Source organism: Qipengyuania sp. (genome assembly GCF_965277845.1).
In the GTDB taxonomy this organism is placed as follows: Bacteria; Pseudomonadota; Alphaproteobacteria; order Sphingomonadales; family Sphingomonadaceae; genus Qipengyuania.
The window spans coordinates 1,287,099-1,512,348 of sequence record NZ_OZ255844.1 but is presented as its reverse complement, the minus strand read 5'-3'; the positions used below and the strand labels follow the sequence as shown (position 1 = coordinate 1,512,348).

At 63.2% G+C, this 225,250-nt stretch carries 219 protein-coding genes, 4 tRNA genes and 1 pseudogene (2 of these 224 only partly in view); 105 read left to right on the top strand and 119 right to left on the bottom strand.

Annotation, left to right across the window (positions count from 1 at the left end; genetic code table 11):
• The 4 genes in view from ACQY4G_RS07455 to acsA are tightly spaced (at most 39 nt apart) and all read right to left on the bottom strand, a layout consistent with a single transcriptional unit that may run on beyond the window.
• Positions 1-758: the 5' portion of a dihydrolipoamide acetyltransferase family protein gene (locus ACQY4G_RS07455; protein ID WP_421989916.1), read on the bottom strand. 409 nt of this gene lie to the left of the window's left edge; only the first 758 of its 1,167 coding nucleotides appear in the window; the start codon lies at positions 756-758; its stop codon lies off the left edge, out of view.
• A 39-nt stretch (positions 759-797) separates the two neighbouring features.
• Positions 798-1,772, bottom strand: a complete 975-nt coding sequence (locus ACQY4G_RS07450; protein WP_421989914.1) for an alpha-ketoacid dehydrogenase subunit beta — start codon at positions 1,770-1,772, stop codon at positions 798-800.
• Positions 1,769-2,761, bottom strand: a complete 993-nt coding sequence (gene pdhA / locus ACQY4G_RS07445) for a pyruvate dehydrogenase (acetyl-transferring) E1 component subunit alpha (protein ID WP_421989912.1) — start codon at positions 2,759-2,761, stop codon at positions 1,769-1,771. The genes ACQY4G_RS07450 and pdhA overlap by 4 nt, the downstream gene beginning before the upstream one ends.
• The gene (gene acsA / locus ACQY4G_RS07440) at positions 2,758-4,509 is read right to left on the bottom strand and encodes an acetate--CoA ligase (RefSeq protein WP_421989910.1); all 1,752 of its coding nucleotides are present in this window, start codon (positions 4,507-4,509) and stop codon (positions 2,758-2,760) included. The genes pdhA and acsA overlap by 4 nt, the downstream gene beginning before the upstream one ends.
• A 295-nt stretch (positions 4,510-4,804) precedes the next feature.
• Here acsA and ACQY4G_RS07435 point away from each other — a divergent pair, with 295 nt between their 5' ends.
• The gene (locus ACQY4G_RS07435) at positions 4,805-5,860 is read left to right on the top strand and encodes a hypothetical protein (protein WP_421989908.1); all 1,056 of its coding nucleotides are present in this window, start codon (positions 4,805-4,807) and stop codon (positions 5,858-5,860) included.
• Positions 5,861-5,865: 5 nt separating this feature from the next.
• On the opposite strand, the gene ACQY4G_RS07430 is transcribed toward ACQY4G_RS07435, so the two are convergent.
• The 3 genes from ACQY4G_RS07430 to ACQY4G_RS07420 form a co-directional block, all read right to left on the bottom strand.
• Positions 5,866-6,855 carry a ribose-phosphate diphosphokinase gene (locus ACQY4G_RS07430; RefSeq protein ID WP_421989906.1) on the bottom strand — a complete coding sequence of 330 codons (990 nt, stop codon included), beginning with the start codon at positions 6,853-6,855 and terminating at the stop codon, positions 5,866-5,868.
• A 117-nt stretch (positions 6,856-6,972) separates the two neighbouring features.
• The gene (locus tag ACQY4G_RS07425; RefSeq protein WP_421989904.1) at positions 6,973-8,082 is read right to left on the bottom strand and encodes a site-2 protease family protein; all 1,110 of its coding nucleotides are present in this window, start codon (positions 8,080-8,082) and stop codon (positions 6,973-6,975) included.
• Between the two features lie 190 nt (positions 8,083-8,272).
• Complete coding sequence (locus tag ACQY4G_RS07420; protein WP_421989902.1) at positions 8,273-9,097, bottom strand: class II glutamine amidotransferase; 825 nt, start codon at positions 9,095-9,097, stop codon at positions 8,273-8,275.
• Positions 9,098-9,159: 62 nt separating this feature from the next.
• On the opposite strand from ACQY4G_RS07420, the gene ACQY4G_RS07415 reads away from it, so the two are divergent.
• On the top strand, positions 9,160-9,651 hold the full coding sequence (locus ACQY4G_RS07415) for a hemerythrin domain-containing protein (RefSeq protein ID WP_421989900.1): 492 nt from the start codon (positions 9,160-9,162) through the stop codon (positions 9,649-9,651).
• Positions 9,648-11,138: a hypothetical protein gene (locus ACQY4G_RS07410; protein ID WP_421989898.1), complete on the top strand. Its 1,491-nt coding sequence runs from the start codon at positions 9,648-9,650 to the stop codon at positions 11,136-11,138. The genes ACQY4G_RS07415 and ACQY4G_RS07410 overlap by 4 nt, the downstream gene beginning before the upstream one ends.
• A gap of 734 nt (positions 11,139-11,872) precedes the next feature.
• Here ACQY4G_RS07410 and ACQY4G_RS07405 read toward each other — a convergent pair.
• The 5 genes from ACQY4G_RS07405 to ACQY4G_RS07385 are packed head-to-tail and all read right to left on the bottom strand — an operon-like array spanning position 11,873 to position 16,405.
• Positions 11,873-13,018, bottom strand: coding sequence for a 12-oxophytodienoate reductase (locus ACQY4G_RS07405; RefSeq protein ID WP_421989896.1), 1,146 nt, complete (start codon positions 13,016-13,018; stop codon positions 11,873-11,875).
• Entirely contained in the window at positions 13,015-13,818 is an 804-nt protein-coding gene (locus ACQY4G_RS07400) for an alpha/beta fold hydrolase (RefSeq protein WP_421989895.1), read from the bottom strand. Before ACQY4G_RS07400 ends, ACQY4G_RS07405 begins: the two co-directional genes overlap by 4 nt.
• Positions 13,819-13,826: 8 nt before the next feature.
• Entirely contained in the window at positions 13,827-14,294 is a 468-nt protein-coding gene (locus ACQY4G_RS07395; protein ID WP_421989893.1) for a nuclear transport factor 2 family protein, read from the bottom strand.
• Between the two features lie 25 nt (positions 14,295-14,319).
• Entirely contained in the window at positions 14,320-15,612 is a 1,293-nt protein-coding gene (locus ACQY4G_RS07390; RefSeq protein WP_421989891.1) for an acyl-CoA dehydrogenase family protein, read from the bottom strand.
• A 40-nt stretch (positions 15,613-15,652) separates the two neighbouring features.
• Positions 15,653-16,405: a glucose 1-dehydrogenase gene (locus ACQY4G_RS07385; RefSeq protein WP_421989889.1), complete on the bottom strand. Its 753-nt coding sequence runs from the start codon at positions 16,403-16,405 to the stop codon at positions 15,653-15,655.
• Between the two features lie 272 nt (positions 16,406-16,677).
• Here ACQY4G_RS07385 and ACQY4G_RS07380 point away from each other — a divergent pair, with 272 nt between their 5' ends.
• The 13 genes from ACQY4G_RS07380 to ACQY4G_RS07320 all read left to right on the top strand — a co-directional run bounded on the left by ACQY4G_RS07380 (position 16,678) and on the right by ACQY4G_RS07320 (position 34,748).
• On the top strand, positions 16,678-18,939 hold the full coding sequence (locus ACQY4G_RS07380) for a TonB-dependent receptor (protein WP_421989887.1): 2,262 nt from the start codon (positions 16,678-16,680) through the stop codon (positions 18,937-18,939).
• Between the two features lie 13 nt (positions 18,940-18,952).
• Positions 18,953-19,687 carry an SDR family NAD(P)-dependent oxidoreductase gene (locus ACQY4G_RS07375; RefSeq protein ID WP_421989885.1) on the top strand — a complete coding sequence of 245 codons (735 nt, stop codon included), beginning with the start codon at positions 18,953-18,955 and terminating at the stop codon, positions 19,685-19,687.
• Between the two features lie 20 nt (positions 19,688-19,707).
• Positions 19,708-20,706 carry a phosphotransferase family protein gene (locus ACQY4G_RS07370; protein WP_421989883.1) on the top strand — a complete coding sequence of 333 codons (999 nt, stop codon included), beginning with the start codon at positions 19,708-19,710 and terminating at the stop codon, positions 20,704-20,706.
• Positions 20,706-22,337 carry a long-chain-fatty-acid--CoA ligase gene (locus ACQY4G_RS07365; RefSeq protein ID WP_421989881.1) on the top strand — a complete coding sequence of 544 codons (1,632 nt, stop codon included), beginning with the start codon at positions 20,706-20,708 and terminating at the stop codon, positions 22,335-22,337. Before ACQY4G_RS07370 ends, ACQY4G_RS07365 begins: the two co-directional genes overlap by 1 nt.
• Positions 22,334-23,041: a TetR/AcrR family transcriptional regulator gene (locus tag ACQY4G_RS07360; RefSeq protein WP_421989879.1), complete on the top strand. Its 708-nt coding sequence runs from the start codon at positions 22,334-22,336 to the stop codon at positions 23,039-23,041. The genes ACQY4G_RS07365 and ACQY4G_RS07360 overlap by 4 nt, the downstream gene beginning before the upstream one ends.
• 257 nt (positions 23,042-23,298) lie before the next feature.
• Positions 23,299-24,480 carry a CaiB/BaiF CoA transferase family protein gene (locus ACQY4G_RS07355; protein WP_421989877.1) on the top strand — a complete coding sequence of 394 codons (1,182 nt, stop codon included), beginning with the start codon at positions 23,299-23,301 and terminating at the stop codon, positions 24,478-24,480.
• 43 nt (positions 24,481-24,523) lie between these two features.
• Positions 24,524-26,194 carry a flavin-containing monooxygenase gene (locus ACQY4G_RS07350; protein ID WP_421989875.1) on the top strand — a complete coding sequence of 557 codons (1,671 nt, stop codon included), beginning with the start codon at positions 24,524-24,526 and terminating at the stop codon, positions 26,192-26,194.
• A 1,083-nt stretch (positions 26,195-27,277) separates the two neighbouring features.
• The gene (locus tag ACQY4G_RS07345) at positions 27,278-29,662 is read left to right on the top strand and encodes a TonB-dependent receptor (protein WP_421989873.1); all 2,385 of its coding nucleotides are present in this window, start codon (positions 27,278-27,280) and stop codon (positions 29,660-29,662) included.
• Positions 29,652-30,419 carry an SDR family NAD(P)-dependent oxidoreductase gene (locus ACQY4G_RS07340; RefSeq protein ID WP_421989871.1) on the top strand — a complete coding sequence of 256 codons (768 nt, stop codon included), beginning with the start codon at positions 29,652-29,654 and terminating at the stop codon, positions 30,417-30,419. Before ACQY4G_RS07345 ends, ACQY4G_RS07340 begins: the two co-directional genes overlap by 11 nt.
• A gap of 116 nt (positions 30,420-30,535) precedes the next feature.
• Complete coding sequence (locus ACQY4G_RS07335) at positions 30,536-31,783, top strand: LLM class flavin-dependent oxidoreductase (RefSeq protein ID WP_421989869.1); 1,248 nt, start codon at positions 30,536-30,538, stop codon at positions 31,781-31,783.
• A gap of 11 nt (positions 31,784-31,794) precedes the next feature.
• A complete protein-coding gene (locus ACQY4G_RS07330) occupies positions 31,795-32,670 on the top strand; it encodes an alpha/beta fold hydrolase (protein ID WP_421989867.1) in 876 nt (291 codons plus the stop codon).
• Complete coding sequence (locus ACQY4G_RS07325; RefSeq protein ID WP_421989865.1) at positions 32,670-33,620, top strand: hypothetical protein; 951 nt, start codon at positions 32,670-32,672, stop codon at positions 33,618-33,620. Before ACQY4G_RS07330 ends, ACQY4G_RS07325 begins: the two co-directional genes overlap by 1 nt.
• A gap of 27 nt (positions 33,621-33,647) precedes the next feature.
• On the top strand, positions 33,648-34,748 hold the full coding sequence (locus ACQY4G_RS07320) for an NAD(P)/FAD-dependent oxidoreductase (RefSeq protein WP_421989863.1): 1,101 nt from the start codon (positions 33,648-33,650) through the stop codon (positions 34,746-34,748).
• Here the strand turns inward: ACQY4G_RS07320 and ACQY4G_RS07315 are convergent.
• Both ACQY4G_RS07315 and ACQY4G_RS07310 read right to left on the bottom strand, forming a co-directional pair.
• Positions 34,724-35,584, bottom strand: coding sequence for an NmrA family NAD(P)-binding protein (locus ACQY4G_RS07315; RefSeq protein WP_421989861.1), 861 nt, complete (start codon positions 35,582-35,584; stop codon positions 34,724-34,726). The genes ACQY4G_RS07320 and ACQY4G_RS07315 overlap by 25 nt on opposite strands.
• A 19-nt stretch (positions 35,585-35,603) precedes the next feature.
• A complete protein-coding gene (locus tag ACQY4G_RS07310; RefSeq protein ID WP_421989859.1) occupies positions 35,604-36,521 on the bottom strand; it encodes an SMP-30/gluconolactonase/LRE family protein in 918 nt (305 codons plus the stop codon).
• A gap of 124 nt (positions 36,522-36,645) precedes the next feature.
• On the opposite strand from ACQY4G_RS07310, the gene ACQY4G_RS07305 reads away from it, so the two are divergent.
• Both ACQY4G_RS07305 and ACQY4G_RS07300 read left to right on the top strand, forming a co-directional pair.
• Positions 36,646-37,407 carry an SDR family NAD(P)-dependent oxidoreductase gene (locus tag ACQY4G_RS07305; protein WP_421989857.1) on the top strand — a complete coding sequence of 254 codons (762 nt, stop codon included), beginning with the start codon at positions 36,646-36,648 and terminating at the stop codon, positions 37,405-37,407.
• Between the two features lie 10 nt (positions 37,408-37,417).
• Positions 37,418-38,509, top strand: coding sequence for an alkene reductase (locus ACQY4G_RS07300; RefSeq protein ID WP_421989855.1), 1,092 nt, complete (start codon positions 37,418-37,420; stop codon positions 38,507-38,509).
• Between the two features lie 19 nt (positions 38,510-38,528).
• On the opposite strand, the gene ACQY4G_RS07295 is transcribed toward ACQY4G_RS07300, so the two are convergent.
• The 3 genes from ACQY4G_RS07295 to ACQY4G_RS07285 are packed head-to-tail and all read right to left on the bottom strand — an operon-like array spanning position 38,529 to position 42,501.
• A complete protein-coding gene (locus tag ACQY4G_RS07295; protein ID WP_421989853.1) occupies positions 38,529-41,279 on the bottom strand; it encodes a LuxR C-terminal-related transcriptional regulator in 2,751 nt (916 codons plus the stop codon).
• 32 nt (positions 41,280-41,311) lie between these two features.
• Positions 41,312-41,986, bottom strand: coding sequence for a 3,4-dihydroxy-2-butanone-4-phosphate synthase (locus ACQY4G_RS07290; RefSeq protein ID WP_421989851.1), 675 nt, complete (start codon positions 41,984-41,986; stop codon positions 41,312-41,314).
• On the bottom strand, positions 41,974-42,501 hold the full coding sequence (locus ACQY4G_RS07285) for a flavin reductase family protein (protein WP_421989849.1): 528 nt from the start codon (positions 42,499-42,501) through the stop codon (positions 41,974-41,976). The genes ACQY4G_RS07290 and ACQY4G_RS07285 overlap by 13 nt, the downstream gene beginning before the upstream one ends.
• A gap of 138 nt (positions 42,502-42,639) precedes the next feature.
• Here ACQY4G_RS07285 and ACQY4G_RS07280 point away from each other — a divergent pair, with 138 nt between their 5' ends.
• The 3 genes from ACQY4G_RS07280 to dmpG are packed head-to-tail and all read left to right on the top strand — an operon-like array spanning position 42,640 to position 45,404.
• Positions 42,640-43,428: a fumarylacetoacetate hydrolase family protein gene (locus tag ACQY4G_RS07280; RefSeq protein ID WP_421989847.1), complete on the top strand. Its 789-nt coding sequence runs from the start codon at positions 42,640-42,642 to the stop codon at positions 43,426-43,428.
• Between the two features lie 12 nt (positions 43,429-43,440).
• A complete protein-coding gene (locus ACQY4G_RS07275) occupies positions 43,441-44,379 on the top strand; it encodes an acetaldehyde dehydrogenase (acetylating) (protein ID WP_421989845.1) in 939 nt (312 codons plus the stop codon).
• On the top strand, positions 44,376-45,404 hold the full coding sequence (dmpG, locus tag ACQY4G_RS07270; protein WP_421989843.1) for a 4-hydroxy-2-oxovalerate aldolase: 1,029 nt from the start codon (positions 44,376-44,378) through the stop codon (positions 45,402-45,404). The genes ACQY4G_RS07275 and dmpG overlap by 4 nt, the downstream gene beginning before the upstream one ends.
• Before the next feature lie 25 nt (positions 45,405-45,429).
• Here the strand turns inward: dmpG and ACQY4G_RS07265 are convergent, their stop codons facing one another.
• The gene (locus ACQY4G_RS07265) at positions 45,430-46,107 is read right to left on the bottom strand and encodes an SDR family oxidoreductase (protein ID WP_421989841.1); all 678 of its coding nucleotides are present in this window, start codon (positions 46,105-46,107) and stop codon (positions 45,430-45,432) included.
• Positions 46,104-47,024: an alpha/beta hydrolase gene (locus ACQY4G_RS07260; RefSeq protein WP_421989839.1), complete on the bottom strand. Its 921-nt coding sequence runs from the start codon at positions 47,022-47,024 to the stop codon at positions 46,104-46,106. The genes ACQY4G_RS07265 and ACQY4G_RS07260 overlap by 4 nt, the downstream gene beginning before the upstream one ends.
• Here ACQY4G_RS07260 and ACQY4G_RS07255 point away from each other — a divergent pair.
• Together ACQY4G_RS07255 and ACQY4G_RS07250 are read left to right on the top strand one after the other, a co-directional pair.
• The gene (locus tag ACQY4G_RS07255; protein ID WP_421989837.1) at positions 47,023-47,517 is read left to right on the top strand and encodes a VOC family protein; all 495 of its coding nucleotides are present in this window, start codon (positions 47,023-47,025) and stop codon (positions 47,515-47,517) included. The genes ACQY4G_RS07260 and ACQY4G_RS07255 overlap by 2 nt on opposite strands.
• A 238-nt stretch (positions 47,518-47,755) precedes the next feature.
• On the top strand, positions 47,756-48,457 hold the full coding sequence (locus ACQY4G_RS07250) for an IS6 family transposase (RefSeq protein WP_421989835.1): 702 nt from the start codon (positions 47,756-47,758) through the stop codon (positions 48,455-48,457).
• Between the two features lie 85 nt (positions 48,458-48,542).
• Here ACQY4G_RS07250 and ACQY4G_RS07245 read toward each other — a convergent pair.
• Positions 48,543-48,633, bottom strand: a tRNA-Ser gene (locus ACQY4G_RS07245).
• 307 nt (positions 48,634-48,940) lie between these two features.
• Here ACQY4G_RS07245 and ACQY4G_RS07240 point away from each other — a divergent pair.
• Together ACQY4G_RS07240 and ACQY4G_RS07235 are read left to right on the top strand one after the other, a co-directional pair.
• The gene (locus ACQY4G_RS07240) at positions 48,941-49,987 is read left to right on the top strand and encodes a peptidylprolyl isomerase (RefSeq protein ID WP_421989833.1); all 1,047 of its coding nucleotides are present in this window, start codon (positions 48,941-48,943) and stop codon (positions 49,985-49,987) included.
• The gene (locus ACQY4G_RS07235) at positions 49,984-50,217 is read left to right on the top strand and encodes a DUF1905 domain-containing protein (protein WP_421989831.1); all 234 of its coding nucleotides are present in this window, start codon (positions 49,984-49,986) and stop codon (positions 50,215-50,217) included. The genes ACQY4G_RS07240 and ACQY4G_RS07235 overlap by 4 nt, the downstream gene beginning before the upstream one ends.
• Positions 50,218-50,294: 77 nt before the next feature.
• Here ACQY4G_RS07235 and ACQY4G_RS07230 read toward each other — a convergent pair whose 3' ends face one another.
• Positions 50,295-50,696, bottom strand: coding sequence for a VOC family protein (locus tag ACQY4G_RS07230; RefSeq protein ID WP_421989829.1), 402 nt, complete (start codon positions 50,694-50,696; stop codon positions 50,295-50,297).
• Positions 50,693-52,783 carry a RelA/SpoT family protein gene (locus tag ACQY4G_RS07225; protein WP_291181382.1) on the bottom strand — a complete coding sequence of 697 codons (2,091 nt, stop codon included), beginning with the start codon at positions 52,781-52,783 and terminating at the stop codon, positions 50,693-50,695. The genes ACQY4G_RS07230 and ACQY4G_RS07225 overlap by 4 nt, the downstream gene beginning before the upstream one ends.
• A 127-nt stretch (positions 52,784-52,910) precedes the next feature.
• Here ACQY4G_RS07225 and fumC point away from each other — a divergent pair, with 127 nt between their 5' ends.
• Positions 52,911-54,296, top strand: a complete 1,386-nt coding sequence (gene fumC, locus ACQY4G_RS07220) for a class II fumarate hydratase (RefSeq protein WP_421989827.1) — start codon at positions 52,911-52,913, stop codon at positions 54,294-54,296.
• A 1-nt stretch (position 54,297) separates the two neighbouring features.
• Here the strand turns inward: fumC and ACQY4G_RS07215 are convergent, their stop codons facing one another.
• The gene (locus ACQY4G_RS07215; protein ID WP_421989825.1) at positions 54,298-56,205 is read right to left on the bottom strand and encodes a M1 family metallopeptidase; all 1,908 of its coding nucleotides are present in this window, start codon (positions 56,203-56,205) and stop codon (positions 54,298-54,300) included.
• Positions 56,206-56,387: 182 nt separating this feature from the next.
• On the opposite strand from ACQY4G_RS07215, the gene ACQY4G_RS07210 reads away from it, so the two are divergent.
• The gene (locus ACQY4G_RS07210) at positions 56,388-57,287 is read left to right on the top strand and encodes a glycoside hydrolase family 16 protein (RefSeq protein ID WP_421989823.1); all 900 of its coding nucleotides are present in this window, start codon (positions 56,388-56,390) and stop codon (positions 57,285-57,287) included.
• On the opposite strand, the gene ACQY4G_RS07205 is transcribed toward ACQY4G_RS07210, so the two are convergent.
• Positions 57,288-58,193 carry a DUF4238 domain-containing protein gene (locus ACQY4G_RS07205; protein ID WP_421989821.1) on the bottom strand — a complete coding sequence of 302 codons (906 nt, stop codon included), beginning with the start codon at positions 58,191-58,193 and terminating at the stop codon, positions 57,288-57,290.
• An 18-nt stretch (positions 58,194-58,211) separates the two neighbouring features.
• The gene (gene hemF, locus ACQY4G_RS07200) at positions 58,212-59,069 is read right to left on the bottom strand and encodes an oxygen-dependent coproporphyrinogen oxidase (RefSeq protein WP_421989819.1); all 858 of its coding nucleotides are present in this window, start codon (positions 59,067-59,069) and stop codon (positions 58,212-58,214) included.
• Positions 59,070-59,114: 45 nt separating this feature from the next.
• On the opposite strand from hemF, the gene pdeM reads away from it, so the two are divergent.
• Both pdeM and infC read left to right on the top strand, forming a co-directional pair.
• Positions 59,115-59,831, top strand: a complete 717-nt coding sequence (gene pdeM, locus ACQY4G_RS07195; RefSeq protein ID WP_421989817.1) for a ligase-associated DNA damage response endonuclease PdeM — start codon at positions 59,115-59,117, stop codon at positions 59,829-59,831.
• Between the two features lie 176 nt (positions 59,832-60,007).
• Positions 60,008-60,526, top strand: a complete 519-nt coding sequence (infC, locus tag ACQY4G_RS07190) for a translation initiation factor IF-3 (protein ID WP_083508276.1) — start codon at positions 60,008-60,010, stop codon at positions 60,524-60,526.
• Positions 60,527-60,598: 72 nt separating this feature from the next.
• Here the strand turns inward: infC and ACQY4G_RS07185 are convergent, their stop codons facing one another.
• Positions 60,599-62,530: a S9 family peptidase gene (locus ACQY4G_RS07185; RefSeq protein ID WP_421989815.1), complete on the bottom strand. Its 1,932-nt coding sequence runs from the start codon at positions 62,528-62,530 to the stop codon at positions 60,599-60,601.
• 126 nt (positions 62,531-62,656) lie between these two features.
• Here ACQY4G_RS07185 and ACQY4G_RS07180 point away from each other — a divergent pair, with 126 nt between their 5' ends.
• Positions 62,657-64,066: an SLC13 family permease gene (locus tag ACQY4G_RS07180; protein WP_421989813.1), complete on the top strand. Its 1,410-nt coding sequence runs from the start codon at positions 62,657-62,659 to the stop codon at positions 64,064-64,066.
• Here the strand turns inward: ACQY4G_RS07180 and ACQY4G_RS07175 are convergent.
• Positions 64,058-64,840 carry a DNA/RNA non-specific endonuclease gene (locus tag ACQY4G_RS07175; protein ID WP_421989811.1) on the bottom strand — a complete coding sequence of 261 codons (783 nt, stop codon included), beginning with the start codon at positions 64,838-64,840 and terminating at the stop codon, positions 64,058-64,060. The genes ACQY4G_RS07180 and ACQY4G_RS07175 overlap by 9 nt on opposite strands.
• Before the next feature lie 326 nt (positions 64,841-65,166).
• Here ACQY4G_RS07175 and ACQY4G_RS07170 point away from each other — a divergent pair, with 326 nt between their 5' ends.
• From ACQY4G_RS07170 to ACQY4G_RS07160, 3 genes are all read left to right on the top strand, one after another.
• Positions 65,167-66,480 (top strand): cystathionine gamma-synthase family protein, encoded by a 1,314-nt coding sequence (locus ACQY4G_RS07170; RefSeq protein WP_421989809.1) that lies wholly within the window; start codon positions 65,167-65,169, stop codon positions 66,478-66,480.
• A gap of 128 nt (positions 66,481-66,608) precedes the next feature.
• Positions 66,609-67,361 (top strand): ATP-grasp domain-containing protein, encoded by a 753-nt coding sequence (locus ACQY4G_RS07165; protein WP_421989807.1) that lies wholly within the window; start codon positions 66,609-66,611, stop codon positions 67,359-67,361.
• A 10-nt stretch (positions 67,362-67,371) separates the two neighbouring features.
• Entirely contained in the window at positions 67,372-68,163 is a 792-nt protein-coding gene (locus tag ACQY4G_RS07160) for an SDR family NAD(P)-dependent oxidoreductase (RefSeq protein WP_421989805.1), read from the top strand.
• Between the two features lie 8 nt (positions 68,164-68,171).
• On the opposite strand, the gene ACQY4G_RS07155 is transcribed toward ACQY4G_RS07160, so the two are convergent.
• On the bottom strand, positions 68,172-68,705 hold the full coding sequence (locus tag ACQY4G_RS07155) for a J domain-containing protein (RefSeq protein ID WP_421989803.1): 534 nt from the start codon (positions 68,703-68,705) through the stop codon (positions 68,172-68,174).
• A gap of 143 nt (positions 68,706-68,848) precedes the next feature.
• Between ACQY4G_RS07155 and ACQY4G_RS07150 the strand changes: the two genes are divergently transcribed.
• Positions 68,849-69,010, top strand: coding sequence for a hypothetical protein (locus ACQY4G_RS07150; RefSeq protein WP_425061733.1), 162 nt, complete (start codon positions 68,849-68,851; stop codon positions 69,008-69,010).
• Between the two features lie 75 nt (positions 69,011-69,085).
• On the opposite strand, the gene pal is transcribed toward ACQY4G_RS07150, so the two are convergent.
• The 7 genes from pal to galE all read right to left on the bottom strand — a co-directional run bounded on the left by pal (position 69,086) and on the right by galE (position 74,716).
• Positions 69,086-69,595, bottom strand: coding sequence for a peptidoglycan-associated lipoprotein Pal (gene pal, locus ACQY4G_RS07145; RefSeq protein WP_067693289.1), 510 nt, complete (start codon positions 69,593-69,595; stop codon positions 69,086-69,088).
• A gap of 74 nt (positions 69,596-69,669) precedes the next feature.
• The gene (gene tolB, locus ACQY4G_RS07140) at positions 69,670-71,052 is read right to left on the bottom strand and encodes a Tol-Pal system beta propeller repeat protein TolB (protein WP_291167899.1); all 1,383 of its coding nucleotides are present in this window, start codon (positions 71,050-71,052) and stop codon (positions 69,670-69,672) included.
• Positions 71,049-71,852: an energy transducer TonB gene (locus ACQY4G_RS07135; protein WP_421989799.1), complete on the bottom strand. Its 804-nt coding sequence runs from the start codon at positions 71,850-71,852 to the stop codon at positions 71,049-71,051. Before ACQY4G_RS07135 ends, tolB begins: the two co-directional genes overlap by 4 nt.
• Before the next feature lie 10 nt (positions 71,853-71,862).
• On the bottom strand, positions 71,863-72,339 hold the full coding sequence (locus tag ACQY4G_RS07130; protein WP_421989797.1) for an ExbD/TolR family protein: 477 nt from the start codon (positions 72,337-72,339) through the stop codon (positions 71,863-71,865).
• A 118-nt stretch (positions 72,340-72,457) separates the two neighbouring features.
• The gene (gene tolQ / locus ACQY4G_RS07125; protein ID WP_421989795.1) at positions 72,458-73,156 is read right to left on the bottom strand and encodes a protein TolQ; all 699 of its coding nucleotides are present in this window, start codon (positions 73,154-73,156) and stop codon (positions 72,458-72,460) included.
• Positions 73,153-73,617, bottom strand: a complete 465-nt coding sequence (locus ACQY4G_RS07120; protein WP_421989793.1) for a YbgC/FadM family acyl-CoA thioesterase — start codon at positions 73,615-73,617, stop codon at positions 73,153-73,155. Before ACQY4G_RS07120 ends, tolQ begins: the two co-directional genes overlap by 4 nt.
• 88 nt (positions 73,618-73,705) lie before the next feature.
• Positions 73,706-74,716, bottom strand: a complete 1,011-nt coding sequence (gene galE / locus ACQY4G_RS07115; RefSeq protein WP_421989791.1) for a UDP-glucose 4-epimerase GalE — start codon at positions 74,714-74,716, stop codon at positions 73,706-73,708.
• A gap of 139 nt (positions 74,717-74,855) precedes the next feature.
• Between galE and ACQY4G_RS07110 the strand changes: the two genes are divergently transcribed.
• Both ACQY4G_RS07110 and ACQY4G_RS07105 read left to right on the top strand, forming a co-directional pair.
• Entirely contained in the window at positions 74,856-75,461 is a 606-nt protein-coding gene (locus ACQY4G_RS07110) for a DUF4136 domain-containing protein (RefSeq protein ID WP_421989789.1), read from the top strand.
• A complete protein-coding gene (locus ACQY4G_RS07105) occupies positions 75,458-76,597 on the top strand; it encodes a M14 family metallopeptidase (protein ID WP_421989787.1) in 1,140 nt (379 codons plus the stop codon). The genes ACQY4G_RS07110 and ACQY4G_RS07105 overlap by 4 nt, the downstream gene beginning before the upstream one ends.
• An 88-nt stretch (positions 76,598-76,685) precedes the next feature.
• On the opposite strand, the gene ACQY4G_RS07100 is transcribed toward ACQY4G_RS07105, so the two are convergent.
• The 8 genes from ACQY4G_RS07100 to ACQY4G_RS07065 all read right to left on the bottom strand — a co-directional run bounded on the left by ACQY4G_RS07100 (position 76,686) and on the right by ACQY4G_RS07065 (position 82,674).
• A complete protein-coding gene (locus ACQY4G_RS07100) occupies positions 76,686-76,997 on the bottom strand; it encodes a UrcA family protein (protein WP_421989785.1) in 312 nt (103 codons plus the stop codon).
• 197 nt (positions 76,998-77,194) lie between these two features.
• Positions 77,195-77,368 (bottom strand): hypothetical protein, encoded by a 174-nt coding sequence (locus tag ACQY4G_RS07095; protein WP_421989783.1) that lies wholly within the window; start codon positions 77,366-77,368, stop codon positions 77,195-77,197.
• A gap of 70 nt (positions 77,369-77,438) precedes the next feature.
• Positions 77,439-78,644: an amidohydrolase family protein gene (locus ACQY4G_RS07090; protein ID WP_421989781.1), complete on the bottom strand. Its 1,206-nt coding sequence runs from the start codon at positions 78,642-78,644 to the stop codon at positions 77,439-77,441.
• Entirely contained in the window at positions 78,641-79,945 is a 1,305-nt protein-coding gene (locus ACQY4G_RS07085) for an amidohydrolase family protein (protein ID WP_421989779.1), read from the bottom strand. The genes ACQY4G_RS07090 and ACQY4G_RS07085 overlap by 4 nt, the downstream gene beginning before the upstream one ends.
• 54 nt (positions 79,946-79,999) lie before the next feature.
• Entirely contained in the window at positions 80,000-81,019 is a 1,020-nt protein-coding gene (locus tag ACQY4G_RS07080; RefSeq protein WP_421989777.1) for a S66 peptidase family protein, read from the bottom strand.
• Positions 81,016-81,420: a cytidine deaminase gene (locus tag ACQY4G_RS07075; protein WP_067693253.1), complete on the bottom strand. Its 405-nt coding sequence runs from the start codon at positions 81,418-81,420 to the stop codon at positions 81,016-81,018. Before ACQY4G_RS07075 ends, ACQY4G_RS07080 begins: the two co-directional genes overlap by 4 nt.
• Positions 81,421-81,430: 10 nt before the next feature.
• On the bottom strand, positions 81,431-82,159 hold the full coding sequence (locus tag ACQY4G_RS07070) for a glycoside hydrolase family 25 protein (RefSeq protein WP_421989775.1): 729 nt from the start codon (positions 82,157-82,159) through the stop codon (positions 81,431-81,433).
• Between the two features lie 11 nt (positions 82,160-82,170).
• Positions 82,171-82,674, bottom strand: coding sequence for a UPF0262 family protein (locus ACQY4G_RS07065; protein WP_067693247.1), 504 nt, complete (start codon positions 82,672-82,674; stop codon positions 82,171-82,173).
• 139 nt (positions 82,675-82,813) lie between these two features.
• Between ACQY4G_RS07065 and ACQY4G_RS07060 the strand changes: the two genes are divergently transcribed.
• Positions 82,814-84,334: a replicative DNA helicase gene (locus ACQY4G_RS07060; RefSeq protein WP_421989773.1), complete on the top strand. Its 1,521-nt coding sequence runs from the start codon at positions 82,814-82,816 to the stop codon at positions 84,332-84,334.
• 1 nt (position 84,335) lies between these two features.
• Here the strand turns inward: ACQY4G_RS07060 and ACQY4G_RS07055 are convergent, their stop codons facing one another.
• Entirely contained in the window at positions 84,336-85,523 is a 1,188-nt protein-coding gene (locus tag ACQY4G_RS07055; RefSeq protein WP_421989771.1) for a phospholipase D-like domain-containing protein, read from the bottom strand.
• 111 nt (positions 85,524-85,634) lie between these two features.
• On the opposite strand from ACQY4G_RS07055, the gene rpoZ reads away from it, so the two are divergent.
• Together rpoZ and ACQY4G_RS07045 are read left to right on the top strand one after the other, a co-directional pair.
• Positions 85,635-85,979: a DNA-directed RNA polymerase subunit omega gene (gene rpoZ / locus ACQY4G_RS07050; RefSeq protein ID WP_067693237.1), complete on the top strand. Its 345-nt coding sequence runs from the start codon at positions 85,635-85,637 to the stop codon at positions 85,977-85,979.
• A 107-nt stretch (positions 85,980-86,086) separates the two neighbouring features.
• Complete coding sequence (locus tag ACQY4G_RS07045) at positions 86,087-87,271, top strand: DUF3667 domain-containing protein (RefSeq protein ID WP_421989769.1); 1,185 nt, start codon at positions 86,087-86,089, stop codon at positions 87,269-87,271.
• A gap of 63 nt (positions 87,272-87,334) precedes the next feature.
• Here the strand turns inward: ACQY4G_RS07045 and ftsH are convergent, their stop codons facing one another.
• The 10 genes from ftsH to ACQY4G_RS06995 form a co-directional block, all read right to left on the bottom strand.
• Positions 87,335-89,293 (bottom strand): ATP-dependent zinc metalloprotease FtsH, encoded by a 1,959-nt coding sequence (ftsH, locus tag ACQY4G_RS07040; protein ID WP_067693231.1) that lies wholly within the window; start codon positions 89,291-89,293, stop codon positions 87,335-87,337.
• A gap of 80 nt (positions 89,294-89,373) precedes the next feature.
• Positions 89,374-90,345, bottom strand: a complete 972-nt coding sequence (locus ACQY4G_RS07035; protein ID WP_421989767.1) for a HupE/UreJ family protein — start codon at positions 90,343-90,345, stop codon at positions 89,374-89,376.
• Positions 90,342-91,127, bottom strand: coding sequence for a peptidyl-prolyl cis-trans isomerase (locus ACQY4G_RS07030; RefSeq protein WP_421989765.1), 786 nt, complete (start codon positions 91,125-91,127; stop codon positions 90,342-90,344). The genes ACQY4G_RS07035 and ACQY4G_RS07030 overlap by 4 nt, the downstream gene beginning before the upstream one ends.
• A complete protein-coding gene (locus ACQY4G_RS07025; protein WP_421989763.1) occupies positions 91,124-93,061 on the bottom strand; it encodes a DUF3604 domain-containing protein in 1,938 nt (645 codons plus the stop codon). Before ACQY4G_RS07025 ends, ACQY4G_RS07030 begins: the two co-directional genes overlap by 4 nt.
• Positions 93,062-93,126: 65 nt before the next feature.
• Positions 93,127-93,783, bottom strand: coding sequence for an exopolysaccharide biosynthesis protein (locus ACQY4G_RS07020; RefSeq protein WP_421989761.1), 657 nt, complete (start codon positions 93,781-93,783; stop codon positions 93,127-93,129).
• Positions 93,784-93,841: 58 nt separating this feature from the next.
• The gene (locus ACQY4G_RS07015; RefSeq protein WP_421989759.1) at positions 93,842-94,291 is read right to left on the bottom strand and encodes a MaoC family dehydratase; all 450 of its coding nucleotides are present in this window, start codon (positions 94,289-94,291) and stop codon (positions 93,842-93,844) included.
• Positions 94,291-95,709, bottom strand: a complete 1,419-nt coding sequence (locus ACQY4G_RS07010; RefSeq protein ID WP_421989757.1) for an aldehyde dehydrogenase family protein — start codon at positions 95,707-95,709, stop codon at positions 94,291-94,293. The genes ACQY4G_RS07015 and ACQY4G_RS07010 overlap by 1 nt, the downstream gene beginning before the upstream one ends.
• Before the next feature lie 26 nt (positions 95,710-95,735).
• The gene (locus tag ACQY4G_RS07005) at positions 95,736-96,812 is read right to left on the bottom strand and encodes a CaiB/BaiF CoA transferase family protein (protein WP_421989755.1); all 1,077 of its coding nucleotides are present in this window, start codon (positions 96,810-96,812) and stop codon (positions 95,736-95,738) included.
• Between the two features lie 13 nt (positions 96,813-96,825).
• Positions 96,826-97,992 (bottom strand): acyl-CoA dehydrogenase family protein, encoded by a 1,167-nt coding sequence (locus ACQY4G_RS07000; RefSeq protein ID WP_421989753.1) that lies wholly within the window; start codon positions 97,990-97,992, stop codon positions 96,826-96,828.
• A 50-nt stretch (positions 97,993-98,042) separates the two neighbouring features.
• A tRNA-Gln gene (locus tag ACQY4G_RS06995) sits at positions 98,043-98,116 on the bottom strand.
• Between the two features lie 187 nt (positions 98,117-98,303).
• On the opposite strand from ACQY4G_RS06995, the gene ACQY4G_RS06990 reads away from it, so the two are divergent.
• The gene (locus ACQY4G_RS06990) at positions 98,304-99,521 is read left to right on the top strand and encodes a Ppx/GppA phosphatase family protein (protein WP_421989751.1); all 1,218 of its coding nucleotides are present in this window, start codon (positions 98,304-98,306) and stop codon (positions 99,519-99,521) included.
• Positions 99,522-99,734: 213 nt separating this feature from the next.
• Positions 99,735-100,397 (top strand): RlmE family RNA methyltransferase, encoded by a 663-nt coding sequence (locus tag ACQY4G_RS06985; RefSeq protein ID WP_067693201.1) that lies wholly within the window; start codon positions 99,735-99,737, stop codon positions 100,395-100,397.
• A 61-nt stretch (positions 100,398-100,458) separates the two neighbouring features.
• On the opposite strand, the gene ACQY4G_RS06980 is transcribed toward ACQY4G_RS06985, so the two are convergent.
• Positions 100,459-101,160, bottom strand: a complete 702-nt coding sequence (locus ACQY4G_RS06980) for a c-type cytochrome (protein ID WP_291167957.1) — start codon at positions 101,158-101,160, stop codon at positions 100,459-100,461.
• A gap of 136 nt (positions 101,161-101,296) precedes the next feature.
• Between ACQY4G_RS06980 and ACQY4G_RS06975 the strand changes: the two genes are divergently transcribed.
• Positions 101,297-102,190, top strand: coding sequence for a prephenate dehydratase (locus ACQY4G_RS06975; RefSeq protein ID WP_421989749.1), 894 nt, complete (start codon positions 101,297-101,299; stop codon positions 102,188-102,190).
• A 321-nt stretch (positions 102,191-102,511) separates the two neighbouring features.
• Positions 102,512-103,612 carry an OmpA family protein gene (locus tag ACQY4G_RS06970; protein ID WP_421989747.1) on the top strand — a complete coding sequence of 367 codons (1,101 nt, stop codon included), beginning with the start codon at positions 102,512-102,514 and terminating at the stop codon, positions 103,610-103,612.
• 75 nt (positions 103,613-103,687) lie between these two features.
• Here the strand turns inward: ACQY4G_RS06970 and ACQY4G_RS06965 are convergent, their stop codons facing one another.
• Positions 103,688-104,785, bottom strand: a complete 1,098-nt coding sequence (locus tag ACQY4G_RS06965; RefSeq protein ID WP_421989745.1) for an isoaspartyl peptidase/L-asparaginase family protein — start codon at positions 104,783-104,785, stop codon at positions 103,688-103,690.
• Positions 104,786-104,894: 109 nt separating this feature from the next.
• On the opposite strand from ACQY4G_RS06965, the gene ACQY4G_RS06960 reads away from it, so the two are divergent.
• Positions 104,895-106,103, top strand: a complete 1,209-nt coding sequence (locus tag ACQY4G_RS06960) for a mechanosensitive ion channel (RefSeq protein ID WP_291180413.1) — start codon at positions 104,895-104,897, stop codon at positions 106,101-106,103.
• A gap of 94 nt (positions 106,104-106,197) precedes the next feature.
• On the top strand, positions 106,198-107,160 hold the full coding sequence (locus ACQY4G_RS06955) for an SDR family NAD(P)-dependent oxidoreductase (protein WP_421989743.1): 963 nt from the start codon (positions 106,198-106,200) through the stop codon (positions 107,158-107,160).
• Here ACQY4G_RS06955 and ACQY4G_RS06950 read toward each other — a convergent pair.
• The 3 genes from ACQY4G_RS06950 to ACQY4G_RS06940 all read right to left on the bottom strand — a co-directional run bounded on the left by ACQY4G_RS06950 (position 107,154) and on the right by ACQY4G_RS06940 (position 109,158).
• Positions 107,154-107,933: an HvfC/BufC family peptide modification chaperone gene (locus ACQY4G_RS06950; RefSeq protein ID WP_421989741.1), complete on the bottom strand. Its 780-nt coding sequence runs from the start codon at positions 107,931-107,933 to the stop codon at positions 107,154-107,156. The two genes, ACQY4G_RS06955 and ACQY4G_RS06950, sit on opposite strands and share 7 nt — an antisense overlap.
• Positions 107,930-108,766 carry a DUF692 domain-containing protein gene (locus ACQY4G_RS06945; RefSeq protein ID WP_421989739.1) on the bottom strand — a complete coding sequence of 279 codons (837 nt, stop codon included), beginning with the start codon at positions 108,764-108,766 and terminating at the stop codon, positions 107,930-107,932. The genes ACQY4G_RS06950 and ACQY4G_RS06945 overlap by 4 nt, the downstream gene beginning before the upstream one ends.
• Positions 108,767-108,873: 107 nt before the next feature.
• Positions 108,874-109,158 carry a BufA2 family periplasmic bufferin-type metallophore gene (locus ACQY4G_RS06940; protein ID WP_291180425.1) on the bottom strand — a complete coding sequence of 95 codons (285 nt, stop codon included), beginning with the start codon at positions 109,156-109,158 and terminating at the stop codon, positions 108,874-108,876.
• A gap of 196 nt (positions 109,159-109,354) precedes the next feature.
• Between ACQY4G_RS06940 and ACQY4G_RS06935 the strand changes: the two genes are divergently transcribed.
• The 5 genes from ACQY4G_RS06935 to ACQY4G_RS06915 all read left to right on the top strand — a co-directional run bounded on the left by ACQY4G_RS06935 (position 109,355) and on the right by ACQY4G_RS06915 (position 113,184).
• A complete protein-coding gene (locus tag ACQY4G_RS06935) occupies positions 109,355-109,642 on the top strand; it encodes a BufA1 family periplasmic bufferin-type metallophore (RefSeq protein ID WP_291180428.1) in 288 nt (95 codons plus the stop codon).
• Between the two features lie 32 nt (positions 109,643-109,674).
• Positions 109,675-110,133, top strand: coding sequence for a DoxX family protein (locus tag ACQY4G_RS06930; RefSeq protein ID WP_291180431.1), 459 nt, complete (start codon positions 109,675-109,677; stop codon positions 110,131-110,133).
• A gap of 30 nt (positions 110,134-110,163) precedes the next feature.
• Positions 110,164-110,694: a sigma-70 family RNA polymerase sigma factor gene (locus ACQY4G_RS06925; protein WP_421989737.1), complete on the top strand. Its 531-nt coding sequence runs from the start codon at positions 110,164-110,166 to the stop codon at positions 110,692-110,694.
• Position 110,695: 1 nt separating this feature from the next.
• Positions 110,696-111,337, top strand: a complete 642-nt coding sequence (locus tag ACQY4G_RS06920) for a DUF1109 domain-containing protein (protein WP_421989735.1) — start codon at positions 110,696-110,698, stop codon at positions 111,335-111,337.
• An 80-nt stretch (positions 111,338-111,417) separates the two neighbouring features.
• A complete protein-coding gene (locus ACQY4G_RS06915; protein WP_421989733.1) occupies positions 111,418-113,184 on the top strand; it encodes a DUF885 domain-containing protein in 1,767 nt (588 codons plus the stop codon).
• Positions 113,185-113,196: 12 nt separating this feature from the next.
• Here the strand turns inward: ACQY4G_RS06915 and ACQY4G_RS06910 are convergent, their stop codons facing one another.
• Positions 113,197-114,198, bottom strand: a complete 1,002-nt coding sequence (locus ACQY4G_RS06910) for a zinc transporter ZntB (RefSeq protein ID WP_421989731.1) — start codon at positions 114,196-114,198, stop codon at positions 113,197-113,199.
• A gap of 69 nt (positions 114,199-114,267) precedes the next feature.
• Between ACQY4G_RS06910 and ispG the strand changes: the two genes are divergently transcribed.
• From ispG to ACQY4G_RS06885, 5 genes are all read left to right on the top strand, one after another.
• On the top strand, positions 114,268-115,419 hold the full coding sequence (gene ispG / locus ACQY4G_RS06905; RefSeq protein WP_421989729.1) for a flavodoxin-dependent (E)-4-hydroxy-3-methylbut-2-enyl-diphosphate synthase: 1,152 nt from the start codon (positions 114,268-114,270) through the stop codon (positions 115,417-115,419).
• 23 nt (positions 115,420-115,442) lie between these two features.
• On the top strand, positions 115,443-116,372 hold the full coding sequence (locus ACQY4G_RS06900) for a histone deacetylase (RefSeq protein WP_421989727.1): 930 nt from the start codon (positions 115,443-115,445) through the stop codon (positions 116,370-116,372).
• On the top strand, positions 116,369-116,866 hold the full coding sequence (locus ACQY4G_RS06895; RefSeq protein ID WP_421989725.1) for a thioredoxin family protein: 498 nt from the start codon (positions 116,369-116,371) through the stop codon (positions 116,864-116,866). Before ACQY4G_RS06900 ends, ACQY4G_RS06895 begins: the two co-directional genes overlap by 4 nt.
• A 25-nt stretch (positions 116,867-116,891) precedes the next feature.
• Positions 116,892-117,443 carry a retropepsin-like aspartic protease family protein gene (locus ACQY4G_RS06890; RefSeq protein ID WP_421989723.1) on the top strand — a complete coding sequence of 184 codons (552 nt, stop codon included), beginning with the start codon at positions 116,892-116,894 and terminating at the stop codon, positions 117,441-117,443.
• 62 nt (positions 117,444-117,505) lie between these two features.
• Positions 117,506-118,213, top strand: a complete 708-nt coding sequence (locus tag ACQY4G_RS06885; protein WP_421989721.1) for a murein L,D-transpeptidase catalytic domain-containing protein — start codon at positions 117,506-117,508, stop codon at positions 118,211-118,213.
• Between the two features lie 6 nt (positions 118,214-118,219).
• Here ACQY4G_RS06885 and ACQY4G_RS06880 read toward each other — a convergent pair whose 3' ends face one another.
• On the bottom strand, positions 118,220-119,647 hold the full coding sequence (locus tag ACQY4G_RS06880) for a L,D-transpeptidase family protein (RefSeq protein ID WP_421989719.1): 1,428 nt from the start codon (positions 119,645-119,647) through the stop codon (positions 118,220-118,222).
• 142 nt (positions 119,648-119,789) lie between these two features.
• Here ACQY4G_RS06880 and ACQY4G_RS06875 point away from each other — a divergent pair, with 142 nt between their 5' ends.
• Entirely contained in the window at positions 119,790-120,680 is an 891-nt protein-coding gene (locus ACQY4G_RS06875) for a DMT family transporter (RefSeq protein WP_067692965.1), read from the top strand.
• Here ACQY4G_RS06875 and ACQY4G_RS06870 read toward each other — a convergent pair.
• Positions 120,677-120,829, bottom strand: a complete 153-nt coding sequence (locus ACQY4G_RS06870) for a hypothetical protein (protein ID WP_157075125.1) — start codon at positions 120,827-120,829, stop codon at positions 120,677-120,679. The two genes, ACQY4G_RS06875 and ACQY4G_RS06870, sit on opposite strands and share 4 nt — an antisense overlap.
• 215 nt (positions 120,830-121,044) lie before the next feature.
• On the opposite strand from ACQY4G_RS06870, the gene acnA reads away from it, so the two are divergent.
• Genes acnA through ACQY4G_RS06855 form a run of 3 tightly spaced genes read left to right on the top strand, consistent with a single transcriptional unit; the run spans position 121,045 to position 124,903 of the window.
• On the top strand, positions 121,045-123,720 hold the full coding sequence (gene acnA, locus ACQY4G_RS06865) for an aconitate hydratase AcnA (protein ID WP_421989717.1): 2,676 nt from the start codon (positions 121,045-121,047) through the stop codon (positions 123,718-123,720).
• Positions 123,717-124,139, top strand: a complete 423-nt coding sequence (locus ACQY4G_RS06860; protein WP_421989715.1) for a rhodanese-like domain-containing protein — start codon at positions 123,717-123,719, stop codon at positions 124,137-124,139. Before acnA ends, ACQY4G_RS06860 begins: the two co-directional genes overlap by 4 nt.
• Positions 124,140-124,171: 32 nt before the next feature.
• On the top strand, positions 124,172-124,903 hold the full coding sequence (locus ACQY4G_RS06855; RefSeq protein ID WP_421989713.1) for a prolyl hydroxylase family protein: 732 nt from the start codon (positions 124,172-124,174) through the stop codon (positions 124,901-124,903).
• A 22-nt stretch (positions 124,904-124,925) separates the two neighbouring features.
• Here ACQY4G_RS06855 and ACQY4G_RS06850 read toward each other — a convergent pair whose 3' ends face one another.
• From ACQY4G_RS06850 to ruvA, 5 genes are all read right to left on the bottom strand, one after another.
• The gene (locus tag ACQY4G_RS06850) at positions 124,926-125,864 is read right to left on the bottom strand and encodes an MYXO-CTERM sorting domain-containing protein (RefSeq protein ID WP_421989711.1); all 939 of its coding nucleotides are present in this window, start codon (positions 125,862-125,864) and stop codon (positions 124,926-124,928) included.
• Between the two features lie 219 nt (positions 125,865-126,083).
• Complete coding sequence (gene ruvB / locus ACQY4G_RS06845) at positions 126,084-127,109, bottom strand: Holliday junction branch migration DNA helicase RuvB (protein ID WP_421989709.1); 1,026 nt, start codon at positions 127,107-127,109, stop codon at positions 126,084-126,086.
• The gene (locus ACQY4G_RS06840; protein ID WP_421989707.1) at positions 127,106-127,570 is read right to left on the bottom strand and encodes a hypothetical protein; all 465 of its coding nucleotides are present in this window, start codon (positions 127,568-127,570) and stop codon (positions 127,106-127,108) included. The genes ruvB and ACQY4G_RS06840 overlap by 4 nt, the downstream gene beginning before the upstream one ends.
• A 197-nt stretch (positions 127,571-127,767) precedes the next feature.
• Positions 127,768-128,325 (bottom strand): DsrE family protein, encoded by a 558-nt coding sequence (locus ACQY4G_RS06835; protein ID WP_421989705.1) that lies wholly within the window; start codon positions 128,323-128,325, stop codon positions 127,768-127,770.
• Positions 128,322-128,927 (bottom strand): Holliday junction branch migration protein RuvA, encoded by a 606-nt coding sequence (gene ruvA, locus ACQY4G_RS06830; RefSeq protein WP_421989703.1) that lies wholly within the window; start codon positions 128,925-128,927, stop codon positions 128,322-128,324. The genes ACQY4G_RS06835 and ruvA overlap by 4 nt, the downstream gene beginning before the upstream one ends.
• 158 nt (positions 128,928-129,085) lie before the next feature.
• On the opposite strand from ruvA, the gene aroC reads away from it, so the two are divergent.
• The 4 genes from aroC to katG all read left to right on the top strand — a co-directional run bounded on the left by aroC (position 129,086) and on the right by katG (position 135,084).
• The gene (gene aroC, locus ACQY4G_RS06825; protein ID WP_421989701.1) at positions 129,086-130,168 is read left to right on the top strand and encodes a chorismate synthase; all 1,083 of its coding nucleotides are present in this window, start codon (positions 129,086-129,088) and stop codon (positions 130,166-130,168) included.
• 177 nt (positions 130,169-130,345) lie between these two features.
• Positions 130,346-130,912: an alkyl hydroperoxide reductase subunit C gene (gene ahpC / locus ACQY4G_RS06820; RefSeq protein WP_067692935.1), complete on the top strand. Its 567-nt coding sequence runs from the start codon at positions 130,346-130,348 to the stop codon at positions 130,910-130,912.
• Between the two features lie 170 nt (positions 130,913-131,082).
• Positions 131,083-132,672, top strand: coding sequence for an alkyl hydroperoxide reductase subunit F (gene ahpF, locus ACQY4G_RS06815; protein ID WP_421989699.1), 1,590 nt, complete (start codon positions 131,083-131,085; stop codon positions 132,670-132,672).
• A gap of 195 nt (positions 132,673-132,867) precedes the next feature.
• Positions 132,868-135,084 carry a catalase/peroxidase HPI gene (gene katG / locus ACQY4G_RS06810; protein ID WP_421989697.1) on the top strand — a complete coding sequence of 739 codons (2,217 nt, stop codon included), beginning with the start codon at positions 132,868-132,870 and terminating at the stop codon, positions 135,082-135,084.
• 61 nt (positions 135,085-135,145) lie between these two features.
• On the opposite strand, the gene ACQY4G_RS06805 is transcribed toward katG, so the two are convergent.
• The 4 genes from ACQY4G_RS06805 to ACQY4G_RS06790 are packed head-to-tail and all read right to left on the bottom strand — an operon-like array spanning position 135,146 to position 138,248.
• Positions 135,146-135,784, bottom strand: coding sequence for an HAD family hydrolase (locus tag ACQY4G_RS06805; protein ID WP_421989695.1), 639 nt, complete (start codon positions 135,782-135,784; stop codon positions 135,146-135,148).
• 32 nt (positions 135,785-135,816) lie between these two features.
• Positions 135,817-136,383: a Smr/MutS family protein gene (locus ACQY4G_RS06800; protein ID WP_421989693.1), complete on the bottom strand. Its 567-nt coding sequence runs from the start codon at positions 136,381-136,383 to the stop codon at positions 135,817-135,819.
• Positions 136,380-137,567 (bottom strand): murein transglycosylase A, encoded by a 1,188-nt coding sequence (locus tag ACQY4G_RS06795; protein WP_421989691.1) that lies wholly within the window; start codon positions 137,565-137,567, stop codon positions 136,380-136,382. Before ACQY4G_RS06795 ends, ACQY4G_RS06800 begins: the two co-directional genes overlap by 4 nt.
• 27 nt (positions 137,568-137,594) lie before the next feature.
• Positions 137,595-138,248, bottom strand: coding sequence for a Tim44/TimA family putative adaptor protein (locus tag ACQY4G_RS06790; protein ID WP_291168025.1), 654 nt, complete (start codon positions 138,246-138,248; stop codon positions 137,595-137,597).
• A gap of 265 nt (positions 138,249-138,513) precedes the next feature.
• Here ACQY4G_RS06790 and secB point away from each other — a divergent pair, with 265 nt between their 5' ends.
• The 4 genes from secB (at position 138,514) to ACQY4G_RS06770 (ending at position 142,535) form a co-directional block, all read left to right on the top strand.
• On the top strand, positions 138,514-139,047 hold the full coding sequence (secB, locus tag ACQY4G_RS06785) for a protein-export chaperone SecB (protein ID WP_067692920.1): 534 nt from the start codon (positions 138,514-138,516) through the stop codon (positions 139,045-139,047).
• 29 nt (positions 139,048-139,076) lie between these two features.
• Positions 139,077-140,648 (top strand): murein biosynthesis integral membrane protein MurJ, encoded by a 1,572-nt coding sequence (murJ, locus tag ACQY4G_RS06780; protein ID WP_421989689.1) that lies wholly within the window; start codon positions 139,077-139,079, stop codon positions 140,646-140,648.
• 4 nt (positions 140,649-140,652) lie between these two features.
• Entirely contained in the window at positions 140,653-141,666 is a 1,014-nt protein-coding gene (trpS, locus tag ACQY4G_RS06775) for a tryptophan--tRNA ligase (protein WP_421989687.1), read from the top strand.
• Between the two features lie 164 nt (positions 141,667-141,830).
• Positions 141,831-142,535: a DUF4136 domain-containing protein gene (locus tag ACQY4G_RS06770; RefSeq protein ID WP_421989685.1), complete on the top strand. Its 705-nt coding sequence runs from the start codon at positions 141,831-141,833 to the stop codon at positions 142,533-142,535.
• Between the two features lie 75 nt (positions 142,536-142,610).
• On the opposite strand, the gene ACQY4G_RS06765 is transcribed toward ACQY4G_RS06770, so the two are convergent.
• The 3 genes from ACQY4G_RS06765 to ACQY4G_RS06755 form a co-directional block, all read right to left on the bottom strand.
• Positions 142,611-142,868, bottom strand: coding sequence for a YjhX family toxin (locus ACQY4G_RS06765; RefSeq protein ID WP_421989683.1), 258 nt, complete (start codon positions 142,866-142,868; stop codon positions 142,611-142,613).
• Between the two features lie 192 nt (positions 142,869-143,060).
• Positions 143,061-143,519 carry a dUTP diphosphatase gene (gene dut / locus ACQY4G_RS06760; protein ID WP_421989681.1) on the bottom strand — a complete coding sequence of 153 codons (459 nt, stop codon included), beginning with the start codon at positions 143,517-143,519 and terminating at the stop codon, positions 143,061-143,063.
• Complete coding sequence (locus tag ACQY4G_RS06755; protein WP_421989679.1) at positions 143,512-145,212, bottom strand: bifunctional phosphopantothenoylcysteine decarboxylase/phosphopantothenate synthase; 1,701 nt, start codon at positions 145,210-145,212, stop codon at positions 143,512-143,514. The genes dut and ACQY4G_RS06755 overlap by 8 nt, the downstream gene beginning before the upstream one ends.
• 185 nt (positions 145,213-145,397) lie before the next feature.
• Here ACQY4G_RS06755 and ACQY4G_RS06750 point away from each other — a divergent pair, with 185 nt between their 5' ends.
• The gene (locus ACQY4G_RS06750) at positions 145,398-145,787 is read left to right on the top strand and encodes a hypothetical protein (RefSeq protein ID WP_291180532.1); all 390 of its coding nucleotides are present in this window, start codon (positions 145,398-145,400) and stop codon (positions 145,785-145,787) included.
• Here ACQY4G_RS06750 and ACQY4G_RS06745 read toward each other — a convergent pair.
• The 4 genes from ACQY4G_RS06745 to ACQY4G_RS06730 form a co-directional block, all read right to left on the bottom strand.
• On the bottom strand, positions 145,741-146,835 hold the full coding sequence (locus ACQY4G_RS06745; protein WP_421989677.1) for a hypothetical protein: 1,095 nt from the start codon (positions 146,833-146,835) through the stop codon (positions 145,741-145,743). The genes ACQY4G_RS06750 and ACQY4G_RS06745 overlap by 47 nt on opposite strands.
• The gene (locus ACQY4G_RS06740; protein WP_421989675.1) at positions 146,832-147,974 is read right to left on the bottom strand and encodes a hypothetical protein; all 1,143 of its coding nucleotides are present in this window, start codon (positions 147,972-147,974) and stop codon (positions 146,832-146,834) included. Before ACQY4G_RS06740 ends, ACQY4G_RS06745 begins: the two co-directional genes overlap by 4 nt.
• Positions 147,941-149,503, bottom strand: coding sequence for a 2-polyprenylphenol 6-hydroxylase (gene ubiB / locus ACQY4G_RS06735; protein ID WP_067692898.1), 1,563 nt, complete (start codon positions 149,501-149,503; stop codon positions 147,941-147,943). Before ubiB ends, ACQY4G_RS06740 begins: the two co-directional genes overlap by 34 nt.
• A gap of 61 nt (positions 149,504-149,564) precedes the next feature.
• Entirely contained in the window at positions 149,565-150,296 is a 732-nt protein-coding gene (locus ACQY4G_RS06730; RefSeq protein WP_421989673.1) for a class I SAM-dependent methyltransferase, read from the bottom strand.
• A gap of 231 nt (positions 150,297-150,527) precedes the next feature.
• On the opposite strand from ACQY4G_RS06730, the gene mutM reads away from it, so the two are divergent.
• A complete protein-coding gene (mutM, locus tag ACQY4G_RS06725; protein ID WP_421989671.1) occupies positions 150,528-151,343 on the top strand; it encodes a bifunctional DNA-formamidopyrimidine glycosylase/DNA-(apurinic or apyrimidinic site) lyase in 816 nt (271 codons plus the stop codon).
• 4 nt (positions 151,344-151,347) lie between these two features.
• Here mutM and ACQY4G_RS06720 read toward each other — a convergent pair whose 3' ends face one another.
• The 3 genes from ACQY4G_RS06720 to ACQY4G_RS06710 all read right to left on the bottom strand — a co-directional run bounded on the left by ACQY4G_RS06720 (position 151,348) and on the right by ACQY4G_RS06710 (position 152,972).
• Positions 151,348-152,019, bottom strand: a complete 672-nt coding sequence (locus tag ACQY4G_RS06720) for a glutathione S-transferase family protein (RefSeq protein WP_291171456.1) — start codon at positions 152,017-152,019, stop codon at positions 151,348-151,350.
• 77 nt (positions 152,020-152,096) lie between these two features.
• A complete protein-coding gene (locus tag ACQY4G_RS06715; protein ID WP_421989669.1) occupies positions 152,097-152,525 on the bottom strand; it encodes a hypothetical protein in 429 nt (142 codons plus the stop codon).
• Positions 152,526-152,597: 72 nt separating this feature from the next.
• On the bottom strand, positions 152,598-152,972 hold the full coding sequence (locus tag ACQY4G_RS06710) for a hypothetical protein (RefSeq protein ID WP_421989667.1): 375 nt from the start codon (positions 152,970-152,972) through the stop codon (positions 152,598-152,600).
• Between the two features lie 114 nt (positions 152,973-153,086).
• Between ACQY4G_RS06710 and ACQY4G_RS06705 the strand changes: the two genes are divergently transcribed.
• Positions 153,087-153,479 carry a VOC family protein gene (locus ACQY4G_RS06705; protein ID WP_067692884.1) on the top strand — a complete coding sequence of 131 codons (393 nt, stop codon included), beginning with the start codon at positions 153,087-153,089 and terminating at the stop codon, positions 153,477-153,479.
• Between the two features lie 76 nt (positions 153,480-153,555).
• Here ACQY4G_RS06705 and metW read toward each other — a convergent pair whose 3' ends face one another.
• Positions 153,556-154,140 (bottom strand): methionine biosynthesis protein MetW, encoded by a 585-nt coding sequence (metW, locus tag ACQY4G_RS06700; protein WP_067692881.1) that lies wholly within the window; start codon positions 154,138-154,140, stop codon positions 153,556-153,558.
• Entirely contained in the window at positions 154,137-155,225 is a 1,089-nt protein-coding gene (gene metX / locus ACQY4G_RS06695) for a homoserine O-acetyltransferase MetX (protein WP_421989666.1), read from the bottom strand. Before metX ends, metW begins: the two co-directional genes overlap by 4 nt.
• A 131-nt stretch (positions 155,226-155,356) precedes the next feature.
• On the opposite strand from metX, the gene hisC reads away from it, so the two are divergent.
• On the top strand, positions 155,357-156,457 hold the full coding sequence (gene hisC / locus ACQY4G_RS06690; protein WP_421989664.1) for a histidinol-phosphate transaminase: 1,101 nt from the start codon (positions 155,357-155,359) through the stop codon (positions 156,455-156,457).
• Entirely contained in the window at positions 156,454-157,359 is a 906-nt protein-coding gene (locus tag ACQY4G_RS06685; protein WP_421989662.1) for a prephenate/arogenate dehydrogenase family protein, read from the top strand. Before hisC ends, ACQY4G_RS06685 begins: the two co-directional genes overlap by 4 nt.
• A 75-nt stretch (positions 157,360-157,434) precedes the next feature.
• On the opposite strand, the gene ACQY4G_RS06680 is transcribed toward ACQY4G_RS06685, so the two are convergent.
• Together ACQY4G_RS06680 and ACQY4G_RS06675 are read right to left on the bottom strand one after the other, a co-directional pair.
• The gene (locus tag ACQY4G_RS06680) at positions 157,435-158,958 is read right to left on the bottom strand and encodes a tryptophan halogenase family protein (protein WP_421989660.1); all 1,524 of its coding nucleotides are present in this window, start codon (positions 158,956-158,958) and stop codon (positions 157,435-157,437) included.
• Between the two features lie 78 nt (positions 158,959-159,036).
• Positions 159,037-162,060: a TonB-dependent receptor domain-containing protein gene (locus ACQY4G_RS06675; RefSeq protein WP_421989658.1), complete on the bottom strand. Its 3,024-nt coding sequence runs from the start codon at positions 162,058-162,060 to the stop codon at positions 159,037-159,039.
• Between ACQY4G_RS06675 and ACQY4G_RS06670 the strand changes: the two genes are divergently transcribed.
• Positions 162,050-162,232, top strand: a complete 183-nt coding sequence (locus tag ACQY4G_RS06670; protein ID WP_421989656.1) for a hypothetical protein — start codon at positions 162,050-162,052, stop codon at positions 162,230-162,232. The genes ACQY4G_RS06675 and ACQY4G_RS06670 overlap by 11 nt on opposite strands.
• 66 nt (positions 162,233-162,298) lie before the next feature.
• Positions 162,299-162,517: pseudogene (locus ACQY4G_RS06665) on the top strand (prephenate dehydrogenase dimerization domain-containing protein); the annotation flags it as partial.
• Positions 162,518-162,571: 54 nt separating this feature from the next.
• Here ACQY4G_RS06665 and ACQY4G_RS06660 read toward each other — a convergent pair.
• From ACQY4G_RS06660 to ftsE, 5 genes are all read right to left on the bottom strand, one after another.
• Entirely contained in the window at positions 162,572-163,243 is a 672-nt protein-coding gene (locus ACQY4G_RS06660; protein ID WP_421989654.1) for a hypothetical protein, read from the bottom strand.
• A gap of 122 nt (positions 163,244-163,365) precedes the next feature.
• On the bottom strand, positions 163,366-164,046 hold the full coding sequence (locus tag ACQY4G_RS06655; protein WP_421989652.1) for a lysophospholipid acyltransferase family protein: 681 nt from the start codon (positions 164,044-164,046) through the stop codon (positions 163,366-163,368).
• 7 nt (positions 164,047-164,053) lie between these two features.
• Positions 164,054-164,584, bottom strand: a complete 531-nt coding sequence (locus ACQY4G_RS06650; RefSeq protein WP_067692867.1) for a YdcF family protein — start codon at positions 164,582-164,584, stop codon at positions 164,054-164,056.
• Positions 164,581-165,513 (bottom strand): cell division protein FtsX, encoded by a 933-nt coding sequence (locus ACQY4G_RS06645; protein ID WP_421989650.1) that lies wholly within the window; start codon positions 165,511-165,513, stop codon positions 164,581-164,583. The genes ACQY4G_RS06650 and ACQY4G_RS06645 overlap by 4 nt, the downstream gene beginning before the upstream one ends.
• Positions 165,510-166,235 (bottom strand): cell division ATP-binding protein FtsE, encoded by a 726-nt coding sequence (gene ftsE, locus ACQY4G_RS06640; protein ID WP_067692865.1) that lies wholly within the window; start codon positions 166,233-166,235, stop codon positions 165,510-165,512. The genes ACQY4G_RS06645 and ftsE overlap by 4 nt, the downstream gene beginning before the upstream one ends.
• A 155-nt stretch (positions 166,236-166,390) precedes the next feature.
• On the opposite strand from ftsE, the gene ACQY4G_RS06635 reads away from it, so the two are divergent.
• Positions 166,391-167,230, top strand: a complete 840-nt coding sequence (locus ACQY4G_RS06635; RefSeq protein ID WP_421989648.1) for an MJ0042-type zinc finger domain-containing protein — start codon at positions 166,391-166,393, stop codon at positions 167,228-167,230.
• Between the two features lie 112 nt (positions 167,231-167,342).
• Positions 167,343-167,429 (top strand) — tRNA-Leu (locus ACQY4G_RS06630).
• A 25-nt stretch (positions 167,430-167,454) separates the two neighbouring features.
• Here the strand turns inward: ACQY4G_RS06630 and ACQY4G_RS06625 are convergent.
• The 4 genes from ACQY4G_RS06625 to ACQY4G_RS06610 form a co-directional block, all read right to left on the bottom strand.
• Positions 167,455-168,801 carry a patatin-like phospholipase family protein gene (locus ACQY4G_RS06625; protein WP_421989646.1) on the bottom strand — a complete coding sequence of 449 codons (1,347 nt, stop codon included), beginning with the start codon at positions 168,799-168,801 and terminating at the stop codon, positions 167,455-167,457.
• Positions 168,802-168,858: 57 nt separating this feature from the next.
• Positions 168,859-171,639 (bottom strand): phosphoenolpyruvate carboxylase, encoded by a 2,781-nt coding sequence (locus tag ACQY4G_RS06620; protein WP_421989644.1) that lies wholly within the window; start codon positions 171,637-171,639, stop codon positions 168,859-168,861.
• A 105-nt stretch (positions 171,640-171,744) separates the two neighbouring features.
• Positions 171,745-174,060, bottom strand: a complete 2,316-nt coding sequence (locus tag ACQY4G_RS06615; protein ID WP_421989642.1) for a putative bifunctional diguanylate cyclase/phosphodiesterase — start codon at positions 174,058-174,060, stop codon at positions 171,745-171,747.
• The gene (locus ACQY4G_RS06610; RefSeq protein ID WP_421989640.1) at positions 174,057-174,659 is read right to left on the bottom strand and encodes a methylamine utilization protein; all 603 of its coding nucleotides are present in this window, start codon (positions 174,657-174,659) and stop codon (positions 174,057-174,059) included. The genes ACQY4G_RS06615 and ACQY4G_RS06610 overlap by 4 nt, the downstream gene beginning before the upstream one ends.
• 88 nt (positions 174,660-174,747) lie before the next feature.
• On the opposite strand from ACQY4G_RS06610, the gene ACQY4G_RS06605 reads away from it, so the two are divergent.
• The 11 genes from ACQY4G_RS06605 to ACQY4G_RS06555 all read left to right on the top strand — a co-directional run bounded on the left by ACQY4G_RS06605 (position 174,748) and on the right by ACQY4G_RS06555 (position 186,435).
• Positions 174,748-175,671 (top strand): DUF3034 family protein, encoded by a 924-nt coding sequence (locus tag ACQY4G_RS06605; protein ID WP_421989638.1) that lies wholly within the window; start codon positions 174,748-174,750, stop codon positions 175,669-175,671.
• Between the two features lie 11 nt (positions 175,672-175,682).
• Positions 175,683-176,213 (top strand): group I truncated hemoglobin, encoded by a 531-nt coding sequence (locus tag ACQY4G_RS06600; protein WP_421989636.1) that lies wholly within the window; start codon positions 175,683-175,685, stop codon positions 176,211-176,213.
• 72 nt (positions 176,214-176,285) lie between these two features.
• Entirely contained in the window at positions 176,286-177,158 is an 873-nt protein-coding gene (gene mtnP / locus ACQY4G_RS06595; RefSeq protein WP_421989634.1) for an S-methyl-5'-thioadenosine phosphorylase, read from the top strand.
• Entirely contained in the window at positions 177,155-178,642 is a 1,488-nt protein-coding gene (glpD, locus tag ACQY4G_RS06590; RefSeq protein WP_421989632.1) for a glycerol-3-phosphate dehydrogenase, read from the top strand. Before mtnP ends, glpD begins: the two co-directional genes overlap by 4 nt.
• A 95-nt stretch (positions 178,643-178,737) precedes the next feature.
• Positions 178,738-181,875 (top strand): bifunctional proline dehydrogenase/L-glutamate gamma-semialdehyde dehydrogenase PutA, encoded by a 3,138-nt coding sequence (putA, locus tag ACQY4G_RS06585; protein WP_421989630.1) that lies wholly within the window; start codon positions 178,738-178,740, stop codon positions 181,873-181,875.
• Between the two features lie 124 nt (positions 181,876-181,999).
• Positions 182,000-182,776 (top strand): ion transporter, encoded by a 777-nt coding sequence (locus ACQY4G_RS06580; protein WP_421989628.1) that lies wholly within the window; start codon positions 182,000-182,002, stop codon positions 182,774-182,776.
• A 45-nt stretch (positions 182,777-182,821) separates the two neighbouring features.
• Entirely contained in the window at positions 182,822-183,241 is a 420-nt protein-coding gene (locus ACQY4G_RS06575) for a hypothetical protein (RefSeq protein WP_421989626.1), read from the top strand.
• Positions 183,242-183,350: 109 nt separating this feature from the next.
• Positions 183,351-183,905 carry a dCTP deaminase gene (gene dcd / locus ACQY4G_RS06570; RefSeq protein WP_067692839.1) on the top strand — a complete coding sequence of 185 codons (555 nt, stop codon included), beginning with the start codon at positions 183,351-183,353 and terminating at the stop codon, positions 183,903-183,905.
• On the top strand, positions 183,902-184,687 hold the full coding sequence (locus ACQY4G_RS06565) for an acyl-CoA thioesterase domain-containing protein (protein ID WP_421989624.1): 786 nt from the start codon (positions 183,902-183,904) through the stop codon (positions 184,685-184,687). Before dcd ends, ACQY4G_RS06565 begins: the two co-directional genes overlap by 4 nt.
• Positions 184,688-184,744: 57 nt before the next feature.
• Complete coding sequence (locus ACQY4G_RS06560) at positions 184,745-185,920, top strand: saccharopine dehydrogenase family protein (protein WP_421989622.1); 1,176 nt, start codon at positions 184,745-184,747, stop codon at positions 185,918-185,920.
• Positions 185,921-185,976: 56 nt separating this feature from the next.
• A complete protein-coding gene (locus tag ACQY4G_RS06555; RefSeq protein WP_421989620.1) occupies positions 185,977-186,435 on the top strand; it encodes a DoxX family protein in 459 nt (152 codons plus the stop codon).
• Here ACQY4G_RS06555 and ACQY4G_RS06550 read toward each other — a convergent pair.
• Positions 186,432-188,669: a TonB-dependent receptor gene (locus ACQY4G_RS06550; RefSeq protein ID WP_421989618.1), complete on the bottom strand. Its 2,238-nt coding sequence runs from the start codon at positions 188,667-188,669 to the stop codon at positions 186,432-186,434. The two genes, ACQY4G_RS06555 and ACQY4G_RS06550, sit on opposite strands and share 4 nt — an antisense overlap.
• A 113-nt stretch (positions 188,670-188,782) precedes the next feature.
• Positions 188,783-189,286 carry a hypothetical protein gene (locus ACQY4G_RS06545; RefSeq protein ID WP_421993586.1) on the bottom strand — a complete coding sequence of 168 codons (504 nt, stop codon included), beginning with the start codon at positions 189,284-189,286 and terminating at the stop codon, positions 188,783-188,785.
• Positions 189,287-189,722: 436 nt separating this feature from the next.
• On the opposite strand from ACQY4G_RS06545, the gene ACQY4G_RS06540 reads away from it, so the two are divergent.
• The 4 genes from ACQY4G_RS06540 to ACQY4G_RS06525 all read left to right on the top strand — a co-directional run bounded on the left by ACQY4G_RS06540 (position 189,723) and on the right by ACQY4G_RS06525 (position 193,965).
• Positions 189,723-190,703: a hypothetical protein gene (locus ACQY4G_RS06540; RefSeq protein WP_421989616.1), complete on the top strand. Its 981-nt coding sequence runs from the start codon at positions 189,723-189,725 to the stop codon at positions 190,701-190,703.
• 10 nt (positions 190,704-190,713) lie between these two features.
• Entirely contained in the window at positions 190,714-191,544 is an 831-nt protein-coding gene (locus ACQY4G_RS06535) for a hypothetical protein (protein ID WP_421989614.1), read from the top strand.
• Between the two features lie 42 nt (positions 191,545-191,586).
• On the top strand, positions 191,587-193,617 hold the full coding sequence (locus ACQY4G_RS06530) for a S8 family peptidase (protein ID WP_421989612.1): 2,031 nt from the start codon (positions 191,587-191,589) through the stop codon (positions 193,615-193,617).
• Between the two features lie 96 nt (positions 193,618-193,713).
• Positions 193,714-193,965, top strand: coding sequence for a hypothetical protein (locus ACQY4G_RS06525; RefSeq protein ID WP_421989611.1), 252 nt, complete (start codon positions 193,714-193,716; stop codon positions 193,963-193,965).
• Positions 193,966-194,119: 154 nt separating this feature from the next.
• Here ACQY4G_RS06525 and ACQY4G_RS06520 read toward each other — a convergent pair whose 3' ends face one another.
• The 5 genes from ACQY4G_RS06520 to ACQY4G_RS06500 all read right to left on the bottom strand — a co-directional run bounded on the left by ACQY4G_RS06520 (position 194,120) and on the right by ACQY4G_RS06500 (position 198,277).
• Entirely contained in the window at positions 194,120-194,728 is a 609-nt protein-coding gene (locus ACQY4G_RS06520) for an HD domain-containing protein (RefSeq protein ID WP_421989609.1), read from the bottom strand.
• 50 nt (positions 194,729-194,778) lie between these two features.
• Positions 194,779-195,351 carry a helix-turn-helix domain-containing protein gene (locus ACQY4G_RS06515; RefSeq protein WP_421989607.1) on the bottom strand — a complete coding sequence of 191 codons (573 nt, stop codon included), beginning with the start codon at positions 195,349-195,351 and terminating at the stop codon, positions 194,779-194,781.
• Positions 195,352-195,535: 184 nt separating this feature from the next.
• Entirely contained in the window at positions 195,536-196,144 is a 609-nt protein-coding gene (locus ACQY4G_RS06510) for a class I SAM-dependent methyltransferase (protein WP_421989605.1), read from the bottom strand.
• Between the two features lie 226 nt (positions 196,145-196,370).
• Positions 196,371-196,892, bottom strand: coding sequence for a hypothetical protein (locus tag ACQY4G_RS06505; protein WP_421989603.1), 522 nt, complete (start codon positions 196,890-196,892; stop codon positions 196,371-196,373).
• Between the two features lie 2 nt (positions 196,893-196,894).
• The gene (locus ACQY4G_RS06500; protein WP_421989601.1) at positions 196,895-198,277 is read right to left on the bottom strand and encodes an MFS transporter; all 1,383 of its coding nucleotides are present in this window, start codon (positions 198,275-198,277) and stop codon (positions 196,895-196,897) included.
• Between the two features lie 279 nt (positions 198,278-198,556).
• Between ACQY4G_RS06500 and ACQY4G_RS06495 the strand changes: the two genes are divergently transcribed.
• Positions 198,557-199,504, top strand: a complete 948-nt coding sequence (locus ACQY4G_RS06495) for a LysR family transcriptional regulator (RefSeq protein WP_421989599.1) — start codon at positions 198,557-198,559, stop codon at positions 199,502-199,504.
• A 149-nt stretch (positions 199,505-199,653) separates the two neighbouring features.
• Here ACQY4G_RS06495 and ACQY4G_RS06490 read toward each other — a convergent pair.
• Positions 199,654-199,728 (bottom strand) — tRNA-Gly (locus ACQY4G_RS06490).
• A gap of 197 nt (positions 199,729-199,925) precedes the next feature.
• Between ACQY4G_RS06490 and ACQY4G_RS06485 the strand changes: the two genes are divergently transcribed.
• Positions 199,926-200,846, top strand: coding sequence for a tetratricopeptide repeat protein (locus ACQY4G_RS06485; protein WP_421993584.1), 921 nt, complete (start codon positions 199,926-199,928; stop codon positions 200,844-200,846).
• A gap of 8 nt (positions 200,847-200,854) precedes the next feature.
• Positions 200,855-201,466 (top strand): LON peptidase substrate-binding domain-containing protein, encoded by a 612-nt coding sequence (locus ACQY4G_RS06480; protein WP_067692797.1) that lies wholly within the window; start codon positions 200,855-200,857, stop codon positions 201,464-201,466.
• Here the strand turns inward: ACQY4G_RS06480 and ACQY4G_RS06475 are convergent.
• The 6 genes from ACQY4G_RS06475 to ACQY4G_RS06450 form a co-directional block, all read right to left on the bottom strand.
• A complete protein-coding gene (locus ACQY4G_RS06475; protein ID WP_067692795.1) occupies positions 201,453-202,094 on the bottom strand; it encodes a MarC family protein in 642 nt (213 codons plus the stop codon). The two genes, ACQY4G_RS06480 and ACQY4G_RS06475, sit on opposite strands and share 14 nt — an antisense overlap.
• Before the next feature lies 1 nt (position 202,095).
• Positions 202,096-202,797, bottom strand: coding sequence for a hypothetical protein (locus ACQY4G_RS06470; protein WP_421989597.1), 702 nt, complete (start codon positions 202,795-202,797; stop codon positions 202,096-202,098).
• Positions 202,794-203,690: a bifunctional methylenetetrahydrofolate dehydrogenase/methenyltetrahydrofolate cyclohydrolase FolD gene (folD, locus tag ACQY4G_RS06465; protein ID WP_421989595.1), complete on the bottom strand. Its 897-nt coding sequence runs from the start codon at positions 203,688-203,690 to the stop codon at positions 202,794-202,796. Before folD ends, ACQY4G_RS06470 begins: the two co-directional genes overlap by 4 nt.
• Complete coding sequence (locus ACQY4G_RS06460; protein ID WP_291171375.1) at positions 203,690-203,980, bottom strand: YggT family protein; 291 nt, start codon at positions 203,978-203,980, stop codon at positions 203,690-203,692. Before ACQY4G_RS06460 ends, folD begins: the two co-directional genes overlap by 1 nt.
• 82 nt (positions 203,981-204,062) lie before the next feature.
• Entirely contained in the window at positions 204,063-204,959 is an 897-nt protein-coding gene (gene argB / locus ACQY4G_RS06455; protein WP_421989593.1) for an acetylglutamate kinase, read from the bottom strand.
• Between the two features lie 221 nt (positions 204,960-205,180).
• Positions 205,181-205,795 (bottom strand): DUF4440 domain-containing protein, encoded by a 615-nt coding sequence (locus tag ACQY4G_RS06450; protein WP_428483108.1) that lies wholly within the window; start codon positions 205,793-205,795, stop codon positions 205,181-205,183.
• Between the two features lie 45 nt (positions 205,796-205,840).
• Here ACQY4G_RS06450 and ACQY4G_RS06445 point away from each other — a divergent pair, with 45 nt between their 5' ends.
• On the top strand, positions 205,841-206,512 hold the full coding sequence (locus ACQY4G_RS06445; protein ID WP_421989590.1) for a hypothetical protein: 672 nt from the start codon (positions 205,841-205,843) through the stop codon (positions 206,510-206,512).
• Between the two features lie 115 nt (positions 206,513-206,627).
• Here ACQY4G_RS06445 and ACQY4G_RS06440 read toward each other — a convergent pair whose 3' ends face one another.
• Together ACQY4G_RS06440 and ACQY4G_RS06435 are read right to left on the bottom strand one after the other, a co-directional pair.
• Positions 206,628-206,867, bottom strand: coding sequence for a hypothetical protein (locus ACQY4G_RS06440; protein ID WP_291179766.1), 240 nt, complete (start codon positions 206,865-206,867; stop codon positions 206,628-206,630).
• Between the two features lie 96 nt (positions 206,868-206,963).
• Positions 206,964-207,218 carry a YdcH family protein gene (locus ACQY4G_RS06435; protein WP_067692781.1) on the bottom strand — a complete coding sequence of 85 codons (255 nt, stop codon included), beginning with the start codon at positions 207,216-207,218 and terminating at the stop codon, positions 206,964-206,966.
• A gap of 125 nt (positions 207,219-207,343) precedes the next feature.
• Here ACQY4G_RS06435 and ACQY4G_RS06430 point away from each other — a divergent pair, with 125 nt between their 5' ends.
• Together ACQY4G_RS06430 and ACQY4G_RS06425 are read left to right on the top strand one after the other, a co-directional pair.
• Positions 207,344-207,841 (top strand): hypothetical protein, encoded by a 498-nt coding sequence (locus ACQY4G_RS06430; protein WP_421989588.1) that lies wholly within the window; start codon positions 207,344-207,346, stop codon positions 207,839-207,841.
• A 4-nt stretch (positions 207,842-207,845) separates the two neighbouring features.
• A complete protein-coding gene (locus ACQY4G_RS06425; RefSeq protein WP_421989586.1) occupies positions 207,846-208,241 on the top strand; it encodes a hypothetical protein in 396 nt (131 codons plus the stop codon).
• 125 nt (positions 208,242-208,366) lie between these two features.
• On the opposite strand, the gene ACQY4G_RS06420 is transcribed toward ACQY4G_RS06425, so the two are convergent.
• On the bottom strand, positions 208,367-208,855 hold the full coding sequence (locus ACQY4G_RS06420; RefSeq protein ID WP_421989584.1) for a hypothetical protein: 489 nt from the start codon (positions 208,853-208,855) through the stop codon (positions 208,367-208,369).
• Positions 208,856-208,971: 116 nt separating this feature from the next.
• Positions 208,972-210,033 (bottom strand): ribonucleotide-diphosphate reductase subunit beta, encoded by a 1,062-nt coding sequence (locus ACQY4G_RS06415; protein WP_421989582.1) that lies wholly within the window; start codon positions 210,031-210,033, stop codon positions 208,972-208,974.
• A gap of 193 nt (positions 210,034-210,226) precedes the next feature.
• Between ACQY4G_RS06415 and ACQY4G_RS06410 the strand changes: the two genes are divergently transcribed.
• From ACQY4G_RS06410 to ACQY4G_RS06400, 3 genes are all read left to right on the top strand, one after another.
• Positions 210,227-210,463: a hypothetical protein gene (locus ACQY4G_RS06410; protein WP_421989580.1), complete on the top strand. Its 237-nt coding sequence runs from the start codon at positions 210,227-210,229 to the stop codon at positions 210,461-210,463.
• Positions 210,464-210,769: 306 nt separating this feature from the next.
• On the top strand, positions 210,770-211,015 hold the full coding sequence (locus tag ACQY4G_RS06405) for a DUF2171 domain-containing protein (RefSeq protein WP_421989578.1): 246 nt from the start codon (positions 210,770-210,772) through the stop codon (positions 211,013-211,015).
• Between the two features lie 143 nt (positions 211,016-211,158).
• Complete coding sequence (locus ACQY4G_RS06400) at positions 211,159-212,364, top strand: diguanylate cyclase (protein ID WP_421989576.1); 1,206 nt, start codon at positions 211,159-211,161, stop codon at positions 212,362-212,364.
• A gap of 76 nt (positions 212,365-212,440) precedes the next feature.
• Here the strand turns inward: ACQY4G_RS06400 and ACQY4G_RS06395 are convergent, their stop codons facing one another.
• From ACQY4G_RS06395 to ACQY4G_RS06385, 3 genes are all read right to left on the bottom strand, one after another.
• Positions 212,441-214,456, bottom strand: coding sequence for a ribonucleoside-diphosphate reductase subunit alpha (locus ACQY4G_RS06395; protein ID WP_067692768.1), 2,016 nt, complete (start codon positions 214,454-214,456; stop codon positions 212,441-212,443).
• 565 nt (positions 214,457-215,021) lie between these two features.
• Entirely contained in the window at positions 215,022-215,507 is a 486-nt protein-coding gene (locus ACQY4G_RS06390; RefSeq protein WP_421989574.1) for an energy transducer TonB family protein, read from the bottom strand.
• Between the two features lie 425 nt (positions 215,508-215,932).
• Positions 215,933-216,823, bottom strand: coding sequence for an alpha/beta fold hydrolase (locus tag ACQY4G_RS06385; protein WP_421989572.1), 891 nt, complete (start codon positions 216,821-216,823; stop codon positions 215,933-215,935).
• A gap of 196 nt (positions 216,824-217,019) precedes the next feature.
• Here ACQY4G_RS06385 and ACQY4G_RS06380 point away from each other — a divergent pair, with 196 nt between their 5' ends.
• Complete coding sequence (locus ACQY4G_RS06380; protein ID WP_083508249.1) at positions 217,020-217,355, top strand: PilZ domain-containing protein; 336 nt, start codon at positions 217,020-217,022, stop codon at positions 217,353-217,355.
• A 91-nt stretch (positions 217,356-217,446) separates the two neighbouring features.
• Positions 217,447-217,827, top strand: coding sequence for a PilZ domain-containing protein (locus ACQY4G_RS06375; RefSeq protein WP_067692761.1), 381 nt, complete (start codon positions 217,447-217,449; stop codon positions 217,825-217,827).
• 153 nt (positions 217,828-217,980) lie between these two features.
• Here ACQY4G_RS06375 and nadB read toward each other — a convergent pair whose 3' ends face one another.
• Complete coding sequence (nadB, locus tag ACQY4G_RS06370; RefSeq protein WP_421989570.1) at positions 217,981-219,567, bottom strand: L-aspartate oxidase; 1,587 nt, start codon at positions 219,565-219,567, stop codon at positions 217,981-217,983.
• Between the two features lie 457 nt (positions 219,568-220,024).
• The gene (locus ACQY4G_RS06365; protein WP_067692756.1) at positions 220,025-220,963 is read right to left on the bottom strand and encodes an ABC transporter ATP-binding protein; all 939 of its coding nucleotides are present in this window, start codon (positions 220,961-220,963) and stop codon (positions 220,025-220,027) included.
• Between the two features lie 55 nt (positions 220,964-221,018).
• Between ACQY4G_RS06365 and ACQY4G_RS06360 the strand changes: the two genes are divergently transcribed.
• The 3 genes from ACQY4G_RS06360 (at position 221,019) to ACQY4G_RS06350 (ending at position 223,239) form a co-directional block, all read left to right on the top strand.
• The gene (locus ACQY4G_RS06360; protein WP_067692750.1) at positions 221,019-221,279 is read left to right on the top strand and encodes a zinc-finger domain-containing protein; all 261 of its coding nucleotides are present in this window, start codon (positions 221,019-221,021) and stop codon (positions 221,277-221,279) included.
• Positions 221,280-221,319: 40 nt separating this feature from the next.
• Entirely contained in the window at positions 221,320-222,741 is a 1,422-nt protein-coding gene (gene tldD / locus ACQY4G_RS06355; RefSeq protein WP_421989568.1) for a metalloprotease TldD, read from the top strand.
• A gap of 75 nt (positions 222,742-222,816) precedes the next feature.
• Positions 222,817-223,239, top strand: a complete 423-nt coding sequence (locus tag ACQY4G_RS06350; RefSeq protein WP_421989566.1) for a hypothetical protein — start codon at positions 222,817-222,819, stop codon at positions 223,237-223,239.
• On the opposite strand, the gene ACQY4G_RS06345 is transcribed toward ACQY4G_RS06350, so the two are convergent.
• Positions 223,212-224,522, bottom strand: coding sequence for an NRAMP family divalent metal transporter (locus tag ACQY4G_RS06345; protein ID WP_421989564.1), 1,311 nt, complete (start codon positions 224,520-224,522; stop codon positions 223,212-223,214). The two genes, ACQY4G_RS06350 and ACQY4G_RS06345, sit on opposite strands and share 28 nt — an antisense overlap.
• Positions 224,523-224,559: 37 nt before the next feature.
• A protein-coding gene (locus ACQY4G_RS06340) for an endonuclease III domain-containing protein (protein WP_421989562.1) crosses the window boundary here: on the bottom strand, positions 224,560-225,250 show its 3' portion. It continues 23 nt past the right edge of the window; the window shows 691 of its 714 coding nt (coding positions 24-714); its start codon lies off the right edge, out of view; the stop codon is at positions 224,560-224,562.

Here is a 225,250-nt window from a genome sequence, read left to right as displayed (position 1 = left end):
ATCGCCTCGCTCGGCCGAAAGCCGTCCTCGCCATAGTGCCCGTTGAACTCTGGGAAATCGGCAAGTGCCACCGCGACGGCTTTCACCAGCAAGGCGCCGGGCAGCAGCCGCTCGGGAGGCATGCGCTCGGCATTGTAGTTCTCCAACCAGGCCAGGGCTGCGCTGAGATCGAAGCTGTGCGAGAGGTAGTAATGCGGGATCTCGCGCTTCGAGCGCGCCATGGCAGCCGCAATCGCTCGGCGCATGGCGGCAAGGTCGATCCCTTCCGCGGGCGCGGGCTTGGCGGGCTTTACCGGCGTTGCCGCCTCGACATCGGAAAACTGGATCGCACCACCAGGCCCGCTGCCAGCGATAGTGGCCAAGTCGATCCCGCGTTCGCTTGCCAGCCGGCGTGCTGCGGGCGAGGCGCGCAGCACGCCGTCGACAGCGACGGGAGAGCCAGCTGGGGGAGGAACTGCGGGTCTGGGTTGGGGACGCGGTTCTGTAGGCGCTTCGGCGACCGCGGGTGACGGCGGCGGAGCGCGCGCAGGGGCGGCTTCGGGAGCTTTGGCAGGCTCACCCTCCCCGTCTATTCGCGCAAGCGCCGTGCCGACCGGAACCTTGCTCCCCGCATCGACCAGCAGCTCCTCAATCTCGCCTTCCTCGAACACTTCCACCTCGATCGCGCCCTTGTCGGTCTCGACCACCGCGATGATGTCGCCATGCGCGACGTGGTCACCGGGTCCCTTGAACCATTCGACGAGGACGCCTGCTTCCATGTCTGCTCCGAGCGATGGCATGGCAAAGATGCCCATCGCTCAGTGCCCCATGACCGCACGGCCCGCGGCCACGATCTTCTCGACGCTCGGCAGCGCTGCATCCTCGAGATGCTTGGCGTAGGGGATGGGCACCTCCTCGCTGCATACGCGGGCAAGCGGCGCGTCGAGGTTCCAGAAGCCCTGCTCGACTAGGCGCGCCATGATCTCGGCCGAGATGCTGCCAGAACGCCAGCCTTCGTCCACGATTAGACAGCGCCGCGTCTTGGCAACGCTTGCAAGGACCGTGTCTTCGTCGAGCGGGCGCAGAACGCGTAGGTCGATTACCTCGGCCGAAACGCCATAGCCTGCCAGCTCTTCAGCCGCCGCTAGCGACTTGCCGAGCGAGCCGCCATAGGTGACCAGGCTCAGATCGCTACCGTCGCGCCGGATCGCAGCATGATCGATATCGACGCACACCGCTTCGCCCACCTCGCCCGTGTCATTGTAAAGCAGCGCGTTTTCGAAGATCAGCACCGGATCTGGGTCTTCAAGTGCCGGTCCAAGCATGCCGGCAGCATCCTCGACCGTTGCAGGCGCCAGCACCCGGATGCCGGGAATATGGGCGTACCATCCCTCCAGGCTGTGCGAGTGCTGGGCAGCCAGTTGCCGCCCGCCGCCGGTCGCCATGCGGATGACCACCGGCACATGGAACTGCCCGCCCGACATGTGCCGGATAGTGGCGGCATTGTTCATGATCTGATCGAGCGACAGCAGCGAGAAATTGCAGGTCATGACCTCCACGATCGGGAGCATCCCGCCCATCGCGGCGCCAATGCCGGCACCTGTAAAGGCGCTTTCGGACAGCGGCGTGTCGCGGATGCGGTCGGGTCCGAACTCCTCGAGCAGGCCCTTGGAGACCGCGTAGCAGCCGCCATAGCGCCCGACATCCTCGCCCATCAGGAAGACGCGCTCATCCGCCTGCATCGCGTTGCGGATCGCGCCGCGTACGGCTTCGCGATAGGTGAGCTCGGTCATGGGCGGCGCTCCGCCCCTACATCGCGCAGCAGGTCCTCGACCGGTTCCCAGGTGCCCGCTTCGGCGAAGGCGACCGCATCGGCCACTTCGCGCGCTACCTCCTCTTCGATCTCGGCGACGTCGTCTTCGCGTAGCTCGCCTGCTTCGAGCGCCCATTTCTGAAAGCGCAGAATCGGCCCGCGGCCGCGCCACTGCTCGACCTCTTCCTTGGTGCGGTAGAGTTGGGGATCGTACATCGAATGCGCGCGAAACCGGTAGGTGCGGCATTCGAGAAAGAACGGTCCGCCGGTCTCGCGAATGGTCGCAACCGCGCGGCGGGCGGCGACCTCGACGGCAACCACGTCCATCCCGTCGACCCATTCGGACGGCATCTTGTAGCAGGCTGCCTTGGCACTGATGTCGGTTTCGGATTCCGAGCGGTCGAGCGCCGTGCCCATCGCGTAAAGGTTGTTCTCGCACACGAAGAGCACCGGCAATTGCCAGAGCGCTGCGAGGTTGAGCGTCTCGTGAAACTCACCCTCGGCCGCTGCCCCTTCGCCGAAAAAGCACGCCGAGATCCGCTTGCGCCCGGCCATCTTGTCGGCAAGCGCAAGTCCTGCAGCCACCGGCAGGCCGCCGGCGACGATCGCATTACCACCGTAAAAGCGCTTCGCAGCGTCGAACAGGTGCATCGATCCGCCCCGGCCGCGGCTGCAGCCTTCCTGCTTGCCGAACATCTCCGCCATGATCGCGCCTGGATCGACGCCCTTGAGCAATGCATGGCCGTGCTCGCGATAGGTCGCGACGACCGCGTCTTCGGGCGAAAGCGTCTGCATGACGCCGACGGCCACTGCCTCTTCGCCGATATAGAGGTGCAGAAAGCCGCGGATCTTCTCCTGCGTATAGAGCTCGGCGCACTTCTCCTCGAAACGACGGATGCGCAACATCTGGTGCAGCAGCGTACGGCAATGCTCGCGATTGAGCCGTACCTTCGTAGCAGTCGCGCTCATGCGCTCGGTTCCAGCGTCGAGGTATCGCCTTCGGGGAGGCCCAGCTCGCGTGCTTTCAGCAGCCGGCGCATGATCTTGCCCGAGCGCGTCCGGGGCAGATCGTCGCTGATCTCGATCTGGCGGGGTGCGATCGCGGCCCCGAGCTTCTTGCGCGCATGGGCGATGAGCTGTTTGCGCAATTCCTCGGACGGCTCGTGCCCGTGATGGAGCGTGACATAGGCCTTCACCACCTCGCCGACGCGCTCATCGGGCATGCCGATGACGGCTGCCTCTGCGACGGCCGGGTGTTCGACGAGTGCGCTTTCGACCTCGAACGGGCCGATCAGGTGGCCGGCCGACTTTATGACATCGTCGGCTCGTCCGACGAACCAGAAATACCCGTCGGCATCGCGCATCGCGAGGTCACCGGTAAGATACCAGCCGTCCTGGAAGGTCTTCTCGTAGCGCTCCTGCTCGCCGAGATAAGTGCGGAACATCGACGGCCAACCGGCGCGCAGTGCAAGGTGGCCGGGCTGCATCACGCCTTCGACAGGGGCGAGGGGGTCCTCGCCCACCTCCATGATCTCGGCCTCGACACCGGGCAGCGGCTTGCCCATGGAGCCGGGCTTCACATCCATCGATGCGTAATTGGCAATCATGATTCCGCCGGTTTCGGTCTGCCACCAATTGTCGTGGAACGGCTTGCCGAAAACACGCGCACTCCACTGGACGGCCTCAGCGTTGAGCGGCTCGCCGACGCTGGCAAGGAAGCGCAGCGAGGACAGGTCGTGTTCCTTTGCAAGTTCGGCGCCAGCGCGCATCAGCAGGCGGATCGCCGTGGGCGCCGTGTACCAGACGGTCACCTGCTCGCGCTCGAGCAGTCCGTACCAGCGCTCGGCGTCGAATTCGGCTTCCTCGATCACCATGGTCGCACCCGCGCACAGCGGCGCGATAATCCCGTAGGAGGTGCCAGTGACCCAGCCGGGATCGGCGGTGCACCAGTAGATATCCTCGGGATGCAGATCGAGCGCAATGCGGCCCGTCGCATTGTGTGCAATCACCGCCTCGTGGACGTGGACCGCGCCCTTGGGCTTCCCGGTGGTGCCGCTGGTGAAATGAAGGAGCGCCATGTCCTGCGGATCGGTCGCGACGCATTCGAACTCGGCCGGTGTTTCGCCGAGGGCTTGGGCGAGATCCACCGTGCCTTCGGGCGCCTGATCGGCACATGGGGTCAGCAGCACGAGTTGCAAATGCGGCAGCTTTATGCGCGCTGGTGCCACTTTTTTGGCATAGGTGCGCGGGCTCACCAGCAGCGCCTCGCCTTCGCCGATCTCCAGCCGCGAGCGCACCGGTTCGGGCCCGAAGGCCGAATAGAGCGGGCAGAACACGCCGCTTGCCTTCAGCGTGCCGAGCGCCGCGATGTAAAGCTCCGGCACCCGGCCGAGCAGTGAATAAACCCGCGCACCCTTGCCGAACCCGCGATCGACCAGCATCCGCGCGAAGCGGTCGGTTTCGCGCTTAAGGTCGGCAAAGGTGAAACTCCGGCGATCCCCGTTCTTGCTCAGCCAGCGCAAGGCCTCTCGCTCGCCATGGCCGTGGACGACATGGCGATCAACCGCTTCGTAAGCGATGTTGAGACGGCCGCCGGGCAAGTAATCGAGCCATGATCGAAAGGCATCCCAGCCCAATTCCTCGCGCGCGATCGCCAGATCGGGCATGTTCGCCGCTTCGCGCTCCGCTTGCGACTTGCGGATGAAATCGTCGGGCAATGGCCTCTCCCCGTACAGGTTTGCTGCACCGGTACGAATGATGTGCGCTCCCAGCTGATGCGTAATTACGGGATGTTCCGGGGCGCCAGGCGCTGGAGGTGGCCGATTGCCCGCCACACCCGGTCATTTGCGTACTGTCGGGCAGGTAGGCGCGTCCTAGAGTTTGACGCTTGAACGAGTGGCTTGCGCGAGGATTGTGCCAGCTTTGTCCAAGAATCGAAGTACCATGGTCGACCAACGACCGCCCGCCGATGTCGTCGTTTGCAGGGCGCGGGAGCAGAAACGCCCGGACGCATTGTCGCATATCGTCAAACGCGCCGAGATCGCTGGCGGCCTGGCCGCAGCCCACCTTGCAGAAGTGGTCGACTTGCTCGCAAACCCGCAGACCTACGATCCCGGCCTGGCCCAGGTCGAGGTCAAGGAAACGCACATGTCGCTGGTCTTCCTCGCCGGGCAAGAGGTCTACAAGCTCAAACGGCCAGTGAAGCTGAGCGGGCTCGATTTCCGGCCGCTCGAGGAGCGTCGGAGGAGTTGCGAGGCGGAACTCAGGATCAACCAGATTCTCGCGCCGGGCGTCTATCTTAGGGTCACCCCGGTCGCGCGCAGCGACAACGGCACGCTCGACCTGGGTGGTCCGGGGACGCCTGTCGATTGGCTTGTAGTGCTGCGACGGCTTGATGAAGAGCAGGCGCTCGATCGCCTGATCGCCCGCGATGCGGTGCATCCTTCCGATCTCGAGCCGGTATGCAAGGCCCTTGGCCGCTTCTACCGCGAGCAGCGCCGGCCCGCGATCTCGTGCGACCAGATGATCGACCGGTGGAACCAACGGATCGGGCATGTCGCAGCAAGCTTGACCGACCCGATCTTCGACCTGCCCACGGAGTTGGTCGATCCACCGCTTGCGGCTCTCAAGCGGTTCATGAAATGCGATGAGGGCCTTATCGCATCTCGTGTGGGGGAAGGTCGGATCGTCGATGGTCATGGCGATCTGAAACCCGAACATGTCTATCCCGGGCCTCCGGTACTGCTTATAGACCGGCTGGAATTCGACGAGCGGCTGAGGTGGTGCGATCCCTTCGACGAGATTGCCTTTCTCGGGATGGAATGCGCCATGCTGGGTGCTCCGTGGATTGCACCGGCACTCGTGGATCTGCTGTCGTCCGAACTCGATGACCGGCCACCGCAGCGCCTGCTGCGCTTCTACCGTTGCTACCGGGCATCGTTGCGCGCACGGCTTTCGATCGATCACCTGCGCGACGAAGCCCCGCGCACGCCCGAACGCTGGCCGCGCCGGGCGCGCAGCTATCTGCGCATGGCGGCAGCGAATCTGCCCGAGGCCAGCCACGCTTAAATCCGTCAGTCGTAAGGCAGCAATTCGCTCACCGGCTCGCCCGAGTGGAGCCGTTCGATCACGCTGGCCACCAGCGGGGCCGCCTCGAGCACTTCGATCTTGGCTCGCGCTTCGTCGGCAAGCTCGGAGGCGAGCGGGATAGTGTCGGTCACGATTACGGTGTCGGGGCCCTGCTCGTCGGAAAAGAGCGGCGAATCGAGGGTGAACATTCCATGCGCGGCAATCGCCAGGACATCGGCCGCGCCGGCCTCGCGGGCGGCCTTGCAAGCGCGCAGGATCGTGCCGCCGCTGCTGATGAGGTCATCGACGATGATTGCGACCGCTCCGGCAACGTCGCCGGCGAAATAGTGGCCCGAGACAACGCCTTTGCTGCGGTGCTTGTCCATGATCGCCTTCCCGATCGGTCGGCCAAGGGAAGCTTCGAGCTCGTGGCGCAACAATTCGGCCCGCTTATTGCCGCCAGCATCGGGTGAGACGACGGCCACCGGACCGTCGCCAAGGCGGGTTGCGAGATGGCGGGCAAACAGGCGCGCGAGAGCAAGATGTTCGGGACGGCCGGTGCGAAAGGCGTTCTCGAAAGCGCTGATATTGTGCGCCTCTATCGTAAGGATGCGATCGGTGCCCAGGCTCTCGAACAATCCTGCGACGTAGCGCGAGCTGACCGGATCGCGCGGTTTGGTCCGGCGATCCTTCCGGCTGTAGGCAAGATAGGGCACGATAGCGGTCACTTGGGCTGCGCCTGCATCCTTCAAGGCGCCGATGAAGAACAGTAATCGGATGAGCTTGTCGTTGGCGCTCGCCCCCGGTTCGCCGTGCAGGCTGTGCACAATATAGACCTCGCGCCCGCCGACCTCGGCGAGGGGCCGCGCCTTGTGCTCGCCGCCCTCGAATTCGCGCTCCTCATGTGCTGCAAGCGGTATCCCGAGGCCCCGAGCGATGCTCTCGCCAAAGGCCTCGCTTGAGTTGAGTGCGAAGAGAATGGGGTCGTCTCGCATGGCTTTTTCGTCATTTGCATAGTGGGATGGGGTAGCTTGGTCCGACAACCGCGACGGCACCATCGGGAATTGTACGCAATCCTGGTCACAGGCCGACCGGCAGGCGGAGCGAGCAGATCAAATCGGCCCGGCACGGGTCGCCTTGCGGTGGCCGGTGAGAGCACTTTCGAGCGCCATCTTCTCGAGCAGGTTGGGCCAGTTGACCAGTCCCAAGTAGCGCCCGGAGGAATCGACGACGGCCACCGCAGGCGCGCCGTTCTGCAGGTGCTCGACTGCGCTTTCGGCCCTGTCGTAAAGAACCAGTGTGGGAATGTCCCTTCGCATCACAGTGCCTATTGTCGCTGCCGGTCCCACCTTCGCAAGCGCGTCGATTAATTCGCGATGCAGGACCACCCCGAGAAGGCGAGCTTCGTCATCTACAACCGGGAATTCGGTCGAATCCGAATGCAAAAGTGCTTCGGCGGCAGTGAGCACGGGATCGAATGCGCCGAGGCAGGGCTGATCGGTGACCATCACGGCCGCCACCGGCGTTCCGCCGATCGCGTGGCGAACCATATCGACTTTCGCCTCGGACCGGGCGGCGAAAAAGATGAATATTCCGATCGCCAGCAGGACGAAATTCCCGCTCATCAGTCCCAGCAGGGCTAGCGCAATGGCAACTCCCTGGCCGACCCATGCGGCGATTCTGGTCGCCTTGTGCCGCGTAATCACGAAAGTCAGCACAGCCCGCAATATCCGTCCGCCATCCATCGGGAAAGCGGGCAGCAGATTGAAAAGTCCGACCACCAGATTGAACAGCGCCAGCTGTTCGACCAGGTTGAATTCGCCTTCGGCAAGCCGGGCCAATGCATCGAGTTCCGGCCACCGGCCGAGCACCAGCGAGAGAATGCCGAACAGCACGAAATTCACCGCCGGACCGGCTACCGCGATGGCGAGCTCTTGCTGCGGCTCAATCGGGATGCGCTGGAGCTTGGCAAGCCCCCCGATCGGCAGCAGCATCACTTCGGGCGTATGCACGCCAAAAAGCCGCGCCACTCGTATGTGGCCGAATTCGTGCAGCACGATACAGGAAAATATCAGGCACAAGAAAATCGCGACCGTAAGTGCCGCCGTTGCGCCGCTCGCGAAGAACACCGCCAGGCAAAGAAGCGTGAAAAAGAGAATGAGGCTCCAGTGGAGCCGGATGGCTGTCTCCGCAATTGAACCGATGGCAATCGAATGGGGCACCTGAAACTCATCCCGTGAGCGATCGTGGTGATCGTCATATGCCGTCGCTGGCGAACGGTCGGGTGCCTATCCGTAAATGTCCGAGGCCTCCCGCCGCATGTTTCAGCAACAGGCGCTTCCTGAGGGAGTCTACCTAGTGAGCCATGTAGCTGCCTGACCTATCGCTTGCGAGAGAATGGCCGAGTCGCGTTCAAACTCGCTCCAAATCGAGCATTTCGATCGAAATCCGGCAATCCGGGCCGACGCGGTAGATGCTGCGATCGGGAATGTCGCGCCAAACCTCGTGGCTGATCGGTTCAGAGGCAAGCACGATCGCGCGGTAGTCGGTACGCGGATCGTGGTGGATATGGGGGAAGCCGCAGATCTCGCAGTCATGGACTCCGTCGCGCTCAACGAACTGGAGCGGTCGGCCATATCGGGTACCGACCATCTCGCGTCCGTTGGTGAGCATGATGTTGAGGCCGATCCGGGCATCGGGATCGATTTCGACGCTCCGCGCGACGATCCAGCCGACGACGTCGCGAACGATCTCGAAAGCGGAGCGCTCGGGCTCCGCGACCTGCCACGCTCGGATCAGGTGGAAGACATGCTCGCTGTCGGTCTCGCCGGCGATCAGCGCATGGCGCGACTTCGGAAGCCGCTCGATCAACAACGGACGAAGCTGCGTAAAATTGGGCACCGTGCCGTTATGCGCAAACGCCCAGCCGTCGTCCGCGAAGGGATGGGTGTTGGCAAAATCCGGCTCGCCGACCGTCGCACGCCGGACATGGGCCAGCACCTGTCTCGAGTATATCCGCGCCGCCATGCGCTGGAAGTGTTCGCCATGATAGGCTGCCCAGGCCTGCTTTTCGATCTGGGGGTGCCCATTCTCGAACGTCGCGACGCCCCAGCCATTGGCATGGCTCTTGCCCGATCTGTCAGCCCGGCTCTGAACCATCAGCGCGTTTTGCGCATGCACCAGCGTGCATTCGACCTTGGTCGGTTCGGTGGCATGAAATCCGTAGAGGCGGCACATGATCTGCCTCCTCTGCGAAGGTCTGCATCCCCGCCATCCGCAATATCCCGGAGATACGCGCCATGACCGATCCGGTGCGCAAACTGTTCGACGATTTTCGCCACGACCACGAAGTGCTCGGGCGTGGCTTGCACGATATTGCGACCGCGCTGCGCAGTGCGCGGGATGAAGATGCGGCGGATGCTGCGCGGCGGCTCGATCTGGCCGCAGGCGCGCATATCGCCTTTGAGCAAAGCCACTTCTATCCCGAGCTACGCAAGCTCATCGGCGCCCGGGAAGTGGACCGCTTCGAGGACGAGCACGCACGCGGGCTCGCGGCCATCGTCAGACTTGGAGGCATCGGCCCGGGCCAGGAATTGAGCGCGGCGGAACGTGCCGAACTTTTGGCGCAGATCGAAACCATGCAGGTTCACACTGACGAATGCGGGGAGCATTTCGGCGCGCTTGGCCGGATACCTCGCGAGCGCCAGGCAGAACTCCTCGCCGCGCTCAGGGACCTGCGCGAACAGGCCCCACGCTGGACGGCGCTGGCGCCCGACGGAACGGCGGGATGAATGTCGCCGACATATCCCAAAATCCGCCGGCGGACGCGGCAGGGCTGACCTTTCGCAGCGATTATGAGCCGAAAATCGACTCGAACGAGAAGGCACGCATCGCAGATGTCGCCCACCATATCCTGCTCGAGCGGCCCCGCCTTGACCGGCTGCCGCCGTTCGGCCCGCACTGCCGCCAGGGTCTCGTCGACGCGCCATCTTTGCTGATCGAGGATCATAGCGGCATCCAGCTGGCGCATGAGCACGGTGCCGACCAGCACTTGAGCTATCGCGCGGCATTGCTGGCAGGCGATGGCGATCTGCTCGCGGTCTATGGCGAGCGGGAGCCCGCTTTCGAAGCCTATTGTCGCGACGTATTGGGACTTGGCAATTTCAGAGTTATCGCCCCTCCGATTGCCGATCCAATCCAGTCGCTCGCGCGAGCCTGTATCGCCGACGGGACGCTTCTCGAGGCCGCGGCAGCATCGGCCAGCAGGGCGGGTGCGCTCAATCTCCTGCCGTATATGACGACCGGCGCGATCTGGCTGCTCGCAGCTGAAATCGGCTACCGCGCGGGCGTTCCAGTGTTCGTCGCCGGGCCCAACCCACAGCTGGTTCGCGCGGTTAATGACAAGCTGTGGTTCGCGCGCTGGGCCGCGCGTTTGCTAGGCAAGGAAGCCGTTCCGGAAAATCGCTCCGTCTACGGAATGGCAGCGCTTGTCGGCCATATGCGACGTTTCATGACGCAGCATCGCGCAATCGGTCTGAAGCTATCCCATAGCGCCGCGTCGCTGGGAAATATGGTGTTGGCGAGCGAGGACTATGCCGGCCTTTCTCCCAACGTCGTCGCCGGGCGTCTGCGGGATCTCATGGCGCAACGAGGATGGCGCAACCCGTTCCCGCTGCAGTTGACGGCATGGGAAGGACCGCTGCTCGGCAGTCCTTCGGTGCAATCGTGGATTCCGCACGTCGCCGAAGGCCCGCCCATCGTCGAAGCGGTTTTCGATCAGGCGACAAGAGGCAGCGCAGCGCGTTTCATCGGCGGAATGCCAAGCGGGTTCGGCTATGCGCTGCAGACAAAACTCGCCCACGAGGCGGCGTGTCTTGCCACTCTGTTCCAAAGTCTTGGGTTTTTTGGACGCTGCAGCTTCGATGCAGTGGTGATTGGAGAAGACGAGACGACCGCGAAGCTGCATTGGGTCGAATGCAATGGCCGATGGGGAGGAATGTCGCTTCCGATGACGCTGGCAAACCGGCTCATAGGAGACTGGCGGGCGCGCGGATTTCTCGTCTTCAGCCATCGCGACGAGCGCTTGATCGGTCTCGATCTGGCCGAGGTTCTCTCTCGCTGCGATAAACTGCTCTTCCGCGCCGGGCAGAAGGGGGGCCTGGTCATTTTAACGCCCGGTCAGTTCGCGATTGGTCGTCTGGATTGCCTGGTTCTCGCATCCGATCAGGCAGCAGCACGGGAGATCGCCGAGCGCACGGCCCACCAGCTTGCCGAGTAAGAGCCACCCGAAATCCGCGCGGCAAAATGTGAGTCCCGAGAATGGCTAGCCAGCGCCAGGTCTCAGATGAAGTATACGTCGCCCACGGCGGACCCGAATCCTGCTTAGGAAAGTCCCGCGTCTGATCAGCAGGGCGAGCAGCCAGAGGCTATCCCGCTGATTGAGCCCAGCAATAGCATAAAGACTGTGTCGGTGCAGAGCGTGAGCCATCACGGGCGCACGGCGCTTACCCACGGAGACCACATGCCATCTTCGGCACCGGTCAAGGCCAAAACGGGCAGCTCGATCGCGCCGAAATCTGTGCTGTGCTGCTAATAGAGTTGTTCGCTTCCCCATATTGAGAGAACGACGCCTGAAACGTCGTAAGCGGGGGTGCCTGTGTCTCTTCGGCGATACGTGAAGCGTCATCGGCAACCGGAGAGGCTTCTCCACCCAGCGTCCACGCAGCGTTTTCCCACTGCGCTGGAGGCCGAGTGCAAGAGCATACTGCAACTGCGCCTGCTGCCCGTGGGAACTCCTGGTTCGACAGAAACATGGGGGCCGTTCGCAGGCATTTCGCCTTCGATATGCGCCCCCACCGAAGGGCCATTGGGGTGCCGATCCGACTAGAGACATTCTGCACCCGGGTATCCGCGCCGCGCAGCCGCACCTATTGGAGCGCCGAGATTCAGTTTGGGGGGCGAACTGGGTTCACTTCCGAGCCATCGGCTATCGAAAGCGAATGTCCCGATCCGCTACGAATGCTCGTATTGCTTCAGGGCGATTGCGCGATCGTAGGGTTTGAGTTCATCGATCCGGCGCTGCTCGATTTTCTCCAGCCAGTCGGGGTCGGCAAGAAGGACCCGACCTAGCGCGACAAGGTCGAAATCGCCCCTTTCGAACATTTTCATCAGGTCGACCAGGCGATTCAGCATTGGCGAGGAAGTACCCTCGACGAAATCCTCCATGAGGTCGCGGTTCATGCCGATCGATCCCACTGTGATCACCGGTTTCCCAGTCACTTCCTTGATCCATCCGCCGAAGTTACGGTCGTCGCCGGTGAACTCGGGTTCCCAGAACCGTCGTTGCGACGCGTGGAAAATGTCGACTCCGGCACTGGCCAGGGGATCGAGCCAGCGATGCATTTCATCCGGATCGTTCGCCAGCTTCACTTCGTAGTCGTAGGTTTTCCACTGGGAGACGCGGAGGATGATTGCGAATTCATCACCCACCGCCTCCCGGCAAGCCGCAACGACCTCGGCTGCGAAGGTCGTCCTGTCCGAGATGTCGGGGCCGCCGTACCGGTCCTTGCGAAAGTTGGTCTTGTCCCAGAAGAACTGGTCGAAGAGGTAGCCATGTGCGCCGTGAAGCTCGATCGCGTCACAACCCATGTCCTTGGCATGACGCGCCGATTTGGCGAATGCCGCCACGGTGTCGGCGATATCCTCGTCGCTCATTTCGCGGCCACCGCCAACGTCCGGTCCGGCGAAACCGGACGGACTTACCAGCGGTGCGTGCGGCGAATCCGGGAAATTGAAATCGATGCATCCGCCAACGTGCCACAACTGAGGCACGAACATGCCGCCTTCGGCATGCACGGCTTCGACCGCGCGCTGCCAACCGGCGAGAGCTTTGTCGCCGTCAAATATCGGCACGGTATCGGCCGCAACGCAGTGGTCGATGGCAACGCCCGTCCCTTCCGTAATTACGGTACCGATGCCCGCTGCGGCGCGCCGGCGATAATACTCCGCACCCTCTTCGGTCAGCACGCCTCCCGGTGCAAAATAGCGCGACATCGGTGCCATGCAGTACCGATTGCCTGCCTTGAGGGACTTACATTCGAACGGCGTGCGCAGAGGGGCGAGCAGCTCGGCAAGGTCGTCGATCGTTGAAGATGTCACGCTATCTTCCTCATAAATTCGAGCAGGGCGTCATTGTACAAGGTTGGAGCTTCGAGCTGGGGCGAGTGGCCTGTGTCGAGTGTCAGCAGCGTACCCTTACTGGCGCATTTGGCCGCGAAACCGGCGATGGCCGGATCGGCAATCGTATCCTTCGCTCCGCCGATGCACAGGACCGGGACGGGGAAAGACGACAGCAATTCACGCTGATCGAGCGTGGCGAGGCCGGCAAGCGTCTCACTCGCTCTAGGCCCGGAACCGAGAAACCCTCGTTCGACCCAGGCGATCAGCGCTTCGCTCGCCCCTTCGCCACACGCGCCTTCGGCAAGGGTACGGAAGAAGTTGGGCCTGTCGGAAGTAATGGCAGCGCCGATGCCGAGGACATCCTCGGCCGTCCCGCCATGCGGGAAGTCCTCCCCTTGAACATAGCGGGGCGACGCGCCGCAGGTGAGGATGATGCCCGCGACCTGTTCGCGCAGCAGATCGGCAGCAGCCACGGCAACCGCAGCACCCAGTGACCACCCGTTGAGTACTATGCGGCTGACTCCGCATTGCCGGACAATCGCCGCGACATCTGCGGCTATCGCATCGATCGACATATCGGGAAAGTCGCGGTCGGAGCGTCCGCAACCGCGATGATCCACGACGATGGCACCGAAGCCTTCGGCTTGAACCGCCTCGACGGCGGATGCCCAATACTCACCGGACATGCCCCAGCCGTGGATCAGCACGACGGGTGTCTTTTCCCCGCGGTGGTGCTCAAAGTAGACGTGGCCGCCGTCATCGGTCTCGAAGAAGGCCATAAGTGCTCCTATGCGGGTGGAGATAGGGTTACGCCGGGCAGCGGATTGAAGTGATGCATCTTCACCTTGCGATGCGCGATTTTCCAAATGCCGCCGCGCCGTTCGAACCGGTCGAAATAGCTCGCACTAACGGTCTGCGCCTGGCCGTCCGACGTAGTGCCGATGCAGTCCACGTCGCACATCCCGCGGGCCATGTCCGCCCCATCGAAGGTAATGACGAGATTGGTGGTGAAGTGGCTCGACGCGAGCCAGGCATCCCACAGGACGTCCTTGGTGACATGCGCGATGCCCTCGATCCCCTCGAAGCTTCCGAACGGAGGGCCGATGTCCCAGATCGCATCGGGCCACCAGATCGCCGCAAAGCGATCCCAGCTGCGCTTGTCGAAGCCATGGCAGTAATCGCTCACCAGATCATGCATTGCGAACCTGCTCTCTATCCGATCGAGCCGGCTCTCGCGGTCGGTTGAATCTGGCATGCGCTGCTCCCGGAGAACGAATTTGCTAGTCGATGTAGGCGGCGAACTTCCTGCGTGCCGCTTCCAGCCGCGCCGGCACATGGTAGCTGGGGAATGGACCGTCCGATGGCTGCGTATTGCGCAGGATGTCTTTAGCCACGGCGATCTTGTGCACCTCGGTGGGGCCATCGACGATCCCCATCTCGGGCACGTATTGCCACATATCCATGAGCGGGGTTTCGTTCGACATTCCGAGCGATCCGTGGAGGTGGAGCGCGCGATAGACGACATCCTTGAGCACGCCCGGCATGGCGGCCTTGATGGCACTGATCTCGCGTCGCACGGGGCGCGTGTAAGTCCGGTCGCGATCCAGCAGCCAGGCTGCATAGAGCACGTGCAGCCGGAACTGGAGAATCTGCGTGTAGCTATCGGCGATCTTTTCCTGGACCATCTGCTTGTCGGCCAGACGTTCGCCCTTCGTCACACGGCTGACCACACGCTCCTTCATGTATTCCATCGCCTTGTTGAGCATGCCGACGGTGCGCATGGCGTGATGGATCCTTCCGCCACCGAGCCGCGACTGCGCGACCTTGAAGCCCTCGCCCACCGGGCCGAGTCTGCTCGCCTCGGGTACCCGACAATCCGTGAAACGCAGATAGCCATGCACCCCGCTGCCGATATCGTCTTTCGGTCCGACCGCGGTATTGCGCACAAATTCCAATCCCGGCGTGTCGCGGGGAACGATCAACATTGTCAAGCCCTGGTGCACGGCGACCGAAGGGTCGGTGATGACCATCACGATCAGGAATTCGGCGATGCAGGCGTGGCTCGCGAACCACTTCTCACCGTTGATCACCCAATCGGCACCGTCGAGACGCGCCTGGCATGTGAACTCGCCCGGATCGGAGCCTGCCTGTGGCTCGGTCATGGAATAGCAGGAGACGATCTCACCATCGAGGAGAGGCTGAAGGTATTTGGCCTTCTGCTCAGGCGTCCCGAAACGTGCGAGGATTTCGGCATTGCCGGTGTCCGGGGCCTGCGTCCCAAAAACAGTCGGAGCGAAGCGGCTTCGCCCGAGGACTTCGTTCATGAGACCAAGCTTGAGCTGGCCGAAACCCTTTCCGCCAAGTTCGGGACCGAGATGGCAGGCCCACAAGCCGCGCCGTTTCACCTCTTCCTTGAGCGGAGCCATGGCGCGCGCAGCCGGAGATTTCGGGTCGACATGAGCGCCGGGATCGCGAAACACGAGGTCCAGCGGCTCGATCTCATCCGCGACGAAACCGCGCATCCATTCGAGTTGCTCCTCGAACTCGGGATCGGTCGAAAAGTCCCAGCCCATCAGCAGTTCCGTCCCGTGTTACCAAGGCATGTTGCCACCGTCATTGTCCCGCATACCAGGCGCCATCGACCCAGATCTCCGCGCCCGACACATATTTCGCCTCGTCCGATGCAAGATAAAGGCTGGCGTAGGCCACATCGATCGGCTCGCCCGCATCGCCCATCGGGATAGCCGCCTTGATAGCCTTGTCCTGTTCGGGAGAGATGTCGCCAAGGATCGGTGTCTTGATCTGGCCGGGAAAGATCGTGTTCACCCGGATGCCTTTCTTGGCAAATTCGAGAGCACCGGCCTTGCCCATGAGCCGAACGGCGGCTTTCGAGGCGTGGTATGAAATCGCGTTCGGGCTGCCCATCAGGCCAAAAAGCGAGCTGATGTTGACGATCGCGCCGTTCCCCGATGCGAGCAATGCCTCGCTCGCGGCCTTCATTCCCAGGAACACTCCGGTTTGGTTGATCGCAATCATGCGATCCCAGCCTTCCTTGGTCTCCTCGACGATGCCGCCCGGGTGAAAGACCCCGGCGTTGTTAACCAGCGTCGTGAGCTTGCCGAAGCGCGAGACTGCCTCTCCAACAGCCGCGGTCCAGCTGTTCATAGCAGTCACCTCGAGATGCACGAATGCCGCATCGCCGCCCTCGCCTTTGATGCTCTCCACCACGGCATCGCCCTTGTCGGTCTGCAAATCCCCAATGAGGACGCTGGCACCTTCCCTGGCGAACAACATTGCCTGCGCTTCTCCCAGGCCGCTTGCACCGCCCGAAATCAGCGCCGCCTTTCCGCTAAGCCGGCCCGCCATTCACTCTCTCCCACTCGCCATTCTTGCGTTGCAAACCTTCTCGCATACTTATTAGCTTGGAACAAGCAACAAGGATGAGTCAGGTCAGAAATCCCGAACTTATCTTCTTTCTCAGTGGCTTGTAGAGGTTTGCCTTTGGCGCGGAATCGCCGTTAATAAAATTTGCTTGTCGAGAGCAAACAAGTGCGGCATGTTTCGATTGGAGCGTAAATCGCGAGAACCGCAAAAGCGTTCGCGAGCAGAGATTACGCCCCTGGTAGGGAGAGAGAATCATGATCGATCGCGTGAAACACGTGAGCCTGCTCGCGGTTGCGGCCGCCACCGTCTGGCCCACCACCGCCGTCCATGCCCAGGATAACGGCGACGCAGTGCAGGAGGACACGCCCGGGGGGCTCAATGTCATCGTCGTCACCGCGCGCAAGCGCGAAGAGAGCATGCAGGACGTCCCCGCCTCGATCAGTGCGCTTTCTGCGGAGGAACTCGACAAGCGCTTCGACTCCGACGTACGCGACTTCGCCGACTCCTCACCCAACATCGTCATCGACGACACGCAGCAGGGGCCGGGAGGCGTGGCCGCAGTCTACATCCGCGGCATCGGCGTCGCCGACGTCGAAAAGTCGGTCGACCCCGCAGTCGGCGTGGTGTTTGACGACATCTACATCGGCCAGAGCTCGGGAAGTCTCCTGAGAGCAATCGATATCGACCGCGTCGAGGTTCTGCGCGGTCCGCAGGGGACGCTCTTCGGTCGCAATGCAACCGGCGGCGTCATCAACATCGCGCGATCACGCCCGACCTACGATCTTTCCGGCAAGGCCCGCCTGACCTATGGCAGGTTCGACAGCTGGAAGATCGAGGGCGTCGCGAGTACTGGATTGACCGACAATCTGGCGATCAAATTGAGCGCCGCCTACGAAAAGTCCGACGGTTACATCTACAACGCATTCTACGACCAGCCGGGCCAGAGATCTGAGTTCTATGCCCTGTCCGGCACCCTGTTGTTCGAGCCGGTCGAAAATCTCACGATCCAACTGAGCTACGACCATCAGAAGACCGAACAGGATCCGCCGCAGCTGCTAGCGATCAACCGGTCAACCGACCTGTTCTGCGTCGTCTACAACCAGTGCTCGCCAGCGCCCGGCGTGCCGACTTCGGGCGATCGCTATGTCAGCATCTCGGATGGCAGGCTGGAGAAGAACGCCACTTTCAAACTCGACATGGCGATCGGCAAGGCGACCTACGAAATCGGATCCGACATGCAGGTCGATTACATCTTCGGCTGGCTCAAGACCGACGAGGAAATCAACCAGGACTTCGATGCGGCACCCCTGACGCTCTACCATACGGATCGCCCGGCACGCTGGCGGCAGACAACCAACGAATTAAGGCTGACCAAGGGCGGCACCGGCCCACTGACCTTCGTTCTGGGCGGATATCTGTGGGATTCGCGCTATACGATCAATCTCAAGAACTACATCGGCTTCGCCGGTCCGCCACTGCTGACCAGCGCGCAGGACGTTACCCAAACCAACAAATCCTGGGCGATCTACGGCGAAGCCGATTACGAGATTGTCGATCGCCTGACCCTGACGCTCGGCGCCCGATATACCAAGGACAAGAAGTCGAGCATCGTCAACGACTTGCCGATCTTCATCTACGGCACTTTGGTCGAGCAGAACCCGATCGCGACCCTTCCCGGAGCGATCTCCATGGCCACTCCAGTCAGGGAGAGCTGGTCGAAATTCACGCCTCGGGTTTCGCTGCGCTACGAGTTTACGGACGACGTCATGGCCTATGCGCTGTGGTCGCGCGGCTATCGCGGTGGCGGGTTCAATGGGCGGCCATCGACGATCGGCGCGGCGACCATCCCCTACGATCCCGAAACGCTCGACAATTACGAGGCGGGCTTCAAGGCCGAACTCGCGAACGGACTGGTGCGGCTCAACGGCGCCGTATTCCTGATGAAGTACGACGACATGCAGCAGGATCTGGACGTTCCGGCGCCCGGCACCTCCACGGGACGCGAAAACCGAACGATCAATGCGTCTTCGGCCGAACTCAAGGGCTTCGAGCTCGATTTGACCGCCCTGCCCTTCGACGGCTTCACGCTCCGCGGCAACCTTGGCTATCTCGACGCCGAGTATAAGGATTTCGTGGGCGACATCTTCAGTACCGGCACCCCTGTCGATGCCACCTTCCTCGACATCCGCCGTGCGCCGAAATGGACCTGGAGCCTCGGCGGGACCTACGAAACCGAGATCGGCGAGAACGCCACGGCCTGGGTAACCGGCGACATCCATTATATCGGCGCGCACGAGATTACCTTCCTCAACAACCCGAATTTGCGCAATGACGGTCAATACCTGATCGATGCATCGATCAATGTCCGTTTCGATCGCACGACCGTCAGCCTCTTCGGCAAGAATTTGGCCGACGAGGACGGCTGGACGATCGGTTATGACGTTCAGGGTATCTGGAGCTATGGCGCCCCACGTCCCCGGCGCACATGGGGCGTCGCCCTGACGCAGACCTTCTGAGACGATCCTCGAAATGGCGGTTGAACGGAAGGCCGAGAAACGAAGATGGGTCGTCACGGGGGCATCGCGTGGGCTTGGGCTCGCGATTGCCCGCCTGGCGGCGAGCAAGGGCGACCGGGTCGCCCTCTTATCGCGAGGCAAGGAAATCGAGGATTGCGCGAAGGCGATCGATGGCGATGCCATGGGTTTGGCGGCCGATGTGGCGGAACCGCAGGCCGCAATCGATGCATGTTCGACAATTGCCGAGCGGTGGGGCGGCATCGACATCCTCGTCAACAATGCGGGCCTGCATCGCGGAGGACGGGTGGATGCGTTGTCAGACGAAGACTGGCAAGCGGTACTCGATACGAACCTGTCCGGGCCCTTCAATTTCGTACGCTCCGCGCTACCGCATATGGGCGCTGGCGGCTCGATCGTGAACATCGGCGCGGTCGTGGGCCTGCGCGGCTTTACCGGGGATGCCGCCTATGGCGCATCCAAGGCCGGGCTGGCTGGTCTCACGCGAGTGCTGGCTATCGAGCTCGCGCGGCAGGCGATCCGGGTCAACCTCGTCATCCCGGGCATGATCGCGACTGAAATGACCGCGAATATATCGGCTCGCGCCAAGGCGAAGTTGGTCGAAGGTATTCCCCTGGGGCGCGAAGGCACGGCCGAGGAACTCGCCGAAGTCGCCTGGTGGGTGGCGGGATCGCCATATATGACCGGCTCGATCATTTCGAACGACGGCGGTTTGCTGTGCAAGCTGTAATCGATTTACCGGAACGGCTCTTGCGATGGCTCGAGACCGAGGCGGGGATTGCCAATGCACGCCTTGTCCGCCGCCTCGAAGGGGGAAACGCCAATGTCACCTGCTTGCTCGAGACGGCTGGCGGCCCGATGGTTTTGCGCCACCCACCGTCCGACACAGTATCCGAATTCGCAGGAGCCGGCATAGAGCGCGAATTCCGCTTCACCTCTGCCATCGCGCAATCCGCACCGGTCCCCGAGCCGGTGTTGTTCTGCAACGACCGAACCATACTCGGTGTCCCCTTCTCAATAACCCGTTTCGTTGACGGGACGGCAATCACGGACACCTTGCCGCCGGCCTATCCGGACAGCATCGCAACCCGCAACGTGATCGGCGGGGCACTGATCGATGCATTGGCCAGCGTCCATGCCATAGAACCGCTACCCGCCGGTTTGGGCGATGCCGCCAAAGGTCGAGACTTCGTGTCCCGTCAGGTCCGCCGGTGGAGGCAGGTACGACGCGCAGAGGCTGTGCGCGACCTGCCGCAGATCGAAACGCTCGGCGCGTGGCTGGTCGAAAATGTCCCGACGCCCGAGAGCGTGCGGATCGTGCATTGCGACTACCATCTGGACAACGTGCTCATGGACGCGAACGAACCTCAGGTGAATGCCATCCTCGATTGGGAAATGGCGACCCTGGCAGATCCGCTCGTCGATGTCGGGCTGGTCACGGCAATGTGGAATCGCGACGAACGCAAGCCTCTCGGCTTCGCTTTCGTTCAGCGCATATCCAACCATGCGGGTGTGATCTCCGGAAGCGGTCTCGCGGATCGCTGGAGCCATGCCACCGGTCTTTCGATTGACCGCCTCGCTTACTACCAGGCCTTCGCGCTCTGGCGGCTCGCAGCCATCGTCGAAGGTGCCTACGTTCTGTTTCGGAACGGCCAAGTGGACGGGAACTACGAGCGGGGGCTCGAGCGCGACGTTCCGGCATTGCTCGATGCAGCAGAAGGCTTCGCGCGAGACGAGGGCTTCGCGTGATGGAAGCGACGATGATGCACGAGCCGTTGGGAACGCCGACGATCCTCGCCCATGGAGAGCGCATCCACGCATCGAGCCGGATCGGCTGCTTCGACGGCGAAGCGGTCACGTGGCGGACTTTCGCCGAAACGGCAGACAGGGCGCGTCGCCTTGCCGCTGCGCTCGCATCGGCGGGGGTGAAACCGAATGGTCGCGTCGCGACGTTGAGCTGGAACGACTTCGCGCATTTCGAAGCCTATCTCGCCGTACCGGCGATGGGTGCGGTTCTGCACACGCTCAACCTCCGGCTGCACCCCGATCAGATCGCATTCGTAATGGCCGACGCGGAGGATGCAGTTCTGATCGCCGATGGCGATCTGCTCGCCGACCTGCTCCCACAGATCAATTCCTTGCCGTGCCTGACTTTCATACTCGTCACGGGCAACACGGAGAATCTCGCAGAGCTTGAAAAGCCATGGTTGCCCTACGAGGATTTCATTGCCGACCGGGCGCCAATGGCCGATTTCCCGGTTGCCCAGGAAACCGCGGCTGCAGCAGTCTGCTATACCTCCGGCACAACGGGCAATCCCAAGGGGGTTGTCTATTCGCACAGGACCATATTTCTGCACAGCCTGGCTTCCATGGCGGCGAACGCCTTCGGCCTGAGCGACCGTGACACGATCCTCCTGCTACCGCCCATGTTCCACGCCAATGCCTGGGGGCTTCCCTTTTCAGGCTGGTTCGCGGGAGCCGATTTCGTCCTGCCGTCGCGGCATCTGCAACCCGATGCGATACGCCGGATGATCCGCGCCGTTGCGCCGACCTTTACCGCAACCGTGCCCACGATCCTCAACGACCTGCTGCGCGGCCAGGGTACCGATCCGATCGACATGTCGAGCTTTCGGGCCATCGTTGCCGGGGGATCGGCCGTTTCGGAAGGGTTGATCGCTGATGTCGAGCGCAATTGGGACATTCCGCTTATCCAGGGCTGGGGCATGACGGAAACCAGCCCGCTTTGCGTCCTGTCGCATCCTGCCGCGAACACTAGCGGAGCCGGCGCGCGCGTTCTGAGGGCGAAGAGCGGTAGGCCGGTGCCCGGAGTCCAGGTGCGGTTGGTCGATGACGAGGGATCGCCGGTCGCCGAAGACGGAGAGACAGTCGGCCGGCTTCAATTGCGTGGTGCCTGGATTGCCCGCGGCTATCACCGGGGAGTCGGTGCCGAGGTACTTACCGAGGACGGTTGGCTCGATACCGGAGATGCCGGGACAATCGATGGCCGCGGCTATGTCCAGGTTACCGACCGTTTGAAGGATCTGATTAAATCGGGCGGCGAATGGATTCCTTCGGCCGAACTGGAAAACCATGTCGCCAGCTTGCCGGGAATCGATCTGGCCGCCGTCATCGCAGTTCCCGATCCGCGTTGGGAGGAGCGGCCACTGGCCATTGTCACGACCCTTGACGGACAGCGCCCCGATTTCGCAAAACTGCGCGGAACACTACGCGACCGGATCGCGCATTTCTGGGTACCCGAGTATTGGGCTCGTATGGACTCCCTTCCGTTGACCGGCGTCGGCAAGATAGACAAGCAGGCCTTGCGTGAAGCGGTCGAGAATGGCGACACGCAATTTGAAAGGATCGACGACGTCCGATGAGTGCACCCTCACCCATGAAAGGTAAGGCCTCACTGCGCGAGGTGACCAAGGTCCAGGGCGCGGAGCCGATCCAGCAGCCGAAAAAGCCGCGTGCGCGTCGTCGTACGCAGGCTGAACGTACCGCCCTTTCCGATGCGCGGATGTTCGATGCTGCGATGCAACTGATCGTCGAGCAGGGAACGCATGCCACCACGCTGAAATCGGTCGGTGAAAGGGCAGGCTATTCACGGGGACTGGCTTCAAGCCGTTTCGGCTCGAAAGACGCACTGTTCGGTCAACTGGTTCTGCACTTCAACACGAGCTGGACGCGGGAACTCGCCAACAAAGTGGGCGAGCAGACCGGCGCCCAGGCGTGCCTCGCGGCACTGCGGGCGGTGGAAGGCTTTCTGGCAAGCCACACAGGATACATGAAGGCGATGTATATCCTGTGGTTCGAATCCATCAGCTCGCACAACGACGTGCGGACCCATCTTGCCGCCTATCACCAGATCTACCGAAGCGACGTCGCGCATTGGGTCGAGGAAGGCATTGCCAGCGGTGAGATCGCGGAAACTGTCGATGCGCAGTCTTATGCATTCGGCTTCTGCAGCTTCATCTTCGGAACGATCTACCAGTGGCTCGTAGCTCCCGAGAGCATCGATCTGGCAAGGGAATTCGAGGCCTTCCGTCGATCCACGAGGGAAACCTTCGGGATCGCCCCCTGAGCGATTGCCGCTCGCTTGATCCAAGCCAGCATGAGCCCGCAAAGCACGGGCATTCACACTTGATCTGCAATTTGTTCGACGCTAACAAATAACATCAGATCGTCGGCGTCGACCGATGGTCATGGGAGAGATGTCGTGGCGAAGGTCTTGGAACCCCCGCACTTGCCGTACCTTTCTTTCACCTTGGCCTCCAAGCGGGGCTCAAGGGATGAAAAGTCCTGCCCGACTTCTCTATTTCGGTCTGGAAAGCGGAGAAGATGAGCCGGGCCGACCGCGAGTATCGGGAACTGATGCGGCCGGTGCTCGAGGGCGTGCGCGTCATCGAACTTGCCGGCATAGGCCCGACCCCGTTTTGCGGCATGATGCTGGCCGATCATGGCGCCGAAGTCATTCGCATCGATCGTCCGGGCGGCAGCGACCCCCTATCGCAGGATCAGGAGCGCGATGTCCTGCTCCGTTCACGCCGGACCATCACGCTCGACTTGAAAGAACCGGAGTCGGTCGAGATCGTCGCGCGGCTCGTCGAAACTGCCGATGGTTTGATCGAAGGCTTTCGGCCCGGCGTTGTCGAGCGGCTCGGGCTCGGGCCCGACGCCATGATGCAGCGCAATCCCACACTCGTTTACGGCCGCATGACCGGGTGGGGACAAAGCGGGCCGCTCTCGGCCATGGCCGGACATGACCTCAATTACATCTCGATGACCGGTTGTCTTGCGGCCCTCGGTCCCGAGGATCGACCGCCCGCGCCTCCCTTGAACCTCATCGGCGACTATGGCGGCGGTGGCATGCTGCTCGCATTCGGTTTCGTATCCGCCCTGCTCGCCGCACGGACCGCTGGGCGCGGGCGCGTCATCGACTGCGCGATGGCCGACGGTTCCGCTGCGCTTATGGCGGGCATGTGGTCTCTCAAGCACAATGGCATGTGGGATGGCGAGCGCGGCGAAAACCTGCTCGACGGCGGAGCTCCATTCTATGCGTGTTACGAATGTGCGGACGGTCAGTTCGTCGCCATCGGAGCAATAGAAGCCAAGTTCTATTCGAGGTTCCTCGAAGCGGTCGGCTTGAGCGGGGACCCCCTGTTTTCGGCACAGCACGACCGGTCGAAATGGCCGGCCATGAAGGAACGCCTGTCAGCACTCTTCGCCTCCGCGGCCCGTTCGAAATGGGTCGCGAAACTGAAGCCGATCGACTGCTGCTTTACCGAAGTCCTAACGATGGACGATGCGATAGGGCACGAACACAATCGGGTGCGCGAGAGCTATTGCGAGGCCGACGGCTTTGTCCAGCCCAGGCCTGCACCTCGGTTCGAACGGACGACCCCGGTCCGGCCGAGAATGTGGCGGCGAGATGCAGATCGGGAAGACCTTCTGGCTGAAATCGGAGCCGCCGATCCCCTTCGAGCGATCAGCGACAGGGAATCGAGCGGGGCAGGTCATTGAAGGCGCGAACTACAAGCTGCTGGAATTGTGGAGAGAAAGAACGATGACGACTGAGGAAACCGGCACCGGTGTGGCCACGGCCACGCGCGAATCCAAACCCGCTCCGGACTTCGACGCGATCGGAATCGGTGCCGGGTTCGCGGGCCTGGCATTGATCCACTATCTTCGCAAAGAGGGACTTTCGATCCGCGTATTCGACCGCGCCCCGGACATAGGCGGTACGTGGAGCTGGAATTGTTATCCGGGAGCGGCGACCGACAGCGAAAGCTATTACTATTGTCTGACCTTTTCGAAGGACTTGCTGCAGAAGTGGTCGTGGACAAAGCGCTATCCGGGCTTCGAAGAGACGCAGGCCTATATGCGCTTCGTGGCCGACGAGTGCGACATGTGGCCACACATCCAGCTGGATACCGAGATCGTCAAAGCGGAGTATTTGGGCGAACTGGGATATTGGCGGGTCACAACGGATGCCGACGAGACCTACACCTGCAGGTTTCTCATCAGCGGGATGGGAATGATCTCGGAGCCGATGATCCCGAGAATCGAAGGTCTGGACCGGTTCGAGGGACCGATTTTCCACTCGTCGCGCTGGCCCAGGGGGCTCGATTACGCGGGGAAGAAGATCGCCGTGATCGGCTCGGGGTCCACCACCGTCCAGTTGGTGCCCGTCCTCGCCGAAAAGGCGGCCAGCGTCACGGTGTTCCAGCGCACGCCCAACTACATACTGCCGGCCATGCAAAGGCCGATGACCTCCGAGTGGGAAAGAGAGATCAAGGAGAATTACGACGAGATCGTCGAGAAATGCCGTAACCACGCATTCGGCATGGCATTCGACAGCCCCACGGGCAGGACAGTTGCCGACACTCCGGCGGACGAGGTGCAGCGCGTTTTCGAGGAGAACTGGACGGGCAGCTTCCGGTGGGTTTTCGAGACCTTCGACGACCTGCTCACCAATCCCGAAGCCAATCGCCTGGCCTCCGAGTTCATCACCCGCAAAATGAAGGAACAGGTCGAAGATCCCGAGATCGCGGATCTGGTCGCTCCGAATGTCGACGACTATCCGCTCTTTGCCAAGCGCCCGCCGCTGGATCATGGTTACCTGTCGTCGCTCAATCGCGACAATGTGACCCTTGTGGACATCAAGGAGCGCGAGCCGCTGGAGGAAATCACCGAAACCGGATTGCGAACCACGCGCAAGGACTATGAATGCGACATCATCGTCCTTGCTACGGGCTTCAAGGCCTATACGGGCGCGCTCGAGGCGTTCCCGATCTACGGGTCCGATGGGCAGACTCTGCGCGAGAAATGGGAGCGGTCGTCGGACTCGATAATGGGCGTCTGCGTGGCCGGATTTCCGAACCTGTTCATCGTGACCGGGCCGCAGGCGCCCTTCGCGAACCTGCCGACGTCCATCGAACAGAATGTGATCTGGATTACCCGGTGCCTGCAAAAGATGCAGCACGAGGGATACGACGTGTTCAAGCCGCGCATAGAGGCAGAGCGCGAATGGACCGCGCACACGGCAGAGATCCACAACCAGACGCTGATGGCCCATGGCGATGAAGTGAATTCCTGGATGATGGGCGCAAACCGGGACGACAAGGCACCGCGCGTCCTGATCTATTTCGGCGGCGCGAATGCTTATTATGACAAGCTCGACCAATCTGCTGATGAGGGGTTTCCCGAACTGGAATTCGTGAAACTTAACGCATAATCAAAACCTTGCCGCCGTGTCCAAGGGGCGCGAGAACCCCGTGGCGGCCTTTGGTTAATTCGTCAGGCGTCGCACTGGCTTGCGACCTTTCGACCTCCCGGAGACTTGGCTGCGAGGGCCATCGACGATCGCGCTGGGAGGGTTCGCCCCATCCGTGATCGTGTCGCTCCATCGCCAGGCGAGTTGGGACGGCGCGGCCTATCGACTGCCCGCCGGAGCGTATCTCACTTGCGCTCATTCCGTAAGCGTATGCGCGAGCATCGGGTCCATGATCGTCCGATCGCCAAGCAGGCGCACATCCGGGTCAAGCGCCCGCTCGCCGAACTCGCTAATGATTGTCGAGAAGATCGATTGTGGAAAGTTCTGGACCGGACAGGAAAGGCCGGTGGCGGTGCTGTCAGTCTAACCGCAACTGTTCTCAGGTCGAAAGTCGGCTTTGCGCCCTCGTTCCGGACCAAGAAGTCGAACGATAATGGCCCCAATAGCGGACGCACACGTACACGGAATTGGTTTGGCACTCGTTATTCACACGGTCGATCAGGGCCAATAGAAATGTCAGACAATACTCGCAATGTGGTTCGGTGATGCATGATCGGCCGTCTTGTAATGCCGGGACAGAGTTTCATCCAAGCGACCGCTGACGCATTGATCTGGACAGTGCGCTTCTCTCCCGATCGCTAGGGCAAAATTCGAGTCCTCAAGTAGTCTGAGCTTGCTATCGACAGCAAGCTGTGTGGCTGTCGTGGCCTATTCTAAATCGGAATCAGAGATCTCGCAGCTGGTGACGAAATGAGACGATGGGGCCCGTCGTTGAGCAAGAGAAGCTTCGACCGGTTCGATTTGATCTTACGCGTGTCATTCGAAAAATCTCCTAGCTCGATACTACTGACCCAGCTTGAGCGCGTACGATCTCCTGCAGGAAACTCTCCCGCCGATTCCGGGACGGACTACGCTACCCTTCGATGAATTCGTCCCGGTCCTAAAGCGCTTTCGGGCTCGCATACGGTCTTAGCCGAAAGATAGGTGAGCTTCCTCCAGCCATCGAACATGTGCAACGTGAGAGGCAATAAAGGGAGGATAGGCATGCGACTGTATGCGTCGGGGGAACGGCTTTGGGAGTGTGGGCTGAACGCCCTGAAATGGACAGCCTCGGGCTTGGCGATGGCAGTGGTTGGTGCTGGCACAGCGCACGCGACCGAGGCTTCGGAGAGCAATCAGTCTGCCGCAATGGCGGCTTCGCAGGCCGCCGGCCAGGCTGGTGAGCCGGTGGCGCAGACATCAACTTCCCACACTATCATCGTGACTGCGCGCAAGCGGTCGGAGGCACTGCAGGACGTGCCCCTTGCAGTATCGGCAGTCAGCGGTGATCAACTCGATCGGCTGGATATTCAAACCGCGGAAGATCTGACCGCGCTGGCACCGAACCTCTATACCTCGAAGACGACGGTGTCGTTCACAGCGCCACAATTCTACATGCGCGGCGTCGGACGCTCCAATCATAACTGGAACGCGGAAAATGCCGTCGCCGTGTTCGTCGATGACATTTATCTTCAGTCGCTTGCATCCGCATATCTCGAAGGCGGTGACTTCGAGCGCGTCGAGGTCCTCCGCGGCCCTCAAGGTACGCTGTACGGCCGAAACGCGACGACTGGAGCTATCAAGTTTGTCCCACGGCGCCCCGATCTCGACTACACGGAAGGATATGTCGACGCCAAATACGGAAGCAACAACCGCTTCAATCTGAGCGGAGCTGTCAGTGTTCCGCTGGTCGAAGGCAAGCTCGGCATGCGGGCCTCCGGTTATTACAGTCGGACCGACGGATATCTCACCCGTGTGGACGAGGCCAATCAGGTCATCGACGAGAATTTCGCAAAGCAGCGCCACTTTGGCGGTCGATTGGCATTTCTTCTGCAGGCGACCGACAATCTCGAGTTCGAGTTGAGCGCGGACTACACCGAATATGACGACGGGACGAACCTGGTGACGCCGATTGTTCCGGCCGACCCTACCGATTTCACCCAGATATTGTCGAAGCGTGGCACGGTGGATTTCGATCCGGTCTTCGGAGTTAACCGCGTGGCGACGCAACCCCTTACTGGAAATGGCGGCGCAACGTTCGAGAGCTGGGGCATTACCTTTAAGGCGAGCCTTGAGACGTCTATCGGTACCCTGAAGTCGATCACTGGATACCGGACATATGACGAATTTTTTCTGTCCCAACTTGGCGGCAGGGGTGTTCCATCTACGATTTTCGGGCTCGAGCTTTTCAGTACCGTCGACTCGACGAACGATTATGAGCAATTCAGCCAAGAGCTGCAATTTACCGGCAGTATCTTCGATGATCGTTTCGAGTTTGTCGCGGGTGCATTCTATTTCGAAAACGATTGGCAGCAACTCCAGTATGGCTCGATCATTGGCGTGCCAGCCGCCTTTTCACCGGTCGTCTTTCCCGGAGCACCTCGCAGCTTCGGTGGGACATGGAACGATACCGACCAGAAGACCGTCAGTTACGCCGTCTATTTCGATGCAAGTTTCGAAATCGTCGAAGATTTCTCGCTCGTCGCCGGTGTGAGGCAAAGCTGGGACGAAAAGGACGTATTCTACGATGCGAGGTTCGAGGATGACATCCTTCGTTACCCCGGATTCCCGGTCATGCCGAGCCGGGATTATAAGAAATTCACCCCTCGCTTTGGCTTCAATTGGGACATAACGCCCGATGTCCTGATCTACGCGACATACGCCGAGGGATATAAGGCTGGCAACCTCGAAGGCGACCGCGCATCCGACCCTGTCCCTGCCTCCACCTTTCTCGATCCGGAAGTGGTCGAGAACTACGAGGCCGGTATCAAGGCCGAACTGCTGGGCGGTCGCCTCACGGCCAACCTTTCGGCATTCACCTCGAAATACACGAATAAGGCGGATCTGGTTTCCCCTCAGACGGTGGCAATCGCTGACGTGGACATCGACGGCATCGAAGTCGAGCTAGCCGCTCGTCCGGTCGACGGCTTCAACATTTTCGTCAACGCCGGCTTCCTCGATGCGAGTTATCGCAATGCCGATCCCGGCCACCCTATCTTCAACCCTGATCCGACAGGATTCGCACCTGGGCTCAATGCCGATCCGGTGGTTTCTCCCAGCTACAGCATTACTGCCGGAGCGAACTACACCTACATATTCAACAATGGGTCGGAGATCTTCCTGGGCGTGAATTTGCAGGCCGTTGACGAGCACTATAACGGCCTTGGCGTCGAGAACTACGACTCAGAGATCGTCGAAGCTTACGAAGTCGTCGATCTGATCCTCCAGTATCGACTCGCGCAACCCGGCATCACGTTCAGCCTCGGCGTCAACAATCTGTTCGACTCGACCTATTACACGACAGGCTTCTTCGGCGCGGTTCCGGAGGTGGCGGGCCGCTACTACGCCGACGGCCGCAACTTCTATCTGGGTACACGCTTTGAGTTCTGATCGCCTTTCGGGAAAGGTTGCAATTGTCACGGGTGGAGGCGGCAGCATCGGACGTGCCGCCTGCATCCGCTTCGCTCGCGAAGGCGCGAAAGTGGTTTGCGCCGATGTAAACGCCGAGGCGGCGCAGGAAACTGCGATCGGGGTCGCGCAGGAAGGCGGTACGATCTTCGCCACCCAGGCTCTGGATCTTGCCAGCCGTGAGGGTAGCGAGAACATGGTTGCGGTCGCGATCGAGCAGTTCGGCCAGATCGACATTCTCTACAACAACGCGGCCATGGCCTATTTCGAATGGTTCGACGATCTCGATTTCGAAGGCTTTCGCAAGAACACGCGCGACGAACTCGATATCGTATTTCATGGGTGTAAGGCGGTGTGGCGCCATTTCCGCGAGCGCCGTTCGGGTGTGATCGTCAACATGGCCTCGGTGTCGGGAATGATCTGTTACGAAGTCATTCCGGGTTTGTCACACTCGACCGCCAAAGCCGGCGTGATCGGTATGACACGGCATCTCGCGATGGAGGGTGCGAAAGACAATATCAGGGTGAATGCGGTCTCGCCTGGATTGATCCTGACCAACCAGTCGCATGCGCTGTTCGAGGATCCCGACTGGCGAAAAAAGATGCTCGACAAGATCATGCTGGACAGGCCGGGTCGGCCCGACGACGTCGCTGCGGCCGCGGCCTTCCTGGCTTCCGACGAAGCCTCCTGGATCACCGGCGCAAACTTGCCGGTCGATGGTGGGACGACCGCCTGGTAGGGTCCGTGATTGGCGTTCTCGAGACGTTGAAGGTAAAAATTCCCGCCCTCGCCAAAAGATAGGTGGAAGGTTGCAGCGTCCCTGACAGTCTCATGTAGTCCAGAGGAGAGATTGTCATGGAAGTTGCCCTTTTCATCGCCCCGACGGTTGGCCCCAAGGAAGAGCTGTTCAAAGGGCTTGCTGGACGTAGGACCGATTTATATCAGACGATGCTCGAGCACCTGGTCGAGATTGCTCAATACATCGACGATTACGGTTATTACGGGATCGGATTCACCGAGCACCACCTCTCGGTCGAGGGAATGACCTGCTCGATTAGCCCGCAGATGCTTGGGCTGCATCTCTCCCATTATACTAGGAACCTTCGTTTCGGGGCGCTCGGACACGTGCTTCCGGTGCAGGATCCGCTGCGCCTGGCAGCCGAAATCGGCATGCTGGACCAGATGACACAAGGAAGGGCCTTTGCGGGATTTGCCCGTGGTGTGCAGACCCGGTGGATCAATTGCATGGCTCAGCACCGGCACGGCCTGGCCGACAATATCACCGATCCGGAACAGTACAATGAAGACCGCCGCAGGCTCTTCTACGAAAACCTCGAGATCATTCTCAAGGCGTGGGACAATGACACGTTTTCCCACAATGGAGAGTTCTGGCAGCTTCCGCCACCCAATATCGCCTGGCCCGCGACACGCATGAGCCGGGATATGGGCGGCCGCGGCTTGGACGAGAACGACCGCCTGCAGGAGATCGGTGTCGCGCCCGCGATGTACAATCGCAAGCGTCCCGACATGTTCGAACCGTTCTCGGTGAGCGAGAAATCGATCGAGACCGCCGCTTCGAACGGCCTGGTGCCGATCGGCATTATGTGTGACCCCGAAATCGTCTCCGAGCAGGTCGTTGCCGCCCAGCGCGGTTGGGCCAAGGCGGGTGTCGACACCAAGCCAGGCGAGAAGTTCGGCTTCGCCCGATACATGGTCGTGGCCGACACCGACGAACAAGCGCGCGAATGGGCCGAGGATGCCATGTTCGAGTGGAGCTACTTCTTCGGCCAGTTCGGCTTCAATGCGGTGCTCGCGCACAAAGGCGAAGACTACAAGACGCTCCCGACCGATGTACAAACTTTCATCGACCGGGGCATTCTGTTCTGCGGCAGCCCGGACACGGTCAATCGCCAGATGGAAGAAGCGCTGAAATACACGAAGATGGACCATCTCTGGTTGTTCACCGCCAACGAGCTGCTCGCCCAGGACAAGATGATGCGACACCTTGAGCTGATGACGCACAAGGTGCTGCCGAATTTTACCGACAAGATCGGGCCGAAGGCATCCGCGCAGCCGGCAGTCAAACCCCGCGTAGCAGCCTGAGGAGACGGATCATGGCTCACCAAAGTCTCTGGACCGACATCCACAAGACAGCCTTCGAGCAGAGTTTCGTCGATGCGGGGGGCGTGAAGACCAGGTATATCCGGTCGGGCGACCGCAGTGCTCCACCACTCATCTTCCTGCACGGCACCGGCGGTCATGCCGAAGCGTTCCTGCGCAATCTCGAAGCGCACGCCGAACACTACAACACATATCTGATCGACTATCTCGGTCACGGATGGACCGAGAAACCCGACTACGATTACGAGATGCCGCAATATTGCAAGCATCTGGCCGACACGATGGACGCGCTGGGCATCGAACGTGCGGCTATCTGCGGCGAGTCGATGGGCGGCTGGATCGCTGCCTGGTTTGCCATCCAACATCCCGATAGGGTCGAACGACTGATCTTGAACACCATGGGCGGCGCGACGATGAATCCGACCGTCATGAAGACGGTCTACGATAAGACCCTGGCCGCGGTCGAAAACCCGGAGACGCACACCCGGCCCAGGCTTGAGTGGCTCATGGCCGATCCATCGGTCGTGACCGACGATCTGGTTGCCTGCCGTCAGCGTATCTACGAACAGCCAGCCATGAAGGGGGCCATCGAACATATTCTCTGTCTCCAGGTCGAAGAGCCCAGGCGTCGCAATCTGATGACAGAAGAGAACATGTCGAAGATCAAAGCGCCGACGCTGGTTATCTGGACGAGCAAGGATCCGACCGCGTCGACCGATGTCGGCAAGATGATCGCTGACTGGATTCCCGGCGCGCAGTTTGTCGTAATGGAGAACTGCGGGCATTGGCCGCAGTATGAAAAGCCCGAAGAATACAATCGAATCTGCTTGAGTTTCCTTCAGGAGGGCCAGGTCAAGGCTGCAGCGTAATGGAAATTTTTCTCGCCGCGACGTCGCATTCGGCGCTATCGAACAATCCGGTTCTGAAGAACGAGGCCGAAGAACAGCCCTTCAGGGCTGCTCTGGCCGGGCTCGCCGAGAAAGTCCGCGATTTCGATCCTGACTTGATCTTGCAGTTCGGCAACGATCACAATTCCGGCATGTCACTTCGGCTGATGCCGCCGTTCATGGTCGGCATGAGGGCGAAGGCGCTGGGAGATTTCGACACGTCTACGGGCCCGCTGCTTGTGGACGAGGATGCCAGCCGGACAATCGCCTCCGGCTTGCACGATAAAGGGATCGACATCGCGACGACCTACGACTGGACCGTCGATCACGGCTTTGTCTGGGCCCTCGATCAGCTTCTCGGCGGAATCGACAAGGTCCCGGTCGTTCCGGTTTTCACGAATTGCGGCGGTGATTTGAGGCCCCCGTTCCATCGATCCTACGAGCTCGGCAAGACAATCGGCGAGATTCTGAAGCGAGACTTTAGCCACCGCAGAGTCCTGATCCTGGCATCGGGCGGATTGTCGCACGATCCTCCGCTGCCGAGTTTCAAGGATTCCCCGCCCGAAGTGCAGGAGGCAATGATCCGGGGAACGACCTGGGACAAGGACAGTCTCGAATTGCGCAAGGAGCGCGTGGCACAAGCAGGGATCGAGCACGCTGCGGGCGAGGGTGACTTGAAACCACTCAATCCCGAATGGGACGCCTGGATCATGTCGCGACTTGAACAGGGAGATCTTGGGGAACTCGCTTCGATGGAAGACTCCGTCGTAATCGAGACCGGCGGTCGGGGTGGAAGCGAAGTGCGCAATTGGCTTTCAGCATTCGCGGCGATGCGGGCGGCGGCTGGCGAATACTCTGCGACGCGGCATTACTACCGGCCCTTGCCTCATTGGATCGTCGGCTGGGGTATGATGTACGCGGAAGCGGCCTGACGCTCCATAAGTCGGGGCGGGACAGGTATGGACAACGTCGAATGCATCGTGGTGGGGGCTGGCGCTGTCGGCCTTGCCTGCGCTGCCGCAATCGCTCGCTCGGGGCGCGAAGTACTGGTCCTGGAGAGCGAAGATGCGATCGGCACGCACACGAGCAGCCGGAATTCCGAGGTCATCCACGCAGGCATTTACTATCGACCGGGCAGCCTGAAGGCCGAACTCTGCCGTAGAGGCAAGGAACAGCTTTACGCCTATGCCAGGGATCGCGGCATTGCCTTCCGGAATACCGGAAAGCTGATCGTCGCTTGCGCAAGAGATCAGGTCGCCAGGCTCGAAGAAATCCGAGATAATGCGACCGCCAGCGGTGTGGGGGATCTCAAGTTTCTCACGCAGAAAGAGGCGAAAAACATCGAGGCAGCAATATCGTGCCATGCTGCCCTGCTTTCTCCATCGACCGGAATCGTCGACAGCCATGCGCTGATGCTCGCTCTCGAGGGCGATCTCGAGGCACATGGCGGAATGGTTGTCTTGCAGACCCCGGTCAGCGCTTGCTCTGTCGAGGACGAGGGGATCATCGTAGAAACCGGCGGCAGTGACGCGATGCATGTGCGCACACGCTATCTGGTAAACTGTGCCGGGCTAAGGGCGCCGGCAGTCGCGCGCGGGATCCGAGGGCTGGACCAGGCGTTTGTTCCGCGGGCCTATTACGCGATTGGCCATTATTATCGGCTCAGCGGACGCAGCCCATGCGAGCATCTGATCTACCCGGTGCCCGAGCCGGGCGGTTTGGGGATACACCTGACGGTCGACCTGGGCGGGCAGGCGAAATTCGGCCCGGACGTGCGGTGGATCGACGGGGTCGACTATTCGTTCGACGACAGCCGCTTCGAAACCTTCCTCGCGGCGATCCGGACGTACCTGCCCGATATCGATGCGGACCGCATCGCCCCCGATTACACCGGCATCAGGCCGAAGATAGTTGGCCCCGGGGAAGCGGCTGCTGATTTCCGGATCGACGGGCCAAAGGACCACGGTACGCCGGGCGTCGTAAATCTGTTCGGAATCGAGTCGCCTGGCCTGACGGCAAGTCTCGCAATCGGCGACTACGTCGCCGATCTGCTGAGCTGAGTTCTAACGACGTCGAGCATCGAGACGGGGCGTCTCCCAAGCAAATGTTCGGCGTCGGGATATACGGTTTCGAACTCCCCCGCATCGATCGTTCGGAATAGCGACTCCGCCATTCGGACGAGGAATTCTGCGCGTCCCTGTCGGCGGCGGATTGCCGCGAACTCTGTGGCTGTATTCGGAATGGCCCGGACAGGCCGGCGAGCAATGTCCTCGATCAGCGCTGCGACCTCTTCTCGGTGTACTGCAAGCGGGCCGTTGAGCTCGTAGATTCGACCCTCGTGGCCATCCGACAACAGTATCTTGGCCAGAATCTCACCGATTTCGTCGACCGATATATGCGCCACGCGCCCTTTCTTGCCTGGCATCACCAGATGTCCGGTTTCGACAGCCTCGAATACGGCGGGAAGTGTATTCTCGATATACTCGCTGTTGCGGACAACGGTTGCCGGGATGCTCATCGCGGCGATGTCGCGCTCGGCTTCGGCGTGGATGGGAGAAAATGAGTACAGGCTGTCGTCTGATGGATTGACACGGCTCGTATAGAGCAATTGGTCCACGCCGGATTTCTGCGCGGCCGCAAAGGCGTTCTTGTGGAGACCGATACGCGCATCGACGGGACCGGTGGCCGAGATCAGGAGCAGCCGTTGCACCCCCGAATAAGCCCGCTCCAGGCTTTCGGGATCGGCAAAATCCGCGACGGCGGTCGTGAATCCCCGCTGCGCAAGCTTCGCCAATTTCTCCTCGTTTCGGCCGAGCGCACGGATGTCTTCGCGAGGGACTTTTTGCGCCAGGATTTCGCAAACCAGACCGCCGAGACGCCCCGTCGCACCCGACACAGCGAATTTGGCCGTTTTGTCAGGCATTGAATGCCAACCTCAAACCGGGCCGGGGCCAGGCCATCTTGATCAACCTACCCGTCAAGGACAGCGTGACGTAGGCGGTGGCAAGATCCTCGCCTCCGAATGCGATATTCGTCACGGCCGGATCGGGCAGATCCACGAAGTCAACCAATTCGCCTTCTGGCGAAATCACGCTGATTCCCCCCCGAGACAGGGTCGCCACGCAGATATTGCCATTCGCTTCGGCGGCCATGGAATCGTACAGATCGTAGCCAGGGGCGCCATAATGAACTGGCTCCGGGTTTAGCAGCCCTTCCGGCACAACAGCCTTGCCGGGCTCCTCGATCGTGAATTTCTTGACCCGCCCCGCCATCGTCTCGGCCATATAGAGCGTCTTTTCGTCCGGGCTGAGAGCAATTCCGTTGGCATGGCTGCAAGGATAGATTTGCTCCGAAATCCGTGCCCCATCCGCAGAGGCATAATACACCGCGCCGACATCTTCGGTTCTTGCGTATCGTTTACCGTTGTCGGTGAACCACATTCCACCACAGCTGTCGAAAACAAGGTCGTTCGGGCCCTTGATCATCTCGCCGTCGCAATGTGTGTGGAGTGTCGTGAATTCCCCCGTCTGGAGATCGACGCGCTGGATGCTGCCACCTTCGTAGTCGGATGGCGTGAGGCCCGGAACAAGGCCGCCATCGACTTCGTGCCATTCAAATCCTCCATTGTTGCAGACATAGACATGTCCGTCCGGACCAATCGCCGCTCCATTCGGTCCGCCGCCCAACTCGGCGACTATGTGCTTGTTCCCATCGGGAGCGACGCGCGTCAGCGTGCCCCGCGCGATCTCGACGACCAGAACAGAACCGTCAGCCAAGGGTACGGGGCCTTCCGGGAATAGTAGGCCGTCGGCAACGACTTCGAAATCCGCCATTCGATTACTCCTTTCGGGGTCCGAAGACGGTCCTTGCTGAGCCTATGCTTCTTGCCACCTACTGAAAGATAGGTGCCAATCGGTTCCAGAGCCTTCAGCGAATAGGACAAGGGAGACCAGTCGCATGCCGGGACAACTAGCCGATAAGGTGGTCATAGTCACAGGCGCGGGCGGTGGCATTGGTGCCGCTGCCGCGAAGATTTTCGCACGGAACGGTGGCCTCGTTGTGGCTGCCGGGCGAACCGAGGCGAGCGTTAAGCGCGTCTGCAGCAAGATATCGGGCGCCGGAGGTACCGCAGTTTATGTGACGGCCGATGTGGCGACACCGGAAGGAGCGAAATCGATCGTCGAAACGGCCATGGAAAACTATGGCAGGCTGGACTGCGCATTCAACAATGCAGGGATTGACGGATCGCTGGCACCGACCGCCGAATACCCGGAAGCCGAGTTCGACGAAGTCATCCGTATCAATTTGAAGGGCGTATGGCTTTGCATGCGCGAGCAGATCTCGGCCATGCTGAAGAATGGCGGCGGCGCGATCCTGAATAACGCGTCTGCTCTTGGTAAGGTCGGCCAGTTTTCCATGCCGGCCTATTGCGCGTCCAAGGCAGGTGTAGCGGGCCTTACGAAGGCAGCAGCATTGGATTACAGCTCGCAAGGAATCAGGTCGAACGTGATCTCTCCGGGAGTGGTCGAAACTCCGATGATGAAACAGCAAATGGAGACCATGCCCGAGCTACGGCAATTGCTGTTGGAGCGGCATCCTATCGGTCGTCTGGGATCGCCCGAGGAAATTGCCGAAGCTGCTGCCTGGATACTTTCCGATGCCGCCTCTTTTATGACCGGTTCCGACGTTTCGGTAGACGGTGGTTACCTGGCAATCTGAGAGACACCCCATGGCCTATCCGAAGCTATTCAGCGAATGCGACCTCGGTAGCCTGACCTTGCCCAATCGCGTCGTCATGGCGCCGATGACCCGCCTGAGGGCTCCCGACTCGATACCCACGAGCCTGATGGCTGAGTATTATGCGCAGCGCGCCTCTGCCGGACTGATCGTCACGGAATGTACGATGGCGTCCGACACCAGCGCGGCCTACATCGACGCGCCCGGAATGTATTCTGATGCCCTGATTACGCCTTGGCGCAAGGTCGTCGACTCCGTGCATGAAGCCGGGGGCCGAATCTATCTGCAGCTATGGCATTGCGGAAGAGTGGCTCATTCGTCGCTGATGCCCGATGGTCAGAAACCACTCGCACCGAGCGCGGTGAGAGGGGAAGGCGAACTGCACACCTTCGACGGGAAAAAGCGCGTATCGGAACCTCGCGCGCTGCTCGAACCCGAAATCTTCGGACTGACCAAGGCTTTCGGGAAAGCGGCCGCGAGAGCCAAGAACGCTGGTTTCGACGGCGTCGAAATTCATGGCGCATTCGGCTACCTCATCGATCAGTTTCTTCAAACCGGCAGTAACCGGCGGACCGATGAATACGGCGGTTCGACCGAAAACCGTATGCGCTTTCTTCTTGGTGTTGTCACCGCCGTTCAGCAATCGTTCGGGCAAAATGTCGGCGTCAAGCTCTCCCCGAGCAGCCGGTTTCACGGAATGCATGACGACGATCCCGAGGGCCTGTTCGCCGACGTGCTGGAAGCGCTCACCGAGTGCGACTTGGCATACGTCCATATGATGGAGCCACAGCCGCAAGATCTAGAAGTCGGGGTGACAATCAAAGACGTCTTGGAGTTCTCCCGGCAGCACTATGACGGGACGATCATCGCCAATGGGGGCTTCGATGCCGCCAAGGCTGAGCGAGCTCTGGAAAGCAAGGGTGCGGATCTGGTGTCCTTTGGCCAACCCTTCCTCGCCAATCCGGATCTGGTCGCACGCATGAAATCCGATCTCGACCTGGCTCAGCCCGATTTCTCCACCATCTACGGCGGGCCAGGCAGCGATCCGGCGAAAGGCTATACTGATTACCCTAGAGCCGAGTAGACGGGCTCTCCGCTTTCGATCAATTGATGAGCCCCAGTTGCCGTGCCTTGAAGACGGCCTCGGATCTGCGATTCACGCCCATCTTCGTGTAGATCTGCTGCAGGTACCATTTCACCGTGCCGAGTGTCAGCCCAAGCTCGGCCGCCATCTGCTTGTTCATCATCCCCGTCGAAATCATCACCAGGATTTCCGACTCCCGATCATTGAGTGCCTCATATTGGCCGCCCTCGATTTCGAGTTCTTCTCGGCGTGCGACAGGAGTTGAATCCTCACCGCCGATCGCTTCCAGGATCTTGCTATGCGATGCTCTGAGCTCCGGCTGGTGGTCGAAGTTGAGCGCGCGCAGGCTCGGACGGATAGCAGGATTGGCATCGACGAAGCTGCGCACGAAACCCTTTTCCCCGGCCATTTGAATGGCGTGCCGAATGGTCCGGTGAGCCGCGTTGGTCTGACCTTTGAGCGTTTGGGCATGCGCAAGACTGAGGGAAAAGCGCACCGCGAAGCGCAGGCACTGCCTGTTCTCGAGAAATTTACTCCAGCTCGACAGTAGCCGTTCTGCATCGTCCAATTCGTTTTCGCAGATGGCCACATGGGCCGCGGCAAAGGCGTAGACGGCATCGAGAGTGGTATGGCCTTCGCGAGGCTTGAGCGTTTCCACCCTGGTTGAAAGATTGTTGAGTTTCGCGATGCGGCGAACCGCCGCATTCTCGCCAGCCGATGTAAGCATCCGGATGCGTTCCGAGAGCAGGATTGCGCGCAAGCGTTCGAACTGACGTACGCTCGCCACTTCTTCTCCGCGCTCAAGGATCTTGATCGCCTGCGCCTGATTTTCGATAGCCGCGATCTTAGCGCTTGCTTGGTAACCGGCAATCAACTGGTCAATCAGTCCCGTCTTCGTCGCAAGAGGCAGGAATTCTTCCACGTACGACCTGGCGGCTTCGATCTCGTTTCGCTCGTATCGGAGCTCGGCAAGATAGAGCGCTGGCATGGCCGTCGTTGCGCTTTGTCGGCCATACATGCCTTCCGACGTATGAAAGGCCCTGGAAATGGTCCGCTCTGCGCGTTCGATATTGCCCATGAATGCGTGGGTCGCGCCGATGATGCAATCGTGCCAGATCGTGGCCCAGCGATTGTCTTCCCCCTCAAAGATCTCGCGCGCTGCTTGTGCCGTCCAGACGCCTTCGCAATTGAACATTTCGCGCTGCGCATAGACAAGCGTGGTGCGTGCCACCGCATCCTCGAAGGCCGAATTCCCGCCCGGCATGGATTGCCACTGCAGCGCGAGACTTTCCACCTGCGGCATTTCGTCCTGCAACAATCTAAGCTGCATTTCGCGGTGGATCAGCTTCTTCTCGAGCTTCTCGACATCAAGGCCTCGTCTGCTCCACTCAGCGACCGTTTCATCGCTCTCCATAGCGCGGCGTACCTGGTCGAGGACCATCTTCGCTTCGCCGAACTGCCATAGCAATGTCGCGGCGTAGACACGGTCCAGCTGCAGGTCGGGATGGTCCGCCAACAGCTCAGCAGGCAACTTTCTTGCGTAGGTCAGAAGTGTCGAGCCCCGCCCTGTATGCGCCAGTCGTTCGGCATTCCTGCTGAGCATTTCCAGCAGGAAACCGGAAGACTGCGACAAATCCGCCTGGAGCAGCGCGCGTTCTATCCACCCACGTTCTTGAAGCCACAGCGCAGCGCTTTCGTTGACGTTTCCGTTGCCATTCGGCTCGCAATCGTCCGCTAGACCCGAAAAGGCTTCGACGAATAGCGGGTGGTAACGGAACCAGCCGGGCTGAGCGGTTGGCATGAGGAAGTATTGCCGGCGCACCAATTCGTCGATGAGAGCCTGGCTATCATTGTCGTTTCGGATGTGGTCGGCCAGCTCGGCGGAAAGCTCTGACAACGATGCAGTATCGCGCACGAATTCGGAGAGCTCGACGGTCAAGCGCGAGAGCACTTCTTCACGAAGGTATTCGAGCAGTTGAGGCTCCTTGCCGGAAAGGAGGTTCTCGAGCGGTTTGTCCGGATTTTCCGTCAAGGAGATTGCCGCCAATCGTAGGCCGGTCGCCCACCCCTCTGTCTGCTTGACAATCGCTTCGACCGACTCGGCCTGAGTCGACCTGCCAAGGGCTTTTTCGAGCATGCTGGTTGCTTCGCCGGTTTGAAACTCGAGTTCAGCAACGCCGAATTCGGCGATTTTTCCCTGTATCCGCATCCGGGAAACCTGAAGATTCACAGCTTCGCGCGATGCAACGACGAGGTGCAGATACTTGCAATCGCTGTTGAGAAGAAACGATAGGAAATCGTTCGAGTCCTGGCCCTGGGCGTTGTGGTAGTCGTCTACGATCAGAAGGATCGGTTTGCCGACGGTCTCGATTGCATTCACTATCGAAATCCCGGCAGCCCCCATGTCCGATGCCAAATCGACTTTCCCGGCGGGTGTCAGTCTCTTCGCAAGTTGCCTGTCTGCCTGCGCAAGGGCGAGAACGATATGACGGGCGAAGCGGTAACTATCGGTGTCCGCACGGTCGCATGTGACCCATGCTGCGATGTTCCCGGCACCTTCCGCCGCCCCGTACCAATGTGAAAGCAAGGTAGTCTTGCCGAAGCCGGCCGGCGCGACGACCAGCGAGCATCGCCGCGTCCATAACTCATCCAAATCCTGACTCAGTCGCGCTCGCTCGATGGTGCTGGCACTGTCTCGCGGCGGCGCCAGTTTACTCAGTAGGAAGGGCTGCTGCCCCGGTGCGATTGGGGCTTGCTCCTTGCCAGCCATATATCGATCCGTCTCCCCACCTTACCCTCGATTCAGGCGAACTGATCGAGCGAAAGGTCTCCTCCTCTCACTTCGAAGTATAGTTCCCGAAGCTTTTCGGGAAGTCTCCGGAACTCGACCACGGCCAGGTTCCGGCAAACATAGAAATTCAGTTCGAGCTTTTTGGCCAGCGCAAAACATTCCTGAGCGGAGGCAGTCTCGCCTTCGGCATTGAGAATGTCGCACCATGTCACCGCATGCGACCCTGCCGAGCGCTCGGCATAGCGAAAAGCCAGCTCGCACAAGGCGGAATCCCGATCGAGCTTTTCCTGCACAATGGCTGGCATAATATGGCCAGGGGAGACGAGATCCTTACGCTCGCAGCGCTTCCGCCCTAGCGTTTCGGCCGTTATCGCCCGTTCCGCGGCGGAGATTCCCGTCTCGGTGCACTCGCGACCTTCGACGCTGCTGACGAACACCGGCATATGGGGGCGCCTCGGGCCCGTGGATATGGGAGACAGGCCGAGCTCGTAGGCGCGCGCTGCTGCCATCGCCACACTTACGATACCATGTCCCAAGGAGGCCATCTTGTTGATCGAGTCGGCCGTCGTGGCGTCCGCGGACTCGAAAAATATTCCCCTGCCACGCCTGCCCAGCACCTCTCGGTCGACCAATATGGAAAGAGGCACCAAATCTCGGTCGCGATCCTTTCGGATCATGCTGCGCATGCCACGCTAGATTCGAGCGCGCCCGTACCGCAGTAGCCGCCATGGTGGTAGAGCAGCGGGCGGGAGTTGGTATTGACGTTCACGTCGACGATCCGTCCAGCGACAACACGGTGCGTGCCCACATCCATCGCACTCAAGGACTCGCAAGCTACGCTCGCCACGGCGCTAAGCAGGATCGGGCTTCCGCCCATTTGCCGCCAATCGCCGCTCTTGAAGCGCAGGGCCTTCAGCTTCGACGTGCCGAACATCGTGGCGATTTCTTCGTCCGATTCCGATAGTATGTTCACGGCAAAGCGACCGCCTCGATCGAGGCTCTCGAAGATGGATGCGTGCCTGTTGACGCAAACCAGGATTGAGAGAGGGTCGAAGCTCAACGAGCATACCGCGGTCGCGGTCATACCCGATCTCGCGTCGCCGGAGCCTGTCGTGATGAGGTGAACCGAGGAAGCGACATGGCGCTGAGCCTGTCTGAATGCTTCGATCAAAGCTTCCTGCGAGCTCGAGACTTGTTCCATGGCGATCACCTTCCTTTCCCACCTGCCAAACTAGAATCGCGTCGGGAAATCGCACCTATCTTTCGGCCAAGGGCGGATTTTTGCTGCGCCGGCCAAAGGATAGGTGCGATTTGCCAGATCACGCTGCAGAGCGGCAGGATGCTGGAGACCACAGAGTTTGACACTGCCTTGGGGCAGGAATTGTATGCGGCCTTGCGAGAGCGCCGCACCGTCATGCCGCTGATCGAGCGATACGAGCATCTCACCATCGATGACGCTTATCGCGTATCCTTGGAATTTTTGCGCTTGCGTAATCAGGATGGCGAGCGTGTCGTCGGCAAGAAGATCGGTGTCACGTCGGACGCGGTGCAGGAAATGCTCGGCGTGCATCAGCCCGATTTCGGCTTCCTCACCGACGCGATGCACTACGAAAGCGACATTCCGATCAACAAGGCCGGCTTGATCCAGCCGCGTGCAGAAGCCGAAATCGCGTTCATCCTGAAGGATGACCTGAACGGTCCAGATGTGAACGCCGACGATGTGATCGCCGCGACCGAAGCGATTGCTCCCTGTTTCGAGGTGGTCGACAGCCGTATTCGGGACTGGAAGATCTCCATCGTGGATACGGTGGCCGACAATGCTTCGTGCGGGGTCTTTGCCCTGGGGGAAGCCCGCGTCGACCCGCGAGGCATCGATCTTCCTTCTCTTCAGGTCGCAGTCAACAAGAATGGCCACCAAATTTCTACCGGCAGGGGATCTGCCGTGCAGGGATCGCCTGCCCAAGCTGTAGCATGGCTGGCAAATACGCTCGGCCGCTACGGTGTCGGTCTGAACGCTGGCGATATTATCTTGTCGGGCAGTTTGGTTCCGCTGGAGCCCGCGGCTCCCGGAGATCATTTCGAAATGGAGTTGGGCGGCATTGGCTCCTGTTCGATCCGCTTTCACTGAGAGGCAAATACAATGGACAAGGTAAAGGCGGCGATAATTGGCTCGGGCAATATCGGTACCGATCTGATGATCAAAATCCTGCGCACTTCGGATGTCTTCGAAATGGGCGCCATGGTTGGGATCGACCCGGAATCCGACGGCCTTTCGCGAGCGAAGAGATTGGGCGTCGCCACGACCCACGAAGGTATTGACGGATTGGTGAATCTCGACGTCTGGCCGGACATCGGCGTGGTATTCGATGCAACCTCAGCCGGCGCCCACGAACGTCACCATGAAATCGTTACGGGCGCCGGCAAGAAAATGGTCGATCTGACGCCGGCAGCCCTCGGGCCCTACGTCATCCCCGTCGTAAATGGCGACGATCATCTCGGCGCGCAGAACGTCAACATGGTTACGTGCGGTGGCCAGGCCACGATACCGATCGTCGCTGCCGTCAGCAGGGTAGCCCGGGTGCCGTATGCCGAAATTGTTGCCTCGGTATCGTCTCGTTCGGCCGGTCCTGGCACGCGGGCGAACATCGATGAGTTCACCGAAACGACAGCCCGCGGAATCGAAGCCGTCGGAGGTGCTGACAAAGGCAAGGCCATCATCATCCTCAATCCTGCCGAGCCACCCATGATCATGCGCGATACAATATTCACTCTCAGCCAGGGAGCGGATGAGGCGGAGATCGAGCGATCGATCGAGCAAATGGTCAAGGACGTGCAGGAATACGTGCCCGGTTACAGGCTCAAGCAGAAGGTTCAGTTCGAGCGATTCGGGTCTAACAATCCGGTAAGGATTCCCGGCGTCGGCACGTTCGAGGGAATGAAGACCAGCGTCTTTCTCGAGGTCGAGGGTGCCGCTCACTACCTCCCTGCCTATGCCGGCAACCTCGACATCATGACATCGGCTGGTTTGGTCACGGGCGAGAAAATGATGCGGGCTCGTGCTGTGGCGGAGGCCGCATGATGTTCGATCCCGCAACAGACAAGCTTTACATTCAGGATGTAACCCTGCGTGACGGTATGCACGCGATCCGGCACCAGTACGGCATCGGTCACGTGCAGGATATCGCCCGCGCACTGGATGAAGCGGGCGTCGATGCGATAGAAATCGCCCATGGTGACGGCCTTAATGGTTCGAGCTTCAACTACGGTTTTGGAGCACAAACCGATTGGGAATGGATCGAGGCCGTCGCAGACGTCGTGCGCAGCGCCAAGCTCACCACCCTACTGCTGCCCGGAATCGGAACGGTCGAAGAGCTCAGACAGGCTTACGATCTCGGTGTCCGCTCCGTGCGGATCGCAACCCACTGTACCGAGGCGGACGTTTCGAAACAGCATATCGAGGCCGCGCGGACCCTTGGAATGGACACGATCGGCTTCCTCATGATGAGCCATATGATCGAACCGGCAAGACTGGCGGAGCAGGCTGTCTTGATGGAGTCCTACGGGGCACAGTGCGTATATGTCACTGACAGTGGCGGTGCTTTGGACATGGACGGTTATCGCGATCGAATGGCGGCGTATGAAAAGGCCTTGAAGCCGGAAACCGAGCGCGGGGTGCACGCACACCACAATTTGTCGCTCGGGGTCGCCAATTCGATCGTCGCTGTTCAGGGCGGTGCGCGCCGGGTCGATGCATCACTGACGGGAATGGGGGCCGGCGCAGGCAATGCGCCACTCGAAGTCTTCATCGCTGCGGCTGATCGCAAGGGCTGGCAGCATGGCTGCGATCTGTACAAGCTGATGGATGCTGCGGAAGACCTCGTTCGGCCACTCCAAGACCGCCCGGTTCGGGTCGATCGGGAGACACTAAGTCTCGGCTATGCTGGCGTGTATTCGAGCTTCCTTCGCCATGCCGAGAAAGCCGCTCGCGACCACGGCCTCGACACACGCGAGATCCTGGTCGAATTGGGCAATCGCAAGATGGTCGGCGGGCAAGAGGACATGATCGTGGATGTGGCGTTGGATCTCGCAAAAGAGCGCGCCTGAGAAGCTGATTTTCGTCGAGGCGGGGTCATTGCACCCAACCGCCAGCAAACGGGATTGCCTGCCCGGCAATGAAATCGGCGTGACCGGAAGCGAGAAAAGCTGCGAGCGCGACATCCTCTTCCGCACGCGCCAACCTTCCGGCCGGAACGTGTTCGTCGAGAAAAGCCCGGAAGGCAGCGGTTTCGATTCTTTCGGGAGGGAAGTATTCCGGGTTCTCGACAAAGTTCTGCGCAATCAGATTGATCTGAACGTTTCGCGAGGCAACCTCTGCGCCGACCGATCGCACATAGCCCACTTGCGCGGATCGAGCTGCGCAATAGGCGGGCATCAGCGCTCGCGCGCGCAATCCGGTTGCGCTGCCGAAGACGATGATCTTGCCGGACTCTCTCCTCAGCATGTCCGGCAATGCGGCCTGTACCAGCCAGTGAAGCGGATGGACGAGACGGTCGAAGCACTGCATCCACCCTTCGTCAGATAGCTCGACGGTTGGTGTCCCCAGATTGGTATCGGCGGCAAGATTGAGCAACATGATGTCCGGAGCTCCCGACGCTCGCCAGGCTTCGGCGCACTGGTCACGGGTCGCGAGCGGGCTGTCGCTCGCATGGACTATCGCCCCTAAATCGGTAAAAAAGCTGACTGCTGCCGGCCCCATGAATTCGTCCGACTGGGTCAGCAGAATCGTCTTCCCGGAAAGATCGATCATTCCGCGCTGGCAGCGGAAAAGGTGTCCCGAAGCCAGCCGGCAACATGGGTCACACATCGATTTCCCTCGGGCATGGTAGCGCCGAACGAGAAGAAGCCGTGGACTTGGCCTTCGTAAACGAAGAACGAACATGGGACTGAAGCTGCCCGCAAGCGATGGGCATAGGCGCGGGCCTCGTCGAACAGACAATCGATATCGCTGGCTATGATCATCGCCTCGGGAAGGTCCGAGAGATCCGGCTCCCGCAAGGGGGAAGCCCGTGGATCGAGCACCTGGTCGCCGAAGTGCAGTGCAACCGTTCCTTCGATCGCCTCATGGCTCGTGAAGTAGTCGTTTTCGAAGCGGCTAGGACTGTAACTGGCCATGTCGAGCATTGGATAGATGAGGACCTGGCCAACGGGCGGCTCGATGCCAAGGCGCTTCGCTTCCTGCGCAACCGCTGCTGCCAAATATCCACCAGCGCTATCACCAGCGACCGCTATTTTGCTGCCGGCTCCCTCGATCTGCGACGGTTGTCTTGCCAATGATTGATACACGGCGAAGCAATCTTCAAGAGGTGCGGGAAACCGATTTTCGGGTGCTTTCCGGTATCTTGGTACGACCACGATGGCGCCGGCCTTATTCGCAATCATCCGGCTGGTCGGATCGAAGTCTTCCGGATTGAGCATGATGCCGCCGCCACCATGGTAGAAAATGACCAGGGGCAAATCGACTCCGGTGGATTCCGGCCAATAGACGAGAGACTCAACTCCGGCGAGTTCGACGGTTTCTTGTCTTGCGACCTCCGGTGCCACAGGAGAGAGCGATTGCCAAAGAGCGCTGAAGCCAGCGCGTTGTTGCTCGAGTTCTGCAGGTGGCGGACCGGCCGCCTCCAACCGATCGAGCAGGTCTTTGCTGGACTTGTCTATGAAAGGCATGGATGCTCCGCTCCTCTTTGGGCATCAATGGATTTGCTTCGCTGAAAGGCACCTACCTTTCGGTGGGTCTGACGACGATGGAGGGCATTGCAGTATGTTGACGGCGCGAAAGGTCGACCATGTCGTACTGAGAACCGGCCAACTCGAACCTATGATTGCCTTTTATTCGGACATCTTCGGGGCGAGTGTTGTTCGAAGAGACGACAGGCTCGGCCTCGTGCAGCTGAGCATGGGAGATTTCCTGTTAGACCTTCTTAGCGTGAGTGGCGTAGCGAGCACGGAATCGGAGAAATACCGAAACAGCTACATTCTCGACCATCTCTGCATCGAGATTGATCCGGTTTCCGAGAACGAGGTCGACGCTCTTTCTGCTCGCCTTGGCCAGGATCTAGCTTTCCGGACTCTGTACGGGGCCAAAGGGTACGGGCCGTCAACCATGATCAGCGATCCCGATGGCAACAGGATAGAGCTTAAGATGTACCCGTCAGATTGAGCCGCTCGATTGGGGAAATGGCGGCGTGTGATCTTTGGGCCGCGACCTTTGATCGAGGCAGCAGACTTTGAAAGATCTCCGACGATTCGCAAAGGCCCCTTATGTGCACTTGATTAGCGGCGATATTCCTTGGGCGCAGAAACGAGTTATTCCGTGTTTCAACAGTCCTCGATAGGTGCTGTCAGTCTAACGCTAACTTGTATCCCCCATCGAGAATTTCGTGGCTAAACAGGGGGCTATGGAGACCATTTCTTTCAAGCGTCACCGCTTTCATCCGGACATTATCCGACACGCCGTATGGCTCTACTTCCGCTTCACACTGAGCTTGCGAGACGTTGAGGATTTGCTCGCTGAACGCGGGATCGATGTCACTTATGAGACCATTCGATGTTGGTCCGACAAGTTCGGTCCAGCCATCGCTGCGAACATTCGAAAACGGCGTAGACCGGCTGATTGCGTTTGGCATTTGGATGAGATGATTGTCCGAATTGGCGGCAAGCGCATGTTCATGTTGCGGGCTGGCGATAAGGAGGGCGAGGTGCCGGATGTGTTGGTACAGAAGCGACGCAACAAGGAAGCAGCACTGAAATTGCTGCGAAAACTGCTCAAGAACCAGGGCTTCGTTCCCGAGGCCATCGTGACGGATGGCCTTGCTTCTTATCGAGCTGCGCTTCTAAAATTGGGTGCGTTGAAGCGTCACCAGCCCGGTCGGCTCCGCGAAAACAATCGTGCAGAAAATTCACACCTTCCCATCCGAAGGCGGGAACGAAAAATGCAGCTCTTTAAGTCCCAAGGCCAAGCGCAGCGTTTCGTTTCCACTCACTCAGCGATCTACAATACCTTCAATACCGAGCGTCACCTCGTCTCCCGAAAGACAATGCGAAAATACCGAGACCGCGCTTTCGCCGAGTGGCAAGCCGCGTCTGCTTCAGTTGGCTAAATTCTCAAGATCGCACATCAATGCGGCCGGCGTTCGTTAACCTGACGGTCCCAACCTGAAACTAGAGACGGGTGCTCGGGATAGGTGGCGGAGCAGGAGGGATTCGAACCCTCGATACGGGGTTACCGTATACACACTTTCCAGGCGTGCGCCTTCGACCACTCGGCCACTGCTCCGCATTCCTGTTTGGCTTACCGCACTTTGGGCTACTTAAGGCCGAAGGCCGCCGGATTGGCCTTCGCCCTCAAGCAGCAAAGCGGCCGCGCAAACAAGAAGGCGCGCGTCTAGCGGCGACCGGTGGGTTTCGCAAGCCGAAGCGGAACGGAGATATTCCAAATTGCGTTTTTCGTGGTACAAGCGGCCAGTGGCGGTGCTGCGCGGATCAGGCATACCCTGCGAACACCGTCTCGAAGCCCCCTTTCGCCCCTACAATGCGCGAGAGGGGGCTTTTGTTTTTCCGCGCGCAGTGGCACCTCTCCATACATGACGAAGCCGCTGATTTCGCTCGCCGCGCTGATCGCGCTAGCCTCACCTGCCAGCGCACAGGAGGCGGCGCCTCATCCTTCGCCCAACCAGATCGTCGCCGAGGCGGCAGCGGAGGAATGGGTGGCAATCGCGCCAGAAGACCTTCTGGTCATGACGCTCGCGCCGGCTGCCGATGGGGCCGAGCGCGAGGTGCTGATCCAGTTGATGCCCGCGCCTTTCGGCCAAAGCTGGGTCAAGAACATCCGCACCTTTGCGCGTTCGGGCTGGTTCGACGACATCACCGTCAACCGCGTGCAGGACAATTACGTCGTCCAGTGGGGCGATGCGAATTACGACAACCCGGAGAGCTCGGGCCGGCCCAAGGCGCTTCCCGCAGCACTCGTCGCCACGACCGAGGAGGACTATACGGTTTCCGGCGACGCCATCAGCCTCTCGACATTGTTGACCGATTCCGAACGCGATCTCGCGCTCGAAGCAGACAGCTACATCGCTTCCGAGGACCGGACCGCGGCGGTGATCCTCGCCAACGGGCTCGTCGATGCTTACGCGCAGCTATCGCTGTTTTACCAGGGCTGGCCGCTCGCCTCGAACATCGGTTCGGACGAGGAAGGCGAGCCCGCGACCGTCTGGCCGATCCATTGCTATGGCATGGTCGGCGTAGGCCGGAACCTGTCGCCCGATGCGGGCACGGGTGCCGAGCTTTACACTGTGATCGGCCACGCACCGCGCCATCTCGACCGCAATATCGCCCTCGTCGGGCGGATCGTAGAAGGAATGGAGCACCTCTCCAGCCTGCCGCGCGGCAAGGGTCAACTCGGCTTTTACGAGGATGAGAGCAAGCGCGTGCCGATTCTGTCGGTACGCGTCGCCAGCGACCTTTCCCAAGGCGAGCGCCCCGCCTTCGAGTTCCTTTCCACCGATAGCGCGAGTTTCGCCCGCTATGCCGATGCCCGAGCGAACCGGCGCGACCCCTTCTTCAACGTGCCCGCCGGCGGAGCCGACATCTGCAACATTCCGGTTCCCGTGCGGCGGATCCTGGATTGACCGAGACGCTTGCCTGGCGTGGCGAGATCACTCGCTGGCAGGGTGAGAAGGCGACCTACCATCTGCTAACCATCGACGGCGCCTGCGCCGAGGAAATCACCATGCACGAGCGGCTGCGGCGGCTCGAGATGGGCGGGCGGCGCGGCTTCGGATCGGTCAAGGTCTTGGCAGAGATCGGCGGGACGCGATGGAAGACCTCGGTTTTTCCCTCTAAAACCGGCGAATGGTGACTGCTGGTGGGAAAGAAGGTGCTGAAGGCGGAAGACTTGGCCGCGGGTGACGCAGCCGAGCTGACGCTCGAGCTGCTCTAGATTTTCTGCATCAGCTCTATGCGATTGCCGAAGGGATCGGCGATATCGCCGCGTATGTAGCCGTCCAGATCCTTGCCCGGCTTGAAGCGGATGCCCGCCTTGCCGAGCCGCGCGACCAGCTTGGCCAGATCGTTTACCAGCAGCGCGGGATGCGCGCGGCGCGCGGGATGCGCGCGGCGCGCGGGATGCGCGCGGCGCGCGGGCAGAAAGGCATCCTCCACCCCGCAATGGATCGCAATCCCCTCGCCTGCGAACCAGCATCCGCCATTGACCGCGAGGTGCGCGGGCTTGGCCACTTCCTCCAGCCCCATGAGGTCGACCCAGAAGCGCCGCGCATGCGGCTCTCCGCCATGCGGCATCGCGAGCTGGACATGGTCGATGCCGGTAACTGCGCTCATACGCGTTCTGCTTGCGCTACGGAGTCGCTCGCCCGCAGCGCGCTGAGTATCCGCGTCAGATGGGGCACGTCCTGCACCTCGAGATCGATTTCGTAAGTGGTGAAGGGATGATCGAGCTGCGTCTGGTCGAGACTTTTAACATTGACGTGGTTCTGCGCGAAGATGCCCGCCATTTCGGCCAGCGTGCCAGGCCGATCGTAGAGCGTCACACGCAAGCGGCCCACTGCCCCGCGCGAACGCTTGCCCCATGACAGGTCCATCCAGTCGGTATCGATCCCGCTGGCGAGCCGGCTGCAGTCGATCGTGTGCACCTCGACCCGCTCGTTCGGCTTGCGCAGGCCCACGATGCGGTCGCCCGGGACCGGGTGACAGCACTCGGCGAGCTGGAATCCGACACCCGGCGTCAACCCGCGAATGGAAAGCGCCTTACCGCTGCGCGACCAGTCGAAATCCTCTTCCAGCTCGGCCGTGCAGCCGGGCACAAGCGCCTCCATCACCTCACGGTCGGGAATCTTGGCGGCACCGATGGCGTAATAGAGGTCTTCGTCCTCTTCCATCTCGAGCCGTTTGAGGGCTTCGCGCAGGGCCTTCTTGCCGATCTTGGCGGGCACCCGCAGCGCGATCTCGTCGAACAGCTTGCGACCGATTTCGGCTATCTCGGCGCGTTCCTTGAGGCGCACGGCGCGGCGGATCGAAGCGCGCGCCTTGCCGGTCACGACGAAACCCAACCAGCTCATCTGCGGGTCGGCATTGTTGCTCTTGATGATCTCGACCACGTCGCCATTGTTGAGCTGCGTCCGCAGGGGCATGTGCCGCCCGTTGATCTTCGCCCCCACGGTCTGCGCGCCGAGATCGGTGTGCACGGCGAATGCGAAATCGACCGGCGTCGCCCCCTTGGGCAGCTGGAACAGCGCGCCCTTGGGCGTGAAAGCGAAGATGCGATCCTGGTAAATCGCCATACGCGTGTGTTCGAGCAGTTCGTCGGGATCATGGCTGGCATCGACGATCTCGATCAGATCGCGCAGCCAACCGACCTGCCCGTCGGGCCGGTCCTGCTGCTTGTAGGCCCAATGCGCAGCGAGGCCGAATTCGTTCAGGCGGTGCATTTCGCGGGTGCGGATCTGCACCTCGACGCGCATCGACTTGCCGTAGATCAGCGAGGTGTGAAGCGAGCGATAACCGTTGTTCTTCGGCGTCGAGATGTAGTCCTTGAACTTGCCCGGCAGGAATTGCCAGGTCGTGTGCAGCACGCCGAGCGCACGGTAGCAGTCGGCGACATCCTCGCAGATGATGCGGAAGGCCATGATGTCGGTCACCTGTTCGAACGAGACGTGGCGCTCGGCCATCTTGCGCCAGATCGAATAGGGGTGCTTCTCTCGGCCCGAGACTTCGGTGGTGATGCCCGCCTCGGCGAGCGCATGCTTCATATCGAGTGCGATCGCATCGACCTGGCCGCCGTCCTCGCTGCGGATCTGCTCGAGCCGCTGGGTGATGGTCTCGAATGCTTCGGGCTCGAGCTGCTCGAAAGCGAGCATCTGCATCTCGCGCATGTATTCGTACATGCCGATCCGCTCGGCGAGCGGGGCGTAGATATCCATAGTCTCGCGCGCGATACGCCGGCGCTTTTCTTCGCTCTTGATGAAGTGCAGCGTGCGCATGTTGTGGAGGCGGTCGCCAAGCTTGACGAGCAGCACGCGGATGTCCTCGCTCATGGCGAGCAGGAACTTGCGCAGGTTCTCCGCCGCGCGTTCGTTCTCGGGCATCTGCTCGATCTTGGAAAGCTTGGTCACCCCGTCGACCAGCCGCGCGACGTCGGTCCCGAAATGCTCCTCGATATCCTCGATCGTTGCCAGCGTATCCTCGACCGTGTCGTGGAGCAGCGCGGTGGCGATGGTCTCCTGGTCGAGCTTGAGATCGGTCATCAGGCCCGCGACCTCGACCGGATGGCTGAAATACGGGTCCCCGCTCGCGCGCGTCTGCGTGCCGTGCTTCTGAACGGTATAGACATAGGCGCGGTTCAGCATCGCCTCGTCGGCATCGGGGTCGTATTCCTTGACCCGTTCTACGAGTTCGTACTGGCGCAGCATACCTAGGAGATAGGTGCGCATGAGAGCCATGAACAGGCTGAAATTGCGAGCGGTGCAAATGACCGGTGGCCATCGATGGCAGCCGATCATAGGTCTGTAATCCATCATTCCGGCACGGAGGCAGACGATGAGCGATACGCGAACCGAAACCGATTCGATCGGGCCGATCGAGGTTCCAATCGATGCCTATTGGGGCGCGCAGACCCAGCGCAGCCTAACCAATTTCCCATTCCCGGACCACCAGCGCATGCCGCTCGAGATCGTCCATGCGCAGGCCACGGTCAAACAGGCCGCTGCAAAGACAAACCGCAAACACGGCCTCGACGCCACGCTGGCGGATGCGATCGAAGCCGCCGCGGCGGCGATCCGGGCTGGCGATCATGACGATCAGTTCCCGCTCGCCATCTTCCAGACCGGCAGCGGCACGCAGACCAACATGAACGTCAACGAGGTGATCGCCGGGATCGCCAACGAGAAGCTGGCCGGCACGCGCGGCGGCAAGGAGCCGGTGCATCCCAACGATCACGTCAACATGTCGCAAAGCTCGAACGACAGCTTCCCGACCGCACTGCATATCGCCACCGCGCTGGCCACGCGCGACGCGCTGCTGCCCGCGCTCGACAGGCTGATCGCCTCGCTCCAGACCAAATCAGACGAGTTTGCCGATATCGTGAAGATCGGTCGCACGCATACGCAGGATGCGACCCCGCTGACGCTGGGACAGGAATTTTCCGGCTATGTCGCGCAGCTGGTCAGCTGCAAGGCGAGGATCGAAGGCGCGCTCGATGGCAATATCCGAAAGCTGGCGATCGGCGGCACCGCGGTCGGCACGGGCCTCAACGCACCCGATGGCTGGGCCGAAGACATGGCTGCGGCGATCAGCGACATCACCGGCATGCAATTCGAGAGCGCCCCCAACAAGTTCGAACAACTGGCCGCGAAGGACTCGCTGGTGTTCTTCTCCGGCGCCCTGAACACGCTGGCCGTGGCGCTCAACAAGATCGCCAACGACATCCGCTTCCTCGGTTCTGGACCGCGTTCGGGCCTCGGCGAGCTATCGCTGCCCGCCAACGAGCCGGGCAGTTCGATCATGCCGGGCAAGGTCAACCCGACCCAGTGCGAGATGCTGACCATGGTCGCCGGACAGATTATCGGCAATCACCAGGCGGTGACCGTGGGCGGGATGCAGGGCCATTTCGAACTCAACGTGTTCATGCCCCTGATCGGCGCGAATGTGATCCGCTCGATCGAGCTGCTCTCCATCGGAATGGATGGCTTTGCCGAACGCTGTGTCGATGGCATCGAGGCGAACGAGGAGCAGATCGCCGCGTTGGTCGACCGTTCGCTGATGCTGGTCACCGCGCTGGCGCCCGAAATCGGTTATGACGCCGCCGCCAATATCGCCAAGCACGCGCACAAGACCGGCCAGACATTGAAGGAAGCGGGCCTCGAACTCGGGCTGGTGGACGAGCCGACCTTCGATCGCCTCGTCCAACCCGAAACAATGGTCTGACCTAGTCCGTCCGGCCAAGCACGCGGTCGACGCCGGCGCGCGTCACCGCGTGATAGCCGCTGCGGGTTTCGGCATAGATGCGCGTGGCGATCGGGCGGCCCCATTCACCTTCGTCCCACAGCACCGCGAACAGCGGACGGACGAATTTGGCGCGTCCGACCTCGGCGAGGAAGCTCTCGACCTGCGGCACCGCCGGTTCGTAACGGTTCTCCAGGGCCATCTCGAGCCACAGGAACAGGATCTCGTTATTCCCCGTGCTCGACAGGCCTAGTGCAGTGTCGAGCGCGGCGAGCTGCCCGGCGGACAGGTCGGCGGGGAGGTTGTCGAGGAACCGCATCTGCTCCGCTGCGGTCCAGCCGGCATAGGCGGCGGGGATCGCACCGGTCGCCTTGTAGGCTTCGACCGCTCCATCGACCGCGGCGAAGGCTGCCGGATCGGGCCTGGCGACATTGTCCGGCAGGCCCGGCTCGAAGATCCATTCGCGCAGCATCAGCGCCTCGGCTTCGGCATCGCCGCGCACGAGATTGGCCATCATGTCCTCGTGGAACATCTCGCTCGTCGCGGGCTGGAAGGCGTGATTGTCGAACCACTGGCGCAGCCAGGCATCGAACCGCTCCCGGCCGACGATATTTTCCACCGTGCGCAGGAAGAACGCGCCCTTATCGTAGGCGATCGCGCTCCCGAGTTCGTAGCCGCCGTCGGTGCTGAGCGCGGTGCCGGGTGCATCCGCGCCCACTTCGGCCAGCGTATCGAGGATATTGGCGTACATCAGTGCAGCCTCCTGCTCGGCGCGCTGCTTGCCGTAGACCGCCTCGACGATCCGGTTCTCGAAATAGGTGGTGACGCCCTCGTTGAGCCAGCTGTCGCCCCACACCGCATTGGTCACGAGATTGCCCGACCAGCTATGCGCCAGCTCATGCGCGACAAGCCCATTATTCGACCGGTCGCCGGCGATGAAGGTCGGGGTGAGGAAGGTCATCACCGGGTTTTCCATGCCCCCGTAGGGAAAGGCGGGTGGCAGTACGATCATGTCGTAGCGGCCCCAGCGATACTCGCCGTATAGCTTCTCGGCCTCGACCACCATGGCCTCGGTATCGGCAACCTCGGCATGCGCGCGGTCGATTACCGAAGGCTCCGCCCACACGCCGGTGCGCGGGCCGATTGCGCGGAACTCGATATCGCCTGCGGCAATCGCGATGAGGTAGGGTGGCACCGGCTTGTCCATCACGAAGGTGAAGGCGCGGCGACCATTGCCAAGGTCCTCCGGCTCGCCCCAACGCACGCCGCTCATCACCACGTCGAGCGGCTTGGGAGCGGTGATCCGCGCTTCCCAGGTCTGGCGGATGCCGGGGCTGTCCTGTGTCGGGATCCAGGTGCGGTTGAGGATCGCCTGACCCTGGCTGAACAGGAAGGGATGCTCGCCGCCTGCTGTTTGTTCGGGACTCAGCCATTGCAGCGCGCTGGCATCTGCGGGCGCGCGGTATTCGATCCGCAAGCTTGTCGCACCATCGAGTTGCACGGTGAGCGGCGCACCCTTTCCGCCAGCATCGACCATCGCTCCGAGCTCATACGCAAGCTCACGGTCTGCCCCATCGGTGATACGCGCGATCTCGAGCCCGTTGCTGTCGAGCACGATCTCTTTCGCGCCCGGGGAGGCAAGCACGTCGAGCACTGCCACGCCGCCGACCCGCCGGGCATCGAAATCGAGATCGAGGTCGAGCGCCACATGCGTCACCCGCGCGACCTGCGGCTGCGCATGGGTCGAGCTGTCGACCGCCTCGGGCGAGGTCAGGATCGGCGAGACCATGCGGTCTGCCACCGGACCGGAGGTCGCCGCCGGGGCAGCCTCCATCGTCGTGCAGGCGGTACTGGCTAGCAGCAGGGCAAGCGGGGCGGCAAGGCGGCGCATGGGCATGTCTCCGGTAACTCTGGCACCGGATTCGCGACCCGGTTGTCGTAGTATGTCTAGGCAGGCGCGCTATCGCCGATCCTGCGTGCGGGCGCCAGCCCCGCAGTTGAAATCGTATCCATGGGCTGGAAAAGCGGCGGCAGGCATGCGATGAGAACGTTATCAGAACTGGGGAGAGTACCATGATACGTACCGTCGCAGTCACTTTTACCGCGGTCTTGGCATTCGCCATGCCCGTGGCGGCACAGGCGCAATCGGCCAATGCCGGAGCCGCGCTCGCCGAAGCGCTTGCGCCGGAGCGCGACCTACTGTTTGCCGATGAGTTCGACGGTGGGGTGCTGGATCGCGACAAGTGGATCGTGATCGGCACCGATTTCTGGGTCAACAATGAGCAGCAGGCCTATATCGACGATCCGTCGACAATAGCCTTCCAGACCGGCGTCGAAGGGGCCGAGGGCGGCGTGCTGGTGCTGCGACCGGTTTTCAAGCCGGGTGCGGATCCCAAGCCGGAGCGCGACGCCCCCTTCGTATCGGGCCGGATCGAAAGCCGTGGGAAATTCGACTTCATGCACGGCCGCGCCGAAGCACGCATCAAAATGCCCGACAATGTCGGCGTATGGCCTGCATTCTGGCTGCTCGGCAATGACGCTTGGCCCGGCACCGGCGAAATCGACATCATGGAATATGTCGGCGAGAAGGACTGGATCGGCGTGGCACTGCACGGCCCGGGCTATTCGGGCGAGACGCCGATCGTGAACAAGTTCTTCTTCCCCGAGGGCGTCGATGTGACCGCCTGGCACACCTATGCCGTCGAGTGGACCGACGAGCAGATCGATTTCCTGATCGACGGCCACGTCCACTATCGCGTCACTCGTCCCATGGTCGAAAACTACGGCGACTGGCGCTTCGACAACGAGAAGTACCTGATCCTCAACTTTGCCATGGGCGGGGCCTATCCGTTCAAAACCAACCGGATCGAAGAACCCTATAACGGCATCCCGCAGGAGACGGTCGAAGCGGTGAAGCGCGGCGAGGTCGAGATGCTGGTCGACTGGGTGCGCGTCTACGCGCCGGTGGAGTGATTAGTTAGGCCCTTTTCCGGCGCGTCCTTGCATCTGTTCACCGAAGGGTGGTCTCGGGGTCAATCCGAACCTATTGCGAATGAAACGAGTTTGCTTCTCATCGCGCGCAACCACAAAGTGCCTTGCGGCCCCAACGGTCTGCATATTCATTGACACGAATAATTGCTTCACACTCTGGCGCATCACTTCGGACGCAAATTCTTCCTCGTAGAAAGCAAGGATCATCGCTTCTGGCGAGAGAGGGAATGCGAAGTGACCGTCGGCCTTTGCAAAGCCGTTGGTCCGCAAGAGAGGGTCATCAGAAAGCAACAATGAAGGAGCGACAGAATCGCGCGTCACCTTGCGCCAATGCATCCGAGCCATGAAATCAATCACGTTCTCGTTGACCATCAGCTTCACGAAGCTGCGATAGAACGCATGGTCAGCTGCGTTGTAAGCTTCTTCCGCTTCAAATTCCTCAAAAGTCGCAGGATCACCTTCTTCCCGCAGTTCCGCATACCTTTGCCTCACCTCACGGCGTGCGACTTCGAAATGCTCGGATCCAGCTACCTTCGCTGCGACAAGGCTGTCGGGACCTCGGTGCAATAACGATATTATGAAGATCGCCAAAGTGGCCGTCTCCTCACCCGACAGGTGGGGTTGAGGATGGTTATCTAGGAGATTGAATACCTTCGAGGTTCGATCATCCAGCGGCTTAAAGAAAAGTTCCTCCAAACTTGTATCCTGACGCATCCCCTCCGGGAGGTCATAAAGACGATCAAAGTATCCCACGGACTTGGGTGATTTTGAAAGGACGTCGAGTTTCGCTCCAAATTTCCGGTACCGCTTAACAAAGCCTCTCTCATCGCCCCAGCGGCTAATCCAAAACTGCGGAATGTAGTGATGTCGCTCCGAGCGTCCTTGCACTGCGCTGATTACCTAAACTCAGCTCCACACCGCTTCGGGCGGCAGGCTCATCAGGATGGCGTCGATATTGCCGCCCGTCTTGAGGCCGAACAGCGTGCCGCGGTCGTAGACCAGATTGAATTCGGCGTAGCGGCCGCGCCATTCGAGCTGGGTCTGCTTGTCCTCGGGCGTGAACTCGCTCTCCATCCGGCGGCGGACCAGCTTGGGGAAGATGTCGAGGAAGGCCTCTCCGACATCCTTGGTGAAGGCGAGATTGCGTTCGAAAGCCGCTCCGTCTTCGCATTCGAGGTGGTCGTAGAAGATCCCGCCCACCCCGCGATGCACGCCGCGATGGGGAATGTAGAAATAGTCGTCCGCCCACTTCTTGAAGCGCTCGTAATAGGTCGGGTTGTGCGCCGAGCAGGCGGCGCGGAAGCGGGCGTGGAAATCCTCGGTATCCTGCTCGTAGGGGATCGGCGGGTTGAGATCCGCACCGCCGCCGAACCATGCCTTGCCGGTGGTCAGGAAGCGGGTGTTCATGTGCACGGCGGGCACATGGGGATTGGCCATGTGCGCGACCAGGCTGATGCCGGTGGCGGTAAAGCCGGGATTCTCCGCGCTCGCGCCGTTGACCTGCCCGGCGAATTCGGGGCTGAAATTGCCCTTCACGGTCGAGACATTGACGCCGACCTTCTCGAACACCGTGCCCTTCATCAGGCCCTGCACACCCCCGCCGGGATCCGCATTGCCCTCTTCCTCGCGTTGCCAGGGGGTAAAGACGAATGCAGCCTCGGACTCGACCTCGCGCTCGATCGCCTCGAACTCGGCGCAGATGCGATCGCGCAGGGTTTCGAACCAGGTGCGGGCGGTATCGGTCTGCTGAGTCCAGTCGGTCATGCGACGAGCCTTGCCATCCCCGTTTCGCTACGGCAATAGCGAGCCATGGTTCCCCTTTCGTTCGCAGGCGAAGAATGGCTCCTGACCGAGGGCCGTGCGATCTACTGGCCGCGCGAGCGCGCGTTACTGGTCGCCGACCTGCATCTGGAAAAAGGCAGCTTCTTCGCGCGTCACGGGCAAATGATCCCGCCCTACGACAGCCGCGAGACGCTCGAGCGCGTGGCGCTCGCCATCCGCGAAACGGGCGCAAGGCGAGTCATCACGCTGGGCGACAATTTCCACGATTCGGATGGCTCGACGCGATTGGAGCCGCACGCCTCGGGTATGCTCGACGCGCTGACGCGCGCGGTCGACTGGGTGTGGATCACCGGTAATCACGATCCCGAAATGGAGGCGCCCAAAGAAGCGCATTGGGGCGGCACGCTGGCCGAGGAACTGGAAATTGGGGGCGTTATCCTGCGCCACCAGGCCAAGGCAGGCGAAACCCGCCCCGAACTCTCCGGCCACTACCACCCTCGCCTGCAACTGAAGGTCCGCCAGAGAATGATCCGACGCCCCTGCGCAGTGGTGAGCGCCAATGACGGGCCGGACGGGAAGCCCTCGGGCCGCATGATCCTGCCCGCCTTCGGCGCCTTCACAGGAGGGATGAATGCTGCCGACCCGGCGATCCTGAAAGCGCTGCAGCCGGCCGAGCGGATCGACGCCGTGGTGCCGGCAAAGGGCAAACTGGCGCGTTTCAACCTGTGGAACCGCGCAGCGTAATTTCCAGTTGCAAGAACCGACGGAGGTCGGTTCGAAAAGCAAAAACCTGCAAAGCCACCGCGGTTCCACTATTTCCCCCTACCCCCTTCCGATTTCCCCGATTTCTCCCTACATAGCCACCTCGAAACAGGCAGAATCAAGGAGAATACCCCATAGCCCGTCCACCCCGGCGCAGCATGCAAATGCCCGTGAAAAGCGGTCCGCGCTACGATAACATGATCAATGTGCCGAAGGTCCGCGTGATCGATCACGAAGGCGAAAACCTCGGCGTTATGTTCACCCGCGAAGCTGTCGAGCAGGCCCAGGAAGTCGGCCTCAACCTCGTCGAAGTGTCCCCCAATGCGGACCCGCCGGTGTGCAAGTTCCTCGATGTCGGCAAATATCGCTACGAGGCGCAGAAGAAGGCGAACCTCGCGCGCAAGACGCAGAAGACCCAGGAAATCAAAGAGGTCAAGATGCGCCCGAACATCGACACGCACGATTACGACGTGAAGATGCGCAATGTCGTGAAGTTCATCGAGAATGGCGACAAGGTGAAGTGCACGCTGCGCTTCCGCGGTCGTGAAATGGCCCACCAACAGCTCGGCATGGACCTGCTCAACCGCGTCCGCGACGATGTGGAGGAAATCGCTAAGGTCGAGGCCTTCCCACGTCTCGAAGGCCGCCAGATGATCATGGTGCTCGCGCCCAAGTAGGCCCCGACCGATCGGCAGATAGTGAAAGGGCGGCCCACGACGGGTCGCCCTTTTCCTTTGCTGCTGCTGCGATCAGCGCCCGATATGTTTGTCTAGGAACTTCAGATAAGCTTCCGATGCGGTGATGCGGTTCTCACGCCGGCGGAAACCATGGCCTTCGTCGGGGAAGAGTACATATTCGACCGGCACGCCGCTGGCCCTGACCGCAGCGACCAGCTCATCGCTTTCGACCTGCAGCACGCGCGGATCGTTCGCGCCCTGCACCACCAGCATAGGCTTGGTGATATTGTCGGCATGGAACAGCGGCGAAATCGCGCGGTGGCGTTCCTCATCATTCGCCGGATCGCCCATCTCGTCATAGAGAGCGTCGCGAAAACTGCCCCACCATGCCGGGATCGATTTCAGCGTACGAACCCAGTTGGTGACGCCGAAGATATTGATGCCTGCATCGAACACTTCAGGATGGAAGGCCAGCGCCGCGGCCGTCATGTAGCCGCCATAGCTCCCACCCATGACCGCAATTCGGTCGTCCGCGACCCAATCGAGGCTCTGGAGAAACGTCTTGGAGGCGACCACGTCTTTGAGATCGACATCGCCATGCTTCTTGTCGTCCAGGTGGAAGAAGGTCTTACCATAGCCCGAGGAGCCGCGATTGTTTATCGCGTAGACCGCATAACCGTTGTTCACGAGATGCTGGATCATGGCGCTGTAACCGCGCGTGCTCTGTCCGCCCGGCCCTCCGTGGACGAGTACGATCGCCGGTACGGCATTGGCCGCGCTCGCGCTTTTGGGGCGGTAGAGGATGCCAGGAATTTCCAGACCGTCGTAGCTATGGAAGCGCGCCACTGTGGCGGTGACGAGATCATTCTCGTCAATCGCCGGGTTGAGCGCATGGGTCAGGCGAGTCGCCTTCCCACTGGCGAGATCGGCGATATAAATATCGGTCGGCGATGTATCCGAAGTTAGCGTGAAGGCGATGCGTGTCTCCGCCGGATCGAAGCGTACCGAGCCGAGACTGCCCTCTGGCAAGCCCTCGATAGTGATGACCTCGCCGCTCGATCGATCGAGCATGGTGACCGCTGTCAAGGCATCCTCGTTGATGGCACTGACGCGATACCGGCCGCTTGGGGAATATTGAACGAAGGACACATCCCAGTCCGCTTCGACCACCGGCGACTTTTCTCCGCTCGCGAGTTCGTAGCGCCAAGCCTGACTGAACTCACCGTGTTCGTTGGTCGCATAGATCAGCGCGGAACTGTCGCGGGTGAAGGTGTAGGCACCGTAGCTCACATCGCCTTCGTGCGGAGTAATAAGCTTGGGTTCGACCTTGGCCACCGACAAATCTGCGAGATAAAGGTCGCTGTTGGCACTCGAAAGCGCTTTCGATAGCGCCACCCAGCGCCCGTCGGGCGAGACATCGTCGATCGAGAAAGCGCCGGTGTTGGTGAAGATCAGCTTACGCTCGTAGGTCGATGCGTCATAGGCGTAGAGGTCGAAAGCGGCGGAATCGCGTTCGTTCGTGGTCACGTAGAAAGTCTTGCCATCGGCCTGCCATCCGACGAAGCCTGCTTTCACCTCTTCACCCGGCGTCAGATCGGTGACCGTGCCATCTTCATGCATAACGAAGAGGTGGTTGAGTTCGTCTCCACCTTCGTCGGCACTGAAGAGCAGCCGCAGATCGGTGGGGAAAAAGCTCACCCCGAAGGTCGCATTGGTGCTCGATGTGGTTAGCGGAACAGGATCGCCGCCGGCCACTGGGACCTTGTATGCGTTGAATACGCCAGTCGCATCGGAGTTCACCAGCACATACGTTCCATCGGGCGAAAAGCTGAACCCACTGGAGGAACCAACGCCGTAGCTGGTCGACTCGAAGAACTGGCGCGCGGTGTAGGTCTTTGCCTGAGCCTCTTCGGTCATGGCGTGACTTTCGTACGTCTGCGCAAGCGCGGGGGTGGACAGCGCGACGAGCGATGCAGCCGCGAGCATAGAGATCGATCGGATCACGGATTCCTCTCCTGTATGATTCACATAATACAGTTAATTAATCGAGGCAGGAGAATCCGACAAGGCAAAGATTGCCCTTGCAAAAGGCGACTGGTAGCACCGAAGCGTGAGCGGGACCGCGGCGACATGACAGCCAAACGGATGGGATTTCTGATGGGCGCGCTTGCGCTGCTGGCGAGTATTTTCCTGCCGGCGCCCGACGGAATGAACCGCGAGGCATTTATCGTCGCCGGCTTGGTCGTGCTGATGGCAGCCTGGTGGATGACCGAGGCACTGCCGCTCACTGCGACTGCCCTGATGCCCTTCATCGTGCTGCCGTTTGCGGGAGTGATGAACGCGCGCGATACGGCCAGCGCCTATTATTCGCCGATCCTGTTCCTCCTGCTGGGCGGGGCCTTCATCGCACTTGCGATCGAACGCACCGGACTTCACCGGCGGCTTGCTTTGGCCATTCTCAATGCGATCGGTGGGCGCGGCGGACAAACGGGTTTGCTGCTGGCCTTCATGATCGCCGCGGCGATCCTGTCGATGCTGATCTCGAATACCTCGACCGCGCTCATCATGATGCCGATGGCGCTTGCAGTTCTCGCGGGCGGCGGTGTCGCGGCGGACGAGCGCGAGGGGCTCGCGGGCGCACTGCCGATGGGTATCGCCTTTGCCGCAAGCGTCGGCGGGCTCGGCACGCTGGTCGGATCGCCGACCAATGCGATTGCCGTGGGCCTGCTCGAGACGATGATCGGAACGCAGATCAGCTTTGCCGAATGGACGCTCTATGGCCTGCCGATCGTCATTGTCGGCGTGCCGCTGGCCGCTTTTCTCGTCTCGCGTGTTCAGCAGGTCGCCGCCCATCCCTTCGATGTCGGAGCCGCGCGCGCGGCGGTGGCGAACGAGGCGCCGATGGGTTCGGCAGAGCGCAGGTTGATGGTCGTCGTCGGCCTTACCTTCCTCGCATGGATGACGCGCCTGATCTTCGCGCCCTATTTGCCGGAAGGATCGTGGACCGACGGCACGATCGCGATCATCGCCAGCCTTGTCCTGTTCCTGCTGCCGGACGGCACCGGCCGCCCGCTGCTGATCTGGAAAGAGGCCGACCGCGCGCCCTGGGGCGTGATCATGATGTTCGGCGGCGGGCTGGCGCTGGCGGCGGGTATGAGCGCGAGCGGACTGGCCGAATGGCTCGGCAATGCCCTCCTGCCGCTCGAGGCGTGGCCGCTGGTGCTGGTCGCCCTGGCAGTGGTTGCGATGGTCGTGCTGATCACCGAATTCGCCAGCAATGTCGCGACCGCCAGCGGGATCATCCCGGTGGTCGCGGCGCTGGTCGTCGCGCTGGGCGTCGATCCGATCCTGCTGGCGATGCCCGCCGCGCTGGCCGCGAGCTGGGGGTTCATGTTACCTGCCGGGACCGGACCCAACGCGATTGCCTGGTCGACCGGTCACATCCGGATCGCACGCATGGTGAAAGCCGGATTATTGCTCGACATCGTCGGAATATTCCTGATCGTCGCAATGGTCTGGGGGATCGCGGCGCTAACGTAAGCCAATGAAGCGCGCGGTCGGATCGGCGGGCCACATCGCTTCGATCTTGCCCTCTCCGCCCTTCGCTTCGTGCATGTCGCCGCCTGCGACCCGATCCCAGAAGCGACCGCCGACGATCTGTTCCGCATCGTAGGTCTTGACCAGATAATCGCCGAGATCGCCTTCGAGCCTCTCGTTCATCATCTCGAAGGTCCACAGCTTGAGCCGCCCGGATATTGTTTCCGCGAGCACGCTCTTCATGAAGGCATGCGGTACCGGGACGTCGATGCCGAAATTCTCCTGATCGGCGCCGATCGTTTCAACAGTCTCGCCGAAATAGAAAATGGGGCAAGTCAGCACATAGGTTTCGAGCACGTCTTCGCGCGCGTCGAGCCGGCGAATCTCCTGTTCGAGTTCGCGCCACTTGCGGCGATTGAAGTCGGGATGCTGGGGCGACATGTTCGACAGAAGAAAGGTTTCGCTGTTCTGGATGTTTTCGAGATCCTGATTGGCACTCGACACCAGATGGCCACGGTCGAACCCGCTGCCGCGATAGGCGTTGAGGCCGGCCCGGAACCGTTTGGGCACACGGGTGTCGGCGCGAAAATTGTCGAGCCGGTCCTCCAGCTCGATCTCGTTGATCAATCGTCGGTCGCGATTGATGATCTCGAGCGTCCATTTGGCCTGCCGGAAATACCACGAATAGCCGATGGTGAAGTGGCGCCCGGTCATGACTTGATCGCAGACGGGCGCCCCGTAGCGCAGTTCCCGCTGCATTTGAAACGGATCGTCCATTATCCCCCCAAGTCGTGCGCCGATCCTGTTTAAAGCGGAAAGCCACACCGAGTATTGTAGGGAAACGCCGCTGCCCGCGCCGCACCGATCCGCCAAATCGCTCCCCATCTCGCGGACTCAGCTATTCCTACTCCAGGACCATGTTCCGTGTGTTCCCTCGCGCGGGCTTCGTCGCAGTTGAAACCAACATCGCACCGAAATATGGATCACGGCCGAAAGCACTGGCGGCGGAGAGGCGTTCCTGCGGAGGTTAGGAACGGGCGCCCCGGCCAGTCCATCCGGCTCCCGCCTTCCTGGGAGCGTGAGTCAGGAAGGATGTCCTCCCCATGAGCGACAACGATATCGATCCCACCACCCCGCGCATGGCCCCCAAGCGCGAAGTCACCAAGATCAATGGCCGCGAGCTGAAACCCAGCACGCTGATGATGGGTCATGGCTACGATCCGACACTGTCGGAAGGCAGCCTCAAGGCGCCGATCTTCCTCACCTCGACCTTCGCCTTCCCCAGCGCAGCCGACGGCAAGCGCCACTTCGAAGGCATCACCGGCAAGCGTCCGGGCGGCGCCGACGGCCTCGTCTATTCGCGCTTCAACGCGCCCAACCAGGAAATCCTCGAAGATCGGCTGGCCGTGTGGGACGGCGCGGAAGAAGCGCTGTCCTTTTCCAGCGGCATGACCGCGATTGCCGTGCTGCTGCTTGCAGCCTGCAAGGCGGGCGACGTGATCGTCCATTCGGGCCCGCTCTATGCCGCGTCGGAAGGCTTCATCGCCAAGACCATGGCCAAGTTCGGCGTGACCTTCATCGACTTCCCGGCCGGCGCCAGCCGTGAACAGCTCGACGAAGTCATGACCCGCGCCAAGGCCAAGGCCGAGGAGCAGGGCGGCGAAGTGCCGATGATCTACCTCGAAAGTCCGGGCAACCCGACCAACGCACTGGTGGATATCGAGGCGGTCCGCGATGCCCGCGATGCGCATTTCGACGCCGACAAATGCTCGATCGCGATCGACAACACCTTCCTGGGGCCCCTGTGGCAGCGCCCTTTGGACCATGGCGCCGACCTCGTGGTCTACTCGCTGACCAAATATGTCGGCGGCCACTCGGATCTCGTTGCGGGGAGCGTCTCGGGCAAGAAACGCTTCATCGACGCCATCCGCATGCTGCGCAACACGATGGGCGGCATCTGCGATCCCAATACGGCCTGGATGCTGTGCCGCAGCCTCGAAACCGTCGAACTGCGCATGCAGCGCGCGGGTGAGAATGCGGAGAAGGTCTGCCAATTCCTGGCGAAGCATCCGAAGGTCGAAGGCCTCGGCTATCTCGGCATGATCAAGGACGAACGCCAGCAGGATATCTACGACCGCCACTGCAAGGGCGCGGGCAGCACCTTCTCGCTGCTTCTGAAGGGGGGCGAGGCGGAATGCTTCCGCTTCCTCGATGCGCTCAAGATCGCCAAGCTCGCGGTCAGCCTCGGCGGCACCGAGACGCTGGCAAGCCACCCGGCCTCGATGACCCACCTCTCGGTCGCCGAATGCCGCCGTGCGGAGCTGGGTATCAGCGACAACCTCGTGCGCATCTCGATCGGCATCGAGGACGCGGACGACCTGATCGCCGACTTCGAACAGGCTCTGGAGGCGGTCTGACCAAGATCGGCTTTCTCGCCTGTGCCGATACGCTCCCCGGCGACGGGCCGCGCCGGGGAGATGCGTTCGAACACGATATCGAGGTTGCAGCGCTGCGTCCTGCCTTCGAAGCGGCGGGGCTCGAGCTGGTGGAGATCGACTGGCGCGCGCCGCTGGCGGAGTTCGAGGGGATCGCCCTGACGCTGCTCGGCACCGCGTGGGACTATCAGGACCACCCGGAGGAGTTCCTCGAAAAGCTGGAGGCGCTCGCGAGGCGCGGCATCGACGTCTGCAACCCGCCCGAGGTGGTCCGCTGGAATGCCGACAAGCGCTATCTCGAAGAACTCGACCGGCGCGGGGCGACCACGGTTCCGACACTTTGGCGGGACAACATCGATCGGGCGGGGGTGCTGGCGGCAATGGCCCAGTTCGAGACCGATCGCGTGGTCATCAAACGGCAGGTTGGCGCAGGCGGGCTCGGCCAGCACAGCTTTACCCGCGAGGCGCTGCCCGACGAAGGCTGGTCGATGGGCCGCCCCTGCCTCATTCAGCCCTTCCTGCAGAGTGTCGTCGAGGAAGGCGAGTACACTTTCGTCTTCATCGATGGCAGCTTCAGCCACGGCGTGCTCAAGCGCGCGGGCGAAGGCGATTACCGCATCCAATCGCTCTATGGCGGCTATGAATGCGACTATGCTCCCGAACCGCGAGACCTGGCGAAGGCCCGCGCCGTCATTGCCTCCCTGCCCTTTGACGATCTGCTCTATTCCCGGATCGACATGGCACGGCTCCCGACGGGCGAACTGGCGGTTATGGAGGCAGAGGCGATCGAGCCCTATCTCTATCCCGAGCAGGGCCCGGGTTTGGGCGACAAGCTGGCAAGGGCTATCGTCGCGCGCCTGTAAGGAGGCGAATATGGCGGACAAGGTTTTTCTGGTGATCGGCGCGGGCGCGGGGATCGGCGGCCATGCCGCTGCGCGTTTCGCTCGCGGAGGATATCACGCCGTCCTAGCGCGGCGCTCGGACGAGGAAGGGCTGGCCAGGCTGGTCGGCACGATCGAGGATGAGGGCGGCAAGGCGAGCGGAATGCTGCTCGATGCGGCAGCGGACGGGACGATCGAGCAACTGGTCGAGCGGGTCGAGCGCGATATCGGGCCGATCGAAACGGTGCTCTACAACCTCGGAGCGCAGATCGGGAACCGGACGCTGGCCCACACGCCGCATCGCGCGTTCGAGCTGGGTTGGCGGCTTGGGTGCTTCGGCTTGTTTCGCCTCGCCCACGCTGTCACGCCGCATATGGTGGGGCGCGGGAGCGGGACGATCCTCGTGACTTCGGCAACCGCCGCGGTGCGTGGCAATGCCGGGCAGCACAGCCATGCTGCGGCGATGGGCGCGCGGCGGATGCTGTGCCAGACGCTCAATGCCGAATTCGCCCCGCAGGGCCTGCATGTCGCGCATGTGGTGGTCGATGGTTCGGTCGATGCGCCCGACACGCTGGGCAAGCTGCTCGGCGACCGCTTCGAAGCCTACAAGGAAGCGAAGGGAGAGGACGGGGTAATCGATCCGGCCACGCTCGCCGAAACCTATTGGCACTTGGCGCACCAGCCGCGCAATTGCTGGACTCACGAACTCGACGTGCGCCCCTTCACCGACGTGCCCTGGTGGAACGACAATCCGCCTTCGGCAATCGACACCAAAGCGAAATAGAGTGGAGCTCAGCCCTTCCACTCGCGCCGCTCTTCGGCGGCCTTGAGCACTTCATAGGCAAGCTGGAATTTCTGGAACTCCGCGGCCGCTTCCTTGTCGCCCGGCTTTACATCGGGATGGACCGTCTTGGCCTTCGCGCGCCATGTTTTCTTGATTACGGAGAATTCCACATCGGCATCGAGGTCGAGCACCTCTAACGCGCGCATCTCGTCGGCGCTGCGCGAACCGTCACCGCTACCGCTCCAGCCATAGTGCTGAGCCTCGGCATAGCCGGCATTCTCGCTCTGCTCGGCCTTGGTGCGCGCTTCCTTCTCGGCCTTGTCGAGCCCTTCGAAATAGTCCCATTTACGGTTGTATTCGGCAGCATGCTTTTGGCAGAACATCCAGCGCTCGGGGCTGTTGGGCGCCTTGGGCGCGGGACAGTCGCCGGGTTCTTCGCAGCCATGCCTGTCGCACAGGCGCACGGTCGTCGTTTCGCGCGAGGAACCGTAACCGCGCCACCGGGGGAAGCCCCAGTCGTTGGAGCGGCGTGCCTTAGGCATAACGCAAGAATTTCATGTCACAGGAAAGCATGGGGCACAATCTAGGCCGGCGGACGAAAGGTGCAAGCGTGCGGGAACCAGTTTCAATTTGAAATGTTGCAATGCAGTGAAGCGTTAATATATCGGCCCTAGGACCACCACCCATGAGAGCGACCATGAGCAAGCAACTGACATTTTCCGCCACCGCCGCCGTCCTGTCCATGGCGGCATTCGCACTCGTGGCTGGGCATGGCAGTTTGTCTCTCGAACAGGGCGACAGCCGGACTGGCACAACTTCGATGGCGAGCTATTCGGCCACGCGCTAGGCATTCGCCTCGCCGATCACGGGCGCAAAAAAGGGCTCCCCGCGATCGGGGAGCCCTTTTGCTTTGATCAGTCGATCAGTTGATCGTGACGGTTGCAGCGCGACGGTTCTGGGCCCAGGCCGATTCGTTCGAACCCAGCGCCACCGGGCGTTCCTTGCCGTAGCTCACGGTACGAATGCGGTTAGCGGGAATGCCGATCGAGACGAGGTAGTTCTTCGCCGCATTGGCACGGCGTTCGCCCAGCGCGAGGTTGTATTCGCGCGTGCCGCGTTCGTCGCAATGCCCCTCAATCGTGAAGGTCACCTGCGAATACTGGCTGAAATACTGCGCCTGGCGCTGCAGCTTCATCTGGTCTTCGGCGTCGATATTGAACCTGTCGGTGTCGAAATAGACCACCGTGTTGGCCTGCCCGACCGCGTCGACGAAATGCTGCTGCGAACCCACCGCTGGGCCTGTCGGCGCCGGCGCGGGTGCCGGGGCCGTTTCGACCGGCGGCGGCGGAAGCTCTTCGGGAGCCTTCTTCTGGCAGGCAGCAAGCGCAATGGTCGATGCAAGCATCAGGCCGGTAGCAACACGGGTATTCATAGGCTGTCCCCTTTCAAACAGCGTGGTGAAGTCGGTTTTGCCCCCCGAATTCGTCCCTGTGTAGTCCAATGCAATTACGGCAGAATCGGTCCCCATGCCGGGTCCGATGCATCGACCGGCGTTGGCAGCTGCCGCAGATTCTCACCGGTCAGGTCGACCTGCCAGAGCGAAGTCTTGCCGCTGTTGCGCTCCGTGCGGAAGAACTGGATGATCCGCCCGTTGGGCGCCCAGGTCGGCGCTTCGTCCTGCCAGCCATTGGTCAGCGTGCGGACACTGCCGCCCGACGGCGTCATCACCGAAATGTTGAACGAGCTGGCATTGGTGAAAGCGATCTGGTCGCCGCGCGGACTCCACTCGGGCGTTGCGCAGCGGCTTCCGCCGAAGCTGATGCGTCGCTGGTTGGAACCGTCGGCGTTCATGACGTAGCACTGCTGCGCACCCGACCGATCGCTTTCAAACACGATCCGGCTGCCATCGGGCGAATAGGACCCGCCGATGTCGATGCCCGGCGTATCGGTCAGCCTGACCGGCTCGCCACCGCTGGCGGAAACGCGGTAGATGTCGGTATTGCCATTGACCGCCATCGAATAGAGCAGCCAGCGCCCATCGGGGCTCCAGCGCGGCGCGAAGGTGGGATTGGCGCTCTGCGTCACCAGCGTCTGACGGCCGGTGCCGATGTCGTAGACATAGATGCGCGGATTGCCGTCGACATAGCTCAAATAGGACAGCTTGCGGTAATCGGGCGAATAGCGCGGCGTCAGCGCGGTCGAACGGCCGGTGGTGATGAACCGGTGGTTGGCGCCGTCGCTATCCATGATCGCCAGCCGCTTCGAACGGTTATCCTTCGGCCCGGTCTCGGCGATATAGGCGATACGGCTGTCGAAGAACGGGCTCTCGCCGGTCAGGCGCGAATAGATGAGGTCGGCGCATTTATGCGCCGCGCGGCGCCAGTCGGCGGGCTGGACCACCCAGCCTTCGCGCACCAGCTCCTGTTGCAACGCCATGTCGTAGAGATAGCAACCGACCGTCAGGCGATTGTCGCTGCGCCCGCGGACATAGCCGTGAACGAGCATTTCCGCGCCGCGGTTCGACCAGGTCGGCCAATTGGGCGCGGTGATTTCGCCGAACGAGGGCTGCGGCAGCGCATCGGGGCCGGTCGGCTTGAACAACCCGTTGTTCCTGAGATCGGCGGTAATAACACGCGCAAGCTCCATGCCCAGCGCCGCGGTGCCCGAGGAGTTGGCGGGTGTGGCAACGTCACGGTCGGTGGCGAAGCCGGGAATGGCGATACCGAGATCGTCGAGATTGCCCTCGAAGCTGACCGAGCCCGAAAGGCCCTCGCCCTCATCGATGATCTCGACTTCTCCACCTTCGGGTATCGGCTGACCGAGATCCTCATTCTGGGCGGAGAGGGGCGCGGCGAGGAATGCCGCGGCGGCAATCAGAACATACTTCACTGGGCCAATCTCCAGTCGAAATCCACGGTGATGAGTTTCCATGCCTCGTAATACTCGTCAGGCAAGTCGAAGGGGGCGGCCAGTTGTACCGCACGGATGGCCTGTTCGCCATGACGCCCCGCCTGCGCGCGGTTGGTGGCGTTTACGCCGCGCTGCCCCGCAACGCTTGGCGCACCGGCGAGCGTGCCGTCGGGATTGAGGCGGAAACGAACTTTGGTAACGATCTTCTCGACCTCGGGCCCGCTCGGCGGCTGCCAGTGCGGGCGCAGCTGCCGGGCGACCGCCTGGAAGAGCGATGCCTTGGCGCTGTTACCGATTTGCGAGGCCGGGATGCGCGTTTCGCTCGTGCGTGTGCTGTCGCCTGCGCCTTCGAGGAAGTTGTCGCCCAGGCGCGAGCCTCCGCTGCGCTGACTGCTTTGCGGCTGGCTTTGCGTGCGCGGGGGATCGGGGCGGCGACGCGGACGGGTGTCGGCAGCCGAGTTGGATGCGGGCACCGGAGACTGGACTTGCGGCGCGGGACGCTCGACCTGCGGCGGGTTCGGTGCCTCCTGCTCGGGCGCGGGGGCCGGGTTGAGATCCATGGTCGGCGCCGTCGAGGCACGGCTTTCGGCGACCGGGTCGGGCGCGGTCGCGGTGAGCCCGACATCTTCAGCCAGGCTGACGGTCATCCGTTGCGGCGGATCGATCACCGGGGCCGGGAACAGCCCCTGCACGATCAGCAGGGCGAACAGTGCAAGATGCAGCGCGACCGCGACGATCAGTCCGGTCCGCTCCTCTGCCCTGATGCCTAACCTCTCCATGGCCCGACACCTATTCCTCGCCGGATGAACCGGCGTTGAGCGATGTGGGTGCAGCACTGTTGGTGATCAGCGAAATCCGGTTGAGCCCGGCACGGTTCAATTCGCCCATCACCGCCATCACGCGCCCGTAATCGAGCGCGCGATCGGCACGCAGCGTGATATCGGGGCCCTCACCATCGGTCCGCGGCAAGCTTTCGAGCGCCTGCGGAAGGCCACCGACGGGTACCTCGACATCGTCGATATAGACGAAGCCGGCCTCGTCGATGCTGATCGTCACCTGCTGTGGGTCGTTGGGCAGTTGCGAAGCGCGGCTGTCGGGCAGGTCGATCGGCACGCCTGCCGTCAGCAGCGGGGCGGTGACCATGAAGATGATCAGCAGAACCAGCATCACGTCGACAAAGGGCGTAACGTTGATTTCGCTCATCGGACGGCGACGCTTGCCACGCCCGCGCCGTGTCCCGCTCGAAGAGGCGAGGCTCATCGCCATTACCGTTCTCCCTTCGGGAGGCTTTCGGCACCGGCCCGCGCCCCCACCCGGCCCCCCGCATCATGCCGTGCCGTGGGCGGCCGGGTGGGGGCGCGGGCAGGCAAGGTCGACGCGAACACTAGCGCGCTTCCAGCTGGCGGCTGAAGGTCGCGTTGAGCTTGTCGGCGAAACGCTGCAGGCGCGCTTCGTAGCGATCGACCCGGTGGCTGAAACGGTTGTAGGCGATCACCGCCGGAATGGCCGCGAACAGACCGATGGCGGTCGCGAAGAGCGCTTCGGAAATGCCGGGGGCGACGACCGCGAGCGAGGAGCTTTCCTGCGCACCGATCTGGAAGAAGCTGTTCATGATGCCCCAGACGGTTCCGAACAGCCCCACAAATGGTGCAACCGAGCCGACCGTGGCGAGGAAGTTCAGCCGCTCGGCGATAACGTCCGCCTCGAGCGCGATCTGGCTGTCCATGGCCACCGCAATCCGGCCGCGCAGCGCCTCCGGGTCGCGGACGGTGGTCTTGGTCGAGCGGCGATATTCGGCCACCGCCGCCTGCGCCACGCGTGCGGCGGGGATGTCTTTATTACCCCGTTCGGAAGTGAAGCGGTCGAAGTTTTCCGCCTGCCAGAACTCGTTCTCGTAATCGATCGTCCGGCTGCGCAGCTTCTTCATCCGCAGGCTGAAACTGACGATGATCATCCACACCCAGATGCTGGCGACCAGCAGCCCGGCCATGACCAGCTGGACGACGATATCGGCGTCGAGGAAAAGCTGGATCGGATCGAGCCGGGTCGGTGCCCCGGCGGCGAGAAGTGACAGCGAGCTCATGAATCCCCTTGCCCGACAAACCGCGCGAAGGCCGCGCGCCATTCCTCCGGCTGGCGCTTGGGCCGGCCATCGGGTGAAACGAAGCCGACGCGCAAATGTGCCTCGGCCAGAAGGTCGCGCTCTTCACCCGCCAACCTGAACGCAAGCTGGTGCATCCGGCAGGAGGCAGCGCGCATATCGGTGCAGCGAGTCTCGATCAGCACATCGTCGTCGAGCCGCGCGGGGCGCAGATACTTCAGATTTATCTCCGATACCGCATAGGCGCCCTCGCCTGCCTCGATCGCCGCGCGCTGGTCGATCTCCAGCCGACGCAGCAAATCGCTCCGCGCGCGCTCGAACCAGCGCAGGTAATTGGCGTGATAGGTGATGCCCGAGAGGTCGGTATCCTCGTAATAGACGCGCACGGCATAAAGATGCCGGTCGCCGTCGAGCGTTCCATCGGGGAAGGGGGGCAAGGTCATGCGCAAGCGCGCCCTTTAGACGAGCCGCGAGTCCGGCGGCAATGCTGAACGACGAACCGACGTTTTCGAGCGACCAACCGGCGCCGCGTCACTCGCCGCGCAATTCGGACAGCTTGCGCTCCCATTGCAGCGCATGCGCGATGATGTCGCCGAGATCGGCATGCTGCGGCTGCCATGGCAGCGTTTCGCGTATCCGCGAAGGGTCGGAAACGAGCTCTGCCGGGTCGCCCGCCCGCCGTGGCTCCATCCGGCGCGCGATCGTCTGGTTGGTCACCCGGTCCACCGCATCGAGCACTTCGAGCACCGAGAAACCGCGCCCGTAGCCGCAATTCATCGTCAGCGAGCGACCGGGCTGTTCGATCAGCGCCTCGAGCGCGAGCAGGTGGGCATTGGCGAGGTCGCTGACGTGGATATAGTCGCGCACGCCGGTGCCGTCGGGCGTGTCGTAATCGGTGCCGAACACCGCCACCTCGTCGCGCTTGCCTGTCGCCGCCTCGCAGGCGACCTTGATCAGATGCGTCGCCCCCGCCGTCGACTGGCCGGTGCGTGCCTGCGGATCGGCGCCCGCGACATTGAAATATCTGAGCGCACAGAAATTGAACCCATGCGCCGCGCTGGCATCGGCCAGCATCTGTTCTGTCATCAGCTTCGACCAACCATAGGGGTTGATCGGTCGCCTGGGACTGTCTTCCGAGATTGGCGAGGCGTCCGGCGTCCCATAGGTCGCCGCGGTCGAGCTGAAGATGAAGTGCTCGACCCCGCCGGCGACCGCCGCCTCGATCAGCGCGCGGCTCTTCACCGTGTTGTTGTCGTAATATTTCAGCGGGTTTTCGACCGATTCGGGCACGATGATCGACCCGGCGAAATGCATGATCGCCTTGATCCCCTGCTCGGCGAAGATCTGTTCGAGCAGGATGGTATCGGCGATATCGCCTTCGTAGAGCGGCACATCGTCGGGGACCGCAAAGGCGAAGCCGGTCGAAAGATTGTCGATCACCGCCACCGGCCACCCCGCATCGCGCAGGGCCAGGACCGCATGGCTGCCGATATACCCCGCCCCGCCGGTGACCAGCACGGGTACTTTGCTCGTTTCGCTCATGGTTCGCGCACCTAACATACCAATTGGTAACGGCAACGCCCTAACGCGCATGGGAAAGCGTCCCGGTGCACAATCGCCCGCCCATGCGTTGTTTGGGAAGGCAATCGGGCCTCGAGAAACGCTGGAAGGATCGCATACCATGAAACCGCTTCCCATCGCACTGGGCATCGCCGCCGCCTTGACGCTTGCCGGATGCGCCACACCGCCCGGCCCGGTCGAGGTAACCCGCTTCGTCGCGCCCGATCGCATGGCCCAACTGGGGCAAGGCAGCATTTTCGTCGAGACCGCGGCCGGGGCCCAAGCGGACAGTCTCGCGCTGGCGCCTTACAAGGCAGCCGTCGCCGAGGAGCTGCGCCGCCTCGGCTATAGCGAGAGCGACCGGTCCGGCGCGGGCCAGGTCGCCGAGGTTGCAGTCGAACGCTATGTCATCGGCAGCGGCGGGCGTCGCAGCCCGGTCAGCGTGGGTGTCGGCGGTTCGACCGGCAGCTACGGATCGGGCGTCGGCGTGGGAATCGGCATCAACCTCGGCGGCGGCCGAAAGGATCGCATCGGCACCGAGCTTGCCGTAACCATTCGCGACAGGACCAGTGGACAGAGCATCTGGGAAGGCCGCGCCGATTTCCAGGCGCCCGAGAATTCATCCCTTGCACGCGGAGAAGCGAACGCCCAGACGGTCGCCTCCGCGCTTTTCCGGGAGTTTCCCGGAAACAATGGCGAAACCATAGAAGTAGAGGTTACCGAGTGAGCGATATCCGGATCGATTCCGCCTTCGACAGTGGCAATATCGAAGTCCTGTCGGTGGACGGCGCCAGCGCGATGCTGGCGATCCCGAAAGACACGAAGAGCGAATTCAAGCAGTGGTACCATTTCCGCGTCTCGGGCGCGGCGGGGCGCGAACTCGAACTGAAGGTCACCGGGCTGGAGGAAAGCGCCTATCCCGGCGGCTGGCCCGGCTACGACAGCTGCGTGTCGGAAGATCGCGACTATTGGGGGCGTGCGGCATCGACCTACGCCAAGGATGAGCACGGCGGCACGCTGACCATCCGCTACACGCCCGCGAGCGACATCGCCTGGTTCGCTTACTTCGCGCCCTATTCGATGGAGCGCCACCACGATCTGATTGCAGAGGCTGCCGCTTCCGAAGGCGTCGATTACGTGCAACTCGGCACCACGCTCGACGGCCAGCCGCTCGACAGCCTCGAGATGGGCGAGGGGGAATTCAAGGTATGGCTCTATGCCCGTCAGCACCCGGGCGAGACGCAGGCCGAATGGTGGATGGAGGGTGCATTGGAAGTGCTGACTGATCCCGCCGACAGCGTGGGCCGCGAATTGCGCAAGCGCTGCCGCCTCCACATCGTGCCCAATTGCAACCCCGATGGCTCCAGGCGCGGCAATCTGCGCGTCAATGCCACCGGCACGAACCTCAATCGCGAGTGGGAAAATCCCACGGCCGACAAGTCACCCGAAGTGCTCGCGATCCGCAACCGGATGGACGAAACCGGCGTCGATTTCGCGATGGACGTGCACGGCGACGAGGCGATTCCCGTCAGCTTCCTTGCGGGTTTCGAAGGCATCCCCAGCTGGACCGACGAGCAGGGCGAGCGCTATTATCGTTACGAGGCTATCCTCGACCGCCGGACGCCCGATTTCCAGACCGAACTTGGGTATACCAAGGCGGCAGCCGGCAAGGCCAACCTGTCGATGAGCACCAACCAGGTCGCCGAGCGTTTCGGCGCGACAGCGATGACGCTCGAAATGCCCTACAAGGACAATCCGGCGAGCCCCGAGCCCGAACAGGGCTGGAGCCCCGAACGATGCAAGATGCTGGCGCGCGACTGTCTCGCCAGCCTGCTCGAATGGCTGGATTCGAAGGACGGCTGACCAGCCCGCCGCTGCGGCGTTCCCGGGTCGCCAAAATCGGCCCGGCCGGGCCGGGGTAGCATGCGGCACCCCGGATCGATTGCCGGGATCAGTGTGCTGCGATGCGTACGAAGCCGTGCCGCGCCTTGGCGTGCGGCATCTTGGCGGCGATACCGGCGGACACTTCCGCCCGGCATTCGCTCTCGATCATATGGTCGAACAGCAACCGGCTCGATGAGTTGCAGAGCTTTCGCACCGCTGCATTGAGCCGCAGTTCGAGCGTCTTGCGATCCGCTGCTTCGGCGAGATCGAGGTCCGCGACCGTCACGACGACGCGTTCTTCGACTTCCTTTGCCTGGACGCTGCCCGCGATGGCCGCTGACGCGATGAGCGCCACCGGGATAAGAGCTGTATTTATCATTTCGCATCTCCTTGCGCACATCCGACATGCCGAGGATGCCGGAGGCAGGAAGGATGCACTGCGGGGGGCAAGCCACCGCCGACCTATCGACGAAGCCGGATGCCGGGGATGACCGGCGGCGAGACGATTCGACGAAATGCATCGAACAGCGGACGGGCACCTTCGCCCCGCCGCCAGAAACGAGAAGGCAGGGTCGCTCAGCCCGCGAGGATCTTCTGCGCGACCTCTTCGATGGTCCCGGTGACGAGCAGCGGCTGGCCGCCGACGACGCCGACGGTGGTCTGGCCGTTTTCGGCGGCGCGCAGCCACGCAATATTGGACGCGACGACGAGGTAATTGCCGCCACGCGAATCAAGGGCAACGAACTTCATGTCGATATGTCTCCTGACCTGTCCCTCGGGTTTGGAACGGGCCAGCAGAATATCGTTCCCCGATCAGCTTTCAGCGAGTCACGCGACTCGCCACGCGCCCGTCGATCACCACGGCGGTAACGTGGCTGGCGTATTCGAGCGGGTCGCCATCGAACAGCGCGACATCGCCATCCTTGCCGACCTTCAGCGAACCGACACGGTCGGCCATGCCGATCGCCTGCGCGGCATCGGACGTTATCGCGCTCAGCGCATGTTCGGGAGCGAGTCCGTTGGCGGCCGCCCATCCCGCTTCCCACAGGATGACCCGGGTCTTGGGCACATAGCCCTCATAGCCCGACTGCAACGCGAAAGGGATGCCCGCCTCGCGCAGCGTGGCAGCCGTGGCGAAGCTCGCGTTCTCCATGTCGCCATAGTGGCGCGCCATCGTGGGGTGGAGGATCACGGTGACCCCGGCCTCGCGCAGTTCGTCGATCAACAGGTAGCTCTCCGCGCCCCCGTCGATCACCACGTCGATGCCGAATTCGTCCTTCAGCCGCAGGGCGGACATGATGTCCTGCGCGCGATTGGCGGTGACCATCAGCGGCACCCGGCGGGCAAGGACGTCCCTCCACACTTGCATATCGAGCTTGTCGGGCTTGGCCTCGTCGCCCTTGGCCGAGGCCGGGGCGCGGGCGGCGGTGAGCGCGGCGCGCAGCAGCGCGATCTGCTTCGACCGGGTGCCCGGCCCCTTCTCGCGGTCGAGCGCGTCGGGGCCGAGATTGGCCGCGATCATGGCGCGCGGGACGATCGCCGCCGCGTCCGCTGTCTTGGCCCAGGTCTTGGCCACCATCGTCTGGCCGGACACGACGGCGCCGGGGCCATGGCCGGTGTGGATCGTCGTCACGCCGAAGCTGCGCAACCAGTCGACCAGCTCCTCTTCGGGATTGTAGCCGTCGATCGCGCGCAATTGCGGCTGGACCGGTGCGCTGCCGTCGAGCTGGTCCTGATCGTGCGGCTGGTTCATGAAACCGGCAAGGCCGACCACGGTGCGCGCATCGACGAGACCGGGGGTTGCCACCGTGGCGGTGAGCACTTCCATCCCCTCGGGAATGGCAGTGGAGGCGGCGGGGCCGACCGCGGCGATCTTGCCGTCACGGATCACCACCACGCCATCGCTGATCGCGGGGCCTTCCATCGTGTGGAGCGTTTCGGCGCGCACGGCGATATCCTGCGCGGCGAGGGAGGCGGGGGCGATGGCCAGCGCGAGCGCGGCGAGTTTGGCGATACGGGCGATCATTGTGCGGCCTCCGCTTCGGCGACTTCCCAGTGGTGATGGGCAAGCTCCATCGGATTACCCGCGCCATAGCCGCCTTCGGCCAGGAGCTTGCCCTCCTCGGTGGTGCGGTCGAAGAGCTTCTGCCCCCCGACCCAGGTTTCCATGAGATCGGTGTAGACCGACAGCGGATCGCCATCGAGGATGAGGAAATCCGCGTCCTTGCCCGGCTCGAGGCTGCCGACCCGATCATCGAGACCGAGTTGCTTGGCGCCATTGATGGTCAGCGCCCGCAGCGCGCCCTCGCGGCTCATACCGCCGCGCGCGGCAATGCCCGCCTGACGAAACATCAGGCGGCTGTCGATGATGCCGTCATCCGAATGAAGCGAGGTGAGAACGCCAGCGCGTTCGAGAATACCGGCGGTCTCGAGCCGCGATTCCATCGCCTCGAGCTTGCCACCCGGGCTGTCGACGATGATATTCGACACCGGGATACCCGCGGCTGCCAGTTCCTCGGCGACCTTCCAGCTTTCCATCCCGTGCTGGATCAGCACCTTGAAGCCGAATTCGCGCTGCAGCCGCAGCACGGTCATGATGTCGTCCGCGCGGTGCGTGTGGAAATGGACGAGCCGCCTGCCCGAAAGCACTTCGCACAGCGTTTCCTTGCCCAGATCGACTTTCTTGCGATCGCCCTTGCAATAGCTCTCGGCCTCGGTGAAGGCCGCGCGCGCCAGCGCCGCCGATTTGGCGCGGGTGCCGGGAAAGCCCGGGGTCGAGCCGATCGGATTGGTCCCATTGGCCATCTTGAGCCCGCCCATGACCGAGCCGTCGGGGAAGTACCAGGCGATGTCCTCGATCGTGTCGCCATCGCGCAACCGCATGTAGAAGGTCTGCCCGCTGACCAGCCAGCCCGAGCCGGGCATGACATTGGCGGTGGTCACCCCGCCCGCGCGCGCCTTGGCGATGCTGGCATCCTTTGGATTGATCGCGTCCATGGCGCGCACTTCGGGCTGGATCGGCGAAGACCGGTCCGCGCCCGCCACCGAACCGATATGCGAATGCGTGTCGACGATGCCCGGCATGATGACCATACCGCTGGCATCGCGCGTTTCGGCACCGGCGGGCACGGCGACATTGGCACCGACCGCGACGATCCTGCCGTCCTCGATCACCAGCGTGCCGTTCTCGATCACCGGCCCCGCCATGGTATGGATCGTCGCGCCGGTGAAGGCCATCACGCGCTCCTGCGCGCTGACCTGGCCCGACACGAGCGTCAGAACGGCACCGACCGCCAGCGCGGCCCGGCGAAGAATTCGACTGGTCATGAAAATCTCCCTTAAGGGCGCTTAGACCGCTCAGCTCGGAAATTGCAAGTGCGGTCAGATGACTGCGGGTTCGAGCATCCGCAAGTGGCGCGCGCCGCCATCCAGCTCGACCATAACACCGATCGGCAGGGTGAGCTGGCCGCGCACATGGCCCGTGTTGAAACCTGCGATGACCGGTTTGGCGAAGCCGCCGAGATGCCGTTCGAGCACATCGTCGAGTGTGAACCCCGCATAGTCGGGATCGCGTGAGCGGCAGCGCGTACACTGGCCGAAAACGACGCCGGCCACGCGCTCGAACACGCCCGCGAGTTGCAGCTGCTGGAGCATGCGATCGACGCGGTAGGGTTCCTCATTGATGTCCTCGAGGACCAGGATCGCGCCGTCGAAGGAAGGCAGCCAGCCGGTGCCCATCAGCGTCGAGACGACGGTCAGATTGCCGCCGAGCAGGCGGCCGCGCGCAGCACCCGGAACAAGCGTGCGCGCCGCACGACCCGAGGCGCGCTCGGCCTCCTTACCGCCGAGCACCGGCATGGCGCCGGCGAAGGCGATGTTCCACAGGCTCTCCCAGCTTGCTGCCTCCCACCGGCTCGCAGCATTGGGCGCATGCAGCGTGGGAAAGCCCGCCCGCCCCGCGATGGCGAGGTGCAGCGCGGTTGTGTCGCTATAGCCGATCAAAAGCTTGGGATTGGTGCGCATCGAGGCCCAGTCGAGCAGCGGCAGGATACGCGCCCCACCCCAGCCGCCGCGTATCGTGAAAATCGCGCGGACCTGCGGGTCGGCAAACATCGCGTTGATATCCGCTGCCCGGTCGATATCGGTCCCGGCGAGGTATCCATCCTGTTCCGCAACATGCCCGCCCAGTTTGGGCACGAGACCCATGCCCGTGATCCAGTGGATCGCCCGGTCGAGTTCATGCGGCAGCGTGACGGCGCTGGCCGGAGCGACCAGCCCGACCGTATCGCCCTGCCGCAGGCGCGGTGGCTTTCGCCGGGAGCGTGCCGCTGCCGCCAGCGGCATCAGCGCCGCACCCGCCAGCCCGCCCATCAGGCCAAGCGCGGCGCGGCGCGCGATCATGCGAGGCTCGCGGGCCCGAATGCGTGCGGCAGCAGGTCGGACAGTCGCAGCCTGCGCACATCCTCCGGCCCAACGCAGAGAATCTCGGGATCGGTCCCGCCCAGCTGGGCGAGTTCGTTGAGCACCTGGCGGCATCGCCCGCACGGCGTGATCGGATCGGCGCCCGGCCCGGTGACGGCGACCGCTTCCAGACCGCCGCGCACCCCATCGGCCATCGCCTTCGACACTGCGACCGTCTCGGCGCACAGCGCGAGGCCGTAGCTCGCATTCTCGATATTGGTGCCGGTCACCACGCTGCCATCGGCAAAGCGCAGCGCCGCGCCAACCGCAAAATTCGAATAGGGCGAATAGGAATGGCGCGCAGCCTCGCGCGCGGCAGCGATCAGATCGTCATCGGTCATATCGTCGTCCTCAGGGTCGTACCACGACCCAGCGCAATGGTTCTTGCGCGGCCTCGGTTTGGTACCAGCGATTGGCGGTCCACATCAGCCACGGGCGGGTGGCATAATCGGGCTCGAACCAGCTGCGGGTGAGCCACAACTGCCGCTCGAACCGGCGCGACGGGGCATAGGCCTCCTCGAACTCTTCCACCGGGGCAAGGATTGCTGGCTTGCCGGCATGCGCCTCGATCTGGTTGACCAGCGTGGTCAGCTCGCTTTGCACCGCAGCATCGGAAACGCGCGCCGGACAGGCCGCGGCAGTGGTTTCGAGCAGAATAGCCGGAGGCAGCAGGTCGGGATCGCGCGGCACCATGGTCACGAAATTCGCCGATTGCCCGTCGGCGACGTCGCAAGGGTCGAAGCGATGCGCAGCGCCGACCGCGAGGCCGGCTGCGCGGGCGCGGGCGAAATTCTGCGCGAAGGCGACATCCGTGAGCCCCGCCCCGTCGCTTGCTTCGAGGTAGACGAATTGCGCGCCCAGCCCGGCGATCGTGCCGAAATCGACCGCGCCATCGACCGCACCGACCAGCGCGCCCTGGTCGGGCCAAAGTTCCTCGTCAGGCCGCCAGTCGCGACCTTCGTGCCAGGCATAGGCCGCGCCGATCAGGGCGATAACGAGCAGGAACATCGCGGTCTTGCCGGCGCGCGAAAGCGCCTTGGGAAAACGGGACTTGCGCCGTTTGCGGCTGCGCCTGGCCATGCCTGTCCCCCTTAGCCCTTGATGTGCAGCACGCAGATCAGCGTGAACAGGCGGCGAGCAGTAGCGAAGTCGGTTTCGACCTTGCCCTCCAGCCGCTCGATCAGCAGTTCCGCCGCGCGATTGTGGACCCCGCGCCGGGCCATGTCGATAGTTTCGATTTCCGTCGGGGTCGCCTTGCGGATGGCCTGGTAGTAACTGTCACAAATGGCGAAATATTCGCGGATCGGGCGACGGAAGCGCGCCAGGCCGAGCAGCAGCTCCTCGATCAATTGCTCGTCCTCGTCGGCGATCGTCATCAGCAGGCGCCCGTCGCGTACCGCGAGCTTCAGGCGATAGGGACCGTTCGCCCCGCGCTCGACCGCGCGTAGCGGCTTGAAACAATTCTCCTCGATCAGGTCGAAGATCGCAATCTTACGTTCCTGCTCGATATCGGCATTGCGCCAGATGATCGTCTCCTCGTCGAGCTCGATATGCGCGATACGATGGTCGCCCGAGGAAGTTGCGGAATCGGTCATGCCTGGCGGCTGCTTTCGCAGAGAAGGACGGGGTGCGGCAAGGGGTTGAAGAACAGTCCCCACTATCCACAGCCGAGCGCAAAAAATTAGCTGACCGATTTCCTTGTCAGCTGACCACTTCAACGGGCATCAGACCACCATGGCCGACACCGACCTTCTCTTCCCCGCCGACGATTCGACCGATTCCAAGCCCGCCAAGGGCCCGGTGCTGCCCGCCAACCTCGAAGCGGAGGCCGCCTTCCTCGGCGCGGTGCTGATCGACAACAAGGTGATCGAGGAACTGACCACGCCGCTGATGGCGGAGCATTTCCACGAACCGGTGCATCAACGCATCTACGAGCGCGTGCTCAAGCTGCTCGACCGCAATTCGGTGGCGACACCGGTCACGCTGAAGCCCTATTTCGAAAGCGACGAGGCGCTCAAGCAGCTGGGCGGGACGACCTACCTCGCGCAGCTGACCGCAGACGGCCAGGGGCTGCTGCACCCGCGCGAACTGGCCGAGCAGATCTACGATCTCGCGCTGCTGCGCGAACTGGTCAGCGTGGGGCGCACCCTCGTCGAAGGCGCGCTCGACACTTCGGACGAGGTCGAGCCGCTCAGGAAGATCGAGCAGGCAGAAGCCGATCTCTATCGCGTTGCCGAAGGCGCCAGTACCGGCAGCGAGGCGCAGTCATTCCGCAAGGCCGCCTTCGGCGCGCTGGAGGTGGTTCAGGCGGCGATGAATTCGGGTGGGCGTTTCTCGGGCAAGACCACCGGCCTCGACACGATCAACGACAAGACTTCGGGCCTCCACAATTCGGACCTGGTGATCCTCGCTGGCCGTCCGGCCATGGGCAAGACCTCGCTTGCGACCAATATCGCCTTCAACGCCGCGCGCCGGCTGATGGACGACGAGAAGGCCGGAATCGAGCGCGAGAAGTCGCCCGGCGCGGGCGTCGCCTTCTTCAGCCTCGAGATGAGCGCCGATCAGCTCGCCACGCGCATCCTGGCCGAGACCGCCGAGATCTCGAGCGAGAAACTGCGTTCGGGCAAGCTCTCGCGCGAGGAATTCCAGCGCCTCAGCTTCGCCAGCCAGGAACTGACCGACCTGCCGCTCTATATCGACGATACTCCGGCGTTGACCATCGGCGCCCTGCGCACCCGCGCGCGACGGCTCAAGCGGCGGCACGATATCGGCCTCGTCATCGTCGACTATCTTCAGCTCCTGCAAGGCTCGGGCCGCGCTACCGACAATCGCGTGAACGAGATTTCGGAAATCAGCCGCGGTCTCAAGACGCTGGCCAAGGAACTGCATGTCCCCGTGATCGCCCTATCGCAGCTCAGCCGCCAGGTAGAACAGCGCGAGGACAAGCGCCCGCAGCTTTCCGACCTGCGCGAATCCGGGTCGATCGAGCAGGACGCCGACATGGTGTGGTTCATCTACCGCGCCGAATATTACCACAACGCCTTGAAGCCCGACACGCCCGACGAGACCTCTTCCGAGGAAGTCCGGATGAAGTACGCAGAGTGGGAGGCGCGCCACCTCGAACTGGTCAACAAAGCAACGCTGATCGTCGCCAAGCAGCGTCACGGATCGACCGGCAATGTCCCGCTGCTGTTCCACAGCGAATTCACCAAATTCAGCAGCCCCGACGTGCGCCATTACGACGATTACGAATAGGTCAGATGCCGAGATTAAGCCGCCGCGTTACGGTGTAATCGAGCGCGGAAACCAGCACCCAGCCGACCGCCCAGCGGATCCGGTTGAACCAGGTGCGTCGCTTCGTATGCACCTCGGACGTGATCCTTTCGGACGCGGCGATCTGGTACGAGACGAAGCCGCGCATCCGTTCGGCCAGCGCCGCGTCCTCGATCCGCAGCATGATCTCGAGATTGAGATAGAGGCTTCGCATGTCGAAATTGGCGCTGCCGAGATAGACCGCGTCGTCGAGCACGATCAGCTTCGTATGCAGCTTGCAGGGCGTGAATTCCCAGATCTTCGCACCGCGCTTGAGCAGGTAATGATAAAGCGAACGCGTGGCGCCCAGCGTGGCGCCATTGTCGCTCTTGGCCGCCATCAGCAGCCGGGTGCCGCCCTTTTTCGAGACACGCGCAATCCGGCGAAGCAGGCTGTAGGGCGGCGAAAAATAGGCCATGAAGATATCGAGCCGATCGCCGTCGCGCAGATCGCGGGTGACGCAGCGCGCCCAGCTCGACAGCCCGCGCGTCGGCCCGCCCACCAGCCAGCGTGCCCTGCCGTCGCCCGATTTCCATTCCCATTGCGAAACCGTGCGGCGGATCGCCCGGAAATGTGCATGATCGTCGTCGGTCCAGTCGACCAGCCTGGCGAACCAGTCGCTTAATCCATCGACCGCATCGCCCTCGATCGCGATGGCGAGGTCGTTCCAGCCGTTCTGCTGCGGCGGAGCGAAGTAATCGTCCTCGATATTGAATCCGCCGAATAACGCGCGCGCCCCATCGGCGATAACCATCTTCTGGTGGTTACGGATGAGGTAGCGAAAGCCGAAACGCGGGCTGAACAGATAGTACCGACCGCCGGCCTCGACGATCGGGCGGAGGAATTTGTCGGAGGCCGAAGCGCCGAAACTGTCGACGATGAGCGTCACTGCGACACCTCGACGCGCTGCGTCGCAAAGGGCATCGCGCAATTGGGTCGAGACTTCGTCCTCGGCGAAAATGTAGAAGCAGATATCGAGCCGCTCGCGGGCCGAGGCGACCATCTCCATCAGCGCTTTGCGGCGATCCTTGCCTCCGGGATAGAAGGTCAGCGATTGGCCTTGCGCCGCATGCGAGAATGGTTCGGGATCGCGATAGCCGCTCGCAACATCGGAAGGGTTTCTCTCGCCCATTGCAAGCAGCCTTAGCGCCGCAAGCACGCGGCGCAAATCCTTGACTGTGGAGCCGCGAGGCCTTAAGTGCCGCGCTTTCCCGGAATCACTTGATTTGCATCGGAGTGCCCTATGGCGCGCGTTACCGTCGAAGACTGCGTAGACAAGGTCCCCAATCGTTTCGATCTCGTCCTGCTGGCCGCCCAGCGGGCACGCGAGATTTCGGGCGGTGCGGAGCTGACCGTCGATCGCGATCGCGACAAGAACCCCGTTGTCGCCCTGCGCGAGATCGCCGAACAGACGATCAAGCCCAAGGACCTTCACGAAGCGGCCGTTACCAACCTGCAGAAGATCTTGCCGGACGACGACGACGAAATGGATGAAGTCGGCTCGCTCAGCCAGTCGGCCGAAGCGCTGCGGATCACCGCCTCGGCCCCGACGCGCTCCACCTCGATCGGCGCCGATTACGACGGCTAAGCCGCCCGAAGCGACAGCGATTCTTCGAAAGGCCGCCCGATGGGCGGCCTTTTTGCGTTGCGGCATAGGGGATGCTGTCCCTATCCTGCGCCGAGACAGGAGGCAGGATGAGCGACATCGTGGAAGGGCTGGGGACCGCGGTCGAGGGTGGATTGTATGCCAAGGCCGTCTCGGAAAGGCCGGGCGGTACCCCCGCGCTCGACAAGGGCCACTTCGCCGAGGGCGAATGTCTCAATTGCAGCACGCCGCTGGTCGGGGAGCACTGCCACGCCTGCGGCCAGAAAGCCCACCTCCACCGCACGCTCAGCGCTTTCATGCACGACGTCGCGCATGGCGCGGTGCATTTCGACAGCAAGACCTGGCGCACGCTGCCCATGCTCGCCTTCAAGCCGGGCGAACTGACCCGGCGCTATATCGATGGCGAACGCACCCGGTTCGTGAGCCCGATGGCGCTGTTCCTGTTCTCGATCTTCCTGATGTTCGCGATCTTCCAGTTCGCGGGGATCAGCGCGCCGACCGACCTGCAAGGCGATACCGATGCACAGCTGCGCGAGCTGACCGGCGAACAGCTCGAGCGCCTCGAGGACCGGCGCGACACGCTGGCCGCACGCGTGGCCGATGGAGACCGCACCGATGCGGAGCGCGAGCGGGCCGCGCGGCAACTCGCCGAGGTCGAAGACCAGCTGGGCACATTGAGAGCGGCACAGGCCGAACTGCCGTTCCTCGCGCCCACGCGAAGCGCAAGCAGTGACACGCAACCGGAAACGGAGAGCGAAGAGCCGCCCGAAACTCCTGCCGGAGAAGAAGCGCTTGCGCCGGTCACCGCCACACCCGACGAGGATTGGACCCTCGATCTCGAAGAAGTCGGATGGATCGAGGCGGGCCTGGACAAGTGGCAGAAGAACCCAGGCCTGATGCTCTACAAGCTGCAGACCAATTTCTACAAATTCAGCTGGCTGCTGATCCCGCTGTCGATTCCCTTCGTCTGGCTCCTGTTCGTCTGGAAGCGGCGGTTCAGGGCCTATGATCACGCGATCTTCGTGACCTATTCGCTGGGCTTCATGACGATGCTGATCCTCGCACTCGTCCTCGCGGGACTCGGCGGGGTCTCGGCTACCTATATCGCACTGGCATCCATGCTGATCCCACCGCTGCATATCTACAAGCAGCTGCGCGGCACTTACGACCTCTCGCGCTTTTCGGCGCTATGGCGGCTGTCGGTGCTGACCGTTTTCATCTCCATCATCCTCGGCCTGTTCACCTCGCTGCTGATGCTGCTGGGATTGTTCTAGCCAAGAGAAAGGGCCGCCCGAACTGTCCGGACGGCCCTATTCGTCAATTGTTGAGAATGAGCGTCAGGCGCCCTGCGGCGCGGGGCCTCCGCCGAGCTTGCGCCCGGCCTTGGGCACGGCGGCACCGGCGACCGGCTTCACCACGACCGGGCCTTTGGGCTCGTCGGGACGGTCGATCTTGCCGTCCTTCATCAGCTGGTCGATCTCGTCGCCGGTGAGCGTTTCGTATTCGAGCATCGCCTGCGCCAGCAGGTGCAGCTTGTCCTCCTGCTCGGTCAGCACTTCCTTCGCACGGGCGAGGCCGTCCTCGACGAGACGCTTGATCTCGGCATCGATCAGCTTGTTGGTTTCCGCGCCCGACATGGTGCGCGCGGTCTGGCCCATGCCGAGATAGCCTTCCTGGCTCGCCTCGTACTGCAGCGGGCCGAGCTTGTCGGACATGCCCCATTTGGTAACCATGTTGCGCGCGAGGTCGGTGGCATACTGGATGTCGCCGGACGCACCGCTGGAAACCTTGTCGTGACCGAAGATGATTTCCTCGGCGACACGGCCGCCCATGGCGACGGCCAGGTTCGCGTGCATCTTGTCGCGGTGGTAGGAGTAGTTGTCGCGTTCGGGCAGGCGCATCACCATGCCCAGCGCGCGGCCGCGCGGAATGATCGTCGCCTTGTGGATCGGGTCCGATGCCGGCTCGTTCAGCGAAACCAGCGCGTGGCCGGCCTCGTGATAGGCGGTCATCTTCTTCTCGTCCTCGGTCATGACCATGGAGCGGCGTTCCGCGCCCATCATGACCTTGTCCTTGGCATCCTCGAATTCCTGCATCGCGACGAGGCGCTTGTTGCGGCGCGCGGCGAGCAGCGCCGCCTCGTTGACGAGGTTCGCAAGATCCGCGCCCGAGAAGCCCGGCGTGCCGCGCGCAATGGTGCGCGGGTTCACATCGGGCGCCAGCGGCACCTTCTTCATGTGCACGGCGAGGATCTTCTCGCGTCCGTCGATGTCAGGCACGGGCACGACGACCTGGCGGTCGAAACGGCCCGGGCGCAGCAGGGCCGGATCGAGCACGTCGGGACGGTTGGTCGCGGCGATGATGATGATGCCTTCATTGGCTTCGAAACCATCCATTTCGACCAGCAGCTGGTTGAGCGTCTGCTCGCGCTCGTCGTTCGAATTGCCGAGGCCGTGGCCGCGCGAACGGCCGACTGCGTCGATCTCGTCGATGAACAGGATGCACGGTGCATTCTTCTTGGCCTGTTCGAACATGTCGCGCACGCGGCTGGCGCCGACGCCGACGAACATTTCGACGAAGTCCGAGCCCGAAATGGTGAAGAAGGGTACGCCCGCTTCGCCTGCGATGGCGCGGGCGAGCAGCGTCTTACCGGTCCCGGGAGAGCCGACCAGCAATGCACCCTTGGGGATCTGGCCGCCGAGCTTGGAGAAGCGCTGCGGGTCCTTGAGGAACTCGACGATTTCCTCGAGCTCCTCGCGCGCTTCGTCGATGCCGGCGACATCTTCGAAAGTAACCTTGCCCTGACGTTCGGTCAGCAGCTTGGCCTTGGACTTGCCGAAACCCATCGCGCCGCCCGCGCCGCCGCCCTTCTGGACCTGGCGCAGCGCGAAAAAGGCGATGCCGAGGATCAGCACGAAGGGCAGGATCTGGATCAGCGCATAGAGCAGGATATTGCCGCTTTCGGCCTCCACGCCGGAATAGCGCACGCCATTGTCTTCAAGCAATTGCGGCAACGTGGTGTCGTTAGCCACCGGAATGGTCGAGAATTGCTCGCCATTTTTCATCTCACCGACGATCTGCGTTTCGGAGATCTGCACATTGGCGACCGATCCTTCGGCGACCTTGTCGCGGAAATCGGAATATTGGAGCTGCGTTCCGGCGCCGCTCGTCCCGCCGCCGAAGACCGAAACGACCATCAGCAGGGCGAGGAAGATGCCGCCCCAGATCATCAGGCTCTTCACCCAGGGATTGGGCCCATTGCCCTCGGGCTCGGGCGGGGAATTCTGGTCGCTCATGCGCGGGTTCCTTTCACTGCCGATAATGTAGGGTGCGACAGGTGAATGGCAAGTTGCGCGGGCATGCGGAAATTCCGCTCTCAGCCGAAGAGCCGGTCGATCAGCCAATAGCTGCCCATTATCCCCACCCCATAGGCGGAAAGCCGCACCAGCCGCGGTCGGGCCCGGGGGCGCAGCCGGTCGACCAGCCGCATAAGCACAAGGACGGCGGCGATGACCAGCAATTGTCCCGCTTCCACGCCGAGATTGAAGCTGACCAGTGCCGCGGGGACTTCACCCTCGGGCAGGCCGATCTCGCGCAGTGCGCCGGCAAAGCCGAAGCCGTGCAGCAGGCCGAAGGCGAAGGCGACCAGCCACGGCAGGCGCCGGGTCAGCGTATCGCGCCTTCCGCGGGCGATCTCGACGGCGAGGAACACGATGGACAGGGCGATCAGGGCCTCGACCACATCCTGTCTTATACCCGAAAATCCAAGCGTTACCGCCGCCAGCGTGATCGAATGTGCGATGGTGAAGGCCGTGGCCGCTTTCACCACCGGCCAGGGCCGGGCCACCAGCAGGACGAGCGCGATGACGAACAGCAAATGGTCCCAGCCGGCGAGGATGTGTTCGACCCCGATCATGAAATAGCTACGCCAGACCTGCGCTGCCGAAGGCCGTTCCGCGATGGTGACGAAGGGGGTTTCCGGCGTCAGGCGGTGGACCTGCAAAGCTCGCCCAAGCGGCGAAACACGCAAAATCGCCTCGCCATGGCCGGGAAAGGCGGGCCAGCCGATGGTTTGACCTGCGACCTCACCCGTACAGGTCACATCGGCAGCGCCGTGAGCCGCAAGCGGGTCCATCTGTCGCTCGACCTCCCCATCGATCCTGCAATTGGCGGGAATTTGTGGCATGGCCATACGGTCGTCCGCTGCGCTGGCTATGGGTTGGCGCCAGCCCAGCCGCCACTCGCCCTCGCCAACCTGCTCGAACTGGATCGCGACCGGCCGCATCTCGTCCGCCTGCACAGGCGCGCCCATGGCAAGCAGCCACAACGCGGCAAGCCAGCGGATCATTCGACCTCGACCGTATAGGCCTCGCGCAAGACTTCATAGGCACGCTGCCGTCGCTCGGCGATCGTCGCGCTGCGCCAGTCGGCCTCGACCCGGTCGCGAATTTCGGCGAGCGGCGGGCCGCTCCCACCGTCGCGTTTGGCCAGGCGCACGAGATGCCAACCATAGCCCGAACCTATCGGCCCCTGCCAACCCGGTCCGGCGGCAAGAGCGGAAAGCTCTGCTGCGAATTCCCTCCCGAAAACTACACGGACCTCGGTCAGGGGCATGCGCGCGACCGAGCGCGGCAGGCTGATCGGCTCACCCTCTGGGCTCGGCTCCGTCATCGCTGCCCGTGCGGCTCGCTCGCTAGGGAAGTAAGCCTGTTCGAATGTGACTGTACCGCCCATGGCATAGGCGCCCGGATTGTCGGCAAGCCATTGTTCGAGCACCGCATCGGAGGGCCGCGCCACTTCGGCCTCCGCACCGGCCAGCTCGTCCATCTTGGTCGCCAGCCGCCGCCGCACGATGGCATCGCCCTCGTCGATCCCGAGGCGCAGGGCCTCGCGGTACAGCACTTCTTCGCGAATCCAGCGCTCGATCGCCCAATCCATCTCGGCATCGGTCGGCGGGCGCCCCATCATCCGTTCGAAGCCGAGGGCGATACCCGCCTGCCGCTCGCGCGAGAGTTCGATCGTCCGGCTTGCCGGATCGACGGGATCGCCCGCGAGCGCGAGCAGGCCCCAGATAGCGGCCCCCGCAACAAGGAAATGCGCGAGCGGATCGCGCAGCAGCTTGCGGATCATCCTTCATCCATTATGAGCGGCGCGTCACCGGGCCGGCGGCGCGGTTTCAGCCATATCGGCGAGGAATAGGCGCGTTCCTGGATCACGTTGGCCTCGACCACCTCGGGCGGCAGGTCGAAACCGAAGCGTTTGGCATCGAACAGCACCCAACTCGGCGTCGGGATCTCGAGCACGCGGACGTAGTAAAAGGCCCGCTGGCCCGGGCGATAGTCGGGGTCGCGCCATGTCGCACGCAGTTCGGGTGCGCCGATGGTATTGTCGTAGGTCGCCTCGCGCCGGATCACCGTATCGCCCACCGCGGGTATCCGGCCCCCTACACGCCGGCGCTCGCCATCCATATCGGACCAGGCGACATCGTAGATGCGCTCCTGCGCCTCGCCATCGGCATCGACCCAGCCCTTGACCACCTGCACCCGGTCGAGATTGGCGCCCTCGGGGTCCTTGAGCGCCGAGATCAGGAAGACCGGTGCGCGGCCACTATCCTGCAGTTCGCCGCCCATCGGGACGCCGCCCGTGTATCCGGTGCGAACCCAGTCGCCGTCCCAGTCGTTCTCGGCGAAATCGAAGCCCGCGAACAGGCGCAGGACCATGCGCGGCCCCGTCGTCGCATAGACCTCGCGCCGCATGAAGGCGTCGAATATCTCCGCGCGCGTGTTGCCGCGCGCCCAGGCCGCAGCATAACCGCCGGCAAGATAGTGCCAGCCGAAGCGGCCTTCGGCCGTGCCGAGGTTCTGGCTTTCCAGCGCCCGCCCTGCGCGCGGTTCGTTGCCAGTGTGCTTGCCGAAATAATTGTCTTCATCGCCGGTCGCCAGCGCAGTGTGGCTGTCGGTCGAACCGATGAGGCCGAAGGCGTAGGGATTGACCCCCATCTGCTGCTCGAGCGTCAGCCCGCGCAGCAGGGCATTGCGCACATAGCTGCCGGCATACATGTCGGGCGTCGAGCGGCGGGTCAGAGGAAGGTTGCCGAGTTCCCAGCCTGCGACACCGAAAGCGGCAAACTCGTCGTTCGGCGAGAGAAAGGGATGGGTTTCGCTATCGCCCTTGATCTGGGTGGCTTCGACTACCGGTTCGTAGCGCGCGCGGCGGCGGGCGTAATCGGCGCTCATTGCCCCGCCATCGGGGCCAACCAGTTCGAACATCATGCCGTTGGACAGGTTCGAATTGTGCGGGATGGCCAGAACGCGGCCGCCGGTATTGGCTTCGTAGGCCTCCATGTAATCCCACAATTGCTCGGGGGTCGTGTCGATGCCGGGAAAGGGGACGACCTGCCCGGTCTTCACGCTTCCATCCCTGAACATGACCACGCGGTGGAGATTGTTGCCGTCGGGCATCAACGTCCATTCGAAGCCCGCGAAGGCGGTGAATTCGCCCGGGCGGTTGTAGCGATCGAGCAGGTCGAGATGGCTGTCCCAAAGCTCGCGGGTGGCGGCTGCCTGGCGCTCTGGATCGATGAGTGCTTCGGGAATCGTGCCATTGGCCGCGGCGGTAATCAGCTCTCCCACCGCGCGGGTCGATTGTTCGGGACTATCGTGCATCATATCGTACCAGCGCCTGAGCGTGGGATCGCGCACGAGGATGCGCGGCGCATCGTAAAGCCTCCGGGTGGCACCCATCGCGTCCGAATGGTCCGAGATTACAAGAAAGTCGAGAGGCCGGTCGAGCTGCGCCTTCATTCCCGTGGTTGCGGTGACCGTATCGCCGCGCGCGAATTTCAGCGCAGGTTCCGCGCCCAGCCTGACCCCGAATCCGAAGGCATCGACGGAGATATCGGTGTGAAGATGGGTGTCGCCCCAATAGGGCCGGTCGGGGAATTCGGCGAGTTCGATCGTGTCGGTGCCATCGCCGCGCTGCGCCTCGGTCGGTTCGCCCGGGCGGTCGCCCGCGCAGGCGCCCGTCAGCAACGCGGCTGCGGTGGCCAGTAATATCGTGCGCATTATCGCTCTCCCTGGCCCGTCGGCCTCGACCCCGAAGCCATTCTGCTCAGGGAGCAACGCGCCGGTCAAGCCTGCGCGAGAGATGCCTCGTGGGTGAGAGCCGCCACGCCGCCCGATCCCGCTTCGTCGTCGGACGCATAATAGTAATAGGTTCCACCGCCGAGGGCAGCCGCCGCCAGCACCAGCGCGCCGATCATCACCAGGCCGTCGCGCACGATCAGCGCCAGCGCGATCGCGACAATCGCGAGCATTGGCGCCGAGCTCGCAAAGGGCACGAATTCGAGAGGCGGCACGGTCGCGCAAAGCAAAAGGATCGCCACTGCCGCGACCTTGATCCAAATGCCCGTGGTGAGGGAATCGAAACGGTCGCGGCTGTGGCCGTCGAGCCATTTGGCCACTCCACGCAGCTTTCGCACCGCCTTGTGCAGCTTTTTGGAGCCTACCGATCGATTTTGAATGAACTGCGGCAACCAGACGTGATCCCGGCCAAACAGCATCTGTAATGCCACAAGGGCGATGACTGCAGCCAGAAAACTCGGCACCCCCGGGATACCGCCCACCGGCGTAAGCTCCAGGAGTGCCGGCAGGAGAATGAACGGTCCGAAACTGCGCCCGCCGAAATCGTCGAGCGCGTCGCGAATGCGCACTTCGTCGGATTTCGAGGCGAGCTCGTCGAGCTCGCCGATTACGTCCTCGACGCTCTCCGGTTCGTGTCCATTCATCGCTCTCCCCTTCGCCCCTCAACGCGCGAGCCGGCGAAAGGGTTGCAATTCCCGAATATCAGGAGCTTTTCCTGAGCAGTGCCGAGCGTTCGCAGCGGCACACGACCTCGCCGCGCTGGTTCACCGCTTCGTGCAGGAAGGTGACGATCCCGGTATCGGGCCGGGACTTGCTTTCGCGAAGACCGATCACTTCGCTGGTCGCATGCAGCGTATCGCCGATGAACACCGGTTTGGGCATGACCAGCTTGTCGTAACCGAGGTTCGCCACCAGCGTGCCGAGCGTCGTGTCGCCGACCGACAGTCCGACCATAAGCGAGAAGGTATAGGTCCCGTTGACGAGAATCTGCCCGAACTCGCTCTCATTCGCCGCTTCCACGTCGAGGTGAAGCGGCTGCGGATTGTGGGTCATAACGGTGAAAAAGAGGTTGTCCGCCTCGGTCACCGTGCGCCGGATTTCATGCGTCAGCTTGTCGCCGATTTCCCACTCGTCGAAATGCCTGCCCGCCATCAGCTGTGGCCCATCACGGCTTTCACTTCGAGGAAATCGTGGAAGCCCCACTCGCCCCATTCGCGACCATTGCCCGACTTCTTATAGCCGCCGAAGGCCGCGTTGAGATCGTAGCCGCCATTGATCGCGACCCGGCCCGCGCGGATGCGCTTGGCAAGGCTGCGCGCGGTTTCGATATCTTCGCCCATCACCGCGCTGGCGAGGCCGTATTCGGTATCGTTGGCGATGCGGATGGCGTCGTCGTAATCGTCGTAGCCAAGGATGCAGAGCACAGGCCCGAAGATTTCCTCGCTCGCGATCGTCATGTCGTTGTCGACATCGGCGAAGACGGTCGGTTTGACGTAGTGGCCGGTTTCGAGCCCCTCGGGCTTGCCGGGGCCGCCGGCGACCAGCGTTGCGCCTTCCTCGATACCCTTTTCGATCAGACCCTGGATCTTGTCCCACTGCGTGCGGCTGACGACCGGGCCGATCGCCGCATTGCCCTTGGGATCGCCGGGAATGACACCCTCGGCCGCTTCCTTGGCTGCGGCCTTGGCTTCTTCCATGCGTTTGTGCGGCACGAGCATGCGGCTCGGAGCGGTGCAGGTCTGGCCCGAATTGCCCATCATCGCGACGGTGCCCTTGGCGACGGACTGGGTGAAGGCGCTGTCGTCGAGCACGATGTTCGGGCTCTTGCCGCCCAGTTCCTGCGCCACCCGCTTGACCGTGTCGGCGGCGTTCTTGGCGATCAGCACGCCGGCACGTGTCGATCCGGTGAAGCTGACCATGTCGATGTCGGGATGGCCCGAAATCGCTTCGCCCACGCCCGGCCCGTCGCCATTGACAAGGTTGAAGACGCCTGCCGGAACGCCCGCCGCATCCATGATTTCGGCGAAGATATAGGCGTTGAAAGGCGCGATCTCTGAAGGCTTCAGCACCATCGTGTTGCCGGTCGCAAGCGCGGGGAAGACCTTGCAGGCGATCTGGTTGAGCGGCCAGTTCCACGGGGTGATCATGCCGACCACGCCGACCGGCTCCCACACGTGGAGCGTCGGGCCGTCCTGGCGTTCGAATGCGAAGCCTTCGAGAATCTCGATCGCCTTCTGGCAATGCCCGGTGAGGAGCCCGACATGCGGGCCGTTCGCCAGGCTCATCGGCGCGCCCATTTCGTCGCTCACCGCAGTGGCAAGCTCTTCCTTGCGGTTCTCGATCTCGGCCTGGATCGCGCGCAGCAGCGTCAGGCGCTCTTCCTTGCTCGTCTGGCTGAAGGTTTCGAACGCGCGGCGCGCAGCGGCCACGGCCTTGTCGACATCGGCCTTGGTGCCGAAGCTGATGTGGCCGATGGTCTCTTCGGTCGCCGGGTTCTCGACCGGCTGCGTGTTCGGCTCGACCGGATCGACCCACTCGCCGTCGATGTAGAATTTGGTGCACTCGCGCATCGTGAATCTCTCCTTTGCGCGTGCCTTTACCCCTCTTGCTGCCAGCGCGCCACCACTGCGTCGCCATCTTCCGCGCTGTCGCGAATGGTGTTCGGCGTCCGGTCGAAACGCGGCGCAGGCGCGGTGTGCCAGCGGCCGCCGTGCTCGACGAAAGCGCCGCGTGCCTTCATGTGCGGATGGTCCTTGGCATGGTCGAGCGGCACCACGGGGGCAAAGCAGGCATCGGTGCCTTCGAGCAGCTCGCACCACTCGGCCTGCGTCTTCGTGGCGAAGAGTTCGGCGAGGTCTTCGGCGTAATCGTCCCACTTTCCCGGATCCATCTGGCGCTCGCGCAAATGCTCGGGCGCATCGGCGCGCTGGAGCAGCTCGGCGTAGAACTGCGGCTCGATTGCGCCCACGCTCACTTCCTTGCCGTCCTTGCATGTGTAGCAGCGGTAGAAATGCGCCGCCCCGCCCAGCAGGCCAGCGCCGCGCTCGACCGTGCGCAGCGCGCTGTGCGGCTGACCGTAGAAGAAGCTCATCAGGCTGGTAACGCCATCGACGATTGCCGCATCGACCACCTGCCCCTTGCCGCTCGACTGCCGCTCGAACAGCGCGGCAAGAATGCCCATCGCGCAATACATCGAGCCGCCGCCGAAATCGCCGACGAGATTCTGCGGCGGCACCGGCAGTTCGCCGCGCCTGCCGATCGCGTCGAGCGCGCCGGTGATCGCAATATAGTTGAGATCGTGCCCGGCAGCCTGTGCGAGCGGGCCGTCCTGCCCCCAGCCGGTCATGCGCGCATAAACGAGCCGCGGATTGGCCGCGAGCATCTCGTCGGGCCCCAGCCCCAACCGCTCCATCACGGCGGGGCGGAAGCCTTCGACCAGCACATCGGCATGTTTGAGCGCGGTCTTGACGAATTCCTGCCCCTCTTCGCTCTTGAGGTCGACCGCTACGCGATGCCGCGCGCGTTCGACCACCGGGTTCATCGGCTGGTGCCCGGCGCGCTCGATCCGCACGACTTCGGCGCCCATATCGGCCAGCATCATCGCCACGTGGGGACCCGGGCCGATGCCCTGGAATTCGACGACCTTGAGGCCGGTCAGCGGACCGTTCGACATGGATTTTCTCTCCTCAGAAACTCTTGGGCAGATCCAGCACATGCGTCGCCACATGGCTGAGGATCAGATTGGTGCTGATCGGCGCGACCTGGTAGAGCCGCGTCTCGCGAAACTTGCGTTCCACGTCGTATTCCTCGGCGAAGCCGAAACCGCCGTGCGTCTGGATGCACATGTCTGCCGCGGCCCAGCTGGCCTCGCTCGCCAGCATTTTTGACATATTGGCCTCGGTCCCCGCGGTCTCGCCCGCATCGAACATGCGCGCGGCCTTGGTGACCATCTCGGCCGCGGCGGACAGCTGGACATAGGCGCGTGCGATGGGGAACTGCACGCCCTGGTTTTCGCCGATGGCGCGGCCGAAGACGTTGCGCTCCTTGGCATAGGCGCTGGCCTTGTCGATGAAGAACCGCCCGTCGCCGATGCATTCCGCGGCGATCAGGATGCGCTCGGCGTTCATGCCCGACAGGATATAGCGAAAGCCCTTGCCCTCTTCGCCGATCAGCGCCGACTTGGGCACCTTGAGATCGTCGAAGAACAGTTCGGTCGTGGCGTGGTTGAGCATGGTCCGAACCGGCCGCACGGTCAGTCCATTGCCGACCGCCTCGCGCATGTCGACCAGAAGCACGCTCATGCCATCGGAAGGCTTGGCGCATTCTTCGCGCGGGGTCGTGCGGCACAGCAGAACCATGAGGTCGGAATGCTCGGCGCGGCTGATCCAGATCTTCTGGCCGTTCACGATATAGTGGTCGCCGGCATCCTTCGCGAAAGTCGATATGCGCGTCGTGTCGGTGCCCGCCCCCGGTTCGGTCACGCCGAAGGCCTGCAGGCGCAATTCGCCGCTGGCGATCTTGGGCAGGTACGCGCGCTTCTGCTCCTCGCTGCCGTGCTTGAGCAGCGTTCCCATGGTGTACATCTGCGCATGGCACGCACCGCCGTTGGAACCCGAGCGATGGATCTCCTCCAGCACGGCACAGGCCGCCTCGAGCCCGAGACCCGAACCGTCGTATTCCTCGGGGATCAGCACCGAGAGAAAGCCCGCCTCGGTCAGCGCGGTCACGAATTGTGTCGGATAGGCTCGCTCGCGGTCGAGCCGCTGCCAGTATTCGCCCGGGAACTTGGCGCAAAGCCGCCGCACCGCATCGCGGATTTCCGGAAAGGTCTCGCTCAAATGTCCGTCTCCCATTGCAACCTGTCTGGCGCGGATGGAAGGCTTTGGCAACGGGGGAGGAAGAATGGATGCCCCGTGAGGATTCGAACCTCAATTGACGGAGTCAGAGTCCGTAGTCTTACCATTAGACGACGGGGCATCAGCCGTCCGGGCGGGCGGGAATCGCTTTGCCGCTCCGGAAGAGGCCGCGCATCTAGTTTCGCCGCCGCGCGAGGTCAACCCCGTGCGTTGCGCGCGCACTTGCCCCGCCTGAGCTTCGCCGCTAGCATCGCTGGCAAGTCCCCGTGCACGGTGGTTTGCACGGGAGGAACAAGAAAGCTCCAAGTATGGCGGACTATTCTCCGCCGGACACGAAAAGGGGGCACGGGACACAACGGGGCGGCAAGTCCGGCAAGGTAGCCGATTTCCGCTACAAGCGCCCTTCCCGGCCCGAAGCCAAGCACAGCGACCGGCGCAATGCGCCGCGCTGCGATGGCGCGATTGCCGCCCGTCCGAATGGCAAATCGAGACATAACTCCGGCCATCCGCAGCGCCGACAGGCCTACGCCGCGCTCGACCTCGGTACCAACAACTGCCGCCTGCTGATTGCGCGGCCCTCGGGCGAGAACTTCACCGTGATCGATGCCTTCAGCCGCGTGGTCCGGCTGGGCGAGGGATTGGCGGCAAGCGGTAAGCTGTCGGACGAAGCGATGGAGCGCACCATGGCCGCTCTCCATGTCTGCGCGGAAAAACTGCGCCGCCGCAACGTCCGGCTGGCGCGCTCGGTCGCGACCGAGGCCTGCCGCCGAGCTGCCAACGGCCCGGCCTTCATCGAACGCGTCCGGCGCGAGACGGGCATCATGCTCGACATCATTTCCGCGCAGGAAGAGGCCCGCCTTGCCGTGCTCGGCTGCCACGTGCTGCTGGAGGAGGGCAATGGGCCGGCGATCATCTTCGATATCGGCGGCGGTTCGACCGAACTGGTGCTGGTTCAACCCGGAGAAAAGGTCCCGCGCATTCTCGACTGGTTGAGCGTGCCCTGGGGCGTTGTCTCGCTTACCGACACGGTAGATGGATCGGACGAAAGCGAGGCCGCGCGGCTCGACCGCTATGTCCAGATGCGCCGCACGGTCGGACGCAGTTTCGCCGAATTTGCCGAACGCATTCGCGGGCACACAGGCTCGCCCGAACTGATCCGGCTGCTCGGCACCAGCGGCACGGTCACGACGCTGGCGAGCCTCCACCTCGAGCTGCCGCAATACGACCGGCGCGCGGTCGACGGCCTGATCGTGGCCTCGCAGGCAATGCGCGATATCTCGGGCCGCCTTTCGCGGATGAGCGCAGCGGATCGCAAGCGCCTGCCCTGTATCGGCGACGACCGGGCGAACCTCGTCATCGCGGGGTGCGCAATCCTCGAATCGATCCTCGACATCTGGCCTGCCGAACAATTGGGCGTGGCCGACCGGGGCATCCGGGAGGGCATATTGCGCAGCCTGATCGCCGCCGACACCGAAGGCGAACGCAGCCGCGCGGCATTACAGCGGATGCGGGAACAGGATGTTTGATTTCGGTGCAGTGCGGGAGGGTACGGCCAGGATGGGCCGGAGCCCCTTATGCGTGCGTGCCGGACATCCGTCCGGCCCATGCTGTTCCATCCCACGCCCCATCCCGGCCACCCACGGCACGGTATCTTGTGGGGGGCGGGGATGGGGCGTGGGATGGCGCAGCCGCAAGCTAACGACGGATGTCGATAGCGCACCAAACAAAGGCAATTCATAATGTCACGCTCGGGCAAAGACCGCGATACCCGCGTCCGCACCGCCAAGAAGCGGACCGCCAGCTCGACCCGCTGGCTGCAGCGACAACTCAACGATCCCTATGTGAAGCAGGCCAAGGCCGAAGGCTATCGCAGCCGCGCGGCCTACAAGCTGATCGAGCTCGACGAGAAATTCGACCTGCTGAAAGGTGTCACCCGCGTGGTCGATCTCGGGATTGCGCCGGGCGGCTGGGCGCAGGTCGTGCGCAAGCGCAAACCCAAGGCGCATGTCGTCGGGATCGACCTGCTGGAAGTCGAACCGATCGAGGGTGTCACCATCTTCCAAATGGATTTCATGGACGACGAGGCCCCTGCCGTGCTGGAAGAGGCGCTGGGCGGAAAGGCCGAGCTGGTGATGAGCGACATGGCCGCCAATACCGTCGGCCACAAGCAGACCGACCATTTGCGCACCATGGGACTGGTCGAGGCCGGAGCCTGGTTTGCGATCGAGAACCTTGCCCCCGGCGGGACCTATCTCGCCAAGGTTCTCGCAGGCGGAACCGATACCGACCTGCTCAACCTGCTCAAGCAGCACTTCAAGACGGTCAAACACGCCAAGCCGCCTGCGAGCCGCAAGGGCTCGAGCGAGTGGTACGTCATCGCCCAAGGGTTCAAGGGCGGCTGAGGCCGGACACAAAAAACCCCGCCGGAGCGGGGCTTCTCGTTTCCAGTTGCAAGCGACCGGGTCAGTCGACCTTGGTGGCGCCTTCATTGTCGGTCGCGGCATTGGCGGCGGCGACCGGCTGGTCGGCGCTCATACCCGTCGCGGCTTCGGGACCTTCGACGGGAACGCCTTCGACGGGACCCGGGCCTGCGCCGGGCGCATCGACATCGATCTCTTCTTCGGCCGCAGCGGGTTCGGGCTTGGCGGGTGCGCCGCCATAGGTGGCCATGAATTCCATCACATTGGCGCGATCTTCAGGCTTGCCGAGGCCGGCGAAACTCATCTTGGTGCCATTGGCGAAGCCGCGCGGGCTTTCGAGCCAGGCGTCCATGTTTTCCCAGGTCCACTGGCCGCCCTTTTCCGCCAGGGCCGACGAGTAGGCGAATCCGGCGGCACCGCCACCGATGGCCTTGCCCATGATGCCATAGAGGTTCGGGCCGATCCCGTTGGCGCCGCCCTGATCGATCGTGTGGCAGGCGGTGCACTTGGCGAAAACCCGCTCGCCCGCGGCGGCATCCGCGCTGGCGAGCAGCGTGCCGAGATCGGGGCCGGTATCCGCGGCGCCTTCTTCGGCCTCGCCTTCGATGAAGTATCCCGGCTCGACGCCTTCGGGCAGCGAACCGTCGTCGGCGTGGAAATACATGCCCGATGCGATGGAGCCGCCGAGGGCCACGATGCCTGCGAAGAGTACCCAGCCAGCGGCGGTGTTGAAACGATCGTCCATTGCGTAAAATACCCGGCGAAAATCGGTTGGTCTGATGGTTGCGCGCCGCTCTAGTGCGCACGGCCACCTTTCGCAAGTGCGCAAGGCGCAATAGCGCTTGATGCTGCCGAAACGCACCCGTAACGCGGCTCGGACCATGCGCCAATTCGCCAAACCCGCCCTCGCCCTTGTCGATTCGATGCGCGCCGCCGCGGCGCAGGACCCGATGCGCGCGATCGCCTTCGGCGGGGCGCCGGGATCGAACTCGCACCAGGCCGCGATGCAGTTCGCGCCCGATGCCCTGCCGCTTCCGTGTTTCAGCTTCGAAGACGCGCTGGAAGCGGTCGACAGCGGCGCGGCGGGCTGCGCGATGATCCCGATCGAGAACAGCCAGCATGGCCGCGTGGCCGATATCCATTTCCTGTTGCCCGGCAGCGGGCTGTCGATCGTGGCCGAACATTTCATGCGCATTACCCATTGCCTGATGGCGTTGGGCGAAGGGCCGTTCGAGGCCGCCTACAGCCACCCGCAGGCGCTCGGCCAGTCGCACAGATTCCTGTCCGAGCGCGGCATCGTCGGCCTCAGCCATGCCGATACGGCGGGCGCGGCCGCCTTCGTTGCGGAAAGCGGCAAGGACAATATCGCCGCGATCGCGCCGGCACTGGCAGCGGACCTCTATGGTCTCGACATCATCGAGCGGGAGGTGGAGGACGCGCATGACAACACCACGCGTTTCGTCGTTCTCGCGAAAGAGGCGCTCGACCCGGCCGCCCTCGAAGGCGCCCAGGCGATGACCACCTTCATCTTCGAGGTGAAGAACATTCCCGCTGCGCTTTACAAGGCGCTGGGCTGCTTCGCGACCAATGGCGTGAACATGACCAAGCTCGAAAGCTACCAGAAGGGCGCGAGCTTTGCGGCGACGCAGTTCTTCGCCGATATCGAAGGCGCACCGGGCGAGCCCCGCGTCGACGCAGCTCTGGAAGAACTCGCCTTCCAGACCAACGATGTGCGCCTGCTGGGCAGCTATGCGCAGGCACGCAAGCGAGGCTGACAGTCAAGTCGCATTTGCGGGCGATCGGTTCCGAGGGGCGGATCACGCAGGAACCTGCCAGGCGGGGCGCATCGGGCGTTGCGGTCAGGGTGTCATTTCCCCGCTGATGCTCGCGAGCCCGTACTCGCTGAGGCACACGCCCGCCGCCATTCGCGCAACGCGACCGATCCCGATGGCCCGCGGCGTGGGGGCGGAAATCCGACCTTCCCTTCTTCGATCCGGCAATATTACCAAAAAAATAATGTTTTCCGATGGAACGAACGCAATTGTCACACGCTTTTGCGAACAGGCAATTGCCTGAAACAAGAAAGCGAGGGAATCATGCGCAAGATTACATTGGGTCTGGCCTTGTGCTCGACCGCGCTCGCCGCACCTGCGGTGGCGAAAGACGATAGTGCCTATGTCGAATTCGGCTTCGGGCCGATGCATCTCAACGACTTCGACTTGACCGAGGTGAACCCGGCTACGGGCGACCAGGTGACGCTCGAGTCCGACTACGGCTTCGACGGCACCGCCATTCTCGGCTACGATTACGGTGCCTTTCGCGTCGAACTGGAAGCCAGTTACCGCCAGGCCGATCACGAGAGCTTGATCACGCCATTCGGCACATTCGGCTCGGGCCGCCTGCTGGGTGATTCCTCGGCAGCCAGCCTGATGGGTAACGTGCTCCTCGATTTCGGCGATGACGACGGCCTCCAGGCATTCGTCGGTGCCGGTGCCGGTAGCGCGATCGTCGATCAGTCGATCGCCATCACCGCGCCGGGCGGACAGCAGAACCTCGTCAATGGCGATGAATGGGAATTCGCTTGGCAGGCCCTGGCGGGCGTCCGCGCGCCGCTGACCGACACGATCGACGTCGGCTTGCGCTATCGCTTCTTCAATGTCCCCGATTACGAGCTCGGCGGTTCGTTCGGCACTTCGGTGGTCGAGGGCGACTGGTCGTCGCATTCCATTCTCGGCACGCTGGCCTTCAACTTCGGTGCTCCGCCGCCTCCTCCGCCTCCTCCGCCGCCGCCGCCTCCCCCGCCGCCGCCTCCGCCGCCTCCGCCCCCGCCGCCGCCGGCGCCGGTCTGCGAGACGGGGCCCTACATCGTCTTCTTCAACTGGGACGAATCGGCCATCACTCCGGAAGCAGCGACGATCCTCGACAACGCGGTCTCGGCCTATGCCAATTGCGGCAGCGCCGCAGTCATGCTCGCCGGTCACACCGACACTTCGGGTTCGGCGGTCTACAACATGGGCCTCGCCGAACGGCGTAACGAATCGGTTCGCGGTTACCTGACCTCGCGCGGCATTCCGGATACCCGGATCACCAGCGAAGCCTTCGGCGAATCGCAGCTGCGCGTTCCGACCGCCGATGGCGTTCGCGAACTGCAGAACCGCCGCGTCGAAATCACTTACGGTCCGGGTTCGGGCATGTAACCGACGGCAATACGCCAAAACCACCAAGGGGGCCGGAGCAATCCGGCCCCTTTTTCGTTGGCTGGACCCGGTCGGCTATTCGTCGGCGTAGATCGCGACTTCGTTTACGCCATCGCTGGTGGCGCGGCCGCGATACATGCCCGAGGTGTTCATGCTGAACAGCGGAGATCCCTCGCTGGTGACGACGATCACCCCGCCGTCACCGCCAAGCGCGCCGACCTCGGCGATGACTGCGTCGATCTCTTCTTGGGCGTGGGTTGCTTCGAGCCCGAATTCGCTGGCGTGGACGATGTAGGTCGGCATGCCTTCGTCATCGAGCGGGACGGTTGCCTGCGCCGCATCGATTTCGGCGCGGTAGCGATAGCGCAGCCGCGTGCAGATCTCGTGCGCCACACCGACCCGGATGAAGAATTCGCCCCAGCCGGTGGCCGAGACCGCGCAGGCGCGATTGTCGGCATAGGTGCCAGCACCGATGATCGGGGCATCGCCGATGCGGCCCCAGCGCTTGCCGGTCATCCCGCCGGTAGACGTCCCCGCTGCCATGTTGCCGTCCCGGTCGAGCGCGACCGCGCCAACCGTTCCGAATTTGACGTCGACATCGAGCGCAGAGAGCCGCTGCGCCTTCATCCGCTCGAGCGAATCCCTGCGCCGCTCGGTTTCGAACCATTCGGGCGGCATCAGTTCGAGCCCCTGCTCGGCAGCAAAGGCTTCCGCCCCGTCGCCGGCGAGCATGACATGCGGGCTGTCGGTCATCACCTTGCGCGCCAGTTCGATCGGGTGGCGAATGCCGGTGACGCCCGCCACCGCGCCCGCATCGCGGGTGCGACCGTCCATGATCGAGGCATCGAGTTCGATATCGCCATCCCAGGTCAGCACGGCGCCGCGCCCGGCATTGAACAGCGGATCGTCCTCCATCGGCTCGATCGCCGCCTGGATCGCATCCATTGCGCTGCCGCCCTCGCGCAGAACGGTCGCACCTGCATCGAGCGCCCTCTGCAGAGCTGCGCGATAGGCCGCGTCCTGCTCCGCCGTCATATTCTCGCGCGCAATCGTGCCGGCCCCGCCATGGATCGCAATCGACCAGCCTCCCTCCTCCTGTGCCGCGGCCGGGAAAGCGAAGAGTACCGAAAGCGCAGTCAGCGCGCGGATCGCGGGTGTAAAAAATCCTCTCATAGGAGAGGGATAGCAGGCGGAGTTATCCACTCAATCCCTGGGACGAATTTTGTAGATTACCGGCACCGTGATAGCGCTGACGCTACGGAAACCAATGGGGAGAGGTTTCATGATTTTCGATCGCTATCGTTTCGACGAACAGCTGGCGATGGAGCTGGGGGAGAAGATCCTGCTGGCCATCGTTGCGCTCGTCATCACCTGGCTCGCCGCACGCGCGGCGAAATGGGCCTTCGCCAAGCTCGTCGACACTGTCGATTTCTTCAAGCGCGGGACCGGCAGCGGCCAGTCGCTGGGAGAATCGCTGGGCAAGATCGTATCCTTGCTTATCTGGCTGTTCGGTCTGCTGATCATTCTCAACATCCTCGAACTGGGCGGGGTCGCCGGGCCGATCGACAGCCTGCTCGAGAATGTCGTCGACTTCCTGCCCAACCTCCTGTGGGCCGGACTGATCTTCTTCATCGGCATGATGGTGGCGAGGATCGCGCGCGACCTGGTCGTCACTACGCTCCAGACGGTCGATTTCGACAAATGGGCCAATCGCGGCGGGGTCGACAACGTCACCGGCAACACGACGATCAGCAAGACCATCGGCACGATCGTCTATGTCCTGATCGCCATTCCGGTGGCCATCGCCGCGCTCGAACAATTGGGCATCGATTCGATCAGCGCCCCGGCCTCGGAAATGCTGCGGATGATCTTTGCCGCCATCCCGAACATCATCGCTGCCGCCGTGCTGCTGGGGATCGGCTATCTCATCAGCAAATTCGTGGTGCAGATCATCAAGGAGGTCCTGCCCGGGCTCGGCGTCGACCGGGCCTTGGCGGAAACCGGGCTGGTCGGCGATGGCACCACCGCATCGGGCATCATCGCCCGCGTGGTGCAAGTCGCGATCATCCTGTTCTTCGCCATCGCGGCTACACGCCTGCTCGGCTTTCCCGAGCTGACCGCGATCCTGGATCAGCTGCTCGAACTGGGCGGACGGGTGATCTTCGGGGCGGTGGTCATCGCCTTCGGCTTCCTTATCGCCAACCTGCTTGCCCGTCTCATCGCGGGCGATGCGGGAAGCACGACGGCCGCGACCATCGTGCGCTGGGCAACGATCATACTGTTCGTCTTCATGGGCCTGCAGTTCACCGGAATCGGCGGGATGATCCCGGCCAATGCGCTGACCATCCTGATAGCGGGCATCGCGGTTGCCGGCGCACTGGCTTTCGGGCTGGGCGGCCGCGCCTGGGCGGCGCGCAAGCTGGAACAGATGGACAGCGACCTTGGCGGCGCGGCTCCGAAATCCGACGAGCCACTGCCACCGGGCGCCTGAAGAACATAATCCTTCGGGAAGGCAACGGGGCGCGGGATTCAATCTTCCGCGCCCCTTTTTCTGTGCTACGCCGGCGCGAGACGGGAGTTAGCAGATGAACGATTTCGGTTTTGACAGCACGGCGGACGAGGTTCTCGAAGGCCAGGATTTGAGCGGGCGGACTGCGCTCGTCACCGGCGGCTATTCGGGGCTCGGCCAGGAGACCGCGCGGGCGATGGCGGCCAAGGGCGCGCATGTGATCCTGTCGGGACGCGATGCGAGCAAATTGTCCGCGGCCGCCGATGAAATCGCCAAGGAGACCGGTGCGCAGGTCGATACGCTGGTGTGCGACCTGGCCTCGCTCGACAGCGTGCGCGAGGCCGCGAAGGAGGCGAACGACCGTTTCGAGAAGATCGACCTGCTGATCAACAATGCGGGCGTGATGGCCTGCCCGCTCGCGCGCACCGCCGACGGGTTCGAGATGCAGTTCGGCACCAATCACCTCGGCCATTTCCTGCTCACCAACCTGCTGATGCCGCTGGTCGAGAAGGGCGAGGCTCCGCGCATCGTCAACCTCTCGAGCCGCGGCCACCATATCGACCGCGTCCATTTCGACGATCCGAATTACGAGAGCCGCGAGTACGAAAAATGGCAGGCCTACGGTCAATCGAAGACCGCCAACATCCTGTTCTCGGTTGGGCTGGAAAAGCGTCTCGTGGGCAAGGGTATCCATGCCTACGCCCTGCATCCGGGCGGTATCCAGACCAATCTCGGGCGTCACATGAGCGAAGAGGATGTCGCCAATCTGATGGAGCGCATCCGCAAGTCGGCGGAGGAAAGCGGGCAGGAACCGCAACCGTTCAAGACCATACCGCAAGGCGCTGCGACCACTTGCTGGGTCGCCACTACCGATGCGCTGGCAGATTCGGGCGGGCTTTATTGCGAGGATTGTCATGTCGCCGACCAGGACGACGAGGATACGATGGGCGGCGTGCGCAGTTATGCAATCGATCCGGACAATGCCGATAGGCTGTGGGCGATGAGCGAGGAAATGGTGGGCGAGAGATTCGCCTATTGATCGAGCCGCTCGACCAGCCCTTCGCCGACCCATCGGGCCAGCATCGCCCCTGCCTCGGCGATGGCGGACTCCTCGCCCAGCGTTCCGATCAGCGCGGCACAGACCTCGCCGAAGCTTGCGCCCTTGCGGAACGAGGCGAGGGCCGTGCCTTCCCAGGCTGGGCGGATGACGAAGACCGGCCGCTCATCCTCGCGCCACACCAGCGCGCAACGGGCCCCCTCGAGCGGGGTGAGATCGGGTTCGGTCTCGGTATTCGAGGCGGAGAGCGAGGTCCATAACCGCACGAGGTCGTAGGTTGCGGGAAGATGGCGCAGATCGGGGACCAGTTTCAGCTTCAGGCCTTCCCACTGGCGTTCCGTGAAGCCGGCGCATGCGGCGCCGAACTCCGCTGTGGTCATCGGCTGCGTATTCCGCGCGGTGAAAGCCTCGTGCATCGCCCATTCGAGCGCGGCAAGCTCGGCGACGTCGGGATCTCTTGCGAAGAGTTCGGCGCAGGTCTCGGCAAAGCCGGCGCCGGCAAGGTCCAGCGTCCAGCTGCCCGGCGGATTCATGATGCAGTGATGCGCGGCGGCGCGGCGGAACGCATCTTCGCCGACCAGCCGCTCGGTCCTCTCGAAGGTCGAGCGCAGCGCTTCCACCAGCGAGGAGCGGTAATTGTTGCGATAGATCGCGAGGCCCGGCGCGCGTTCGTCGCCCCAGCCCGATGGCAAAGGTGCCTCATCGTCGAGGATCGCGCCGAGAATGGCCGCCTGTCGCTGGGCAAGGCCGGTCATGCCGCGATCGCCCCCGCATTGCCCCGACCCAGCGATCGCGCAAGCTCGAGTTCGGCGAGCAGCTCGGCCAGCGGCGGGATCTTGTCGTCGCGCTCGATCATCGTCGCGACCGGCCCGAGCTGCGCGATCGTATCCGCATAAAGCTCCCATACGCCGCCGCTTACCGCACGGTCGTGCGTGTCGATGATGATCTCGCCCGGTTCGTGCCCGGCCAGATGGATCTGGCGCACCCGGTCGAGCGGGAGCCCGGCGATGTAATCGCGCGCCGAAAACCCGTGATTATGCGCGCTCACATAGACGTTGTTGATGTCCAGCAGCAGGTAGCAGCCCGTACGCTGCGCCATCTCCGACAGGAATTCCCATTCGGCCATCTCGTCTTCGGGAAAGGTGAGATAGCTCGACGGATTTTCGAACAGCATCGGCCGCCCAAGCGCGTCCTGCGCGCGGTCGATATTGGCACAGACCGCGTCGAGCGCCTCGCGCGTCAGCGGCAGAGGAAGCAGGTCGTGGCTGTTGTGCGCGCTGGTGCGGGTCCAGCATAGATGGTCGGACACCCACAGTGGATCGATCCGGTCGGCCAGCGCGCGCAGCCGCGAAAGGTGATCGTCATCCAACCCTTGCGCGGATCCGATCGACATCGACACGCCGTGAAGGATCACCGGGTGCTTTTCGCGCACCTGTTCGAGCACGCGCAGCGGCTTGCCGCCCTCGACCATGTAGTTCTCGGAGATGACCTCGACGAAATCCACCTCGACCTCGCCATCGAGGAAATCGGCGTAATGCGTCCGCCGGAGGCCGAGGCCGAAACCGTCGAAAGGGGCAATCGCGCTCATGCATTCTCCATGGTCAGGCTGGTGGGTGCGGCCCGGCAGAGTTGGGGGAACAGAGGCCTGCCGGGCCGCGCTTCGAGCCAATCGGCCCGAAACCGGAAGCGACGGGATCAGCCGAGGTCGCCGATCGTGCCGCCCTTGGCGAGGCAGTCGCCCGCCTTCATCGCCTTGAAGCCGTGACCCTTGCAGTCGTTCTGGCCCTTGCAGTCGTGCTCGGCCGTGGCGCAGTCCGACTGTCCCTTGCACGAATGCACGCCGTAGCAATGGACGGAGTCTTCGGCGCTGAGCGCGCGGCCGGTGCTGCCGGCGGGCGGTTCGGCGGCGAAAGCAGCCATGGAGGAAAGCGCGAAGGCTGCTGCGGCTGCTGCGGCGGCGGGTTTGCGAATGGCGGTCATTGGACGTGATCCCTTTTGATCGTGATGCGCGGGACTGCGCACACGGGGGTCATTCGCCCGCTGGGCCGCTCCGGTTACACCGCCGAAATTTTTTCGTCGCCCTGTAACGATGCCCGGCACGCACCCGAATGACAGGCCAGTTCCGGCGCTTGTGCCGGGGCGCCCCCCAAGCGAATTTTTCGAGAGAGATACCGATATGAACACCCAATCGATTGCCCGTCTCGCCGGTATTGCGCTGTCCGCCAGCGTCGCCGCCGGTCTTGCCGCCACCCCCGCCGCCGCGCAGAAGAAACCGGCGATGGAAAAATGCTACGGCGTCGCAAAAGCCGGCGAGAACGATTGCGCCGCAGGACCCGGCACCACCTGCGCCGGCACCTCCACCCGCGATTACCAGGGCAATGCCTGGAAGCTCGTTCCCAAGGGCACCTGCGAGAAGATCTCGACGCCCAAGGGCAAGGGTTCGCTGACCGCCATCAAGCGCTGACCGATCCCGCTACCAGCCACACGAGGTAAGCCATGCAGACGCTACTCGCCCGCTACGATCACCTTGCCGCCTGGCTCGCCTCGCGCGTGCCGGAAGGGCTTGCCCTGCTGCTCACCCGTGTGGCCCTCGCCGGGATCTTCTGGCGCTCGGGCCGCACCAAGGTCGAGGACGGTTCGCTGCTCTCGATCAGCGACCAGGCCTATTTTCTGTTCGAGTACGAATATTCGGGCGTCCCCATCCCCCCGGCCATCGCGACCCCGATGGCCACCTGGGCCGAGCACCTGTTCCCCATACTCCTGGTGCTCGGCCTTTTTACGCGGTTCTCCGCGCTGTCGCTGCTGATCATGACGCTCGTGATCCAGTTCTTCGTCTATCCCGAAGCCTGGTGGCAGACGCATATATTATGGGTCGCCATGGCCGCGGTGCTGGTGTCGCGCGGGGGAGGCCTGTTCTCGCTCGACGCGCTGCTCGCCTCGCGCCGCGCCAGCTGATAGCCTGCGGGTTCCGGGGGGAGAAACGCGATGATCGCCGACGAAGCCAGCCTCGCGCAGCTCATGACCGCCTCGCAGAAGGGCGACGCTAACGCCTATCGCGTTCTCCTCTCCGAAATCCAGCTATGGCTCGAACGCTATTTCCGCCGCCGCGTCGCCCCGGCGCAGCTCGACGATCTGGTCCAGGAGGTGATGATGGCCGTACACGCCAAGCGCGCGACCTGGGATTCGACCCGCGCCTTCCTGCCCTGGCTGGCGGCGATCGCGCGTTATCGCTGGGTCGATCACTTGCGCAAGGTCTATCGCAAGGCGGAAGACGAGCTGGGCGACCACGATGCTGCCGAAGACAGCGAGGAAGAGGCTGTGATGGCGCGGATGAGCCTGGAACGGCTGTTCGTCCACCTGCCGGAAAAGCAGAGCGAGGTTATCGAACTCGTCAAAATCGAGGGGCTTTCGATCGCGGAAGCCTCGGCCAAGACCGGCCAGAGCGAAAGCCTGGTCAAAGTGAACATCCATCGCGGGCTGAAGAAGCTGTCCGCGCTCGTAGAGAAAGCAGACTGACATGAACCGGGTCCCCAACCCCCTGATCGATGAACTCGCGGCCGACCTGTCGCCCGTGCGGCCGATGAAGCTGGCGCATGGCATCGCGCTGGTCGCGCTGGCCGTCGTCGGCACGATCCTCCTCGTCGAACTGCTCGACGGGTTGTGGCGCGGTATCGTGTCGGGTCGGGCATCGGAATTCTTCTTCATCGCCAACGGCATGCTCGGCCTGCTCGGTGCGTCTTCTGCGCTGGCGGTGGTGCGCATGGCCGGGCCGCGCGTCGGCAACAGCCATGATGGCGCGCGGTGGTCGCTGGCGATGTTTGCGGTGCTGCCGGTGGCGGCGCTGGTGATGCTCGGCTTTCACGGAGATCTGCACGAGGTCGCGCACGATCCCTACGGGCTCGATTGCTTCCTCGCCGTTTCGGCATTCGGCGTGGTGACCTTCGCAGCTCTGGTCGGCTGGCTGCGACGCGGGGCACCGGTCTCGCCCACGCTTGCCGGGACCTTCGCCGGCATCGCCGCGGGCGCGCTGGGCAGTTTCGCCTACGGCCTTGCCTGCCCCTACGACACGCTCGCGCATCTCGGCACCTGGCACGTCCTCCCGGTAGTGCTTGGCGGCATAGTCGGACGCTTCGCGGTTCCACCGCTCGTCCGCTGGTAAGGCACGTTCGTCAGGCCGGCGCTTGCCAATCCCGATGACAGGCGGCACCCCTCGCGCATGAAATCAGAGGGGTTTGTAAGATGAAGACTTTTGCCGCCGCCGTCGCGCTTGCCGTCGCGCTGCCAGCCATGCCGCTCGCGGCTCAGGAACAGGCCGAAGCGCCTGCCAGCCCGCAATGGGTCGAAACCAGCAATGCCTACACGCAGAAGCTGATCGAGTTCGAAGCCAGCCTGTTTCCGACATCGGCATCGTCCGCCGGTTACGAGCAGTACGACGGGCTGGTGAACGACATGGCGCTCGACCGCGACGAGCGGTACCTTGCCGGCGCCCGCGCGCTGCGCGCCGAATTCGCCTCGGCCATCGCGAAGGAAAGCAACCCCTACGTCAGGCAGGACCTCCAGATCCTGATCGACGCGCTGGATCTGCGGATCGCGGAAAACGAGCTGGAGCGCCGCTACATGCTCGAGTTCTCCGAAGTGCCGCAGCGCGTCTTCCGGTCGGTCGGCGCGCTGCTGTCCGAACAGACCGCACCGCATCGCCGGGCCAAGGCGCTCGAACTGCTCCAGCGCTACAGCGGCACCCATCCGGGGACCGAGCCGATGACCGAACTGGCCAAGCGCCGCTTCGAAGCCAGCCGGGGCGAGGGCAAGATGGGACCTTTCGTGGTCGAGGTGCGCGAATCGATCGACAAGATCCCGACCTTCGCGAGCGGTATCCGCGAGCTGTTCGCGACTTACGAGATCGAGGGCGCCGAGGAAGCGCTCGACGCGATGGACGCGCAATTCGCCGACTATGCTTCGTGGACCGAGGAAGTCGTCCTGCCCGAGGCGCGTGAGAATCCGCGCCTGCCCGAAGAGCTCTATGCGCTCGCGCTGAAGGACTGGGGTATCGATATCGACCCGCGCGAGGCGATGAGCCGGGCGCGGCGCGGCTTCTACGAAATCCGCGCGCAAATGGAGGCACTCGCGCCGCAGATCGCCGCCGAGAACGGCTGGGAGGAGACCGATTACCGCTCGGTCATGGCGAAGCTGAAGGAGCGCACGATCCCGAACGACGAGATCGAGGCCTATTATCGCAATGTGAATGCCCAGCTCGAAGACCAGATCCGCGCACACGACATCGTCAGCCTGCCCGAATACGAGCTTGCCATGCGCGTGGCCTCGGCCGCCGAAAGCGCGGCCCAGCCCGCACCGCACATGCGGCCTCCGCGTATCGTCGGCAACACCGGCGAACAGGGCACCTTCGTGCTGACCGTCGGCAATCCGACCGCCGGCGAGGGCGAGGCCTATGACGACTTCAACTTCCCCGCCGCCAGCTGGACGCTGAGCGCGCACGAAGCGCGCCCCGGTCACGAAATGCAGTTTGCCGCGTTGGTCGAGCAGGGCGTGAGCCTTGCCCGCCTGCTCTACGCGTTCAACAGCGTGAACGTGGAAGGCTGGGCGCTCTATGCCGAGGCCGAAATGCTCCCGCACGAGCCGATCGAGGGACAGTTCGTCGCCCAGCAGTTCCGCCTGCTGCGGGCCGCTCGCGCCTTCCTCGACCCGATGCTCAACATGGGTCTCATCAGCCGCGAGGATGCCGAACGCGTATTGCGCGAGGAGGTGCTGGTGTCGGCCCCGATGGCGAAGCAGGAACTCGATCGCTACCAGTACCGCATGCCCGGCCAGGCAGGCAGCTACTATTACGGCTATCGCAAGCTGCTCGACTTGAGGATCGAGGCCGAAGTCGCGCTGGGCGAAAAGTTTAACGAGAGAGCCTTCAACGATTTCCTGCTGAGCCAGGGGATCATTCCGCTCGACCTTATGGCCAAGGCGGTGCGCGAGGAGTTCATCCCCTCGCAGCGCTGACACAATGGCACGCTAAAGCCAGCGCAGGCGCCGGAAGACGACAATCAGAACGACGAAGAGGAGCGTGCACAACGCGACCACTGCCCAAAAAGCGTCCGGGTCGTCCATTCCCGGCATTCCGCCGACATTGATGCCGAGCAGTCCGGTGAGGAAGCCGAGCGGCAGAAAGATGCCCGCGACGATGGTGAGCATGTAGGTGGCATGCTCGCTGCTCGCGAGGCTGCGCGCGCGGATTTCGTCCTGCAGCACCAGTGCGCTTTCCTTGCTGATGTCGATATCGTCGAGATAGCGTCGCAGGCGCGCGATACTCTCCGCTATTTCGCGGCGATCGTGATCCTCGAACCACGCGGGTGCATCGCGGCTGATCTGCTCCAGGGCCTCGTGCTGCGGTGCCATGTGGCGCTTGAGGCTGAGGCAATTGCGGCGGATCGTCGAAATCTGGCCGAGCATGCGTTCGGCGTTCTCCTCGGGATCGTCGTGTTCGAGATCATCGAGTATTTCGTTCATTCCGACGATCGAATGCCCCATGCGTGCAATCAGCAATTCGGCGAGCAGCGTGATCGCTGCTCCCGCATCGCTGGGCCCGTCGCCGCGATCGAGCAGCGCCAGGACCTCGCGCGGGGTCTGCAACGGATGGCGACGCAGGGTCACCAGGCGCCGCCCGTCGCACCAGAATTGCATCGAGATCATGTCTTCGGGCTGCGCGCCCGGATTGAAGTTGATCCCCCGCAAGGTGCCGACCAGCGCGTCGCCCTCGCGAAAGGCGCGTGGGCGAGTCAGGTCGCTGGTCAGCAGTTCGGCGGTGGGTTCGGGAACCCCCAGATCGGCTTCGAGCCAGTGCTGCACGCCCTCGCGATTGCGGCAGATATGCAGCCATAATACCTCGCTGGGTTCGGCAGGTTGCCAGTCTTGCGCTTTGTCCCAGCCGATGGCGCGTGCACCTCCCCGGCCATCGAAAATGCGCCCGAACAGAAGCGGAGTTTCGCTGGCGGCAGCTTCGCTTGCGTGGTTCATGCAGCTATCATGCATCAGCCGGTGCCGCCTGTCATTGCCCCTTCATCCTCCTCGGCCTATATCGGCGCCATGTCTTCGATCCGTCCCTGGCGCACCATCGAGCGCCGTCAGTCCCGCCAGATCATGGTCGGCAACGTCCCCGTCGGGGGCGATGCTCCGATTACCGTGCAGACCATGACCAATACGCCGACCGAGGATGTGGGCGCGACGATCGACCAGATCCGCCGCTGCGAGGATGCGGGCGTGGACATCATCCGCGTATCCTGCCCCACGGTGGAATCGACGGAGAATTTCGACAAGATCACGAAGGCTGCGAATGTCCCCGTCGTCGCCGACATCCACTTCCACTACAAGCGCGCGCTCGAGGCCGCCGACAAGGGCGCGGCCTGCCTGCGCATCAATCCGGGCAATATCGGCTCGTCCGACCGCGTCGCCGAAGTCGTCCGTGCGGCCAAGGCAAACGGCTGCGCGATCCGTATCGGCGTGAATGCCGGCAGCCTGGAAAAGGACCTGCTCGAGAAATACGGCGAGCCCTGCCCCGAGGCGCTGATCGAAAGCGCGCTCGACCATATCAAGCTGCTGCAGGACCACGATTTCCACGAATACAAGGTCGCCGTGAAGGCTTCCGACGTGTTCCTCGCGGTCGCCGCCTACCATGGGCTGGCCGAGGCGGTGGACTGCCCGCTCCATCTCGGCATTACCGAGGCGGGCGGCCTGGTCGGCGGGACGGTCAAGAGCTCGATCGGGATCGGCAGCCTGCTGTGGGCGGGCATCGGCGACACGATCCGCGTTTCGCTCTCGGCCGAGCCCGAGCAGGAAGTGAAGGTCGGTTACGAGATCCTCAAGAGCCTCGGCCTGCGCACCCGCGGCGTTCGCGTCGTCTCCTGCCCCAGCTGCTCGCGCCAGGGCTTCGACGTCATCCGCACGGTCGAAACGCTCGAGAAGCGGCTCGAACACATCAAGACGCCGATGAGCCTCTCGGTCCTCGGCTGCGTCGTCAACGGCCCGGGCGAAGCGCGCGAGACCGACATCGGCATCACCGGCGGCGGCAATGGCAAGCACATGGTCTACCTCTCGGGCGTGACCGACCACCATGTGCAGTCGGGCGACATGCTCGATCACATCGTCAGGCTGGTCGAGGAAAAGGCCGCGCTGATCGAGGCGGGCCGCGCGACCGCCTTCGATCCGCATGCCGCCGATCCGGCCGAGGCGGCGGAGTGATCGCAGGCACGATCCGGTAGCGCATGCTCCACGTCGTCCATCACGCCGACTATATGGCGCCTCGGCCGGAGCGCGGCACTTTCAAGTTCGACAAGTACCAGCTGGTCATGGTCGCGCTGCGCGAAAGCGGCGAGCCGATCATCGAGCATGCGCCGCTGCCGATGCCGCGCGCCTGGCTGGAGGCGGTGCACGATCCGGCCTATGTCGGCGAGGTCTTCGCCGCCGAGGTCCCGCGCGAGAAGGAGCGCCGGATCGGCTTTCCCGTCACGCCGCACATCGCCTCGCGCGTGCGCCACACCAATGGCGGGACCTGGCTCGCCGCGCGGCTGGCGATGGAGCACGGCTATGCCGCCAATTCCGCCGCGGGCAGCCATCATGCGCTGCACGACACCGGCGCGGGCTATTGCGTGTTCAACGACCTCGCGGTCGCCGCCAACCGCCTGCTCGCCGAGGGCGATGCGCAGCGCGTGCTGATCGTCGACTGCGACGTCCACCAGGGCGATGGAACTGCGGCGCTGACCGCGGGGCGCGAGGATGTCTTCACGCTCTCGCTGCATGCCGAGAAGAACTTTCCCGTGCGCAAGGCGCGCTCGAGCCGCGATGTGGCGCTGCCCGATGGGGTGGACGATGAAGGGTATATGGAGGCACTGACCCGTCATCTGCCCGAGGTCATGGCCGATTTCGCGCCCGATCTCGTGCTCTACCAGGCGGGCGTCGATCCCCATGTCGAGGACAAGCTGGGCCGGTTGGCACTGTCGGACGCGGGGCTGGCCGCGCGCGATCGCTTCGTGGTCGGCGAGGCGCGACGGCGCGGCCTGCCGATCGCGAGCGCGCTAGGTGGCGGCTACGGCGACGACCAGCATGCGGTCGCGCGGCGGCACGCCGCCTCGATGCTCGCGATGGCGCAAGAGAACACGCGCCACCCCGCCCCTCTCGCAATGGCCGGCGCATGATCGCTCGTACCGTCGGTACCGCGCTGCTGGCGCTGGCGCTCGCCGCCTGCGCGCATTCCGCCGCGCCATCGACCGCGCACCATCCCGAAGCGCGATCCTACGATGCCGCGCTGGACGCCGATGCCGCGGTGGATGCGGCGCTGGAACGGGCGGGCGCGCGCGGCACCAGGCTGTTGCTCGTAATGGGCGCGAATTGGTGCCACGATAGCCGTGCATTGGCAGGTTGGCTCGGAACGCCGCGCTTCGCGGCGCTGGTCGACGAGCATTTCGAACTGGTGTTAGTCAATGTCGGCATGCCGCAAACCGACGACGGGCATAATCTCCACATCGCGCGCCGCTTCGGGATCGAGACCCTGCCCGGCACGCCCAACCTGCTGGTGATCGCGCCCGACGGCACCCTGCTCAATGCCGGGACCGCGACGAGCTGGCGCAATGCCGCCAGCCGCGAGGCCGACGCGATCTACACCGAGCTGGTTGGCTTTACCGCGATTTAACCGCAATTCGCGCATGCTGACGGCCATGCGCGAGCTCGTCCTTCTCGTGGTCGCCATCGCGGCCTTTGTCGCGGCCGCCTTCGTGCCCGGCGGAGCGTTCGATTCCGCGAGCGAGAAAGTCGAAGACCTCGCGTCCGCGGCTCATGGGCGAACCCGGGCACCGGCCGTGCGTCAATCGGGGAGCGACGACAGCTACGCCGCCTGGGTCGCAGGAACTACCGAATTGCCGCGCGCGGCCGATGGGCATTTCTACGCCGATGTCTCGGTCAACGGCGCCCGGGTCGAGTTCCTCGTCGACACCGGGGCAAGCGTGATCGCGCTGACCGGCGCCGACGCGCGGGCGGCGGGTCTCTACTGGTCCGATGCGGACATCAGCGTGGTGGCTCGCGGCGCGTCGGGTCCCGTGCATGGGGTCGACGTTACGCTCGACCGGGTCGTGCTCGGCGGGCACGTGGCGCGCGACGTCCGCGCCGTGATCGTGCCCGAAGGCCTCGCCATATCGCTGCTCGGCCAGAGCTTCCTCGCGACTGTCCAGCCAGTGCGGATCGACGCCGACCGCATGGTGCTGGGCGAATAGCCGGACCGGCCGGGCGCAATGTTCATGGCGCCGCCAGCCGCCGGCTGCTAAGGAAGTTGTCGATGAAACGCCGCGATCTGCTCAAGAGCTCACTCGCCGCCGGCGCCGCGCTGGCCCTCCCGACGCGCCTGTTTGCGCAGGCCAATCCGACAGCCGCGCGCGATGCGAGGCTGATGGCGATCGCGCGCGAGGAGCTGGAGCGGGTCGGCTCGCGGGTCTGGCGCAAGGACATCGTCGGGATCGCCGATTTCGGGCTCCATTCGGCGCACAAGCGCTTCCATTTCGTCGACGTCGAGAACGAGCGCGTGGCAAGCTACCACGTCAGCCACGGCACCGGCTCGGACGGCGAGCACGATGGCTGGCTCAAGCGCTACTCGAATATCGAGGGCAGCGAGGCCTCCAGCCGCGGCGCCTTCATGACGCGTAGCTGGTATGTCGGGCGCTACGGCACCTCGATCCGCCTCGATGGGCTGGACCCGACCAATTCGAACGCATTGCCGCGCGCGATCGTGATGCACCAGGCGAATTACGCCACGCCCGAGCATGTCGACCGCTGGGGCCGCCTGGGCCGCTCGAACGGCTGTTTCGCCATGGGGCCGGAACAGTTCGACCGCGCGCTGATCGACCTTTCGGGCGGGCGTCTGCTGGTCGCGGGAAGCTACGGCATCGCCGCGGATGGCACCACGGTCGCTCCGCCCATCGCCCAATACGACCTGCTACGCCGCGAAGATGGCACAACCTTCAGCCGGACCAACCCGGGCGTTTTCTAGGCCAAATCAGCTCGTCTGCAGGTCGTCGACGATTTCGATCACCTCTTCGCTCGTCTCGCGCGCACGTTCGCGCTGGCGCGGAGCGTTGAGGGCTGCGAGCACAGGTGCGTCGCGGCCATAGATATCATCGAATTCGCGCAGTTCGCCGTTCACATCCACACCATAAGTGAAATAGGTGATGTAGGCGGGCCACTGCTTTTCCATCGGATAACGCGTGTAGATGCCCGACGCAGTGATCTCGGAGACCTCCTGCTGGATCGCAGGAAGTTCTTCGCGGCTGCTGGCATTGCCCAGCATAGCCATGGTCATGGCCAGCTCGCGCGCGCCCTGCACGCGGATACAGCCATGGCTCAGCGCACGATTGTCCCGCGCGAACAGCGCCTTGGCCGGCGTGTCGTGGAAGAAGATCGCATGCGGGTTGGGCATGTCGAGCTTCATCAGGCCCAGTGAATTGCCCGGCCCGGGCTGCTGCACCACGGAAATCCAGCCATTGGCGCCCTTGGTCGCCTTGTACCCATTGGCGCGCGCCCAGCCCGGATTGTTCAGGACTTTAGCGCCGAGGCCTTCGCCCTTCACTATCGATTGCGGTACGGTCCAGGTTGGGTTGAAGATCACCGCCTCGACCATTTCGGAGAGCTGTGGCGTTGCAGTGCGCCCCGGCTTGCCGACCACCACGCGATAATGCTTGATGATCTTGTCGTTGACCGTCAGGCGCAACTGGTACTCGGGCACGTTGGTGAGCAGGTACTGCTTGCCGAGGTCGCGCGGCAGCCAGCGCCAGCGGTCCATATTGGCGCGGATCAGCTTGCGCTTGGCCGGATCGGTCGTCACGGCGAGCTCTTCCCTCAACTGCGCGTAATCGGGCGAAACCGGGTTGAGCGCGATCAAAGTGCCAGCGATGTCGCCCGTCTCGACCGCGGCTTCGAGCAGGCGATGCGAGGGCAGCAGGTCGGGATCCGGATCGACTACGAACCACTGGCGCCGAGCTTCCATCGGCGTGCGGCCGTCGCGCAAATCCTCGACCAGCCAGACGAAGATTTCGCTGGCGATCTCGTTCAGCGCCGCGCCTTCGCCCCCGGCGATCGCAGCGCGCAATTCAGGAGCACGGTAATCGGAGGGCACCAGCCCCTCGGCTTCCATCGTCGGAATGAAGGCAAGCAATTGCTGTGCTTGGGGCACGCTCCATTCGCGCACCAGTACCGGCAATTGTTGCACCACCTCGCCAGGTGACATGCGGATATCATCGAAGCTTTCCGCAACGCTGGGCTGCGCGGCGGGCTTGGCCGTATCGACCGTGTAATCGGGCAGTTCTTCGGTCACTTTGGCCGGTTCGGGGGGCAGCAGATCCTCGGGCGCGTTATCCTGCGCCAGAACCGAAGTTCCGCACAGCGCCGCACCCATTGCGGTACCGAGAATCAGACGAAAGCGTGTCATAGGACCTTACCAAATGCGCCCCGCGCCGGTGCAGCGCGTGTGGCGGGATACTAACCCAATGCACGGGGCTAATCCAATATCCCGGCTTTCGCAGTGCTGAATTTCCGGTGACGGCATCGCGATGCGGGGATAGAGCGGCGTAGTGACGCGCGATCATGCCCTATTGCCGATATTCGTGGCGGCGTTCGCGGTCGCCAGCCTGTCGTTGATGGATGCCTTCATGAAGAGCGCCGCTCTGGCGGTGGGCGTGCTTACCGCGGCCTGGCTGCGCTCGGCCATTGCGACCGGCATTGCGCTGCCGCTGTGGCTGGCGCGCGGCGGCCGGTGGCCGCAGCCGCACGTCCTCAAGCTGCATTTGCAGCGTTCGGTGGTGGCGACCTTCATGGCGCTGACATTCTTCTATTCGATCACCAAGCTGCCCCTCGCCGAAGCGATTGCAATCAGCTTCGTCGCCCCGCTCATCGCGCTCTATCTTGCGCGTGTCATGCTGGGGGAGAGGATTCGCAAACAGGCCATTTTCGCCTCGATTCTGGGCTTCGCAGGAACGCTGGTGATTATCGGCGGAAAGGTCGGCCAGGCCGATTTCGACCGCGACACGGCACTCGGCCTTGGCGCCATCCTGACCTCGGCGATGCTCTATGCGTACAGTTTCATCCTGGTGCGGCGACAATCACAGGTCGCAGGGCCGGCGGAAATCGCCACTTTCCATTCGGGCGTTTCAGTGGCCCTGTTGGGCCTTGCCGTGCCGTTCCTGTTCGAAATGCCGGACCGCGCAACGACCGTCGATTTGATCGCAGCTGCCCTCTTGACGGTTGCCGGCGCAATGGCACTCGCCTGGGCTTATGCCCGCGCCGAAGCACAGGTGCTGGTACCGCTAGAGTATTCGAGCTTTTTTTGGGCATCGCTGTTCGGCTGGCTGTTCTTCGCCGAGGAGCTCACCCCGCCGACTGTCATCGGCACGCTGATCATCATCACATCCTGCTTGATAGCCGCTCGCAGACCGCGCGGCACGCCGGCTACCGAACCGCTTTAACGAGCCTGCTGGACTTCGGCTGCCTGAACCGGCTGGTCGGCGAAGGTGAAGGCTGCGGTGAAACATCCCGCCACGCCAAGGGCGGCGGCGATGACAGCGATACGAAGCGAATTACGCGGGCGGCTACTCGCATCCGGAAACGATGGCATTCGATAACTCCCCATTCGGACCGTGCTGCCCGTCCGGCGCACTTGCCCAGATTTTGCCTTAATAAGCGCTGAAGCCGCGCCTAGGTTCCCCAAAAGGTCTATGTTGCAGTGCCGCAGACTTGATTTTTCCGCCACTTCGGCGCAGGTGCGCGGCACATTTCGCCGCCCCGCCCATTGGTCGGGTGACGGCCCCTAACGAAAGGACAGATGCGCGCATGACCCAGGTCGGCAAGGACACGCTCGGAACCCGCTCCACCCTCACCGTGAACGGGAAGGATTACGCCTATTATTCCTTCGCCAAGGCAGAAGAGCAAATCGGCGACGTGTCGAAGCTGCCCTTCAGCCTCAAGGTCCTGCTCGAGAACATGCTGCGCTTCGAGGACGGCGGCTTCACCGTTTCGACCGACGATGCGCAGGCGATCGCCGATTGGCAGAAGAACCCGGCAACCGGAAAGGAAATCCAGTATCGCCCCGCGCGCGTGCTGCTGCAGGACTTTACCGGCGTTCCCTGCGTGGTCGACCTCGCTGCCATGCGCGACGCGATCAGCAAGCTCGGCGGCGACACCGCCAAGATCAATCCGCAGGTTCCCGTGAACCTGGTGATCGACCACTCGGTCATGGTCGACGAGTTCGGCCACCCCAAGGCATTCGAGAAGAACGTCGAGCTCGAATATGCCCGCAACGCCGAACGCTACGACTTCCTCAAATGGGGTTCGAAGAGTTTCGAGAACTTCTCTGCCGTGCCTCCGGGCACCGGCATCTGCCATCAGGTCAATCTCGAATATATCGGCAAGGGAGTGTGGAGCAGCGAAGATGGTGACGGCAATGCAGTCGCCTATCCCGACACCTGCGTCGGCACCGACAGCCACACCACGATGATCAACGGCCTCGGCGTGCTGGGCTGGGGCGTCGGCGGGATCGAGGCCGAGGCCGCCATGCTCGGCCAGCCGATCTCGATGCTGATCCCCGAAGTCGTCGGGTTCAAGCTCACCGGTGCGATGGCCGAAGGCGTCACCGCCACCGATCTCGTGCTGACCTGCGTGCAGATGCTGCGCGAAGTCGGCGTGGTCGGCCGCTTCGTCGAATTCTACGGTGAAGGCGTTGCCAATCTCACCCTCGCCGACCGCGCGACGATCGCCAACATGGCGCCCGAATACGGCGCGACCTGCGGTTTCTTCGGGATCGACGACAAGACCCTCGAATACATGCGCCTTACCGGCCGCGACGAGGAAACGATCGCGCTGGTCGAAGCCTATTCGAAAGAACAGGGCATGTGGTTCACGCCCGAGAACGAGCCGGTCTTCACCAAGACCCTCGAACTCGACATCTCGAAAGTCGTGCCCAGCCTCGCCGGACCCAAGCGCCCGCAGGATCGCGTGGCGCTGCCGCAGGTCGACGAACTCTTCAACACCGACCTCAAGTCGATCTACAGCAAGGATGCGCCGCTTCGCGTCGACGTCGACGGCAAGGATCACGACGTGGGCGACGGCGACGTGGTGATCGCCGCGATCACCAGCTGCACCAACACCTCCAATCCCGACGTTCTGATCGCCGCCGGCCTCGTCGCCAAAAAGGCGCGCGAGAAGGGGCTCGCACCCAAGCCCTGGGTGAAGACCAGCCTCGCACCGGGCTCGCAGGTCGTGACCGATTATCTCGAGAAATCGGGCCTGCAGGACGATCTCGACGCGATGGGCTTCGACCTCGTGGGCTATGGCTGCACCACCTGTATCGGCAACTCCGGCCCCCTCGCTCCGCCGATCAGCAAAGCAATCAACGGCAATGATATCGTCGCTGCCTCGGTCCTGTCGGGCAACCGCAACTTCGAAGGCCGCGTCTCACCCGACGTGCGCGCCAACTTCCTTGCCTCGCCCCCGCTGGTCGTGGCCTATTCGATCCTCGGCACGGTTACGCAGGACATCACCGAGACCCCGCTGGGCAAGGACCAGGAGGGCAATGACGTGATGTTGGCCGATGTGTGGCCGACCAATGCGGAGATCGCGGAGCATCGCGCCGCCAACATCGACCGTCAGATGTTCGAAACCCGCTATGCCGACGTCTACAAGGGTGATGAGCACTGGCAGGCAATCAAGGTCGAAGCCAGCGACACCTATCGCTGGAACCCGGCCAGCACCTATGTCGCTTCGCCGCCCTTCTTCGAAGGCATGGAAATGACCCCCGCGCCGGTGACCGACATCACCGATGCGAAGCCGCTGGCAATTCTCGGCGATTCGGTCACCACCGATCACATCAGCCCGGCCGGTTCGATCAAGGAAGACAGCCCGGCGGGCTCCTACCTGCAGAGCCACCAGGTCGCGAAGCAGGACTTCAACTCCTATGGCTCGCGCCGAGGCAACCACGATGTGATGATGCGCGGTACCTTTGCCAACATCCGCATCAAGAACGAAATGGTCCCGGGTGTCGAAGGCGGCTACACCACCTACGAGGGTGAGCAGATGCCGATCTACGATGCGGCGATGAAGCACAAGGAAGACGGCACCCCGCTGGTGGTCGTGGCCGGCAAGGAATACGGCACCGGCTCCAGCCGCGACTGGGCGGCCAAGGGCACGATCCTGCTGGGCGTGAAGGCGGTCATCGTCGAAAGCTTCGAGCGCATCCACCGCTCGAACCTGATCGGCATGGGCGTGCTGCCGCTGCAGTTCAAGGATGGCGGCACCCGCAACTCGCTCGGCCTGACGGCGACCGACAGCTTCACCATCAAGGGGTTGGCAGACCTCACTCCGAGCCAGGACGTCGAAGTCGAAGTCACCCGCGAGGACGGCTCGAGCTTCACTTTCACCGCGCTGTGCCGCATCGATACCGCAAACGAGATGGAGTACTACCGCAATGGCGGTATCCTCCACTACGTATTGCGGAAACTGGCGGCGGCGTGATCCGGCAGGCGCTCTTTGCTGGGCTGGCGGCGGGCATGCTCGCCGCTTGCACGGCGGATGCGCGCGCCAGCGACGACGATGTGGGAGCCACGACGCAGGCGACGGTCGAAACGATCACGCCCGAGGCGCTGGCCGATAGGATCGCCGCCGGAGAATCCATCCAGCTGATCGACGTGCGCACCCCGGAAGAATTCGCCCAAGGTCATCTGACCGGGGCGATCAATATCCCGGTCGATCGGTTCGATCCGGCAGCCTTGCCGGACCCTCAAGGCACCGCCCGCGTGCTCTATTGTCGATCCGACCGACGATCCGGCATTGCCGCCGGCCGCCTGGCCGAAGCAAGCGGCGAGGACGCGGTGCATTTGGATGGCGGCATCCTTGCCTGGGAGGAAGCCGATTTGCCGGTCAAACGCGACTGAGTCAGCAACGACGATGATCGGAACCGAGCTGGATGCCCGATAACATGGCGTTGCGCGGTTGGCTGGCGAAACTCTCAGGGCGCGGCCCGATAGATCCGCAAAACGATCCCGCCAAGCTGCGGGCGATCGGCGATGAAGTGCGCGAGCGGCTGCTGGCCGATCCGCGCGTGGAACCACGCGGCGGAGGCAAGGCCGATCTCTTCCTGCTGCGCGGCCTTTTGAGCGCCAAGGAATGCCGCAAGCTGATCGCGATCATCGACAGCCGGATCCAGCCCTCGGTGCTGTTCTCAGAAAAGGTATCGCCACGCGGACGCACCAGTTCGACGCATTTCTTCCAGCAAGAGATGCCCGAAACCCGCGCGCTGGCCAGCGCAATCGGTGCGGTGACGGGGATCGATGCGGTCCATGCCGAACCGCTGCAGGGCCAGCGCTATCGCGAAGGCGAGGAATATCGCCACCACCGCGACCATTTGCGCCCCGAAAGCGCGCACTGGCAAAAGGAACGCCGAAGAGGCGGTCAGCGCAGTTGGACCGCGATGGTCTATCTCAATGCGGTCGAAGCGGGCGGCGCGACCGAATTTCCCGAGCTGGATCTCGCGATCGATCCCGAACCCGGCCTGCTCGTGATGTGGGACAATATGGACCGCAAGGGGCGGCCCAACAGGGCCACGCGGCACGCCGCCCGACCGGTTGAGGCGGGCACCAAATATGTCGTGACGCAATGGTACCGTCAGGGCGAATGGAGTCTCAGCCCGCGCGACTAAAGCAGCGCGCGGGTCGGGCGGATCAGGCGCCGCGCTTGATGCGGAACTTGCGGCGGCCGAGAATCGCGGCGGCCGCCATCCCGAACAGTGCCATCATCGGCGGGGCGGGCACTTCGGTGCCGCCGCTGCTGCTCGAGGTCGACGAGCTGGTCGAGGACGAGGTTGAGCTCGACGTGGATGTCGAAGAGGAGGTCGAGCTCGACGTACTGGTCGAGGACGACGAGCTCGTGCTCGAAGTGATGTTGCCGCTCGTGGTCGATACCTCGCCAGTCGAGGTCGAGACGCTGCCGGTCGAGGTCGACACCTCGCCAGTGGACGTCGATACCGCGCCGGTCGAGGTCGACACTTCGCCAGTGCTGGAGCTTGTGGTGGTCGACACTTCGCCCGTCGAGGTCGAGGTCGACGAACCGCCGGTCGAGGTCGAGGTAGAGCTGCCGCCTGTCGAGGTGGTGGTCGAGACGTCGACGATAACGTCGCCCGGCTCGCCGCCGGTAGTAGTGGTCGAATTGACGACCACGCTGCCGCCGCCGCTCGATCCGGTGAAGAATCCGCCGAAAAAGCCGCCACCGAAACCGCCGCCGAAGCCGCCACCGCCGCCTCCCCCAATCGAGCGGGCAGCACCTCCTCCGCCGCTGACCGGCGCCGATGCAGGCAGCGGGGGAACGGGAACGGGCGCCATCGCCTGGCGATAGACCGGCGGGCAGATGTTGTCGGGATTATAGGCCGCTTCGGGCGATTCGGCGGGTATGCATTCGATCTGGCGCGGGATCGTGCGAGCGCGCGGCACGGTCGGCCGAGGTACGGCACGCGGCTTGGCCTGCTTGACGTATTTGACCTGCTTCGACTTGTATTGCGGATCGTCGGTGATCGGCTTTTCGGCGACATGCACCGCACCGCCCGCGAGCAGCGCGCCACCCGCCGCGGTGGCCGAGAGTTTGGCGAGAGCTGACTTGACCGACATCGTTAAACTTCCTCTTGCGACCGCGCGAGGGAAAGAGAAAAATCCATCCCCTTTCGCGATCTTGGACCACCAATGCGAATCCCCGTTTAGGGTCCCCGAATGAATTTACTGATCGCTCATGCACCCAGAAAGTAAATTTTTCGCGGAATTGCGAGGGTTGTGCAAGCCCCGTCCCGTTTCGGGACCCTCGGATGTGGCTTTCTTACCGCGCGGGTAAGCCTACTTGTCGAACATATCGCCCTGCGGTCTCGATGGCGGCGACAGGCCGAGATGCGCCCAACCGCCATCGTTGAGGCAGCGCCCGCGCGCGGTTCGCGCGATAAGGCCGAGTTGGATGAGGTAGGGCTCGATCACCTCTTCCACCGTGTCGCGCGGCTCCGACAGGCCCGCCGCGAGCGTCTCCACGCCGACCGGCCCGCCTTTGTAGGTGGTCGCGATCATGGTGAGATAGCGCCGGTCCATTGCATCGAGGCCGAGCGAATCGACTTCGAGTCGCGTAAGGGCCTCGTCGGCGACCTTCGCGGTCACCACCGGTTCGCCCAGCACCGAGGCGAAGTCGCGCACGCGCCGCATCAGGCGGCCTGCGACCCGCGGGGTGCCGCGCGAGCGGCGAGCGATCTCGCGCGCGCCGCCCTCGTCTATGCCCATGCCGAGCAGCCCCGCACCGCGGGTGACGACCTTGAGCAGCTCGTCTTCGGTGTAGAAATTCAATCGCACCGGGATGCCGAAGCGGTCGCGCAAGGGGGTGGTCAGCAGCCCCTGCCGCGTGGTCGCGCCGACCAGTGTGAAGGGCGGCAGGTCGATGCGCACGCTGCGCGCCGACGGCCCCTCGCCGATAATTATGTCGAGCGCGCGGTCCTCCATCGCCGGGTAGAGCACTTCCTCGACCACCGGATTGAGCCGGTGGATCTCGTCGATGAACAGCACGTCGTTGGGTTCGAGATTGGTGAGCAGCGCGGCGAGGTCGCCCGCCTTGGCGATTACCGGCCCGCTGGTGGCACGGAAGCCGACGCCCAGCTCCTTCGAAACGATCTGCGCCAGCGTGGTCTTGCCAAGGCCCGGAGGCCCGAAGAACAAGACATGGTCCATCGCCTCGCCGCGGTTCTTCGCAGCCTCGATAAAAACGCGCAAATTCTCGCGCGCCGCCTTCTGCCCGACGAACTCCTCGAGGCTCTTGGGCCGCAGCGCCGCATCCGGGTCTTCCGGCTGCCGGTCGGGCGAATGGAGGGTGACGGGTTCGGTCATGATGTGAGAAGACTGAACTCACCGAGTCCATCTGGATTTAGCACAGCCTCTCCAACTCCCTCTGCTAGTATGATTTGCGGTTGTGCCCCGGCGGCTCCTGACCACTGACAAATGATGACCGACTGAACTGCCGGTAAGAGAAGTGCATGAGCACGCATTAAGCGAATGAAATCATCCACCCACGACCGATATTTTTGCCATTCAAACGGGACTATCTTGTCTTCAAGAACCTTTTGAGCAGACGGCACGTGCAAGATATTGGCACACTGTCCGTACACGCGGTTTAAAGCTCCAAGTGTCATCGGTTTCATCGCAGGCACGAATTGCTTCTCACCATCAGCACCGACGCTCACAAAGAGCTGCAAGGGAATAGGCAAGGGGTTCTCGTTGAATTTTTCGATCTCTTTGAACGCGTCTTTCGGATGCCAATGCTTGGGATCGAGCTCCGTCCCCTCCTGCAAGTGTGCTAACGTTGACCCTAGCATTACCAACTCGCAAACCTTCCTGACCTGTAATGCAATCGAGTCTAGCCTGAGCCAGTTGTCACTGTGCTCTTTGCTTTCATCGATTTCATTCAGCAGCCTGTCTGACGCGATTAGTCTACCAATGATCGAATTAACGACCGTAGGATAGTGAGACTCGATTGACGCCGGCTCCATCAAAACGGGTTCACCGTGTAGCCGCGTTGCTGGAGCATAGCGTGGGCGGTCATGGCGGAGAGGTCCATTTCGACGCCCTCGATTAGCTCGTCCTTGGTCACCCCATAGGCCGCCGCGCTCTGGCCGCAGACGATGAAGCGCACGCCCTGGTCGAGCATCGCGCGAACCATGTCAGCACTGCCGTTTTCGCCTTCCAGATCGTGCGCCGCCCAGACCTCGGCCGAGAGCAGGTCGTGGACCGCCTTGCCATGCACCACCACTGTGACGCGGATGTTCTCTTCGGCCACGCCATGCTCGACATGCATGTTGATGAACCGCGCCGCGCTCTCGAAGCTGCGATTGCGACCGCCGTCCTCGGCGGCTTTCGCCACATCGAAGCTGTGCGCAAATTGGGTATCGGGCGCGAATGTCTCGACGCCCTCGACCGGCGCGTGCGGGCCGAAATCCTCGAACACCGGACCGGTCTTGAAGGCGCTCATGTCCTGCGCGCTCACCGCAGTCGCCAGCAGGGCCGCTGCCGCGCTCATCAGGGTTACTTTCAAAACCGTGTTCGTCATCCCGCTGCCCTCTTCAACGCGATGCGGATGAGGTCGCCCTCGCTTGCGTCTTCGCCCAGTTCACCCTGCGCCGCCGCCACCGCGCGCGCGGCCACCGCAGGCTTGAAGCCGAGGTTTTCGAGCGCGCTCACCGCATCGGCGCTGGCGCCGCCCGCCGGTGTCGCTGCCATCGTCGCGCCAGCCATGCCGCCGCCCGGCAGCGCGCCGGCCTTGTCCTTGAGCTCGTTGACGATGCGACCTGCCAGCTTGGGCCCCACCCCGTTGGCGCGCGCGATCATCGCCGCATCGCCGTTAGAGCAGGCGGCCTGCACCTCGCCTGTCGACAGCGCGGAGAGGATCGCCAGCGCCACCTTGCTGCCCACACCCTGCACCTGCGTCAGCAGGCGGAACCAGTCGCGCTCGGCGGCCTCGGCAAAGCCGAGCAGGCGCATGTCGGTCTCGGACACCTGCAGGTCGGTATAGACGGTACACGCCTCGCCCACTTCGCCCAGCGCGGCGAGCGTCTTGGTCGAGCAATGGACCAGATAGCCGACGCCCGAGACGTCGATCACCGCCCAGTCGGTTCCGGTTTCGTCGAGCAGGCCCTTGAGCTTCGCAATCATGGTTTGTTCTTTACGCTAACCGCTTCAATTTGCCAGTGGCCCCGCCTCCTTCTCCCCGTTCGTCTCGAGCGAAGTCGAGAGGCTGGCTTGGCGCGAGGAGAGAAAAAGGTGTTTCGACTGCGCTCGACACGAACGGGGGTTGGGCTAGAAGTGGCTCCATGAGCTGGAACACTTTCGGACGCGTCTTGCGCTTTACCACCTGGGGCGAAAGCCACGGCCCCGCGATCGGCGCGGTGGTCGACGGGTGCCCGCCGGGTATCGTGCTGTCGGAAGAGGACATCCAGCCCTTCCTCGATGCGCGGAAGCCGGGGCAGAACAAGTTCACCACGCAGCGCAAGGAGCCCGATGCGGTCCGCATCCTTTCGGGCGTTTTCGAGGGCAGGACCACGGGCACGCCGATCAGCCTGCTGATCGAGAACACCGACCAGCGCTCGAAGGACTATTCGGAGATCGCGAAGACCTATCGCCCGGGCCATGCCGACTATGCCTATGACGCGAAGTACGGCTTGCGCGATTATCGCGGCGGCGGGCGCAGTTCGGCGCGCGAGACGGCGATGCGCGTGGCGGCGGGCGCGGTGGCGCGCAAGGTCGTCGGCGAGGTCAGTATCCTCGCCTATGTCGCCGAAATCGGCGGCGACCGGATCGACCGGGCCAATTTCGACCGCGAGGAGATCGCGCGCAATCCCTTCTGGTGCCCCGACGCACAGGCCGCAAAGCGCTGGGAGAAACTGGTCGACGAGGCGCGCAAGGCCGGCTCCTCGCTCGGCGCGGTGGTCGAATGCGTGGCCGAGGGTGTGCCCGCCGGCTGGGGCGCGCCCGTCTATGCCAAGCTAGATTCTGACCTCGCTGCAGGCATGATGAGCATCAATGCGGTCAAGGGCGTCGAGATCGGCGACGGTTTCGAGGCCGCGCGGCTGACCGGCGAGCAGAACGCCGACCCGATGCGGCCTTCCTTAAACGAGGAGGGCAACGACGGCCCGCGGTTCAAGGCCAACCATGCCGGCGGTATCGCGGGCGGCATCTCGACCGGCCAGCCGGTGACCTGCCGCGTCGCCTTCAAGCCGACCAGCTCGATCCTGACGCCGGTCGAGAGCGTGACCCGCGACGGGGAGGCGACCGAGGTCCGCACCAAGGGCCGCCACGACCCTTGCGTCGGCATCCGCGGCACACCCGTGGTCGAAGCGATGATGGCGCTGGTACTGGCCGATCACAAGCTGCTCCACCGCGCGCAATGCGGGTAGTCTGAGGCCACACGCCTCGGCCGCGCGCAACAAGCTGCCTGCTTCGATGCCCTTCCCGAAAGTTCCATCGATTTGATCGATTATTTCGATTCTTCCAATCGCAACTTATCGCTTTTGTGCATTGCAACAGGCCTTATCTGACGCCCATCAGTTTCAACCCGAACAACGGAGACATTCATGGGTATCATCGGAAGCGAGATCAAACCGTTCACCGCCACCGCCTTCCAGGCGGGCAAGGACTTTTTCGAGGTCACCGAGGAAGACGTGAAGGGCAAGTGGGCCGTTTTCTTCTTCTATCCGGCCGACTTCACCTTCGTTTGCCCGACCGAGCTCGAAGACCTCGGCGAGCATTACGAAATGCTCCAGAAGCTCGACGTCGAGGTCTACGGCGTGTCGACCGACACCCACTTCAGCCACAAGGCCTGGCACGACACCAGCGAGAAGATCGGCAAGCTGAACTTCCCGTTCCTCGGCGACCAGAACCACGTGCTGGCACGCAATTTCGACGTGCTGCGTGAAGGCGCAGGCCTCGCCGATCGCGCCACTTTCGTAGTCGATCCCGATGGCGTGATCCAGCTGGTCGAACAGACCTGCGAAGGCGTCGGCCGCAACGCCAACGAACTGGTCCGCAAGATCCGCGCTGCCCAGTACGTGCGCAACAACCCCGGCCAGGTCTGCCCGGCGGCATGGGAAGAAGGCAGCGATACGCTGGCCCCCTCGCTCGACCTCGTCGGCAAAATCTAAGCCGTTCATTCCGGCTACAGATCGGGCGCGCTAGCGGCGCCCGCTCATCCACCCGAACCAAGACTCGGGTCGCTGGAAGGCCCGGGGCATCTCCCTCCCCCCTCGCCCCGGGCCTTTTCCTCTCTCCCGAATTTTCGAACGCCGTCCCACCCGACGCCCGGAGTCCGCCCATGCTCGATGCAACGATGACCCAGCAATTGAAGACCTATTTCGCCAATCTGCGCGAACCGGTCGAATTGGTCGCTTCGCTCGGCGAGGACGCCAAGAGTGCGCAAACTCGCGAGTTGCTCGAAGAAATCGCAGCGCTGCATGACCTCGTCAGTGCGCAATTCGACGGCACCGACGAGCGCAAGCCCAGCTTCGTCATCCGCCGCGCGAGCGATGCGGAAAAGTGGGTTCGCTTTGCGGGCCTGCCGATGGGGCACGAGTTCACTTCGCTCGTCCTCTCCCTGCTGTGGGCCGGCGGCCACCCGCCCAAGGTCGATGCCGACCTGCTCGAACAGGTCCGCGGGCTGGAGGGCGATTTCAACTTCGAGATGTATTTCTCGCTCTCGTGCCACAACTGCCCCGATGTCGTGCAGGCGCTGACGCTGATGGCGCTCGAAAACCCGCGCATCACCGCCACGCTGATCGAGGGCGGCACCTTCCAGGACGAAGTCGATGCGCGCGAAGTGATGGCGGTGCCCGCTACCTTCCTCAACGGCGAACCATTCTACAACGGCAAGATGGAACTGGCCGAAATCCTCGCCAAGCTCGATACCGGCAGCGAGGAAAAGGCGGCGGAAAAGCTGTCGGCCAAGGAGCCATTCGAAGTCCTCGTTATCGGCGGCGGCCCCGCTGGCGCGGCCACGGCGATCTATACCGCGCGCAAGGGCTTTCGCACCGGCATCGCTGCCGAACGCTTCGGCGGCCAACTGCACGACACGCTTGGCATCGAGAACCTGCCCGGCACGACCTATACCGAAGGCCCCAAGCTGGCGGGCGAGCTCAAAAGCCATGTCGGCGAGTACGAGATCGACCTGATGGATCTCGCCAAGGCGGTAAAGCTCGTCCCTGCCAAGGAAGGTGGCGGTCTGCACACGATCGAGTTGGGCAATGGCGCGAATCTCAAGGCACGCAGCCTGATCCTTGCGACCGGCGCGCGGTGGCGCAATCTGGGCGTTCCCGGCGAGGCCGAATACCGCAACAAGGGCGTCGCCTATTGCCCCCACTGCGACGGTCCGCTGTTCAAGGGCAAGCGCATCGCGGTGATCGGCGGCGGCAATTCGGGCGTGGAGGCGGCGATCGACCTAGCCAAGATCGTCGGCCACGTCACGCTGATCGAATATGACGACAAGCTGCGCGCCGACGACGTGCTGCAGAAGAAACTGCGCAGCATGGCCAATGTCGAGATCGTCACCAGCGGCCAGACGACCGAGATCACCGGCTCGGGCGGCAAGGTCGACGGCCTGATCCTCAAGGATCGCGCGAGTGGTGACGAACGGCGCGTCGAGGTAGAAGGCGTCTTCGTCCAGATCGGCCTCGTACCCAATACTGAATGGCTGCAGGGCTCCGGCCTCGAACTCACGAAGTTCGGCGAGATCGTCACCGACGAAGAGGGCCGCACCAACCTGCCGGGTATTTTCGGCGCGGGCGACGTGACCGACGTGCCCTATAAGCAGATCGTGGTCGCCATGGGCGAGGGCTCAAAGGCGGGGTTGTCGGCATTCGATTACCTCATCCGGACAGAGCCCGCCGAGGACATCGCGAAGGCCGCCTGACTTCGTCACGCTACGGACACGAAAGCGTCGCCATTCCAAAAGGATGGCGACGCTTTTCGCATTTGGGGTGCGTTTCGTCGCCTCATCGCTTGCGGCAATCAAATCGACGCAATTAATCGATTGGACGAATAACCGACAAAGGCGCATTCCTGTCTGCAGGAGATATCAGCGAGTCTCAGGAGTGGAGAGAGAACGATGGATGCCAAAACCGGTGAAATGAGCGGCTGCCCCTTTCATGGCGATGCGGGTACGCGCGACCTGCTCGGTCGAACCAATCGCGACTGGTGGCCCGATCAGCTGCAGCTCGACATCCTCGGCCAGAGCGGGCGCAATCCCGATCCGATGGGCGAGGATTTCGACTATTGCGAGGCTTTCAACGCGCTCGACTACCAGGCGCTGAAGAAAGACCTGACCGATCTGATGACCGACAGCCAGGAATGGTGGCCGGCGGATTACGGTCATTACGGTCCCTTCTTCATCCGTATGGCTTGGCATGCTGCGGGTACCTATCGCACGGGCGACGGGCGCGGCGGCGCGGGTAGCGGGCAGCAGCGCTTCGCCCCGCTCAACAGCTGGCCCGACAACGGCAATCTCGACAAGGCACGCCGCCTGCTGTGGCCGATCAAGCAGAAGTACGGCAAGCATATCAGCTGGGCCGATCTGTTCATCCTGACCGGCAATGTCGCGATCGAATCGATGGGCGGCCCGGTTTTCGGCTTCGGCGGCGGGCGCAAGGACGTGTTCGAGCCCGAGCTTGTCTATTGGGGCACCGAGGAACAATGGGTCGATACCGGCGCGGAAACGCGCATCATCCCCGATGAGGGCAAGGCGCTCGAAAACCCGCTGGCGGCGATCCAGATGGGCCTGATCTACGTCAATCCGGAAGGGCCCGGCGGCAATCCGCACGATGCGGAAGGCATGGCGCGCGACATGCGCGAGACCTTTGCCCGCATGGCCATGAACGACGAGGAAACCGTGGCACTGACGGCCGGCGGACATGCGTTCGGCAAGGCGCATGGCGCCAAGCCTGCGGACACTTTCGGTTCAGCGCCCGAAGGCGAGAACCTGCACCGCATGGGCTTCGGTTGGCTGACCGATCCGGAAGAAATCGAGAAGGGTCATATTACGACCAGCGGGATCGAAGGCGCGTGGACGCCGAACCCGACACAGTGGGGTGGCGACTATTTCCGCCTGCTGTTCAAGTATGATTACGAACTCGTCCAGTCGCCCGCCGGCGCGAACCAGTGGCAGCCGATCGATCCGGAGCCCGAGGATATGGCGCCTGATGCACGGGACCCGAACAAGAAGGTCCCGACGATGATGACCACCGCCGATATGGCGCTGAAGCGCGATCCGGAATATCGCAAGATTTCCGAACGCTTCCGCGACGATCAGGCCGCGCTCGACGATGCTTTCGCCCGCGCATGGTTCAAGCTGTGCCACCGCGATATGGGGCCCAAGGTCCGCTACCTCGGCCCGGAAGTGCCCGATGAGGACCTGATCTGGCAGGACCCGATACCCGAAGGTACCACCCCCTCGGACAGTGCGGTTGCCGAGTTCAAGAAGGCGGTGCTCGATAGCGGCCTTTCGGTCGACGAGCTGGTCAAGGCAGCCTGGGCCTCGGCCTCGACCTATCGCAATTCGGACCACCGCGGCGGGGCCAATGGCGCGCACATCCGCTTCGACGCGATCCGCAACTGGGCGGTGAACGACCCGGAAGAGCTGGGCAAAGTGCTCGACAAGCTCGATGAGCTGCGCGGCGATATTTCGATGGCCGATGCCATCGTGCTCGGCGGTGCGGCGGCGATCGAGAAGGCGGCCAAGGACGGCGGTTTCGAGGTCACCGTTCCCGTCACCACCGGTCGCGGCGACGCCACCGAAGACCAGTTCGATGCAGAGAGCTTCGAACCGCTCGAGCCCTTCGCCGACGGCTTCCGCAACTATTTGAAGACCAAGGCGTCGGTGAAGACCGAGGACATGCTGGTCGACCGGGCCCACCTGCTCGGCCTTTCCATGCCCGAAATGACCGCTCTGGTGGGCGGCATGCGCGCACTAGGCGCGGTGTCGAAGCACGCGGCGCATGGCAATCGCATCGGGGTTCTCACCGATCGCCCCGGCGTGTTGTCGAACGACTTCTTCACCAACCTGCTCGAAATGGGCACGGTGTGGGAGGTGGTCGACGAAAGCGGCGACGAGGAATTCGTAGGCAAGTGCCGTCTGAAGGGCGATGTGAAGTGGCACGCGACGCGCACCGACCTCGTCTTCGGTTCGAATTCGCAGCTCCGCGCCGTTGCCGAGGTCTATGCCGAAAACGGTAACGAACAAAAATTCGTCGACGATTTCGTCAAGGCCTGGACCAAGGTGATGGACGCGGATCGTTTTGACATTCTGTACAAAAAGTATAATAATTGATGGTCAGGCGACCAAGCTGGTCGTCCACCGAGGGCCCCCGACCAAACGTCGGGGGCTTTTTTTACCCTGGGTAGGACGTGAAGAGCTCTGGCATTTCGTCGCTCAGGCGCTGGAAGCTGGGAAAGACGGCCTCGGCCCCGGCATCACGAAGCCGCTGGCCGTAACCCTCGGGAATATGACTGGCACCGACGAAGCCAATCGCCCGCATATTGGCGTCACGAGCGGCGCGGATGCCGTTAACACTGTCCTCTATCACCACGCAGGCATTCGGTTCCACTCCGAGCCGGCGTGCAGCGTGAAGAAACAGGTCGGGCGCGGGCTTTCCCAGACGCACATCATCAACGCTAAAAACGCGCCCTTCGAAGCGATGCAGCAGATCGGTCCTGTGCAGTTTGAATGCCAGCATTTCCGAAGTGCTGCTCGAGGCAACGCAAGCCGGATGACGGAGGCGGCTCAGAGCGTCGGCCACACCGGGCACTGGCGATAGCTCGGCTGCCATCATCCGCTGCAGATGTTCTGAGAGTTCTTTATGATATCGGCCCGGCAGCGCCCGGCCAATCTCGCGTTCGATCTCGGCATACATGTGGCGATCTGATACTCCTAAAAATCTGTCCACCAGCTGTGCTTCGGTTATCGAATAGCCTGCGTTTACCAGAGCCCGAACATGCGCCTTGGTGACAAGAACTTCGCTATCGACCAAGACTCCATCGCAATCGAATATGGCCAGCATATTCAGCGCTCGCGCTTGAGGACGATGTAGAGCGCCCCGTCGCCGCCATGCCTTTGGTGCGCGCGGCGGACGGCGGCAATGGCTGAATGGTGATTGGACGCGGCCAACCAGTCGAGCACCTTGGCGCGAATCGCCCCGCGCCGCGATCCGCGATCCGCCGCCTCGACGGGACGCGGTTTGCCGGTAATCAGCAAGATCGTGCGCGCGCCCATGCCGCGCGCTTGCGCCACCCCGCTCATCAGCCGGTCGTAGGCGGCATCGAGATTGTGCCCATGCAGGTCGAGCGTCAGTTCAGGTTGGAGCGTGCCCGATTTCAGCCGTCGATCCCAATGCGAATCCAGCCCCCGATCCAGACGTGGCGGCGGTGCGGGTGCAGGCGATGCAATACCGGCAGGCTTCGGCACTTTTGGCAGGCGGACTTTCCCAGCCGGCTCGGGCGCCGCCGGAGCTTGCGCCTCGTGCGCGGGGCGAGGCTGGACGGGCTTGAGCGGGTGAAGCGGCACAACCGTCGCCGCCAGCCTGTCCCATGCCTCGCTCTCTTCCGCAGACAGGCCGCGCGGCGCGCTCATCGCCGCGCTTCGAGACGCTCGATCGTCCCGCGCGGCAACAGGACCAGCGCCGACCCGCGCGAGCTCATACTGCCGGCGATCTCGCGCGCATCCGCGCCATTGCCCCAGAAGGTGTCGAAGCGATTTGCGCCCTTGATCGCGCCGCCCGTATCTTGTGCGATCCACAGGCCGTCGGCGACGTCGCTGTCCATATCGAGGAAGACCGGCGCGCCATAGGGTACGAAATTGGGATCGACCGCAACCGAGGCTTCGCGTCGCACGGGCACGCCGATCGAGCCCAGCGGGCCGTCGGTGTTGAGTTCGCGGAAGAACACCCAGCTCTTGTTGAGCCGCATGATGTCGCGTCCCTCGGCCGGATTGTCGCGGATGAAGGCCATGATGCCCTGCATCGACGTGGCATAGGGCGTGCCTTCGCCGATCAAGCCGCGTTCGCGCATGACGCGGCCTATGCCGACATACTCCCGCCCGTTCTGCCCGGCATAGCCGATTCGCAACAAAGAACCGTCGGGCAGGCGAAGCAGGCCCGATCCCTGAATCTGGAGAAAGAAGAATTCTACCGGGTCGGCCGCCCAGGCGATTTCCAGCCCGCGATTTTCCAGCGCGCCCAGCTCTATCTCGGTACGATCGTAGAAGAGCACGAACTCGCCATTGTCGTCATAGCGCCCCAGCGGCGGGCGTCCTTCGCGCTCGCTCTCTGGCATGTCGGCAGGCCAGGCGCGGGTGAGTTCGGGCGGCACCGCATAGATCGGCACGTCATAGCCCGGCGCGCGCCTGCGGCTGCCGCGAATCTCGGGCTCGAAATAGCCGGTGGCGAAGGCCGCACCATCGCCCACGCGGGCGGTTTCGAAATAGCTGGTGAAGAAGCGCCTTGCATCGGTGACCGGCCAGCTTGCCGCAGCCTCGCATGCCGGACGCCAGTCCTCGGCAAAGGTCAGCCCGCTGGCATCGTCGCGATTGAGAATCGAGGGGCACGATTCGATGAAAGATACGAGCGCGGTTCCGGCATCTTCGGGCGAGAGGCCCAGGGACCCGACGCTCTCGCCGCTCGATATCGGGGCAAAAGCGGCGCTCGATACGGTGCCTGGCGGAAGCGGGCCGGCTGTTTGCGGGGGTTTCGTGTCGGGGACCATGCGAACGCAGGCAGCCAGCGCCAGCATCGCCGCGATCGCCATCAGCTTGCGCATGTACCCCTCCCCGGATGCAGCGGGGCGTCAGCCCTCGTCGGTCTCGTCGAGCACCCAGTTGGGATCGGCGGCATCGATATTGCGGCTGAAGGTCCACACATCGCGACTTTCGATCGCATCGTCCATCGAGCCGGCGATGACATTGCCATCGGCGTCACGCGTGACTGCGGCGATGTCGGCCACGAACAGGACCGAAATGCGGGCCGTGCGTCCATCGAGTTCGGCCGAACGCACACTCGCATCCTCGATCCGGATGAGGCGATTGTCGAGCGTTTCGCCCGCACCCTCGCGCGCATCGATCGCGCTGGCGAAGCTTTCGTAGACGTCATCGTCCGCGAGTTCGCGCAGCGTTTCCTTGTCCCCCTTCCAGAAGGCCTCGAGGATCATGCCGTAGGCACCCTTGGCGCCTTCGAGGAAGCCGAGCAGGTCGAATCCCGTATCGGCCGAGGCAATCGCGCGAATGCCCGCTTCGTTCGCCGGCGCGCGATCATCGCCCGCGCGCAGGACGACCGGCTGGCGCACGGGGCGCGGAGCGACATCCGCTGCCGGCGGCGCGTCGCTGCGTTCGAACCGGTGCGGAATGACCTCCTCCTCATGCTCGGACCGGCGGCCGAGCACCGAATAGAGCCGCAGCCCCAGAAAGGCGGCGATCATGGCGAGGATAACGATCTCGGTGATCACGTAAGTAACCTGCTTCCCTGCATCTGATTGCGGAAGGCGATACGCCCCCGGCAGTCCAACATTCTTACTGCCCTAGATAGGAAGGAATTACAAACCGACAATGGGGGTGCGATGAACAAGCGGATGCGCGACGAGGGCCGTAACGGGCGATGCCCTGCGCATTGCTACACACGTCCGACAGTGCTAGGCGCGCGCCCCGACAGTCCGGCGCGGCCGCAAGCGCCATACCCGGACCCAAATTCGGATAATTGGAAAGCGACTACTCATGGCCGACGAAGGCGACGTTCTCACCGATCTCAACATGGATCCCGCAGCCGGCGCCAATGGCGCCGACAACCAGCCCAGCGCCGGCGTGATCTCGCAATACATCAAGGATCTGTCGGTCGAAAATCCGAATGCGCCGCAATGCTTCCAGTGGAACGAGCAGCCGCAGCTCGATGTGCAGGTCAATATCGCCGCCGACAAGGTTTCCGACGAAGTCCACGAAGTGACGCTGAAGGTCACCGCCACCGCCAAGACCAGCAAGGGCAATCTCTACCTCATCGACCTCGCCTATTGCGGGTTGATGGGAATGCGAAACCTGCCCGATGAAGCGGCACACGCCTTCCTTTTCGCCGAGGCGCCGCGCATCCTGTTCCCCTTCGCGCGCCGTGTCATCGCCGATGCCAGCCGCGATGCCGGTTTCCCGCCGCTAATGCTCGACCCGATGGATTTCGGCGCGCTCTACCAGCAGCAGCTCGCGGCGCGCGCGCAGGAACAGCAGGCCCAGGGCGCGACCCCGCCGGCCGGCGACGCCTGAGCGCCCGATTTGCAAGGGGGCTCTGACAGGTGAGCCTGCTCAGAAACGTCGGCACGATCGGCGGGCTGACCATGGTCAGTCGCGTGGCCGGGATGGCGCGCGAGATGATCTTCTCGCGCGTCCTCGGCGCCAATGCGGTGACCGATGCCTGGTTCCAGGCATTCATCATTCCCAATGTCTTTCGCCGCCTGTTCGCGGAAGGCGCGTTCTCGGCGGCCTTCGTGCCGATGTTCTCCAAGCGCCTCAATGGCGAGGGCGGGATCGAGGACGCCCGCAGTTTTTCCGACGATGTGCTGAGCGTATTCCTGCCGGTGCTCATCGCCCTGTGCGCAGTAATGATGCTGGCCATGCCCGGCGTGATCTGGCTCTTGAGCGAAAAGCCCATCGATCCAGGCGAATTCGCGATGGCGGTCGATTTCGCGCGGATCATGTTCCCCTATATCGTGCTGGTCAGCCTAGTGACGCTGTTCACCGGCATGCTCAATTCGGTCAGCCGCTTCGCGCCGGGGGCCAGCTTTCCGATCATTCTCAACCTCGTGCTGATCGCCGCGCTGCTGGGTGGCGAATATGCGATCGGGACGCTGGGCTGGAGTATCGAACAGGTCGCCTATGCCATTGCGTGGACGGTGACCGGGGCGGGCGTGATACAGCTATCCTGGCTCTATTACTGGACCCGCGTCGAGGGCTTTCGCCCAAAGCTGCTGTGGCCGCGGATCACGCCCGAGGTAAAGCGTCTGTCGATCATCGCGCTGCCCGCGGCGATCGGCGGCGGTGCCTACCAGATCAACACGCTGATCCAGCTCTATTTCCTCAACCAGCTGGCCGACGGTTCGGTCAGCTACATGAATTATGCCGACCGGCTGAACCAGCTTCCGCTGGGCATCATCGGCATCGCGCTATCGACCGCGATCCTGCCGACTCTGTCCAGATTCGTCGGCAGCGAGAACAAGGACGGCGCCGATCGCATCCAGTCGGATGCCATCGAGCTGTCGATGCTGCTGACCATTCCCGCCGCGGTCGCGCTGGCCGTATGTGCGGTTCCCTTCGTCACGATGATCTTCCAGGGCGGGCGCTTCAGCATCGAAGACGCAGCCATCGCAGGCGAAGTGCTCGAAGCGCTGGTGCTTGGCCTGCCAGCCTATGTGCTGGTCAAGGTGCTGGTGCCCAATTTCTACGCCCGCGCGGACACCAAAACGCCGGTGATCGCGGCCTTCATCTCGCTCGCGGTCTTCATCGGTTTCAACCTTGCCTTCCTCCAGCGATTCGGCGTGATCGGCGTCGCCTACGCCAGCGTGATCGGCGCCTGGATCAATGTCGGGTTCCTCTATCTCGTGCTGCTGAAGCGCGGGTATTACGCGGTGCCCGGGGCCCTGTTGCTGCGTATCGCCCGGCAGTTGTTCGCCGCGGGCGCGATGGGTCTGGCCTTGTTCTACGCCCGCGATTTGCTAACCGACTGGTTCGCCGCGGGACTGTTCGCGCGTCTCGCAGCACTTGCGGTGCTCGTCGCCTGTTCCGCCATCGTCTATTTCGGCGTCGCCTTTGCGGTCGGCGCGATCGACCGGCAGCGCATCGCTGTCCTGACCCAAAAGAGAAATCCCTGATCCCATGCGCGTAGTTTCCGGAATCCAGCCCACCGGCAATCTCCACCTCGGCAATTACCTTGGGGCGATTCGCAATTGGGTGCGGATGCAGGATTCGATGGAGGACGGGAACCAGTGCCTGTTCTTCCTGGCAGACCTCCATGCGATCTCGCAGCCGCACGATCCCGCGGAGCTCAAGAGAGGTACGCTCGAAATGGCTGCCGCGCTGGTGGCCTGCGGGATCGACCCGCACAAGAGCGTGGTGTTCAACCAGGCTCAGGTCCCTGCCCATGCCGAACTGCAATGGCTCCTCAACGGCACTGCGCGGATTGGCTGGCTCAACCGTATGACGCAGTGGAAGGACAAGGCGGGCAAGAACCGCGAGGGCCAGTCGGTCGCGCTCTTCTCCTACCCCGTGCTGCAGGCTGCCGACGTCCTGCTGTACCAGACCACGCACGTCCCGGTGGGCGAGGACCAGAAGCAACATCTCGAACTTGCCCGCGATATCGCGCAGAAGTTCAACAACGACTTCGCTTCCGAAGAGGCACCCGTCTTTACCCTGCCCGAGCCGATCGTGCCGCCGCAGGCCGCGCGGATCATGAGCCTGCGTAATGGCGACGCGAAGATGAGCAAGTCGGACCCGTCCGACATGAGCCGGATCAATCTGGCCGACGATGCCGATACGATCATGAAGAAGGTCAAGAAGGCCAAGACCGATCCCGAGCCGCTGCCGAGCGAGGCGGGGGGTCTCGAAGGCCGGCCGGAAGCGCTGAACCTCGTGACCATCTACGCCGCGCTGTCCGACCGCAGCGTCGACGACATCCTCGGCGAGTTCGGCGGCGAAGGTTTCGGCACATTCAAGCCCGCGCTGGGCGAATTGCTGGTCGAGACGCTGCGTCCGATCTCGACGCGTTTCGTCCAATTGCTTGACGATCGCGAAGCGCTCGACGCGATCCTGGCGCGCGGCGCCGCCCAAGCCCGCGAGCTCAGCTGGCCGACGCTCGATGCGACCTACTCGGCGCTCGGCCTCGTCCGCTAAGCCTTTCGAAAACGCCATCAAATGTGAATCCGGACATTCAATCCGGGTTCATCGCCATTCGTCTATCGTGTAGAATATCAATTGGCAGTGTGCCCCGGGGGAACGGCTGGCTGCCCAAATAGGCGTATACCGATGGATGCGCCGGTGGTCGAAAGGGACTTAGAATGACCGACCTTAAGAAGGGCTGGGGGCGCAAACTCAAGCTTGCCTCCGTTCCCATGATCCTCGCAGGCCTTGCCGCGTGCACCACGCCGTTCAAGGCCGATGTGTCGCGATTCCAGACGCAGCTGCCCGCGCCGCAAGGCGAAAGCTATTACGTGGTGGCGGACGATCCGGCGCTCGCCGGCGGGCTCGAATTCGCCCAATATGCCGACCTCGTCGAAGCGCAGATGGCGCGCCTCGGCTATGCCCAGGCCCCATCGGTCGATGATGCTTCACTGCTGGTCCGCTTCGACTACGGCGTGGACAATGGTCGCGAACGCGTGCGCACGACCGGCTTTCACGACCCGTTCTATTCGCCATGGTACGGCTATCGTTCGCGCTTCGGCTATCGCACCCGGCTGGGATACTACCACCCGCGCTTTGCCGGACGGCGTTGGGGCTACGGCTTCTACGATCCGTGGTTCGGCGGGCCCGAAGTGCGCAGCTATACGGTCTATACCAGCGGGATCGACATGAAGATCGACCGCGCCGCCACCGGCGAGAGGCTATTCGAAGGCAAGGCGCAGGCCGTCTCGACCTCGAACAGCCTGCAATATCTGGTACCGAATCTCGTCGAAGCCATGTTCACCGACTTCCCCGGCAATTCGGGCGAGACGTTGCGCATCTCGATCGCGCCGGAAAAGACCACGGTGCGCCGGATCGACTGATCCCGGGCGACACAAATCGGAATATCGAAAGGGCGGCCTGCCGAGCGGGCCGCCCTTTCCGGTTTTGGTGGAGCCTTAGCGGTTGTCCAACTGAGCGCGAACTGCAGCCAGCCCTTCGCGCGTGATGCGATAGGGCTTGCCGCCCCGGCTGCGGATGAGCCGCCGCTTGCGCAAGCGTTCGAAGACCGCAAGTGTACAATCGACAAGACGAAAACCGTCGCGGTTGAAGCAATCGACGATTTCGACGCGGCCTTTGGCGCCGCGTATGAAGTCGATGCGGCCACCCTGAGCGAGCGCGTGCAGCACACGCTGTTCGTATTTCGAGATATTCAATTTTCGGGATTCCATCTGCTGGCATAGGGCGCGGTGCCGGCACGGCGGTTGCTCGTGCGGCGCGCACATCAACCCCTCCCGCAGACACCTGCGGGCCGGGCAACTCAGCGGATGGCAATCTCTGTCATAGATCCTCTAGGCCATGTTGGCAGGGGCGCGATGTAGGGAATGTCTCTTGCGCAGGTCAAGCGCTCAGAGTTTCTCGTGACCGCCGGTCGAACCGAATCCGCCCGTACCACGGTCCGTTTCGTCTAGTTCGCCAACCTCTTCCCATGCGGCCTGGGTAACGGGGGCGAGTACCAGTTGGGCGATGCGGTCGCCGCGCTCGATCGCGAATTCTTCGGCGCCGTGATTGATCATGATGACCTTCAGCTCGCCGCGATAGTCGCTGTCGATCGTGCCCGGCGTGTTGGGCACGGTGATGCCATGTTTGAGGGCAAGGCCCGAGCGCGGGCGGACCTGGATTTCGAAGCCGGGCGGGATCGCCACTGCGAAACCGGTCGCGACTGCGTGGCGCTGGCCCGGCTCGAGCGTCAGCTCTTCAGCGGCAAGCACGTCCATCCCCGCGGCACCCCGCGTCGCATAGGCAGGCAGGGCGAGCCCTTCTCCATGAGGCAGGCGCTTCAGGCGAACGCCGACGGGATCATTCATGGCCGTCCTCTACCGGTTCGAGCGCTTCGGCGGCACGGCGTACCAACTCGCGCGCGACGTCTTCCTTGGGCATTTCGGGGAGGCTTTCGATACCGTGTGCGGTGACGATATGCACCTGATTGAGATCGCCACCCATCACGCTGTCACCTTCCGCGCCCGAGACGTTGTTGGCTATGATCCAGTCGGCCCCCTTGCGCTTGCGCTTGGACTTGGCGTTTTCGACCACGTTCTCGGTTTCGGCGGCGAAACCGATCAACAGCGTGGGGCGCTTGTGCCCGGCCGCGGTGCTGGCGAGAATATCGGGATTCTCGGCGAGGATCAGAGCGGGCGGCGCAGAACCGCGCTTCTTCATCTTCTCGCCCGCGACATGCTTGCTTTTCCAGTCTGCCACGGCGGCGACCATGAAAGCGATATCGACCGGCAGCGCGCGGCGCACTTCCTCGGCCATGTCCTCGGCGGTTTCTACGTCCACGCGGTCGACACCCACCGGCGTCGGCAGATGGACCGGGCCGGCGACCAGCGTGACGCGTGCCCCGGCAGCGGCGGCCATGGCGGCAATTGCGAAGCCCTGTTTCCCGCTGGAGCGGTTGGCGATGTAACGCACCGGATCGATCGGCTCACGCGTCGGACCGGCAGTGATCAACACGTGCTTGCCATAGAGCGGACGGTGTTCGGGATCGGGATCGAAGGCGGCCTGTCCGGCAAGCGGCGATTGGTCGAAGGGTACGGCCGCAGTCGCCATGTCGTCCGCGCTCTCCTGCGGCATGGCGCGCATATCGTGGCGGGCGATCTCGAGATTGAGTGCCTCCGGATCGGTCGGCGGGGCGGAAGCCGCCTTGCCCTTCTCGGCCAGGATCGGCCCCGCATCCGCAGGCGACTCGACCGGTTCGGGGAAGTCCTGTGCATCCGGCGCTTCACCTTCGGGCACCTCTTCGAGTTCGGCCTCGATCTCGTCATGGCTGCGCTTTTCGGTCGAGCGCGGGATGATCATCGCCAGCAGGCCGCCAAGCCCTCCGCCACTGTGTTCGACTTCATCCTCGTCCTCAGGCTCGAGCGGCTCGTGGAGGTCGTCCTCGGTTTCCCCGACCTCATCGGCGGAAGGCGCCGCAAGCTGCGCCGGCGCCGCAGCGGTCAGCTCGGGCACTTCGATGTCGAGATCGAGTTCGTCGGCGATCCGGGCGAGGATCGACGGCGGCTCGGGCATGCGGCCGGGACCGAATTCCCCGCAAGCCATCGGGCCCTCGTCCGGGTCCATCACGGCAACGCCCGCCTGGCGCAACCAGTCGGCATTGCGCTGCGTTGCCGCATGCTCCCACATCTTCACATTCATCGCCGGCACGGTCAGTACCGGCTTGTCCGTAGCGAGGATCAGCGTGGTGGCCAGATCGTCAGCGATGCCAGCAGCCATTTTGGCGAGAAGGTCGGCAGTGGCCGGGCATACGACCACCAGATCGGCTTCGCGGCTCAACTGGATATGGCCCATCTCGACCTCGTCCTTGAGATCGAACAGCGAGGTATAGACCTTGTTCTCGGACAGCGCGGCGAGTGCCATGGGGGTGACGAATTGCTGCCCGCCTTCGGTCAGCACGCAAGTCACCTCTCCGCCCGCCCTGCGGATCAGGCGAACGAGTTCGCACGACTTGTAGGCCGCGATGCCCCCACCGATGACGAGCAGGATCTTCGGGCCGCTCACGTCATGCGCCCCGCAGCCTGCGTTTCGCCCGCGCCCTGTCGCGCGGATCGGTGAATGGATACCCATAACCTCATCGCTGCGCTTGCTAGCGTCCCCCGTCCGACATGGCCAGCGCATAGCACTGGCGTTTTTCGTGATTCCCCTTACCCTTGCATGGTGAAAAAAGGGGAAACGGAGGGGTTTTGATGCATGTCATTTTGAGCGCGATATTGCTCGCGCTGGCAATACTCGACCTGGTACTGGGCACCAGCTTCCTGGTCGATCCGGCCAGCGCGGCGAGCGATTTCGGCTTGGCTATCGTCTCGACCCACGGCGAATCGACGCTGCGCGGCGACATGACCGCATTCTTCTACGTAACGGCTTTTTCGCTTGCATGGGGCGCATGGAAGCGGCGCGGCGATGTCATGTGGCCGGCGCTCGGCCTGTTCGGGATCGCCTTTACCGGGCGGTTCATCAATGTGATCGCGCAAGGGCCCTATGATGGCTGGATGGTGCCGATGGCGGTAGAAGCGTTCCACTGCATCGTCATCATCGTGGCGATGCGGGCCTGGGGCGTTCCGAAGCCGGACGCTTGATTGCGCGAGCCAGGTCGGCAAGCGCGCGCGGGACGACGGCGAGGCCCACTCCATAAGCGGGGATGAACAGGCCCATCCAGTAAATGTTCTCCTGTCGGGCGAATAGCGCGACAGCGGCGATGAAGCCTGCGAACCACAGACTGGCCAGTGCGCCAAGCCTTCCCCCCAAGGCCAACCAGCCCAGCAGCGGCAAGACGCCGAGCGGACCGGCGAACCAGACGGGGAGCGTTTGCAGCAGCGTTGTGACGTGGATGCCGTAGAGCGGCACCGAAAGCCCGAGGAACCCGCTCCAGCCGGGCGAAACGAGATCTGCGGGCTGACGGACTTGGGCTACCGCCGAGGCATGCAGTGCAAGCCCGATGGCTATCAGGATCGCCGCGGCGCCTAGCGCGAGGGTTTTACGCCTCTCCCGAGCGAGAACGGCAATTGCGCCCCAGGCAAGCAGGAAAGGCAGCGCCAATTCGCGCAGGGCGATGGCCGACACCGCCAGCACCAGTCCGCCCGCCCATGCGCCGCCCACCGAAAGCGCCAGAGCGAGCGAGAGCATCAGCCCGGCGAGGATCTCGTGGCTGAAGGGGATTTCGGGAATGAAGGCGACCATGCCGAACAAGCCCGCCAGCCCCGCTCCTGCGAGACGCTCGAACCGGCCCTCGTGCCTCAGCGCGACGAACCATAAGAGGATATTGGCACCCCAGAGCACCACCGCGATGATCCGCCACCCATCCGTTCCCCACAGCGCGCTGGTCCAGGCCAGCACCGGCGTTCGCACGGTGACGAAGGGAGCGGTCGGCATGGCGAATTCGCGGTGTTCCGCGGCAGCCGCCTCGTAATAGTCTTCGCCTGCCGTCACGCGCGCGTCGATGGCACGGTAAAGGTCCATGTCCACCCGCTCGCCGCGTTCGAGCCGCTGTTCGATATCCGCTTCGTGGGACGTATTGCGCTCCTCGAGGGCGAATGCGTTCCAAACACAGCCAAACAATGTCGCAAGCAGCAGTGCAAGCGCCGCCCAGCGCGGCAGCCTTGCAAGCGGCCGCTCGGGAAAGGTCACGCGTCCCCTCGCGCCGATTTGACCAGGGAGGACAGCGCCATCGGCACGAAGGCGAGACCAATGAACATCGCCGGAGCCACGACCGCCCCCCAGTAGAAATTGTTAGCCCGGCCCGCGATCATGAAAGCAAGCCCGTAGCCGAGATATAGGAACGTCCCGGTCGTACCCGCAGACGATTTCCACCCTGCCCAGCCGAGGACCATCAGCACTACCAGCGGTCCGGCCATCTCATGCGGCAGGAAACGCAGGTTCGAACTCAGCACCACGTTGCCCAGCCAGCCCGACAAACCGCGCAGCACCAGCCAGTCGGGGCTCTCGGGATCGGAGGGAAGGACATGCGGCGCGACCAGCGACAGGTGCCAGGCCATCGCCGCGACGAAGACAAGCACCAGAGAGGCCCATGCCGCGGCCTCCTGCCAGTCGCGTCGCCACGCGGCCATCGCCCCAAGCAGCAGGACGAAGGGCAATACATGCTCGCGGATCGCCAGCGCCAGCGTGGCGATGACTAGCGACCAAACCCAGCGCCCCGGCCGGTGCAACCCGAAAGCCAGCGCCATCAGCATGCCCGCCCAAAGCTCGTGCAGCACGAAGTAATATCGGTTGAGCCCCAAAGAAGCGCCCATCAGCATCAAGGCGGCGCCGATCCTTCGCATGCTCCGACCGCCCGGCTCTTCGCCCAACCGTTTCCACCACGCCCAAACCGTCGCGCCCATCAGGAGGACCGCCAGCACGAGCATGCCCGGTTCGCCGAGCCATGCATGGAAATGCGCAAGAGTCGGCAGGCGAACGGCGAGGCCCGGACGGACCGGATAGTCGCTCGCGCGCTGTTCCTCGACGATGAAATCGTAATAGCTCTCGCCGCGATCGATACGCTCGATCACGCGGTCGTAGAAGGCGAGGTCGTCGTCGCGCTCGATCCCGGCTTGCGCCGCCCCTTCACCGCCGACGAATGCCGGAACCTCGGAAGGCGCGCCATCCATGCTGGCAGTCAGGGGTGTGAATGCGGCGAGAACCAACAGCGCCGCCACGACTGCGAGCAACGTGCGAGCGGGCCATGCGCCCCATTGAGCGAAGCGGTTCCAAGCCGGCGCGGTCGCGGCGCCGTCTAGCCGATCCACCCCTGCGCTATCGCCGCCCATGCTGCGAGCCCCCCTGCCAGTGCCGCGAGAGCATAGCCAAGCAGTCCGCGCGAAGCCCCCTTGCGGCGGCGCTTTTCCCACATCAATTCGACCTTTGGTAACGGCGGCGCTTCGGGCGCGCCGCCCTTGGGCGGGAAACGCTCCTCGACACGGCGCACAAGGTCGGGAATGCGCAGCAGCGTCTCGGTATCCTCGCGGATACGGTCGGCAATCGCGGCTTCGGGGCCCAGCTCGTCGCGGATCCAGCTGCGGACATAGGGCGCGCTGACATCCCACATGTTGATCTGCGGATTGAGCTGCGTGGCGATACCCTCGACCATCACCATGGTCTTTTGCAGCAGCAGCAGATGCGGCTGCGTCTGCATGTCGAAATCGCGGGTGATCGCGAACAGCCCGTCGAGCATCTGCCCGACGCTAAGCTCGCTCACCGGCTTGCCGCGCATGGGCTCGCCCACTGCGCGCAGCGCCGTCGCAAACTCGTCGACATTGTGATAGCTGGGCACGTACTGAGCCTCGAAATGGATCTCGGCGACGCGTTTGTAATTGCCCGTCGTCAGCCCATAGAGGATTTCCGCCAGCCACATCCGCGCGCGTCGATCGATCCGGCCCATGATGCCGAAATCGATCGCGGCGATGGTCCCGTCAGCTTTCACGAACAGGTTCCCCTGGTGCATGTCGGCGTGAAAGAAGCCGGCGGCGATCGCCTGTTTGAGGAAGGCGAGAACCAGCCGGCTCGCCAATTCGTCCATATCGTGGCCTGCCGCGCGGATCGCCGCGGTATTGCTGATCTTAATCCCGTCGATCCAGTCGACGGTCATCACGCGGCCATTGGTCCGGTCCCAGTCGATACCCGGAATCTCGTAGCCTTCGGTGCCGACCATGTGCTCGGCCAGTTCGGACGCACTCGCCGCCTCGCGCCGCAGGTCGAGTTCGCGGTTGGTCCAACGCTTGAAATTGGCGATGACCAGCCGGGGGCGAAGACGCGCGGCCTCGCCGCCCATCGCCTCGACATGCGCGGCAGCCCATTCATAGGTGTCGATATCGCGCGCGAATTGCTCGCGCACACCCGGACGCAGCACCTTGACCGCGACCTGCTTGCCCTCGGTCGTCACCGCACGGTGGACCTGCGCGATCGAGGCCGCGCCGATCGGTACCGGATCGAACTCGGAATACAGGTTTTCCAGTGGCTGCTCGAAGCTCGCCTCGATGCTCTGCTTGATTCGCGCGAATTCGACCGGCGGCAGGTCGTCCTGCAGTTTCAGCAGGTTGCGTGCGGCCTCCTCGCCCACGAGGTCGGGTCTCGTGGCGAGCGTCTGGCCAAGCTTGATCGCCGCCGGGCCGATCTCGCGAAAGGCGCCGGCATAATCGGGCTCCTTCGGCTGTACCGTACCGAAACGGGCAATTCGCACCAAGCGCTTGACCGGCGGCGGCGTATTGGGATCGCGCTCGATCCCGCGCAGCGCCCCGTGGCGCGCGAGCGTGCGCCCCCATTTGAGCAGTCGCCAGATATGTGTTGAGGGTCTTGCCATTATTCTGGCGCGCCTGACGGAACGGCGCGCAGCGACCGCGGGGAACGAACAGGTGCCACTGTCACACCTTCCACCCCGAATGGATCGCGACGAGGCCGCCCATGATCGGTTCCACGCGAGTATTCTCGAAGCCCGCCTCGCGGATCATCGCCTCGAAGGCGGGCATGTCGGGAAAACGGCGGATCGATTCCACGAGGTAGCGATAGCTGTCTTCGTCATTCGCTATAGCCTTGCCGATTTGCGGCACGAGCTTGTGCGAATAGAGGTCGTAGGCCTCCTTGAAGCCGGGCCACTCGACGCTGGAAAACTCGAGACAGAAAAAACGCCCGCCGAATTTCAGCACGCGGTGTGCTTCCTTCAGCGCCTTGTCGATATGGGTGACGTTCCGGATGCCGAATGCGATGGTATAGGCATCGAAAATCCGGCTCGAGAATGTCAGTTCTTCGGCGTTCTGGCAGCTCCAGACGAGCCCGTCGATCCCGCGCTCCATCGCACGCTCGATGCCGACGTCGAGCATGTCCTGATTGATGTCCGACACGGTTACGCTGGCGCCTTTTGCCGCCATGCGGAAGGCGATGTCGCCCGTGCCTCCAGCCATGTCGAGGATCGCTTCGCCCGGCTGCGGTTTTACCCGCGCCACGAAGCGATTCTTCCACAACCGATGCATCCCGCCCGACATCGCATCGTTCATCACGTCGTACTTGGCCGCGACATTGGAAAAAACCTCGCCCACACGGCCGGTCTTCTCGTTCGCATCGATATCTTCGTAGCCGAAGGAAACTGTGTCGCTCATGGGGCCGAGCCTTAGGGGGAATTGAGCCGGGCGCAAAGGGTGTTGGCGGAGGAGTTTTTGTTGCGTGCGGGCCGGACATCCGTCCGTCCCTTCGGCACCAGCCCTCACCCCCACGCGGCCACCCATCAGTATATTGCCGTGGGTGGCCGGGTGGGGGTGAGGGCTGGTGCGGCGTCCGGCAATCTGCCATTTCCACTTGCGACACCTTGCCACTCGCCGGAAATCAAAAAATTGCCCGAGCTTCCCGAAGTCGAAACAACGATCCGAGGGCTCGCCCGTTTCCTCGAGGGCGAAACGATCACGCGCGTGGTGATCAACCGCCCCGACATGCGCCGCCCCTTTCCGCCCGATCTTGTGCAGGCGCTGACCGGCGCGAGCGTGACGCATCTGACGCGCCGGGCGAAATACGGCCTCATCCACACCAGCCGCGACCATGCGATGGTCTTCCACCTCGGGATGAGCGGGCGCTGGCGAATCGATCCGGCCGACGCGGAAAAGCACGACCATCTCGTGATCGAGACCGCCGAACATCGCTTCGCGCTCAACGATCCTCGCCGCTTCGGTTCGGTCGACCTGCTGCTCGCACCCGAACTCGACCTGTGGCCGCCCTTCGCCGCGCTCGGTCCCGAACCGCTCGGCGACGCGCTGACCGCCGAGCACCTGCGCGAGGCGACCCGTGGGCGCAAGCAGGCGATCAAGCTGCTGCTGCTCGACCAGCGCATCGTTGCGGGTCTCGGCAACATCTATGTCTGCGAAGCGCTGTGGGACGCCGGCATCCATCCGCGAAAGCCAGGCGGCAAGGTAACCATGCCGCAGCTCAAGCGCCTCGTCCCTGCGATCAAGGACGTGCTAGAACGCTCGATCCGCGACGGCGGCTCCAGCTTGCGCGATTTCGCCCAGCCCGACGGCAATCTCGGCTATTTCGCCACCCGCTTCCATGTCTACGGCCGCGAAGGCGAAGCGTGCCACCACGAGGACGGCGGAACCATCCGCCGTATCGTGCAGGGCGGGCGGAGTACCTGGTTCTGCCCCATTTGCCAGAAATAACGCGCTAGGCGTCCACCAGAGCGTAATGCGGCGGCGGGGGCAGCCCCTCCATCTTCTCGCTCAGCAGCGGGCGGAAGCTCGGGCGGCTCTTCATCACCGAATACCAGTGGCGCGCCTGATCGTGGCCCTTCCAATCGATCCCGCCGAGATAATCCGCGACCGACAGATGCGCGGCGCAGGTCAGATCGGCGAGGCTCAGCGTCGCACCGCCGAGCCACTGGCGGGTGTCGATCAGCCAGTCGATGTAATCGAGATGCGCATGGGCGTTTTTCATCGCTTCGCGCAGGATCCTCGAATCGGGTGGCTGGCGCAGGACGAGGCGCTTCTTCATCCGCTCGTGCAGCAGCGGCCCCGTTACATCGGCATGAAGGTTCTCATCGAACAGCGCGACCAGCCGGCGGATTTCGGCGCGTTGCGGCGCCGAGCCGTTGATCATAGGATTACGCTCGACCGTCTCCTCGAGATATTCGCAGATCGCCTGGCTGTCCGACAGGCTGGTGCCACGCGCGGCGTCATGCAGAACCGGCGTGCGCCCGGCGGGATTGAGATGCCAGAATTCGTCGCGCCCTTCCCACGGATACTCGCGCACCAATTCGTAGGCGATGTTCTTCTCGCCCATCAGCAGACGCAGCTTGCGGCTGAAGGGGCACAGGGGAAATTGGTAGAGCTGCCACATGGATTCCGCCGCCTTGCCACAGCGCGTGGGCACGCGTCCACTGCCGCGCCCTTGTCGGAACCAAATTTAGCGGTGGATCAGTCGCGTGGCGGCAGCGTGGCGCGAAAACGCTCCGCCATCTCACGCAAAACCGGCGTCATGGCGGCGAGGCCTTCGGCCAGCGCTCCAGCCGCTTCCATGGCGCGCGGGACGTTGCGCGCAACCTCGTCGCTCACTCGGTCCGCATCGGGTGCCACCTGGCGCAGCGTCATGTCCGGATCGATCCTCTCCGCCTGTTCGCCGGCCATCTCGGCGGCGGCCTCCGCCAGCGGCGCGATCGGCATGTCGAGCAGCACTTCGGTCAGTGCTTGGAGCATCAGCGCGGTCTCGCGCTGGCGTTCGGCGTCGCGCATCTGCTCGCCCAGCTCGGCGAGCGACGCAGCCTGCGGCTCGGCTGACTCCTGCGAAAGCGCCGGGACGGGCAGGACAAAGGCCGCAAATGCGGCAGGCAGCAGGAAATGGCGCATGGTCGATTCCTTGTGACTCGACGACATGCCGCCTGCTAAAGGCGTGCCGCTTGCCGATTGCTGAACGCCCGTTCAGATACCCGACGCGTCCAGCATCAGCAGGCAGGCGGGCATGACCGCGTCGAGCCGCTGGGGCGATTGTATTAGATCCACGCTTTCCCGCTCGACGAGCCCCATGATCGTCTCGCGGTCCGCACCAAGGTCGTCCATGAGCCTCGCGGTCGTCTGCACGAAGAATTCACGACCGCGTTCGGCCATCAAGGGATAATCCTCGCTCACCCGTTCGCCGGAAACCTGCGCCTTGTGAACGAGTCCGAATGCCACCGAGCACCGCAGCGCGCTGGCCTGTTCCAGTGTCAGGTCGGGTAGCGAGGTATCGCTCGCACCCTGCGCACCGGCGCTGAGTTGCGTGAGTGCGAGGGCGAGCGCGGCAGAGATCATCGACATCGCGCGTTACTAGACGCCCGGGCCCGAAGCACAAGCGACGAAATGCGATCGCGGCTTGTCACGCCCCCAAGCGCGATTACAGTAGCGAATCGAAACTCAAAGGAGAGAGACGGGATGTTCAACCACATCATGATCGGCACCAACGACATCGACAAGGCCAAGACCTTTTACGAGAAGGTGCTGAAGGTCGTCGGCGTCGAAGGATCGATGGACAACACCACCGACACCGGCATCAAGCGCGTGTTCTTCATGCATGGCGGCAACGTCCTCGCGCTGTCGCAGCCGATCGACGGCGAGCCCGCGACATGCGCCAATGGCATGACCATCGGTTTCAAGTGCGATTCGCCCGAGCAGGTGAAAGAACTGCACGACGCCGCGATCGCCGCGGGCGGAACCAGCATCGAAGACCCGCCGGGCTTGCGCGAAAGCGCGATGGGCGCAATGCATCTCTGCTATTTCCGCGACCTCGACGGCCACAAGATTTGCGGCCTCCACCGCGCTGGATGATCTGCGGTCGGGCGGGATTGTCGGCAATGCCGGCAGTCCCGTCTACCTTGCTTACCGATAATCTCGCTTCGAAGCGCTAACGCGTCAGTTCGAACACCGCGAATTCCGCCCGACCATTGGCGCCGATCCGCGGAATGGATCTTTCGCCAGCGAAATACCAGTCGCGCTCGATCCTTGCCGCCTTCTGGCGGGCAAGCTCCCGAAAGTCCTTTATCGTGACGTGGTGGATGTTCTGCGTCTCGTACCAGGTTACCGGAATGCTGCGCGTCACCGGCATGCGCCCGCCGAACATCAGGGCGGCGCGGGTACGCCAATGGGCGAAATTGGGAAAGCTGACGAATGCGCGCGTACCGACGCGCAGCAACTCGTCGAGCATGCGGTCCGGCCGTTCGGCGATCTGCAGCGTCTGGCTCAACACGGCGTAGTCGAAGCCCTTGTCGGGATAGTCGGCCAAGTCGCGGTCCGCATCGCCCTGCACAACTGACAGGCCCTGCGATACGCAGCGCTCGACGCAGTCGCCGTCGATCTCGATCCCGCGCACGTCGCAAGCCTTCTCGCGCAAAGCGAGCATCAGCGCGCCATCGCCGCAGCCGATATCGAGTACGCGACTACCGCGTTCGACATGGGCTGCAATCACGGCGAGGTCGGGGCGCAGGCTCATCCGAGGAAACCACCGATAACCCGATCCAAGGCGGGCACCTCGAGCAGGAAGCTGTCGTGGCCATGCGGAGCGGAAAGTTCGACGAAGCTTACCGCCCCGCCCGCGGCATTCAGCGCATGCACGACATGCCGGCTTTCGCTCGTCGGGTAGAGCCAGTCGCTGTCGAAGCTGACGAGGCAGAAGCGCGCGCTTGTCCCAGCAAAGGCATCCGCCAGCCGCCCGCCATGTTCTTCGGCGAGGTCGAAATAATCCATCGCGCGGGTGATGTAGAGGTAGCTGTTGGCGTCGAAGCGGCGGGTAAAGCCGCTCCCCTGGTAGCGCAGATAGGATTCGACCTGGAAATCGGCATCGAAGCCGAAGCTCTTGGTGTCCCGGTCCTGCAGATTGCGCCCGAATTTCTCGGTCAGTGCCTCTTCGGAAAGATAGGTGATATGCGCCGCCATCCGCGCCACCGCGAGCCCGTTGTCCGGCGCTTCGCCGCCATAGTAATCGCCGCCCGCCCAGCGCGGATCGGCCATGATTGCCTGCCGTCCGAGCTCGTGGAAAGCGATATTCTGCGCCGAATGCCTGCTGGTCGAGGCGATCACCAGGACACGTTCGGCCCGATCGGGCCAGTTCGCCGCAAGACTGAGCGCCTGCATCCCGCCCATCGAGCCACCGACCACCGCATGCAGCCGCTCGATCCCCAGCGCATCGAGCAGGCCGACATGCGCGCGAACCATGTCGCGGATCGTGATTACCGGGAAGCGCATGCCATAAGGTTGGCCGTCGGGCGCGACGCTTGCCGGTCCGGTCGAGCCCATGCAGCTGCCGATCACATTGGCGCAGATGACGTGGAAGCGTTCGGTATCGATCGGCTTTCCGGGGCCGACCATACGTTCCCACCAGCCGGGCTTGCCGGTGATGGGATGCGGCGAGGCGACATATTGGTCGCCGGTCAACGCATGGCACAGCAATATGACGTTCGAACGCTCTGCATTCAAAGTGCCATAGGTCTCGTACGACACTTCCACACCCGCCAGCTCACCGCCGCCATCGAGGGGCAGCGTGCTCGACAATGCGATTGTCTGTGAGGTCGCGTTCAAACCAAGCCTTGTGTCATCAAAAAGAACGGTGCTTCGACAAGCTCAGCACGAACGGGTTCTGGACTCGGCTCTCTATCCGTTCGCCCCGAGCTTGTCGAAGGGCCGTAATTCTTTAAGGCCTGAAAGCCGATATGGCAGACAAACCCGAAATGAAGCCCTGGATCGAGGGCATCCATGCCTATGTGCCCGGCAAATCGACCGGGGCGGACGGGCGCAAGCTCGTCAAGCTGTCGGCGAACGAGAATCCGCTCGGTTGCAGCGCGGCTGCGCTGGCGGCGCTTGCGACCGACCATGCGCCCGCCACATATCCCGATCCCGACTCAACTGCCCTGCGTGCTGCGATCGGCACGCAGCACGGTATCGATCCGGCGCAAATCGTTTGCGGAACGGGTTCGGACGAACTGCTCAACCTCGCTGCACAGGGTTTTGCCGGACCGGGCGACGAGGTCTTGTTCAGCCGCTACAGCTTCGCGGTCTACGACATCGCCGCGCGTCGCTGCGGGGCAATCCCGGTCGAGGCGCCGGATGCGGATTTCGCCACCGATGTCGAGGCGCTGCTGGCCGCAGTGACCGAACGCACGCGCGTGGTGTTCCTCGCCAATCCGAACAATCCGACCGGCACCTACCTGCCGCGAAACCACGTAGAGCGATTGCATGCGGGATTGCCGGGCAACGTCCTGCTTGTGATCGACCAGGCCTATGCCGAATACCTCGAGCCCGCCGAGGCAGACGGCGGGCTCGACCTGGCCAAGCGGCACGACAATGTGCTCGTCACGCGAACCTTCTCCAAAATCTATGGCCTTGCGGCCGAACGGATCGGCTGGGCGACCGGCGCCCCACATATAATCGATGTGCTCAACCGAATTCGCGGGCCGTTCAACGTGACTGCTAGCGGGCAACGCGCCGCCCAGGCCGCGCTCGCCGATCATGCGTTTGTTTCCCGCTCGCGCGAAGCCAACCGTATCGAACGCAAGCGCTTTGCCGACACGGTCGAGGCTCTGGGCAATCACGGCCTGCGCGCAGTGCCGAGCAAGGCGAATTTCGTGCTCGTGTTGTTCGAGGGCGAGTTGAAGGCAGAGACAGCACTCGAGGCGATCGCGGAGGCGGGCTATGCCGTGCGCCACCTACCGGGCCAGGGCCTGCCGCAGGCGCTGCGCATCACCATCGGCACGCCAAGCCAGATGGACGACATCGCCGGCGTGCTACGCGAACTTTGCGGAGAAGCCGCATGACTGGCGAGCGTGTCGCCATAATCGGCCTCGGCCTGATCGGAGGATCGATCGGGCTGGCGGTTCGCGACATGCTGCCCGATGTTGCGACCACGGGTTGGGATGCCGATGCCGGTGTACGCGAACGTGCCGCGAAGCGCGGACTCGTCGGCACGGTGTGCGACACCGTGGCCAAGACGGTGAGCGAGGCGGACATCGTCATCCTCTGTGTACCTGTCGGCGCAATGGGCTATGCCGCCGAGGCCATCGCACCGCATCTCAAGCCCGGCACGATCGTCAGCGATGTCGGATCTTCCAAGCGCAGCGTCGGCGAGGCACTGACGGCATCCCTGCCCGATGCCGTGGTCATCCCCGCGCATCCCGTCGCCGGGACCGAGAAGAGCGGGCCGGACGCGGGCTTTCCCGAACTCTTCCGCCACCGCTGGTGTATCGTCACCCCGCACGAACACACGCCGCAAGAAGCCGTCCGTGCCGTCTGCGCATTTTGGGAGGGCCTTGGCGCGAAGGTCGAGATCATGGATGCCGAACACCACGATCTCGTGCTCGCGGTAACGAGCCACATCCCGCATCTCATCGCCTACACAATCGTCGGCACCGCATCCGATCTCGAAGACGTCACCCGCAGCGAGGTGATCAAGTATTCCGCCGGGGGTTTTCGCGACTTCACTCGCATCGCCGCCAGCAATCCGACCATGTGGCGCGATGTCTTTCTCTCCAACCGCGACGCAGTGCTCGAAGTGCTCGGCCGCTTCACCGAAGACCTCAGCCTGCTCCAGCGCGCCATCCGCAACGGCGACGGCGACACGCTGTTCGACCTATTCGAAAAAACCCGCGCCATCCGCAATTCGATCATCGAAGAGGGCCAGGACGACGCACGCCCCGATTTCGGCCGCAAGGATCACTGACGGGCGGCCGCCTGGAAAGATCGGCGACCTTCCAATTCTATAGTGGCGGTGCTCTAACTGCCGCGCGCTGAATGCTCAGGCTTGGATGAATCCTTGGATGAACTGGTCGTGCGAAGGCATATTCGCAACGAGCTGCTCATGTTGGTGCCGAATGGTCTCGAGTGACTCTCGTAATTGCTTCTCGTCGATCTCATCCGCCAACGGATTCCAGTTTTCGGGAATTAGTCCCTGACCGATAAAAACCTGGGCCCATGCCACCTCGGTGAACAATTCATCGTCCTCCCGGATGAAGTGTCCCGCCGCGCGAAACTGAGCGATTTTCGATTTGAGAGTTCCGGGCAATTCGCAGTCGCGGCACGCATCCCAGAAGGGTTCGCCCGTTCGCCCATTCGCCCAATAATGCAAGATAAGGAAGTCCCTGACCCTCAGCCATTGTCGCGAAATTTCATCGTTGAACGCTGATTGCATTACGGGATCGATTGAACGCCGCGGAAGCATCGCCATCAAGCGGGCAATCGAGTACTGAGTCAGGTGAATGCTCGTCGATTCAAGAGGTTCGAGGAAGCCCGCGGAAAGACCTATGGCAAGGCAATTCCCAATCCAGTGCTGCCGCCTGGTCCCGGTAGTGAAGCGAATTTGGCGCGGCTCCACGTCCGGCGATCTATCCATCTGCGCCAACAAGAGACGATGCGCTTCATCGTCATCCATGACGTCGCTGCAATAGACGATCCCGTTACCGACACGGTGCTGCAGCGGAATACGCCATATCCACCCGGCCTTGTGAGCGGTCGACGTCGTATATGGCGTGGTCGGCTTATCCGATGAGCACGGAGCAGCAAGAGCGCTGTTACAAGGCAGCCATTTGCTCCAGTCGCAGAATTCGGACCCTTGCAGTTCCGAAATCAACAACCCGCGAAACCCTGTGCAGTCGAGGAAGAAATCGCCCTCCAGGAAACCGCCGTCGTCGACGGTCAATCCAGTGATAGTCTGACCGTCGGTGCCGACCGATACTCCGGCCACCTTGCCTTCTACCCTCGTAACGCCGTTCGCTTCCGCGAGACGGCGCAAATAGGCCGCGTAAAGCGATGCGTCGAAGTGGTAGGCCCAGGGCATGTTGACGCCCTGTGGTGACAGTCCGGCTCCTGGCATCGCCATCTTGCCGGCCCTGGCAGCTACGTCGTTGAGCGAATAGGCGTCAAAAGAAGCCGCAAGACCACGATGGTGCGCCCTGATCCACATTTGATGGAATGGAACTATACCGCTGTGACGGCCTACCTGGCCGAATGCATGAGAATAATCGCTTCCTTCGCCATTCCATCCCAAGAAGCGAATTCCGAGCTTGAAGGTCCCCTTCGTCTCGCGGAGAAACTCCCGTTCGTCGAGGCCGAGTGCCTGGTTGAACGTGCGTATCTGCGGAATGGTGGCCTCGCCGACCCCGACGGTCCCGATTTCGTCGGATTCGATCAGGACGATCGGTGTCGATGTGATGCGCGACAGGGCTGCCGCCGCCATCCACCCGGCGCTGCCGCCTCCGACGATCACGATGCGCCGCAATCGGCCATCGTCGGGTAGCGTGCTAAGGGGGATTAGATCAGGCATTCCAGGAAGTTCATCCTGCCAGTTTGTGAAAAGGGCGCCACCAGGGGCGCCCTTCTCCGTAGTCAATTCAGCTATTTATCAGAAGCCGAGCTGGTCGCTGGTGATCCGGACGCCAGCATAAAAATAGCGTCCGAGCCAGCCAGTCGGGGCATTGTCGAGACCCCGCGACGGCAGTTCGTTGGTGAGGTTGTTCACACCGACGAAGAATGTTGCCTGCTCGTCATCCGTCGTGAATGCCACTCGCAGATCGTGCAGGATACGCGAGTCCAGCGAGAGGAATTCCGGTGCCGCACTATCGGGATTAGCTTCTGGCGCAAGTTCCTCATTCTCGAAACGAAGTTGTTCGCCAATATACTGCAAACCATAGTTGATCGAGAAGTTCTCGAGCGTCCAGGTGATGTCGGCGTTGCCGACCCACTCCGGAAAACCGATTTCGCCTTTGTCGTCATCGATTTCACCGCCGTTTGCGGGAACGAACTCAAAAGCGTCGAGATATCCGAGCGTACCGCGGAAATTGAAGCGCCCGATGCTGCCATCGCCCGGTTCAAACGCATAATTAAGCGTCAGGTCCGCGCCCGACGTATCGATAAACGCAACGTTTTGGGGGCCAACGAAGTAGTCGATCACGAAGCCTGTATCGGTTGATCGAGTAATTGCGTCGCAGAAAGCGTTATCGAGTGTGGGCGAGTCGACACAGAATTCCGCAGTCTCTTGAAGTGTCGGTGTGCGGACCGCGTCGGTGATGCTGATATCGTACCAATCGAAAGTAAGGGTCAGGCCAGGAATGAAGCGCGGCTGAATGACCACACCGGCAGTCCAAGTTTCCGCAAGCTCTTCGAGAAGGGCTACGTTGCCTGAGGTGATGCCCTCAATACTGGCGCTGGAATCGATGTCGCTTGAGGGTTCGAACGTGTCGAAATCCACACCAAGTCCGGTGATCAATGCTTCGCAATTCGCAGCCCGGAAGGACGAACCATTTGCGATCTCTCCTGGATCACAAGGGTCGTCGAGGAAGGAGAATGCCCCACCGCGCGGTGCGAACAGTTCCGTGATATTCGGTGCACGCACCGATTCCGAATAACCACCGCGGAAACGGATGTCTTCGATCGGAGCCCACTGGCCGTTGACCGACCATGCTTCGGTGCTGCCCACGGTCGAATAGTCGGAATAGCGACCCGCGACAGTGACTTCGAGCAGTTCGAAGAACGGAGTGTCCGAAAGTATCGGGACGTTAAGCTCGCCGAAAACTTCCCAGACATCGAAGCTGCCCGTCTCAGGAGCAAGCAATGCGAGGTCGGCCAACACACCGGTGTTGGGGTCAAAGGTGGAGACCTGGGTCGAGATCGCATCCGGCTGGAAGTCGCTGCTCTCGTCGCGATATTCGGCGCCGAATGCGAAGCTCACCGGCCCTCCGGGGAGCTCGAAAATCTCGCCGAAGTCACCGGATACGAACCCGTTGATCACATGCTGTTCGAGGGTAAACGTATTGGACGTGTCGGTCAGTATGAAGGCCAGCGCCTCGGGGCTGGCGACCCCTTCCCCGAAGATATTGAGCGGCACACACTGGCCGGGCGAGAAGGTTTGCGGTGCCTCTCCATAATTGAACGTGCCAGCATCAGCGATCGCCCCCCCGTCGAGATTGACGCGGCAATCGATCACGCCATTGGGCGTACCGGTGAGGAATGCGCCGGCATCCACTGCATCGAGTGCCGCGAAATACCGATCCTCGATCCGCTGATTGGTCGAAGTATATTCGGTCTCGTTACGGCCATAGACGTAGCTGATCTCGAACTTGGCGTTTTCACCGATGTCACCTTCGAAACCGGCGACCGTGCGGAAAAGGTCCCGCTCGAATATCTCGTCACGCGTGCCGAAATCGAAGTTGTCGCGGTTGAAAAGGAGGCCACCAAATGTGTCCAGACCGTTCGCGCGAACATTTGCCGGAATGAACGGATTGTCCTCCGAAATGAAGGTGAAGAAGTCGAACGAGGGCTGCGCGACCGTGAAATTCTCGGACTTCACATACTTGCCTTCGGCGAAGAACCGCAGGCCCGGGTTCAGCTCGAAATTGAAGAAGGCATTGAAGGAATGGTGCTCGGTCCCGGCCTGTAGGTCGCCCTGGTAACTGTTGACCGGCGTATTGTCACCGCCAGTAGCAAGGAAACCCGATTGCGGCAGGAACTGACCGGGATCGTAGGGCTGGCCACCACCGCGGAAGAGCGGAGAAAAGCTTGCGTCGACAACCAGCGCCCCGTCGGGTGAACTGTCCGCCCAACCGATATTATTGAGGAACACGTTGTCGGGAATGTTCGGATCATCGGGAATATCGTTCGGGTTCCGAACAAGCGTATCTGCGGAAAACTGGCCATTTGGACGTGCAAGCGCACCTACACGTGCATCGTCACGATATTCATAGGATATTGCGAAATTGCCGCGATCGTCGGCGAAGTTCTTACCGATTGTTGCCGAAACGAAGATGCTTTCGGCATCGCCAAAGTCCGAAACACCCGTTTGGGCACGGATATCGACACCCTCGAAATCGCGACGCATGATGAAGTTGACGACGCCGGATACGCCGTCGGCACCGTAGACCGATGAAACACCGCCGGTGAGAACGTCGATCCGCTCGATCAGGCCAACAGGGATGGTGTTGATGTCCACCGCCGCCTCGCCGGAGACACCGGCAATATGGCGGCGTCCATCAACCAGCACGAGCGTACGGTTGGGTCCGAGGTTGCGCAGATCCAGCAGGTTCACCCCTGCCGCGCCAGTGCGAGCCTGTGAGCCAGCGGCGTCAAAATTGTCTTCCGAGTTAAAAAGCGCCGGGGTCTGGGTCAACAATTCGGTTACATTGGTGAGGCCCGACTGCTCGATGTTTTCGGCGGTAACAGCCACGATCGGGGTCGCCGTTGCGACTTCGGGACGCTGGATGCGGGTGCCGGTGACAAATATCACATCACCTTCATCTTCAGCGGACTCCTCCGCAGCGGCGCCTGCTTCCTGTGCGGCTGCCGTGACGGGAAGCCCCATAGCGAGGGCAGCGATCCCTGCGCTCGCCATAAGCGGTGTCATGCTGCGGAAACGTCGCGACTTGAGCTTCATTATCTTCCCTTCGTCCGAAAAATTTATCGAAATCAGTTATTTGAGTTTTTATGCACCACTCATTCTGCTTGCGCCAAATCGCATGCACAACCTCCCGCTCCGCCTGCACGCCATTATTCCATGGCTATGTCGTCAAAATGCCACATCGTTGCCGAACGGGCACGGCTCATGACATTTTGAAAGGTCACAGGGGGTCGGCGCAGTCTGCGCTTGGCGGAAGGGCCTTGGCGCGAAGGTCCAGATCATGTGGCGCGATGTCTTTCTCTCCAACCGCGACGCAGTGCTCGAAGTGCTCGGCCGCTTCACCGAAGACCTCAGCCTGCTGCAGCGCGCCATCCGCACGGGCGACGGCGACACGCTGTTCGACCTACTCGAAAAAACCCGCGCCATCCGCAATTCGATCATCGAGGAAGGCCAGGACGATGCACGCCCCGATTTCGGCCGCAAAGATCACTAGGTGGCAGACGACGCGGCGAGACATCCACCGGGACAGTAGTGCCCGCGCGCGTCTTCAGATTACGCTGAATTCCAGGACCGTGAACCTTGCGGGAGCGGTAGCAAAGACGCCGTGACCGCGTCCGCCGCTGCTGCCCAGCGTGAATCCGACACGTCCCGCTTCGGCCAAAGCCTCGGCGAATGCCCGCGGACTGCGCGCGTGATCCGATCCCATCACGCTGATCCAGTTCTCCGCGAAGAGGATGGTCAATTCATGCTCGCCCGGCTCGAGCGGCACAACGCGATCTTGCGGCGAATACCAGCGGTGGAACTGCGTGCCCCTGCGCGCCAGCCAGTCGTCGCCCCTCCGCTGGATATAGAGCGACAAGAGCGCCGCCCTGTCCGGAAACTCCTGCGGCACGAAACGCGTGCCAGCCTGTGCGTCGATGCGATAGCGCAATCTCAAGCCGCGCGCGCCGTCGAGCGGGCCGGTGCGCCTGGTCACGTAATGCACATGGCCATCGCGCCGGCGCGGGCCGGGAAAATCGAAGAACCATCCCTCGCGTGAGATTTCCGGGTGCAGCGGCATACCGACCGAATAGTTGCGCCCGCGGATGACCGGCCCGATTTCCCATTCGCGCAGCGGCGCACGCTCGGCACGCATTGGCGCGCGCACCGCACCGAGTGGTGCCGCACCGGTCACGCATGCGAGGGCCGCTGTGGAGGCAAGGAAGTGGCGTCTGTCCATGCGCGATGCCTAGCCGTTGCCGGTTAGATGCCCGCTGAATGCACCAGCCATCCCGCGGAAAGGCAGACATTCGCGATCGAACGCTCACAGCATGAACATTGCCCTGCGACGGGCTGTAAGCTTCAGCTGTTGAGCGCGTTGATCGCCTCTCGCACCCGCTCTTCCACTTCGGCGCGCGGGAGGCCCGGCGGGATCGGTTCGGCGAAGCGGTAAGTGATCCGGCCCGGTGTCTTGAGCAGGCTGTGATAGACCGGCCCGCTATCGACCGCTACCGGCACCACTGGCAAGCCGAGCATCTTGTAGAGCCCCGCGAAGCCCGCCTGCAGCTTGCGGTTTTCGCCATGTGGCACGCGCGTACCTTCGGGAAAGATCACCAGCGGGCGCCCATCCGCCACCAGTGCCCTGGCCGAGCGGATCATGGTCATCAGTGCCCTCGCCCCGGCATCGCGTTCGACCGGCACCAGACCGAAGGCGGCGGCCGCGCGGCCCCACAAAGGGATACGGAAAAGCTCCTGCTTGGCGAAGACGCTTGGCGTATCGAACAGTGCGGGCGCATCGATCGCCTCGAAGAAGCTTTCGTGCTTGATGGCATAGAGCACCGGTTCGTCGAGCGGCGCGCCATCGAGCACGATCTCGCAACCAAGCAGGTGCGTCAGGCACCAGCGCTGCCACTGCGCCCAGTTGCGCACGCGGGCGCGAAAGGCATCGATGCTAAACGGCAGCGACGCGAGCGAGGCCGCGGTTATCAGCAAGCTGCCAAGATAGAAGGCGAGGTAGAAGGCGAGATTGCGGAGCAGACGCATGGCAGTTTCAGCTCGGCAACCCTTGCGAGATCGCCGCTGCGAGCAGCTTGTTGTATTCCAGATAAAGCGTGGCGAGATCGGGATGCGAGACCACCGCATCCTCCACCACGCGCATGTCGGGCGGCAGGGTTTCGCCGAATTCGGAACTCGCGCGGGCCATATGCCAGTCGGTCGTCACCAGCCGGACCGACTCGAATTCGTTCTCCCTCAGCCATTGCGCCGCTTCGCCCGCATTGCTGCGCGTGTCGACCGCGAGATAGCCGAGCTTTACGCAGCATTCCATGGTGCGCCGCGAAACGTCGAATTCGGCCGCAAACTCGGCAGGCCGGACTTCCGGATCGACACCCGAGACGAACATTTCCTTCGCCAACCCTTGCTCGACAACCGCGAGCCCGCGCGCGATCCTTCCCGGCCCGCCCGTCAGCACGATTACCGCGTCCGTCCGCTCGCCCGCCACCGGTTTCGGCAGCGAGACGGCAAAGCCGAGAAAGCCGAAGGCGTAAACCAACAGGACGGCGGCGAAGAAACGAAGGATCACAGCATTTTCCTGAGCAACGCGAGCACGGTGAAGCGCGCCGTGTAGACCGCTAGAACAACCGCCCCCACGGGAACAAGCGCCAAGACCAGCCAATCGGTATTTTCGAGCCCCCCACCCGAAACCAACCCGGAATCGAGTGCCGAAAATTGGGTGCCCATCAGCCACACGGCCGCCATGCCGATCAGCAGGCCCAACACGCCGCCGGCCAGCGCATCGGTCAGGATCGAGCGCTGGAACACGCGCGCGATCTGGTCGTCACTGCCGCCGAGCAGATGAACGATCTCGATCGTGTCGCGATTGGTGCCAAGCGCATTGCGCGCCGCAAGCCAGACCGCCGCCGCACCGGTGAAAGCCAGCAGGGCGATCAGTCCCACAGCCATCCAGCCGAGGGCCGACAGCGCGGACAGCACGGGCGCGAGCCATTGCGCCTGCGCGTCGATCCGCGCCGCAGGGGCCTGATCTGCAAGCAGGCTGCGCAGCCGCTGAAGCGTCGCCTCGTCGGCCCCGTCACGCAGCCGCAAGTCAATCAGCGCGGGAACCGGGACCGCGTCTTCGAGATTGTCGGTGCCCAGCCAGGGTTCGAGCAGTTGCTCCACCGCCTCCTGCGGCACGATCGAGAGCCCGGCGACCTGTGGATCCTGCACAAGGATCGTCGCTGCGGCTTCGGCCTGCCGGGCACGAAGTTGCGGGTCGGCTTCGACGATCTGCACCGTGGCGCTGCCTGCGAGTTCGCCGCGCGCGCGGTCGGCAAGGTTGTCCAGCGCGAGCCCACCGCCCGCCGCCAGCACCGTGAGCGCGACCATGATCGCGATCACCCAGGGCATCGGCCCGCCCAGCCGCGCCTGAGGCAGCAGATGCGCGGCGCGGCGTCCGCTGAGAGGCGACAAACCGCGGTCAGCAGCGCGGGCGAGGACCGGGGGCTTCTTCATTCGCCCGCCCCCACCCGCCGCGGCGGATAACGCAGAGCGCCGGTCGGGTCGGACAGTCGCCCCTTGTCGAGCCGCATGATGAGTGAATCGGGCACCTTGCGCAGCAAATGCACATCGTGTGTCGCCACCACCACGGTCGTGCCGAGCCGGTTGAGCGCCTCGAACAGGCGGATCAGCTTGAGCGCCATTTCAGGGTCGACATTGCCCGTCGGTTCGTCGGCCACCAGCATGTCGGGTCGACCGATGACCGCGCGGGCAATAGCGACGCGCTGCTGTTCGCCGCCCGACAAGGTAGCGGGACGCGCGCCGGCACGATGCGCGAGCCCGACCCATTCGAGCATGTCCGTAACCGGCCCCAGCAAGTCCGCCTCGCGCACGCCCGAAACGCGCAGCGGCAGCGCGATATTGTCGAAGGCCGAAAGGTGATCGACCAGTCGGAAGTCCTGGAACACGACCCCCATCCGGCGCCGATAGGCCGGAAGGCGCTCGCGCGGGAGCGTGATGACATCGGTCCCGAACATCCGGATCGCCCCGCGCGACGGGCGCTGGGCGAGGTAGAGAAGTTTCAGGAGTGTTGTCTTGCCCGCCCCGCTTGCACCCGTGAGGAAATAGAAACGACCCGGATAGAGCGTGAAGGAAACATTCGAGAGCACCTCGCGATCGGTGCCGTAGCGCAATCCGACATTGTCGAACTGGACGATCTCGTCCTCGGGCACGCTCATTGCCCGGCCCGTTCGATAAAGAGGAAAGGAACGCCCGTCATCGTCTCGAACCGCCTATAACCGCGCTTGCATGTGGAAAAAAGCCGCCTCCGGGGTTTGCGAACAGGACTGTCGCTTGTCGTGATTCGCATGGCGTCCTAAGGCCTCGGGTCACCATGATCATCGCCTGCCCCGCCTGTTCCACGCGTTATGTCGTGCCCGACAGCGCCATCGGAATCGACGGGCGCACCGTGCGCTGCGCGAAGTGCAAGCATAGCTGGTTCCAGGAAGGCCCGGATGCCGAGCGGATCGCGGCCGCCGAAGCGGTGCCGGTCCCCGCAGCCGCTCCCGCACCCGCACCGCCGCCGCCAACGTCGCCCAAGCCCGCAGCAGGAGCACCCGATCCGGCTGCGAAACCGGGCTTTAGCTATGACGACACGGCGAGCAAACCGCCGCTCCGCGAGGGTCCCGATTTCGACGAGACCGCTCCGCCCTTTGGCGAGGTGCAGGACGACCTGCCGCCTCCGCCCGCCCCGGAGGAGAGCGACGGCCCTTCGCGCTTCGACCATGCGCCGCCGTTCCGGCCGCGCCGCAACATCACCAAGCTGTGGACCTGGGCCGCGGCGATTTTCGCGGCGATCGCACTGGGCACGATCGCGGCGGTCAATACTGTCGGCCTGCCCGAGTGGGTTCCGGTCTCCCGTCCGCTGTTCGGTGCTGCGCAGCCCGATCTCGAATTGTCGTTCCCGGTCGAGCAGCAGGAGCGCCGCACGCTGCCCAATGGCACCGAATTCTTCGGCGCGCGGATCATCGTCACGAACACCGCACGCGAATCCCGGCCAATCCCGCCGATCCTGATCGTGCTGCGCGACCAGCGCGAGCGACAGGTCTATAGCTGGGTGGTCCAGCCGCCGCAGTCCACGCTCGCGCCGGGCGAGGAACTGACCATCAACGAAGCCGTAACCGACGTGCCCAAATCGGCCGTTTTCGCCGATATCGGCTGGGCACCGCGCTAGCGTCCGCAAACCTGCGATAAAGATGCTTGCGGGGCCGCAGCCTCGCTGCTAGTGGCGCGCTCCTACCGACGGGAGCCTCCGAATGCGGATTCGCTCTCGATGCTGACTGTGTGCGGTCGTGGCGGAACTGGTAGACGCGCAACGTTGAGGTCGTTGTGGCCGCAAGGCCGTGGAAGTTCGAGTCTTCTCGACCGCACCAAACAGTCCCAGTCGTATGACATTTGTCAAACCGGTTTTATCGTGCTCAGCGGCCACCATGGCCCCTCGGCGCGTTCGGCCTTGTGGCGGCCGAGGTCGCGCAGGCGGGCCATGAAGGCGGGTTTGAACATTTCGTCTTTCTTGAAATTCTCGCCCACTTCGCTGCAGAAAGTGTCGTAGCGATCCGCGCTGGTCAGCATGATACGGCCATAGGGATTGTTGAGCCTTAGACCGGCGATTGCGCCGATCTCGCTCTCATTGACAAGCAGGTCGTAGCCGCGCTGCCCGTTCTTGAGCGGGCCGGACGTCGAGTTGAGCGAAATCTGATCTTTGCGCGCGGTCGGGCCGTTGCGCACGACGTAAACGGTCGGCGCCGTGGCCTCGTAGTCCTGGGCGATTGCTTCCTGCGATGCACCGCCCGCCACCTTTGCCACCGCGTGGCCCTTCATCTGCGCGCGCACTTCCTGGTCGACCGCCGCCATCGCGCGGTCGAAAAAGACCGAGCGCCGGACCCCGCCATCGTAGAGCGCGAGCGGTTTCCCGTCGCTACCGGCGACGCGCAGCTGCTGGTGGAACACGGGCATGGCGGAAGACGCCATGGTCGCCGCGGCCAGAGCCTGCGCCGCTGCCGCGGCATTGGGCGCGGCATTCACCAGCTCCTTGATATCGGCATAGCGGAAGACACCGCGCTCGGCTTCGACGAAGCCGGCGAAGCCTTCGATGCTCGACTGGCCGATCGCCGTGACGAGGCTCTCGTCGCCATCGGGCATCAGCGCTTCCACGATCCGTTTGCGCAGGGGCGCGGTGCCTGCGGCAGATCCGAAGATCGGGACACCGATCATCTTGGTGTGCCTTACGACATCGCTCTCGCGTTCGGGCGAATAGCCCCATACCAGTCGTTTGAGCGCCAAGCGGCGCATATCGGGTGTCTGCTTGGGATCGAGCGCCACCATCAGCATCAGCGCCTGGAGCGAACCAGTCGAGATGCCGGTGATCACTCCGACATCGGGCAGCGCGAGATCGTTGCCGCTGTTGCGGCTGAGCGTATCGAACAGGCCTGCGCCATAGGCGCCCCACTGACCACCGCCCGAGAGCAGCAGAACGTTGCAGTCGGGTCGGCTGGCCTGATTATGGCACTGCACCGCATCGCGAATGGAGCACGACATGCGATCGTCCAGGCGGCATATCTCGGCATCGGGCACATCGGCCTGCACATCGCGGATGAACGGGCCGACATCCCCGTCGACGACATGCGTGTAGAAACCGTCGATGGCGAAGGTCAGCGGCCCGCGACGGAACAGCCTGAAGCCGACATAGCCTAACACGCCCAGCGCCAACAACGTGGCGCCCACACCGAGCAGGAAATTTTCCATGATCGCACCCCCCGAATGATCCCGGGGGATACTGCGCTGGAATCGCGGGAAATTCAATCAGCCGTGTGCGCCGAACTCATTGGCGATGGCAGTCGAGATACGCAGACACAACGTATAGGCTTGCTCGATCGGGTCGATGTAGTTCTCGCGGATCGCGGCATAGCCTTCGCCCGCACCAACCGGATATTCACCGGCCTCGTCGAGAGCAAAATCGCCCTTGCGCGGGAAACTCGTCGGGAAGGCGCGGCGCAATTGGGCCAGTGCTTCGTCGACCCGAAGCGTAAAGACCATCTCGAGCACGTCGGTGCGGCTGATGTCGTTGGCGCGGCTGAAGGCGGGCACCGAAACCACCTTGAGGAACATGTGCTGGAGCAAGGCAAGCCGCACCGCTTGCAGCACGCCGATCGCCCGGCGGACGCTTTCGCGCTCGGGATGCGGTTCGTCGTCGGGCACCAGGTCGAACAATCGGTGGAGCTTCAAGGCATCGACCCGCAAGCGCGAGGCAAGACGGCGGAACACGCCGTTGCGGTCGTCCTTGATAAGATATTCGGCCAGCGCTTCGCAGGCTTGCGCCAGGTGCGGTTCGGTGCCGCGATAGGGGCGGCTTGCCCAATAGGCCGAATTGAACAGCTCGCCGAAGGCGGCGACGGTCTTGATGCTGGCAAGCGCATTGGAGGCGCGAACCAGCCGCATGATCTGCCGCCCGCGCGGGCTTTCGGAAAGCAGCGCGCCGATCTCTTCGATATTGCTTTCCGCCGCGCTGCCCACCCCGGCGATGATGTTGACCGGATATCCGAGCTGCTGGAGAATCGCATTGTGCGGGATCGCGCGGATCTGCCGCAGGCTCATCTCGCGATCGGCATTGATGTCGCTCTGGCGGCGAGACTTGCGGCTGCCCGTTTCGTTTAGCAGGCCGAGGCCGAAGGCGGTGATCGCACGGCTGTAGGTGCGGCTCTCGAGATGCTCGCGCTGGTGATCCTTGATCGCGCGGTAGAAATCGAGGCTGAGGTCGGTCCGCCGATAGAAGGGATCGGTGGGAACATCGGCATCGGTATGCGCCGGACTGTAGGTCACGATCTGCGTCAGCGTCGCGAGCGCGATCTGCGGCGTCGCGAAAAGAAGGTAGCCGTCGCCGCCCTGGAAGCTCGCCTCGGGCTCCAGCATGATGCTGGCACGGGCAAAACGTCGCTGGGCCCAGGGACTGAGCGCCCACTCGATCCGATCCTCGAAGTTCGACGGATGCGCGCCGCGGCCCATGCCCTCGCCATGCGTGTCGAAGATCAGCGCCGCGACATCGGTAAGGCCGTTGGCGCTCATCGCCTCGGCCAGCCGGCCCTGAAGGCGCTCGATGGCAAGGCTCGCCGGGATCTGGCCGACGAAGCGACCCGCGTCCGAGAAACCCGTCTGGATCGCCACGCGTCCGCGCTCCCTGGCATAGGCCTGGTAGTCCGGTTCGGCGAGCAACAGGTCGAGGAACCGCCCGCCATGTTCGAGCGCGGTTTCGGTTTCGAACAGGGGCGACACGTCGACCTTGTCGGCGATCCCGAAGAGCTTCGCGAAATAGAGCGCGGCAAGAACGGTGGAGGGCTGTTCGCATTCCGCCACCAGCATGCGGATCGGCGCATCGGAATCGATGTGTTTGAGTATCTGCGCCATCGCGAGGAACTGACGCACGGCGGTCGAGCTCTCGACCGCGAGGCTGGCAAAATTCGCGCTCTGCGGCGCGACATTCGCGAGAAGCTCGCGCAGCGCGGCGATCGCGCCGCGACTGGATAGATCGATATCCGCCGCATCGCCGAGCCGCGTGCGGATGGCGTTGTGCAATTGCTTGGCGTTCACGCGGAAATGGATCCAGCCCATGCCCAGCCCGTCCGCACGCATGGCTGCGACCAGCGTGCGTAGCGCAATCGCCCGATCGCTGTCGCTTTCGGCGGCCTCGCTTTCGAGACGGTCGATCAGCGGAGCGAGCGAGAGCAGCTTGTCGGAGTGATCTGCGGTCAAGCGGTTGGCCGCTTGCGACAGGTCCTTCGGGTCGGACAGGTCTCCGGCGAATTCCTCCGCGCTGCGCTGCGCACGGTCCTGCGCCGCCCGCAAGGTCGCGACCAGCGCATGCGAGGAATCGATCGCTTCCAGCGATGCCGCGTAACGACCCAGCCGTTCCGCTTTCTCGGCAAGCCGGAACGCGATCGAAGTGTACCATTTGATATCGGTACGCCCATCCATGTCGTAGCCGACCCAGCTGGCGAAACGGAACGGCAGCGGCTGCAATTCGGTCCAGCGATCGGGGTAGGCCTTTTGCGCTTCGCGCAGCACGGCGCTCACGATGCGATCGCGTGCCTCCTGGGCATTGGCGAGCGCCGCCATGGCGCGGTCATGCTCGTAACGCAGCGTGATGTCTGGCTTTTGCCTTTCCCCGTCCGTCTCGGCCTCGCCGCCCTCGGCGACCGCTCCCGCCACCGCCTCGCTCTGCTGTGGCGACAGCAGGAAAGTAGGGTGGGCGGTAAAGACCGCATGCATGTGCGGGTGTTCCCATTGGGTGCGGAACCGCTCGAAGTCATCGCCCGCCTCGGCCAGCGCCGGCAGCCTTTCCTCCGCCTTGCGCGGCGCGAGCAGGGTACGCAATCTCGTGGCCCGCGCATCGAGCGATTGCGCCTCGAGCTCGTCCACCAGCCCGGCCAGCGCCGCAATTCCCAGCTGGCCGCTTTCGAGTTTGCGCGAGATATCGAGCGAGAGCTGGAACACGGGATTGAACAGCGGAGTTTCCCGCGTCTGGCGGTGCAGTACCCTCAGGCGCTCGCTCAGGCTCGCCAGTGTCGGTTCGATATTCGTCTCGGCCATCGCTCTTCTCTATCCTGGGGGAAGCGATGAGTTCCGCGCCATACCGCGGCAACTGTCAAGGCGCGGCCCCGCGAGGAGCACATGAATACGCATGCGGTCGCCGTTTCAAACCACCACGCCGGCGAGGCCTTCCATCTCCTCCGTGCCGATCAGCAGGGCCAGTTCGTGAGCCGGAACCGGACGACTGAGCAGATAGCCCTGGATGAATTCGCACCCTTCGCGGCGCAGGATTTCGCGTTGCTCCAGGTTTTCGACACCCTCGGCCAGCGTATCCATCCCCAGCGCCGAAGCCAGGGTGGTGATCGCACGGATGACGGCATGGGCGTTGTTGCCCTTGTCGTTCAGGTCGCGCACGAAGGTCTGGTCGATCTTCACCTTGTCGAAGGGGAAGCTGCGCAGGTAGCTGAGCGAAGAATAGCCCGTGCCGAAATCGTCCAGCGCAATACGCACGCCCAGGTCGCGCAGCTCGTGGAGCGTGCCGAGCGTCTTTTTGATGTCGGCGATGAAAACGCTTTCGGTGATTTCCAGCTCGAGCCGCTCCGGCTGCAGGCCGGAATCGGCGAGGGCCTGCATGATGGTAGTTGCCAGTCCCGGCGCGGCGAACTGCCTAGGTGAGATATTGATGGCGATCGACAGGGCTTCGGGCCAGGCGAGCGCCGCGCAGCAGCCTTCGCGCACGACCCATTCGCCGATCTGGAGGATTAGCCCGGTTTCCTCGGCAAGAGGGATGAATTCGGCCGGGTTGACGAGGCCTCGCGTCGGGTGGTTCCAGCGGATCAGGGCCTCGAAGCCCTGAAGCTTCTCCTGGGCCAGACTGTAGAGCGGCTGGAAATAGAGTTCGAATTCGCCGTTCTTGATCGCCAGGCGCAGTTCAAGTTCGAGTTCGCGCCGCCGGCGGGCTTCCTGATCGAGCATCGGCTCGAAGAAGTGGAAGGACGACTTGCCCTCGCGCTTGGCGCGATAAAGGGCCAGGTCGGCATGCTTGAGCAGATCGGTCCCGTTCTCGCCATCGCCCGGGGCCACGGCGATACCAACGCTGGCCGAACACAAGGCGGTGTAGCCATCGAGATCGACCTGCCGGTCGAAACTTTCCTGTATGCGACGGGCGATAGGCAGCAGACTGGCCTGATCGTCATCGACCACCACGAGCACTGCGAATTCGTCGCCCCCCAGCCGCGCGATCAGCGCCTTGCCGAGATCGGCGGTCAAGCCTTCGGCGACCTTACGCAGCAGGGTATCGCCGGCCGGATGGCCAAGCGTATCGTTGACCAGCTTGAAATCGTCGAGGTCGCAATAGGCGACCAGCACGCGCTCGTGATCGTCACGCCTTGCCAGAGCCTGATCGAGTTGTTCGGCGAACAGCTTCCGATTGGGCAGGTCGGTCAGTTCGTCATGCAGGCCGACATGGACGATCTGGCGCTCCCGTTCCGCGATTGCCGCAAACATCGAATTGAAGCTGGAGGCAAGCCGCCCGACCTCGTCCTCGGTCTCGACGCGGACCACAGTCTCCTCGCCCTTCCCGAAGCGGCACATCGCTTCGTCGAGCGTCGACAATGGTCCGGTGATGCCGCGTGCGATACGCCAGCCAAGTCCCACCATGAGCGCGAGGCCCGCCAACGCAACGCCGGCCAGCACGTATTTGAGCCTCGCATATTCCGCGAGCGCCCCCGCCATCGAATGGCGCAGAACGAGACGCGGTTCGATGCCGTCCTGCAGGCTCGGCAATGCGCTCACATGATACAGGTTGCGCGCCGGATCGTCCGCCTCGAAGATTTCGCCCAGCCCCGCATCGGCGAGGAGCGGAGTGAGACTGGCCTCGCCGAGCACGGCAGCTTCGGTTTCGACCGCGGCGAGTTCCGCCAGGCGCGCCATTTCCCTTTCATCGAAGGGCGCTGCCAGAACCAGCCAGCCCATCAGCTCCGGCGCTTCGATCGGCGATGCCGCCGCCAACGCCAGCACGCCGCCGAGGCGTAAGGTGCCCTTCTCGATTCCGTCGTCGAGATTGTACCAGATCGCCTCGAGCGGTGGCGTAGCCGTTTGGCCATCGTCGATCAGCGATCCGTCGAGCCCGACCACGAAGGCTGCGCTCGCCTGCGAGCGGTCGCGCAGCGATCGCAACGCGCTGGCGATGGTCGGCGCATCGCCCGTCGCAACCGCCTCGCGAAAGCCGAAGTCGCGCGCAAGCACATCGGCAGATGCGCGCATCTGCCTCGCTCGCAGCTCGATGATCTCGTCGAACACCCGGGCGTTGGCGGCGAGATCCCGGCTTGCGCTGGCTTCGCCGAACCGTTCGATACCCGAATTGACCAGCACCATGAGGACCGCAGCCACCGCCGCGAACAGCGCGGCGTAGAGCACGGCGATCCGGATCTTGAGCGAGCGAAAGGTCGGCACCGGGAACGATGGGAAGGCGCTCTTCACCGCAGGCGGACCGCGATCTTTTGCGCACCGCGTGCCGAAATGCTCTTCGACATCTCCCCTCCGGGCGCGCGCAGGCGTGGATGCGATACGGTGAGGGTCGCAGCCCCCGACGGCACGCCGGTCAGCGTGACATAGCCATTGGCGTCGGTCTTGGCGGCGAAAGGCGTATCGACCACGCGGATATACCCGCTCATATCGTCATGGATATTGCAGCCGAGCGTAACCGAACCGCTGACGGGGAAGGTATGCGATCGTGTCTGGTCGCGGCCGTAGAGATCGATCTGGAAGCGAGCCGGCTTCGAAAAGCTGTAGACCGAGTGGCGGACCTTATCGAGATTGGGAAAAGCCACCGTGCTCCCTCGCGCGATCACCAGCGTGCTGGGAACGAATTGCTCGTTTCTTTGCGCCATCGCCATGCGCCAGGGAAAGGTGATACGGCCCCCGCGCCAGCCCGAAGTCTCGAGTTCGACCACGGCATTGCGCACAGGCACGCCGCGCTCGTCCACGATTTGCACCGTCACCGCGCCAGTCGATGCGGCCCATGCGATGGATGCGGGCAAGGCCGCCAGCGCGGCGAGCAGGGTAAGAAAGCGAATCACGATGAGACTGCCGGTAAACGACCGGGAGTTAAGAATTCTCCGCAGAGGGTTAACGCGTTTTCCATGAAATGCTGCGATCCGGCGCGCCATGATAAAGACCATATGGCCGCCTGCCCCCGCGGTTGCGACGCTGGCTCTGGCCCTCATTCCCGCCCCGCTTGCCGCGCAGGACACGACTTCCACGGCCGAGGAGCCTGCGCGCGCGGACGGGTTCGCCGATTACAATGCCAAGCTGCTCCTCACCAATGCGGTCAGCGCCATCGATGGTGCAAGCGGGGGCGGCATTTCCAACTGGGCGACGATCGCAGGCAGACAGGAGTCCCGCGGCATCGGCGTTCAGGCGCATGTCACCGCCATCCTGCTGCCGGACTATTTCTACCAGTCGCATGGCGTTGCTCTCGGCATCGCCGACCGGGTCGAACTCAGCTACGCCCGGCAGAATTTCGACACGCAGGATGTCGGCGCGGCGCTCGGTATCGGGCAGGGATATGTGCTCAATCAGGATGTGTTCGGGGCCAAGGTCCGCCTGCTGGGCGATCTCGTCTATGGCGATCCGCTGGTCCCGCAGGTCTCGCTCGGCGTGCAATACAAGCGCAACCTCGATGGCGCCGTCGCCGCAGCCGTCGGCGCTGCGGACGACGATGGGATCGATGTCACGCTCAGCGCGACCAAGCTGTTCCTCAGCCATAGCCTTTTGGTGAACGCCGCCGCGCGGCTGACCAAGGCCAACCAGAACGGCCTGCTCGGCTTCGGCAGCGTGGCGGATGACGATTATTCGCTGCAGTTCGAGGGCGCGGTCGCGTATCAGCTTTCGCGCCGCTTCGTCATCGGCGGAGAATTCCGCAGCAAGCCCGACAATCTCGGCCTCGGCGAAGACGACTGGTTCGACCTGTTCGCCGCCTACGCACCGACCGACAATATCACTCTTACCGCCGCCTATGCCGACCTCGGATCGATCGCGACCTTTACCGGCCAGCGCGGCGCCTTCCTGCAGGCGCAGGTCGCTTTCTAGGAGCCCGTACCATGTTGCTTACCGCCACTCTGCCGCTCCTGCTGATGCAGCAGGCCCCCGCCGAAGACGTCGACTGGGATGCCGAATTCGGTGTCGAGGAAGTCGCGCGCGACCCCGAGACGGGTGAGATTCCGGTCGAGCCCTACGAACAAGGCAACGCCAATGCCGGTGCGACGCCCTTCGACGGCGAGGCGATGGCCGCTCATTTCGGAGGGCGCGAGGGCATCCGCCGGATTGCGGACCGTTTCACCGATCTCAGCTTTTCCGACCCGCGCGTCGCCGGGATTTTCGCCGGGCAAGATGAAGTTCGCTTCCGCCGCACGATTTTCGAGCAGTTCTGCTACATCCTCAACGCCGGCTGCGACTACACCGGGCGCGACATGCGGAGCTCGCATGCAGGGCTGGGCAGCCGCAAGGCCGACCTCAACGCCATCGTCGAGAACCTCCAGCAGGCGATGCGCGAGGAAGATGTGCCTTTCGCAGCGCAGAACCGCTTTCTCGCCAAGCTCGCCCCGATGAGCCGCGATATCGTCGAGCGCTAAAGCGCTGGACACCGGCCGCGCCAGTCGCCACCCCATGGCCGTGCTGGCAAGCGTTTTGGGCAAAGGAACTTCATGAGCGACTGGACGATCGGCATCATCGGCGGGTCGGGGCTCTATGCCATCGATGCACTCGAGGATGCGCAGTGGATCCCGGTGCAATCGCCCTGGGGCGAACCATCCGACGAGATCCTGTGCGGCAGGATCGGCCATGTCCGCGTGCGCTTCCTGCCGCGCCACGGCCGCGGGCATCGGATTGCGCCCTCGACGCTGAATTCGCGCGCCAATATCGATGCGCTCAAGCGAGCCGGATGCACCGACATCCTCGCAATCAGCGCGGTTGGCTCGCTGTCCGAGGAACTGCCACCCGGCCGCTTCGTGACGGTCGACCAGTTCATCGACAATACGAAGGGCCGCCCTTCCAGCTTTTACGGCGACGGTTTCGTCGCGCATGTCTCGATGGCCGACCCGGTGTGCCACCGTCTCTCGAAACATGCCGCAAAGTCGGTCGCCAAGGCCGGCGGAGAATGCAGCGAGGGTGCGACCTATCTCGCGATGGAAGGTCCGCAATTCTCAACCCGCGCCGAAAGTCGCCTCTACCGCCACTGGGGCGCCGAGGTGATCGGCATGACCGGCATGCCCGAGGCCCGGCTGGCGCGCGAGGCGGAGCTGCCCTACGCGCTGCTCGCCATGGTCACCGATTACGACAGCTGGCAGGCCAACGGCGAGGCGGTCGATGTGGCGCAGGTAATCGAACGGATGCAGCAGAATTCGAAACGGGCGCGCAAGGCGATCCAGGCCTTCTGCGAGGACCTGCCGAAGAAGCGCAGCCCCTCGCCGATCGACCGGGCGCTGGCCGATGCGGTCATCACCGCCCCCGACAAGCACGACCGAACCGTCCTCGCCAAGCTAGATGCGGTTGCCGGGCGATTGTTCGAGGGCGGATGAGCGAGACCTGCGACCTCCTGGTCATCGGCGGCGGAATCAACGGCGCGGGGATCGCGCGCGACGCCGCCGGGCGCGGGATGAAGGTGCTGCTGGTCGAGAAGGACGACCTCGCCTCGCACACCTCCTCGGCCAGTACCAAGCTGGTCCACGGCGGGCTGCGCTATCTCGAACAATACGAATTCCGCCTCGTCGCCGAGAGCCTGCGCGAGCGCGAAGTGTTGCTGCGCAATGCGCCGCATATCATCTGGCCGTTGCGCTTTGTTATGCCGCACGAGCCGAGCATGCGGCCCAAATGGATGCTGCGGCTCGGCCTTGCACTTTACGACCGCATCGGCGGGAAGATGAGCCTGCCCCGCAGCAAGCGCGTCGACTTGCGTGTAGCGCCGCATCGCGGCGTTTTGCAGGAACGGCTCAAGTCGGGGTTCGAATATTCCGATTGCTGGGTCGAAGACGCGCGGCTGGTGGTGCTGACGGCGATGGATGCGCAGGAACGCGGAGCCAAAGTGCTGGTGGGCACCGAATGCACCGATCTGAAGCGTTCTGCGGAGAGCTGGACCGCGACCTTGCGCAATACCGATGGCGAACGGCAAGTCACCGCGCGCGCGGTGATCAACGCCGCCGGACCCTTCGTCGACCGCGTGGCGAAGACCGCGCTCGGCCAGGGAACGCCGGCCCATCTGCGGCTCGTCAAAGGCAGTCACATCATCGTTTCGCGCCGCTTCCCCGGGGAGCACGCCTATATCTTCCAGCAGCCCGATGGGCGTATCGTCTTCGCGATCCCCTACGAACGCGACTTTACGCTCATCGGCACCACTGACCTGCTCTATGAAGGCGATCTCGATGCCGTGCGGATTTCGGAAGAGGAGACCCGCTATCTGTGCGAGGCCGCCTCGCGCTATTTCACCAGCGCGGTTACCAACGAAGAGATAGTTTCCACCTATTCCGGCGTGCGCCCGCTTTACGAGGACAATGCATCGAGCGATTCCACTGTGACTCGCGACTATGTCTTCGAGCTCGAGGCCGAGGGAGGCGCCCCGATCCTGTCGGTCTATGGCGGCAAGATCACCACCTATCGCAAGCTCGCCGAACATGCGCTGGCAAAGCTCGGCAAGGTACTCGATATGCCTGGCGAGAAATGGACCGCTCGCGCGCCGCTTCCGGGCGGCGACATGCCCGATGGCGATTTCGCCGCCTTTCTCTGGCGAGCAAGCGAGCGCTATAGCTGGGTCCCGCCCGAAATGCTTCTGCGCCTCGCCCGTGCCTATGGCACGCGGCTGGATCTCGTACTCGGAATGGCCGTCTCGCTCGACGATCTCGGGCGGCATCTCGGCGGCACGCTGTACGAGGCGGAGCTGCGCTATCTCGTCGAGCACGAATATGCGCGCAGGGCCGAGGACGTGCTGTGGCGGCGCAGCAAGCTGGGCCTGCACCTGCCTGCGGAAGCGCGGCAGGCTGTCGAGACCTGGTTTACGCAGCGACCCTGAGAGAACGCTACGGAACAAGCGTGTTTCACAAAGCTTGAAAGGGAAACACCGCGGGTCCAAGTGACCCGAGACACCTTTCTTTTCCCCGGAGTCGTATGGCCCTGCACGATCCTGCCCCCCTACCCGCAATTTCCCGCCAAGCCGTCCGCGAAGCCTATCGCGCGGAAGAGAATGCCTGCGTCGCCGAACGGCTTGCGCAGGCAGCTGGGGCAAGCGCCAAGCACCAGGAAGCAGCGGCAACCGCAATTCGGCTGATCGAGGATGCGCGCAAGCGCAAGGCGAGCGGGATCGATGCCTTTCTCCACCAATACGGCCTCGCGACCGAAGAGGGCGTCGCGCTGATGTGCCTTGCCGAGGCGCTGTTGCGCGTGCCCGATGCGGCAACCGCGGATGCGCTGATCCGCGACAAGATCGGCGATATCGACTGGGCCGAGCACATGGGCGAAAGCTCCTCGACCTTCGTTAACGCCGCCACGTTTTCGCTGATGCTGACGGGCGAAGTGCTCGAACGGCCCGAGGAAGCGCAGAAGGGCATGCGGCGCACCCTCAAGAGCGCCGTCAACCGGCTGGGCGAACCCGTCATCCGCAAGGCGACGCTGCAGGCCATGCGCATTCTCGGCGGGCAGTTCGTTTACGGGCGTACGATTGGCGAATCTCTCAAGCGCGCCGCTCCGGAACGCGCGCGCGGTCTGACGCACAGCTTCGACATGCTCGGCGAAGCGGCAATGACCTTCGACGATGCCGAACGCTACCGGGTCAATTACCACAAGGCGATCGAGCGGCTGGTCAAGGAGGCGACCGGCGATGTCCGGACCTCGCCCGGCATTTCGGTCAAGCTCTCCGCGCTGCATCCGAAATACACGTTCCTCCATGCCGACCTGGCAGTGGCCGACCTGCTGCCGATCGTCCGCGATCTCGCCACCGCAGCGCGCGATGCGAATATTCACTTCACCATCGATGCCGAGGAAGCCGACCGGCTCGAACTGTCGATGGACCTGATCGAGGCGCTGGCGCGCGACGATGCGTTGTTCACCCGGCCCGACGGCAGCCGCTGGGAAGGTTTCGGGCTCGCCATCCAGGCCTATCAGAAACGCGGCGTCCCGCTGGTCGAGTGGACCGCGCGGCTGGCGCGCAAGCACGACCGCAAATTCTTCGTCCGGCTGGTCAAAGGCGCTTATTGGGATACCGAGATCAAGCTCAGCCATGTCGGCGGCTTTACCGATTTCCCGGTCTTCACCCGCAAGCTGGCGACCGATGTCAGCTACCTTGCCTGTGCCGAGAAGATGCTCGCGGCGGACGATGCGATCTACCCCGCCTTCGCCACCCACAACGCCTATACGATTGGTGCAATCAAGGCGCTCGCCGGCTCTAAGCCGCTCGAATTCCAGCGGCTGCATGGAATGGGCGAGGATATCTACGGCGCGCTGGCCCAGATGGAGGGTAACAGCCGGACCAATGTGCGCATCTATGCGCCGACCGGGACGCATAAGGATCTGCTGGCCTATCTGGTACGCCGCCTGCTCGAGAACGGAGCCAACAGTTCCTTCGTCAACCGCATGGCCGATGCCGAAGTCCCCGCCGCCGATCTGGCGACCGACCCGGTGGCCGAGCTGGCCGCGCTCGAGCCGTATCGCAATCCCACCATCCCGCTGCCCGCCGACATCTTCCCCGATCGGCGCAACTCGGCCGGGGTCGATCTGTCCGACCCGCTCGTGCTCGAACCGCTGCAGGAGCGGCTCGCCGCGCTCGAATCAAGGCACTGGGAAGCCGAACCGACCTTTATGTCGGGGGCCGAAAGCGAAAGTGCGCCGATCAACAAGCCGCACGATCTGACCGCGGAAGTCGGCACGCGGCGCGACACGCTCGATTTCGAGGTCGAGGAAGCGATCACCCGCGCCGAGGCGATCCAGCCCGGTTGGGACCGGCTCGGCGGCGAAAAGCGCGCCTTGCTGCTCGAGGCGGCCGCCGACCTGTTCGAGGAGCACACCGACGAATTCCTCAGCCTGTGCCAGCGCGAAGCGGGCAAGACGCTGATGGATGCGGTGCTCGAACTGCGCGAGGCGGTCGACTTCCTCCGCTTCTATGCCAATGAGGCGCGGCGCCTGTTCACGCAGCCCATGCCACTGCCCGGCCCCACCGGCGAGGAAAACCGCCTGAGCCTGCATGGCCGCGGCGTCTTCGCCTGCATCAGCCCCTGGAACTTCCCGCTGGCGATCTTCATCGGCACGCCAGCCGCCGCGCTGGCCGCAGGCAATACGGTGATCGCCAAGCCCGCCGAGCAGACCCCGCTGATCGCCGCGCTGGCGGTGCGGCTGTGTCACGAGGCGGGCATTCCCGAGGAAGCTTTCCAACTGCTCCCCGGCGCCGGCGATGTCGGCGAATTCATCACCTCCGATCCGCGCATCGCGGGCGTTGCCTTCACCGGCTCGACGCAAACCGCGCAGGCGATCAATCGCAGCCTCGCCTCGCGCGACGGCCCCATCGCCACGCTGATCGCCGAGACCGGCGGCCAGAACGCAATGATCGTCGATTCCACCGCCCTGCCCGAACAGGTTACGCGCGACGTCGTTGCATCGGCCTTCCAGAGCGCGGGTCAGCGCTGCTCGGCGCTGCGCGTGCTCTACATTCAGGACGACGTCTACGACGAAATGCTGCGCATGATCCGCGGCGGGTTCGAAGCGCTGACCATCGGCAATCCGGAAGAGCTATCGACCGATGTCGGCCCGGTGATCGATCCCGATGCCAAGTCCTCGCTCGAACGGCACGTCGCGCGCCGCAAGAAGGGCGGGCGACCCGTCTGGCGCCGCCGCCTGCATCGCGGTGCCAATGCGGGCTGCTTCGTCGCGCCGACCATTATCGAGATGGATTCTATCCTCGATCTGAAACGCGAGAATTTCGGGCCGATCCTGCATGTCGTGCGGTATCGCGCCGAGGATCTGGAGCAGGTGATCGCCGATATCAACGCGACCGGATATGGTCTCACGCTGGGCCTGCACAGTCGCAACGACGACACCCGCGCCTTCGTCGAGGCACGCGCCAAGGTCGGCAATTTCTACGTCAACCGCAACCAGATCGGCGCGGTCGTCGAAAGCCAGCCTTTCGGCGGCGAGGGCCTCTCGGGCACCGGCCCCAAGGCGGGCGGTCCGCATTACGTCCAGCGCTTCGCCACCGAGCGGGTAGTGTGCATCGACACGACCGCCGCCGGGGGCAATGCGACGCTGCTGGCAAGTTGAACCGGCATCGTCGCTCCGCATGATCGGGCGCGATGCGTTCCTGCTTGGAAGCTGACTTGCGGCAATGTTAATGCGCGGTCTCGTGCGGCGCGGTGAAGGCCGATTCGCTGTCTATGGAGGCCGAATGACCTTGCGCGAGCGCATCCGTGCCCTTGTCGAGACCCGCCGCTTCGAGCACGCGATCACCGCGGTGATCGTGCTCAATGCCATCGGGCTCGGCCTCGAAACCTCGCCCGAGGTGATGGCGCGGTTCGGGCCATTCATCATTGCGCTCGACCGGGCGGCGATCGCGATTTTCGTCGTCGAACTGGCGCTGAAGCTGTTCGCCTACGGGTGGCGCTTCTTCCGCAATGGCTGGAACGTGTTCGATTTCGTGATCGTCAGCGTGGCGCTGATCCCTGCCAGCCAACAATTCTCCGTCCTGCGCGCGCTGCGTATCCTGCGTGCGTTGCGGCTGGTCTCGGTCGTGCCGAGCATGCGCAAGGTCATCGTCGGCCTGTTCAGCGCGATCCCCAGCATCGGGACCGTCATCGTGATGCTGGTGCTGCTGTTCTATATCAGCGCGGTGATGGCGACGAAGCTGTTCGGCGGGGCATTTCCAGAATGGTTCGGGACGCTGGGCGCCTCGCTCTATTCGCTGTTCCAGGTGATGACGCTGGAAAGCTGGTCGATGGGGATCGTGCGTCCGGTGATGGAGCTCTACCCCTATGCCTGGGCGTTCTTCGTCCCGTTCATCCTGCTCACCAGCTTCATCGTCCTCAACCTGTTCATCGGTGTAATCGTCAATGCGATGGCCGAAACCACCAGCGAGGAAGCGCATGACGAGCGCGAGGAAATCCTGCGCGAATTGCGGGGCCTGAGACGGGAAGTACGCGCACTGAGGAACCGGGGCGAAGAGTAGAGCGATGGGGCTGGACACGCCCCGATTGCCGACGTCGATCGAGTTGTGGCAAAACGCTTTGGTTTGCTGGAGCGCAAGATGCAGCTATCGACACGTTACGGGCTGGCAGGCATTGGCGCCCTCGCGCTTTTGACGGTGGTCCATCGGTTGCGTGACAATCCGAGGTGGTCGGGGCCGACAAGCGATTATCTGCTTGGCACCCTACCCAACTTCGCCGCTGCAATCGCCATCGCCTTCGTACTGCTCAGTATCTGGACCAACCATAAGGCCGAGGCCGCCCCCGGCTCCGCCAAGCACCGGTTTCTCATCTGTGCATCCATCAGTGGTGTCGGCCTGCTGGCATGGGAAGCCATACAGACGACGAGCGATCGGTTCGTCTTTGATCTGAATGACATCGGCGCAACCGCCCTTGGGATCCTTGTTGCCGGTCTGCTGTTTTGGATCGTCACGCCGAAAACAAGGTGAGCCGCCAGTGGACCTGTCTTCGGCCCACCCATAGGCTCCCCCAGCCGCAGAAGGGGATATTCCCTTCGCTCCGCTTGCCCCGGCGAGGCCAATCGGGAATCCCTTGGCCATGGCGATTCTTTCGGACAAGTGGATCCGCGACAAGGCGTTGAACGAGGGCATGATCGAACCCTTCGTCGAGGCGCAGCGGCGCGAGGGGGTGATCAGCTACGGACTGTCGAGCTATGGCTACGACGCGCGCGTGGCGCCCGAGTTCAAGATCTTCACCAACGTCGATTCCGCGGTGGTCGATCCCAAGGATTTCGCCAGCAACAGCTTCGTCGATCGCGAGACCGAGGTCTGCGTGATCCCGCCAAACAGCTTCGCGCTGGCGCGCACGGTCGAATATTTCCGCGTACCCGAGGACGTGCTGGTGATCTGCCTCGGCAAGAGCACCTATGCGCGGTGCGGCATCATCGTGAACGTCACCCCGCTCGAGCCTGGCTGGGAAGGGCACGTCACGCTGGAGTTCTCCAACACCACCCCGCTGCCTGCCAGGATCTACGCCAATGAGGGCGCGTGCCAGTTCCTGTTCCTGCAGGGTAACGAGCGGCCCGAAGTCACCTATGCCGACCGCGCGGGCAAATATATGGGCCAGCGCGGGGTGACCTTGCCAAGGCTGTGAGCATCGCCCGCTTCCCCTTCTGGCGATGCGCACCCGAAGTCGGTGAGGGCCGCTATCTCTTCCCGGTCACCAGGCCGGCCACGGTCGGCCCTCCCGAACATCCGCATGTGATGGGCGGCGCTGCATTGGCGGCGACGATCGACGTACTAGAGCAGGAAAGCGGTCAGCCGCTGCTCTGGGCCAATACGCAGTTTCTTTCGCCGACGCAGGGCGTGGACGAGCTGGTCATTCACTGCGAACCGGTCGGCGGCGGCAGGAGCGTCTCGCAATGGGCGGCGACCGCCTATGCCGGAGAGCGTCCCGTGCACCGCGTCAGCGCGGCCCTCGGCGCAAGGCCGGGAGACAGCGATACGCAATTCGCGCAGATGCCCGATGTACCCAGGCCTGACGACAGCGAGGCCAAGCCTTCCGATCCCAACGGCTATGACGACAATCTCGTCGGTCAGCTCGAACGCCGCATCGCGCACGAGGACAACGCGCGGGGCTACGAAGCGGTGTGGTCGCGCTCGGCCGCAGGGTTCGCCAACGATGCGGGCTGGCTCGCCCTGGTGAGCGATTTCTTCCTAGGTGCGCATCCGCGCACGCGCGGCGGGTCGAGCCTCGATGCGACCTTCCGCTTTATCCGTGCCGCCGAACCCGGCTGGGTGCTGAGCGTGACCGAGTTTGCAGCCTTCGACCGTGGCGTGGTCCATGGCAGCGCGCGCCATTTTGCGGAGGACGGTACTCTGCTGGCAATCTCGAGCCAGACCGGGGTCCTGCCGCACACGCCCTTCGTGACGTAACGGCTTTGACTCTCCGCACGTCCGCGCGCACACATGCGCTCGAAGGAGAGATAATCCATGGCCGACCGCGAATTCGATATCATCGTCTATGGCGCAACCGGATATACGGGGCGCCTCGTCGCCGAGCACTTCGTGCGCGAATATGGTAGCCGGAGCGATGGCCCCAAATGGGCGATGGCCGGGCGCAGCATGGACAAGCTGGAGGCGGTGCGCGACGAAATCGGCGCCCCCAAATCCACCCCGCTGGTGGTCGCCGATGCGAATGATCCGGCGAGCCTGGAGGCGATGTGCGACCGTACCAGGGTCGTGCTGACCACGGTCGGGCCCTACCAGCTCTACGGCGACAAGCTGGTCGCCGCCTGCGTCAAGACCGGCACGGACTATGCCGATCTGTGCGGTGAACCCGCCTGGATGCGCGCACAGATCGACAAGCACCACGAAGCGGCGAAGCAGAGCGGCGCGCGGATCGCCTTTTCGAGCGGGTTCGATTCGATCCCCTTCGATCTCGGCGTGTTGATGCTGCAGAAAGAAGCGGTAGCGCGCCACGGTTCGCCCGCCCCGCGCGTGAAAGGCCGGGTGCGCGCGATGCAGGGCACCTTCTCGGGCGGCACCGCAGCCAGCCTGACCGCGACGATGAAGGCGGCCGCGAAGAATCCCGGCATCATCAAGGTTCTGAACGATCCCTTCGGCCTGACACCCGGTTTCGAGGGCCCCGACCAGCCCAGCGGCATGATCCCGCGCCATGAGGAAGAACTGGGCAAATGGGCCGCGCCCTTCATCATGGCGACGATCAACACCAAGAACGTGCATCGCACCAATTTCCTGCGCGGGCATCCCTATGGCGAGGATTTACGCTATGACGAGATGATGCTCACGAGCCCCGGCGAAGCGGGCAAGGCGGCTGCCAATGCGGTGGTCGAGATGCTCAAGAACCCGTTCGGTGCCAAGCCGCCCAAGCCCGGCGAAGGGCCGAGCAAGGAAGAGCGCGAGAACGGCTATTACGACGTGTTGTTCGTAGGCGAATGGCCGGATGGAAAGCGGCTCCACTACGGCGTGAAGGGCAAGTACGATCCGGGCTACGGCTCGACCAGCCGGATGCTCGCTGAAACCGGCATGGCACTGCTCGACTGCGACGCCGAAGGCGGTATCGGCACGCCCGGCTCCTTCCTTGGCGAAGCGCTGGTCGAACGGTTGCGAGAGCACGCCGAGCTGACCTTCGCGGTGGAGGAATAGGAACCCGCCGCGCGAGCGGGAGTTTCGCAAGGACAATCAACGGGGGAGAAAAAACGATGGCTACAATCGCTGCACTGGTCGGGCGCATCCTGCTCGGCGCCTTGTTCGTATTCGCCGGATTCGGGAAGGTGATGGATACCGCCGGGACGGCCGCCTACATGGAAGCCGAGTCGCCCTTCCCCGGCAGCATGGCGCTGGCCGTCGGCGTGTTCGAGATCGTCGCCGGGCTGGTGCTGGCCAGCGGCTATATGACGCGCATCGCCAGCCTGGCGCTGGTGGTTTTCACCGCGCTCGCGACGCTGTTCTTCCACGAGCAGGTGACCGACCAGGTCCAGGCCGCGATGGCCTTGAAGAACCTCGCCATCATCGGCGGGCTGCTGATGGTCTTCGCCTATGGCCAGCAGCGCAGCCGGATCGAGGTGGTCGACGAGCGCGCGAAACGGCTCGACGCCGAAGTCCGCGCCGCCCGCGCCGAGGGCAAGGCCGAGGCTGCGGGCGGCGCCGGCTCCGACTAGAAGCTGGCGCGCACGCTCGCGCTGAAGTTGCGGCCCGCAAGCGGCACGAAATCCTTCGTGAAGCTGGTGTGGCGGCGGCCTGTCTCGTCGAAGATGTTGTCTGCCTTCAGGATGATGCTGATGTTCGGATTGTCGCGCAGCGGCCGCCAGGCGAGGGAGGCATTCACATGGGTGAAGCCGTCGGTGGCAGTTTCGAACGCGGCGACGTCGTCCTGATCGTCGTACCACTCGACCTCGCCGCGCAGGTCGAAGGCGCGGGTCGAGGCGGTCAGCGCCGCCGCCAGGTGAAGCGGCGGGATGCGCGGGACAAAGGTGTCGTCGTCGAGCTCTGCGTGAACGTATTCGCCCAGCAATTCGGTGCCGACGGTGAGATCGCCGGTATCGACGAAGTCGAACGCGAGTTCGCCCTCGATCCCGGTGTATGTCGCATCCTGTTGGAGGAACAGGAACACGGGTAGGTCGTCCTCTTCCTCGCCGTTCGGAGTCAGGTAGATGAAGTCGTCGAACCAGTTGCGATAGGCAGCGATGCTGAAGCTCGCCCCGCCGATGCTGCCGCGCGCGAAGATTTCCGCGCCCCAGGCCTTTTCTTCATCGAGATCGGGATCGCCGATCTCGAAGGCTTGCGTGGCGATGTGCGGGCCGTTCGAATAGAGCTCTTCACCCGACGGCGCGCGTGCGACGCGCGAAAGATTGATCCCCGTACGCACGGTGGGCGTGACATCGTAAGCGAAGCCGAGCGCACCCGAAAACGTGTCGAAGCTGCGTTCGATGCCGAGCGTGGCCGCATCGACAGCAGTGCTTTCGAAGCGCGCCGAGCCTTCGATCTGGAAGGGTCCGCTGCTGTATTCCTGCAGTGCGAAAACGGCGATCTGGTCGGTACGGTTGGGCGCGACGAAAGCTTCGGCGCCGATGGCTTCGAAGTCGCGCCAGTAATACTGCACGCCGAGCGATCCGCGCCACGGGCCGGAGGTGTCCTGCACCAGTTCGGCGCGCGCTTCGAGGCCTTCGACGTCGAACACGGTGCCGACTTCGTCGCCTTCGAACTCGGTGTGGGTGTAGTCGGAATAGCCCGCGCGGATCTTCAACCGCTCGAAGAAGCCTTCGCCGAGGAAGATGTCACCGCGCAGGTCTGCGCGATACTGGCGCAGGCCGATGCTGACCAGCTCTTCACCCTCTTCTTCGCCGTGCTCTTCGCCGTGATCCTCATCCTCGTGATCCTCGTCACCATGGTCACCTTCTTCTTCGCCATGATGGTGGTGCCCAGCACCCGGCCGTCCGGGAACGCCGTAAGCGGTGTCGTAGACGCCGAAGGATACGCCGAGCGTGCTGTCGCCGCGGAAGAAGGCCAGGCCGGCATTGGCGGTCCAGGTTTCGGTCGCGCTGTTGGGCAGCACGCCGCGCTGTTCGGCCGCCTCGCGCAGTTCCTCGGCCTCCTCGAATTCGCCCTCTTCCTCTTCTTCCGCCGCCTCTTCGAGCAGTTCGGCGCGCAGAGCGGGGGCGACGGTAAATCCGGCGACCTCGAGGTCGTCGGTTTCGCGCCACGATCCGTCGGCGTGGAACACAACGCCACTGCTGCCGAGCGGCACGTCGACCGATCCGCCGAACTCGCGCAGATTGCTCGCGGTATCGCCGCGCGCCAGAAGGTCGACATGGATCGGTTCGGCCGGAATACGGCGCGGGATGCGCTTGTCGATCACATTGACCGCGCCGCCGATGGCCTGGCTGCCGAACAGCAGCACGGCCGGGCCGCGCAGCACTTCGATGCGTTCGGCAGCAAGCGGATTGATAGACACCGCGTGGTCGTCCGAAGTGTTCGAGGCATCGATCGCACCGATCCCGTCGACCAGCACCTTGACGCGTTCGCCCGCGAAACCGCGCAATACGGGACGCGAGGCGCCCGGTGCGAAACCGCTGGCCGAAACGCCGGGCTGGCTGTCGAGCACGTCGCCGATCTGCCCGTCGAGATTGCGCTGCAGTTCGACGCCCTCGACGACATCGGTGCCCGCCAGCAGGTCGAGATCGCGGATCCCTTCGGCGCTGACCACGATCCGGCCCTGGTAGTCGATCCGGCGATCGTGCAGATCTTCGGCGGGCGGCTCGTCGTCGGCAGCTGCCTGCGTGGCGACGGCCGTGTCGCCGGCCGTCTGGGCAAGCGCCGGACCCGCGGCAAGCATGGCCGCGACCGACAGGGTGGAACCGAAAAGGCGGAGCGAGTGTTTAGAACGATACAACATATCGTGCCTGATAGAGAGCCGGCCCGCGCGCGCAACCCCTTTTCGCATCAGATTCGCCTTCGTTCGACGAAAATACGCGGCTGAACGACGAACGGCACCGCCGCGAAGACGGTCTATTCGTCGCGGTCGGCTTCTTCCGATTGGCGTTGCGCGACGATGCGGGCGATATCGGCTTCGCGTGCCGGTCGCGCCGGATAGGCACAGCCGCGCTGGGCACCGATGCCCTTCAGGAAGCCGCGCCGCGCGAGACCCGCACGGATCGCGGTCTCCAATCGCTCCTGCTGCTTGCGCGCGCCCGACACCTCGCGAATCAGGCCGCGAAAGGGAATGAGCGAACTGACCGCCATCTTGCCGACAGCGCCCGCGCCGAGCCCGCCCAGTTCCTCCGCGGGAAGATCGAAATCGTCCCCGAGCATGATGTCGAACCGCTCGACCTCGCCGATCAGCGCGCTGCAGCTCCCTAGCCCCTCGAGATCGTAGGGTCGTTCGACCGCTCGCTCGAGCAGTGGCGGAATTTCGCCCTTCTTGAGGTTGAGATCGGTCAGCGGAGTGGTGACCACGTCTTCGGCATCGGGCCGCTGGTCGGTGACCGGTCGATCCTGCGCCTGCCCCGGCACCGCCAAGCCTAGCGCCAATGTCAATAATCCGAACGAAGCCAGTGCGCGCATAGGTTCCTCCCGCGTCGAACGCGCGCAAGGCTAGAATGGTCCGCGATACTTCGCAAACCATGCGGTGGAAGTTCGACATGGAAGCCGATGCAACGGGAGGGCAATGCAAGCGGCCGCCCCTTTTTCAGGGGTCGCCCGAAATGCCGTATAATGGGTATGGTCAATCTTCCTCTTCATCCCGCGATACACCGCCCCCGGATCGTGAATTGGCCTGGTTCATTATTCCACTCAACCTCGCGTTTACTGTTTTCGTTTTCGAAGAGACGAAACCGAAAACAGAAAAATCATGCGGTGGTAGGTATTGGTGGGGGGAAAATACATTCGATTGAGGTTCTCGTGCCCTTGTGTTACTCAGACCGCGCAATCTTGGGGAAGGGGCATCGATATGCGCATCGCCATTCTTGCAGCGCTCCTGCTGTCCGGCTGCGCGGCGTCGAACCTGCAGCTCGAACGGGCCGGCGCGGCCTCGACGGTCACGAGGTCGACGGTTGCCCTTGCGCGCAATTACACAAACGAGCTGCAGTTGCGGCGGCGCGAAGCGGCCGTCGCGCTCGTCGCGAGCGATCCCCTCTGCATGTGGGGCGGCACCATTACCGTGGATCGGCAATGGGATGGTTCGCGCAGCCTGTGCGATCTTCAAGGCGTGCCCGAAGCCCGTCAGATAGAGGTCTCGCTCGAACCGATTGCGGAAGATCGGCTGGCTACGCTCACGACTATCGTGGCGGGGCTTGCTGCATACCAGGCAGCGCTCGCCGATATTCTGGAGGAAAAGCCCGATGAAGCGCGTCTCACGCTGGCGACCGCGACGAGCACGCTTGCGGTCGCGGCGACCGACATCAATCGCATTGCCGGGGGCGTGGCGATCGATCTGGGCCCGCTCACCGGCGAACGACAGGATGCGGTGCTGACATTGGTGCAGACGCTGAGCGATATGTACGAGACCAAGATGAAGGTTCGCAAGGTGCGCGCACTTGTCGATCGTGCCAACACCGCGATGCTGATCGAGGATCTTGAAACGGCGATTGGCAGGCTCGAGAGCCTTCAGGGAGGCAATGCCGATACCCAGCTGCTGCTTGCGCTTTCGCTTGCCTATGCGAGCGAGGCGCAGCGCGCGCCATTTGCCGAGCGACGTGCGTTGTTACGTGAGATTGCCGCAGCAAACGATCTCGTGAGCGGTGCCAATACCGAGGCAGCCCAGGAGCTGGCCAAGGTGCTGGCCGAGCTCGCCAAGGTCGATCAGGCCATGCGCCGGGCGCTCGCCGGCGATTTCAGCGAGGCCGAGCGCGCGCGGATCGCGCGCGAGAACCGGCGCGCAGTCTTTTCGATCCTGAGTCAGATAGCCGCAATTTTCCCGCCACTGAAATGAGGAGGGCTGCATGAGTTCGGCCACCAAAGTGATCGATGCACTCGAAGCAATGCGCGACAGCCTGAGCAATTTCGCCATGCGGGTTCAGAACCCGCAGAGCCGAAATATTCTCCTGCAGCGCGCTTGGTTAGCGGGCAATCTCGGCGAGCGGATAGAGGACCAGTTCGGCGGTGGCGAAGTGCCCGATGGCGAGCAAGTCGTCGCCCTTGCGCGAGACGCCCGAAGCAAAGCAGAAGCTGCCGATCCTAAGGATGCGAAGGCGATCCAGAGCGTTATCGCAGCGGCGACCAAAGCCAATGCGAGGGCCAGCAAGCTGGTTGGCGCGACGAGCCGCGCCGCGCGCCAGCTCGGCGCTCTGTCGGGTTCGCTTCGGGTTGCTTCGAGCCGCACATCGCGCACGACCCGGCCAGGTATCACCAGCGAGAGAAGCGCAGCGGCGGGGAAAGAATCCAGTGAGGCTCCCGCCTATGTCGCCGATGTGGCGAAGCTGTTTCCGATCGAAGCGGCAACTTTGTTTCCGCTCGGGCTGACGCTCGCAGATGGCAGCGCGTCGATCGTGGCACTGGTGATCGTCATCGTCGCCTGCTTCGTGATCGCCCTGCGCTATTTCGCCACCAAGGAGGATGGCGAACCAGCCTGGAACGAGATCGGCGCCTCGCTCGTGTCATTCCTCCTCTGGGTCGGCGCCACCGGCGGCTTCTGGGTGGAAGAAGGCGGTTTCAGCGCGCCGGTGAACGCCGAAACCGGGGCGGGATTGTTTGGCTTTGTCACCATCATGTGGGTCTCGCTGGCACCCTACCTGATCAAGGAGCAGGCACTGAAGCGCGGCGCAGCCGCCTGAAGACCGCCCGGGCGGTCTGTCCTAACCAGAAGGGAGAAAGGCATGGGCGAGGAAACAGACAAGGAAAAGCCGTCGCCACGGCGCGAAGGCGGCGCGGTCCGCCACCGGCTGCCGAGTCTCGCCTCCTTGCTCGCACGCGCGGTCGCCGGCCAAAGACTCCCCTCAGTCATCTCCGGGCAGGTCGGCCGATTTCCGGAATCAGTTTTGGATGACGCCGCGATAACGCTGACCGAGGCGGACATACTGGGCACAGCGCGCCCGCGCCTCGCGACGCAGGTGTCCAATTCGCGCGCGCTCGGCGCGCGAGCGCTGCGCGAACTCGCAGTGTCGGAGAATGCCGACCTCGATCCGCGCCTGCAGCTCGCCCTCGCCAATCGCCGCTCGGGCATGCGCGGATTTGCGACGGCCTCGACCGAAGCCGATGAAGTGAGCGTGATCGCGCATGTGCGAACGCTCAAAGCCTGGCGCGAACACCCCGATGTCATGGCGGGGGCGCAGCTGGGCAAAGCCAAAGGCCGAGGCTTTCTGGTCACCGGAAGGATTCCTATCGACCGGGTCGAAGCCCTGGCGGCAGAGACTGATATTCTCGATCTTCGCGCGGCGCAGCCGGTCCATCCGACGCTGGGCGCGAGTGTGGAGCAGACAGGTGCGGATCCGGCCTCCTTCCCGGAGGGCTTCGACCCGCAGGGCGGCGACGGGGTCGTCATCGGCGTTGTCGATTACGGCTGCGATTTCGCGCATCGCAATTTCATGCGCGCAGATGGGTCGAGCCGCCTGGAATCGATTTGGGACCAGCTTGGGATCGCGTCGATCGACAGCCCGATGGGCTATGGCAGGCGCTACAGCGCCGCTCAGATCGATGCCGCCTTGTCGGCCAGCGATCCTTACGACGCGCTCGGCTACGGCCCGGAACCCGATTCGCCCTTGCGGACCGGCACGCACGGGACGCATGTGATGGACATTGCCGGTGGAAATGGCACGGGTTCGGGTCAGGCAGGAATTGCGCCGGAAGCGACCCTGATCTTCGTCGATATCGCAGCATCCGACATTTCGCGGATGGGACCGGGTGTCGTGAACCAGCACTTCGGCGATTCGGTGCAGCTTCTGGAAGCGGTGCGCTACATCTTCGATGAAGCGGGGGACAGGCCATGCGTCGTCAATCTCAGCCTGGGGACCAATGGCGGCCCGCATGATGGCTCATCGCTGGTCGAACAGGGTATCGATGCGCTCGTCGAAGGCGATTCCAATCGCGCGATCGTGATCGCAGCAGGCAATTCGCATGGCGACGGGACGCACACAAGCGGCCGGGTGACGGCATCGGGCAGCCTCGATATCGGCTGGGACCATCCAGGGGAATGGGGCGGCGAATTCGAGCTTTGGTATGATGGCGATCGTCGCCTCGAGGTCGAACTCATCGCGCCGGACGGGACACGCTTCGGCCCCGTTCGACCGGGATCCAGCCTCCCGCTGGGCGATCACGAAGTTATCATCTTCATTGCGAGCATTGTCGGCAATCGCACCAATGGCGACAATGCGATCGGCATCTGGGTGGCAGAAAACGTGATGGAAGGCGAGTGGACCGTTCGGCTCACCAACATGACATCGCAGGGCACCGATTTTCATGCCTGGATCGAACGCGACGACTACGCGCAATCCTATTTCACGCAGCCGGTCGAGAGCCATACGCTGGGTTCGATCTCGACGTCGCGCAAGGCGATCGTGGTCGGCGCCTTCGACGGGCACAAAGCGAGCTTACCCGTCTACACCTATTCGAGTACCGGGCCGACGCGCGACGGGCGCGAGAAACCGGAAGTCTCGGCCCCGGGCCAGAATGTGTTTGCGGCGCGTTCGCGCACGACCGGGGGCGTGACGCGCAAATCCGGAACCAGTATGGCGGCACCGGCGGTGAGCGGCCTGATTGCACTGCTTTACGCCGATGCGGCGCGGCGCGGGCAGGACCTGTCGATCGACGAGCTGCGTGACGAATTGATCCGCCGAGCACGGCGCGACCCGCCCAAAGGCGGGAAGAGCACTTGGCATCCGCGACGCGGCTTCGGACGCGCGCACATCTGATACGGTCTTGATGCGACGACACCCTCGCGAATTGAAGACCGGCGTCGCGATTGCTATATTCGATAAAGCTCTGGAGCGCCGTTAATGCCCATAGATTTGTCATCGCTGAAAAAGATCGAGGGGTTTCCCGCCTTGCGCGAAGCCGCCGATCCTGCGCGCCGCGAGCGGTTTCTGGTACTGATCAAGCTCGCCAAGGATGCATCGGTCCCCGATTATACGGCATGCCGTGCACGCTTCGGTAGGCAGATCTATTCCGCCGAGGTCGATCGCTCGGTGCTTGAGCGGCTCGAACACGATCCTGCGGTCGAAGCCGTCTCGATCTCGCGCGACCTGCCCCTGATCGATTGACATCTCACCCGCGGTGCGCGCGCAACGCGCGAACCGGATTTTGCGAACTAGCCCGGCCAATGGTTCGCATGCCGGTGGGACCATCTCGTGCACCGACGGCCCGGCGGCTTCTCGCGCGATTGCCCCGCCCCGGCGGCCAAGCTCGGCGCAAGGATCAGGTCGGTCCCGTCATGCTGATCCTGGTCTCTTCATCGACGATGCGCCTCAATCGTACGAGCAGGGGATGGCGCGAAGTCGCCTCGATGCCGTAACCCAGGTTGAAGGCATAATCGAAACCCGGCGCGTTCTTGCCCGCGACGTGCTGGAGCATGGTCTCGAGCTTATCCAGCCCCTTGGCGAACTGCGCCTCGATCGAACGGCCCTGCGCATAGTCATCGTATAGCTCGAGGAACTCCTCGTGCAGGTCGCGCGGAAGCTCGGAGCACAGCTCCTCGAAACCGTCACGCTCCCGCGCATGCCGTCCATCATCTGCGCCCTGCGCGGGAGCAGGCACGTCGCCGGAAATCGCCTCCCCAAGGTCATGGAGCATGCAGATCTTCAGCAGACGGTGATGGTCGACGCCCGGTAGATCGCGTTCGAGCAGCATCGCCAGAAGGCAGAGCCGCCAGGTGTGTTCGGCAGTGCTTTCCGGTCGGCCCATTGCGGTTCGCCCCGATCGCAAGGTGTCCTTGAGCCGTTCCGCACTCTGAAGGAAGGCGAGGAGGGCATGCATGCGCCCCTTCTCATGGGGCGGAGAACCGGGGGAAACGTGATCGTTGGACATGGGTCAACGCTTACCCGCGCGCCGTGTCCGATCTCAATCGGGCGAATATTTTATTCAGTGCCGACATTGCCGGTTCGAACGAGGCGGGCAAACGTCCCGTTTGCCAGCGGAATCCTGACCCAGTGCACGACGCTCTTTCTTATGGATATAGCGGAGGATTCGAAGGAAGCGGTGACAAATCGTGTCTCGAGCGAGGTGCGCTCGTGCCATCCGATCGCGCCCAGCCCACATTCGGCTTCGACGATGTCAGGCGACGCGTATCGCCACAATGATCGGCCGTTGAGTCGCTCGGGCGCGATGGCCCATTCCGAAGCCCGGGACGGTGAAGCGGCGAGCAAACGATGGGTGAGATCGCAGACGAGGTGGAGCGGCTCGGCCGATTGCCGGACGAGCCGAATGAGCTGCCTGTCGGACGGCGCCGACGGGCTCGCAGAAATGCGCGCCAGCAATTGGTGCAGATCGCGCTCGCCGGGAAGCGCTTGGCCGCTCTCCAGCCGCGAGATCGTCGCCTGAGAGACACCGATATCATGCGCGAGGCTCTCTTGCTTCACGCCGCCTGTGCGCCGCCAATGCCTCAGGCCATGAGAAAGTCGGTCATCGATGCGAAGCAGATCGAATGGCATGAATGCCCTCATAGCCGATCGAGGCGGGTATCGGCCATATCGGCATCGCCGTAGGACACTTCGCTGGGGCCTTATCCCGGTGCTCGGTCTGGACGCCGTTGGGGGAGGTCGCCCGCGCTGCGCGCAGAAAACCGGAAACGGGAGATCGGCAAAGCGCGATCCGCTACGCAGCCTGCTTGTCCAGTCAAGATGCGGGCCGCACCGCGTGATAATAATGGTTCGAGCCCTCATCGCTCGACGTTGCGACCACATCGAGCCCTTCATCGTGCAGGATCGCGCGGTAGCCCGTTTCGCCAAGCGAGCGCGAAGGCCGTCCGGTGAGAGCGTCGTCCCAGGAGACCATCTGCTGCGGGGCGGAAAAGAGCAGGCTCCCCCCGGAATTGAGCGCCCTTGTCATCTTCGCGAGCACTACGCGCTGCCTCGCTTCGGGCAAGAGAAAGACGAGGCCGATCGCCAGCACTCCGTCGAAAGTGCGCGCGAAAAAGGGGCTCGTCTCCGCCGGTTCGCAGGCGATCCGCGCTTCTGGGAAACGCTCGCGGTAGAGTGCGACAAGACGAGGCGACGCATCGATCGCAAAGACATCGAGACCCGCTTCGAGAAGAACGGGCGTCATCGGATCGCCCGATCCGGCGCCGACGTCGAGAACCGCGCCGCCCTCGGGAAGCTGCGCGGCCCAGGTCTCGACCACCTCGCGCCCGATGGAAGAGCGGGCAGCGCAATAGGCGTCGGCGACCGCATCATAGCCAAAGGAGGGATCGGAATTGCCGGGGCGGTGATGGAAACTGGAAGTCATGGGCAATCGATTGACGGATGGTGCGCGATGCGACTGTCTTCGCTCACCTCGATTTTCGCGACATGCTCGCCCCCTTCGACATGAGTTTAAAGATACGACACCGCCGAACCGCTCGCTCGATGCCAGGCGTTGATTCGCCGCCACCGCGAACCGGAGCTACCGAGTATCGATCATCATGAAGCAAAGACGACGAAATATCGAGTAAGCCGTTCGGCTCCAAATCCGTCTAACGGCGAAAATCGGAGAAAATGGTCATGCGACCTTCGGCCTTCTCCTTTGTAAAATCCGAGCTCGTGAGCCGAAACTGGACGATATAGTCGGACATGCATTCCGTGTCGTGAATGTCCCCGGGCAGGTAGACGCTGCATTCTCCGGGATGTTTGGTGCTCTCGCCTCGCGTCACCAGTGACGAATGCCCCTGCCTGTCGGTCACGAGACGATAGGTCCCGATTCGGTTTTCCCCGTGCTGGAGAATATAAAAGACCCAACCGCATCCATGGTCATGCGGGGGGCGATACAGACCCTTGCGCTCGGTATGCGCCAGCAGGACGAAGCCCCATTTCTGATCGCGATAGAGTTCGACCGTTTCGGGTTTCTCTTCATGGATTTTCCGGCACCAGGCTTCGGCCCCGCAATTCGCGACCAAACGTTCCAGAGCCTGCGTAAGCCGGATCACGGTGTCCGAATTGAGGCCGCTCCAGCCATCTTGGGCATCCTTGACGAATTGCTGCAGTGAATCCGACGGCATGGCTATGTTTCCTTCTGACGGTTACTGTGATCTTGGCCGAGCGTTGCGGCCGGATCGGAGTGTGCAAGATCGGATCGCCAGCGTCGCAGGCGCGCGATCAAGGCCAGCACGACGAGGATAACCGCCACGCCGTAGCTGACGTTGAGGCCGCGCGCGTTGAGGTCCGGCGGGATGTGATCGTGAATGGCTGTTCGTGCGGCCCAGGCGAACACCGTGCTCATCAATGTGGCTCCGACGAGCAGGCCGATGTTCCGTGACAGATACAATAGGCCCGCGACCTCGCCGGCCTTCTCGCATCGGGACTTCTGCATCACCCCGCTATTGTTTGCCGATGAGAACGTGGCGTAGCCGAATGTCGTCACCAGAAGGCATGCCAGATAGCCCTGCACCCCCCAGGACAGCGGGAGCATCGCCATGCCGGTGCAACCGGCCGCTTGGATCCCCAGGCCGACGATACCGGTGATCTCGGCGCCCCACAGGGTCACCGCGCGGCTCGCAATTGTCGATGTGATCGCGGCCGCGACCGGGCTTGCCGCCATCACCAATCCCGCCTGGGATAGGGTGAGTTCAAGCCCGCCTGTCAAATAGTACGGCCCGATTACGAGCGAGGCCATGATCACGCATGACACGAGGAAGTTCGCCATCAGATCGACGCGAAAAGGCGAGCGGATCAGATCGGCGATATCGATCACGGGGCGATCGGTGTTTAGGGCCGAGACATAGAAACCCGCCATCGCGATGAGCGAAAGAATGGCGAAAATCACCCGATGTCCATCGCCGCCACCGGCCGGCCTCATCGCCAGGACCAGGGACGAAATCGAAACGACGACCAGAAACGAACCCGCAAAGTCGAACCTGGAGCGGGTCATCGCCTTGCGCCGCGTCGCGGGCAGGGATGTCCACCCGAGGATGAGGGCCGCCAGGCCGATCGGCACATTGGCAAAAAAGATCGCCTGCCACCCCCACGCCTCTGCCAGGGCGCCGCCGCCTACCGGGCCGGATGCCGTCCCGAGCGAGGACATGCTGCCAACCAGTCCGACATTCAGCGGTAGCGAACCGGGGGAGGAAAGTTGCCGGACGATCGCGAGGTTGACCGCGAGAAGAACGCCGGACCCCATTCCCTGTGCAACCCTGAGAAGCGTCAGGACCAGTATGCTATCGGTGTAGGCTGCGAGCGCCGAAGCAAGAGTGAAAAGCGATGCTCCGGCGAGAAACATTTCGCGCTTGCCGAAACTGTCGGACAATCGCCCGGCAATGACCAGGCTCGAAGAAACAGCCAGGAGATACCCGATCACCACCCATTGGCTGGCCGAATAACTGGTGTCCAAATGCCCGGAAAATAGGGGCAGGACCATATTCACGCTGCTTACGGCGAACGCGCTCATGAATGTCGCGAGAAAGACGGCCAGCAAGGCCGCCTGCAACCGCCAGCCTCCGTGGCCCGCGATCGGTTCCGCCGGTCGATCCGGACCTGGGGATGACTGCAGCATGCTGGGGCGACCTCGAAGGGCTTGATCGATGGCCGGTCTTGCCAGTGTGACTCGGTAATCGTCTGGCTGCCGGTGATGTGGTCAAGGTAGACGTGTCCACACATGGCACAACATGCAGCATTGGCATCAATATAGTGCATTGAAGATCATGTATGTGGCCGCTACTTCACGACCATGCACAAGCTCGACCTCAATTTGCTACATGCCTTGTCGGCGCTTTTGCAGGAGGAAAGCGTCGTCGCAGCATCCCGGCGCCTGGGCATCACCCCGTCTGCGACAAGCCGCGCGTTGGCGAGGTTGCGCGACGTTACCGGCGACCCGCTCCTGGTCCGAGCCGGTCGAGGGCTTGTCCTGTCCCCTCGCGCAGCCGAACTCAAACAGCAGTTGCCGCAGGCGATGGATCAGGTTCGGTCGCTGCTTGGCCCAGGCAGTTCTTTCGACCTAACCGCGATGGAACGCGTTTTCGCCATCAGGTGCCGCGAGGGGTTTGCGGAGACATTCGGGCCATTGCTGATCGAGACGATATCGAAGGTAGCGCCGCGAAGCCGCCTGACTTTTCTTCGGAAGACCGACAAGAGCAGTTCGATGTTGCGCGATGGCTCTGTCGATCTGGAAACTGGTGTGTTGTCGGGCCGGATCGGACCGGAAGTCCGCAGCCGCCGTCTGTTCGAGGATCGCTATGTCGCTGTCACCTCGTGCGGCCATCCGACCGCTTCGCAACAAATCGATGCAGAAGCATTATGCAGGTTTGGATACGTCGGGCTTTATCGAGAAGAAGCGGAAGAGCACTTCGTCGAGAATGCCATGCGGCGCGCAGGGGTCGAGCGAACTCCGTCCGCCATCGTCGCCAGTTATGGAGCCGCGATTGCCTTGGCCCGACAATCCGAACTGATCGCCTTGGTGCCCAGGATTCACACGCAGGGGCTTCAAACGGGGGTAGCTCTGACGGAACTGCCGTTCGAGGCCTCGCCATTCTCGATTTCTCTGCTGTGGCACCCTCGGCTCGAGGCCGACCCCGCGCATCGCTGGTTGCGCTCCGTCGTTGTTGAAACCGTCACGGTAAGGGCGCGACAACTCCAGCCCTTAGAGCGTCATCAGGAGAATGAAAAATCAAGCCGATAGGGGTCCTGACAGACCGCAAGGGCAACGGCTCTCGCGAGAACCAAGATTTGCCGCGCTGGCGATACGCTCTCCCCAAGCCAAGAATGCAGCTTGTAAGCGCATCATCTGCAGGACAGCCGTGCTCTGATCCCTGAAAGTCGCGAAGAAACTGGAGCGGGCGAGGCGATTCGAACGCCCGACCCCAACCTTGGCAAGGTTGTGCTCTACCCCTGAGCTACGCCCGCTCACTGGCGCTACCGGAAGCCGTACGGCCTCCGGTGGGGAGGCGGCCAACTAGCAGCGGCTTGCGAGACTCGCAAGCCGAATTTGCAGATTTTTTGCCACCCTTGCGGCAGTCCCCACGCTCCTTCACATTCGCGCGACAATGCCCACATGGGGCGGGCAAGATTTTTCGAACGAAAGGTGGATCTACGTGGCGAGCATGGGCCTGAACATGGATGAACAGAAAGCGGTCGAACGCTTCAAGACCGAAGTTGTCGAACCGTCGATGACCAAGCTCGTCATCCTCGATTTCCATGCCGAGTGGTGCGGGCCGTGCAAGGCGATCGCCCCCATGCTGGAAAAGGTCGCCGCCGAATATGCCGACAAGGGCGTAGTGCTCAAGAAGATCGACGTCGACGAGGAAAAGTTCATCGCTGCGCAGTTCCAGGTCCAGTCGATACCGACGATCTATGCGCTGTTCCAGGGTCAGCCGGTCGCCGACCTGACAAATGCGCGCAGCGAATCGCAGATGAAACAGACGCTCGACCAGATTCTCGCGCAATTGCCGATCCAGCCCGGTGCGGGCGACGAATCGCAAAGTGGCCAGCCGCAGCAGGACGTCTCGCAATTCGTAACGATGGCCGAGCAAGTGCTTGCCGAAGGCGATGCGGAACGCGCCGCGGGCGTCTTCGGGCAGGTCGTGCAGATGGCACCCGACAACGCCGCTGCGCATGCGGGCCTTATCCGCGCGCTGGTCCAGGCTGGCCATATCGAGCAGGCGCAGGCCGCGCTTTCGGCTGCCGAAACCAATCCCGCCCTGGCCACCGACCCGCAGATCGAACAGGCCAAGAGCGCGCTCGATCTGGCGGGCAACAAAGTAGACGACGGCGAATTGGCCGCGCTGAAAGAAAAGGCCGGCAGCGGGGACATGCAGGCGCGCTACGATTATGCCGAGGCTGCCTTTGCCGCAGGCGAGCGCGATATCGCGGCGGACGAATTGCTGTCCATGTTCGAAGCCGATCGCGAATGGAGTGAGGGTGCGGCCAAGGCCAAGCTGCTGCAGATCTTCGAAGCGGTAGGGCTGGAAGACCCCTGGGTCGTCGCGACCCGCCGGCGCCTGTCGAAGATCCTGTTCGGATAGGGGGCCACTTGAGTACTCGCCTGCCCATCTTTCCCCTGCCCGGCGCAATCCTGTTTCCCGGTCTGCAACTGCCGCTGCATATTTTCGAGCGGCGTTACCGCGACCTCGTCGGCAATGCGCTGGCAAAGGACCGGCTGATCGGCATGATCCAGCCGCAAAAGTCGAAGGAGGGGGCGCCGTTATACGAGATCGGCTGCGTCGGGCGGATCGGCGATGTCGAGGCGCTGGAGGACGGGCGCTATAACATCGTGCTCGATGGCGAGGCGCGCTTCCGCTTGCTGCGCGAACTCGACGTGACCACCAGCTTCCGCCAGATCGAAGCAGAGCTGATCGAGGACCCGCAGGACGAAACACTGTCGAGCGTCGAGCGCGCCGGCTTCGAATTCGAAGCCCGGCGTTTCGCCGACATGCAGGGCTATTCGGTCGATTGGGAGTCGGTCGCCAAGCTCGACGACGAGACGCTTATCAACGGCGTTGCCCAGATCATCCCCTTCGACGCCGCTTCGAAACAGGCGCTGCTGGAAGCACCCGATCTGCGTCAGCGCTGCGAGCTGATGATTCAGCTGATGCAGTTCTTCGCCTTGCGCGACGACGGCGACGAGATCGTTACGCTGCAGTAGCGGTGACGAGGCCGAAGCTTCCGCGCAATCCGTCGATCACATATTGAGCTGCCAGCGCTGCGAGCAGCACTCCGAGCACCCGGGTAATCGCAGCTTCGACCTTGTCGCCGAACAGACGCATCAGCGGTCCTGCCGCCATCAGGGCGAGCATGGTGATAAGCAGGACGCCGACCAGCGCGCCTAGGACGATGAAGGTTTCTTCCGCCCCCTGCGCCTCGTTCATCAGCAGCATGATCGCCGCGATCGCGCCGGGACCGGCGAGCATCGGGATCGCCATGGGAAAGACCGAGACATCCTCGACCTCGGGGGTGGCGGCCACCTTCTCGGCACGTTCCTCGCGGCGCTGAGTGCGCTTTTCGAAGACCATTTCGAAAGCGATCCAGAACAGCATCAGACCGCCAGCAATGCGGAAGCTGTCCAGTTCGATATGGAGCGCAGCGAGCAGATCTTCTCCGAACAGCGCGAAGACCAGCAGGATGACGAGCGCAATAGCGCAGGCACGGATCGCCATCATACGTCGCTGGGCGGAGGTCGCGCCTTTCGTCAGCCCGGCATAGATCGGCGCGCAGCCAGGCGGGTCGATGACCACGAACAGCGTGATGAAGGCGGAGAGAAACAGCGCGGTCATGTCAATCGCCCGTCGGCGCGTTCACGCTACCGGCCATGGCATCGACCATCTGCCCGTCGCGGTGCAGCATCAGCTTCCAGTGGCGCGACAAATCGGGCGAGACCACGAATGTCAGGAACAGGCTGCTGTCGGCACTCACCTGGTCGAAATAGGTCCCACCGGTCACCGGCCGGGACCGTTCGGCCTGCGCGCGCAGATCGGCAGCGAGGCCGCGCTGCGGGCAGTCGGCGACATCGGTTCGCACGAATTCGGGTGCTTCGAGCGGGGTTTCGAGCACATCGCCCTGGTCGAGCGTCCAGCGATACTCGCCATCGCGCTGGCGCTGCCAGACCGTGGTGAAATAGCCGGTGGAACCATCGGGCCGCTGCCATGCGCCACGCGTGACTGCCAGCGAGCCATCGCAGCTCGACCAGACCTGGTGCGGCTGCCATTGCACCGCCTGTGGTGGGTTGGCCCGGCCCGCCAGCCACTGGCGCGCGTCGACTGGCTCGGGGACGAACATCACCCCCTCATCGGCCGCGAAGTCGCGAAAAGCGGTCCACTGCCCATCTTCCTGCGCCGCGCGGGCGAAGGCGAGCTCTGCAGCGACGACTTTCGATGGATTGGCCGTCGGGGTGAGCATGCTCGCATAGCGATCACGCGGGCCCTGATTGGCTGAGCAGGCGGCGAGGCCCAGCGCGAGCAGGGCAACAGCAAGTCTCACAGTGCGCCCTCGGGCAGGTCGAGCCCTTCGTTACGATAGGCGGCGACCAGCGTGTTGCGCAACAGCACGGCGATCGTCATCGGTCCGACGCCGCCCGGCACCGGCGTGATCGCCGCAGCGACATCCTGCGCGCCGGCGTAATCGACATCGCCGACCAGCCGGCCCTTCTCCGCGCCAGGTTCGGGGGGCAAGCGGTTGATGCCGACATCGATCACCGTGGCACCCTCCTTGACCCAGTCGGCCTTGACCATTTCGGCGCGGCCCACGGCGGCAACCACGATATCAGCGCGCCTGACCACCGCGGGCAGATCCTTCGTCCGACTGTGAGCGATGGTAACGGTGGCGTTGGCATCGAGCAGCAACTGCGCCATCGGCTTGCCGACGATGTTGGAGCGGCCGATCACCACCGCCTCTAGCCCCGAGAGATCGCCCAGTCGATCGCTCAGCAGCATCATGCACCCGAGCGGTGTGCAGGGTACGAAACCGCTCTGCCCCACCGCGAGCCGACCGGCGTTGGTGACGTGGAAACCGTCGACGTCCTTGTCCGGGCTGATCGCGGCGATGACCGCCTGTTCGTCGAGGTGGTCCGGGAGCGGAAGCTGCACGAGAATGCCGTCGACTGCCGGATCGGCGTTGAGCTTTTCGACCAGCGCCAGCAGGTCCGCCTCCGACGCGTCGCCGGGCAGGCGATGTTCGAAGCTTTCCATGTTCGCGGCCACGGTCGCCTTGTGCTTGCTGCGCACGTAGACTTGGCTCGCCGGATCCTCTCCCACCAGCACCACCGCGAGGCCCGCCTTGCGTCCCGCTTCTCTTTCGAATTCGGCCGCCTGCTTGCCGACGCGCTCGCGCAGCTTCGCGGCGAAAGCCTTCCCGTCGATAACCTGCGCCGTCATCAACCGTAAATCACATTGCCGAGAACGATCAGGACAACGTTGAGCAGTATGATCAGCACCAGCGGCGAGAAATCGATCGCGCCCGTATTGGGCATGATGTTGCGGATCGGACGCAGCACCGGATCGAGGAAGCGGTTGATCGCCATATAGAAGCTGGCGAGGAAATCGTTCGACCGGTTCACCACGTTGAAAGCGAACAACAGGCCGATAATGAACTGGATGATGATCAGCATCACCAGCACGTTGGTGAGCATCGCGATGATCTGGTAGACTGTGCTGAGCGCCTGCATGTGACCGAGCGTTCCCTTGCGTTTTGGCTATGGGGCGCGTCTTACAAGCGCAATACGCCGCGCGCCACCCCTCTCCTACGGGTTACGCCCCGCGGCTGACGAGCGTTCCCGCGCCGCGCGCAGTGAAGAATTCGAGCAGCATGGCATGCGGCACACGCCCATCGAGCACGACCGCGGCTTCGCAGCCCGATTCGACAGCCCGGACGCAAGTCTCGAGCTTGGGGATCATCCCACCCGAAATCGTTCCGTCGTCGCGCAGCCGGTGGACGTCGGCCGGGCTCAAATCGGTAAGCAGCTTGCCCTGCTTGTCGAGGACGCCCGAGACGTCGGTTAGCAGAAGCAGGCGGGCCGCCCCCAACGCAGCGGCCAGCGCTCCGGCCATGGTGTCGGCATTGATATTGTAGGTATGCCCGTCTTCGCCAACGCCGATCGGTGCGACCACGGGGATCATGCCAGCCCCGGTGGCGGTCTCGATGATGGTCGTGTCGACCCTGGCCGGCTCGCCGACGAAGCCGAGATCGAGCGCCTTTTCGATATTGCTATCGGGGTCCTTTTGCGTGCGCCGCAGCTTGGTCGCGGTGACGAGGCCGCCATCCTTGCCAGAAATGCCGATCGCCTTGCCGCCCGCGCGCGCGATCGAGCCCACGATCGCCTTGTTGATCGCGCCAGAAAGGACCATCTCTGCGACATCGGCGGTCTGCTTGTCGGTGACGCGCAGCCCGTCGACGAAGGTCGTCTCGACGCCCAGCTTTTCGAGCATTGCGCCGATCTGCGGGCCGCCGCCGTGGACCACCACGGGATTGATGCCGACCGCCTTCAGCAGCACGACATCCTCGGCGAATTCGCGCGCGGCACGATCGTCGCCCATGGCATTGCCGCCGTATTTCACCACGAAGCTGCGGCCGGCATAGCGCTGGAAATAGGGCAGCGCCTCGATCAGCGTTTCGGCCTTGGCGTGAATGTCGCGTGTCTCGGTCATGGCGTGCCGGACTAGCGGGGGCGAGCGTGCTAGGCAAAGGTTTCCGCGCGGCGGTGGATCGGTCGCGATCACCGGTCGCCGGACGTTGGAACATCGCCAAAGCATTGCGTCGTTCGCGCCGGGTTTCGGCGTCCTGGGCGCGATGACCGACCACCGCCACCAATCGAACCGAGGTTACCGACCCGAAGCGGCGCGGAGCAGCCCGGGGTTTTCGCTTGCCCCTATTCGCCCGCGCCCGACCGGGGCGGATAAGGCATGGCCGGACCGTGATCGATGCTCAGACTTTCCAGCAGGCGGAAGCGGCCCTCTTGCGGCATCCATTGCCACGAATGAATATAACGCCCGCCACCGGTCAGCACCCAGCCGCCCTGCCCGCCATTGGCATGGGCGCGCCATTCGTGGAAGGTGTGAAGCCCTTCCTCCAGCGCGCCCCAGTCGCCCAGTTTCTGGATTCGGCGCGAGCCGGGCACCAGCAGGCGGCGGTTCCTGTAACCCTCATTCGCCCCACCGGGCCTGCGATTGGCGCAATTCTCGCGCGCCTGCTCGATCATCTGCGCCCCGCTCGACGTGGCCATTCCGACGAGATCGTGCAGCATCCGGAAATCGGGGTGGACCAGTTCGGCCACGGCATCGGGATTGCAACCCTCGAAGAAGCCCCAGAAAAGGCGCGCATCGTTGGCCGCGACCTCCTGCTCGAGCGCATCCCCGGTGGGCATGGGCTGCGACGCGGTGGTGGACGCCTGCGTGAAGAGCAACGCGGCGGCAAGGGTGGTGAACATGAGGAACCTCTCGAATAGTGTGCGTGTGTTGCCCGAGCAATACACCATGGCTCGCATGCTGCAACCGCTTCCCTTTGGCGGCCAGCGGGCTAGGGTCGCGCGATGACTTGCAAGCCCCTGCTGCCCGCGCTGTGCGCGCCACTCGCGCTAGCAGCCTGCGCCACCGGACCGGAAACCGTCGGGGGCAGCAGCCTCGCTGCGCAGGAGGCCTTCTGGGACGCGCTTTCGAGCCATTGCGGCGGGGACCGACCCGGCATGGCCTATGCCGGCGGGCTCGTCAGCGACGACGCGCGCGATGCCGATTGGGCGGGCAAGCGCATGGTCGCGCATTGGGCCGAATGCAGCGCGGACCGCGTCGCCATCGCTTTCCATGTCGAGGACGCCGAGGCGCCGGGGGGCTGGAATCGCAGCCGCACCTGGATCGTAACGCGGAGCGGCGCGGGGCCGGACATGCGGCTCACGCTCAAGCACGATCACCGCCATGCCGATGGCAAGGCCGATGCAATGACCTTCTATGGCGGCACCACCGCCGATGCTGGCGCCGCACGCGGGCAGGATTTCCCCGTCGATGCCGAGAGCATTGCGCTGTTCACGCGCGAGGGGCTCGACGCCTCGCTGACCAATGTCTGGCGGGTCGAGGTCGACTCGGCAGATACGCCCGACGGCCTGTTCGCCTACCAGCTGACCCGCCGCAACGACCCCGCGCGGCTGTTCCGCGTGGAGATGAGGCTGAGCGATCCTGTCGCCCCGCCGCCGCCCGCCTGGGGCTGGTAAGGCGTAAAGGGCTGGCGTTGGAACGTCATGCGGCCACCACCGCTGGATCGGCCACGGTTCTTCAAAGAACCAGCCCGTTCGTCCGCCCCGGTCGGGAAAGAGGAGCTAACGCAGCCTATTCGCTCGGCGGTTCGGCTTCGGCGTCGGCGGAAGCGTCCTCTTCGGGGACGTTGGTCATCGGCGTTTCGGGCAGGTCAACCTCGACCGCGTTCGGGTCTTCCTCGGACACGATCAGCTCGCCGCCGCCCTCATCGGTGGCGCCGACTTCATAGGTCGTATCCTCTGCCTCGCCGCAAGCGACGAGCGCCAGCGCGGCGGCCAGCGGCAGGGCGGCGGTGGTAAAGCGGGTGGTCATCGGCAGATCTCCTGTGTGGGGACGGTTGCGAGAGGCGAGAGAGCCTCGCACTCCCGCCCGCGCCATGCAAGCGCGAGGCGGGAGGGAGCCGGGCCGCTAGGCCGCGGCGCGCGCTGTCTTGACGATCCCGGTGATCTCGTCGAGCAGCGCAAGGCGCAGTTTCTTCAGCGTTTCGAGCCGCTCCTCGCTTGCGGCTTCGGCCTCGGCCTCGATGCGGTGCACCTCGCGATTGACCTCGTGGTAGTCCTTGGCGAGCCGCGCGTAATGCGCATCCTCCTGCTTGAGACGCGTCACCAGCTCGCGATCGCGCGCGAAGATGGTGGTGAGTTCGTTGGGCGTATGTTGCGACATGGGAATCCTCTCAATAACGATGCAGCCGGTTTTAGCAGCGGGTGCAGGGCGTTCATTGCGCTCGATCAAATTTGCACCGGCCCTGCGCGCTGGCAGCGAGCGCCCGGGAGGGTTATGCCCGTTGAATGGCCGGGGTGACCGCCTGCGACCTGCCCGAAGGCAGCCTGCTCGCCGCATTCGGCGGGGCGCAGGACTATCGCGACTGCTTCTGCCGCGAGGTGGCCGGCACGGTCACGCTGGAGGAATTCATCAAGCGCTTCTATTGCAGCACGGCCTTCCGCCCCGAACGGATCGTGCTCGGCCTGATCGGCCGCGGCGCATCGAATATCGATGCGAAGGCGCTGGCGCACGGACAGGCGGACGCGATCGCGGTGTGGAAAGTGGTCGAGCGGCGGGAGGATGAAATCCTGCTCGAATCCAAGGGCACCGGTACGGCCAGCTGGCTGGCGGTGGAGCCCCTACAATCCGGCTTTGGAGCGGTAGGCGCGAAAACGCCCCGCACCCGCCTGCTTTTCGGCTCGTGGGTCGGTAATCTCGAACAATCGGGCTGGCGCGTGATGCAGCGCCCCCACCAATGGTATTCGCGCTTCCTTCTCGGCGGCGTGCGCGGACTGGGGAGGTGATGCGGTGAGAGGCGCAGTGAAGGCGGGCGTCGCCTATTGGGCGCTGATTTTCGGACTGGGAGTTATCCTCGGCACTGCGCGCGTGCTGTGGCTGGCTCCACGGGTGGGCGAAACGGTCGCCGGATTGATCGAGATGCCTATAATCCTGGGCGCGAGTTGGCTGGTTGCGCGATGGCTGGTCGGGCGTTTCGAAATTCGGCGCCACGGAGAAGCATTGGCGATGGGCGGGGTCGCCTTTGCGCTGCTAATGGTGGCCGAATTGGCGCTCGGCGTCGCGGTGTTTGCCATGAGCCCAGCCCAGTGGCTCGCATCGATTTCGCAACCGCCCGGTCTCTACGGATTGATCGGGCAAGTGGCGTTCGGGATGATGCCGTTATGGATAACTAGACGAGTACGATAGACAGCGGAAGCGCTATGAGAGCCCCGTGGCGGAAGGCAATCTCAGGCTCGGCGGACCGGACCGCAGCGTATCGAAGCGCCTCAGTATTCAACCTGTACCCCCTATTTGCTTTAAACACCGAGCCCTCAGGGCACATCAGGCCGTTCAAGGTGCGAAATATAACGTCCTGCCTGAGGCCCCCAATCGTAGTACATTCCGCATTGCATTGAGGTGATGCTCCCAGCTTCGTCCGCGCTCATCTCGAGGAAAACGGATGTGAGCTGAATCGGATTCTTGTCCCCCAAGAGTTCCGCAAAAACCTCAAGCTTATAGCGACCACCCTTCCATCGAAAATCGGAAAAGTCCGCAGGCAAGAAGAAGTGATGGTTTGTTACTACACCGACATCACTCACATGGAGTCCGCTGCCGCGCACGAGCTTGTCTTCACCGTATACCCACACGTTGAAATTCTGTCGTGTCTCCTCGTGAGTGAGCGTCGCATATAGCGATTCGACTACGCGTCCGCGTTTCGATTCTGCCAAGAGCAACGCTCTGAGAAAGATCTTCGGTCTTCCATTTGGTCCCGCCTTGCGTGAACCGTCAGGGCCCAGATAAACCTGAGCGGGGCGGGTCATTTTGACCGTTCCCTTACGAAAATACGTCAACCAGAGAGTTAGGGCCGATATGCCTAGTGCGATCGCCGAGATCGCCAGCGCGAGAAGCTCGCTCCCTCCTATTCCCGCGACCGGGCTCACTCCGCCGCCTGCGCTCCTTCGCCGTCGTCGCCGAACAGGCCCGGGCCGTCGTCCTCGGCTTCTTCCTCGTTCGCGGCCTTGGCCTTGTTGCGCTTGTCGAAGCTCGACCAGACGGTGTTCCAGTCGCCGCGGGTGGCGCCCTTCGAATATTCGGTCGCGCGGGTTTCGAAGAAGTTGGCGTGCTCGACGCCGTTGAGCAGCGGGGCGAGCCAGGGCAGCGGGTGGTCGTCGACCATGTAGATCGGCTGCAGGCCCAGCTGGCTGAGGCGCCAGTCGGCGATATAGCGGATATACTTCTTGATTTCCTTCGCGGTCATGCCCGGCACCGGGCCATCCTCGAAGGCGAGGTCGATGAAGGCATCTTCGAGCCGCACCGTCTTCTGGCACATATCCATGATGTCTTCCTTGACCGCCTTGGTCAGGCAGTCGCGCTCGCGGACGAATTCGTGGAACAGGCGGGTGATGCCTTCGCAGTGGAGGCTCTCGTCGCGGACCGACCAGCTGACGATCTGGCCCATGCCCTTCATCTTGTTGAAGCGCGGGAAGTTCATCAGCATGGCGAAGCTGGCGAACAGCTGCAGCCCTTCGGTAAAGCCGCCGAACATGGCGAGCGTGCGGGCGATATCCTCGTCCGTGTCGACGCCGAACTCTTGCAAATAGTCGTGCTTGTCCTTCATCTCCTCATATTCGAGGAACATGCCGTATTCGCTTTCGGGCATGCCGATCGTGTCGAGCAGGTGCGAATAGGCCGCGATGTGCACCGTCTCCATGTTGGAGAAGGCGGTGAGCATCATCTTGATCTCGGTCGGCTTGAACACGCGGCCGTATTTGTCGTGGTAGCAATCCTGCACCTCGACATCGGCCTGGGTGAAGAAGCGGAAGATCTGCGTGAGCAGGTTGCGCTCGTGATCGGTGAGCTTCTGCGCCCAGTCGCGGCAGTCCTCGCCCAGCGGCACTTCTTCGGGCAGCCAGTGCACCTGCTGCTGGCGCTTCCAGAACTCGTAGGCCCAGGGGTACTCGAAGGGCTTGTAGGTCTTGCGGGCTTCGAGCAACGACATCTGGTGGTTCTCCGGTTTTTCGCGTGGGCGACTCATATAGTGAATCAGAGGTTGGATTCGAAGGCAAGCGGTTGTGATTCGGCGGGGATAAGATGGGAAAACCCGCGCGCTGCGCCTCGCCGCTCCGCCTTTGCGACGAATTGCGGAACGGGCAAGAGCGGGCAGCCGTTGGTCGGGTAAAGGAGACATATCCATGGGTGAATACGCCCCCGACGACCAACGCGACGTACACAAGGCCCAAGCCGAAGACTGGCGCGAGGCCGAAGAGCAGCAGGACCGCAGCGACGCGCCCCAGGCCGAAAGCGAAGCTCAGATGGGCTATGGCAATGCCCGCGATGCACAAGGCGCGATGGAGCAGGACCGCATCGACGACGCCCGGCCCGACACGCGCGCCCGCGCCGATGCCGCGAGGCCGCTCGGCGAAGGCTGACGACAACAAGATAGACCACGGGGAACAGCGACATCGTTCGGTTTCCCCTTTTGCGGGCGATGTCCGCAAGCCCCGGCGCCCCGCTCCTCGACCAGAGGGGCGGGGCGTCTTCTTTTGCGCCCTTCCGCTAAGCTACTTGAGGGCGGCGCGTCTTTCTTTTGCGCCCTATCGCTCCGCTACTTGAGGGCGGGGGAACCCGAAACTCCCTCTTTCCATCACCCGTGCATGACCCTCGACGAGGCGTGGACCCATGCCCGTGGCCGCCCGTTGGTAGGGTATAAGCAACGAAAAACAAAAGGGTTTTACATGTTTGAGAAGCTACGCATCAAGGAACATATGGAAGTCGCCAATGCAGAAGGTCTGCACGTCGGTACCGTCGACGCGGTCGAGAACGATGCGATCAAGCTGACCAAATCGGACAGCGCGGACGACATGCACCACTTCCTCTCGCTCGACGATGTCGAGAAGATCGACGACAATCGCATCTATCTGAAGGAAGGCGCCCGCATCCCCGGAGGCCTGGGCAACAAGGCGGTCACCGAAGACGCCTAACCGATAACAAATTGACCGATCCCGCAGCGGATCGGACAACGCCCCGCCCCGGTCTTGCCGGCGGCGGGGCATTGCTTTGCATGCAGCGCATGGGCGCAGGAAACATTTGCGGCGCGCGCCTGGTCTTGTATCGCGCTTGCAGAATGGACCGGCCGCAACACTTCGACCTCGCCGCTGCCGCACAGGCCGCGCTGGCGGGAAGACAGCCTCCCTCGACATGGGATTCGCGCCTGCGTTCCGCGGTCGAGCAGGAACTTGGTGATGCGCATCACCGCGAGGCGCGCTTTCTGATCGGTTTCGCGCTCACCATCGCGGTGCTGTCGCTGTCGGTCGATTTGGTGGTGGCGCCGCAACACATCGGAGAAGTCGCCGCCTTCCGGCTGGGCATGGTGGTCCCGCTGGGCATCGCCGCATTACTTCTGCCGCGTCACATGCTGGGCCTACAAAAGGTGCTGATGGCGCTGCTTCTGACCGGCTTCGCGGTGAGTCTGGCATATGCCAGCCTCTTCGTGCCGCCGCCGTCCGATGCCCTGCTTGCCCTCGGAGTCGTCTCGCTACTCGGCTTTGCGCTGCCCGTGCTGCCCTTTCGCGGATGGGAGGTTCCGGCCTTCGTGCTGCTGTATTTCGGTGCGGTGAGCGGCTTCGTAATCGTCTTTCAGAGCGTAATAGCCACATCGGATGCCTATCTGCCGATCATGGTGCTGACCGCAGGCGCGGCGACGGTACTCACGCGCCGGGTACACTGGCTCGAGCGCCGCACGCTGCTGGCGACGCTGGAGGCCGGCAGTCGCGCCGCAAGCTTGCAGGAGAGCAATACCGAACTCACCGAAATGTCGATGGAAGACCCGTTGACCGGGCTTGCAAACCGTCGCCGGGCGGAAGAGAATTTCGCTGCGCATTTCGCCATGCCGGTGGCGAGCGGCCATCCGAAGACGGCGCTGCTGATACTCGACATCGACCATTTCAAGGAGTTCAACGATCGCTGGGGGCACCAGGCGGGGGACGATTGTCTGCGCGCGGTAGCCGAAGTCATGCGGCACACCTCGGTTCGATACGGCGGACTTGCGGCACGTTTCGGGGGAGAGGAATTCGTCATGCTACTGCGTGCGGACGACGCCTCTCAGGCATTGGCGGTAGCCGAAGATCTAAGGGTCTCGATCGAACGGATCGAGATCGTCCAGGACGGCGGCCGGGCAACCGCGAGCTGCACGGCGAGCATCGGCATCGCCTTGCACCAAGGGCCCGATGCGCCAATTTTGGCGGAAATGATCTCGGCTGCCGACGAGGCGCTCTATCGCGCCAAGGCGGAGGGACGAAACCGTAGCGTGGTGGCGGCACGGCATGCCTGACCGGAGCTAGAACACAAGCGGGGCCGGCAACCGCGATGGTTGCCGGCCCCGCTCGATGAAGGGCGCTCGCGCCCCCTTACTGGCAGGCGAGGCATTCCTCGTAATCGGTCTGCTCGGCGGCGAGTTCGTACTTCGCCGCATCGGCCGTGTTGTCGGCCTCGACGCCGCCCGCGAAGCCGGCGCGCTGCACGCTCTTCGAGCGGAGGTAGTAAAGCGACTTGATGCCCTTCTCCCACGCCTGGAAATGCAGCATCATCAGGTCCCACTTATCGACGTCGGCCGGGATGAACAGGTTCAGCGACTGCGCCTGGTCGATGAAGGGCGCACGGTCGGCGGCGAATTCGAGCAGCCAGCGCTGGTCGATCTCGAAGCTGGTCTTGAACGCGGCCTTTTCCTCGTCGGTGAGGAAATCGAGGTGCTGGACCGACCCGCCGCGCTCGAGGATCGAGTTCCACACATTGGTCGAGTTCTTGCTCTTCTTGTCGAGGATCTTTTCGAGATAGGGATTCTTGACGATGAACGAGCCCGACAGCGTCTTGTGGGTGTAGATATTGGCCGGGATCGGCTCGATGCAGGCGCTGGTCCCGCCGCAAATGATGCTGATCGACGCTGTCGGCGCGATCGCCATCTTGCAGCTGAAGCGCTCCATCGCGCCCATTTCTTCGGCGTCGGGGCAGGCGCCGCGTTCCTGCGCGAGGACTAGCGAAGCTTCTTCGGCCTTGCCGCTGATGTGCTTGAACATCTTGAGGTTCCACACCTTGGCCATCGGGCTTTCGAAACCGATACCCTTTTGCTGGAGGAAGGAGTGGAAGCCCATCACGCCCATGCCCACGCTGCGCTCGCGCATGGCGGAATACTTCGCCCGCGCCATCTCGTCGGGCGCGCGGTCGATATAGTCCTGCAGCACGTTGTCGAGGAAACGCATGATGTCCTCGATGAACTGCTTGTCACCGTTCCACTCGTCCCATTTCTCGAGGTTGAGCGAGGACAGGCAGCACACCGCCGTGCGGTCATTGCCGAGGTGGTCGATCCCCGTCGGCAGGGTGATTTCGGCGCACAGGTTCGAAGTCGAGACCTTGAGGCCGAGCTCGCGGTGATGCTTGGGCATCATCCGGTTCACCGTGTCGGAGAACACGATGTAGGGTTCGCCGGTGGCCAGCCGGGTCTCGACCAGCTTCTGGAACAGGCTGCGCGCGTCGACCGTCTTGCGCACGCTGCCGTCGCGCGGGCTAACGAGATCGAATTCCTCGCCCGCGCGCACCGCTTCCATGAAGGCATCGGTCACCAGCACGCCGTGGTGCAGGTTGAGCGCCTTGCGATTGAAGTCGCCCGAAGGTTTGCGGATTTCGAGGAACTCTTCGATCTCCGGGTGCGAGATATCGATGTAACAGGCAGCCGAACCGCGGCGCAGCGACCCCTGCGAAATCGCCAGGGTCAGCGAGTCCATTACGCGCACGAAAGGAATGATGCCGCTGGTCTTGCCGTTGAGGCCAACGGGCTCACCGATGCCGCGGACATTGCCCCAGTAGGTGCCGATGCCGCCGCCCTTCGAGGCCAGCCAGACGTTCTCGTTCCAGGTGCCGACGATCCCGTCGAGGCTGTCCTCGACGCTGTTGAGATAGCAGGAGATCGGCAGGCCGCGCGTCGTCCCGCCGTTCGACAGCACGGGTGTGGCGGGCATGAACCACAGGTTCGAGATATAATCGTAGAGGCGCTGCGCATGCTCGGCGTCGTCGGCGAAGTAATCGGCCACGCGCGCGAACAGGTCCTGGTACTTCTCGCCCGGCAGCAGATAGCGATCGGTAAGCGTTTCCTTGCCGAATTCCGTCAGCAAAGCATCGCGACTCTCGTCGATCTTCACGTCGAAACGGCGGTCGAGCACTTTCTTGCTGTCGTGCTTGGCGGCTTCGGCCGCAGCACTCGCCACCGCGCCGGCCAGCGCCTCGCCCGCGGCCTGCTGAACCAGCCCGTCGCTACCCTTGTCCGTTTTGTCCATCGCGACCGCCTTTGTCTCCGTGCTGGGCTCGGGTGCGGCGTCCTGCGTATCGATATCCAGTGCCACCGCCGTATCGTCCCCGGTCTTGAAATCCATCGTCTGCCCCGCCTTCCGTGTGCTTCGCGCGGCTGCATTCGCACCGCGCGTGTTCCGCTTGTGTTCGAGTCGGTGGGACCGCTGTCCCGCCTAGCAATTTTGCGCGGCACCGGGGGGAAAACTTATCCTCTTCTTTCCCACAAGCCTGCCGTCCGGGCGGGTGCATGCCAATATGGGCATTTGGCCGCCAATAGCTAGGTCTTGTGGGTACCCCCGGTAGCCCGACCACTAGATACTGAATCAGGCAGGACTCACGCGCAAGAGGGTCAATGCGGAATTAAGGCCGCTTCGCAGCTTCGGGACGAGGTGCCTTAGTTTGCTGCAACGCCGCGACGCGTGGACCAAGCTGGACTCGCGGCGAGCGCAAGGGCGAAAATGAATCGGTGAAAAAAATTTTGCGGGCAAAAATCATCGTGCCGGCTTGAGATTCAATCGAATCCGAGCGCGCAATTTTGGAATCGGCGCGGCGCTCGCCGGGCCGTCGCAGAACAACTCCGGCGCCACCGCGCCCCGTCCGCAGCACGGGATCGCGACGACGCCGAAGAGCGCCAAAGCCAGTCGGGTATCAGCTCGCCTTGCGCGGGGATGCGGTGAAGGCAAAGACCCTCCGTTCACGCGGGTCGGACAGCCGGGTTTTCTCGAGCTTGGCGAGCTTGCTCGCGAAATTCGAGAACGCCTGCTCGCTGTTCGCCACGATGATGTTGGCCTGGAAGATTTGGTCCGCCCCGCCAAGCGCCGGCAACGGGGCATTCCGGCCGAGCCGCTTCACGGCCCTGCGCGCCAGACGATCGACACTGGAACTGCCCGACCGGCGATAGAACTCGACATCCACGGCGCGGCCATCGGCATCGCGCTGGAACCGTACCATGGCGACACCCTCCCCCCGAGCCTGTTGGCGCGGCCAATCGGCATGAACCAGATTGCGATCGAGCTCGCGCGAAATCAGCTCGACTGCTGCGGCCTCCTCGGCCGAGACGATAATGTCCTGGGAAGTGGCCGGAACCGCTGTCATCAGCAGCGCGCTGGCTAGAGCAATGAGGGGGGTCTTCATCGGATCATCCTTTCTCTCGCAAAAGATGATCGGCCGCAGTTTCGTGTCGCCCTGCCTACCAGGAGGAAGGCGGCAATCCCGTGTTGCACGATCTTTGGTCGATCGGGGACAAACCAGCGGCTGCGGTTGCCGGCTATCCTGTGCGATACGGTAAACGGTGAAAGATTATTGTCAAACGAGCGGCAATTCCAGCATAAAAGGACAGATTACGAAACTTAATGAAAATGCCGTCGAACTTCCTCACGCTCGTGGCAACGCTCGTTTCTGCTACGAACAAGAATCCTGCGAGATGGGGTAACGGACTCGCTACTGTCATACTTTTGGCACAATTTCCGTTCGTCCGCTGGTCGAGCGAGGCAGGGCGTTGGTCGAAGGAAAGCGTTCCCATTTGGCGATTTGCACTGCCGGTAGCGCCGTTTTCGGGCCTAGCTCATGCTCGCCTTGGCATGATCGGCGATCGCATCGGCTACCTCGTCGACCAGCGCCAGCGGCAGGTCGTGTCCCCATCCCGGGATCGTTTTGAGTTTGGCCCCCGGGATCGAGGCCGCCGTATCGTGCCCCCCCTCGCAGGGCACCAGTGGATCATCCTCGCCATGCAACACCAGAGTCGGCACCGAGATTGACTTCAGCATCTCGCGGCGGTCGCCATCGGCGACGATTGCCGAGAGGTGCCGCGTCGGCCCTTCGGGATAGAAGCTCCGCCGCACGCTGGCCCGGGTGCGTTCGCGCAATCGCTCCTCGTCGGGCGGATATCCGGGAGAGCCGATCGTGCGGGCCAGCATCATGCCGTGTTCGACAAGCACCTCCTCTTCGGTGCTCTTGGGCCGGGTGACCAGTGCCTTCAACGCCTCGGGCTTGGCGGGCGGCAGCTTGGGATTGCCCGTCGTCGAGAAGATCGAGGTGAGCGAGAGGCATTTGTCGGCGTGGCGCGCGGCGAAATGCTGCGCGATCATCCCGCCCATGCTCGCCCCGACGATATGCGCCTTGTCGATTCCCAACGCATCGAGCAGTCCCGCCCCGTCATCGGCCATGTCCGCCAGCGTGTAGGGGACCCTGGGCGTCAGTCCGATCTTGGACAGCAATGTCATCTTGATGAGACCGGGCGCTTTCACCCCGTCGAATTTTTGGCTGAGACCGATGTCGCGATTGTCGTAGCGGATTACTCGAAAACCGTGGCGGGCGAGCGCCTCCACCAACTCGTCGGGCCACAGAGTCAGTTGTGCGCCGAACCCCATAATCAGCAACAGCGGCGGGTTCGCCTTGTCGCCATGCTCTTCGTAATGAATTTCGATCCCGTTCGCGGTAACCTTGGGCAATCTGCCTCTCCCCATGCATTTCGTGGCGAGAACTCACCGGAAACACGTGCGATTGTCCATCACGAAATCCCCGGAGGGGGGAACATGGTTAGCATCGTTCTAACGCACCCCCGATTATGTCGTTCGGGTACAAGCGCACTGCCATCCGACAGGTCATTCTGAGTCTCGCTGGGAATCGATTTCCTCTGGACCCGCTATGGCCGATCGCAGGCAAGAAGAGCGAAAGCTGACACATGACGATGTTCGCATAAGTGTTGCGGGCGTCGGGTTACGCTGCGCCATGCGCAACCTTTCACCGTCGGGCTGTATGGTCGAGTGCCGAGACCTGATTGCCGAAATCGGCTCGCCGGTGGAACTGGCGCTGCTGCCGGGTTATGTCGCCCGCGGCGAAGTCGCCTGGCAGTTGGGCGAGAGCATCGGCATCTTCTTTCTGGAACCGATCAGCCCCAATATCGTCCGCCAATACGCGCTCGACGACTGGATGCTGCGCGGCGACTGGTCGCTCGGAAGCTGGGGATCGCTGAAGAGCTGAACCAGCTCACGCTACATAAGGACTATCACGTGTCGCACGCCCAAATTTGGACACAATCGTGACAGAAATATCGTTTCCACAGGAGGGTCGCTTGTCGCAGCACGAAGAAACCGAGAGACGTAACGGCAAACGCTCGAAGACCGACGACGAAGTGCTGTTTACCATCAATGAGGTGGTCATGCCCGGCAAATTGCTCAACCTCTCGCGTGACGGTTGTATGATCGAGGGCGATTGCGTCACCGCAACGGCAGGGCGCAAGATCTCCGTGACACTGCTCGAAGGGTTTACAGTGATCGGCGAGATCATGTGGAAGAATGGCGACCGAATGGGCGTTGGGTTTTACCAGGAACTGGTCGATGCGACCCTCAAGTATTTTCAGCTGCGCTCGATCGAGCACGAGGAGCATCAGTCACCCGCCGACCGTTTCGGGCGCGAATTGCCGCCCATGCGACGACAACCCGACCTGAAGTGAGCCGACCGGAATTACGCCATTTGGGCAGCGGCCGACTTGCGGGCAGCGCAGGCCTTCACGCGCGGGAAATTTCTCGACGTATTTCCACATTCTCATGCGATTTTCGGGTCTCCCAAAGGAGGCTGCCCGAAAGCCCGATTGAATTGACGCCGGCTACGGCACCAGCACCGTGTCCCTCCCGATCGGATCGGTTTCCGGATAATCCATGATGAAATGCAGCCCGCGGCTCTCGTGGCGCTTGAGGGCACTCTTCACGATCAGGCCGGCGCATTCGAGCAGGTTCCTGAGCTCGATCAGGTCGGTGGTGACGCGGAACGACCCGTAGTATTCCTCCACCTCCTGCCGCAGCATATCGATCCGGTTACCCGCCCGCTCGAGCCGCTTAGTGGTGCGCACGATGCCCACATAGTTCCACATGAAGCGACGTATCTCGGTCCAGTTCTGCTTGATGACCACCTCCTCGTCCGAGTCGGTCACACGGCTTGCATCCCACGGCAGAATTTCGGGTGGGTCGTCGAGCCGGTCCCAGCAGTCGAGGATGTCCCTGGCCGCCGCCTCCCCGAAGACAAAGCACTCGAGCAATGAGTTGGACGCGAGGCGATTGGCGCCGTGCAGGCCGCTTTCGGTGCACTCGCCCGCCGCCCACAGGCCCGGCAGGTCGGTCTTGGCATCGAGCCCGATCTTCACTCCGCCACAGGTGTAATGCTGCGCGGGCACGACCGGGATCGGGCCCCTGGTCATGTCGATCCCCAAGCTCAGCAGTTTCTCGTGAATGGTCGGGAAGTGTTCGGTCACGAATTCGGGCGGCTGGTGGCTGATGTCGAGATGGACATAGTCCAGCCCGTAGCGCTTGATCTGATCGTCATTCGCGCGCGCTACGATATCGCGGGGCGCCAATTCCATACGTTCCGGATCGTACTGTTCCATGTAGCGCTCGCCGGTAACCGGATTGAACAGCCGGCCGCCCTCACCGCGCACCGCCTCGGTAATGAGGAAGTTTTTGACCTCGAGATTGTAGAGGCAGGTCGGGTGGAACTGCATCATTTCCATGTTCGAGACCCGCGCACCCGCCCGCCATGCCATCGCGATACCATCGCCCGTCGCCCCGCGCGGCGAGGTGGAGAAGAGATAGACGCGCCCCGCCCCGCCTGCCGCGAGCACGGTTGCGCGCGCGACATGGGTGACGACCTCGCCGCTCGCCTCGTCGAGCGCATAGGCACCCCAGACGCGGCCCGATCCCGAATAATCGACCTGATTGCGCCCGGTCACCAGATCGATGCAGCTTTGCCCCGGCAACAGCGTGATGTTCGGATTGTCCTCCGCCGCCTTGAGCAGTGCAGCCTGCACCGCCCAGCCGGTCGCATCGTTCACATGGACGATCCGGCGATGCGAATGCCCGCCCTCGCGGGTCAAATGGAGATCGCCCTCCTCGCGATTGAAGGGAACACCCAATTCGCACAGCCGGTCGATCGATTGCGGCGCGCGTTCGATCACGTATTCGACAGTCTCGCGATCATTGAGCCCCGCGCCCGCGACCATCGTATCGCGGATGTGGTCGTCGAAGGTGTCGCCCGCGTGGAGCACGGCGGCGATCCCGCCCTGCGCCCAGGCGGTCGAGCCGCTGTCGAGGCGACCCTTGGCCAGCACCAACACCTTCTTGGTTTCGGCCAATGCCAGCGCGGCTGTCAGTCCGGCCGCGCCCGAGCCGATGACGAGTACGTCGTGGGGGATGTCTGTCATGCGCGCGTCATGCCGAGGCAATCGTTACGCGGCAAGCAAGGAACGATTCGGCGCAGCGGGGTTAAGGTTTCCCTGTCGCCACATTATCGCCCGATTCGACAGGGGATAACGAAAACCGCAAATTGAGGGTCGTTCATGGGACTGGGACGAATTGCCTGCGCTGTCGGCAGGCACAGCATCGATCGTAAGAATGTACAGCGCGCCGGCGGCCAGCAGGTGGGTCGTTGCCGTAACTGCAAGGCACCGATGGAAGAGATCGAGCCGCATCACTGGGCGGTGCAGATGGTCAAGGACGCAGGATTGGGTCCGCGGGCTATTAAGTAGGTTTCAGGGTACGCTAGCGGCATCCGCCGCTAGCTTGCGGCTGTTCTGTCCCGCCCTCCTACCGGCCACCTATAAGATACTGTGCCGTGGCTTGCCAGGGGGGACAGCAAGGTCAGCTAAAGACTCACGGACATCACCCCGCGCCGGTCAGCTGGACGAAAACGTCTTCCAGATCGGCCTCGCGCGTGGTGACATCCTCGATCGCATAACCATGTGACTGGACGAGCGCGAGCACCTGCCCCGCGCTCGCCTTGTCGCGGTCGTAGGTGATCTCGAGCCGCCGTGGCTCGACGACTTCGGCCTTGGTGAAGGCCTCTTCCATGATCGGCCCGCCAAGGTCCTTGTCGACCGTCACCGCGACGATCTTCTCGCGCGCCATGCCGACAAGTTCCCGCGTCGGCTTGTCGGCGATGAGCTCCCCGTGGTTGATGATCGCGATGCGGTCGCACAATTGCTCGGCTTCCTCGAGGTAATGGGTAGTCAGTACCACCGTCACGCCTTCGCGATTGAGTTCGGTGACCAGTTCCCACAGCTGGCGTCGCAATTCGACATCGACGCCCGCGGTGGGTTCGTCGAGCACCAGGATCGGGGGCGAATGAACCATCGCCTTGGCGATCAGAAGGCGGCGCTTCATCCCGCCCGACAACGTGCGCGCATAGGCATCGCGCTTGTCCCACAAATGCACCGCTTTCAGCAGTTCCTCGCTGCGCCGCTCGGATTTGGGGACGCCGTAGAAACCGCCCTGGTTTTCAAGCACCTCGAAAGGGGTGAAGAAGGGGTCGAAAACGATCTCTTGCGGCACGATCCCGATCGAGCGCTTGGCGTTACGCGCATTCTCGGAAATGTCGAAGCCCCAGATTTCCGCGCTACCGCTGGTTTTGCGGACCAGCCCGGCGAGGATGTTGATGAGCGTCGACTTGCCCGCGCCATTGGGCCCGAGCAGTCCGAAGATGCCGCCTTGCGGCACATCGAAGCTCACGCCCTTGAGCGCCAGCTTGGGCGGCTCGCCGGGGCCGGGCGAGGCGTATTCCTTGACGAGGTTTTCGATGCGGATTGCGGGAGGAGTTGTCATGGCGTGTGACCTAGGCTCTTGAGCGGCCCGGTCAAACCCATTATCGGCGCACCGCATGAGCCTGCCACCTCCCGAAATATCCATGGTCACCACGCGCAGCGTGTGGTGCGACGGCGCGACCGACATCCGCACGGGTAAGAACTACCGCGCTGCAGCCCTCGGCCACCCCAAGATCTATCTCGAGATCGACGAGCACGGCTATGTCGACTGCGGCTATTGCGACCGGCGCTTCGTGCTCGAAGGCGGCCCCGCAGACGGTGTCGACCAGTCGCAGCTGATGGATATTTCCGAAGGCGGCGATCCGGGACACCGCTGACCTCTCGCCATCCCCGCTGCGTCTTCCTACATAGGGCCTCATGACGCAATCGACTGACCCGCACGCCCTTCTTTACAACCAGCTCGATCCCGAGGAAGCGAAGGCGCTGACCGCGCGCCTGCTGGCGCCGTGCGACGATGGCGAACTCTATCTCCAGTTTATGGCGACCGAGAGTTTCACTTTCGACGATGGACGATTGAAAACCGCCGATTACAGCCGCGACTCGGGTTTCGGCCTGCGCGGCGTTTCGGGCGAAACGACCGGTTTCGCGCATGCCAATGAGATCAGCGCCAGGGCGATCTCGCGGGCGGGCGAAACGCTGCAATTGCTCGACGCCACAAAATCGCCGCAGGCCGCCCCGCCCGAGAGAACCAACCGCCATCTCTACACCGACGTCAGCCCGCTCGATCTCGTGCCGTTTGCGGAAAAGGTCGCGCTGCTCGAGAAAATCGATGCGGTCGCCCGCGCCCGGGACCCGCGCGTGGCGCAGGTCAGCGCAAGCCTTGCGGGGAGCTGGAGCGCGATCGACATCATCCGCGCCGACGGTTTCACCGCCCGCGACATTCGCCCGTTGGTGCGGCTCAACGTCAGCATCGTCGCCGAAACAAACGGCCGCCGCGAGACCGGCAGCTTCGGATTCGGTGGACGCTATCTCTACGACGACCTGTTAGACGAGGGCCGCTGGATGCGGGCCGTCGACGAGGCCGTGCGGCAGGCGATGGTCAATCTCGAGAGTGTCGAGGCACCGGCGGGAGAGCGGACCGTGCTGCTCGGCCCGGGCTGGCCCGGCGTCCTGTTGCACGAGGCGGTAGGCCACGGCCTCGAGGGCGATTTCAATCGCAAGGGCACCAGCGCCTTTTCGGGCCGGATCGGCGAGCGCGTCGCCGCGCCCGGCGTTACCGTGATCGACGATGGCAGCATTGCCGATCGCCGTGGTTCGCTGAGCATCGACGATGAGGGTACCCCTACGCGCGAGACCGTGCTGATCGAGGACGGCATACTCAAAGGCTACATGCAGGACCGTCTCAACGCCCGGCTGATGGGGGTCGATGCGACCGGCAACGGCCGCCGGCAGTCTTACGAGCACGCGCCGATGCCGCGCATGACGAATACTTTTATGCAAGGCGGAACCGACGATCCCGAGGAACTGCTGAGCCGCGTCGACGATGGCATCTACGCGACCAGCTTCGGCGGCGGACAGGTCGATATCGTTTCGGGCAAGTTCGTCTTTGCCTGCACCGAGGCGTACAAGGTAGAGAAGGGCAGGATCGTTGCCCCGATCAAGGGCGCGACGCTGATCGGCGACGGGCCCACAGTGCTCACCAAGGTCCGCGGCATCGGGAACGACATGGCCTTGGACGAAGGCATCGGCATGTGCGGCAAGGGCGGGCAGAGTGTTCCCGCGGGCGTCGGCCAGCCGACCTTGCTGATCGACGGCATCACGGTGGGCGGCACGGCCTGAGGCGCCCAGACGCAGAACTCATCGCAGGTTCAGGCTTTGTGATTTAGTATCTGCACGCTCATCAGGAGACTCGCCATGCTCAAGCACCTTGCCCTCGCCACTGCCGCGCTCGGCCTCCTGGCCGCACCCGCCCAGGCGGAAGAGACCGCCGAAGAGCCTGTCGAAATGACCCGTGGTGAAGAGAAGCTGGCCAAGTTGCTCGAAGGGCGCGAGGCAGGCGAGCCCCGGCAGTGTATCCGTACGTTCGGAAGCCGCAACCTGACGCAAATCGATGGTACTGCGCTGGCCTATCGCGACGGTAAGACCATATGGGTCAATTACACGCGCAATCCCGAAAGCATCGACGATAGCGATGTGATGGTCATCCGGCGGTTCGATGGCACGAGCCTGTGCCGTACCGACCAGATTCATCTGGTCGACCGCTTTAGCGGCTTCTTCAGCGGCGTCATCTTCCTCGACGAATTCGTCCCCTATACCAAGGTCGACGCCGAAGGTTGAGCACGGCGCGTAATCGCGCGGCCCGCCAACACGCCGAGCAGGGCGAAGGCGGGCAACATCAATCCCGGATCCGGCAGGGCGAAGCCGAGTACGGCACCCGCCGCGCGCGCCACTGCGGTCAGGCCCAGCATTGTCGCAACGCTCACCACCAGAAGTCCAAACCCGTTGGCGGCAAGGCCATTCGCCTTGTCGCCCAGCAGCGAATCGTCGTTCATAGCCGCCAGCAAAAACAGCGCGACGAGCGGCAGCAGGACGCCATTGAAAGCCTGAGCTGCAAGAATCGCGGGAGTGGGTTTGATGGCCGCCAATCCGAAACCCAATCCGATAACGAGAACGGCAAACCATACCGAACGAAAGCGCCAGCCGCTCGCCCGCCAGCGAGGATCGTCGGCCGCGCCGAACAGGCCCCGCGCGGTCAATGCGGCCGCGAGAGGGGCGGTTACCGCTGAAGAAACCCCCGCAGCGAGCAGGCCCATGCCAAAACCCGTTCGCGCCCAGCCGCCAAGCTGCGCGGCAAGCGCGTCGCCCAGTGCCGCGAAGGAGAACTCCCCGGCAAGCGCGGTTCCGACGACTAGAATTGCAGCAGTGATGAGTACGCCGAGGCCCACCGAAACGGCGAGGCCGAAACGCATTGCGTCCAGGCTCTGCCCGCGCGCCAACGCCGCTCCGAGAAACAAATTGTAGGGCACGACAGTCGTCCCCACGAGCGCGAGGACTGCCAGCAAGGCGGCGGGTTCGTCCGCGAAACCGGGGGTCGGGACGAGACCGGAAAGCAGCGGTCCGATGGCAGGAGCCAGCGAAATCGCGACAAGCAGGAACCCCGCACCCATCAGCGCGACGAAGATCGCCATGAGCCGTGCTACGCCCTGCGGCGATCCGGCGAGCAGCAAACAGCCCGCGGCGCTCGCCAGGATCACGGTCACCACGTCCTTCGACAGATCGATCGCAAGCATCGCGCCCGCTGCCCCGCCGAGTATATTGCCCGCTTCGTAGGCAGCACAGCCCAGCAGGACCGCGCCGCCGACCAGCAACAAGGTGGCCACGCGTGCAAAGCCCCTCGGGTAGCGACGGCGCAGAACGGTTGCGAGATCGTCACCCGTCGCCACCGACAGCCGGCCGGCAAATTCCTGCAAGGTAAAGGTCGCGATGCCCGAGAACAGGATCGCCCACAGCAGCGCCGGGCCGATATTCGCGCCCGCGCTCGCCGCCGCGGCGACCGTACCGGGCCCAATGAACGCCGCCGCGATTGCGGACCACAACAGGATCGAACCGATACGCTTCATCGCCTGCCCTTGTGACGCAAGCCGAGGCGCGCCGCAATCAGGCGCGCTTGCTTCCCGTTTCGCACAGCGCCTGCGCGGGGCAATCGGCACAGTCGGGTACCGACGGGCGACACCAGGTCTGGCCGAGCTTCTTCATCAGCAGGTGATGCTCGTCGTAATCCGCGCCCGACCACTCCTCGGGCATGGCCGGCATGATCGCATCGAACGCGCGTGCCGTGCTGGCTTTGGCGGGGACCAGCCCCATCCGCTGGAGGATGCGGGTATGATGTCCGTCGAGCACGACTGCGCGGCGGTCGAGCGTGCTGGCGTTCATTACTCCCGCCGCGATCTTGCGCCCGATACCGGGCAGGCGTTCGAGCCACTCCATCGCCGGTCCGGTTTCCATATCGGCAAGATGCGCAAGATCCACCGCACCGCGCAAGTCGATCAGCGCGGAGAGGCTCGCCTTGAGCCGCTCGGCAGCGATCGCGGGATAGGTCTGAGTCACAAGCTCCGCCTGCAATTCGTCCAGTGGGGCATCGGCGACCGCCTCCCAGCTTCCCCAGCGTTTCAGCAGGCGATCCGTCGCCGCATTGGAGATTTCGGATTTGGTCCGTGCGCCGATCACTCCTTGCACCAGAACCCATTCGGGCCGCCGCCAATTCGCGGCCGCGCGTTCGATATGCCCGAAGCGCTGGACCAGCAGTGCCTGTAGCCGACGCAGAATTTCGCTACGCGGATCGGGCTCG

Bases quoted from the DNA above. Each gene is read 5' to 3' on its own strand.
- ACQY4G_RS07355 (WP_421989877.1), top strand. From the start codon at position 23,299: ATGAGCCGGGCCGACCGCGAGTATCGGGAACTGATGCGGCCGGTGCTC.
- ACQY4G_RS06345 (WP_421989564.1), bottom strand. From the start codon at position 224,522: ATGAAGCGTATCGGTTCGATCCTGTTGTGGTCCGCAATCGCGGCGGCG.
- ACQY4G_RS06930 (WP_291180431.1), top strand. From the start codon at position 109,675: ATGCAGACGCTACTCGCCCGCTACGATCACCTTGCCGCCTGGCTCGCC.
- ACQY4G_RS07030 (WP_421989765.1), bottom strand. From the start codon at position 91,127: ATGATCCGCAAGCTGCTGCGCGATCCGCTCGCGCATTTCCTTGTTGCG.
- ACQY4G_RS07025 (WP_421989763.1), bottom strand. From the start codon at position 93,061: ATGCGCACGATATTACTGGCCACCGCAGCCGCGTTGCTGACGGGCGCC.
- ACQY4G_RS07045 (WP_421989769.1), top strand. From the start codon at position 86,087: ATGAGCGACATCGTGGAAGGGCTGGGGACCGCGGTCGAGGGTGGATTG.
- ACQY4G_RS06800 (WP_421989693.1), bottom strand. From the start codon at position 136,383: ATGAGCGCGCCGCGCGGCCTGTCTGCGGAAGAGAGCGAGGCATGGGAC.
- ACQY4G_RS07175 (WP_421989811.1), bottom strand. From the start codon at position 64,840: ATGGACGATCCGTTTCAAATGCAGCGGGAACTGCGCTACGGGGCGCCC.
- ACQY4G_RS07075 (WP_067693253.1), bottom strand. From the start codon at position 81,420: ATGACCGATGACGATCTGATCGCTGCCGCGCGCGAGGCTGCGCGCCAT.
- ACQY4G_RS06985 (WP_067693201.1), top strand. From the start codon at position 99,735: ATGTCACGCTCGGGCAAAGACCGCGATACCCGCGTCCGCACCGCCAAG.
- ACQY4G_RS06975 (WP_421989749.1), top strand. From the start codon at position 101,297: ATGCGCCAATTCGCCAAACCCGCCCTCGCCCTTGTCGATTCGATGCGC.
- ACQY4G_RS06655 (WP_421989652.1), bottom strand. From the start codon at position 164,046: ATGCGTCTGCTCCGCAATCTCGCCTTCTACCTCGCCTTCTATCTTGGC.
- ACQY4G_RS06855 (WP_421989713.1), top strand. From the start codon at position 124,172: ATGCCCGATAACATGGCGTTGCGCGGTTGGCTGGCGAAACTCTCAGGG.
- ACQY4G_RS06880 (WP_421989719.1), bottom strand. From the start codon at position 119,647: ATGACACGCTTTCGTCTGATTCTCGGTACCGCAATGGGTGCGGCGCTG.
- ACQY4G_RS06555 (WP_421989620.1), top strand. From the start codon at position 185,977: ATGGCTACAATCGCTGCACTGGTCGGGCGCATCCTGCTCGGCGCCTTG.
- ACQY4G_RS06415 (WP_421989582.1), bottom strand. From the start codon at position 210,033: ATGTCGTTGCTCGAAGCCCGCAAGACCTACAAGCCCTTCGAGTACCCC.
- ACQY4G_RS07295 (WP_421989853.1), bottom strand. From the start codon at position 41,279: ATGGCTGGCAAGGAGCAAGCCCCAATCGCACCGGGGCAGCAGCCCTTC.
- tolQ (WP_421989795.1), bottom strand. From the start codon at position 73,156: ATGAGCTCGCTGTCACTTCTCGCCGCCGGGGCACCGACCCGGCTCGAT.
- ACQY4G_RS06915 (WP_421989733.1), top strand. From the start codon at position 111,418: ATGAAGACTTTTGCCGCCGCCGTCGCGCTTGCCGTCGCGCTGCCAGCC.
- ACQY4G_RS06535 (WP_421989614.1), top strand. From the start codon at position 190,714: ATGAGTTCGGCCACCAAAGTGATCGATGCACTCGAAGCAATGCGCGAC.
- ftsE (WP_067692865.1), bottom strand. From the start codon at position 166,235: ATGAGCGTGCCCGAGGACGAGATCGTCCAGTTCGACAATGTCGGATTG.
- ACQY4G_RS06965 (WP_421989745.1), bottom strand. From the start codon at position 104,785: ATGAGAGGATTTTTTACACCCGCGATCCGCGCGCTGACTGCGCTTTCG.
- folD (WP_421989595.1), bottom strand. From the start codon at position 203,690: ATGACGGCGCAGGTTATCGACGGGAAGGCTTTCGCCGCGAAGCTGCGC.
- hisC (WP_421989664.1), top strand. From the start codon at position 155,357: ATGGCAGACAAACCCGAAATGAAGCCCTGGATCGAGGGCATCCATGCC.
- acnA (WP_421989717.1), top strand. From the start codon at position 121,045: ATGACCCAGGTCGGCAAGGACACGCTCGGAACCCGCTCCACCCTCACC.
- ACQY4G_RS07210 (WP_421989823.1), top strand. From the start codon at position 56,388: ATGATACGTACCGTCGCAGTCACTTTTACCGCGGTCTTGGCATTCGCC.
- ACQY4G_RS06730 (WP_421989673.1), bottom strand. From the start codon at position 150,296: ATGAGCGACACAGTTTCCTTCGGCTACGAAGATATCGATGCGAACGAG.
- ACQY4G_RS07065 (WP_067693247.1), bottom strand. From the start codon at position 82,674: ATGACCGATTCCGCAACTTCCTCGGGCGACCATCGTATCGCGCATATC.
- ACQY4G_RS06440 (WP_291179766.1), bottom strand. From the start codon at position 206,867: ATGACCACCCGCTTTACCACCGCCGCCCTGCCGCTGGCCGCCGCGCTG.
- ACQY4G_RS07110 (WP_421989789.1), top strand. From the start codon at position 74,856: ATGAAACCGCTTCCCATCGCACTGGGCATCGCCGCCGCCTTGACGCTT.
- ACQY4G_RS07380 (WP_421989887.1), top strand. From the start codon at position 16,678: ATGATCGATCGCGTGAAACACGTGAGCCTGCTCGCGGTTGCGGCCGCC.
- ACQY4G_RS07100 (WP_421989785.1), bottom strand. From the start codon at position 76,997: ATGATAAATACAGCTCTTATCCCGGTGGCGCTCATCGCGTCAGCGGCC.
- ACQY4G_RS06620 (WP_421989644.1), bottom strand. From the start codon at position 171,639: ATGGCCGAGACGAATATCGAACCGACACTGGCGAGCCTGAGCGAGCGC.
- ACQY4G_RS07255 (WP_421989837.1), top strand. From the start codon at position 47,023: ATGGATGCTCCGCTCCTCTTTGGGCATCAATGGATTTGCTTCGCTGAA.
- pal (WP_067693289.1), bottom strand. From the start codon at position 69,595: ATGAATACCCGTGTTGCTACCGGCCTGATGCTTGCATCGACCATTGCG.
- dut (WP_421989681.1), bottom strand. From the start codon at position 143,519: ATGAATGATCCCGTCGGCGTTCGCCTGAAGCGCCTGCCTCATGGAGAA.
- ACQY4G_RS06520 (WP_421989609.1), bottom strand. From the start codon at position 194,728: ATGTCCAACGATCACGTTTCCCCCGGTTCTCCGCCCCATGAGAAGGGG.
- ACQY4G_RS07230 (WP_421989829.1), bottom strand. From the start codon at position 50,696: ATGAGCGCAGTTACCGGCATCGACCATGTCCAGCTCGCGATGCCGCAT.
- ACQY4G_RS07020 (WP_421989761.1), bottom strand. From the start codon at position 93,783: ATGAATGGACACGAACCGGAGAGCGTCGAGGACGTAATCGGCGAGCTC.
- ACQY4G_RS06920 (WP_421989735.1), top strand. From the start codon at position 110,696: ATGAACCGGGTCCCCAACCCCCTGATCGATGAACTCGCGGCCGACCTG.
- ACQY4G_RS06395 (WP_067692768.1), bottom strand. From the start codon at position 214,456: ATGGATTTCAAGACCGGGGACGATACGGCGGTGGCACTGGATATCGAT.
- ACQY4G_RS06460 (WP_291171375.1), bottom strand. From the start codon at position 203,980: ATGCAGGCGCTCAGCACAGTCTACCAGATCATCGCGATGCTCACCAAC.
- ACQY4G_RS06900 (WP_421989727.1), top strand. From the start codon at position 115,443: ATGCTCCACGTCGTCCATCACGCCGACTATATGGCGCCTCGGCCGGAG.
- ACQY4G_RS06410 (WP_421989580.1), top strand. From the start codon at position 210,227: ATGGGTGAATACGCCCCCGACGACCAACGCGACGTACACAAGGCCCAA.
- ACQY4G_RS07010 (WP_421989757.1), bottom strand. From the start codon at position 95,709: ATGCGCGAGTGCACCAAATTCTACATCGACGGCGAGTGGGTCGATCCG.
- trpS (WP_421989687.1), top strand. From the start codon at position 140,653: ATGCGCGTAGTTTCCGGAATCCAGCCCACCGGCAATCTCCACCTCGGC.
- ACQY4G_RS06680 (WP_421989660.1), bottom strand. From the start codon at position 158,958: ATGCCTGATCTAATCCCCCTTAGCACGCTACCCGACGATGGCCGATTG.
- ACQY4G_RS07055 (WP_421989771.1), bottom strand. From the start codon at position 85,523: ATGGGCGAGAGAAACCCTTCCGATGTTGCGAGCGGCTATCGCGATCCC.
- ACQY4G_RS07335 (WP_421989869.1), top strand. From the start codon at position 30,536: ATGGAAGTTGCCCTTTTCATCGCCCCGACGGTTGGCCCCAAGGAAGAG.
- ACQY4G_RS07120 (WP_421989793.1), bottom strand. From the start codon at position 73,617: ATGACCTTGCCCCCCTTCCCCGATGGAACGCTCGACGGCGACCGGCAT.
- ACQY4G_RS06750 (WP_291180532.1), top strand. From the start codon at position 145,398: ATGCATGTCATTTTGAGCGCGATATTGCTCGCGCTGGCAATACTCGAC.
- ACQY4G_RS06885 (WP_421989721.1), top strand. From the start codon at position 117,506: ATGAAACGCCGCGATCTGCTCAAGAGCTCACTCGCCGCCGGCGCCGCG.
- ACQY4G_RS06390 (WP_421989574.1), bottom strand. From the start codon at position 215,507: ATGAAGACCCCCCTCATTGCTCTAGCCAGCGCGCTGCTGATGACAGCG.
- ACQY4G_RS07130 (WP_421989797.1), bottom strand. From the start codon at position 72,339: ATGGCGATGAGCCTCGCCTCTTCGAGCGGGACACGGCGCGGGCGTGGC.
- ACQY4G_RS06970 (WP_421989747.1), top strand. From the start codon at position 102,512: ATGCGCAAGATTACATTGGGTCTGGCCTTGTGCTCGACCGCGCTCGCC.
- rpoZ (WP_067693237.1), top strand. From the start codon at position 85,635: ATGGCGCGCGTTACCGTCGAAGACTGCGTAGACAAGGTCCCCAATCGT.
- ACQY4G_RS06685 (WP_421989662.1), top strand. From the start codon at position 156,454: ATGACTGGCGAGCGTGTCGCCATAATCGGCCTCGGCCTGATCGGAGGA.
- ACQY4G_RS06770 (WP_421989685.1), top strand. From the start codon at position 141,831: ATGACCGACCTTAAGAAGGGCTGGGGGCGCAAACTCAAGCTTGCCTCC.
- nadB (WP_421989570.1), bottom strand. From the start codon at position 219,567: ATGACAGACATCCCCCACGACGTACTCGTCATCGGCTCGGGCGCGGCC.
- ACQY4G_RS06925 (WP_421989737.1), top strand. From the start codon at position 110,164: ATGATCGCCGACGAAGCCAGCCTCGCGCAGCTCATGACCGCCTCGCAG.
- ACQY4G_RS07150 (WP_425061733.1), top strand. From the start codon at position 68,849: ATGAGAGCGACCATGAGCAAGCAACTGACATTTTCCGCCACCGCCGCC.
- ACQY4G_RS06430 (WP_421989588.1), top strand. From the start codon at position 207,344: ATGGCCGGGGTGACCGCCTGCGACCTGCCCGAAGGCAGCCTGCTCGCC.
- ACQY4G_RS06675 (WP_421989658.1), bottom strand. From the start codon at position 162,060: ATGAAGCTCAAGTCGCGACGTTTCCGCAGCATGACACCGCTTATGGCG.
- ACQY4G_RS06475 (WP_067692795.1), bottom strand. From the start codon at position 202,094: ATGACCGCGCTGTTTCTCTCCGCCTTCATCACGCTGTTCGTGGTCATC.
- ACQY4G_RS07450 (WP_421989914.1), bottom strand. From the start codon at position 1,772: ATGACCGAGCTCACCTATCGCGAAGCCGTACGCGGCGCGATCCGCAAC.
- ACQY4G_RS06530 (WP_421989612.1), top strand. From the start codon at position 191,587: ATGGGCGAGGAAACAGACAAGGAAAAGCCGTCGCCACGGCGCGAAGGC.
- ubiB (WP_067692898.1), bottom strand. From the start codon at position 149,503: ATGGCAAGACCCTCAACACATATCTGGCGACTGCTCAAATGGGGGCGC.
- ACQY4G_RS06945 (WP_421989739.1), bottom strand. From the start codon at position 108,766: ATGAGCGCGATTGCCCCTTTCGACGGTTTCGGCCTCGGCCTCCGGCGG.
- glpD (WP_421989632.1), top strand. From the start codon at position 177,155: ATGAGCGAGACCTGCGACCTCCTGGTCATCGGCGGCGGAATCAACGGC.
- ACQY4G_RS07310 (WP_421989859.1), bottom strand. From the start codon at position 36,521: ATGGCGGATTTCGAAGTCGTTGCCGACGGCCTACTATTCCCGGAAGGC.
- ACQY4G_RS06895 (WP_421989725.1), top strand. From the start codon at position 116,369: ATGATCGCTCGTACCGTCGGTACCGCGCTGCTGGCGCTGGCGCTCGCC.
- ACQY4G_RS07395 (WP_421989893.1), bottom strand. From the start codon at position 14,294: ATGCCAGATTCAACCGACCGCGAGAGCCGGCTCGATCGGATAGAGAGC.
- ACQY4G_RS07350 (WP_421989875.1), top strand. From the start codon at position 24,524: ATGACGACTGAGGAAACCGGCACCGGTGTGGCCACGGCCACGCGCGAA.
- ACQY4G_RS07035 (WP_421989767.1), bottom strand. From the start codon at position 90,345: ATGATCCGCTGGCTTGCCGCGTTGTGGCTGCTTGCCATGGGCGCGCCT.
- ACQY4G_RS06795 (WP_421989691.1), bottom strand. From the start codon at position 137,567: ATGCGCAAGCTGATGGCGATCGCGGCGATGCTGGCGCTGGCTGCCTGC.
- ACQY4G_RS07430 (WP_421989906.1), bottom strand. From the start codon at position 6,855: ATGCGAGACGACCCCATTCTCTTCGCACTCAACTCAAGCGAGGCCTTT.
- ACQY4G_RS06560 (WP_421989622.1), top strand. From the start codon at position 184,745: ATGGCCGACCGCGAATTCGATATCATCGTCTATGGCGCAACCGGATAT.
- ACQY4G_RS07015 (WP_421989759.1), bottom strand. From the start codon at position 94,291: ATGGCGGGCAGGCATTTCGACGAGTGGGAAATCGGCGACAAGCTGACG.
- ACQY4G_RS07090 (WP_421989781.1), bottom strand. From the start codon at position 78,644: ATGATCGCCCGTATCGCCAAACTCGCCGCGCTCGCGCTGGCCATCGCC.
- ACQY4G_RS07085 (WP_421989779.1), bottom strand. From the start codon at position 79,945: ATGACCAGTCGAATTCTTCGCCGGGCCGCGCTGGCGGTCGGTGCCGTT.
- ACQY4G_RS07330 (WP_421989867.1), top strand. From the start codon at position 31,795: ATGGCTCACCAAAGTCTCTGGACCGACATCCACAAGACAGCCTTCGAG.
- ACQY4G_RS07155 (WP_421989803.1), bottom strand. From the start codon at position 68,705: ATGCCTAAGGCACGCCGCTCCAACGACTGGGGCTTCCCCCGGTGGCGC.
- ACQY4G_RS07290 (WP_421989851.1), bottom strand. From the start codon at position 41,986: ATGCGCAGCATGATCCGAAAGGATCGCGACCGAGATTTGGTGCCTCTT.
- ACQY4G_RS07215 (WP_421989825.1), bottom strand. From the start codon at position 56,205: ATGCGCCGCCTTGCCGCCCCGCTTGCCCTGCTGCTAGCCAGTACCGCC.
- ACQY4G_RS06505 (WP_421989603.1), bottom strand. From the start codon at position 196,892: ATGCCGTCGGATTCACTGCAGCAATTCGTCAAGGATGCCCAAGATGGC.
- ACQY4G_RS07060 (WP_421989773.1), top strand. From the start codon at position 82,814: ATGGCCGACACCGACCTTCTCTTCCCCGCCGACGATTCGACCGATTCC.
- ACQY4G_RS07385 (WP_421989889.1), bottom strand. From the start codon at position 16,405: ATGGCGGGCCGGCTTAGCGGAAAGGCGGCGCTGATTTCGGGCGGTGCA.
- ACQY4G_RS06955 (WP_421989743.1), top strand. From the start codon at position 106,198: ATGAACGATTTCGGTTTTGACAGCACGGCGGACGAGGTTCTCGAAGGC.
- ACQY4G_RS07160 (WP_421989805.1), top strand. From the start codon at position 67,372: ATGGCGGACAAGGTTTTTCTGGTGATCGGCGCGGGCGCGGGGATCGGC.
- galE (WP_421989791.1), bottom strand. From the start codon at position 74,716: ATGAGCGAAACGAGCAAAGTACCCGTGCTGGTCACCGGCGGGGCGGGG.
- ACQY4G_RS06540 (WP_421989616.1), top strand. From the start codon at position 189,723: ATGCGCATCGCCATTCTTGCAGCGCTCCTGCTGTCCGGCTGCGCGGCG.
- mtnP (WP_421989634.1), top strand. From the start codon at position 176,286: ATGAGCGACTGGACGATCGGCATCATCGGCGGGTCGGGGCTCTATGCC.
- argB (WP_421989593.1), bottom strand. From the start codon at position 204,959: ATGACCGAGACACGCGACATTCACGCCAAGGCCGAAACGCTGATCGAG.
- ACQY4G_RS06625 (WP_421989646.1), bottom strand. From the start codon at position 168,801: ATGGAAAATTTCCTGCTCGGTGTGGGCGCCACGTTGTTGGCGCTGGGC.
- ACQY4G_RS06940 (WP_291180425.1), bottom strand. From the start codon at position 109,158: ATGACCGCCATTCGCAAACCCGCCGCCGCAGCAGCCGCAGCAGCCTTC.
- ACQY4G_RS07180 (WP_421989813.1), top strand. From the start codon at position 62,657: ATGACAGCCAAACGGATGGGATTTCTGATGGGCGCGCTTGCGCTGCTG.
- ACQY4G_RS07390 (WP_421989891.1), bottom strand. From the start codon at position 15,612: ATGGGCTGGGACTTTTCGACCGATCCCGAGTTCGAGGAGCAACTCGAA.
- aroC (WP_421989701.1), top strand. From the start codon at position 129,086: ATGAGCTGGAACACTTTCGGACGCGTCTTGCGCTTTACCACCTGGGGC.
- ACQY4G_RS07000 (WP_421989753.1), bottom strand. From the start codon at position 97,992: ATGGGAGACGGACATTTGAGCGAGACCTTTCCGGAAATCCGCGATGCG.
- ACQY4G_RS06990 (WP_421989751.1), top strand. From the start codon at position 98,304: ATGGCGGACTATTCTCCGCCGGACACGAAAAGGGGGCACGGGACACAA.
- ACQY4G_RS07070 (WP_421989775.1), bottom strand. From the start codon at position 82,159: ATGGCCAGGCGCAGCCGCAAACGGCGCAAGTCCCGTTTTCCCAAGGCG.
- katG (WP_421989697.1), top strand. From the start codon at position 132,868: ATGGATGCCAAAACCGGTGAAATGAGCGGCTGCCCCTTTCATGGCGAT.
- ACQY4G_RS06740 (WP_421989675.1), bottom strand. From the start codon at position 147,974: ATGGGCGGCGATAGCGCAGGGGTGGATCGGCTAGACGGCGCCGCGACC.
- ACQY4G_RS06405 (WP_421989578.1), top strand. From the start codon at position 210,770: ATGTTTGAGAAGCTACGCATCAAGGAACATATGGAAGTCGCCAATGCA.
- ACQY4G_RS07325 (WP_421989865.1), top strand. From the start codon at position 32,670: ATGGAAATTTTTCTCGCCGCGACGTCGCATTCGGCGCTATCGAACAAT.
- tldD (WP_421989568.1), top strand. From the start codon at position 221,320: ATGACGCAATCGACTGACCCGCACGCCCTTCTTTACAACCAGCTCGAT.
- ACQY4G_RS06635 (WP_421989648.1), top strand. From the start codon at position 166,391: ATGATCATCGCCTGCCCCGCCTGTTCCACGCGTTATGTCGTGCCCGAC.
- ACQY4G_RS06660 (WP_421989654.1), bottom strand. From the start codon at position 163,243: ATGGACAGACGCCACTTCCTTGCCTCCACAGCGGCCCTCGCATGCGTG.
- ACQY4G_RS06950 (WP_421989741.1), bottom strand. From the start codon at position 107,933: ATGACCGGCCTTGCCCAGCGACAGGCGGCCATTCTCGGCGCGATCCTC.
- ACQY4G_RS07360 (WP_421989879.1), top strand. From the start codon at position 22,334: ATGAGTGCACCCTCACCCATGAAAGGTAAGGCCTCACTGCGCGAGGTG.
- ACQY4G_RS06510 (WP_421989605.1), bottom strand. From the start codon at position 196,144: ATGACTTCCAGTTTCCATCACCGCCCCGGCAATTCCGATCCCTCCTTT.
- ACQY4G_RS07345 (WP_421989873.1), top strand. From the start codon at position 27,278: ATGCGACTGTATGCGTCGGGGGAACGGCTTTGGGAGTGTGGGCTGAAC.
- ACQY4G_RS07135 (WP_421989799.1), bottom strand. From the start codon at position 71,852: ATGGAGAGGTTAGGCATCAGGGCAGAGGAGCGGACCGGACTGATCGTC.
- fumC (WP_421989827.1), top strand. From the start codon at position 52,911: ATGAGCGATACGCGAACCGAAACCGATTCGATCGGGCCGATCGAGGTT.
- ACQY4G_RS06360 (WP_067692750.1), top strand. From the start codon at position 221,019: ATGAGCCTGCCACCTCCCGAAATATCCATGGTCACCACGCGCAGCGTG.
- ACQY4G_RS07260 (WP_421989839.1), bottom strand. From the start codon at position 47,024: ATGCCTTTCATAGACAAGTCCAGCAAAGACCTGCTCGATCGGTTGGAG.
- metW (WP_067692881.1), bottom strand. From the start codon at position 154,140: ATGAGCCTGCGCCCCGACCTCGCCGTGATTGCAGCCCATGTCGAACGC.
- ACQY4G_RS06935 (WP_291180428.1), top strand. From the start codon at position 109,355: ATGAACACCCAATCGATTGCCCGTCTCGCCGGTATTGCGCTGTCCGCC.
- ruvA (WP_421989703.1), bottom strand. From the start codon at position 128,927: ATGATTGCGAAGCTCAAGGGCCTGCTCGACGAAACCGGAACCGACTGG.
- ACQY4G_RS07415 (WP_421989900.1), top strand. From the start codon at position 9,160: ATGACCGATCCGGTGCGCAAACTGTTCGACGATTTTCGCCACGACCAC.
- ACQY4G_RS07410 (WP_421989898.1), top strand. From the start codon at position 9,648: ATGAATGTCGCCGACATATCCCAAAATCCGCCGGCGGACGCGGCAGGG.
- ACQY4G_RS06365 (WP_067692756.1), bottom strand. From the start codon at position 220,963: ATGACAACTCCTCCCGCAATCCGCATCGAAAACCTCGTCAAGGAATAC.
- ACQY4G_RS06960 (WP_291180413.1), top strand. From the start codon at position 104,895: ATGATTTTCGATCGCTATCGTTTCGACGAACAGCTGGCGATGGAGCTG.
- ACQY4G_RS06870 (WP_157075125.1), bottom strand. From the start codon at position 120,829: ATGCCATCGTTTCCGGATGCGAGTAGCCGCCCGCGTAATTCGCTTCGT.
- dcd (WP_067692839.1), top strand. From the start codon at position 183,351: ATGGCGATTCTTTCGGACAAGTGGATCCGCGACAAGGCGTTGAACGAG.
- ispG (WP_421989729.1), top strand. From the start codon at position 114,268: ATGTCTTCGATCCGTCCCTGGCGCACCATCGAGCGCCGTCAGTCCCGC.
- ACQY4G_RS06980 (WP_291167957.1), bottom strand. From the start codon at position 101,160: ATGGACGATCGTTTCAACACCGCCGCTGGCTGGGTACTCTTCGCAGGC.
- pdhA (WP_421989912.1), bottom strand. From the start codon at position 2,761: ATGAGCGCGACTGCTACGAAGGTACGGCTCAATCGCGAGCATTGCCGT.
- ACQY4G_RS06605 (WP_421989638.1), top strand. From the start codon at position 174,748: ATGATAAAGACCATATGGCCGCCTGCCCCCGCGGTTGCGACGCTGGCT.
- ACQY4G_RS06715 (WP_421989669.1), bottom strand. From the start codon at position 152,525: ATGCGCCATTTCCTGCTGCCTGCCGCATTTGCGGCCTTTGTCCTGCCC.
- secB (WP_067692920.1), top strand. From the start codon at position 138,514: ATGGCCGACGAAGGCGACGTTCTCACCGATCTCAACATGGATCCCGCA.
- ACQY4G_RS07375 (WP_421989885.1), top strand. From the start codon at position 18,953: ATGGCGGTTGAACGGAAGGCCGAGAAACGAAGATGGGTCGTCACGGGG.
- ACQY4G_RS06835 (WP_421989705.1), bottom strand. From the start codon at position 128,325: ATGACGAACACGGTTTTGAAAGTAACCCTGATGAGCGCGGCAGCGGCC.
- ACQY4G_RS06515 (WP_421989607.1), bottom strand. From the start codon at position 195,351: ATGCCATTCGATCTGCTTCGCATCGATGACCGACTTTCTCATGGCCTG.
- ACQY4G_RS06710 (WP_421989667.1), bottom strand. From the start codon at position 152,972: ATGTCGATGATCTCTGCCGCGCTCGCCCTCGCACTCACGCAACTCAGC.
- ACQY4G_RS07275 (WP_421989845.1), top strand. From the start codon at position 43,441: ATGGACAAGGTAAAGGCGGCGATAATTGGCTCGGGCAATATCGGTACC.
- ACQY4G_RS06445 (WP_421989590.1), top strand. From the start codon at position 205,841: ATGACTTGCAAGCCCCTGCTGCCCGCGCTGTGCGCGCCACTCGCGCTA.
- ACQY4G_RS07280 (WP_421989847.1), top strand. From the start codon at position 42,640: ATGCTGGAGACCACAGAGTTTGACACTGCCTTGGGGCAGGAATTGTAT.
- ACQY4G_RS07265 (WP_421989841.1), bottom strand. From the start codon at position 46,107: ATGATCGATCTTTCCGGGAAGACGATTCTGCTGACCCAGTCGGACGAA.
- ACQY4G_RS07400 (WP_421989895.1), bottom strand. From the start codon at position 13,818: ATGGCCTTCTTCGAGACCGATGACGGCGGCCACGTCTACTTTGAGCAC.
- ACQY4G_RS06850 (WP_421989711.1), bottom strand. From the start codon at position 125,864: ATGTCGGTCAAGTCAGCTCTCGCCAAACTCTCGGCCACCGCGGCGGGT.
- ACQY4G_RS07320 (WP_421989863.1), top strand. From the start codon at position 33,648: ATGGACAACGTCGAATGCATCGTGGTGGGGGCTGGCGCTGTCGGCCTT.
- ahpC (WP_067692935.1), top strand. From the start codon at position 130,346: ATGGGTATCATCGGAAGCGAGATCAAACCGTTCACCGCCACCGCCTTC.
- ACQY4G_RS06890 (WP_421989723.1), top strand. From the start codon at position 116,892: ATGCGCGAGCTCGTCCTTCTCGTGGTCGCCATCGCGGCCTTTGTCGCG.
- ruvB (WP_421989709.1), bottom strand. From the start codon at position 127,109: ATGACCGAACCCGTCACCCTCCATTCGCCCGACCGGCAGCCGGAAGAC.
- pdeM (WP_421989817.1), top strand. From the start codon at position 59,115: ATGGTTCCCCTTTCGTTCGCAGGCGAAGAATGGCTCCTGACCGAGGGC.
- hemF (WP_421989819.1), bottom strand. From the start codon at position 59,069: ATGACCGACTGGACTCAGCAGACCGATACCGCCCGCACCTGGTTCGAA.
- ACQY4G_RS06420 (WP_421989584.1), bottom strand. From the start codon at position 208,855: ATGACCCGCCCCGCTCAGGTTTATCTGGGCCCTGACGGTTCACGCAAG.
- putA (WP_421989630.1), top strand. From the start codon at position 178,738: ATGGCCCTGCACGATCCTGCCCCCCTACCCGCAATTTCCCGCCAAGCC.
- ACQY4G_RS06910 (WP_421989731.1), bottom strand. From the start codon at position 114,198: ATGAACCACGCAAGCGAAGCTGCCGCCAGCGAAACTCCGCTTCTGTTC.
- ACQY4G_RS06550 (WP_421989618.1), bottom strand. From the start codon at position 188,669: ATGTTGTATCGTTCTAAACACTCGCTCCGCCTTTTCGGTTCCACCCTG.
- ACQY4G_RS07365 (WP_421989881.1), top strand. From the start codon at position 20,706: ATGGAAGCGACGATGATGCACGAGCCGTTGGGAACGCCGACGATCCTC.
- ACQY4G_RS06600 (WP_421989636.1), top strand. From the start codon at position 175,683: ATGTTGCTTACCGCCACTCTGCCGCTCCTGCTGATGCAGCAGGCCCCC.
- dmpG (WP_421989843.1), top strand. From the start codon at position 44,376: ATGATGTTCGATCCCGCAACAGACAAGCTTTACATTCAGGATGTAACC.
- ACQY4G_RS07170 (WP_421989809.1), top strand. From the start codon at position 65,167: ATGAGCGACAACGATATCGATCCCACCACCCCGCGCATGGCCCCCAAG.
- ACQY4G_RS06705 (WP_067692884.1), top strand. From the start codon at position 153,087: ATGTTCAACCACATCATGATCGGCACCAACGACATCGACAAGGCCAAG.
- ACQY4G_RS06380 (WP_083508249.1), top strand. From the start codon at position 217,020: ATGGCCGATCGCAGGCAAGAAGAGCGAAAGCTGACACATGACGATGTT.
- ACQY4G_RS07285 (WP_421989849.1), bottom strand. From the start codon at position 42,501: ATGGAACAAGTCTCGAGCTCGCAGGAAGCTTTGATCGAAGCATTCAGA.
- ACQY4G_RS06435 (WP_067692781.1), bottom strand. From the start codon at position 207,218: ATGTCGCAACATACGCCCAACGAACTCACCACCATCTTCGCGCGCGAT.
- ACQY4G_RS06350 (WP_421989566.1), top strand. From the start codon at position 222,817: ATGCTCAAGCACCTTGCCCTCGCCACTGCCGCGCTCGGCCTCCTGGCC.
- ACQY4G_RS07250 (WP_421989835.1), top strand. From the start codon at position 47,756: ATGGAGACCATTTCTTTCAAGCGTCACCGCTTTCATCCGGACATTATC.
- ACQY4G_RS06485 (WP_421993584.1), top strand. From the start codon at position 199,926: ATGGGCCTGAACATGGATGAACAGAAAGCGGTCGAACGCTTCAAGACC.
- ahpF (WP_421989699.1), top strand. From the start codon at position 131,083: ATGCTCGATGCAACGATGACCCAGCAATTGAAGACCTATTTCGCCAAT.
- ACQY4G_RS07240 (WP_421989833.1), top strand. From the start codon at position 48,941: ATGACGAAGCCGCTGATTTCGCTCGCCGCGCTGATCGCGCTAGCCTCA.
- ACQY4G_RS07080 (WP_421989777.1), bottom strand. From the start codon at position 81,019: ATGATCGCGCGCCGCGCCGCGCTTGGCCTGATGGGCGGGCTGGCGGGT.
- ACQY4G_RS07225 (WP_291181382.1), bottom strand. From the start codon at position 52,783: ATGCTGCGCCAGTACGAACTCGTAGAACGGGTCAAGGAATACGACCCC.
- ACQY4G_RS06580 (WP_421989628.1), top strand. From the start codon at position 182,000: ATGACCTTGCGCGAGCGCATCCGTGCCCTTGTCGAGACCCGCCGCTTC.
- ftsH (WP_067693231.1), bottom strand. From the start codon at position 89,293: ATGAGCGACCAGAATTCCCCGCCCGAGCCCGAGGGCAATGGGCCCAAT.
- ACQY4G_RS07305 (WP_421989857.1), top strand. From the start codon at position 36,646: ATGCCGGGACAACTAGCCGATAAGGTGGTCATAGTCACAGGCGCGGGC.
- ACQY4G_RS06720 (WP_291171456.1), bottom strand. From the start codon at position 152,019: ATGTGGCAGCTCTACCAATTTCCCCTGTGCCCCTTCAGCCGCAAGCTG.
- ACQY4G_RS07095 (WP_421989783.1), bottom strand. From the start codon at position 77,368: ATGAAGTTCGTTGCCCTTGATTCGCGTGGCGGCAATTACCTCGTCGTC.
- ACQY4G_RS07420 (WP_421989902.1), bottom strand. From the start codon at position 9,097: ATGTGCCGCCTCTACGGATTTCATGCCACCGAACCGACCAAGGTCGAA.
- infC (WP_083508276.1), top strand. From the start codon at position 60,008: ATGCAAATGCCCGTGAAAAGCGGTCCGCGCTACGATAACATGATCAAT.
- ACQY4G_RS07005 (WP_421989755.1), bottom strand. From the start codon at position 96,812: ATGTCGAACGGTCCGCTGACCGGCCTCAAGGTCGTCGAATTCCAGGGC.
- ACQY4G_RS06400 (WP_421989576.1), top strand. From the start codon at position 211,159: ATGGACCGGCCGCAACACTTCGACCTCGCCGCTGCCGCACAGGCCGCG.
- ACQY4G_RS07300 (WP_421989855.1), top strand. From the start codon at position 37,418: ATGGCCTATCCGAAGCTATTCAGCGAATGCGACCTCGGTAGCCTGACC.
- ACQY4G_RS06645 (WP_421989650.1), bottom strand. From the start codon at position 165,513: ATGAAGAAGCCCCCGGTCCTCGCCCGCGCTGCTGACCGCGGTTTGTCG.
- ACQY4G_RS06500 (WP_421989601.1), bottom strand. From the start codon at position 198,277: ATGAGCGCGTTCGCCGTAAGCAGCGTGAATATGGTCCTGCCCCTATTT.
- ACQY4G_RS06450 (WP_428483108.1), bottom strand. From the start codon at position 205,795: ATGCGAGCCATGGTGTATTGCTCGGGCAACACACGCACACTATTCGAG.
- ACQY4G_RS06495 (WP_421989599.1), top strand. From the start codon at position 198,557: ATGCACAAGCTCGACCTCAATTTGCTACATGCCTTGTCGGCGCTTTTG.